Origin of the sequence: Clostridium sp. cel8, assembly GCF_014050525.1 — a bacterium.
Lineage (GTDB): Bacteria > Bacillota > Clostridia > Clostridiales > Clostridiaceae > Clostridium_B.
Map to the genome: position 1 here is coordinate 173,015 of NZ_JACGAG010000002.1, position 164,229 is coordinate 337,243.

The window sequence follows — 164,229 nt, forward strand, 5'->3', positions numbered from 1 at the left end:
TTATAATGATAGCTATAATTCACTGTATAGAAAGCTATATCTTAAATCCAAAACTCATGTCTTCAAAAGTAAAAATTCCTATATTTTTTACTTTTGTAATACTTATAGTATCAGAACATTTACTTGGTATGTGGGGACTTCTAATAGGAATCCCTCTGTTTATGTTCATATTAGATCTAATGGACGTAAAAATACACAATTAAAATGCAATAAAAAACACCTTATAACTTTTTATGTTATATTGGTGTTTTTCTTATATATCTTCTATTTTCTACACTTCATAATAATCTACATCTATCACCTTTTTATGTGAAAATCTTTCTTTTTTATGTTCTCTAGTAGTCTTTTCATTAACATCTCTATGTTTAAATTTCACATTTTTACCCATCTTACCTTTCAAAAACTTTACAGACTTAAATACAATGAAAGATAAAATTCCCAAGGATATAATAAATGGTAACATTTGTACAAATACTAAAGCTACTATTGCTATAGCTACAACTTTCCACATTCCAGTTAAATCTCTATTTATAAATTTCATATTAAAGACCACCTTTTTCAATTCAATAAGTAAAATAAACTTCTCTATGTATATATTATACTACTTTATGAGTAAAATAGTATAATATAACTTATAATAAAGTATTAATAATGTGTTAATTTTTTATAATCTAAAATCACCATATTATATTGTAACAAACTCCTATATATTAACATAAATTATACTGTATTAAAATATATGGAGGATTCAAATGGACTTAAAAGACCAAGAAAATCAATATGAGGAAAACAGTGAAGAAAACAGTAAAATTGAAGACTCAGAAAAAAACGACTGTGAATTAGATGACAATTCAGAAAATAGTTACGCAGATAGTAGAGCGTCTTATAGCATGCCACCTTATGATATGCAACCATATGGAATTCCACCTTATGGCATAATACCTTGTGCTGTGCATCCATATCCATACATGATGGTTCCACCACCAGTTCAATATCCATGCATTGAAAACAATATGTATTCAGATCCTTATTATGACTACAATGAAAGTGGAGAAAATATTGAAGACTCAAATGATTTAACAAGATCAAAGAGGCGCAGGAGAAGAAGACGAAGAAGACGTCCTAACCAATGCTATGGAGGCAATTGCTATCCATGGGGTTTTCCTTTCTGGCTTTGGTGGTTCTTATAGGTAACAATCAAAAGGTACTATCAAATTACTGATAGTACCTTAAAATAAAATTTTACTTATCTTCTAAAAAATCCTTCATCAAATTATGATTTAGAAGATCATCTGAATACTGAAGTTCTTTATTGTATCTAGCATTTTCAGCCTTTAATTCAGGAGTTTCTTTTACAATTTTTCCTGTATCTAAATCATAATAGGTGTTTGTCCATGATACATACAAATATTTTCCATCTATGAAAGATCCATTTCTGAATATCACCTTACCACTATTATTATTTAGCATATCTTCCCCAAACATATATGGATTTTTAATATCAAATAAATTAGCCAATGTAGGATACAAATCCATCTGACATGTATAGTCATGGTTGACAACACCAGAATTTGTGCCATCAGGAAAATGCATTATAAGAGGAACTTTTTGATACTTAAACCAATCATAATCATTAGGGTTAGTTATATTTTCAAATTCATAAAGCTGATCAGCCTTATTTTTAGGTATTGCAAAATGATCTCCATATATAACTACTACAGAATTCTTTAATGTACCATTTTTCTCAAGTGTATCTAAAAAATTACCCAATTGTTCATCAGTATAGTGTATTGCTTTTAAATAATTTCCCATAAATGTATCTTCATACTCACCAACATCAAAGTCACCATATTTGTCTTCAGCATCATATGGAAAATGACTTGTAAGTGTTACAATGAATGAATAATATGGCTGTTCAAATTTATTCATTTTCTCAATAGATTGATTTAAAAAAGATTCATCACTAAGTCCAAGACCTATTATCTCATCTATATTGTAACTGTGTTCTCCAAAGAAATCATCAAATCCTTCTGCTTTATACATAACATTTCTATTCCAAAATCCTTCACTATTTCCATGCATAGCTGAAGTGTAATATCCTTTTTTCTTTAGAGCAATTGCCAATGAATCATAAGTATTTCCAGAATATGTGTAATACGCTGCACCTGATTGTGCTGGATACAATGAATTATTTGACATAAATTCAGCATCTGATGTTGTTCCACCTGCTACTTGATAATAATAATTGTCAAAATACATACTCTTTTTAATCCATCTATTTAAATTTGGAGTTATTTCATTGCCATTTACTTTTTGATTTATTACAAATTGTTGAAGTGCTTCTACTTGTATTACTATTAAATTTTTTCCATCATATTTTCCCTTCATAACGGATTGTCCATTATCTTTATTATTGTTTTCAAGATAGCTTTTTATTTCATTTACCCTACTATCAGGAAGTTTTTTAGAATTTTTTATGCTTGTACTTATAAAATTATAGGCATCTACAACATGAAAATCTATATTTCCAATCATTTTCGTAAGATACATTCTATTGCTCATTGCCGTTAAAAGAGTAGGCTGTGCTTTTGAAACTTCATAAAACACTTTAACATTAACTCCAATACCAATTGCAACTAAAATCAAAAAACTAAATACTCTTTTTGAAACCTTTGCTAAATTTTGTTTTTTACGTTTATAAATTCTTACAAATGGAAACAATATAAAGACATCTAATATATACAGTAAATCTTTTACATTAAATAAACTTGCTACACTATCTGATACTCCAACAAGTAGTTTAGCATTTCTTATAGCTGATACAGTTATTATATCCTTAAAATATCTATAGTACATAATATCAGAAATCAATATAAGACTTACAACTATATCTACAATATAAAGGAAATTAACCCTTGACTTCTCTTTAAATATTAAAGAAATACCTGCAAGTACAAATATAGAGGCTATTATAGGTATTACAACTGCCATATACAAATATGCTGGAGAAATTGCCTCCGAATATTTGAATAACTTTATGAAAATTAAAACTGAAAATAGTAGCACATCTATATTATTAAATAAAAATTTGAATATAAAGCGAAATATCTTTTCACCGACCGATTTCATTCTTTCTCCTCTTTCCACATGTCAATATTTTAAATAAAACAAACTTGATTTTATATTAACTATATGACGCTGCTATGTCAATATTGTAAATAATTTATTAATTATATCGATCATTTATGGATAGATATTTTATATTCAATATTTTAAATAAACCATACTATTTTATCAATTTATTCTCTTTTAAAAATTCATGTGCAACTGTTTCAGGTTTTTGTCCAAGACTATCTACTTTATAGTTCATTTCCATCATTGCTTCATCATCTATCTTTCCATCTAACTTATTCAATATATCTTTGAGTTCAGGATGTTTTTCAAGTGTTTCACTTCTTATTATCGTAGCTGCATAATATGGTGGAAAGGCTGATTTATCATCCTTTAAAATTTTCAAATTAAACTGCTTAAGTAAACCGTCTGTAGAAAATGCATCAATTACATCTGCCTTATTTTTATTTAATGCAGTATATCTTAGTCCACCATCTACTGCTTTTAATTCCTTAAACTTAATTCCATACATATCTTCAACCGCTTTAAGTGCATCTGGTCTTTCTGAAAATTCCATTGTACTGCTCAATCTAAGATTTCTACTTACTTTTGCCAAGTCGGATAGAGTATTTAAGTTATACTTTTTTGCAGTGTCTTGTGATACTGCTAATGTATATGTGTTATTAAATCCTAAAGGTTTTAACCATTCTATATCAAAATTTTTATGATAATAATCTTTAACCACACTATATACCTTATCAGGATCATTAATCAACTTATGCTTCATAATATTTACAAGACCTGTACCTGTATATTCAACAGACACATCTACATTTCCTGATTTCATAGCACTAAAGACTACATTAGTTCCACCAAGATTTGGTTCATATTCCACCTTTAAATCTGTATTTTCCTCAATAAGCTCTCCTACTAAATCAACGAGTATTATCTGTTCTGTGAAGTTCTTCCCTCCAACTACTATCTTATTTCTAGAATTGTTATAATAAGCTACTGATCCAAAGACTATTGAAGCGCAAACTAATAAAGATACTCCTATTTTCAACTTTTTTGATACTTTTTTTCTTCTTCCTGCTAAATTTTCAATCTTACCAATTATGAAATCTATGGCAAGTGCTAGTATACAAGCTGGTATTGCACCTGCAAGTATCATATTGTTATTTACACTTTGAACACCTGTAAATACCATGTATCCAAGTCCTCCGGCACCTACAAATGCTGCTATAGTCATTAATCCAACTGCTGTAACTGCTGATATTCTTACACCTGCCATTATTACTGGAAGTGCAAGAGGCAATTTTACAATTTTAAGTATTTGAGATTCAGTCATTCCCATACCTTCTGCAGCTTCTATAATATTGGGGTTTATTCCAGCAAGTCCTGTATAGGTATTTTTTATAATTGGTAGCAATGAATATAAAATTACCATTACAATTGCTGGCTTACTTCCAATTCCTATTATTGGAATTAAAAATCCCAGCAATGCAAGACTTGGAATAGCTTGAATTACATTTGCAATTCCAATTACGAAAGAAGATATTTTCTTATTTCTCTCTATAAGTATTCCAAGAGGTACTCCAATTAATATAGCTATAATAACAGACAATACTGTCAATTCAATATGTTGCATAAAGAGTTTAAATATTTGATCAGATCTATTTATTACAAAGTTATAAAATTCCACAACTGAATTCATTAAGCATTATCCTCCTCTTCCAAAAATTGAGTACTAAGCACTGTTATAAGACTACTTCTTGTAATAAGTCCTGAAAGTTTACCATTATCATCTAAAACAGGTACATATCCTACTTTATTATCATTTATCTGTTGAAGTACATCTACTATACTGTCCTCTTCAGATACAGTGAATATATCTGTTTCCATTATATCTTTCAATTTTAAAGCTTTATTCATATTTTTTCTTATATCTTTGAGTGTTACTATTCCTTTAAGTCTTTCTCCCTTGTCTACTATCATAAGACTATCTACTTTGTTATTTCTCATTATTTCAAGCGCCTGTACTATATTCCTATCTGCATTGGCCATTACAGTATTTGATATCATTATATCCTTTGCTTTTATAAAATCAGGTTTATTCCATATTCTATTTTTTCCTATAAATTCTTCAACAAATCCATGAGCTGGATTTTTTAATATTTCTTCAGGAGTATCAAACTGAAGTATATTTCCATCTTTCATTATACATATTCTATCTCCAAGCTTTATTGCCTCATCCATATCATGAGTTACAAAAACTATTGTCTTTTTTAGTTCCTGTTGAAGGCTAAATAATTCATCTTGAAGCTGACTCTTACTTATAGGATCTAGTGCACTAAATGGCTCATCCATTAGTACTATCTCTGAATTCATAGCAAATGCCCTTGCTACTCCTATTCTCTGCTGCTGTCCGCCACTTAATTCAGATGGATATCTATCCATATACTCTTCTGGATTCATTCCTACCATATTTAAAAGTTCTACTACTCTATTTTTTATTTTTTCTTCTGACCATTTTTGAAGACGTGGAATAAGTCCTATATTTTCAGCTATGGTCATATGTGGAAAAAGACCTGTCTGTTGAATTACATATCCAATATTTCTTCTAAGTTTTATAGTATCTTCGTTTTTTATATTTTTTCCATTTACAAAAATATCCCCAGATGTTGGTTTTATAAGTTTATTTATCATTTTTAATGTAGTTGTTTTCCCACACCCACTAGGTCCTATTAATACTGCTAATTCACCTTTTTGAATTTTCAAATTTATATTATTGAGCACTGTCTTGTTTTTAAATGACTTATTTACATTACTAAACTCTATCATATCCATCATAAATTTTCCTCCATTCATTGAATTAAATATGCCTCATAGATTTATTTCTTTAGATATTTGATAATTATAGAAAAGGTATCCGCATGCAAGATCAGAATAATATGATAATAGTATTAATTAATACTTAGTGAAATTTTCTAATAATTATTTACATTAGATTATTTAGCCTAATATTATGTTAACATAGAAATATATAATTAATCAAATAGCATATTCCATTAAATTGAATAATTGTAATTTTATATATTAATAATAGGAATCTCGTTAATTAAATAACAATTACCTTTATTCCCATTTATATTAACTAGTACAGCCTATTTTTAATGGCAACAATATCACAATAAAATTTACATATAATTTACATTATATTCATATAAAATTAACATATTTATTTATCCATTATATCCATAGTAAAATAGAATTTAACTCCAACTTCAGTATTCTTTACTCCATAATCGTAATTATGAAGAGTTAAAATATTTTTTACTATAGCAAGACCAAGTCCAGTCCCACCTAATTTCCTGCTTCTAGACTTATCTACTTTATAAAAATTAGTCCATACTTTATCAATTTCATTTTCAGGTATATGGCTACCTGTATTTTCTACAGACACAATTACATAATCATCTTTCTTTTCTGTAGAAAAAAATATTTTTCCACCTGAAGCTGTATACCTAATAGCATTTGTTAAAAAATTAGTAATAACCTGTTCGATCATATCCCAATCAGCATATACAGGAATTTTCTTTAATATATTGGATTCAAAAGTAATATCTTTATTTTCCATAATAACTGAAAACTCATTTACAACTGAATTTATGAGTTCATCTATATAAAATTTCTCTCTATTCAATTTGAAATTTCCAGACTCTAAATGTGATAAATTTAGCATATCATTTACAAGGTTATTCATTTTTTTACTCTCATCTATAATTATATCTATATAATAATCTTTTTTTTCAGATTCAAATATTCCATCTTTAAGTCCTTCTGCATATCCACCTATTAAACTTATAGGTGTCTTTAATTCGTGTGAAACTGCATTTATAAAGTCCTTTCTTAATCTTTCTAACTTTTGCTCTTTCTCTATATCATATTCCAACTTTTTATTTGCTTCTTTTAAGGACGTAAGAGCCTTATTTAAATTACAAGATAAAAAATTTAGAGTATTTGATAAATTTCCAATTTCATCTTCACTTTTTATATCGCATTTTTCAGAAAAGTCCAAAGATGCTATTTTTTTTGCTATACTATTCATTTTAACAAGAGGCTTTGAAACCATCTTTGTATATATGAGAGATAATAGTATTATAATCACAATTGCTGCTATGTAAAAATACACATAGAACTGTTTAATAACAGATGATGCTTCCCTTACAGGTTGAAGAGAAATTAATGCAAATATTATTTCACCTTTTTTACTATCAGGAACGGCACTTACTATACTCTTTATACCATCTATCCTAATATCTGTAACAAAAGTTACTGACTCATTTTGATTAATCATTTCATTAAGTATATTAGAGTTAATACTCAACTGCAATATTATATCATTTATAATCTTTATTCTCGCCTCATCATAACCTCTATTATTTTGATTTGTTATAAATTTTATTGTTCCATGTTTATCTACTATCACAATTTTAGAGTTATTATTCTCTTCAAATTGCTTCATAAGTTCAATTACATCATAACCATTTTCTAGTTTATTATACTTTTGTTTGAATTTTTCTACTTTATTTTGCAAAGAGCTTTTCTTTTGAGCTATATAAAACTTTCCAAAAAAAACAGACTGAAAAATAAGTGTACTACTTATAAACACTGTAAATACAAGTGCTGTTATAATAAATAGTTTCCACGTTATATTTTTTTTTATTCTTAAAGCCAATTTATTTTCTAATAAAATATTTTTAAATTTCATTTCATGTTATCTCCTACAGTAAATTTATACCCCACACCTCTAACTGTAGTTATAAGATATGCCTTATTTCCTAACTTTTCTCTAAGCCTTTTTATATGGGTATCTACTGTCCTTAAATCTCCATAATAATCTATTCCCCATACAGCATCCAATATTTTTTCTCTTGTCAAAACTATATTTTTATTTTTAATTGCATAACATAAAAGTTCAAACTCCTTTGGTGAAAGATATATTTCTTTTCCATCTACCTTAACCTCATGTGCTTCTTCATTTACATAAAGTCCACAGTAATTATTATCACCTTTTTCATAATCAATATTTGAATATGTTCTTTTAAGAAGAGCTTTTACTCTAGCTACAAGTATCTTCGGACTTACAGGCTTAGTTACATAGCTATCTGTTCCAAGCCGAAATCCCAAAAGCTGATCTTCATCTTCGGATCTTGCAGTAAGCATTATTATAGGTACATTTGAAATTTTTCTAAGTTCTCTACATACTGTCCATCCATCCATAACAGGCATCATTATATCAAGCACAACAAGATCTACTTTATTTTTATTAAATTTATCTAGTGCTTCTTTTCCATTTCCAGCTGAAATCACTTGAAAACCATCTTTTTTCAAATAGGCCTCCATTAAAAATCTCATTCTTTCTTCATCATCTGCAATTAAAATAGTTTTTCTCATATATGTATATCTCCTTTAAAACATCTATAAACTCATACAAAAATACCACGTAAACATATGTACTTACGCGGTTTTAGCTTAAAATTTCATCTTAAAAGATGAATCTTTCAATAGATACATTTAATATTCAAAAGTACGAACATTTTCAGAAATATATATTTTTAACTTTTTATTTTCCATAACATTTTTATAAGAACACAAAAATTCGTTTAAATCTAAATCTTTAATATCTATTTTACCAGAACTCTTAAGTAAAATCTTATCATCGTTTATGTATATATCCACATTATTTATACTGTATTTAGTAACTAATACACTATTAATTTTATCTTTATATTTTTCTTGAAAACTCAATGTTTTCCTCATAGTTTCATAATCAGTGTTTTGTTTCATAAGTGGCATGTCAAATCCCATACTTTTCATCTGTTTTTCAATATCGTCCATATCTATGCCATATCTTTTCATAAGTTCCTTTTGTATATTAAACATCTTTTCTTGTGATATATTATTTTTTTCCATATATTCTTGAAGATTTTTAGAAAAATCAGCCATAGTAAGTTGTCCTTGAGCCATGTCGTAACAGAGCCCATATATATAATCTTCAATTTTTTCTACATCTTTTTCCCTGGCTTTATTTTTTAATTTATCAAAACTTACAATTTTATCTTCATTATCACTCATAGAAATCCTCCCAAAATACTATGTTAAAGTTGATGGTATTTTTTAATTAAAAACAAATATTCCTTTTATTTATTTTATCAAACTTATATAAAATATTCTATATAGTTAAATTAATTATTTATTATAGACTCAATACATTTTATATTATAACATATTGTAAATGAGGAAAATTAAAAATCTAAATCCATTGTACACAAAATAAGCTGATTCCCATTTAGATACAGGAATCAACTTATAAACTTTTTGCATTATTTTAATCCAAGCTTTTTTCTCTTTTTATTTATATGCTCTTCAATATTATTTGCAACTTGAACAGGATCATCTCCTAATGCTATTTTACCTCCAGTTACGTCTTCAGCTTTTTTAGTAAGGAGATCTACAAGCTGGGGTGCACCAGTCATAAATGGCGTAGGTGAAAGGTGAGTATATGATCCATAGGCAAGTGCAAATATTCCATCTATAGTAGCCTTTTGTTCCATCCATTCTGGTGCTGTAATAGCTATTGGTAAATCAGGTATATCTACATTCATATGATCTGCAAGTGCAGTAACAAGCATTGATATTCTTCCTGTATCAGTACAAGTACCAAAACTTAAAACTGGAGGAATTCCAAGCATACTGCAAACTTCTTTTAAACCGCTTCCTGCTATTTTTTCTCCTGCCTCAAGTGTGCATAATCCAGCAACTTCAAGTGCATGATTTCCACAGCCTCCACTTACAACAAGTATATCTCTCTTTATAAGTTCTTTTGTAAGATTTATTGTAACCCAATCCTGTGGACCATTTCTCAATGTAGAGCAATTTGCAAGTGCTACAATTCCTTTAATCTTTCCTGAAGCTATTACATCTACAAGTGGGTCAAGCTTATTTCCTAGAGCACCTAAAACTGCCTCAGTTGAAAAACCTGTTACCGCCTTTTGAATTTTTTGAGGAACCATAGGTATTATATTTCTCTTATTTCTCTTTTTAAAGTTCTCAATTCCAAGTTCAATCAATTTATCTGCCATCTCATCTACCTTTGAAGGATCATAAGGTATTTTATACTCTAGTCCTGGCATATCTATAATAGTACTTACACCTACAAGAGTTACTTGATACTTTTCAGCATACATATCGATTGCAGGTGGTGAACAGTTTTCTTCCATTGCAAATACATCTACAGTTCCAGTAGCAAGAAGTGGTTCTATTGTAAGCCAATTTCCCATATGTCCTACAAATACATCGTCCATTTCAAAACGCTGCAATAATTCTTGCCCTGTTTCAATGGATCCAACTATTCTAAGACCTCTGGCGCCTACAGCTTTGGCTCTCTTTTGAACTTCATCTGTCCTTGCCTTTAAAAGCGTTGCAACTCCTGCCCAAGGTTGGTGTCCATTGAATACTATATTCACATAATCAGGATCCATAATTCCAAGGTCCATATTCACCTCATGAGGTTTAGGAGTACCAAATAATATATCCTGAACCATTTCAAGACCTATTTGAGAATTGTATATAGTGGCAATTCCAAGTCTTAATGCCTTCATTGCAAGAGAAACATGACTTCCATCTACATTTGTAAGACAACTGGCTATGGAATTTTGTTCCTCATGTACTGTACCTGCAGGATATATATTAAGTTTTTTCCACACTTCTTTTCTCTTTTTTGGAGCAAATGCTTCAACCATAATATTTTTGTGTTCTTCTCCAATCTCTTGTTGATCTTCAAGAAGTATTGCAAGTTCTACTGCCATATCATTTATGCCTTGATTTGTATCTATTCCTACCTTCTCACACATCCATTTGAGCTTATCTGTATCTGTAATCTTAAATGGAGTTTTGCCCTCAGCTGTAGCTTTCAATGTTCTAAATGCCTCATAGGCATGGTGGCTATATGTACCTGCACCCATTATATTTTTCATAAGAAAATTTCTCATTGCCATAGCATCTGGAGATATTCCACAGGTTCCTTTATCTTGACCGGTTTTTTCGCTTATTCTACATGGACCATTTGAACAAAGTTGACAACTTAGTCCTTGAAGACAAAATTTACACCTTATTTTCTCTTGCTGGACATATCTGTCAAATACATTTGACATTCCATCTTTTCTTATTCTCTTAAGCATTTCTTCTACAGAATCATGATAACTATCTTTATGTTCTAAATTTGGCGTTATGCCATTATTCATACCATTTCACTCCTTAATTCTATTTATATTGTTAGGTTTTCCTTCAATTAAATTAATTATGTATGTTTATTCTAACCATTTGAAAAATTTTATAATAGGTAATAAATAAGAGCCAGGATATCCCCAGCTCTTATTATTAATCTTGTTTGTCTATTCTATAAATCAAGTCTTCAATATAATTTAACTTGATTCTTTGCTTTATATCATCAAATATATCATCAACATCCCATATATTATCCTTAATACCCAACCTATATTTTAAAAATATATTCTGTCTTATTTTATTAGACTCATCTTCTAAATACTTCTTTAGTTCTTCAATATCTTTTATCATAGTAATCATCACCCTTCTTGATATATTACTATTTTATAGTATAGCACTATTAATATATTCAGCCTTTCTAATATTTGTGTTAAAAAAGTATTTAAAATTAGCCTAATAATCTACTAAGTCTTTAATAATTTTTATATAAATAACACATTGTTATTTACTATGTATAACATAGATTTTGATGAATGATTTGGAATTACTATGGATTTAATATTTATTCCTCCAATTGTAATTGTTTCTCCATCTTTAATCTCCTTACAAACTAATTTTTCTTTAGTTTCTAATCTTGATAAAAGCTTTTTAGATTTCTTAGGAACTATATCAGTAGAAAAATACACTGTTGCATTTTTAAATACTTTAATTCCTCCAACATGTCTAAAATTAGGACATGTTAAAAATATACCTGAAATTGATTCAGGGTCAATATCTATCTTCTTTAATTCCCTATTTACTATTAAAGGAAAAAAGCCAGTGTTAAAGCATATAGTTGTATTATTATATGAATATATAAAAAAATTTGAAATTAATGTTTTTACCACATATATATTTCCAGTTATTTTACGTGTTTTACTCAATCTAAATATCATAACTATACCCCTAAACATTTATTTAATAAGATTGAAATCACATTTCTATTATATAATTTCCACAATTTCACGAAATTATACATAAAAATAAACTAGCTGTTTATGATATTTTAATCATAATCAACTAGTTGTATAAATTAATATATTTGCAATTTTATTTATCATACTACTTTAAATGCAGAAACCATGTTTTGAAGATCGTCAGAAGAATACTCTAAATTATCAGTTATACCCTTTAACCTTACTGTTTCCTCCAATATATTTTCAAGCAGCTCTATTGATTCTTCGCTACTACTCTGTCCTTTTGCCGTTCTCTTATCTATTTCAGCTGCTGATTCATTTATGCTGACAACCATATTTTCTACATTCTGACTTTCCTTATTTGTTATCTTAAATATATTGTCCATATTTTCATTAACATCTTTAATATTACTCATTATGCATTTGAATGAATTTATATTTTCTTTTACATTACCAACTGAATTATTAACTTTTGAATCTATATCTTTAATTTCATAAACAGTGCCTTCAATACCTTTCTGAATATTTGAAACTAAATCTCCAATAGATTTAGTAGCTTCTTCTGTCTTAATTGACAATTTTGATATTTCTTCTGCAACTACCCCAAAACCTTTACCATATTCTCCTGCTCTAGCCGCTTCTATTGTAGCATTTAATGCCAAAAGTTGAGTTTGCTTACTAATATCACTTATAGTTGTAACTGCCTTGGTTATTGAATTGGAATGTTCTTTAAGTACTGTTATCCTATCCAATGTTGTCTTCATTGTCTTTTGGAGATCACTTATTGAGGCAAGCACACTATTTGAAGAATCATTGGCTTTTATGGCATTATCACTTGTATCTGAAACCTTATCTGTAACTTGATTTATAAGTGCTCTCATCTCTTGTATAGATGCAGATAAATTATTAAAATGCTCTTTTGTATCTTGAAACATATCATTTTGATTTTTCGAAACATCTACTAAAGTATCTACAGTTTTAGCCACTTTTTTCATGCTTTCCTTTATTTCATTTGTTAACTGTGAAACAATCTTAATTGAACTCTTTGATGTTTTCGATGATATATTCACTCTTTTTATCATTGCCATTTGATTATTTATAAATTTATTGAACCATCTTGATAGTTCACCTATTTCATCATAAGAAGACTTATCTACCCTCTTTGTCAAATCACCTTCACCTTCAGCTAAGATATGAAGTATATCTACAGTTCTGTTTAGAGGACTTGCAATTAATTTCTTTGATATGATATAACCAACAAGAGTCATTAAAATCCACGATATTACCGAAGTTATAAATCCAATATTACTCTTAAATGAGTATATTAGGTTATTCATTATAATTATAATAGCTGATATAATTGATATTATAAATGATAACTTTAAATTTATGCTTTTGAAATTATAAATTTCTGATATATCTCCTTCACACATCATACCCCATGTTTCATTACTATATGGAGGAGTTATAAGTACACCTTTTCCACCAACCATAATATGTCTATAATCGGGATAACCAGGCCAGCAGTCAAGGTTACTTCCATTTTTTATTGTATTTTTCACTCCTTGGTGCAAGTCACCTGTCTTTGGATCGATAAATCTTATTTCAAATTCTGTATGTTTTTTAATTTTTACAGTTCCCCACTTTGAAGTCCTAATTCCGTCCTTTAAATTATCTCCTTTAGTAAAAGTACTATCTTCGAATCTGCTTCTTGAAATAGCCGTTCCAGGAAGTATATTCCTATAAGTTTTAACCATAAAAAGATAGTTGTCCCCAGAGTCCTTGTACACATGGGTATCTTCATCTTGGATCACATTGCTCATATCATCATTAAGCACACGTCCAAATAATATTCTTCTATCTCCATTGAAATTTCTATAGGGAATAGAAAACATAAGTGTAACTTCATCTGCAAATTTTTTCTTTGAGAGATCAATATCCAAAGTTTTCATATCCTCATAAGGTCCATACATTAATTTTTTATTTTCCTTTCCACTTTTATATCCTGGCAAATGCTTCATATCTAGTCCCATATGTTTTTCACAAGTTGAAACTATTACTTTTCCCTCATCATCTAAAACAAAAAATTCACAGAAATCTTCATACTCTTTTAGTCTAATTTTCAATTCTTCTTGAAGTTTTTCCCTTTCTTTTTCAAAACTTTCCAAAACATTTGCCATATTCTCAAGCTGTTTCCACTTATCTTTAAACCAATTCTCTAAAGATTTCTTTCTTCCTCTAGATATACCCTCAAATACTTTTTCAGATTGATTTTCAATTTTTCTGTTTAACATATGCATGAGTTTTAGTCCTATCATAAATTGTTAGCCCCCTATAATCAATCATAATTTTTTATTATAATTATAGCACAAATGATAATATTTACTATATTTTTTTATTAATTTAATATTTTTTACAAAAAAATTCGTCTTTTATAAATACCCAATCTGTATCAGTAGACATTTTTTCATTGTATTTATAATCAACATCAAAACTTTTTATATTTTCCATATCTTCTACAAAATTTTCTGTCATATATCTAACAAAGCTTCCCCTTGCTCTCTTTGCATTAAAAGGTACTACTTTGTACCTTCCGTTTCTGTATTCTTTAAATACTATATTTATGACTCTAGCTTTAAGTTTATCTAAATCTATTGCCTTTACATACTCCTTAGATGCTAAATTAATTATAAATTTATCTTTCTGTTCTTTTATCTCCTCATTAAAATAGGCTGTTATCTTATCCTTCCAAAAGTCATAAAGATCATTTCCCTTTGAATTTTTCAATTTAATACTCATCTCTAATCTATATGGTTGTATAATATCTAGTGGCCTTAAAACCCCATATAACCCTGATATAATCCTTAAATGCTTATTCATAAAATTCAATTGTTCATTGTTCAATGTTTCTGAATCTATCTTCTTATATACATCTCCATTGTATAATGAAATAGCTTGTTTTGAGTTTGACAGTTTATGATTTTCATCCCATTTGTCATATCTAACTACATTCAATTCTGATAATCTATCACTTATATTCATCAAAGAAGCTATTTGAGATGGATCATATTTTCTTAGCTCATTTATCAATTCTTTTCCTTCATCTTTAAATATAGGAACTGTATATTTATTTGTATTAATACTTTTATTCGGATTCATACTTTTAGCTGAAGAAATTATCCATATCATATATATCATTTTCCTTTCCTTAATTAAATTTTAATTTATGTTACAATTATAACCTATAGGTTCTATAGAATACACAAAAGTAAAATCCATTAATTAGGTTATTTATCATTGTAACTTAATTTGTATTGTAGTAAAATTTTATATGATACCATAGGGGGATAAATTACATGAAAAAAGTAGATAAAATTATAGTTACAATTATAGCTTTATTAATACTATCAAGTATAGCAGGAGTATTTATATACATAAATCATTTTAAAGGAACAGAAAAAATAGCAATAATAAAGCAGAATACAAAAGTCATAAAAACTATAGATTTAAATAAAATAGATAAACCAGAAGAATTTACTATAAAATTCAATAATACAAACTACAATAAAATAAGAGTTGAAAAGGGAAGAATATGTATAATAGATGCTGATTGTCCTAATAAAATATGTGTAAAAAGCGGTTGGATTTCAAAATCTGGAGAAACAATAGTATGTCTTCCTCATAAACTTCAAATAGAAATAGAAGGAACCAATGAAAATTATGACAATATCGCTAGATGAATGGTAGGCTATTATTATGCATAATAATAAAATAAGAAAAATGATTTTTTTAAGTTTCATGACAAGCATAGCTCTTGTAATATATGTATTAGAGGCTCAAATCCCAGTAATATTTCCTGGTATAAAACTTGGACTTGCAAATATGATTTCACTTGCTGCCCTAATTCTTCTTGGTTGGAAAGAATCTCTTATAATAATGTTTTTAAGAACCCTTTTAGGATCTATTTTTGGTGGCAGTATGTCAGCTTTTATATTCAGCATTACTGGTGGCATATTGAGCAATATAGTAATGATTTTACTATATAAATATTTTAAAAACTCAATAAGCATATGGGTTATAAGTATATGTGGAGCTATATTTCACAATATTGGACAACTCTTAGCTGCTTCAATTATAATTCAGAATTTTAGAATATACATCTATCTTCCTATACTTTTAATATCCGCTGTTATCACTGGTTATTTCATAGGTCTATGCACAAATTTTTTAACTAGCCATATTAAGAAAATACCTGTATTTAAAGATATAAGAAAATAGCCAAAGACGGCCTCTATAAAACATATAGTGGTCGTCTTTAGCTATCCCTTTGAATAAAATTAATTATTGGCAGCTGCTTCTTGTTTACTTTTTTCTTGCTCATTTAAACCTTTTAGTATATATTTAATTGCACCAGTTGGACATTTAGTAAGACACTTTTCTTCAGAACATTCATTTATACAGATATTAGCATCAACTACAGCTAAATTATTTTCAATTTTAATTGCATTGTGATCACAATTTCTAGCACACAATCCACATCCAAGACATCCAACTTTACAATTTTTACGCACTTTTGCTCCCTTATCTTTAGAGTTACATTCAACTTCAACTTTTGCACCTACAGGTATAAGAGAAATAACGTTCTTAGGACATACACTTTCACATTTACCACATCCTGTACATAACTCTGTATCTATCCAAGGTAATCCATTTTCCCCCATCATCATAGCATCAAAAGGACAATTTTTTACACAAGTACCAAATCCTATACAACCATACTCACAGGATTTAGGTCCACCTTGAATAAGGCTTGCAGCAGTACAATCCTTAACTCCTACATAATCATATTTTCTAGATGCATTTTGTGGAGTTCCCTTGCACATAACATGAGCAACCTTAGGTTCAACCACTTCTGCTTGTTTTCCAGTTAATCTAGCTACAGCTTCTGCAACCGGTGCTTTTCCTGGAACACACAAATTAGGCTTAACATCTTTATCTAAAACAACTGCTTCTGCATAAGCTCTACATCCTGCATAACCACATCCTCCACACTGTCCCTTTGGAAGCTCATCTTCTACCAAATCTATAAGCGGATTTGATTCAATTGCAAATCTCTTGTTTGCATAACCAAGTACAAGTCCAAATATCAAGCCTGTAGCTGTCATTACAATCAAAGCCAAAATTGCTATCTTTAACATTTAAAAATCCCCTTTCTATACAGATACCATTATATCGATATCATTCCTGAAAATCCTAGGAAAGCAAGTGCAAGCATTCCAGCCAAAATAAATGCAATTCCAAGTCCTTGAAGAGGCTTAGGCACATCTGCTAATCTCAATTTTTCTCTAAGACTTGCCATTAAAATTATAGCAAGTGCAAAACCCATACCTCCACCAACTGCATTAACTACACTCATTAAAAATCCATAATTTGAATCTACATTTATAAGTGGTACTGAAAGAACGATACAGTTAGTTGCAATTAATAGTAGATAAATTCCCCACATATTATAAAGTGCTGGCGCTTCTTTCTTTATTATCATTTCAAGCAATTGTACAAAACTTGCTATTAAAAGTACAAATACAACAGTCTTTAAAAATGTCAATCCAAGAGGAACAAGTACAAAATGATATATAAGCCATGCAAATATTGAACTAAGTGTCAAAACTGAAGTAACAGCCATCCCCATACCAATAGATGCATTTAAATTTTTTGAAACTCCAAAGAAGATACATAATCCTAAAAATCTTGTTAAAACAAAATTATTTATAAGTACAGAACTTATAAACAATGTAAGATAAGCCATTACATTTCACCTCTTCTCATTTTCAACTTCTCTTGATGTTGATTATAAACTTTTACTATAGCAACTAGGTATCCAATAAGTATAAAACCACCTGGAGGTAGTATCATAATAAGAGCTGGATTATACCAAGAACCTAAAATTTTTAAACCAAATATGGAACCCATTCCAAAGAACTCACGAATACTACCAATTATTACAAGTGCAATACAAAATCCAGTTCCCATACCTAGTCCATCAAGGAAAGAAGGTACTATTGAATTTTTAGACGCAAATGTTTCTGCACGAGCAAGTATAATTGCAAATACAACTACTAATGCAAGATATATTCCTAGCGCCTTGTATAAAAGAGGTGCAACTGCTTGAAGTACAAGCTCTACCATAGTAACAATTGTTGCTATAGATGTGATATAAACAGGAACACGAACTTTTGGATTTACAAAGTTTCTTATTATAGAAACAACAGTATTATTTGCAGTTATAACAAACATCACACAAAATCCCATTGTAAGCGATGTAATTGCTTCTCCTGTTACTGCTAGTGCTGGACAAAGACTAAGGGCAAGTACAAAAATAGGATTTTCCATGATTAATCCCCTTTTAAATATCTCCCAAAGTTCCATACCTGTATATTTTTTTACACTCTTATTCATGTTTATTTACCTCCCACATATTTATTCACTTCATCTACTGCTGCTTTAACTCCTTTTGTAACAGCTCTTGAAGTTATAGTGGCACCTGTCATAGCTTGAATGTCATCTTTATCAGATTTATCTTTGGTAACTTTTAAATTATTTGAACTTTTACCTGCAAATTGGTCCTTAAATGATGGTTCTGATGCATTAGCTCCTAAACCTGGCGTTTCATTATGGGATACAACACTAAAATCTATGACTTTTCCATCTTGGCTAACTGCTACTAATAAAGTTATTTTTCCTCCATAACCTTTGCTTTCTGATGGAACTATATAACCAATTGTCTTACTTCCTTTCTGTGCAGAATACCAATCAGTCTTTCCGCTTACAGGTTTAAAATCATCTGCATTTTTTATCAATTCCTTCATAGAATCATTCTTTAATTGAACCTGTTTTTTTGCAGCCACTGGAGCTGTGAAATAATACGTAGTTGCAATTACAATTCCAGATATAAAGCAGGCACAAGCCAAATTCTTAGCAACGCTAAAAATAGAAAATTTATCCTTTGCCATAAAATTACCTCCCTGCATCTTCAGCAAATTTTTTAGGTTGGGTGAAACGATCAATTAATGGAGTAGCTGCATTCATTAAAAGTATTGAATAACAAACTCCTTCTGGATATCCGCCTTTGAGTCTTATAAGTGTTGTAAGCATACCAGCACCAATTGCAAAAATGATTTGCCCTTTAACAGTTATAGGTATAGTAACCATATCCGTAGCCATAAAAAACGATCCTATTATAAGCCCACCTGCCATCATATGAAATATAGGATCTCCTGTAAATGCACCACTTGGTCCAAATATCCATGTTAGTATTCCAACAGTTCCTATCATAACAACTGGAACTTGCCAGTTTATATAATGCTTGTATATAAGATATACTCCACCTAAAACAAGCAATATAGTTGAAGTTTCACCTATACATCCATTCCTATTTCCTATGAGCAATGCCTTGTACATATTCCCTGTGTTTCCAAAAGTTTCAACTAGTTTTGAGTAGCCCTGCATTTTTAGGATTCCAAGTGGAGTTGCAGAAGATACAACATCTACACTAGTTGTCATCTTAGTCCAAGTTGTCATTGCTGCTGGCCAAGAAGCCATAAGAGCTGCTCTTCCTATATGAGCTGGGTTAAATGCATTATGTCCAAGTCCACCCATTGATTGCTTTACTATAACAATTGCTATAAATGAGCCAACTGCTATCATATAAGGGGGGAGTTTAGGAGATACAGACATAGCAAGCAAAAGTCCAGTTAAAAATGCACTGCCATCTTTTATACTTATAGGTTTATGTCTCACCTTTTCTACAAAAACTTCTGATAAGATAGCTGCAATTATACTAGTTACAATTATTTTAAATGCAGGCATACCAAAATGATAAACTCCAAATATAGCTGCTGGAGCAAGTGCTATATTTACACTCCACATTATTTTAGATATAGATTCATCACATCGTATATGTGGTGATGCTGAAACAGTAAATGTTTCTTTCTGGGCTAATTTTACCTCTGCCATTTTATCACAACCTCTCTTCCATCATTTTGCAGCCTTTGCTTCAGCTGCATTTTTAGCTTTGCAATATTTTATATACTGAACAATATTCCTTTTAGCAGGACATGTATATACGCAAGATCCGCATTCAATACAATCAAGAAGATTGTAATCTTCTTTAGCCTCTTTATATAGGTCATTTTCTCCAAGTATGCTCAACATACTAGGATTCAGCCCCATTGGACAAGCATTTATACATCGTCCACATCTTATACAGGCAGATTCGGTTTCATAATTTATATCACTTTTAGTTAGTGCAAGTATACCAGAAGTTCCTTTAATTACAGGTACATCCAAATTATATTGTGCAGCTCCCATCATAGGTCCTCCCATTATTATCTTAGCAGGCTTTTCTGAGAATCCACCGCAAAACTTAATAACATCTTCAAATTTCGTACCTATCCTTACTAAAATATTTTTAGGTTCTTTTATTGCTCTACCACTTACAGTAGTTATCCTCTGAATCAATGGAATTCCTCTTTCAACAGCATCACTTATTGCTATAACAGTTCCTACATTTTGAACTACAGCACCAACATCTACTGGCAATCCTCCAGATGGTACTTCCCTTCCTGTTATCACTTTAATAAGCATCTTTTCTGCTCCTTGAGGATATTTTGTAGGTAGTCCTACTACTTCAATATCAGTTCCTGAAAACGCTTTTTTCATACTTTCTATTGCATCTGGTTTATTATCTTCAATACCAATATAAGCTTTTTTAGGTTTTAACACTTTCATAACTATTTTTACGCCGCTAACTATTTTATCTTGATATTCAAGCATAGCTCTATGGTCAGCAGTAAGATATGGTTCGCACTCTGCCGCATTTAAAATAAATACATCAACTGTCTTGCCTTTTGGAGGAGATAACTTTACATGAGTTGGAAAAGTTGCTCCTCCCATTCCAACAATTCCATTTTCTTTTATTATATTTATAATTTCATCTTCACTTAGATCTTCAAAATTGCGAATTAGAGGAATTCCTTCCATCCATTCATCTTTTCCATCATTTTTAATAACTATTGACTTACACATTCCAAATCCACTATGAGGGTACATTCCAATATCCACTACCTCTCCTGAGATGGATGAATGTATATTACTTGATACAAATCCAGCACTTTTAGCAATTAATTGACCTTTTTTAACTAAATCTCCTTTTTTTACAATAGGAGAGGCAGGAGCTCCTATATGCTGTCTAACAGGTATAAATACTTTATCTGGTATAGGTGCCATTTCAATAGATTTGCTTGCTGTATATTTTTTACTTCCATCAGGATGGACTCCACCTTTAAAACTTTTTATCACTTATAACACCTCTTTCAATAAATTTTATTACAGAAAAAATCCTGTAACAAAATATTAATTATTTATATTGAATTATAGAAATAGACTTTATTATTTCCATAATAGAATATTAAATTAATAGTTATAAAATACTTTTTATAACAGGTTTTACAGAATCATCTTTAGCAGCAGACTTGTCAAAAATCTTTATATAGACAAGTGACAAAATAAATAATATTGCACCTCCAATTACTTGAAATAACATTAAATTACCTCCAACACTCTTACCTATCCATGTACCTAAAAGAGCCCCTAAAAATATCCCAATAAGGGGTAATATATATACAACAAAAGCTGCTTTCAGCATATGACTTTCTTCTACCACAAACTTAACATGTTGCCCTGGTTTTGCTCCAACAGGATTTCTCGCATTAATTACAGAAGCTGCAGCTCCTGGACATGCACCACAATTTTCACAATCAGCATGATTGCTAGTCCTAACTTTTGCAATATTACCATTTACCTCAATTACAATTCCGGAAGTTTCATTTTTCATTTTATTTCACCTCCATTGATATAGTATCGTTTTCAATAAATAATTGGAATTTCTATTTATTACATATAATTATATCACAAATCAGTGAATTGTCATTCTGTATTATTAACTTTTTTATCCTGTACTAATGATTTTTCTGATAAAATATTCTCAAAGATAGATAATATACAAATTTTCATTAGAATTCTAATCCTTATTTCAAAACTATTATTATTTATTATTTTCAAGACTATATATAAAAAAGATCAATGCATTAATTATATAGCCATATAATATTATATGTTTATATGGCTAATACATTGATATATTTAGTAAAAATAAACTATATAATTAAAATTTTTATATTTATATATCTACACAGTTTAGGAGAGTTTGTTAATTTTTAGTCATATTTTAGTTTCCTAATATCCATTTTCAGTCTATTATATTAAAATAAAATATCTTTTAATTTGATACACCTTAATACATTTTATTCTATTATATAATATTTATTCCTTTACAATTTTTTCTAAGCAAAGTAATTTTAAGTTAAAAGCGTTGATGTTCTGAAGGCTGTTATACAATTTAATTTAATCTGTTATAGTGAAATTTAAAATTCTTAATTTACACCTTTTTTATTCACTTTTAATATTTAAAACTTTATTTTTAATATAAGTCTTCATCATAGTTTGTTAAAAAATGTAAATGTTTTATTAAAATCTACTATGATTAACTTTATACAATTATTAAAAAATATGATATAATAATTGATAAATTTTACAATATTTCAAAAGGTGATATTATGAAAAAACAAGAAAAAATTTTTTTGAAAATATATGCAAATACTGCATAAAAAATTATACTATATCAAATAGCTCTCCTATAATATCTTCACTGATACATGAAATTTGCAATTTTTTAGATATTGATTCTATAGCTGTACGCGGAGTAATCACCATAAACATAAATGAGAATTTAAGTAGGAGTTTTGCACATTGTTTCAACTTATGCAATGGAGTTATTGTAGATTCAACTATATATGAATACGCACTTATAAATAATAATCTAAAACACCTTATCCCCCTTTATGTTGTTGAAAATATTCCTTATAACATAGACTACATAGTACAAGATGAACTTCCTAAAAATCAACAATTCAAATTTTCTAAAAAATTTTTAAAGGATACACTTGATAAAATTCAATCTACAGATAACATCTATCTTAATAGATTTAATTTAATTGAAGACTCTAAAAAACAAAACCTATTTTTTTGCAGGTAGCTTAAAAATGTATAAATTAATTCACAACATTAATTGAAAAATGGTATTCTTATAAGTTTTTTAACTTTTACACTATTTCCAGCTTCAAGAGAACTTGTGTATATTTTCTTTCCATCTTTGTATACACATATCTTCCCTATTTTGTCACCTTTTTTTACGTTTGTTGTTATCTTTTGGGGTTTTATAATCTTAGATATATACCTATCTGTTGAAGTTACAGGTATAACAATATCCTCTGTATATTTTAATTTTAATTTCTTATTATTTAAGTTCATCTCCATTGCAATATCTCCCTTTGAAAAAAGCTTTTTAAACGTATATTTTTCCTCTACATATTTATCTATCTTTTTAGTTTCATTCCATCTTTCTGGACAGTTCAAAACTACTATAATAACATCATTTCCTTCTACATTTACAGATGTTACAAGACACTTACCTGCATTCCCAGTATATCCTGTCTTTATTCCATTTGAATTTGGAATTTGCCATAATATCTTATTTATATTGTGATAACTTCTTGTAAACCCATTTTCGCTATTATCTATATCTTTTGAACTCACAATCTTTCTAAATATCTTGTTTTCTTTTGCCTTACTTGCCATTAAAGCAAGATCATATGCTGTGCAATAATGTTCTTCACTATCAAGTCCATGAGGGGATTCAAAATGAGTGTTAAGCACACCTATTTCACTTGCATACTCGTTCATAAGCTTTACAAACTCTTCTACACTCCCACTTACACCTTCTGCAATAGCTATTGCAGCATCATTTCCTGAACGCATCATAAGTCCACATAAAAGTTCTTTTAATTTTACCTTTTCCCCTTCTTTATATCCTACTGTAGAACCCTTTATATTAGCAGATCTTTTAGATATTTCTACTTCTTTATCCAAATTTCCATATTTCAATGCCACAAGCGATGTCATAATCTTTGTAGTACTTGCCATAGGAACAAGTTCATATGCACTTTTTTCATATAGCACTACTTTTGACTTACTATCCATGGCAATTGCACATCTTGCATTTATATAAGGTGTTTTATCTTTTTCATCTGCCATTACATCTACCGTGAATATATTAATCAAAATCATAAATGTTATTAAAAATGAGAAGTACTTTTTTAAATTTTTGATCATATTCTTTCCTCCTGTAGCTAAATTTAATAATTTTAGAACATTTCCTTTTAATATCTTTTACTTAAATAATTAAATTAACCTAAAAATTAATGGAATATAAGTATATTAATTTACATTAAGGTCATAATTAGTATATAAATGAACTTAAAGGAGGAACTGATTACTCTTCACTAAACATTTCAAATTGTGATCAGAATCTATATGACTATTTTTTTTATTATAGTAACGTGCATTTTTATACTTATGTTTCTTCCTATACCAATAAAAATTCATATAGGCTATAAAAATAAAAAATTTCACATACTTCTTTTAAACACAGACATATTAAAGAAATTTGCATCTGAAAAATACAAATCTAATTTTGAAAATAATAAATCCAATAGTAATACCATTGATAAATTTAAAAAAATATTGGGAGTTATAGATCCTATATTAAAGATAAATCCTAAATCCAAATTAAACATAGATATAAACATATCATATGGTTTAGATGATGCTGCAGCTACAGCAATATTATACGGTGTACTTAACTCATTGATTCCTCAATTGTTTACAGTTATATCAAATTTTTTTAGACTTGAAAAGCGAGAAGTGAGCATAACTCCTGATTTTAATAAAACTGATTTAAAAGTGGAAGTCAATTGTATAATTTATATAAGTTTTGCAAAACTTATTTATGTAATTGTAATACTAATCATAGAAACATCAAGGTTTAAAACTGGGTCAGAGTCAAGTAAAACTTAAGCTATTATAAAAACAATAAACATATAAGGAAGTGATTTTAATGGATGGTCATCCTATAGAAAATTTATTAAAAAGCACTATGGAAAATTTAAAAGATATGATAGATGTGAATACCATAGTTGGTAATGCTGTAGAATCAAAAGATGGATCATTAATAGTTCCAATATCAAAGGTTTCATTTGGATTTGCTTCTGGTGGAAGTGAATTCAATTCAAATGTTAAAAATGAATCCAAACCAAACTATCCTTTCGGTGGAGGTTCTGGAGCAGGTGTCACAGTTAAACCGGTTGCATTTTTAGTTACTAAGGGAGATTCATTAAGACTTTTGTCTTTAGATCAAAACAATACTTATGATAAAATAATAGATTCCATACCTCAAGTAATGGACTATGTAAAGGAAATGGTATGTGATAAAAAATGCAAAAAAGATAAAAAGAAAATATCTAAAGAAAAACCTGAACCTGAAAAAGACGATTTTGCATCAGGTATTTAAATTATAGGTATCAAAAACAAATTCTAAGAAAAAATTAAAGGGGCTGTCGCATTAGCATAAAAAAATTTGCTAACGCGACAGCCCCTTTAATTTATCCAAAGTACTAATTTTAATAATTAACTCTTATAATCCAAAACTTTATATTTTTATCATTCCATCCAAGATCCCATGGAACTTTATCTCTATCTGTATTATGACAAGTAACTAGAGGATATCCTTTGGAGTCAAGTCCTGTAACCATTGATATATGAGTTATATCGCCTTTCTTTTCATAAGCTATAAAATCTCCTGGAAGCAATTTATAAGCTGCTTTATACACCTTTTCATAACTTCCATATGCAATGGCATATCCTCTTCCACTGTATATCATATAGTTTTTAAATCCATCTGCATTGAGCCATGCTCTCGTAGCTCCACTTTTATCATAATTCCAAGCAGAATTTTTTTTAAATTTAGCACCTTCAAAAAGTATTTGTGAGGCAAAGTTTGCACAATCTCCACCTTGATAGTTATAATTTCTATATTTCCTATTATAGCTGCATCCATACTTTTCTTCAGATGCTAATCCACAGTACCTATCAGCATATTCGATAGCGGATTTTCTTCTTTTATCAATATTTGATAAGTCTTTTTTATTTTGTGATAATATATATTGTTTTATAGAATCAATTTTTAAATTGTTTATTTTAAGTGAATCTGCAAAAGGATCTTTATACCACTCTTTTGTTATAATCCACTTATTATCCCTTTTCATAATATTTAGAACATGAGATGTTCCTATTCTAAAGACATTTATTTTCTTTGGACTATCTATATAACTGTATCTATACTGAGTAGAACAGTTTAAATTTACTAAAAGTTCTCCATCACTTCTTTGTCTTACCTTTAACATCATGATCTTTGGAACTATATCTATAAATTTTATACCCTGTTTTTCTTCCCAGTTCCTAATATATTCCATCTTCTTTTCTTCATATTCATAAGCCCATATACCATATTTAGTATCCTTGTCATATATATCCTCAAGAAGTTTCAGATCTCCATCTAATATTGCCTTATTCCTATTGACAAATATTTGCTCAATGGCATTTTTAACTTCATCTTCATTATATGTTTCAACTGCACATACTTTAAATGTTAATATATTTATTATTAAAGAAACTAATATAACTGCATTTATAAAGCAAATATATTTCTTGTTTAAAAGAAATTTCATGGCAATATCCCTACCTCAACAAAATTTATTTGTTCAATAAATATTATCTCCAATTAATCACAAATTGAGTCTGTAAATTCTACCCAATTAACTTATTAATTTTATCTATATATTTTTTAACTGTTTTATCTTTATATGGTGCTCCATCATACCACTTCACGTTGTTATTTTGTTTATTTCCAAAATATCTAGCTTTAAAAATTATTTCTGGTCTGTATTCAAAATGCAAGATGTCAAAATGACTCCATTTTCCACCCCAAACAAAATTATTTTTCTCAAAGATTTTAACAAGCTCCTTTGGATATGATTTTATTCTACTGCTACCTTCAGATTTATCTACCCATTTCCAATAATCCCTTCTATCTCTAGCAAGATCTATAGCTATAGCAAAAGAATGTGGGCTTCTTAAATTAGTCCCAGATATATTTCTATAGTTAAATGTTCCACTGAAGGGAAATAGACAACTTGATATATTGGGATTTTTCTTGGACATTGCTTCTTTTATAGCTTTTTCAAGAGATTTAGAAGCATCATTATTACCATTAAATTGAAATTTTCTATATCCCACATCTGCCATTTTTAGATTTGACTCTACCTCACTTTTAGAATTTCCATATACTTCATTTAAAATTTCATATACTCTAAGTCTTCCTGGATCCACATCCTTATCCATAACCTTATCAATGGAATTTAATGGATACACCTGCTCCATCATATCTTGTATATCTGTATTAAAAAGCTTTTCATTAAATTCTTTCTTTTTCTTATCATCATAAATTATTTTTTTTCCAGACTTCATAATAAGGTATACATTTCCTTTATCGTCTTTCTCTAAATCTTTAATGTACCCTGGATATGCCATCATAATACAGAGTATATCCTGCTTCATAGTCACATTATAACTATTTACAGTTTTAGCACATACATCACTTGGCAATAACAACGTAAAAAAAAGTATAAGCACTATTTTCTTCATGGCTTCAACTCCTCACTTAAATATATGTATTTTAGAAATACAAAATTTTAAGATTATCTTTCACCATAATAATAATACTTATACTTTAAATTCAAATATTTAATTGGAACTATATATTAAATTTTTCAATTATATTTTTTAAAGTAGCTACACTATTTTTATTTTCTGAAGCAGTTGATTTTACATTTTTAAGCTTACTATATATAGTACTATTTTTTTCAGATATGCTCTGTATTCCAGTTGCACCATCAGCCACATTTTGTGCTATTTCATTTACTGCTTTAGTTATTCCATCAATAGATGCATTTAATTCTTCAGCTAAAGCACTAAAATCAGTCATAAAATTATTTACAGTATCCGAATCTTTGCTATATTGAATAGAAATACGTGCCATCTTTCTGTAATCATCATAAACTGTATCTTGAATAAAATTCAATATAGCATTTGAACTTTTAACTAAATTTTTGACTGAACCTTCAACTACACTTACTATGCCCTTTATGTTATTAGCTGTCCTACTAGATCCTTCTGCAAGTTTTCCTACTTCATCTGCAACTACTGCAAATCCTTTTCCTGCCTTTCCTGCCCTTGCAGCCTCTATTGAAGCATTTAATGCAAGTAAATTAGTTTGTTCAGTTATATCAATTATAGCCTCTGTAAGTTCACCTATTTTATTTACAGCTTCACTATCTTTAATAGCCTTTTCCAAATTTTTCTTAACATCGTTATATATACCTTGAGCTTTAAGTTGCGAATTCTTTGAAGAATGCTTTAAATCCTCTGCTCTTTTTGCAATATCTTCAGAAGTCTGAAGTCCCTTTTCAACTTTGTCTACCATATTCTCTACTGCATTTGACATTTCTCCTGATGATGCTGCAATTTCTTCAGCTGTAGCAGAATTTTCCTGCATACCTGCAGATATATTTTCGCTTTCTTTTAAATTCTCGTCTAACTCTTTGCCTACTTCAGTTATAGTATCATTTAAAAATACTGCATTTCCATCTATTTTTTTTGATGTATTAGATAAATCTTCAGCAATTTTTGTAAATATAGATTTTATAGATAGTGCAGCTCTGTACATATCTCCTATTTCATCTTGTGAATTAGCTAAATAACTATATTCTTCAGATTCATTTAAATCTTTAAAATCCATCTTTGAAATTTTTTTAATAATAGATGTAATCTTACCTATTCCTTCTGTTATATTTCTTAATAAGAAATAGCCTACTATAGAAACTGCTATAGTGAAAATAATTATAATAAGTATAATTGTAAGAGTTATTTTCCTGGCATATGCAGTTATTCCATTTTTATCTGAAGACAATACAAAAGTCCAATTGAGCTTTGGAATAAGATTGCAATAAGCAAGTTTCGTTGCTCCATCATTTTCATATTCTATATAGTTATCATCAGTTGATTTTCCACTTCTAATTTTATCTATAAAGTTTCTAACAACATAATTTTTTAATGATGTCCCTATACTTTTACTATCTGGATGAAACACTATATTATATTGTCCATCTAATAAGTATGCATAATTTCCACTAATATTGGATACTTTTAAATTTTGAAAAGGCTTAGCTAAAGTTTTAGCAACAACTGCAGATGCTGCATATCCATACACATTTCCATTGACTTTAATTGGGCTTGTAACTATTATTACCTTAGCTCCTGTAGCTTTTGAAATCATAATTCCACTAACCGAGCTGTTTCCTTTTAATGTATCTTCATTATACTTTTTATCTAATACTGTAGTGTTTAGTAAATTACTATCACTGTCAGCTATTATTTTACCGGTTCTATCTACAACAAATGCATGTTCAAGATTTCCCTGAGCTTTAACATATTTTGCAAGTTCCAAATTAACTGATTTTGCAGAACTTTTGTATTTAGCAGAATTATAGTATTTTTCCCTTAGATATGCTAAATCATAAATTGACTTTTTCTCCGAAAGCCCCTTCATTTTAATAATTTCTTTATCTATCATATTCTCTAGAGTGTCAGCATAACTATTTGCTAACGATTTCATCTCTTCTTTACTTGAATTATAAAGATTTGATGATGTTTCATAATAAATTACACTAGATACCAATATCATAGTAGCTAACATAATTACCCCTATAAGAAGTGATATTTTTTTCTTTAATGTCATTTTGTTTTCCTCCCCATTAAACTTTTATATTTATTGTTAATATTAACAATTACTTTCTATTAATTATATCGTATAATTTCATTAAAAATATAGTGTTTCATTAAAAACTTTAATCTAAGTAAATTAGGATCATTTTATCTCAACGAGAAAAACGATCCTAACATATCAAAATAATAAATATATCTTTTCTTTAGCTTTTACCAAGTAAGTAAATAGATGTTTTTCTTAAGCCAAATATTCCTTCATTGATCTATAATCCACCTTTTCATTGTTTTTTTCTATTTCAATACAATATCTATAAACCTCTGCAGTATCAAGACAAGTAAATAAAATAATATCATGCAAAAGAGCTGCTTGTCTTAATTTAAATCCATAAGTTCCACTTTCATAACCTACTGTTACTGTATTTATAACAATATCTATCTCTTTATTCTTTAATTTATCTATAGCATCCTTTATATTTATTTTATAACAATTTACACCATTATTCAATAGGAATTCATATGTTCCTTTAGATGCATAAATGTTAAATCCAAGTTGTTCATACTTTTTAACTATAGAACATGCTTCCTCTTTATCTCTATCATTTACTGAAACATACAAGTTACCCTTTTTATATATATTCATTCCGGCTGCTTTAAATGCCTTATATATAGCTTTCTTTCTGTCAAAATCTACTCCTAATACCTCTCCTGTTGACTTCATTTCAGGTCCTAGAACCGGATCAACTCCTGGAAGTTTCTTATTTGAAAATACAGGCATTTTTACTGCATTCATTTTGCTATATTTGTACATATCCTGTTTATATCCAAAATCTTTTATATTTTTTCCAAGCATTACTTCTACAGCTAATTTTACCATAGGTACATCTGTAACTTTACTTAATATAGGTACAGTTCTAGAAGCTCTAGGATTTACTTCTATTACATATACTTTTTCTCCATCGAAAGCATACTGTACATTCAAAAGTCCTACTACATTCAATGCCTTTGCTATTTTGGCTGTATATTCTTCTATTTTTTCAAGCACATCCTCTGACAAATTAAAGGATGGATATATTGCTATACTATCACCTGAGTGAACTCCTGTTCTTTCTACATGTTCCATTATACCTGGAATTATTATATCCCTGCCGTCTGAAATGGCATCCACTTCTATTTCTCTTCCAACTATATACTTATCTACAAGAACAGGATATTCCTTTGATAAATTTACTGCCTCTTTCAAGTACTTAGAAAGTTCATCTTCGTTATAAACTACCTTCATTGCCCTACCTCCTATTACATAGGAAGGCCTTACAATTACAGGATAACCTATTTTTTCAACTAGTGCATTTGCCTCTTCAAGACTTGTTACAGATCCACCTATAGGTGAACTTATATTTAATTTTTCAAGAAGTACTCTAAATTTTTCTCTATCTTCAGCTAAATCTATGGATTCAAATGAAGTTCCAAGAATTTTAACTTTTCTATCATTTAATTTTTTAGCAAGATTAAGTGCAGTCTGACCTCCAAATTGTACTATTACACCATCTACTTCTTCCTCATTTATAACATTCATTACATCATCTATATAAAGAGGATCAAAATAAAGTTTATCTGAAGTATCAAAATCAGTACTTACTGTTTCTGGGTTATTATTTATAATAATTGCTTCAAGTCCAGCATCTTTTATTGCCCAAACTCCATTTACACAACAATAATCAAATTCTATTCCCTGCCCAATTCTTATAGGTCCGGAACCAATAACTAATATCTTTTTATTATTTGAAATTGCATTGTCACTTTCTAAATCATAGCATGAATAATAATAAGATGTTTTAGCTTCAAATTCTCCGCTACAAGTATCAACCATTTTATAAACTGATTTTATACCATTTATCTCTCTAAGATTTCTTAAATCATCTAGTTTCATTCCTATTAATTTGCATATATATTCCTCTGTAAATCCCATCATCTCAGCCTGCTGTATAGTTTCTACATTTGGAACATTTTCTATTAATTTATTTTCCATATTAACTATATTCTCTATTCCATGTATAAACCACTTATCTATTTTAGTCATTTCATTAATTTTATCTACATCAATTCCCCTTCTTAAAGCTTCTGCAATGGCAAACAATCTTTCATCATCATGATCCATAATTTTTTTCAGTACGCTTTCTGTATCCATATCTTCAAACTTGTCAAGACTTAATCCTATTATCTTTCCCTCTAAACTTATTAAGGCTTTTAAAAGTGCACTTTCAAAATTTCTATCTATTGCCATTACTTCTCCAGTAGCTTTCATTTGGGTTTGAAGAGTTCTATCTGCACTCTCAAATTTATCAAAAGGCCACTTAGGTATTTTCACTACACAATAATCAAGAGCTGGTTCAAATAATGCACTGGAATTTCCTGTAACATAATTTTTAAGTTCATCTAAGGTATAACCAATTGCTATTTTAGCAGCTATTTTAGCTATTGGATATCCTGCAGCTTTAGATGCTAAGGCACTTGATCTACTAACTCTCGGATTAACTTCTATAACCTTATAATTATTACTTTTTGGGTCAAGTGCAAATTGTATATTACATCCACCTTCTATTTTTAAAGTTCTTATTATCTTAATGGCAGACCTTCTAAGCATCTGATATTCCCTATCTGTAAGTGTCTGAGAAGGTGCAACTACTATACTATCTCCTGTATGTATCCCAACAGGATCTATATTTTCCATATTGCAGACAACCATACAATTATCTTTTTTATCTCTCATTATTTCATATTCTAGCTCTTTCCACCCAGATAGACTCTCCTCAAGAAGAATTTGAGTTATAGGACTTTCTTCAAGCCCATTTTTACATATATCAATATATTCATCATAATTGTGGGCAATACCTCCTCCAGTACCACCTAAAGTATAGGCTGGCCTTATTATTATAGGAAGATTAACCTTATCTAAGAAATCTATACACTCTTTTAAGTTAGTAGCAATAGTTCCAAGTGCTATAGGCTCATTTATATTTTCCATTAAATTTTTAAAACTCTCTCTATCCTCTGCATTTTTAATTGACTCAACTTTTATTCCAAGCAGTTCTACTTTATATTTTTTTAGTATACCAAGCTTGTACAATTTCATTGCAAGATTTAAAGCCGTTTGACCTCCAAAACCTGCAAGAATACCGTCTGGCCTTTCCTTTTGAATTATCTTTTCTACAGCTTCTACTGTAATAGGCTCTATATAAGTCTTATCTGCAATATTTTTATCAGTCATTATAGTCGCTGGATTGCTATTTATAAGGACTGTTTCTATTCCCTCACTTCTAATTGCTTCACAAGCTTGTGTACCTGAATAATCAAATTCCGCAGCTTGACCTATTATTATAGGACCTGATCCTATAATTAAAATCTTTTTCAAGCCTTTTTTTAATGGCATTTTATCACTTCTCCTCACTTATTTTAATAAAGTCATAAATTTTAAAAATTTATCAAATAAATATGATGTATCCGTAGGTCCTGGTGACCCTTCAGGATGAAATTGCACTGAAAATACAGGAAGCTTTTTATGTTTTATTCCTTCTACAGTGTTGTCATTTAAATTTATATGAGTTACAACAATTTCATTTTTATTCAAGCTATTTTCTCTAACTGCATATCCGTGATTTTGAGAAGTTATATAAGCCTTATCTCTGTCCACGTCATACACACCATGATTTCCACCTCTATGCCCAAATTTCATTTTGTAAGTATCCCCACCAAATGCAAGACTCATGAGCTGATGTCCAAGGCATATTCCAAAAACCGGTATATTAGAAGTTACAATCTTTTTTATAGTTGGCATTATATCCTTCATATCTTTTGGATCTCCTGGACCATTCGATAATATTATTCCGTCGGGATTGATTTTCATTATCTTATCATAAGAAGCATTATATGGGAAAATAGTTATATCACACTTTCTATCCACTAAATTTCTTATTATATCTTTTTTTGATCCAAAATCAATTAATGCAACTTTAAATCCAACTCCATCTATATGTTTTATTTCCTTTGTACTAACCTGTTCAACTAAATTGCTATAATTATATGAATTTAGAATTTTCCTTATTTCATATATAGATTCATTTTCACTACAAATTACACATTTCATTGTACCTTTCGATCTTATTTTCTTTGTTATACTTCTAGTATCAACACCGCATATTCCAACTACTTCATTTTCAATTAAAAAATTTTCAAAACTATTTTCACTTAAATAGTGTGAAGTATCATTATATCTATTTTTTACTACAATTCCCTTTGCCTGAATTTCATCAGATTGACTTACTTTATAATTTATTCCATAGTTACCTATATAGGGATAGCACATATTTATTATTTGTCCCCTATACGAGGGATCTGTAAGTATTTCCTGATATCCTGTCATTGAAGTATTAAATACTAATTCACCTACAGTTATACCTTTTTTACCTATGGCTTTTCCCATAAATACAGTTCCATCTTCTAAATACAAAATAGAATTCATATTATACCCTCTTTCTAAATATCGCAATTTCCAAGAGTTGCAACCATTACAGCTTTTATAGTGTGTAGTCTATTTTCAGCTTCTGAAAACACTATAGAATTTTCACTTTCAAACACTTCATCTGTTACTTCAATAGAATCAAGCCCAAATTTATCATATATTTCTTTTCCAATAGTAGTATTTAAATCATGAAAAGAAGGAAGACAGTGCATGAATTTCACTTCAGCATTTTCAGTCATATTCAGTAATTTTTTATTTACTTGGTATGGAAGTAACATATTTATTCTACTTTTCCATAACTCTTCAGGTTCTCCCATAGATAGCCATACATCTGTATATACTACATCTGCACCTTTAATATTTTCAGCTATGTTATCACTTATAACTATACTTCCTCCAGATTTATCAGCTTCACCCTTACAGTAGCTGATGGCATCCTTACTTGGAAACAACTTCTTTGGTGTAATTATTTTAAATTTCATTCCTACTTTTGAAGCACCTATCATAAGTGCATTTGCCACATTATTTCTCCCATCACCTATATACACAAAATTAACCTTATCAAGAGGCTTTTTAACATTCTCTTGAATAGTAAGAAAATCTGCAAGAACTTGAGTTGGATGATCTTCATCTGTAAGCCCATTCCATACAGGAACTTTTGAGTATTTTGCAAGTATATCAACATTTTTTTGTGAAAATCCTCTATATTCTATTCCATCAAACATTCTACCAAGCACTCTAGCAGTATCTTTTAAAGATTCACCTGTTCCAATATGACTCTGAGAGGAATTTATATATGTTACATTTGCTCCCATATCATGTGCACTTACTTCAAAAGCACATCTAGTTCTCAAAGATTCTTTTTCAAATATGAGTGCAATATTTTTATTTTCCAATCTCTTTTTTTGATTGGAGTTATATTTTTCTTCTTTCAATTTAGAAGCTAACTCTAGGAGAAAATTTATCTCATCTAGACTATAATCCTTAAGTGTTAAAAAACTCTTTCCCTTTAAATTCATAATATTAATCCTCCTAAACAATAATTTCTACTTTAAATTTAAATAAACCGAGCTAATATTTTTCTTATAATTATACATTTATATTTATAAAAATGCAATATAATATTAAAATACTTTTTTTATTTTATGTTTATTAACTCTAGTATATATCTTAATTAATATAAAAATACCTATATATTTCAATTCTAATTAAGGGTAATTTTTCAGTATATTAATTAATATTTTGGTATATTAATTAATATACTTGTAATAAAATTCCTTTAATAAAATTTTATACATACACTTGATAAATATATAACAAATATATATAATATATTTGTAAACATTTACTATAAATAACCTTATATATAAGGAGGTATATATAAATGAAAAGTAGTTCTCTATTTCAGCCCATAAAAATAGGTAGTATTGAAGTAAAAAATAAAATATCAATGGCACCTATGGGGGCATTTGGCCTTGTGGATAGCGATAGTTGCTATAATCAGCGAGCAATCGATTATTATGTGGAAAGAGCAAAAGGTGGAGTTGGACTTATAATAACAAGTATTACAAAAGTTGAAAATGAATTAGATCAAGTTGTACCTGGTATAATTCCTATAACATCAATAAATCCTGGAAGGTTTATAATGACATCATCTGAAATGACTGAAAGAGTTCATGCCTATGGTGCTAAAATATTTTTACAATTGACAATGGGATTTGGTAGAAGTGGTGCGCCAGGTGTACTTTTAACATCTCAACCTGTTTCTGCATCAGCTGTACCAAATTACTGGGATCCAACAGTTACCTGTCGTGAACTTACAACATCAGAAGTTGAATGGATAGTTTCAAAATTTGCTGAATCAGCATGTATTGCTAAAAAAGCAGGCTTTGATGGAGTAGAAATACACGCTGTACATGAAGGCTATTTACTTGATCAATTTACTCTTTCAATATTTAACAGGAGAACAGATAAATATGGTGGAGATTTAAGAGGTAGACTACAACTTCCTATAGAAATAGTTCAAGCTATAAAAGCTGCTGCTGGAAATGAATTCCCTGTTGGTCTTAGATACAGTGTTAAAAGTTGTATAAAAGACTGGAGGCAAGGTGGACTTCCAGATGAAGAATATATAGAAAAAGGTCGTGATCTCAAAGAAGGTATTGAAGCTGCAAAGATTTTAGAAGCTGCAGGATATGATGAATTAAACACAGACCTTGGAACATATGATGCATGGTATTGGTCACATCCACCTCTTTATCAAAAGGATGGACTCTATCTTCCATACACTAAAGAACTTAAGAAGGCTGTTAAAATTCCTGTTATAGTTGCTGGTAAACTAGGTATGCCAGACATAGCAGAAAAAGCTCTTGAAAGTGGTTCTGCAGATATGATAGGCCTTGGAAGACCACTCCTTACAGATCCATATTGGCCTAAAAAAGTTGTTTCAAATCAAATCAAAAGAATACGTCCTTGTATAGGATGTCATACAGGATGCTTAGGAAGAGGATTTGAAGGAAAGCCACTAAGCTGTGCAGTAAATCCTTCAAGTGGTAGAGAAAGACTATACGAAATAAAACCTGCATTAAAACCAAAAAATATAATGGTTGTAGGTGGTGGAATAGCTGGAATGGAAGCTGCAAGAGTAGCTGCTCTTAGAGGTCATAAAGTTACAATTTATGAGAAAAGTAATGAACTTGGTGGTGTAATAATTCCAGGATCTGTTCCAGATTTTAAAGTTGATGATAAACGACTTTTATCTTGGTATAGAAATGAGATGAAAGAACTTAATATTAATATAGAATTAAATACAACGGTTACCGAAGACATTGTAAATGAGAAAAAACCTGATACTGTAATTATTGCAACAGGTGGAAATGAGATTACTTTAAAAGTTCCTGGCATGGAAAAATCAAATGTTTTAAGTGCCATAGACGTCTTAAATGACAGTAGTAAAGCCGGTAATGACGTTATAATTGTAGGTGGAGGTCTTGTTGGATGTGAAACTGCACTCTATCTTTCAAAACAAGGTAAAAATGTAAAAATAGTTGAAGCAAAAGATGAAATTTTGAACTCTGGGAAACCTATCCCTCATATGAATAAAATTATGCTTATAGATCTTTTAAATAAACATAATATAAAATCATTTACAAATAGTTCTCTTATTGAAGTGACTGAAAAAGGTGCTATACTTATAAATGATAAATTCAAAAAACAAGAAATACCTGGAGATACTATAGTAATTTCAATTGGTTCAAAACCAAATAAAGACTTATATAATAAGCTTTATGGAAAAGTTGAAGACATTTATATAGTAGGTGACGCTTATAAAACAGGAAACATAATGGAAGCAATTTGGAGTGGAAATGAAATAGGTTTGAATTGTTAATAGATATAATTTAGGATGTTGCACTAATTTTTAGTGCAACATCCTTATTTTTCAGAATTTCTTTCAATAAGTTTATAAGTAACCATAATTAATACAGTAGTTAAAATCATAATTGTACATAGTGCATTTACATCAGGAGATACTCCTTTTCTAACCATACCAAAAATCTTAATTGGCAGTGTCATGTCATCTGGTCCTGATGTAAAAAAGCTAACTACTACATCATCTAGTGACATTGTAAGTGCAAGCATAGCACCAGATGCTACTCCAGGTGCAATAATAGGTAATGTAACTCTCTTAAAGGTTCTGAATTGATTAGCTCCTAAATCCATACTAGCTTCCTCAATTGACATATCATATCCAGAAAGTCTAGCGCGTACAGTAATTATTACAAATGGTATACAAAATGTGACATGTGCTATAATAAGTGTTAACAGTCCCATAGGTATTTTTAAAGCTGTAAAAAATGCTAATAGAGATATTCCTAAAACAATTTCTGGTATAACTATAGGGATATAAAGTAAAGAATCCACCACTGATTTCCCTCTAAATTTAAATTTAAACATTCCAAATGCAGAAATTGTTCCAATGAACACAGATAAACCAGTGCTTGCAACTGCAACAATTAAAGTTGTCTTAAATGCATCCATTAACTCTGTATTGTCAAACATTCTAGCATACCAAGATAGCGTAAATCCCTCAAATTTAATATTCATTTCAGAAGTATTAAATGAAAATATTATAACTATCAATATAGGTAAATATAAAAAAATGTATATAAGGCAGGCATAAATTATAGATACCGCATTTAATTGTTTTTTTTCTCTGTTCTTTTTCATATCTTACCTCCTATACCATATCTTCTACTTTGCCAATTTTACTATATAACTTAATTAAAACTATTGTAAGTACAATAAGTAATACAGATAACGCTGCACCTAGTGGCCAGTTTCTTGCAGATAAAAATTGATTTTTTATCAAATTACCTATAAGTATATCTTTTCCCCCACCCATCATGTCGGATATAAAGAAGTATCCTAATGTTGGAATAAATACCTGTATAGAACCTGCAAATATTCCTGGCATAGTAAGTGGCAAAATAACTCTAAAAAATATGCGTATAGGACTTGCTCCAAGATCACTTGAAGCCTCAATTAATGATTTATCCAATTTTTCTATAGATGCATATAGAGGGAGAACCATAAATGGAAAAAGTGTATATACCATACCAAGTAATACAGCACCACTTGTATATAACATTGTTAAAGGATGATCTATAATTCCAACCTTCAACAATATAGTATTTATGATTCCTTCTGTTCTAAGTAAAGCATTCCATCCATAAGTTCTTATAAGTGAGTTAATCCAAAAAGGAAGCATTATAAGTGTCACAAGTATAGCCTTCATAGCTTTACTTGAATTACATATAATGTATGCAAAAGGGTATCCAAATATCAAACATATAATCGTTGTAATGAAAGCTATATAAATTGATCTTCCATAAATATTTACATAAAGTGGATTTAGCAAATCACTATAATTTTTAAGTGTAAATTTAGCTACTATACCTCCATATATTCCTTTTTCCATAAAGCTCATTATAAAAACATATGCCATTGGAATAAAAATAAATAAGGATATCCATAATATTGTAGGTCCAACTGTAATAGTTGTTGGTAAAATATTATTTTTCTTTCTCATAGTCCCATCTCCTTAATTTTGGGAACATTTTCTATTATATTGTATATTTGTTCTTCCTTAGTACGCATAATAACTGCATCATTTCTATCCCAATAAATATATACCAATTTATCAATGTCAATGAGTTTTGTACCAGACATAGAATTCATTTTTATTCTATGTCCATTTGGCAATTCAATAATAGTCTTTATAATAGATCCTACATATATATGCTCTTTAACATAACCTTTTAAAGTAAATCCTTCTACTGGATTAAATGAACATTTAATCTTTTCAGGCCTTACAGATATGTATATCATTTCTTCAAGAGTCATATTGCTTCCATAGATTGTAACTGTTCCTGACTCTAATACTGCAGTTAACTTATCTCCCTGTATTTTTTCAATATTTGCTTCAAAAATGTTTGATTCCCCAATAAACTCAGCAACAAATTTGGATTTAGGATTTTCATATATTTCATCTGGTGTTCCAACTTGTTCAATATTTCCTTCATTCATAACCACTATTCTGTCACTCATAGTAAGAGCTTCTTCTTGGTCATGAGTAACATATATAAACGTAGTTCCCAATTTTCTTTGTAAATGTTTCAATTCTATCTGCATTTGTTTTCTTAACTTCAAATCCAATGCACCTAATGGTTCATCTAGGAGTAATACTTTTGGACGATTAATTAGAGCTCTAGCAATAGCTACACGCTGCTTTTGACCACCTGACATTTGAGCAGGCATTTTTTTTTCAAATCCATTAAGTTGTACTAAACTCAACATTTGATTAACTCTTTCTTTAATTTCTGATTTTTTTATTTTTTTTTCAACAAGTCCAAAAGCAACATTATCATACACATTCATATGAGGAAATAATGCATAATTTTGAAAAACAGTATTTACATTTCTCTGATACGGTTTTTTATTTTCTACATTTTCTCCACTAATTAAAATACTTCCGCTTGTAACACTTTCAAAACCTGCAATCATTCTAAGTGTTGTAGTTTTTCCACATCCAGATGGACCTAAAATAGTTAAAAATTCTCCTTCTTTAACATTTAGATTAATTTTCTTGATTACTACATTATCTCCAAATATCTTTTCTACATCTTTAATTTCAATTATATTATTCATTGAATCGCCCAAAATAAATCACTCCTTTAGAATTTTAAATTTATATTCCTAATATTCCTAATTTTTAAACTTAGTCCAAACACTATCGTAGTATTTAATAGAATCTCCTACATCTTGAAGAAATTCTCCCTTTTTTATCTCACTCTCTGGCAAATTACTTGCAGGATTATCTATGTATTCTTTACTAAGAAGTGACTTAGCTGCTTCATTAGGATTTGAGTATGGATATACATCTGAAATCATCTTACTTATTTTAGGTTGTAGTACAAAATTTATAAACAACTCTGCTTCTTTTTTATGCTTTGAACCAGCTAGTATAACGAAGCTATCAAGAGACATTGATGATGACTCCTCAGGGAATATAACTTCAATATCTTCATTTTCTCTCATTGCAAGAGCTGCTTCAGCATTCCACACAACACCAACAGCTACTTCATTTGAAATAAGTAATGTTTTAGGACTATCTCCATCATAAGCTTTAACATTTGGCTTTAATTTATTAAGCCATTCTGCTGCCTCGTTAATTTTAGCTTTATCTGTTTCATTTTCCGTATATCCAAGAGCCTTAAGAGCAATTCCTATACATTCACGTTGATCATCAGGAAGTACGATATTTTCTTTTAATTTAGGATTAAGTAAATCATTATAACTATTAATTGTAACTCCCAATTCGCTTAGCTTTTTTTTATTAACTGCAATTACACACATACTCATCATATATGGAACACTATATTTATTTCCTTTATCAAAATCTTGATCTAAAAAATTAGAGCTAATATTTGATAAATTTGTAATTTTACTTTTATCAATTGGCTGTATTAGCTTTTTATCCCTTAAAGCTTTTATAAAATAGTTGCTTGGGACTGCAATATCATACTGAGAAGTTCCTCCGGCTATGAGTTTTGCCATCATTTCCTCATTTGATGAATAAGTTGATTGAACTACTTTTATACCATATTTTTTTTCAAATTCCTTCAAAACTGAATCTGGCATGTATTCTGTCCAGTTATACAAATGTATTTCTTTTGCATACCCATTTTTAGATGCAATATCTTTACTTCCACAACCTGTAAATCCAGTTAAAAGTAGTGTTATTATAGAAGAAAATACTATTACACTTTTAATTTTTTTCATTTAGGTACCTCCTCGCTAGTTGAATAAAAGTAATTATAAAATTAAATAAGTCATCACTTATGATATAATGTTCTCTATAAAAATCTAAAAATATCATTAAATGATGGCCGATTATGATTATATCATTAAATATTGCTAGCGAAAACACTTATTATAAAATTTATAAAGCAATTGAAAAATTTTCTCTTGGTTTTTTTTAATAACTCTTTAATTTAAAAAGAAACCCTATAATTAATAGAGTTTCTTCAATAATTTTCTAGATTATTCCAATGTAATTAAATAATTTATATATTCCTGTATCTTATCTTATTGGTTTTTTTTGCATGAAAAAATGAACAAAAAGTCCAATTACTAATCCAACAAGTGCCGGTACTATCCAACCCATTCCCATATTATAGAAAGGTAAATTATTAGAAGCTAAATCAATCATCCCATCTAAATGCAAAAAATTTATAGCAGCATCAGGTAGAGCACCTACAAAATCAAATATAGCAGCAAATGCAGTAAACCCAGTAACCCATTGATAAACACGATGATCACTATTAAATGTAGCTTGAAATAAAGTTAGTAAAATCAAAGTTATGGCTAGTGGATAGAGAAACATTAGTACTGGTATAGAAAAAGCAATAACATTATTTAATCCAAAATTTGCAATTACAAAAGATACAACAGAAAAACCAATGGCATAAATTTTATAATTCACTGAATTTGGAAATATGTTTACAAATGTTTGACTACAAGAAGTGATTAATCCTACTGCTGTCTTTAAACAAGCTAAAGTTATAATAATTGCCAAAAGAACAGCTCCAATTTTACCAAAATAATGATTGGAAATTAAGGATAAAGCCTCTCCACCATTTTTAGAAACTGGAAAAATTCCTCTACTTTGAGTACCCATAATAGTAAGTGATACATAAATTAATGCCATAAGTGACATACTAAATATACCTGATTTCATAGTACTGAATGCTATTGTGTTAGAATCTTCAACTCCTAAATTACGGATAACATTTATAACTACAATACCAAACGCCAATGAAGCTAAAGCATCCATTGTATTATATCCTTCTAGAAATCCTTTAAAAAAGCTTCCATTTTGATAACTTTGTTGAACTGGAACTTGTACCACATTTCCCATTGGATTTAAAAAAGCAGTGATAATTAATATAGCCAAAAAAAGTAAAAAAAGTGGATTTAATATTTTTCCAACCCAAGTTAAAATATTAGATGGTCTTAATGAAAACCACAAAACAGCCAAGAAAAAAATCAAAGAAAAGATTCCTAACCATAAAGTGATTTGATTCTTATTCACAAATGGAACTATACCAACTTCAAAAGATACAGTAGCTGTTCTAGGAATGGCGAAAAACGGTCCAATTGTTAAATATAGTGCACATGTAAAGAATAAACTATAGTATGGATGAACTCGACTAGCCAAATCATATAAACCATTACTTCTTGAAATACCCATTGCCATAATACCTAATAACGGCAAACCAACTCCAGTAATTAGAAAACCTATAATTGCTGGCCATACATTACTTCCAGCCATTTGACCCATGGAAACAGGAAAAATTAAATTTCCTGCTCCAAAAAATAAACCAAACAACATGGAAGCAATGTAGACATACTCTTTTATTTTTAATTTACTTTGCATATTTTAAAAGCCTCCAATTGTAAAAAATACATACTTCATATTATATAAGTAAAGAGGCCATTTTACAATATCAGCAATATAAATTGCTGCTATTTTCCTAAGAAGATACTTCAACACCTCTATGTTCAACTGCTGTTGAAAATACAATTTGAGTCTGTGTATTTCCAAACTTTTGTAATTCACCAATAAATGCATCAAGTTCTAAAGTTGTATGATAAACAACAGTTATAATCATTGAATATTTTCCTGTTACACAGTTACATTCAATTACATTAGGACATGCTTCTACAAAAGGATAAAATTCTGGTTTTAGCTTTGGTGACATTTCTAAATTTATAAATGCCTTGATGTTATATCCCAATTTTAGTGGATTGACCTTTGCAGAATATCCTGTAATTATCCCTTTTTCCTCCAATTTTAAAATACGTGACGAAACAGCTGGTGTTGATAAAAACACTTGTTTTGCTAAATATTTAAGTGAATAACGGGCATTTTTTTGCAAAAGTTCAATAAGCTTTAAATCAATTTTATCCATATACTTTCCTCTTTTCTTTTTATAAATTTATAATAGATTAAATACTAAAACTATTTATAATTTTATACAGTATAGTCGCTTTATTAGTAATATATTAATATAATAAAGTTTTTGGCCCAAATATACAATAATTTATTCTAGTTTTACTTAAAAATATTAAGTGAATAATTTCATTTATGTGAAATACACACTTTATAAAATTAAGTATAACTATACAGTAATTAATTAAAATTAAGTACACCATATCTATTTCTACTTTTTATTCACAATTTATCTTTATCCATTTACACAAATATTAGACCATGATAAACTCCTTTATATCATAAATATAAAAATTGAAAAGAGGTATTTTATATGAAAACAAGATTAGAATCTGATTCAATAGGAATTATGAAAATACCAGTAGATGCCTATTACGGTGTTCAAACATTAAGAGCTAAAAATAATTTTCATATTACAAATAAAAAAATTAATCCAGAATTTATAGTAAGTCTAGCCCAGATAAAAAAATCAGCAGCTATTACAAATAGAGATGCAGGTATGTTAGATTCAAAAATTGCAAATGCAATTATAAATGCTTGTGATGAAATTATTTCAGGAAAACTTCATAATCAATTCATAGTTGATCCAATTCAAGGCGGTGCTGGAACTTCTACTAATATGAACGCCAATGAAGTTATCGCAAACCGTGCTATTGAACTACTTGGTGGAACTAAAGGTGATTACACTATTGTTCACCCTAATGATCATGTAAATATGTCTCAATCTACTAACGATGTATTTCCTACTGCTGGGAAAATTACAATCTTAAAAATGCTACCAAGAGCAATTTCAGAACTTCAACGTTTATATGACGCTCTTGAGTTAAAATCTTTAGAATTTAATAATATTATAAAAATGGGAAGGACTCAACTTCAAGACGCAGTCCCAATTAGACTTGGTCAATCATTTCATGCTTTTGCATCAATGATAAAACGTGATATTTATAGATTAAATAAAGCTAAAAAAGAAATGCTTAAATTAAATATTGGAGCAACTGCTATTGGAACTTCTATTAATGTAAGTTCAAAATATTTAAATAATATTATTTCTAATCTTAGAGAGGTAACAGGATTTAATGTATATCAAGCAGAAGACTTAATTGATGCAACCCAGAACCTTGATGGATTAGTAACTGTATCTGGTGTTTTAAAAACATGTGCAGTAAATCTATCTAAAATGGCAAATGATCTAAGATTGCTATCAAGTGGTCCTAAAACTGGCATAGTGGAAATAAATTTACCTGCAAAACAAAATGGATCCTCAATTATGCCTGGTAAAATAAATCCTGTTATTCCAGAAGTAGTTTCTCAAGTTGCCTTTAACATTATAGGAAATGATTTTACAATAACTATGGCAGCTGAAGCAGGTCAATTAGAACTCAATGCTTTTGAGCCAGTACTTTTCTACAACTTATTTGAATCTATAGAAACTTTAAAAAATGTTACTAATACATTTATAGATAACTGTATTTCAGGAATAACTGCCAACAAAGAAAGATGTGAGTATCTTTTAAATAGCAGTGTTGGAATAGCAACAGCATTATGTCCTTATATCGGATACAAAGAAGCTACAGATATTGCAAAAGAGGCTTTAAAGACTGGAAAACAAGTTAAAGAAATTGTTTTAAAAAAGGGCATTTTAACTTCTGAAGAATTGGGAAAAATATTAGATCCAATTTCTATGACACAGGTTAGTGAATCCTTAGATATAGATAAAAAAAGGAATATTCGTAAATATGCAATGTAGTTTAAATATTAATAAGATAGCTGTCGCACTAAATAATTAACGCGACAGCACCATATTTATAATAACAACTATCTAACACTACAAACTAATTAAATCATATTTTTTACTCCCAAGACCTATCTTTTCTCCATAATTAAGGGTTTTAATTCCCCTTGAAAATGCCAATTTTACAGGAGTATTCAGCTTATCAAGACATGCTTTATCTATAGCTACTGGATCTGTAGACGCAAAAATTCCTATATCTCTTGTTATAGGATGCATGGAATGTCCCTCACAATCACATCCTGCTGTTATATTAAGTGCAAAATTTATATATATATTTTTCTTATCTTTTGAAGCTGCAAAAGCATATTCTGCCAATCTTTCATTAAATGATCTAGAAAGTGACTGAAGCCAATTGCTCGTAATAGCATTATGTGGACAAAGTGCTTGACAAGAAGAGCAACCTATGCATCTATCCTTATCTATTTTTGCCCTATTTTTTATAGTTATAGCGTCTACTGGACAATTTGCCTTGCAAACTCCACATGATTTGCACATAAACGGGATGATTATAGGTTTAGAGTTTGCATGCTGATCCAATTTGCCACCTCTTGCAGCACATCCCATTGCAAGCTGCTTTACCGCTCCTCCAAATCCAGCAAGTGTGTGACCTTTAAAGTGGCTTAGAACTATAATCTGTTTTGCATCTGCAATACCTTTTCCTATCTTACACTGTTTAAAATGTTTTTTATTTATAGTTATAAGTTCAAAATTTTCTCCTCTTTCTCCATCCGCTATTACAACTGGTAATCTTGTAAATCCATGTTTTTTTGCGAGCTTTACATGATTTTCCTTTATAGTTCTCTGTCCTCTATACAATGCATTTGTTTCAATAAAGACACTATCTACATTATTTTCTTTCAAATAATCTATTATTCCATTGAAATTTTCAGGATGTATATATGTTTTATTGCCTTCTTCTCCAAAATGTACTTTAAGTGGTACAAATTTTTCTAAAGACAACTTTTCCTCATCCACTATTTTACTTAAAAGTTCTTTTGAACATCTATTTATCTCATCGGTTGTTGAATGTGGTTTTACATGTTTAAAATATACTTTTACCAACTTTCTCACCTTCTATATTATTTCTATTAAATCTTTTAAACTTTTCAATATATTAACTGACTTTATTGCACAGATAATTTTTAAGTATTACAGATTTTATTTTATCATAATCTATATTTTCTGGAACTATCTCCTTAATTGGATGCAATCTTTCAAATCCAACTTTTTCTATAGCTGACATAATAATTTTTTCCTCATCTTCTGTAAATATATCAGAGAAATCAATATTCAAATCGGAAATATCTTCTTTTTCAATACATTTTATAATATGAGTCAATATAGTTGATATTTTAAGTCCTCTCTTTTTTGCAACTTCAACTACTCCCATATTTTCTCTAATCATATTTAAAGTTATTTCGTGAGTTTTTAATTTCCTATTTTCCTTTTTTGTATCATTTGATCTCACTATCTCTTTCTTAAATGACCAATTTGTATCTATATTGTTTTTTAAAACATATTCTTCTATTTTATCTATAAACATATCCCCATACTTTTCAAGTTTCAGGCTTCCCACTCCTGATATATCTAGCATTTGTTCCTTATTACATGGGTATCTCATACTCATCTCTCGTAGAGTACTATCTGAAAATACAAGATATGGAGGTATCCCTTCTTTAGACGATATATCTCTTCTCAGTGTTCTAAGTATATCAAACAGTTCATTATCTACTACAACTTTTTTTATTTTAACATTTTCTTTTAAAATAACTTTTGCATTTCCCTTTAAAACATCAACAGATTGTTTATTTAAAATTACAACAGGATATTCACCTTCTTTTAAAGATAGATAACCATGTGCTATGAGAGTATTTATGAAATTTGAAAGCTGTTCTTTAGAATATTCTCTCATTATTCCATAAGTAGACAACCTATGAAATCCATTTTGGATAATCTTTCTCTGAGATGAACCTCTAAGTACATTAACTATCATGTTTATTCCAAATCCTTTTTTAATTCTATAAACACATGACATAACCTTCTGAGCATCAATAGTTCTATCAGTATATTCACCATCATTCATACAATTACTACAATTTCCGCATTCTTCCCATTGAACTTTCTCACCAAAATAATTCAATATATATTTTCTAAGGCATCCACTATAATGTACAAAGTCTACCATTTGCTGAAGTTTCTTATATTCATTTAATTTTCTACTCTCAGACTGTACACTACTTTCAATAAGATACTTTTGAGTAGCTACATCCTGGGGTGAAAATAACAAAATACAATCACTTATCTCTCCATCTCTTCCTGCTCTTCCTATTTCCTGATAATAACTCTCTATATTTCTAGGCATATTATAGTGAATAACATACCTTACGTTTGATTTATCTATTCCCATACCAAAGGCATTAGTTGCAACTATAACGCTGACTCTATCATATACAAAATCCTCTTGGGCTCTCTTACGTTCACTATCCGACAGACCAGCATGATATCTAACTACATTTATATGGTTTTTAAGAAATTTTTCATAAATACTGTCTACTGATTTTCTAGTTGCTGCATATATTATTCCAGATTGTTTTGAATTCTCTTTTATGTACTTAAGCATATGAGAAAATCTATCACCTATTTTTAAACAACTAATTCTCAAATTTTTCCTATCGAATCCTGATATAAAAACTCTCGGATCTTGAAGCTTAATCTGTTTTACAATATCTTCTCTTACTTCTTGAGTTGCAGTAGCTGTAAATGCTGTTACTACAGGTCTTTTCTCTAAACTATCTATAAATTTCCATATATATCTATAACTGCTTCTAAAATCATGTCCCCACTGTGATACACAATGTGCTTCATCTATAGCAACTTGGGATATATTCATATTTTTAATCGTATTATAAAAGCTAGTGGATTCAAGTCTTTCAGGTGCAACATACAATATTTTAATAGAATTTTTCTTTAATTTTGATACTATATATTCTATCTCATCTTTATCAAGTAAGCTATTTATGTAATCAGCACTTATTCCAAGATCTCTTATACTATCAACTTGATCTTTCATAAGAGAAATTAGTGGCGATATTACAATTGTAATTCCCTGAAAAATTAATGCAGGTATCTGATAACATATGGACTTACCTCCTCCAGTAGGCATTATTGCCAATGTATCTTTTTTATTTAATATACTTTTTATTATATCTTCCTGATCCTTTCTAAAACTTCTATATCCATAATATTTATGCAAAATCTGTAGTGCACTTTGAATCAATAAAACCTCATCTCCTGTATTACCATAATTTAAATTCAAAATTGATTTTATAATTTACAATATTAAAACATATTACTCCAAAATTACTCCAAAGACAAAGGAATATTTTTTAGAAAAATGGATATAAATTACTATATGAAACACTTAAATATACAAAAGACTTCATTGAATTTTATTAATACATATTAGAGGAGGAAAAAGATGAACTACTTTCAAAAAGCAAATGAATATTACAAAGACAAAGATTATAGAAGAGCTATAGCCATGTATGAAAAGGCAATAATTGTAAAAGACAATGAGATATCTTCACTGTACAATTCAGCAGTATGCCTTATAAAACTCAATGAATATTTAAAGGCAATTCCAAAATTAAAAGCAGCCATAAAGTTAAAAAAAGAAAGTAAATATTTTTTTAATTTAGGATATTGCTATACAATGCTAAAAAATAATAAAAAAGCACTATTATCTTTTAATACCGCATGGTCTTTAGACAACTCAGATTCTGATTGTGAAAGGGCTATAAACATATTGCTTAAAAATTATTCTAAATCCAAATAAAACAATGTAATATTAATTTAAGTCCATATTCCCATGCCTACCATTCTCCAGCTATTTGTGAATTTTTATGGTCAATATTAAACCTAGCACTATCGAAGTAATTTCCACCTTTATAAAAAGTCGGATCTACATTTATCCATTTGCCCTCTTCAGGAATATACACTTGATTCCAAGCGTGACTTACCCAGCTTATGCCATTAAATCCTTCTCCAGTTATAAGTCTTACTCTTATATTATTTGCTCTAGCCATAGCTACATAAAGTGAAGCATAATCAAAACAAATCCCCTTGCGAGTTCTAAACGTTGGTATCGCTCCAGATTCTACATTAAAGTCATTATTTAAAACTCTATTTGCTTTATCGTAATCGTAAGATATATTTGACCCTATCCAATTATAAAGCATTTCAGCTTTTTCCCTAGTGTTGGTTCCCTCAGATCCAAGGTTTTTAGCAAACCTATCAATTTCAGGATTTGATTTTACACCTTCATCAAGAGTCACACCATTATAGTAAACTATAGTTTTTCCATTATTTATTTGTTTTAACGGAGTTGAAGTATCAAATTGTATTTGTTTTTCAGAGTTATTATCCTTTATTACTATTCTAAAAGAATTGTTCAATATATTAGGCAGTTGTTTTGCAATTGTGGAATTGCTAACAGGTATTATAACATTCTGGCAAATTGATTTATAAGGCTTGGAAGTTTCAAGGTATCCACTTAATTTATTGCTTAAATTAAGCATAGACATTATATTGAGCACAACTGCAACAATAAGTACATAACACACTGCCTTAGGCAGTTGGAATATCATTCCCGTTACTCTCTTAAATATATTACTCTTAGACATTAGAAATCTTTCTATGCCATCTAAAGCAGGATAAATAGTAAAATAATTAAGCAAATCCAATATCAACTTTATAATTCTATATATTATAAATACGATAGCAGGTATTACAGCAACATATATTATCAAATTATTACTTTGTAAATAATTTATAACATACTCAGGTATATGAGTATATATATTTTCATATATACCATTATCATGTTCTATAAATATTTTTTTCCCAAGATATATACCTGATATTATAGATATAATGAAACATATATTTCTATTTACATCATCTATATCCTGTTTTAAATCCCTAGAAGAGAATTTAAACAAAAATCCCTTTAAAATTGGATACAAAAAAATTATAAATATCATAATTGTTACGGGATTGATTTTCATAATAACAACCACCTTTTAAACATTGCCTTGTAAAAACATATTCTCAAAATTACAAATAAAATCAAATTTCATATTTTCCTATTTTCATTTAAAATTGTTTTCAAAATTGGTTTTATATCTTCCCATAAATACCCACGTCTCATAAGATATTGACTTAACTTTCTCTTTAACTTGTTAACATCATTTTCAGACCTTGCTATTATATTATACCTTTTTTTTGCAATTGAATATATATTATTTTCATCTTTTTTACTGTAAATTTCTTTTTTAACAAAATCTTCTTTATTTATAACCTTTTTTAATGTTTCTCTAATTAATTCTATATTATATCCTCTTCCAAGAAGATAATTACCTAATTTTCTATAAGCACTTGACATACTTTCCCTATCCTTATGCATAGTTTTATACTTTTTAATACACAATTTGAGAATTCCATTTTTATACACTGATTCATCTATAGATTCCATTTCAGTTTCTATTATATCTTCAGATATACCTTTCTTTACAAGTTCATATCTTATTTTATTTTTTCCGAAATGATTTATTTTTTCTTTTATCCACATTTTAGCAAATTTATAATCGTCTATAAATTTATACTGTTTTAAAAAATTTAAAGTTCTTTCTATAGTTTTTATATTGTACTCCTCTTTTACAAGTCTATCATAAATTTGTTTTTCCGTTTTGAAATTTCTCTCTATAATTCTAAGAGCTAGGTTCTTACATTTTATATAATCATCTTCTTCAATTATGTTTTTTAATAAATCCTCATCTATATTTTTCCCTTTGTATATATTGTATTTATATACAATTTCAGTACTACATGAAAAAGAAAATTCATCATTTACATATACATTTACTCTTTTCTTATTTCTACTTTGTAATTTTATTTCTGTTACTATTTTTTTACACATAAGAAATAGAATTTATCTCCTTTTGTATTTATTAAAATTGTATTTATTAAAAAAATTTTTTATATTTTAAATTTAACTAGAAATTCTTCTATACAGTTTTCTTTAAAACATAAATAGTAGCTCCTCTAAATACCTTCCTTGATACATCATATATATCTTCTTTTGTTATATTATCCATTTCTTTTATATCGTCATTAAACTTAAATATATTTTTGTTTTCCATAGATTGTATTAAAACATATTCTCCAATATCAGTACTATCTTCTAATGTAAATGCTACTGATGTTTTTAAAGATTTTTTCATAAGTGAAATAGTATTATTGTCAAATAATATTTTTTCATTTTTTATATCCTCAATACACTTTAGTATCACACTAATTGTAGTTTCAACATTTTCTTCACTAACAGATGTATATATATACAATGTTTTTATATTATCTGTCAAATCAAGATCTGTATATACATCATATGCAAGCCCCTTCTCCTCTCTTAGCTTTCTAAACAATAGTGAATTTGGACTCTCTCCTAGTTTATGATTTAATATTCTAAGTGCAAGTTCTTGTTTTTCATTCAACCCATGAAATGTAAATAAAAACATTACACTACATTGTTCAATATCTCTTCTATATTCAACCTTTTTGCCAGGTAAATTTTTCTCTACAATGACCTTTCTTTTTTCCAAATCTCTATATTCCCAATCCTTAAAATACTTTAAAACTAAATTATAAACATACTCATGGTCATAATTTGATACTATGGATATAAAACAATTATTTGGAACATAATATTTATTATAAAACTCAACTAAATTTTTTCTAGTAAATTTTTCTATGCTATCTTCACTTCCACAAGTATCATATCTAAGTGGACTATTTTTAAAAGCTATTTTATTTATCTGCCTAAAACTAAACTGTTCTATATCATCTTTAATAGATTTTATTTCCGATATTATAACTTTTCTTTCTTTTTCAATTTCATCTTTCTTAAAAGAAGGATGAAGTATCATATCAGACATAATTTCAATAGAATCTTCCAATTCTTCCTGTAAGTTTGTAATACTGTATACTGTACAGTCACAGTTTGTATAAGCGTTATACTCTCCGCCTAGATTTTCCAAATCTTGATTTAATCTTTGGTTACTTCTGGATTTAGTTCCTTTGAAAATCATGTGTTCAATAAAATGTGACATTCCTATTTCATTAGTTTTCTCATACATAGACCCTATTTTAAATCCAATATGTAAAGCTGAAATACGAGTATTATTTTTCACTGTTATAAGCTTTATTCCATTGGATAAAACTTTTTCAACTGCGTCAAACATATAAGTCTCCTCTTAAAGTAAAATTCTTATAGTACATTATTTATATTACATTATATCATATAGTATAGATATACTTAAATAAAATGAATATCTGAAATTTTTATTAACCTATTGAATTAAAGTTTGATATTATTGGTATACTATGTTATGATAGACTTTGTTTTGTACTATAAAAAAGAAAGAGGAATTTTAATGAGTAATATTAGTTTTAATGATTTAAACTTACATCCCAAAGTACTTCAATCTATAGATGCTATGGGATTCGAAGAACCCTCTCAAATCCAAGCTGAATCCATTCCAATAATATTAGAAGGTTATGATGTAATAGGTCAGGCACAGACAGGTACTGGGAAAACCTTAGCCTTTGGGGCTCCCATGCTTAGTAAGATAGATACTAACAGTAAAAATATATCGACCTTAATACTCACACCTACACGCGAACTTGCAATTCAGGTAAATGATGAGTTGAGTAAACTTGGTAAATTTAAAAAAACAAAGCTTCTCCCACTATATGGAGGGCAGCCTATTGAAAGACAAATAAAATCCCTAAAACGAGGTGTAGATGTAGTAGTTGGTACTCCTGGAAGAATAATTGATCATATAAACAGACATACATTAAATTTGAGTAAAATACAATTTTTGATAATAGATGAAGCCGATGAAATGCTTAATATGGGATTTATAGATGACATAGAATTTATAATAAAAAGTACAAATTCAAATAGGCAAACTTTATTATTTTCTGCTACTATGCCAAATCAAATTAAAAAATTAGCTTCAAATTATATGAGCAAAGATACTAAATATATCAAAATAGAAAAAAGCACTTTAACTGTAGAAAAGATAAAACAGTATTATTATGAAATTAAACATAAAGACAGATTTGAATCATTATGTAGAATACTAGATGTAGATGAACCTTCCAGTGCTATAATATTTTGTAAGACAAAACGAGGTGTAGATGAACTTGTAGAATCAATGCAAGCAAGAGGCTATAATGTAGAAGGTATGCACGGTGACATGAATCAAAATCAAAGATTAAATACTCTTAGAAAATTTAAAAATGGGACTCTAGAATTCTTAGTGGCAACTGACGTAGCTGCAAGGGGAATAGATGTAGAGAATATATCCCATGTTATAAATTACGATCTCCCTCAAGATACAGAATATTATGTACACAGAATAGGAAGAACTGGTAGAGCAAATAAAGAAGGCATAGCCTATTCTCTCGTTACACCAAGAGAATATATACTTCTAAAGCAAATAGAAAAATTTACAAAGAGCAAAATAAAAAGAAAAGAAGTACCAACAGTCGATGATATATTTGAAGCAAAATATAAACACATAGCAGATAAAGTAAAAAGCACTCTTAGTGAAGATAACTTTAAGAAATTTATTCCTTTTGCTACTGAACTTGATGATGAATACAATCTAGTAGATGTTGCAGCTGCTCTTATGAAAATTGTTTTTGACAATGAGATAAGTTTTGACTATAAAGAAAATTCTATAGATAGAGATGTAGATAAGGAAATAAGATTATTTTTATCAATTGGAAGACTAGATAATCTAACTCCAAGAAAGTTGATTAAATTTATAAATGAAACCTCTTCAGTAGAAGCACATGAAATAGGTGACATAGATATATTAAATAAATTCACTTTTATAAATGCACCAGAAAGTGTCGCTTCTATTATTTTAAAAAGAACAAATGGTAAAAAATTTCAAGGAAGACGTGTTTCTGTTGAAATTGCTAAAAGCAAAAAATCAGCCCATAAATAATTTATGGGCTATAATTAATTAGTAATTATTTATCAATATTTTTTATCTCTTCTAATAATTTCAAAGCAGCTTTTTTTGGTCCTTCCTTTTCTTTACCTGGTATTCCTAATTTTGTTCTAATTTGTCCAACTTTTATACCATTTTTAAAAAATGCTTTAAAATATACATCTAAAAGATTATTCATAACTTCCTGTCTTTGAGCAGGCCCAAATGGATTTGCAAAATAAGTTTTTACAAGACCCTTTTCAGATGTAGTTCCCTTAGCTATTCTAGCACCCTTTTTAAATACATCTATTGCTTTATCATAGGAATCAAAAAATTCAATTTCCTCTTTATCTTCATAATTATTTGCATATAGGAACAAATCCACAGGATATCCTAATGTTATTTGATTATAACTTGCAACTGGAATAACTAATCTTGCATTTATTTTATCTGGATTCATAAATATACTTCTATCTATTTCCCTAAATGCATAACCGACATCCAAATCATCCAATCTAACAAAGGCACCTATTTCAGTTCCATAAGCTAATATCTTCCCATCATCTCCAAGCTTTAAAGCACCCATATCATCAAATATTATTTTCATATCATTTATATATTCTTCGCTTAACTGCCTTAAAGCTTCAAGACTTTCAGATTTTCCTGCTCCACTGTCCCCCATTATGATTATATTTGCAGTTTTATTATCTCTTGTAAGTATATTCACCATTGCTCCATGAATAGGTAGACATCTATTTTTTATCATTATCAAATTGTGAAGAGTCAATGTCATTTTCTTCATATATCCAAAATAGTCTATAGCATCATTGTAATTTATATATCCAAGCATTATATCATTTTCTTCATCATCATAAAAAATAGTTCTCATATTCTCAGAATTATCTCTAACTCCAAATACATAAACTATATCAGGTTTTTTATTTATATACTCTTCTTTTTTAGCAATTTCAAATAAATTGCATAGGGTAACTCCATGTCCCATAAAGTCCCTATGAAAGTATATATAAGCTAAAAGATTTCCCACCTTAGCTGGATAACAAAACCAATGTTCAGGATTAATAGTTTTACATTCTTTAAGTGGATTTTCACAAGTTTCTTCAAACATTCCAGTTCTTGTATTTTTCTTAGGATATATTATAAATGGAGGATCTAATATTACAGATTCAATAAATGGTATATTGCGGAGACATTTATAATCTTTAGGATAAGGCCATGAAGCTTTTCCCAATACTAATCCAACATTGCCACCTGCCGGCAGCTGTCTGTATATCTGAGGCTTAGTACATAAGATATTTTCTTCTATCTTTCTGTATGTATCGAGAATAAGCTTAGAAAATCTATTGTTTGCATCTATAATATTTGCATCTATAAAACTTCTATCTCCAAATTCCTCTTCCTGCTTATCATTTTTTATAATAGTATATCTCTCTAACTTTCTCCAAAATTTATAAAAATCTTCTATAAATGATATAAATTTGTCTTTATCATAAAATAATTCTTTACAATTAAAATTGAAACTTGCAATATGTTTAGAATCAAATGCCATAAGAAATTTAAATATATTTGTTATGGCATCTTCAAGCTTTTCCACATCATCAATTTTAGTAGTTTCATAAATATATCTATATATACTACTGTTTTTATTCTTTATTTTACTCAAATACTTCAAAAATACAGTTTTAAATGCAGAACTTTCAAATAATTTCTCAGAAGAATCACAAAATTTTTCATTAAAATTAATCATTATTTTTCCACTTTTTATATAAAACTCTTTTGGCATAAATAAATCCCCCCTAATTCAGTATCAAATCTTAATTAATATTATAGCATAATATCTCTTGTAATATCCCACTACTAATATTATAATATTATAAGTAATGTAGTTAATTTATATATTTTTCATAATGATATATCATAAATTTAGAATAGTAGGTGATTTTCATGCAGAATATAATATTAACAGAGTCAGGAAAGAAAAAATTAGAGGATGAGCTTGAATATTTAAAAACCGTCAAAAGAGTTGAAATTAAAGCTGCTCTTAAGTCAGCTCGTGCACAAGGTGATCTTAGTGAAAATGCAGATTATAGTGCTGCTAAAGATGATCAGTCTATGACAGAAACTAGAATACAAGAATTAGAAAATCAGCTTAAAAATGCTGTAATAATAGAAAGTTCTTCTGATGCAGATGTATTTGATATAAATAAAACTGCACTAGTAAGATTTTTTGATATAGATGAAACAGAAGAAGTTACACTGGTAAGTTCTGTGGAAGCTGATGTTAAGAATATGAAGATAAGTATAGAATCACCTCTTGGTAAGGCACTATTTAGATTAAAAGTTGGAGAGAGAGCAACTGTAGAATCTCCTGATGGGAACTATGAGGTTCAGGTTGAGAAATTATTATAATTACCACATTATTTTAAAAGACATACATACATCTTAATACTGTATGTAATGAGAGCATATATGAATCTGAGTAAGATTTAACTTAGGTTTTATATGTTCTTTTTTAGTGTATTATTTAAATAATAATAGAAATATAATTTAGAGAGGAGTTTTATATGTTGAAAAAATTAAAAGATATACTTTCACTACTTTTGGGTTGCTTTTTGGTATCATTTGGCACTTATTTTTTTCTTGCACCATGTCACATAGCCGCTGGTGGAATAAGTGGTGCAGCTATAATAATAAATAGTATATTTCCAAGTATACCTATTGGATTATTTATGATGTGTATGGAAATTGTTCTATTTTTAATAGGTATTATTGTAATAGGTCCAATTTTCGGAGGTAAAACTATAGCGTGCAGTTTTTCAATATCCCTTATGATACTTATTATGCAGAATATCTATCCAGAATTAAAGCCTTTCAGTAGTGATACACTGCTTCAATTAATATTTGGCATACTTATATGTGGAGCAGGTATGGGTATAGTATTTAACAAAGGTGCTTCTACAGGCGGAACTGATATAATAGCTAAGATAATAAACAAATATACAAAAATAAGCATAGGAAAATCTGTATTGATTCCAGATATAATAGTTGCAATAATGGCTTCGATTGTATTTGGCATAGATCGTGGTATGTATGCTATTTTAGGAATAATTTTAAATTCAACAATAATAGATAGAGTTATATTAACTTTAAATACTTACAAACAAGTAGCTATAATAAGTTCGGAATGTAATGATATTAAAAAATATATTGTAAATGAATTAAATAGAAGTGCAACTATCTATTATGCAAAAGGTGCATACAAAAATAATGACAATGAGGTTATAACCACAATATTAGATAGGAAACAATTCTTAAAACTTAAAGAGTACATAACAAAAATAGATTCTAAAGCATTTATAACAGTAAATGAAATAAATGAAGTGTTAGGAGAAGGTTTTTCAAGTATTATATAATAGAATATTCAAAGAGAATAAGTACTAAGTACTATATTAGCATTTAAATTATTCTTAATTGTAATTTGTAAAAATATGCATCTTTTCTTATAACTACTATGCTATATTTATAATTTTTAATTATATGTTCTATAGTACTATAGTACTTGTCTTCAATTTCATATACAATACATCCTTTTTTGTTTATCAATTTATATCTTTCATCAATAAATTTTATATATAAATTTTCCCACTCTTTTATACTATATTTAGTTTGTATCTCAAATATTATTCCTCTTGATTTTAATATCATAATTAACATATTATACTTATATTCTGTTTCTGATTTTCGTATTTTAACAGTTTCTCTTAATTTTAATAAATCCTTATATTTAATATTTTCTTTTTCAATTTCATCATGCAACTTATCTATTTTCTTATTTAGCTTTACTACTTTGTTTTTCTTCATTTTTTCATACTTATGTATAATCTTTAAAAATAATTTATTACTATCCATAAAACCCTTTCTAAGTTTAAAATAATAAATTTATTATTGCACTCATATAAAGAATTTTGTAAAATCATTTATAGGTGATAACATGAAAATTTTTTTTAAGAAGTTTTTAAAATATATAAAACAATTTATATCATCAAGTATATACTACTCAAATAAATTATTCAATCAAAAGAAACTTATAGATAGCATGTATAATCAAATTATAAAAGAAAAATCAATTGAAATAAAAGAGCTTGAAAATAACTTGAAATCAGCACTATATAGAAATGAAACATTAGATCATAATATTTCTAAGATAAAAAACATTACAGATGAGAGAGAAAAACTTATACAAAATATTCAAAATCTTACTTCTATGAAACAAATATAATTAATATAATTTCCATAACAAAAGTGTGTGATATTATCACACACTTTTGCTATGGAAGCATGAAGTTTATAAATATTTAAACCAACTAAAGTCCTAATAAGCTAGATATCCTATTTTTATCAAATCCAAGTATATATTCTCCATTTATAACTATAACAGGTACTCCCCTATATCCTTTAGCAACAAGCTCTTTTCTAGCTTCAGGATCTGTAGTTATATTATGCTCTACAAAATCCACATTGTTTTCTTTGAAAAATTCCTTTGCCATATGACAATATTGACATGTACTACTTGTAAATATATCAACTTTATTATTCATAAAATCATCTCCTAATAAACTTTTCATATTCTATTCCTCTATAAGTATATTAACATAAAATTATTTAACAATCAATATTAATTAATAATTTTTATTTATAATATTAAAATAATTAGTTGAATACCTTTTTAGTATCCAACTAATTAAATTATATTATTCATACTATTAAAATTTAGAATTAATTATAAATTTATAGAATAAATTATATCTCCAAACTTTTCCGCTTCATACTTATCATGAGTTACCATTATAATAGTATCGCATCTTTCACTATGTATATTCAAAAATCTATCTATGATTCTATCTTTAAGTTCACTGTCTAACCCTTTAAAGGGTTCATCCATAAGTAATAAATCCCCATTGTAGGCAATACTTCTTGCAAGAGATACTCGTCTTTTCATTCCTCCGCTAAGTTGTTTTGGAAACATATCCTTGTATTTATTCATCTCTACAACGTCTAAATATTTATAAATCTCAGATTTTAAATATTGTCCATGGAGATTTGATTTGAGTACGAAAGAAATATTGTCATATACACTTAAATTATTAATAAGCCTGTTTTCCTGAAATACATATGACACATTGGAAGACCTAACAACTACACTTCCTGAGTATTGTCTGTCTATTCCTGCTATTATATTTAAAAGAGTAGTCTTTCCAGATCCAGAATGTCCTAAAATAACTGTAATTTTACCTTTTATAAATTTCATATTGAACTTCTTAAAGATTTGATTTTCACCATAAAATTTACACAGATTTTCTATCTCAATTTCAAATTTACTATCTATTTTATTTTTCAAAAATATCATCCTTTATTAATACTTCTTTTTTAGCATATTGATAAAACATTTGAATAATCCTTCAAAGATAAAACTCAACAATATAACTACAACAGTCCATGCAAATAATTCTGATGTTTCAAGCATACTCTTATCATTAAGTATATTTATTCCTATAGAATACTTTGGTGTACTTAAAACTTCTGATGCAACTGAAACCTTCCACCCTATACCCATGCACATAAATATACCAGATATAATATAATTGCTTAATTGAGGGATATATATATCTTTCAATATGTATCTTTTTTTTACTTTGTAAAGCTTAGCCATCTGTATAAGATTTTCATCTACAGACTTTACTCCTTCAAGTACATTGGTATAAACTATTGGAAAACATATAAGTATTGCTGTAAATATTACCACATTAGAAGATGTAAACCAAACTAAAGCTATTATTATTATAGACATCACCGGTGTGGCCTTTATGCTTACAACTACAGGCTGTAAAAATTCTTCTATAAAACTTATAACACCTGCAAGTATACCAAGGCAAATTCCCAATACTATTGATATTGATACTCCTGATATTACCCTTATCAAAGTACCAAGGATACTTTTCCAAAAATACTCTTTTTTTATAAGAAATGAAAGAGATTTTACTACTTCAAATGGAGACGGCAATAAAATCCCATTCCCTATAATAATAGAAAAAACTTCCCATAATCCAATCCAAAATGCTATAATAGTTACTTTTCTAATTACTTTTACTTCCAGTGTAATAGAATTTTTCATCAGGTAATTTTCCCCCAATAGATTTTGGATCATCGCTAATTAACACATTATAAAAGTTATCTAATGACGTTTTGCCATCTTGTGCACTTATAAATACTATATTACATCTTGGTATTGCCATTTCGGCAATTTTGGAATTTGAAATTATACCATACTTTTCCACAAGCTTTGCTGCATCTTCTTTATTATTATTTACAAATTCTACAGATTTTTTATATTCTTCTAAAAACTTGTTAGCAGCCTCACTATTTTTATCTGCAAAATCTTTATTAAATATAATTGCTCCCATAATTAACTTACTTTTTCCCTTTGATGCAGTATTCCATTCTTCAGTTAGATTTAATTGGATATTTAAATCCTTGTCTTTGATTTTAGTAGTGGTTACAAATGGCTCTGGAAGTAGTGCTAAATTTACTTTCTTTGAAGCAACTGCTGCAGCAAGATCGCTATGTGTCATTTTATAATCAATAGTTACATCTTTTTCAGGATCTATTCCATTTTGTTTTAATATATAGTTTAAAGCAAACTCTGGAACAGAACCTTTACCACTAGAGTATATAGTTTTGCCTTTTAAATCACTTATATTATTAACTGAATTTCCATTTTCAACTACATACAATACTCCAAGTGTATTTATCGCAGCTAATTCTACATTACCTTTAGTTTTATTATATAAAACTGCTGCTAAATTTGAAGGCACTGCAGCTATATCGACATCACCTGCTACAATTTTTGACACAACTTGATCTGGAGAATCATATAGTGAAATATCATAATCTGATTTATTATCATTCATAAGTTTTACCATGCCTATTCCAGTAGGTCCTTTCAAAGTTGCAACTTTAATTTTAGTTTCAGACTGTTTGCTATTTGAATCTACTTTAGAATTACTACTATTTGAACATCCTGCTGCAAATAGCATAGAAATAATAACAATGAATCCAGTTAAAAAAACACTTAATTTTCTTTTCATAAATTTCCTCCTCTATTATAACTTAGTAAAATTTAAAATTAAATTCACTATTTAACACAAATATTATTATATATCAATTAACTAGTTATTTCTAATTATTTTATCTTTTTACTATATATTTTTAATATTATTTTTATTTTATTCCATAATTTATCAAATACTTGACATCATAATATCTATGCAGTAGAATATCATTATCAGCAGACATCATTATAGAGTGCTAATTATCAGTATAATGCATCAATTTAAAATACAATTTAGATTTCACTTCTAGACTGATATTATACTAAACGAGTTTGATATCTAGCTATTTATCTTAAAATTTTCTATTTTACTAAAATTTTTAATTATAATCTAAATATCTTCATACTTTATATGTAAAAATTAATAATAATATTAAATTACTTTATTTTGTATATTTATATTTATTTTTATATATTTATTTGTCATATAAAAAATTATATTTTTATACAAGGGGGAATTTCAATGAAAGCATTACTTTTAGCTGGTGGCAAAGGTACTAGACTTCGACCTTTGACTGACAATCTTCCAAAACCTATGGTTCCAATAATGGGTACACCTCTTCTTGAACGAACCATAAACAAATTAAAAAAATATGGAATAAACGAAGTTATACTAAGTACATGCTATAAACCTCAATATATAAAAAACTATATAGGAAATGGGGAAAAATTAGGTGTAAAAGTAAAATATATATCAGAAGATTTGCCTCTTGGAACTGGAGGTGCAATAAAAAATTCTGAAAAATTCTTTGATGACACATTTTTAATTTTAAATTCAGATATAATTTCAAACATACCTTATGATGATTTTATAAATTATCATAAAAAGAAACATGCTAAGGTATCTATAGCAATGACAGAAGTTAAAGATCCTTCACAATATGGTGTAATAGAATTTGACAAAGATAACTATATAAGCGCATTTAAAGAAAAGCCAAAAATAGGTGAAACAAATTCAAAATGGATAAATGCAGGTATATACATTTTTGAACCAGAAGTATTAAATGAAATACCTAAAAATGAAATTGTATCTATAGAAAAAGATACTTATCCACGTCTCTTAAGAAAGGGCTATAAAATGGCAGCATATAAGTATTCAGATTATTGGATTGATATAGGAACAATAAAAAAATATGTTAAAGCCAATACAGACACATTATTAGATTATTATAAAACTATGTCAAAAGATAAAAAATCTTTCAACATAAATAATCTTATAATAAATGGTAAAAATATAAGTATAAGTTCAAGTTCACATATAGTAGGCCCTGTGTTTATAGGAAATAATGTAGTTATAAAGGACAATTGTAAGATAGGTCCTTATACAATTATAGGAAATGGAACTTCTATAGATTCTAACTGCAATGTTTATAAAAGTATATTATGGGATAATGTAACTATAGGTAGAAACACTACATTGAAAAACACCATAATTACGTCAAATTATAAAATAAAGCCATATTGCAACATTGAAAATAAAGCTTGTTCAACAAATGATTACAACAGTGATTTACTTGCAATATAATTTTTAAACATATTAGAGGAGTGATTCAAATGGGTAAAAACGTAGTATTTTTGAGCACATATCCACCTAGAGAATGTGGAATAGCAACATTTACAGAAGATTTAGTTAAAAATTTAAAAGTTGGCTATCCTTTAAATTCATACAAAATAATAGCTATAAATAATAAAGAGTATAATTACGGAAATGAAGTACTTTTCACTTTAAATCAGTTTGAAAAAAGTGATTATAAAAAACTAGCAGAAAAGATAAATAATTCAAATGTAGATCTCGTAGTAATAGAACATGAATATGGAATATATGGTGGAAATCAAGGTGAATATGTACTTGACTTCATAGATAATCTTAAAATTCCATTTGTAACTACCTTGCACACTATCTTATCAAAACCTGACCAAAAGCAAAAATCAATAATTCATAATTTAGGAATGAAAAGTGAAAAAATAATAATAATGTCTCAAAATTCATCACAAATACTGAGCAATGCATATAATATACCTTCTTCAAAAATTCACGTTATACATCATGGTGTACCCGATATTGCTGTAGATAGTAGAAAAAACCTCAAAGAAAAATTTGGATATGAAAATAGATGTATTATAAGTACTTTCGGTCTTTTAAGTCCAGGCAAGGGAATTGAATATGCAATAGAAGCTATTGCAAAGGTTGCAGTAAAACATCCAGAGGTTCTTTATCTAATTCTTGGTAAAACTCATCCTTGTGTAAAAAGTGAACATGGAGAGAGTTACAGAGATAGTTTAAAAAATAAAGTAAAAGACCTTGGTATAGAGGATAATGTAAGTTTTGTAAACAAGTATCTTACAAAAAGAGAAATAGTAGATTATTTAGCTTTATCAGATATATACATGACTCCTTATTTAGGAGAAGAACAATATGTAAGTGGTACTCTTGCTTATGCTGCTGGTTATGGAAAAGCCATAGTATCAACTCCTTATAGATATGCACTTGAAATATTAAAAAATAAAAAAGGATTACTTGCAGAATTTAAAAATGCAGATTCACTTTACAAATCAATTGAATTTTTACTTGACAATCCAGATCAAAAGTCAATGATCGAGAAAAAAATAACAGCTTTTGGAGAAAATATGAGATGGCCTAAAATAGCAGAAAAATATGAGGATCTATTTTCACTAGTCATTAAAAACAATAAATATAATATGCAGGTGATATAATATATGTTTACTGAATCAGATTCCTACCCAATATTCATACTTACAGATGATACTGGAATGATACAGCATAGTAACTTTGCTGTACCAGATCCAAAATCCGGATATACTACTGATGACAATGCAAGAGCATTAATAGCAAGTATTCTTCTATATGAAAAGTATAGAACTAATAAATACTTAAATTTGATATTAAGGTATCTTTCATTTTTAACATATGCACAGAATAAAAATGGTGGCTTTAGAAATTTCATGGATTATGATAGACATTTTCTAGAAGAAAATGGATCAGAGGATTGCTTTGGAAGATGCCTCTGGTGTCTTGGATTTACAATAAACTCAAATTATATTGATGAAAATATAAAATATTCCGCATTCAAACTTATAAAAAATGCTCTAAATAATATAGGTACATTAACTTCTATAAGAGGAAAATCATATTCTTTAATAGGATTATGTCTAATTTACAATTCCCTATGTAAAACAAATATAAATCAATCTACATCCAGTAAAAACAAATTGATATCAATTAAAGAAACTATAAAAAAATATATAATTGAAATCTCTAATTGGTTAGTAGAAAATTTTTTAAATAATTCAGATGATTCTTGGAAATGGTTTGAAGATAAATTAACTTATGCTAATTCCATAATACCTCTTAGTCTATTTAGAAGTTACGGTATAACGGGTAAAAAGGATTATTATTCAATTGCTATAAATTCTTTAAAATTTTTAGATAAAATTTACTTTAAAGATGGTTTCTTTAAACCAATAGGATGCAAAGGTTGGTATAAAAAAGGGGATCCTTACCCTGCAAAATTTGATGAACAACCTATTGAAGCCTGTGGAAGTGCCATTTTATATAAAGAAGCTTATAATTTAACAAAAGACACCTTTTATAAAGAGAGAGCATTATTATGCTATGAATGGTTTACTGGAAATAATTCTATAAATAAGCCAATTATAAACAAACTCACGAACAGCTGTTATGATGGAATAACAGAATCTAAAATAAACTTAAATTCAGGTGCTGAAAGCATACTTGCAAAAATAATTACTCAGCTTATAATTGAAATTTAACTTTTAATGAATTGTTAAAATTAAAGACAAGCTATTGATGGCTTGCAATACAAATTAAATTTGCACTGCAAGCCATCAATAGCTTAAAATAAAATTTATCTACTTATACATCCTTCCTATTTTATCTGCTGAAAGTATGGCAGCATACACATCTTCTTTTGTAACATCAAATGGCATATTGTGAATTGTTTCTCCTTCAGCACAAGAAGTTTCAGCAGCTTTCATAATCATTGAATTATCTATTTTTTCTATTCCAAGATCAGCTAAAGTTATTGGAAGCCCAACTTGCTTACAGAAATTTATAACTGTTTCTATTTCATCCATAGGACTATTTTCAAGTACTAATTGAACAAGTGTACCAAAAGCCACTTTTTCACCATGATATAAATGATGGCATTCTTTAATAACTGTAAGTCCATTGTGAATTGCATGTGCTGCTGCAAGCCCACTGCTTTCAAATCCAACTCCACTCAAATAAGTATTTGCTTCTATTACATTTTCAAGAGCCTCTGTAGAAACTTTATTAGATGCTGCTATTTTAGCCTTAAGTCCATCTTTAAGTAGTGTGTCATAGCATATTCTTGATAGTCCAAATGCAGCCTTTGTAGGTTTAGCACCTGCCATTGTAAGAGCTCCAGACTTTACACAAGCCCTTGCTTCAAAGTATGTTGCAAGTGCATCTCCCATTCCTGATACAAGTAATCTTACTGGAGCCTTTGCAACTATATCTGAATCCACTAACACAATATCTGGGTTTTTAGGAAGTACTAAATATTCACTAAAAACACCTGCATCAGTATAAATTACAGAAAGTGCACTACAAGGTGCATCTGTTGCTGCTATAGTTGGAACTATTACTACTGGAACATCGACAAAATAAGCAACAGCTTTTGCCGTATCAAATATCTTTCCACCACCCATTCCAATAATCACATTACTGTCACTTTCTTTAAAACGTTTACAAATTCTATCTATCTCACCTTTTGTACACTCACCATTGAACTTCTCAAAAGTCAATTTACAATTTAAATTCTTAAAACTTTCCTTTATCACATCGCCGCTTCTTTTTATTCCATTTTCACTTGCTATTACGAAAAAACTGTTTCCCAAACTTTTAACGTAAGAACTTATCTTCTTCAGCTCTCCATTTCCTTGTATATATTTTCCAGTAGAAATAATAATTCTTGACATTTTAATCTCCCCTTTATCTCAAATTAATATTTAATAAATCGATTACATTATCATGTTAATTATATCACAAAATATTTTAGAATTAAAGAAATATATTCTTATGATCTTTATTTTCTTTTTATCCTATGTTTTTGAGGTTTTATGCTAATATCAGTTATTACCACATTATCCCTTTGAGTTATTATTGACCTTACTACATCTGCTACAGTATCTGGACTTATATAAAAATCAAGGCTACTATCATCTTCACTAAAATTAGCATTTCTATAAAAATTTGATTTTGTCATATCCGGATGTACAGAAACAACCTTCACTCCAGTTTTCCTAACTTCTGCAAAAAGACTTTCTCCAAAGTGAGTTATTCCTGCCTTTGTTGCTGAGTATGCACAACCATATGTACTTATTTCTTTTGCAGTAATTGAAGATATATTAACTATCATGCCTTTGCTCTTTTTCAAATCCCTCAGCAAAATATTTGAAAGCACCATTGGAACTTCCAAATTAGTTGAAACCATGTGATGTATTTTTTTGGGATTTAATTCTTCGTGAGGTCCAAAATATCCTACACCTGCGTTATTTACTAGGAGATTTATCTCATTATTTTCCTTTTTTATCCTATGTATGATTTTACACAATTTATCTATATCCTCAACATCACAAATTTCCTCTATGAAATTTTCATCTTCTATATCAGCTTTTGAAAAATTTCTTCCAAAACCATATACTTTATAATCAATAGCTAACAATTGCTTTGAAATTTCAAGTCCTATTCCTGAAGATGCTCCTGTTACAATTGCTGTTTTCATATGTTAATCACCTGCCAATTTTATTATAGGTCATAATTTTACTATAGACTTTTTTCTTAAGATAATCTATATAAATATACTTTCCTCTTTTACATATTTAGCTAAAATATTGTATGCAAAATTCATCATAGCTTCATTATGTTCTTTTGAATATGTAAATACTCCTTCTTTGTTGCAAAAAGGATAAGCTAGTATCTTAGACCTTGGGTTTAACTTCTTCATTTTCTTAAAGTAATCCTTTGAAACTCTAAATGTACCAACACTAACATCTTCAATTTCAGTTGGTGAAATCACCTTAAAAGTATCCTCTATACATTTTCTATAATGCTCTTTCCAATTTTTAATATATAAAATTGGATCAAAACACAATCTAACTTTCCACCCATTAGAAATGGCAGATTTTGCACTTTTCAATCTTGAATATAAATTAGGAGTGTTTACTTCGTATTTATTAACTACATATTCAGGTGAAAATGTCCATGCAAGTATAACATTTTCAGTAGGATTTAAATTTTCTATAGATTTAAAATTTGCACTTTTTGTCCTTATTTCTATACTTAAATTTTTATGCTTTCTTGCAAAATCTATCCACTTTCTAGCAAATCCAGTTATATTCTCAAAAGCTAAAATATCTGTATCATAAGATATACATATATATGCAGAATGTTTTTCTAAAATATGTGTCACTTCATTCAATACATCATCAAGATTTACAAATACAACTACATTTGCAGAAGGATACATACCTTGAAGATAGCAGTATTCACAGTTATATATACAATTCATAATTGAAGAAGTGTAGTAAAAATATTCATTTCCAAAACTCTCACATACTTTAGCTCCTTTATAAATCAAACCATTTTCTTTAACTGCAAGTATTAAATTTGGTGACTTTTTTTGCAACAAGAAGTCTTGATTTTTTCTATTAAATACATCTTTATAATGATTTATTGGAATAATTTTAGAATTTTTAAAATTTGAAAGTATCTTCTTAGTATTTTCATTTTTAAATGCTCTATTTTCTACATATATATGAGAAAAACTACACTGTTTCAAGTTGTCTTTTAAGCTGTTCAAAATATATCTTCCCTTCCTGTTTTGAAGTACAATAAATTTGGGTAAAAGGCTCAAGTGCAAGAATTAAATTTTCATTCATAATTTTATAATTCTCAGCTAATTTTCTCAATTCATGTTGCATAGTTACAGATAATTTAAAATTATTTACTATTTCATTTATATAATCCATATCCTTTTCTTCCAAAATATCTTTTGGTTTAGAAGTTTTATCTCTTATAGAAACAATCCAATTACTTATTTTATCTATATTAATCTTAATTAAATGACTAACATCATATCTTGTAACTTTTTCATTATTTAAGTAATCAGAAACAACTTTTATACAAAATATTCTATGTGGTGGCATAAATATTGATACAGATTGAAAAAAAGCTGCTCCTTCCATATCCACAAAGCTTCCTTTAATATTACATTTATCTTTAACTGGTGCATCAAAGCTTTCAAGACATCCTTCCTCAAAAGGATGACTATAAAGCAAATCAGGGTAAAATTCTCTGCCAGTCCCATTATCTATTATTTTATTCATCAATATAGCACTTCCTATGTCTACACTTCTATCTACACTTCCACAAATGCCTATATTTATAAAAGTATCGTATTTATTAGCATCAAACTTGCTAATTAAATATGTACAGGCACATGCTGTATTTATAGCTCCAGTTCCAGTAATTATAAGCACAATATCTTCATTTTTAAATACTTGAAATTTATTTATAGTGTTATCTTTTTTCAAAGAGAATCTATCTATAAAGCTTTTTGCTTCATAATATAGCGCTGTTGATAAAAAAATCATCTTATTTTGTCCCTCCTACTAATTGCAATAATTCTATTATACACTAAATAAAAATACTTTTTCTATAAATTTAAAACCATACTAAGGGCTTATCACATTAGCATAAAAAAATTTGCTAACACAACAGCGTTTTCAGTTCTCCACATTCAGCAACTAATACTTCTCCAATTTCATAAAGAAAATTTATCATTTCAACCATAATTTTTTCTGAGCAAGGAGCAAAATGAAAACTTCGAAATCTTATAAACTTAAAATGATATGGCACTGGTAAACCTTCTAATTTGACGAGTCATAGCATGATTCTATAAATCTTTCACTCTTTCGAGTTGGAGATTTACTTTTATGCAAAAAACTGTCACACTAATTTTTAGTGCGACAGACTCATTATTTTTTATTATAGATAAAATTATTAGCTTCATTAAAGTATTTTTTTACTTTATCCTCTTTCTCCCCATATACTATATCATTTACAGGACATATATTTACACATAGATGACATCCAACACACTTATCCTTTAAAAGAATTGGCTTTCTATTTTTATTATCCCATTTTATTGCCTGATGTCCACCATCATAACAAGATATATAGCATCTTCCACAACCTACACAGTTGTAATCCTGAAATTTAGGATATATTATATAAGATCTATCAAGCTTTTCTGCAGATATAATATTCTTAATTGCAATTCCAACCATATCATGTAATTTTTCAAATCCCATCTTCTTCATATAATTTGATAGTCCATCTTTTAAATCATTTATTATCCTATATCCATATTGCATAACTGCTGTGGTAATTTGTATATTAGAAGCTCCCATAAGTATAAATTCTACTGCATCTTGCCATGTTTCTATTCCTCCCATCCCACTTATTGGAATATTTTTTAATTTAGGACTACTTGCCAAATCATATATAAATCTAAGTGCTATAGGCTTTATTGCCTTTCCAGAGTATCCAGAAACTGATGACCTTCCATTTACTATAGGATACGGACAAAATTTTTCAAGATCAACTCTTGTTATACTTTTTATTGTATTAATAGCCGCTATAGAATTTGCCCCTCCATGTATTGATGCTTCTGCTGGTACTACCATATCTGTAATATTAGGTGTCATTTTAGCAATTATAGGTAAACTAGTTCCTCTCCTTACAGCCTTACAATATTTTTCTACAAGTTGAGGATTTTGACCCACATCTGATCCCATACAATCCGATGCCATTTGTGGACAAGAGAAATTACATTCAATCATATCACAACCTACTTCTGTCACCATTTTTGCTAATTCAGTCCATTCTTCTTCAGTTTGTCCCATAATTGAAGCAACAAGAACTTTTCTTGGATATCTTTCTTTCAATTTTTTCATATACTTGAGGTTTTCTTCTAAAGGATGTTCTGAAATTTGCTCTAGATTCCTAAACCCTATAAAAGGTGTATTCTCTTTTCCTATTACATCAAATCGTGGAGACACTTCATCAGATACATAAAATCCAATAGTCTTAAATACAATTCCCCCCCAACCCATTTCAAATGCTTTAGAGCACATTTCATAATTACTTCCAACTACCGAAGATGATAAAAAGAATGGATTCTCACACTTTATACCACAGAAATCTATAGAAATATCTTCAGAATCATTCATATATCAAACCTCCTCTAATAACTTCCCATTACATAAAATTTCCTGAACTATTCTTAATTGTATGGGTCTGTCAATTTTACCTCTTACACAATTTCTTTGGCAGTACATCACATTATTACATGCTTCACTGCAATGCCCTTTATTTCTTAAATTTTCACTTGATTTTAAAAAAGCTCGTTTATAATTTTTAAATCTCAAAGACATTATAATAGATGCGGGATCTTTTTCTGCAGGACACATTTTACTGCAAGGTGGATCATAACATAAAAGACACCTTGTGGATTCCTCTATTAATTTATTAAATCTCATATTATTTACCATATTAGATGCCTCCTAAAAATCAATATTAATTTCGCTTTCTCTTTATAAACTTTCCCCATCCTGGTTCTCCAATAAATTTTCCATCTTTAAATACCAATTTCCCTCTCGAAAATGTCATTACAGGATATCCTTTAAGTTTAACTCCTTCCCATATTGTATAATCTACATCAGAATGCATATTATCTTTTGATATTGTAAAATCCTTTTTTGGATCATATATAACTATATCCGCATCTCCTCCTATTACAATACTTCCTTTCTGTGGTGCACAACCATATATCTTGGCAGGATTTGAAGAACAAAGTTCAACCACTTTATTAAATGAGATTCTACCTTTATTTGCCTCACTAAGCATATAAGGATACATATTTTCTATTCCCATACACCCATTAGGAATCTTTGTAAAATCATCTTTTCCCCAGTCTTTTTCATAAGATTGAAAAGGACAATGATCTGTAGCAATAGTAGAAATATCTCCGCTTTTTATTCCATTCCACAATGCTTTTTGACTTTCAATTCCTTTCATTGGTGGTGAACACACAAAATTTCTTCCATCTTTTCTTTTAAAAACTTCATTTGTAAAATACAAATACTGTGGACAAGTTTCTGCATATATTTCATAGCCTTCATCTCTTGCTTTTTTGACTTCTTCCATACCTTCTTTATTTGCAAGATGCACTATATAAAGTGGTGAATTTAATTCCTTAGCCCAATGTATTGCCCTTTTATCAGCTTCAGCTTCTACAAATTCTGGTCTAGAAAGATAATGATACCATGCAGATGTTTTCCCTTCATGTAAAAATTTTTCAGTTCTTATATCTATAAGATCAGGATTTTCGGCATGAACAGCTATTATAGCACCAACCTCTTTAGACTTTTTCAATACTTTATACAGTAAACCATCATCTGCCATCAATCCCTCTTTTTTATATACCATATACACTTTGAAACTAGGTACACCATAATCTACAGCTTCTTTAAATTCATCTAAGACTTCATCTCTTAAGTCAGATATTACAACATGAAATGCATAATCTACACAAGCTTGAGGGGCACATAACTCATCTCTTTCTTTAACTGTCTGTATAATTCCATGACCTTTTTGTTGAAGTGCAAAATCAAATACAGTAGTAGTTCCTCCACAGGCTGCTGCTCTCGTTCCTGCTTCATAACTATCCGCAGATATAGTCCCACCAAAAGGCATTTGAAGATGTGTGTGCCCATCTATAGCTCCAGGAAGTACATACTTTCCCTGTGCATCAATAATTTTCGCATTGTTATCAGTTAATTTTGAAGAAATAGCTGTAATTTTACCATTTTCTATACCTATATCAGCTTTATAAGTGTCTAAAGCTGTTATTACTATTCCATTTTTTATAATTGTATCCAAGTAAAACACTCCTTTATAATCTAAATTTTTTATTATACACAATATTCAGTATATTTATTTTTCTAAGTTTTCAACTTTACTTTTATCTTCCATTGAAGATATGTTTATCAAATAATATATTACAAATGACACTCCAAAACCTACAAACCATGCATAATTAGATAATATATTCAAGCTTGGAATTATTTTTCCTATAAGTGCCGCAACTATTCCTACAGCAAGTGAAATCATTGCTTTTGGATTAAATCCTTTATTATAGGTATATACCCCATTTAATAAGTATAATTCTCTGAGATTTATATTCTTTTTTCTTATAATCCAATAGTCACATATAATTATTGCAGCAATAGGTCCAAGTATCCCTGAATAAGTATCAAGCCATACATATACATAACCACTAGGATCTGCTAAAAGTTTCCATGGCATTATAAGTATCCCTATAATTCCAGTTATAAGTCCTCCAGTTTTAAAACTTATATGTTTTGGAGATAAATTTGAGAAATCATTTGCTGGAGAAACTATATTTGCAGCTATATTAACAGAAAGTGATGCAACTACTATACCAAAGAATCCAATTAAAATTGCAAATGGATTATTGAATTTTGATATTATGTCTACTGGACTCCACATACTTTTACCATATATAACCACTGTGGCAGATGTTATTATTATTCCCATTGCAGAAAATATAGTCATAGTTAATGGAAGTCCAATAGATTGTCCTATTAACTGCTCCTTTTGTCCTTTTGCATATCTTGTAAAATCTGGTATATTTAAAGATAATGTTGCCCAATACCCTACCATACTTGTAAGTGCAGCCGGAAAAACTGACATAAAATCATTGAAAGTATTAAGTTTCCCAGTTTCACTTAATAAAGGTCCAAATCCATGTGCAGATTTCACAGCCCATATCATTAAAATAAATGTTAATACCATTACCATTGGGGCTGCCCAATTTTCAAATTTTTTGAGTTCTTCCATGCCTCTAAATATAATAAACATTTCAAGTGACCAAAATATCATAAAAGTTATTCCCATAGGAACACTAAGTCCAGCTATCTCAAAGTTCCCCCCTATTGTATTCCATCTAGGAATAATAGCAGAAAATAATACATTTAATGCACTTCCACCTATATAGGTATTTATCCCAAACCAACCACATGCAACAACAGCTCTGAGTAGTGCAGGTATATTTGCCCCAAGCACTCCAAAAGATACTCTTGAAAATACAGGAAAGTTAATACCATATTTAGCACCTGGATGAGCATTCAACAAAATTGGTATTAAAACTATTAAGTTACCAAGTGTAATAGTAAATAAGGCTTGTTTCCAATTCATACCTAATGATATCAAACTCGATGCAAGCATATATGTTGGTATACAGTGTGCCATTCCAACCCATAGTGCAGTAAAATTATAAGTATTCCACGTTCTTCCGTTTATAGGTATTGGAGCATTATCACTATTATATAATTTACTTTGTAGAATATCTTCATCGATATTATCTAATTCACATATATCTTTTTGTACTGGTTCTTCCATAAATAATCCCTTCTTTCACTAATTTTTATTAAAATCCGCAATTCAGTGTTTATGAGAATCACGGATTTTATTTACTTCTACTACTTTTTATCAATAGCTAATATAGTTTGAAGAACCACATTAGCTCCTTTAAGGCAATTATCAAGCGGAGTATTTTCTATTTCACAATGGCTATGTCCTCCAATGCTTGGAACAAATATCATAGTTGTAGGAAGCATATCTGCAACAAATTGAGCATCATGTCCTGGACCACTATACATTCTCATATTGGAATATCCATAATGATTTGCACCTTTTTCAACTAAGTCAACTAATTCTTTATTAAAGCTTATAGTTTTACGAGACCATAATTCCCTGTAACTAACTTTACACTTTGCAAGTTCCTTAGGAATATTCTTAATAATTTCAACTACTTGCTTTATAACTTCCGGATCTTGATGTCTGGCATCTAAAGTAAATTTAACATCATCTGGTATGATAGTGTGTATATTTGGTGAACAATTAATTCTACCAGTAGTATAAACTAGTTTATCATCAAGTTTATCAAGCTCTCTATGCAAATATTGTATAGCCTCACAAGCTGCTAGAAGTGCATCTTTTCTCATTTTTTGAGGAACAGTTCCTGCATGACCTGCTTGTCCTATAAATTCAAATTCATAATTTACCATTCCAACAACACCTTCTACAACACCAATATCTTTCTTTTCATTTTCAAGAACAGGTCCTTGCTCAACATGTAACTCCACAAATGCCATATAATCTTTAGGATTTATCCTATTATTTTCACTTCCTTTATATCCACTTGCATCTAAAGCTTCTCCAAATGTTATGCCTTCTGTGTCTTTTGACTGTAACATTTTTTCCTTATCAAATTTACCTGTAATAACACCTGATGACATCATTGCAGGATCAAAACGAGCACCTTCTTCATTGGTCCAAATCATAACTGTAATTGGGTGACGGTGTGGAATTTTTTCTGTAACTATAGTTTCAATTGCTTCCATTGCTGTCATTACACCTAAAATACCATCATAATTTCCACCTTGTACTACTGAATCGCAATGTGATCCCATTGCAATACGAGGAAGATTTTCTGATCCTTCAAATGTTGCATAAATATTTGCCATATCATCTAATTCAATTTGTGCTCCAAGTTTTTTCATTCTTTTACAGAATTCATCCCTTGCCTGAATATCAGGTTTTGCTAAAGAAAGTCTTGTTATACCTCCTCTGCCAGTATCTCCAAATTTACTGAATGTAACAATCTTATCTTTCATTCTCTCCTTATCACAACTTACATTTTTCATTTTAATACACCCTTTCTATTTTTTTAATTTTTCTACATATTCATCAATTGAATACATTACCTCATCTAAAATATTCATAGCTTCTTCTAGTTCTTCTTTAGTTATAATAAGTGGCGGAGCTACCATAATACAACTTTCATGTGAATAAGTTGAAAATCCTTTTTTTCTTAGCATAGCTATAATTTTAGGCATCACCCCATTTGGATCTTTTCCATAAGGTACAAGTGGTTCTTTAGTTTTTCTGTCCTTAACTAGTTCTATTGCTGAAAATAATCCTATATATCTAACATCTCCTATACTAGAATGCTTTTCTTTTATTTTCTCTAAATACTGCCCTAATACAATTCCCATATTTTTAGAATTTTCTATTAAATTTTCTTCTTCATATACTTCTAAAGTTGCACACCCTGCAGCACAGGCAAGTGGATGTGCATTATAGGTAAGTCCACACATAAGTACATTATTATCAAAATATTCTGCTATTTTTTTATCTACTAAAACACCCCCAAGAGGAACATAACCGCAAGTAATCCCCTTTGCAAATGTAATTATATCTGGTTTTACATTCCAATTATCACATGCAAACCATTCTCCTGTTCTTCCCCATCCTGCCATAACTTCATCACATACCATAACTATTCCAAATTCATCACATAATTTTCTTATTCCCTGAAGATATCCTTTAGGTGGAATAATAACACCATTACTTCCTGTTATAGTTTCAATAACAATAGCTGCGATGCTATCTGTGCCTTCATATATTAATTGTTCTCTTAATTTCCCAAGGTAAAATTCAGAAGCTTTTTCCTCACTTTCAAATTTTATATTTTCCCTATAAACATAGGGATCGAAAAATTTCACAAATCCTGGTATACCAGGTTCACAAGTATATCTTCTTGGTTCTCCACTTAGATTTGCTGCTCCAAAACTTGCCCCATGATAAGATCTATATCTGGAAAATATTTTAAATCTTCCTGTATACATCTTTGCTATTTTTATAGCATTTTCATTTGCATCTGCCCCTCCTAATGTAAAAAATACCTTCCCCATGTTATCTGGAGCTTTTTCTATTACTTTAGCAGCTAATTTTGCTCTTACATCAACTGCATATGCAGGTCCCATAAATGGCATCTTTTCAGCTTGAGTTTTAATTGCATCTATTACCTTTTTATTTCCATGACCTATATTTGCATTTACAAGTTGAGAAGACATGTCCATATATCTATTTCCGTTGCTGTCCCAAAAATAAATTCCCTCGGCTTTTGTAATAACAAGTGGATCAAGTGTTTTTTGTGCACTCCATGAATGCATATTATATTTTTTATCATATTTTTTTATATTTTCTACACCCATTTCCAATTCTTTGTTTTGCACCGTATCCATTATTATCCTCCTTAAAACATAAGTAAAATTTTAGTATATATTTTTATATATTTCTACAATATTTTCTATTGTAGGTATTCTTGGATTAAGTGAAGTTGTTCTACTTTTCATTGCATCTTGTGCCATATTTATAAAAGTATTTTTATCCACTCCAAGGTCTTTTAATCTAGTAGGAAGTCCAGTTTCTAAAAATATATTTTTCACAACATCTATAGCCAAATAACTAGCTTCTCGCACAGACTTGCCAGATACAACTTCACCCATAGCCATTGCCATAGTTCTAAACTTTTCTGCACATGCTGCCCTATTGAATTTCATAACTTCCGGAAGCAATAGTGCATTTGCAAGCCCATGTGGAATACCATAATAGGCTCCAAGAGGTCTAGACATGGAATGAACAAGTGCAGTAGATGAATTACTAAAAGCAAGTCCAGCATACATTTGTCCAATCATCATATTTTTTCTTACAGCTATATCATCTCCTTTTAACACTGCCTTAGGAAGATTACTACTTATCATTTTTATAGCTTTTATAGCATATACATCTGACATAGGCTGAGATGCCTTAGATATATATGCTTCTATAGCATGCGTAAATGCATCCATTCCAGTTGCAGCTGTAACCTTTGGCGGCATTGTCAAAGTTAATTCTGGATCAACAATTGCAACTTTTGGAATAAGTAAATCACTTGAAATTAACATTTTAATTTTTCTTTTTTTATCTGTTATTATTGAAAACTTACTTACTTCACTACCTGTGCCTGCTGTAGTCGGAACAGCTATTATAGGCAATATATCTTTTTGTGGATGTTTACTTTCATATTCAACAATATCCCCACCATTTGTAACTACCATACTTATGGCTTTAGATGCATCTAATACACTTCCACCTCCAATTGCTATTACCGAATCTATATTATTTTCTTTTGCAATCTTTACTCCAAATCTTATTGTATCTGCATCTGGATCAGATTCTATTTTATCAAAAACTACATAATCCAATTTTTTTTCTTTCAAGCTATATATTATTTTATCTAAAGCTCCTGACTTTTTAGATGAGCTTTTTCCTGTAATCACCATAATTTTTTTGCCAAATTTTTCAGTTGCTCTTCCAATCACACTTAATGAACCTTCTCCATAAATTATATTTCTAGGACTTTGAAATATAGAATACTGCAAAATCATCACCTCCATTTAAATTGAATTTTGGACTATATTATATATATTTATCAATTATGCCATTAATTAATTAATAAATCATCAATTAACATATATACAATTTATCATATTATCAAGAAAAATAATATATCCACAGTGTACAAATTTTCATTTGTATTTTTGTACACCATAATTTAATATGACCCGAAACTATATCTTAATCAAATTTAAAAAAATTCCAATTTGCATACATAACTTAATATTAAATACCACTTCTTCATCTTTTAAATCGCATTGTAATATATCTTCTATCCTCTTGACTCTGTATTTCATCGTATTTCTATGGATATATAATTCTTCTGATGCCTTTCCTAAATTTCTATTATTTTTCAAATATACATGGAGAGTTTTTATCAAACATGATGAATTTTTCTTGTCATATTCTTTTAACTTCAATAAATTTTCATTAAATAGATTTTTCATTTCATCGTATCTATCCATTTCAAAAAATAGCCTAAATACTCCCAGATCACTATAACTTACAATGACATTATTTCTATTTAATCTTTTTAATATCTCTAAAGTCTTTTTTCCCTGTGAAATTGCAGATTTAAAGTCTTTTAAATCACTACATATTCCTCCTATGCCTATGCTAACTGTAATTGGACTTAACCTTTTATTTATTTCCATCTTTATGTCATTTGCAATATTAAATATTTCTTTTTTAACTGAATCATTCATTTTTTTATTATTTTTACCTAAAGAAATCATAATAAAAAAACTATCACTTTGGACAGCACAAAAGTATTTTTTGTTGTTCTTATGCATTATTTCATCAATGATAGCTTGAATATAATTTTTTATATCTAAAATAACATCTTCATTATATAATTCATTGTTCTTTATATATGAGCTAAAATCATCTATATCCACTACAATTGCACAATAATATCGATTTATACTGTATCCATATAAAATCGCCCTGTTTAAAATTTCATCAGTAATATCTATATCCTCAAAAATTATTTCTTTCATAAAATTATTCACAGATTCTTTTTGAGAATTTTTAATCAAAATGCTTTTACAAATAATTTGGGTTACATCTATTAGTCTAACTTCAAATGGAAGCTCAAATACAGGAAAATCAACTTTATTTGCAAAGTCTATAATTTCTTTAGGTGTTGATTTAATATATGGTCCAACATTTATAACAAGTCCAGATAACTTTTTCAAATTTATTTCTTTAATAAACTTAAGCATTAATGAAGTATTATTACCTATTACAACTCCCGTTATAAATAGAAGCTCTCCTCCTCTTACATAATTTACTGCATTGGGTATTTCAGTAACATGAACCCAACTAATAACTTTATCCAACCCACCAGCACCTGCCACTACTTTCATTTTCTCAAGTCCTGGCAAATTCAACATATTTCTACAAGTTATGAACATATTTTCCACCTAAACCTTTCGATAAAAATATCATTAATTGTCAATATAATAATTATTATAGTAAAATATTATTAAATATACAAAAAATGCATCATTTTATTATAATATAATAAAATGATGCATAACACAATTTCCCATATCTATTTTATCCCATATTTCAAATATCTTTTTATTCTAAAACTCCAATCATCATAAACTTCATTGTATTCTTCATAAACAACATTTAAGAATTCATCTAGAACTCCAAGTTTATTCAGTCCTTTCATCAAGTGTCTTGGATAAACACAACTCTTTGAATAGTTATTTTTAGGATCAATTACATTTAGGAAAAATTTTTCATCTAAGTACAAATCTTTACATCTTATGTCTAACCTAGTAAATTTAAGTTTTTTAAATTCTTTTAAAAGCTTTATAATGCTATGTGCTGTTTTATAGTTCAATCCATTTTTCTTAATATAGTAATCAAGCCGGGTCCCTTTAGCATAACTTCTTACAATATAATAATCGCCATGAGAATACACTTTTGGAAAATGCTTGCTTTTAGAAGTCTTCTTTAATATACTATATTCACTTGCACACACACCTTTGTCTTTAAAAATCTTGATAACTCTATTGTTTTTAAGTAAATACACCACTCCATTATGACCTACACCTAAAAATTTGCCTTTTCTTAAAAGATTCTCTGCTTCGTCAGTGAGTTCAATATAATATCCAGCATTTTTATTCATAAAATTTCCTTCCTTAATTGCTGTTACTATATTCTATGAAGGATGCCTAGGTTAATTTACTTGTATTCTGAAAATATATCAAATTTAAAGTCTTTATAACCATTATATTTAACATAGGTCATTGCCCTAAGTGTATCAAGAGAAGTGATAACTTCTATATTTCTCTCAACTGCTTCTCTTCTTATATGAAATCCATCTCTTGAAGAATCATTCCCTTTTGTAGGAGTGTTTATAACCAAATCAACTTCTTCTTTCTTTATAACATCTATTATATTTGGTTTTTCCTCTTTCATTTTTCTAGTTTCTTTTACCTCTATTCCATTTTCTCTTAGAAGTTTTGCAGTTCCTCTTGTAGCTACAAACTTAATTCCCAATTCGTTGATTTTTTTAGCTATAGGTAAAAATTCCTGTTTATCATGATCACTTATAGTTGCAAGTACAGTTTTAACTTCACTACTTGAAAACATATTTGCAGCTATAAAGCCTTTATATAGAGCTTCCGTAAGATTTTTTCCTACTCCGAGTACTTCACCTGTAGATCGCATTTCAGGTCCAAGTGAAACTTCAACATTTGGCAACTTCTGAGTAGAAAATACAGGAACTTTCACAGCTGAAATGCTAGGCTCTTTAAAGATTCCAGTGCCATACCCCATATCCTTTAGTTTTTCACCAAGCATAACTCTTGTTGCAATGTCAACAATAGGCACATTACTTACTTTACTTATATATGGTACAGTTCTAGATGCTCTTGGATTCACCTCTATTACATAAAGATTATCCTTGTATTCTATAAACTGTATATTTATCATTCCCTTTATTTTTATTTCGAGAGCCAAACTTCTAGTATATTCCAGTACCTTTTTCTTAACTTTGTCACTTATATTCTCACTTGGATACATAGTTATACTATCTCCAGAATGTACACCTGCCCTTTCAAGATGTTCCATAACCCCTGGTATTAAAACATCATAACCATCACATATTGCATCTACTTCTATTTCTCTTCCCATTAAGTACTTATCTATCAGTATTGGATTCTTTTTATCTTTATCAAATGCTTTTGAAAGATAGTATGTAAGTTCCCTTTCATCGTAAGTTATCTCCATTCCTTGACCACCAAGAACATAAGATGGCCTTACAAGCACTGGAAACCCAAGTGCTCTAGCTTCTTCAAGTCCTTGCTTTAATGTCCATACACCTTTACCTTTAGGCCTTTTTATCTGAAGTTTTTCAAGTAGTTCATCAAACTTTTCCCTGTTTTCCGCTGCATCTATTTGATCTGCAGTTGTACCTAATATAGCTATATTCTTTTCTTTTAAGAACTCAGCAAGCTTTATTGCAGTTTGACCTCCAAATTGAAGAATTACTCCATAAGGCTTTTCTTTATCAACTACATTGAGAACTTCTTCCTTAGTTATAGGTTCAAAATACAATTTATCTGAAATATCAAAATCTGTACTTACAGTTTCTGGATTATTGTTTATAATAATAGTTTCAATATCCAATTTTCTAAGCATCTTTACACAATGAACAGAAGCATAGTCAAATTCTATTCCCTGACCTATTCTTATTGGTCCAGATCCTATAACAATCACCTTTTTTCTATCTGATACCTGAACTTCATCTTCTTTTTCATAAGTAGAATAATAATATGGAGAAATTGCTTCAAATTCACCTGCACAGGTATCTACCATTTTGTATGACGGTTTTATATTCCATATATTTCTAAGGTTGTATATTTCATCTGGATCTACTTTTAGCATAGATGCTATAGCCTTATCTGAAAATCCTTTCTTCTTAAGAAGAGTAAGCCACTTTTTATCCAAATCATCTATACTGCTTTTCTTCAACTTTTCTTCCTCATCTATAATCCATTTAAACTTGTATATGAAAAATTCATCCATTCCTGTTATGCAAGATAACATAGATACTCTATATCCTCTTCTTATCATTTCAGAAAGTGCAAATATTCTCTCATCATCTGGACACTTAATTCTGTTTTTAAGTTCTTCTAAACTTAATTTTTTAAATTTTTTATAGTCAAGTGAATATGCTCCTATTTCAAGGGATCTTATTCCCTTTAAAAATGCAGCTTCAAAGTTGCTTCCTATAGCCATAACTTCACCTGTAGCCATCATCTTTGTTCCAAGATTTCTATTTGCTCCTTGAAACTTGTCAAAAGGCCACTTTGGTATCTTAACAACAACATAGTCAAGGGATGGTTCAAAACAAGCATAAGTTTTTTTAGTAACAGCATTTTTTATTTCATCCAATCTATATCCAAGTGCAATTTTTGCGGCAACTTTTGCAATTGGATATCCAGTTGCCTTAGAAGCAAGTGCAGAGGATCTGCTTACTCTTGGATTTATTTCTATTACAGCATATTGAAATGAATTAGGATTTAAAGCAAGTTGTACATTACATCCTCCCTCTATTCCAACTTCATTTATTATATCTATAGAAGCAGTTCTAAGCATTTGGTATTCCTTATCTGAGAGAGTTTGACTTGGTGCCACAACTATACTATCACCTGTATGTATTCCTACTGGGTCTATATTTTCCATATTACACACAGTTATGCAATTTCCATAGCTATCTCTCATTACCTCATATTCTATTTCCTTCCATCCTTTTATGCTCTTTTCAATTAACACCTGACCTATTGAACTCAATTCAAGTCCAGACTCAAGTATAGTTTCAAGCTCATCCTCATTTTCCGCTATTCCACCACCAGTTCCTCCAAGTGTATAAGCCGGCCTTACTATAACAGGATAACCTATTCTATTTGCAAATTTCTTTCCAGCATCTATATCATTTATTATTTCACTCTCAACTACAGGTTGATTTATCTTATTCATTGCATCTCTGAATAACTCCCTATCTTCACCTGTTTTTATAGATTCTATTGATGTACCTATTATATTTACATTATACTTTTCAAGCACACCTTTTTCATATAACTCTACTGCAAGATTTAATGCTGTCTGTCCTCCCATTCCTGGAAGTAAGCTATCTGGTCTTTCTTTTTCTATCACTTTCTCTACAAATTCTACTGTAAGAGGTTCTATATAAACTTTGTCTGCAACTTCTCTATCCGTCATAATAGTTGCAGGATTGCTATTTATAAGTACAACTTCTATTCCCTCTTCTTTTAATGATTCACAAGCTTGAGTCCCTGAATAGTCAAACTCCGCCGCTTGACCTATAATTATTGGTCCTGATCCTATAACTAATACTTTCTTTATATCTTTATTTAAAGGCATAATCTTGTTCTCCCTTCAATTTGTATTTATAAACTTTTTACTTAAAGTGCGTATTTTGCAAATTCATCAAATATATAATTATTATCTTCAGGTCCAGGTGAGCCTTCTGGATGAAATTGTATTGAGTATATTGGTAAATTCTTATGCTTCATACCTTCCACAGAGCCATCATTTAAGCTAATATGAGTTACCTCCATGTCCTCTGGAAGTCTATTTACATAATATCCATGATTTTGAGATGTTATAAAAACTCTATTGTTTTTTAAATTCTTCACAGGATGATTACATCCCCTATGTCCAAATTTCAATTTTGCAGTAGTTCCCCCAAAGGCTAGTGCTAAAAGTTGATGTCCAAGACATATTCCAACTGTTGTTTTTTTTAATGCAAGCTCTTTTATATTTTGAATTTCATTTTTTAAATCAGATGGATCTCCAGGTCCATTTGAGATAAATATTAAATCAGGATTAACTTTAAGAACATCTAGAGCACTTGTAGTTGCAGGAAATACCGTAATTTTAAATCCTCTTCTCGTAAAATTTTCTAGTATGCTAGTTTTTACACCAAAATCCATAACTGCAATATGCTTTCCCTTTCCATCTATGCAATATGGTTTCTTTGTTGTAACCTGGCAAACTGCATCTACATTTGAAAAAGAGTTAAGCTCATCTTTTACCATATTAAAATTCAAATCTTTGACAGTTATAATTCCCTTCATAGTACCTTTATTTCTAAGTAATTTTGTAAGACTTCTTGTATCAATTCCTGAAATTCCTATAATCTTTTTTAACCTTAAATAATCTTCAAGTTCTAATTCAGATCTAAAATTACTAGATATATTTGAATTTTCTCTCACTATAAATCCTTTTACTTTAGGTGATGATGATTCCATATCATTTAAATTTATACCATAATTTCCTATAAGTGGATAAGTCATAGTTACAATCTGTCCATAATAAGATGGATCTGTAAGTATTTCTTCATAGCCAGTCATTCCTGTATTAAAAACTACTTCTCCTACACTATCATTTAAGTATCCAAACGCTTCTCCTTCAAAAATACTTCCATCTTCCAATATCAGTTTAGCTTTCATAATATACCTCCTGTATTTTTACAGTAAAAATACACCTAATTAAAAAAACAAAAAGGTAATAGGAAAATCATTAAAAAAAATAATTTTCTTATTACCTTAACATTTAGATATAGAACTATTCATTTTTTTCCACATATAAAAGTATTTATCCATGTTTTATACCTCTTTCTGGCCTCACAGGACCAATTTAAAGTGTATTTTTTACTAAAATTCTTATTGAATATAATAATTTAAAAACAAACACATGTCAAGTGAAATATTATTATCTAAAAACCAAAAGGGATAGTTAAACTATTCTAGTAAAACTATCCCTAATATTAAATATCAATATTAAAATCCACATCTTTCACTTTTTTTTACATTTTTAATTGTAGTTATATTTATAATTTCTGCCTGAAAAGCCTTAAGAAGTGCCTTTTCCAGAACTTTTTCATGGTCAAAATTGGCAACATCAGTGCATACTGCAAAAACCTTATTTACATCTCCATATAAATTTTGATAAGTTAAAGTTACATTAGGCTTATCATACTCCACATCAATTATTTTTAGTCCCCAAGATATCTGCGCAAAATTATCTTTTACTTCCAACTTAGTTAAATTTTCTAATTTTTTTGCATCTTCGGAAGGATTTGTTACTATTATTAATTCATCTCCAACTTTATATTTACTCATATTAATCATCTCCCTTTTCTTTTTATATTTTAATAACCTGAGCACAGCTCTTAGGTATTTATATAATCTTATTATATTACTTTACATTGAAATCAATTCAAAGAATTTGAGAAACTTTTCACAAAATCAATTAAACAATTTAACAAACAATTTAACTTTTTACACTTAATTCATTCATTAATTAAAAAGCTTTAGTTAATTAACTTTATCTTATGCTATAATTATACTACAAATTATCAAAAAAGTATAGTTATAAAAATAACAATCTTTTTATAGATAATTAATTTATTTATCATTTTTCACCATGTTTGGTATCATAATAGATAACACTATAGCAAATACATCCAGTATAATCATTATAAAAAACACTATATGTAAACTAAAATTTAGAGATTCCTTTACTACACTTTTTGATATTCCATCTATTATATTTCCTGAGTACATAGCATTTGGGCTTATATTAAAAATATTTAAACTTCTCAAATACCTAAGTATGGAAAAGTTAAAAATACTTCCAAATACACTTATTCCTATTGTTTGACCTAAATTACGCAAAAGTGTATTTGAGGCAGTAGCTGCTCCTCTCTTATTATAATCTACAGACATCTGTATAACTATTGTAAGAGTTGTAAAATTCAATCCAAATCCTATTCCTAGAATTGCTGAAAAAAGTACAACTGAAAAAATTGAAGAATTCACTCCAAGCATAAATATGAATAATGTTCCTATAGTTATTGGAATTCCACTAAACACTATTATAGATTTTTCACCATATTTAACTATTTTATCTCCTATAAAAAATGCTGCTAAAAACCAAGTAATAGACATTGGAGCCATAATAAGTCCTGATACAGTTGCATTGTACTCCAGTACATTTTGTATGTATATTGCCATATAAACATCAATTCCCATAAGTACTGCAGAAAATATAAAACTTATAGCATTTATAAGTATATTTGACCTATCAAATATTTCAAAAGGCATAACAGGTTCTTTTGCCTTTTTCTCAACTTTATAAAATATTGCTAAAGACACTATAGCTATAATCCCACAAAATCCAGTTCTTAAATATTGTATATTGTAATCTTTTCCATTTGACATAAAAGTTAAAAGCAAAGCTATAATACCTATAGATAGTGATATAACACCTTTATAGTCTAATACTACTTCTTTCTTTTCAAAACTTTCTTTAACGTATTTCTGAATAAGTAGGATTGATATTATACCAAATGGAATATTCACAAAGAAAATCCAATGCCAAGAAAGCATATCTATTATAACTCCTCCAATAAAAGGTCCTATAAGACTAGATATTCCCCATATACTGCTGAGCCACCCTTGTACTTTTGCTCTTTCAGAAAGTGAAAATTGATCTCCCACTATTGTATATGTAATAGTATATATAGCTCCTGCCCCTAAGCCCTGAACTCCACGAAATGCCATTAGATGATACATATTTTGTGATAATCCACATGCAAAACTACCTATTAAAAATATAATTATTCCAACAGAAAGAGTATTTTTTCTTCCATATAAATCTGCCAATTTGCCATAAATTGGTGTACTTACTGAAGCTGTAAGCAAATAAAGGGAAAATACCCAGCTTACAAGTTCAAATCCATTTAAATCTTTAACTATAGTTGGCACAGCTATAGTCACAACTGTAGTTTCAACAGCTGCCAAAACCATTGCTAGCATTATAGCTACAACTATTCCCCTTTTGGATGCTTCCACTTAAATCACCACCTTGAGAACCTTAAGAAAAAATATTAAATGTAAAAAAATATATCTATTAATATAGATTTTTATATTATAACATATCTTGCATATCATTCTCAAAATTAAGTGATTTTTTCATGCCATTTTCTCCAATAATAGTATTTTTAAATATCTTCCTTGTTTCTTCAATATACAATTCAGGTTTGAGCATAGAAGTGCTAAAATGTGTAAGCCATAATTCCTTAACCTCTCCTTTTTTCGCAAGAAGTGCTGCTTCTCTAAATAACATGTGTTTATATTCTACTGCCTTTTCATATTTCTCATTATCTCCATAGGTACCTTCGCACACAAATAAGTCAGAATGATTTATAAAACCTATCAACTCATCAGTTGGTCTTGAATCTGTACAGTATGAAACTTTAATTCCTCTACGCTCTTTTCCATAAATCATATCACTTCTGTATACCTTCCCATTGTATTTGACTTTATTTTCATGTTGAAGTTTACTCCACAACTTAACAGGTACATCATTAGAAATAGCTTTTTTTCTATCAAATTTTCTCTTCCTTGGAATATAAATTGAATAGGCAAAACATGGCACTCTATGTTCTACAGGAAGTATATTTATATTAAAATTTCCTATCCTTTTAAAGCACTGTTTATCTTCGTCTATTTCAATCAAATTTAAGCTATAAGGAAGATCACAAGTTATAACTGTAAGTCCTTTTACCACATCTAAGAGTCCTCTAGGCCCAATTATAGTTAAAGGTTCTTTTCTTCCAGAATTTGCTATAGCAAGAAGGATTCCGGGAAAACCTGCAATGTGATCTGCATGAAAATGTGTAAATAAAATTGCATCAATTGACTTGAAACCAAGTTTATTTATCTTTATGCTTATTTGGGTACCTTCTCCACAATCTATAAGTAATTTTCGTCCTTTACAGGAAACCAATAGTGATGTCAAAAATCTATCAGGAGTAGGAACGCTTCCTCCACAGCCAAGTAGACATACATCTAGCATAAAAACACCTTCTTTTTTCAATTATATTTAGTAAACTCCAGGACATTATATATAAATTATTATTTCATTTAATATTTATCCTATATCAATTTACTATACTTTAAACATAAAGATTATTTATAATATCTTTTTAGTACTGACTTTTAATTAAAATACCTACTCTATTATATTGTAATTTAATTATAAACAAAGAACTACAAAATATCATATACTTTTTCCTTACTATAAACTTAAAATTAAAAATTTAAATTAATATATACAAATATCAATGCCCTTCTATATTTTAAATTATTGTAGTATAATACCTTTAATATGAAGGTGGGATAATTTTTATGAAAGAATCTATATTGAATTTATTAAAGGAAAACAAAAATAATTTTATATCTGGTCAAGCACTAAGTGAAAAATTAAAAGTCAGTCGTACTGCTATATGGAAATATATAAATATCTTAAAAAAAGAAGGTTATAAAATAGAATCTTACTCAAAAAAAGGTTATAAACTTATAGAATCTCCTGACATACTAACTTATGAAGAGGTAAAAGATACCCTTAACACGAGCTGTATAGGAAGAAACTATTTCTATTTTGAAAGTATAAATTCAACAAATTTAAAAGCAAAAGAACTAGCAGAAAAAGGTGCTTCTAATGGAACTATAGTGATATCTGAGGAGCAGACACTTGGGCGCGGACGACTTGGTAGATCATGGATTTCTCCAAAATACAAGGGAATATGGAGTTCAATAATATTAAGACCTAATATATCTCCTGTAGACGTTCCAAAAATAACGCAGATAGCCGCTGCTGCTATTATAAATACTTTAAACACATTTGACATAAAAGCCTATGTAAAATGGCCAAATGATATAATCATAAATCATAAAAAAGTATGTGGTATCCTTACAGAAATGAGCGGAGAATTAAACAAAGTAAACTATGTCATTGTTGGAGTTGGTATAAATGCAAATTTGGATAAAGAGGACTTTCAAGGAGATGTGTCTAAAAAAGCTACTTCTTTAAAAATTGAAAATGGGTCAAATATTTCTAGGAAATTCTTTCTAGGTACATTTATAAATGAATTTGAAAAACTATACTTGGAATTTGAAAAAAATGCTACTGTAAAATCATCAATAGATATATGTAAAAAATACTCTGCAGTACTTGGAAAAGATATAAAGATAATATCTCCAAGCCAAGAATTGTACGCAAAAGCTATTGATATAAGCGAAAATGGCGAACTAGTAGTTAAATACCCTAACGGTTCTATAGATACTATTATATGTGGAGAAATATCTATAAGAGGCATAAACGACTACATCTAAATTTTGAATAAAAAATCCTCCTAATATACATACTACATTAAAATACAATTAGTATATTAGGAGTGATTTTTAAATGCTTTTAATTAAAAATGCAGAATTATTTTCTCCAAAATATCTTGGCAGGAAAGACATACTTATAGCATTCAATAAAATAGCTTACATATCCTCTAGCATAGATTTACCTAAGGGAAATTTTCCTCAAATCGATGTAATTGATGCTAGTGGACTAATTGCCACTCCTGGCTTAATTGATCTTCATATACATATAGATGGTGCCGGAGGAGAAGGTGGATTTACAAATAGGACTCCTGAAATGAATCTTTCAAAAATCACTTCAAATGGAATAACAACTTGCGTAGGTCTTCTTGGCACAGACGGCACTACGAGAAGCATGGGAAGCTTACTTGCAAAAGCCAGAGCACTTGATAAAGAAGGATTAACTACATACTGCTGGACTGGATGTTATGAAATACCTACTAGAACTTTAACAAGTACCGTTAGATCTGACATAGTATCAATAGACAAAATTATAGGTTGTGGTGAAATAGCAATATCAGACCATAGAAGTAGCTGTCCCTCTGTAGAGAGCTTAATGCATGTGGGAAGTGAATGTAGAGTAGGAGGACTCCTATCAAACAAATGTGGAATACTTCACCTACATGTAGGTGATGGCAAATCTGGATTAAAACCTCTGTTTGATATAGTAGATAGGTCAAATATACCTCTTACAAATCTTCTTCCAACGCATGTAAATAGAAATTCCAAAGTTACAAAACAGGCAATAGAATATGCTAAATCAGGTGGATATATAGATTTAACAACTGGCATAAAAAATGAGGGAGATACAGCAATATCTGCAGCTGATTTGTATATTTCTATGCTTCAAGAGAAAGTTTCTCCATATAACATAACTATGAGTTCTGACGCAGGAGGAAGTATGCCTATATTTGATGATAAAGGTAACCTTAAAAGGTTAACTGCAGGACTTCCAACTACAGATATGGATACACTAAGGGAATGCCTTCAAAAGGATATACCTCTTGAAACTGCATTAATACCTTTCACTTCTTCTCCTGCCAAACTTTTAAAATTAAAATCCAAAGGTAACATAAAGGAAAACTTTGATGCCGATATACTACTTCTAGATAAAAATTTTAAAATATCATATGTTATATCCAAGGGAAATATAATGGTAAGTAATTATAAACCTATAGTATATGGCACCTTTGAAAATTCTAATGAAAATAATTAACTATGTTATTACTATCCAATAATACGGCCATCAGTTGATATAACAACTTCTCTGTATGGAATTATTATCTGAGATTTTAGCATTGCATTCTTTACAGCTGCTACAATTCCACCACAGCAAGGTACTTCCATTCTTACTACAGTTATACTTTTAAGATTGTTATTTGCTATAATTTCTGTAATTTTATCCTCATAATATGCTATGTCATCAAGTTTAGGGCATCCTATAACTGTAATACGACCCTTAATAAATTCCTTGTGGAAATTTCCATAGGCATAAGCAGTGCAATCTGCTGCAACTAATAAATCTGCTCCTTTTAAATAAGGTGCCCTTGTATTTATAAGCTTCAATTGCACTGGCCACTGCTGAAGTTCAGATGTAACATTATCAAAGCTTTCTGCAGATTGTAAGTTTTTCCTATTTACATTTATTTTAGATGACATTCTCTTTATAGTCTTTGCAGCTGTTCCAGGACATCCACATGGTAAATCCTCTTTATTAGCTTCTCTCTTCTTTTTCATAACTAAGTCTTCATTATAGGCCTTACTTTCTCTTTCAATTATCTCTATGGCTCCTGTAGGACATTCTGGAAGACAATCTCCAAGCCCATCACAGTATTCATCACTTATAAGTTCTGCTTTGCCATCTATAAGTTCTATTGCTCCTTCATGACATGCATCAATACACAATCCACATCCATTACATTTTTCTTTATCTATATTCACAATTTTTCTTATCATATTAATTCCCTCCTGAATTTTATATTGCTTTTATAATCTTATTATAATAAAACAAAATAATAAATTCCGTATCATATGTTACCATTATAAAAAAAGAAAGGAAAACGACAGATTCGTTTTCCTTTTAAAATTATATTGATAATTTTTCTGTAGTTTAACAATCTTTCTTATAGTTGTTACCACATCCGCATCCGCAGCATAGTAATAATAATATTATTATTATCATTACCTCATTTCCGCCGCAGAAACCTCCGTATCCATATCCACCACATCTGTGTGACATAAAGACCCCTCCTTATCATCTTGACTTTTTAAGTTATCTTATTTTTAATCTTTAGTTGTAATGTCATTACATTAACTGTCTAGTAAAAGATTTTGATAGTTGGATTACAGATCAAAGAATTAACATCTTCCTCCGCAGCTAGCACCACAGCACAACAAAAGTAATATTATTATCACTATTACTTCATTTCCTGATCTATTACCACCACAACATCTACTTGACATAAAGATCCCTCCTTGTTTTCTTTTAATATTTTTTAGGTACTCTAATTTTTCATCATGTGTTCTATACTTCTATAGTATTAATTAAAGGCATAAACGTGACTCTTTATTCAAAACATTTATAAACTAATTTATAAAATCTATTAAATGTATTATAGACAATTAAATAAGCAACCCTTAAAATAGTAATTGGAAATAATATTTTAACTTGGGGGTAATACAAATGACGGAAACTGATATTAAAATAAATAATAAACTTCAAAGTGCATTTGAAACTTTAATGCCTTACATGCATTATTTCTTTGATGATGAAATAGCTTTTACTATGTCTACTACTGAACATTTTATAAAAGTTGTAAACAGCCCGAATATAATTATGACTGCTAAACCAGGGGATCCTTTAAGACCAAAAGGTGCTGCTTATGAATGCATAAAAGCCAAAAAACCAATAGTTACAATAGTTCCAAAAGAAACATTTGGTGTAGAGATAAAAGCTATAGGAATACCTGTAAAGGAAGATGGGAAAATAATAGGTAGTATAGTTTTAGTTAAAAGTCTAGAACGTCACTACAAATTCTTAGAGTCTTCAAAAATACTATCTCAAGCAATAGACAATATCTCAAAAGCATCTAAAATTTTAACTTCTAATATACAAAAATCAGTAAATTTCAATAACAATATACTATCTGAAGTAAAAGATGCGGCAGATAAAGCCAAAAATACAGATGAAGTTTTAATTTTTATAAAAAATATAGCATCTAAAACAAATCTCTTAGGTTTAAATGCCGCAATAGAAGCCTCTAGGGCTGGAGAAAATGGTAAGGGATTTTCAGTAGTTGCAAATGAAATAAGAAAATTGTCCAATTCCAGCAATGAATCTGTATCTCAAATAAATTCCATACTTAAGGAAATAGAAAACACAGTTTTAAATGTATCAGAAGAAATAAACTCTACTTCCAACACATTTAAAACCCAGCTTGCCCAAATTCAAGAAATGAATTCTTCTATAAACAACCTTATGAAACTCGTTGATAATCTCAATGAATTGTCTGAATAACATAGTATTTATAAAAACTTATAAACATTAATTATTTTTATGCCATAAATGGCAGGAAGATTGACTAACTCTATAAGGCTTCAAATGATTTACAATTTTTTTCTCCTGCCATATAGTTTCCATTGTTATAATAAGCAGCTCTTGCCCTGCATCCTCCACAAATATCTACATTTTTGCACTTTCCACAATTTCCGCCATAATTATAGCTTCTCAATATTTTAAGTGTACTATTATTATTCCAAATCTCATCAAACGGATTGTCTTTTACATTTCCAACCGGTTTATCAAGATATGCACATGGTTGGACATCTCCATTTGGTGCTATTATGCAGTAACTTATACCAGCTAAACATCCTCTTTTAAATCTCATTTGTAAATCCATATCTTTGCCAATTTTAATAAATTGAGGAGCACAAGTTGGCTTTATTGTTATACTGCAATTTTTTTGTTTTTTCATAAGCTTTTGAATTATATCGTTATATTCTTCAGAATCTAAAACTTGAGTTTCTATTTCTTCACCTCTTCCAGTAGGTACTAGAAAAAATTGATAGTGTGCCTTTGCTCCCATTGAAACTGCAAGATCAGTTATATTGAGTATTTCATCTTTATTCCACTTCATCACTGTAGTGTGTATCTGAAATGGAAGACCTACATCTCTACAATTTTTCATTCCAAATAATGCTCCACTCCATGCATTATTATTTTTTCTAAAAGCATTATGCTTTTTAGGATCCAAACTATCTAAACTTATTCCTGCACATTTAATTCCCGCATCTTTAAGTTTTGAGGCAACGCTCCTTGTTATAAGAGTTCCATTACTTCCAAGTACTGTCCTAATTCCAAGACTACTTGCATAACTTATAACTTCATATATATCCTCTCTCATAAGAGGTTCTCCTCCAGAAAATATCATCATTTTAAATCCAGCTTTATATATTTCTTTTATAAGTTTTAAAGCCTCTTTAGTAGTTAATTCTTTATTTTTAACTTCACCTGAATCTCTATAACAGTGTTTACAATGCATATTACACCTATTAGTAACATTCCATGATATTATCATCTAATCTCCCCTTATACAATAATTTAGTATTAAAGTTATTTAAATCAACATTATCATAAATATAGAATATTTAAAAGAACTATATCAAATTTTACAAATTTATATTTGAACTATACTACACATATAAGCTATAATATTATTTAAAAGTTATTATTCTATAATTTTAATTTTTATAAGGAGGCATATCTATTGATAAAAAATTTACTAAAGGGGTCTAGAGTAATTCTCACTTCTTTCAAAGAAGATGATATAAAAACACTAGATACATGGTACAATGATGTATCATTTTTAAGAAATTATGATATGATCTCAGCCTTTCCAAGATCATCAGATGAATTAAAACCTATGATAGAAGATGTTAAAAAATCCCAAGATAAGTTTATTTTTGCCGTAAGGAACTTATCAAATGACAAACTTATAGGAGTTACAGGATATGAAGATATACTATGGAATAATGGTACTGCTACTGTATACATAGGTTTAGGTGATCCTTCAAATAGAGGTCAAGGTATTGGATATGAAGCCTTAAATCTTACTCTTGAATTTGGATTTGAGGAGTTAAACCTCCACAAAATTCAACTTACAGTGCTATCTTATAATACACCTGCTATAAAATTATATGAAAAAACAGGATTCAAAAAGGAAGGGACCTATAGAGAATTCATACATAGAGATAATAAAAGATATGATATGTATTTATACGGTATATTAAGAAGAGAATGGGAATCTCGTAACATATAGAATACGAGATTAACTTATAAAAATAACAATTGAATTTACAAGGAGAATTTTTATGCTAAAATTTAAACCCTTAACTATTGATGACAAAAGCATTTTTGACAAATATCTTGCAGGATATAACTTTGACACCTGTGAATATTCTTTCACAACTCTACTAATTTGGAGAAAAGGTTGCGACGTAAGTTATACTTTAATAGATGATGCAATAGTTATTAAAAAAACTGGATTTGACGGAAATTATTACTTTATGCAGCCTATTGGTTATACAAAAGACAATTTAGAACACATAGTAGAAGAACTTGCTAAATATGCAAGTGAAAATAATATGCCAAATCTATTTTGCGATGCTGAAGAAAGTTTTTTAAATGATATGAAAGAATTGTATGGAGAAAGAATTAAAGTTAAAGAAGATGTAGACAATTTTGACTACATATACGATACTCAAAAACTAATAACCTTATCCGGCAAAAAGCTTCATTCAAAGAAAAATCATTACAATAAGTTTATAAAAACATATAATTATAAGACAAAAGATTTTTTTGAACCTGGTGTAAAAGATGACTTTATAAAGGCCGCTGAAACTTGGTATGAAAAGAAAAATAGTGATGATAAATATCTTTATTATGAGCTTGAAGGAATAAAAGAATTATGCTCTAATATGAAACTATTAAATCTTAAAGCTCTTGCAGTATATGTTGATGATGAAATATCAGGATTTACAATAGGAGAAAAGATGAATGAAGATACTGCCATTATTCACATAGAAAAAGGGCTTCCAAACATAGATGGAATATACACTTTTATAAATAAATATTTTGTTGAAAACTATCTATCTGATGTAAAATATATAAACAGAGAACAAGATCTTGGCCTGGAAGGTCTAAGAAAGGCAAAAAAATCATATCGCCCTGTTAAAATGGGAAAAAAATATTGTATAAACTTATAAAAAATGTAGGTAAACTTGAATTATAAAGTTTACCTACATTTTTTTATTTTTTTATCTTAAAAGAACTCTTTAAAGGTACTATTCTGTTAAATACCAATTTTTCATCTTTTGAATCCTTATAATCTACATTAAAATATCCATGTCTAAAGAATTGAAATTTTTGTCCTGGTTTTGCTGATTTCATATTAGGTTCCAGAAAAGCATTTAAAACTTCTAGAGAATTTTTATTTACAGCATCTAAAAATGATTCACTTGCCTTTGCTACATCGTCCATTATAAGTGGTTCATACAATCTTACTTCAGCGGATATTGCAGTACTTGCATTTACCCAATGAATTGTTCCCCTTACTTTTCTTCCATCTGGACTATTTCCACCTCTTGATGCTGGATCATAAGTGCAATGCAACTCAACTACATTTCCATCTTTATCTTTAATTACTTCATTACATTTAACAAAGTAAGCACTTTTCAATCTAACTTCATTTCCAGGAAATAATCTATAATATTTCTTTGGTGGATTTTCCATAAAATCTTCCTGCTCAATATACAACTCCCTTGAAAATGGAACCTTCCTCTTTCCTGCATTAGGATCATCTGGATTGTTTTCAACTTCAAATTCTTCAACTTTTCCCTCAGGATAATTAGTTATTATGAGCTTAAGTGGTTTTAAAACAGCCATAGTTCTTGGAGCCTTTTTCTCAAGATCATCTCTTAAAAAGTAATCAAGCATCCTTGAATCAACTACACTACTTGCTTTAGCCACACCTATAGCCCTGCAAAAATTACGAATTGATTCAGGAGTAAATCCTCTTCTTCTAAGCCCTGCAATTGTAGGCATACGAGGATCATCCCATCCATCTACAAAATTTTCATCTACAAGTTGTTTAAGCTTTCTTTTACTCATAACAGTATTTGTAATATTCAATCTTGCAAATTCTATCTGCTTCGGTATATTATCCATTTCGCACTCACGTACTATCCAGTCATAGAGTGGTCTATGATCTTCAAATTCAAGAGTACATATTGAATGAGTTACTCCCTCTATAGCATCTTCAAGTGGATGTGCAAAGTCATACATAGGATATATGCACCATTTATCTCCTGTATTTTGATGCTTAGCATGAGCTATACGATAAATTACAGGATCTCGCAAGTTAATGTTTGGAGATGCCATATCTATTTTTGCCCTAAGAACTTTTTCCCCATCTTTAAATTTACCATTTTTCATATCCTCAAATAGCTTTAAATTTTCTTCTACAGTTCTATTTCTATAAGGACTTTCTATACCAGGCTTTTTAAGTGTTCCTCTATATTTTCTTATTTCCTCTGGACTTAAATCACAAACATAAGCTTTTCCTTTTTTTATAAGCAATACTGCACGTTTATACATTTCATCAAAATAATTTGAAGCAAAATGAAGCTCATCCCAGTTATATCCAAGCCATTTCACATCTTCTTTTATTGACTCTACATATTCAGTATCTTCTTTTATAGGATTTGTATCATCAAATCTCAAATTTGTTGTTCCATTAAATTCATCTGCCAATTCAAAGTTCAATACTATTGATTTTGCATGACCTATATGTAAATATCCATTTGGTTCTGGTGGAAATCTTGTCACTATCTTTTTATACTTCCCAGACTTCAAATCGTCTTCTACTATGTTTTTTATAAAATTTGAAACAATTTTGTTATCACTCATATAATCATTCCTTTTCTTTCAACTTATTATTTATATTATGCTCACATTAATATATTTTATAAAAATACTAAAATTCAAAAGTTAAAATATATATTCTCTCTTATCAATTAAAACAGAAGGCATCAAATAAAAAAAATGCCTTCTTAAATTTCTACACAAAACCTTTGTCCCTAATATATATTACAATATTTAATAGCTATATGCAACAAAATAAGACAGGCTTCTACTCTATTACTATTATATCCTTAGTGTAGTGATTTAAAACTTCGCATCCATCTTCTGTAACAAGTACTAAATCCTCAATTCTAATCCCTACTTTTCCTGGTATATAAACTCCAGGTTCAATTGAAAATATCATTCCAGGTTCAACTTTTTCAGTATTTGCACCTGAAACATCTCCTAAGTCATGACATTCTATTCCAATTGAATGTCCCGTCCTATGTGTAAAATATTTACCATAGCCTTTTTCTTCTATATAATTTCTTGCAGCTGCATCTATATCACAAAATCTTACTCCTGGCCTAACTGCTTTAATTCCTCTTTCATTAGCCTCTCTTACAATATTGTATACTAGTCTACTATGATCTGGAACACGTTTATAAAATACAGTTCTAGTCATATCTGAACAATAGGAATTTTTTATACATCCTATATCTATAGTTATACTGTCCCCTTCTTTTAAAACAGAGTTATCTATTTCATGATGAGGATTTGCACCATTTACTCCATAGGCAATTATTGGATCAAATGAAACTCCATCAGCTCCAATATCTCTGTATATATCTACAAGAATTCCTGCCATATCTTTTTCACTATATTTTGCTGAAATTGATTTTATAAGTTTATCCATTGCAATATCATTTAATTTTGATGCTTCTCTCATGTATTTTCTTTCCTGTTTATCTTTGCACATTCTCACTCTATCCAATATTTCTGATCCATTTACAAAAGTACTTCCAGGCTTTAATTCCATAAGCTTAAGTAAAAATTTTGATGGCCAATTCTTATCTATTCCTATAGGAAGTTTAGCGTCTATGTACTTTGACATAATTGATACTCCATCATCTGTATCCTTAAGCCATATTTTTTCTACTTCCAAATCTTCACTTAACGGGAACAGCTCATTTATAAATAATTTGTTATTACCATTTACATTTAAATAAAGTACCAATAATCTTTCACCAGGATGTATCCACTTTCCTGTTATGTAAAATATAGATGCTGGATCAGATACAATTAATTGTGGTATATTTTTATACTTCATAAGTTTAAATATCCTATCAGTTCTATCCTTGTTCATTTTACTACCCCCTCTTGACTATATTTACCCATATTACTTAATTATAGATTTCTTTTTATTTAAACACAAATTATTTGCTTACTAATTTTCTATTGAGTAAATAAAAATATAGACATAAAATTTCAAACAATATAAAATAAGTAAGTACTAATAAAATCTCAATACATAAAATATGTGTTAATCTGGAGGCTTAAAAATGAATAAGTTAAATTTTAAAGGAAGCGTCATGTTAAATCCTAGTCCTGTAGTTTTAGTTACTTCTAAGAATTCATCTAATAGGATTAACATTTTTACAGTAGCATGGATAAGTACTGTATGCACAAAAGAGCCTATAATTGCTATGGGAATAAGGCCAGAAAGGCTTTCACACAAATATATTTCAGAAAGTGGTGAATGTGTTGTAAATCTGCCTACAAAGAGCATGGTAAAAATTGTTGACTATTGTGGAGTTGTTTCAGGGAAAAAAGAAGACAAAATCAAACATTTCAATTTACAACTAAATAATGGAGTATCAATATCGACTCCATCACTTGAAAAATCTCCAATTGCCCTGGAATGTAAACTAAAATCAATCACTCCTCTGGGAACACACGACTTATTCCTTTTTAAAATACTAAATGTAAAAGTTGATGATTCTCTAATTGATTCAAACAATAAAATATGCTTTAACAGGGCAAATCTTATATGCTATAGTCATGGAGAATATTATGGATTAAATTCAAAGCCTTTAGGTTCTTTTGGATTTTCTGTAAAAAAGAAAAAAAGCAGGAAAACTAGGAGCAGATAAAATCAAACCGATTTTATCTACTCTACTTATTAATACTTAATGCATATTTTTCTCATCATTTATAAATTTTAAAGCTTTCTTAGGTTTATCATTCTTAAGCATTACTGTAATTACATTTTTAATCAATTCTTCATCATACATACGAATTGCATATTCAAATACTTCTTTATCAATGTTCCTGTTAATACTTTTGTAATCATTTTTTTAAAATTTATTTTTATTAACACATCAAATATAAATATATGTATTGCACATGACGTAACGTCATGTGATAATATATTGTAAGTAGAAAATTATATATTGTAATTATATGAGGTGAAAAATGCCGTTTGATAAAATTTCTCTTTTTACCATAGGAGAATTTGCAAAAAAATCAAATATTACCGTAAGAACTTTAAGATATTATGATAAAATAGGTCTATTAAAGCCGTCAAATTATAATCATGCAGGACATAGGCTATACAGTCAATCAGATTTTGGTAGACTGCAAAAAATACTCACATTGAAGTTCATAGGTCTTTCCTTAAAAGATATATCTAAAATAATGAATTATGACACAAGAGATGAAGATCTTAAAAAATCCCTTCAGATACAGAGGGAAATCATGAAAGAAAAAGTTTATCACATAGAATCAGTTATAAAGTCAATTGATGAAGCTATAGGAATGCTTAACAGCGAAAATTCTTTAGATTGGGGTAAATTTGTAAATATAATAAATACAATAAATATAGATCAGAAGTGGATGGAACAGTACGAAAATGCCTCCAATCTAAATGCAAGAATAAAAATTCATGAATTATTTAGTACAAATAGTAAAGGATGGATGTGCTGGTTTTTTGAGCACCTTAACTTTCCAGAAAAGGCTAATATATTAGAACTTGGCTGTGGTACTGGAGAGCTTTGGCAAAAAAATATAAATAGGATTCCTGAAAACTGGAATATAATTCTTACAGATTTCTCTAAAGGAATGTTAATGGATGCAAATAAAAATTTAGATAAAAACAGCAATAGATTTCAGTTTAAACTAGTTGATGCTCAAAACATACCTTTTAATAACAATTACTTTGATGGTATAATTGCCAATAACATGCTCTATCATATTTCAGATATAGAAAAAGCATTTTCAGAAATAAATAGAGTTTTAAAACCTGGAGGTACATTTTATGCCTCTACTGTAGGAAAGAATCACATGAAGGAAATGCGCCAAATAGTTTCTGCTTTTAATTCACCAAATCTCACTACAAATAGTTGGAATCTAACAGAAAGTTTTCAACTTGAAAATGGTAAAGATAAATTAAAAAAATGGTTTAAAGATATAGAACTTATAAGATATGATGACAGCTTAAAACTTACAGATGAAGCTCCTCTTATTGATTATATATTTTCCATGCCTGGAAACAAAAGAAATTCTTTTAGCAAAAAAGAGCTTCAAAAATTGACAGATTTTCTACATTATAAAATAATGAAAAATGGTTATATTTATATAACCAAAGACACTGGCTTTTTTAAAAGTAAAAAATTATAATGTAGATTCATTAAAATAATTTAATATACTTTATAATATAAAAAATGAAAAAAGAAAGGACTTGAAATATATGAGTAAAAAAATTACATTTTCTCCACCAGATATAACTCAATCCGAAATAGATGCAGTAGTTGAAGTACTTAAATCAGGTTGGATAACTAGTGGTCCTAAAACTGCAGAATTTGAAAAATCTCTTGCAAAATACTGCAATACAAATCATGCAGTAGCAGTTTCAAGTGCTACTGCTGGACTTGAACTATTGCTTCAGGTATTTGACATAAAAGAAGGTGATGACGTTATAACAACTCCTTATACTTATACAGCTACTGCAAGTGTATCTATTCACAGAGGAATAAAGCCAACTTTTGTAGATGTAAAAAAAGATAGTTTTTCCATAGATATTGAAAAATTAGCAGATGCCATAAAACCAAATACAAAAGCCATATATTCTGTGGACTTTGCAGGTGTTCCTGTAGACTATGATGGAATACATGAAGTTCTAAAGGCTAAAAAGCGAGAAGATATACTTCTTGTATCAGATTCTGCACATGCTCTAGGTGCAAGTTACAAAGGTAAAAAAGTTGGTAGCCAAATGGATGCCCATGTATTTTCTTTTCATGCAGTAAAGAACTTAACTACTGCAGAAGGCGGTGCTATAACTTTCAATGACAACAACTTAAAGGGGAAAATTGATTTAAGAAAAGAATTTAAACTTATGTCCCTTCACGGTCAGTCAAAAGATGCACTTTCAAAAATGAAAGCTGGTGCATGGAAATATGACATAGTATATCCTGGATATAAATGCAACATGACAGATATAAATGCTGCTATTGGGCTAGTTCAGCTTTCAAGATACGAAAATATGCTAAAACATCGTAAAGAAATATTTCAAATATACAGCAATGCTTTAAAAGAAAAAGAATGGGCCATAGTGCCTTTTGAAAAAAATGATAAATTAGTTACTTCGTACCATTTATACCCACTTAGAATAAATGGAATAGATGAAAACACTAGAAATGAAATCATAAAGATAATGGCGGATAAAGGTATAGCAACCAATGTACACTTTACTCCACTGCCAATGTTTACTGCATATAAAAAACTTGGATATTCTATAAGTGATTATCCTAACGCATATAATCAATATGTAAATGAAATAACTCTTCCATTATATTCTACTCTTTCAAATGATGATGCAGAATATGTTATAGAAAATTTGATAGATACAGTGGAAAACATACTTAAATAATTTATATGATATAAAAGAAAGGTTGATATAATTATGAAAGTAAATTTTTATACTCCAAAAAGAGAATACCATTCTAAAAAGAAAGAATTTGATGATGCAATATCTAAAGTAATAGAAAGCGGAAGTTTTATACTTGGAAGTGAAGTATCTCAGCTTGAAGAAGGCATAAAAAAGTATACAGGTGCAAAACATGCAATAGGAGTGGCTTCTGGAACTGATGCTCTTGTAATAGCTTCAGATGTATTAGGATTTAAAGATGGAGGTGAAGTTATAACCTCACCATTTACATTTTTAGCATCAGCTTCTTGCCTTGCAAAGCACAATGCAAAACCTGTTTTTGTAGATATAGATGAGGATACATTCAATATAGATGCAAATAAAATAGAAGAAAAAATAACAGATAAAACCGTTGGAATACTTCCAATACACTTGTTTTCACAAATGTCAGATATGGATAAAATAATGGATATTGCCAAAACACACAACCTTAAAGTACTAGAGGATGCAGCCGAAGCCTTTGGAATGAGATGGAAAGGAAATGGTACTGAATACAAACATTCGGGAACTATAGGAGATATGGGTATCTTTTCTTTCTTCCCTACAAAAACTTTAGGTGGTTACGGTGATTCTGGAATGATAGTTACAAATAATGATGAACTTGCAAAACGTGCAAGAATGTTTAGAGTACATGGTGCTTCTAAAAAATATCATTATGACTACATAGGATACAATTCAAGACTTGATACCATTCAAGCAGCTATACTTCTTGTAAAGCTCAAATATATTGATGATGCCATAAAAAATAGGGCCAAAGTTGCAAAATGGTATACTGATAGACTTTCTAGTTGCCAGTATATAAAACTTCCTAAAATAAAAGGCAATCAAAATGGAGTATACTACGTTTTCAACTTACTAGCAGAAAAAAGAGATGACCTTTCCGCTTATCTTAAAGAAAAAGGAATAGGGTCAAGTATATACTATCCAATTCCACTTCACCTTCAGAAATGTTTCGACTATCTTGGATATAAAAAAGGAGATTTTCCTATAGCTGAAAAACTTTCTGAAAAAGTTATAGCTCTTCCAATATATCCTGAAATAACTGAAGATGAAGTTGACTTTGTATGTAGCACTATAAAAGATTTCTATAGTAAATAATGTTTTAAACAAATTAAAAACACAGAGGTTAGTCAAATACACTATTTGATTTCTCCCTGTGTTTTAATTTATAGAGCCCCTATTCAATTCCAGTTCTTATATTTTTTATACATGCACTATGTATATTTCTCTTCTCCATGTCACTTGCAGTTTTTTCATAATCATACTCAAATTCTACAATTTCAGTATTTACCTTGCCTTTAGATATATATATTTCCATGTATGTTCCATTTGGTCTTCCTATCTTTGGCTTTCCAATACTACCGTCATTTAAAATTATCTTAGTTCCATAATTCTTTGCATATGGTATATGGGTATGTGCACATACAAGTACATCTTCTTTTAGTTCATTCATAACTTCTTCTGCATTTTTAGATCCTTCCAAAAGATATTCATTTATTTTTCTTGTGCTGCCATGAACAAATCTTATATTTTTACCTTCAAATTCTAGAACTATGTTTTTGGGAAGAGATCTTAAGTAACTTCTATTCTCATCTTTCAACTCTTTTGCCGCCCAAGGCATGCAGAATTTATTTACTTCTGTATCTCTTATATAATTAAATTTTTCTTCTAAAACTGCTGCATCATAATTTCCAAGTATACTCAATATATTTCTCTTTCTTATAAGTTCTATTACTTCATTTGGAAAAGGTCCGTATCCTACAAGGTCACCTAAGCATATAATACTATCAACTTTTCTATCTTCTATAGTAGAAAGCGCCTTTTTTAGTGCTTCTAAATTTCCATGTATATCAGAAATAGCTGCTAACTTCACTTTTGTCATCTCCCTTAAATAATCTTCATAGAATAATTATATTACATGATATAATTATAAACAAATATGGATACTCATATACTGAAATTAAGAAAGGAACTAAGCTTTATGGAAAATCAAGAAAGAAAAAATAAATGGAAAATATTATGTTTGGTTTTAATGGGACCTCTTATTGCTACAATAGATGCAAGTATAGTAAATGTAGCACTTCCAGACATGGCAACTAAACTATCTGCAAGTATAGATACTATACAGTGGGTTGTAACAAGCTATTTAATTGTAATTTCAGCATTAATTTTAATGTTTGGAAGAATAGGCGACTTAATTGGAAAATCTAAAGTATTTCACAGAGGATTTATTATATTTTCTCTTGGCTCTCTACTGTGTTCACTGTCAAACACCGTAGAATTTCTCATAATTTCAAGAGTTATTCAGGCAATTGGAGCATCTATGATAATGTCATCAAATCAAGGAATAATTGCTGATACATTTTTGCCAAATGAAAGAGGAAAGGCTCTTGGACTCCTAGGTTCAACTGTAGCAATTGGAACTATGCTAGGTCCTCCTATAGGTGGTTTTTTAGTACAATTTTTTAGCTGGCAGTATATATTCATTATAAATATACCTATCGGATTAATTGCATTCATAGCCGGATTAAAGATACTCCCAAAAGAGAACAAATCAGGAAGTATAAAAGACCTTGACTATAAAGGTTCCGTTTTATTTATGGTGTTCATAGTTTGCATATTCTGGGCACTTTCAAGTGGTGAAAAACTTGGTTGGAGCAATATATATATACTATCGTCATTTATAATTTCAATAATTTCAATAGTATTATTCTACTTTGCGGAGAACAGAATTAAAAATCCAATGATTCAATTTTCAATATTTAAAAATACTCTATTTGACATAAGTCTATTATGTGCATTTATATCTTTCACTGTAATATTTTGTAACAATATAATCTATCCATTTTACCTCCAATATGTTATGAAAGTATCACCCTCAATGTCTGGACTTTTTATGGTGGTTTTCCCAATATTTGCAGGATTAGTATCTCCAATAAGCGGATATATATCCGATAAAATCGGTGGAGAAATTCCAACCTTTTTAGGATTGTTTTTAACTGTTATAGGCCTTGTAGTACTATCTTCTTTAAATATGGAATCAAACTATTTTCATATAGTCCTTGGAGTGGCATTTTTAGGTATAGGAAATGGCCTTTTCCAATCTCCTAACAATTCTCTTATTATGTCATTAGTATCTACGGATAAATTAGGTATAGCAGGAAGTATAAATGCCCTTGTACGAAATATAGGAATGGTTTTTGGAGCAAGCATTTCAGTAGTTCTTCTTTACAACAGAATGAGCTATAAAATAGGTTATAAAGTAACTAATTTTATACCGTCAAGACCTGATGTATTCATATATTCTATGAAAATTGTATATTTAATTGCAGCACTTTTTTGCACATTTGCAATTATACTCTCTCTTTCAAGAATATTGGTCATAAAGAAGAAAAAATCCTAGAAATTACATCCACATATATAATTTATCCGCTAATGTAAGTTTTCCAGGATCCCAGTTTCTTGTAGGGCAATCTATTATTTTATGTGGTATGTTAAATAAAGCTATAAGACTATTGAATTTTTCATCAAGCCAAGGCGGCGTCCAGCTTCCAGATCTGCACAAATGAATTGAATCTACCTCTATGTTAGGCAAACTATCTTCTTTAATATATTTTATGTTAAATTTACTATTTATCTCTTTAAATTCACTTTCTTCTTCTAATGTATATGGACTATATACTATACTTGCTCTATTTATAATATTGTCTTTAAACAATTTGCCAAGCCAATTTGCACAGTTTACCTCAAATTTTAAAGATTCCATTCCCCCATATCCTAAATCTGAATGAGCATCAAAATTTATTACATTTTCACACTTATTTGCCTTAGCTATATCATAAGAGTATTTGTGTGAATCTGATACATACATTTTTATATTGCTTTTAAACTTTATGTATTTTCTTATTATCTTTAAAAATACATTTAAATCCCTTTCCACCTTTATTGATTTTTCTATATTAATACCTCTTTTCATACTGTCAAAATATCTTTTATACCATATAAACATCATATTTTCTTTATTTTCAATATAAGATCCACTCCAATTTTGTTCTATAGGAATAAAATAGTCCCAATCTATACTCAAAAGACTTTTTAACATAAAAAACACCTCTTAATGTACTATCTTATATCACTTTTACTAATATAGAGTCTATAAATGTATTTTTTTACACAATATTAACAACTTAAAAGAGTAGAAGAAAATTCATATTAATCTTCTTCTACTCTTTAAGTGGGCAATTAATTTTTTAACTTTTATTTGTGTATTTGTTCTAATACATCTTTCACATCACCTAGTGAATTGAAAATAAGTGTAGGCTGTACTTCAGATTCAATTAAATCATCAAGCTTTGCCTCACCAGATAAAACTAGAATAGTTACAGAATCATTGCCTTTACCAATTGCTATATCTGTGTAAATCCTGTCCCCTACAAAGGCAATCTCCTCTGCCTTAAAACCGGTATATTGCAAAATATACTGTAATGTATGATGTGATGGCTTACCGAAAAATTCTGGAACTACTCCAGTTGATGCTGTGATCATAGAACATATTGATCCACAATCAGGTATAAATCCATTTTCAGTGGGACAATTAAAATCAGGATTAACACCTAAAAATAAAGCTCCGTTCCTTATGAGTTCACAGGCCTTAGAAACATTTTCATATACAAGTGAAGTATCAAAACCTACAACTACAATATCTGCATTATCAGATACTAAGTTGATTCCAGCTTTTACAAAATCGTTTTTCAAATATTCGTTTCCTAAGATAAATACCTTTTTATCTGGCATATTTTCTTTTATATAGTTTATGATCACCTGATTTGAAATAAGCATCATATCCTGTGATACTGGATATCCCATTTTTGTTATTCTATTTATATACACTTCAGCATTTTTTGAAGAGTTATTTGTAAAAAATTTAAACTGAATACCTTCTCTCTCCAGTTCTTTTAAAAACTCTATAGAACCTTCCAATATCCTATTTCCAAGATAAACAGTTCCATCAAGGTCAAGAATAAAACATTTGACTTTTTTTAAAATATCACAAGAACTTTCCTTTGTATCAATTGTTCTCACTGGCATATATAAATATCTCCTTTTTAAGCATTATTACTAGTTGTAATAAATATCTGCTATATAATTAGCTGCATCATCTAACTTTCCCATGTCTTCAAGGAGTTGAAAGATTCCATATCGCTTACGCATATCTTTTGCAGCAATAAAGCTCTTTATAAACATTTCTCTATCTATGTCTATATCTTTTGGATTCCATACAGCACCACATTTTTTCAAAGTTCCAATTATATCCTCTGGTTCAGGTACATTTTCTGTACAAATATTTTTTATAGCATCCCATTTCTTAGCTATTTTATCCATTTGAGCTTTTCTTTGGTGAACTTCAAAGTTAATGCTATCTTGCTTAAATTGAATAATATTTTCAGCACTCTTTGTATAAACATCTTTTATATTCTGTAGCCATTTATCTTTGTCGAGCTTTAAATATTCTTCTTTTTCAATTATTTCATTTATGTCTAACTTTTTAGCATACTCAAATGCATAAGCTACAGCACCAACACCTACTCCTACAGTATTTCCGTGAAGCCACTTTTCATCTCCACCTCTATTCATGAATATCATTTCATAGCAGTGTGAAAGCTGATGCTCTCCACCTGATGCTGGTCTTGAAGCTCCAACCATTCCAATTGCAATTCCAGACAAGATAAGTGCATTAGTTATATTTTTTATAGTTTCATCCTTTCTACTTGTCAAACCAGATGCAGCCTTTTCAACTTCTTTTAGTGAACTCATAACTAAAGATTCAACTTCACTGCAAAAATATTCATTATTCAGTATTTTCGCAATATTCCAATCTGCAAGTGCTGTATACTTTCCAAGAATGTCCCCAAGTCCTGCTTGAAGCATTTGCATAGGAGCATTTTTCATAATATCAATATCTCCTATAATAGCCATTGGATATATAGCATCAAATGTAACTTTTACATTATCACATACAAGAGGCGAAACTACTGATGCATAGCCGTCCATTGAAGGTGCTGTTCCAACAATCACATAAGGTACACCTATTTTATAGCTTAAAAATCTTGATATATCGTTTATTGTTCCAGAGCCTACTGCTACAACAAGTTCTGTATCTTTAGGTATTTCCATAATCAACCTACCTAGTGCAGTTTCATTTGGTATAAGATGCTTATTATTAAATACATGTCTACTTATTTTAAACTCATCTTTTAATAATTCTTCTACCTTTTTTCCAGCAACTTCAAAGGTATGGGTGTCTTCTATAATAAATACTCTTTTTCCTATATAGTCATTTATTACATCTGGAAGTTTATCTATAACGCCATTTCCAACTTTTATGTTGTCTATTTCTACTTTGTGAGTCCTTCCGCAGGAACAATTATAGTCAAGTCCAGTCATCTCTTCTACACTTAATTTTACTAAATCACTCATACCTTTTCCTCCTTTATTTCTATTTGCTTTCTGTTTCAAAGTCACTCCATGGAATATCTTTTGCTAAAGCTCCATGATTTATAACATCATCAATATGCATTAGAAGTGGAAAATCTTTAATGTTTAAAACTCCTTTTTCTGAAAGTTTTCTAACGGCACGGGCAGTACGAGTAGCTATTACTATTGATTCTAAAGTTTCTCCTTGTAATTTTTTCATAGCCTCATCCATTGTGAATCCCTGTCCAAGCAAAGTTCCAATCTTACGAGTACGTCCTCCAAATACAGTTACATAGAGGTCACCTGCTGATAAAATAATATTCTCTTCTCCTCCTCCTACTATTTTAAGAAGGTGCTTCATTTCCTTTACTCCTTGTCCAAAAAGTCCAGCTTGTGAATTATAATGTTCTATTCCGGAACCATCAGGACCAATAGCCAATCCAATAGCTAATGCTACTCCTAGTGCATAAGCATTTTTAAGTGCAACTGCACATTCAACCCCTATTACATCAGTAGACAAGCTTATATGATAGTATGGAGACTCTAACATTTCTTTTAACATTCTAAGTGTTTCAATATTCTCTCCACAAAATGTAACAACAGAATGATCTTTATCTGCAAGCTCATAACTAGTACATGGTCCACCTACAGCGTTAATGGAAAGCTTCTTGCCTTCAGGAAGTTTGCTTTTAAAATATTCTGGATAGCTTATTAAAGTTCCATCTTCTTTATCTATCATTCCTTTTGTTATTGAGAGAACAGGAACACTTTCAGGTATAATAGGAAGTATATTATCTGCAAACCAATCAACACCAAAGCTACTAACTCCACATATTATAACGTCAGCTCCATCTATTGCCTTATCCACATCTTCAATTTGGTAGTACTCAATGCCAGTATCAGGCAATTGTCGTTTCAATGTAAGGTGAAAACCTGTAGATCTTGCTGTTTCTATTATTTCTCTATCTAATGGGCTCCCGACTAACCTTACTTTATTCCCATTTTCAGTTGCTGGAAAAGTAAGCGCAGATGCCATTTGTCCTGAACCTATAACTGTTATAATTTTCATAATATTACCCCCTAATTGTAATTTGTATAATATATTAAATTAAATTTATATTAATTGGAATATTTTAACGACTATCCAATTTAAGAAATTTCCACCTAAATCCAAACTTGAAATAGTTGAAGTACCATTAGGCATTGTGAAATGTGCCTGCTGTGCCATCATAGTGTGGAATGGTGCAATATTAGTTGCCATTAGAAGTACAAATGACATAACTATAGTACCTGCTATAACAGAATGAACTATATTTCCTTTTGCTGCTCCTACTATAAATGCTACATAAAAACATATTGTAGCAAGATCACCAAATGGAAGCACTTGATTTCCTGGCAAAATAACTGCTATAAATATTGTTATAGGAACAAGTACTAAAGCTGTAGCCATTACTGCTGGATGTCCAACTGAAACAGCTGCATCCAATCCTATAGTTATATTTCTTCCTTCTCCAAGATTTCTCTTTTGAAGGAAATCTTTGACGCCCTCTGATAGAGGTATTAAACCTTCCATAAGTATCTTTACCATACGAGGCATAAGCATCATAACGGCACCCATCTTAATACCCATATTAAGTATTCCGCCAACATCATAACCTGCAAGTCCACCTATAATTAAACCTAGTATTAATCCAAGTATCATTGGTTCTCCAAATATACCAAATTTCTTTTGAATACTTTCAGGATCTGCATGTAAATTTTTGATTCCAGGTATCTTCGATACTACTTTAACTATTGGAATACCTATAAGTCCACAAGCTGCAGTAGATCCTGTTGGAAGGGAAACACCTTCTAAACCAAAATAATCTTGAACCATAGGTGCAGTCTTGTCAGCAATTTTAAGTACTGCTACCTCATATAATATTGCTGCTATGATAGAAAGTAACCAGTTTCCTCCTGTTAGAACATATACTGTAGCTCCTGCTGCTGTAAAATGCCAATAATTCCAAATATCAACATCTAATACATCTGTAAACTTTATAATAAGTAATCCTAAATTCACAAGTACTGCGATCGGTATCATAACTGCTGCTATAGGTGATGCCCAAGCTATTGCCGCTGCTGCTGGCCAACCTACATCTATGATGCTCAAATGTAATCCAAAGTTAGATACCATTTTCTGCGCTGCTTCTCCTAATCCACCTGTACCTGTAAGTAATCCAATTACCAAATTAATACCTACAAATCCAATACCTATTGTTATACCAGATTTAAATGATCTCTTTAATCCTAAACCAAACATCAATCCTATTATAGTAAGTATTATTGGAAGCATAACTGTTGGACCTAAATTTATAATATACTTTACAGCAGATATTAACATATTAATCCCCCTTCTTTTTTTCTTTTTGAAATATAATTTTAAATTCTTAATCTATGAAGTATTTATAATTAAGTATTTATAATTATACATTTAAAATATTCCCCATAAATCACCCCCCTATAATCCTAAGTATTTCAAAATAAAATAAGTTATTTTTTATGATTTTAATATGCTAATAATGCTGTCATCAATTTTTTTTGTATTTATATTTGTAAGATAGTTCATTGCTTTTACTACAGGCATTTTATATTGTTTTGGAGTTATAGTAGTTGTTACCAATAGATCTGCCTGATCTTCATAACCTGAAACCTCTGATATTTTACATTGAATAACTCTAGCATTTAAATTATTGTCTTTAATTAATTTTTGAACTCTCTCATAAACAACAGTTGATGTAGCTATACCTGTGCCACAGGCAACAAGAACAATTTTTTCTTTTTTGTTAGACATATCCATTACCCCTTTTAAATTATTTATTTAAATTCTCTTTAAGAGAATTAAATACTAAGAAATTTTTATATCTATTTTATTTAATAAATTATATATACTCTCCGCATCATCCTTTTCAAGTATACTTTCCATTGTTTTTTCATCTTGAATAAGATTCATTAATTGCTGAAGCATGAGTATCTGACTATGAGGTTTATCTAGTGCCATAGTAAACACAATGTTTACATCTACCTGTCCACTACCATCCATACATCTGAATGTAACTGGATCTTTTAATGTCATTACAGAAATTGCAGGTTTTAATACATGTATTGCATCAGTATGTGGTATGGCCACATTGTATTTCCCAATTCTAAGCCCTGTTGGAAACACTTTCTCTCTTTCAATTAATCCTTCTAAAAATGATTGTTTTACAAAATTATTAGAGTATAACAACTTAAAAGATGCTTGAAATATATCTTCTCTAGTTTTTGCCTCTAATTTATTTATTATCAAATTCTTCTTCAAATAATTTCTAATACTCTCTGCCACAATATTCCTCCTTTCCATAGCCTTAAGAAAATTTATTAACGTTTTCACAATATTTATATAGCAACTGTCATGCCAAACTCATACAAATCCTCTGAAGTCTTTATTTTAATACGTTTACATAAAATATAAAACAATATATTTCACTAATAAATTCTACATATTTTCAATAAATAATTAAAATTTGTTATATATTGTGTAATATATTGTTGTTTTTATAAAAACTACTTTACAATATGCTTATTTATTTCCTCTAATATTAATTCATTATTGTCCATATCTTTTATATTATCTATTAAACTAGTATTCTTTATAGTTTTATACAACTTTAAGAATATCTTCTTATGTGCTGTGGTAAGTGCTAACATAAATACAACTTTAACAGTATTTATACTATCCCATTTTATAGGATTCTTAAATATCCCTACTCCTATTGCAGGTTTAATTATATTTTTATCATAACTTCCATGGGGTATAGCTACACCATTTCCTATATAGGAACTTCCAAGATCTTCTCTATCTAATATATTTCCATAAAAGTCGTGGTTTACAAACCCATGCTTTTCCATAGTTCTTGCCATTATATTTATGATTTCTTCTTTTGAACTCATGTAATGAAATACTCTTATAATACTAATATCAAACATATCCTTTAAATCAATATTTAAATTTGAAACTTGTTTTTTATCTTTTATTTTCTTAATAATTAAATCCATTTTTTCATTATTCAAAAGTTCATCAAGAGATATAAAAGGTATATCTGAAATTTCAGGATTTATAGTACCTACAATTGCTACTACTTTCTTATTTAAAGTAATATTTCTTATTCTCTCAAACATATTTTCTCCATCTTCGATAAGTCCTACATTTATTATTTCTATATCTTTTCCTCCAATTTCCTTAAGTCTATTTGATATCATCTCTTTTATTTTTACGGCAGTTCCCATTCCAGTAATACAAGTAGTTATTATGACTTTTTCCTTTATATTTGAATTTTCTATATCATTATTTCTAAAACTTCTTGGAAGTATTCTTTCTAAATCCAATAGCGATTTAAAAACTGAATCCAATGTTGATGTGCTTTGTACTGATTTTCTAAGTGCTTCTAAAACCATTAATGTATCAACTCTTGAAACTATCTTAGTTGGTATTCCTAGTTCTTTAGTTATAAGACTTCCAAAAGTTATAAGTGAACCCATATCAACTAAAATTATTATTCCTTTTCCCATATTTACCTTCTTGGCTGCATCTTTTACTTTTAAATAAGCTTCTTTAGGTTTTTCATCAAGAGCCATACTTATTGCAACACCGTGATCTACCCCTATTATAGATTGTGCAACTCTAAGCATTGATTTTGATACTTCTCCATGAGTAACTACTATAACTCCAACCTTGCTTTCACCAATAGGTGTCTTTTTATTAAAAAATTTATTTAAGTATAATGCTATAAATCCTGCCTCATCTTCTGGAAAATCCATTTTTAGTTTCATACTCATTATATTTATTATTTTTAGTGCTATTTTAAATTCTTTGATGTATTTCTTACTTATACTACTTAATTTTGGATTTACAATAGTCTTTCCATTTCTCAATCTTCCTATAGCCGAATTTATATGTAAGCATAGTACATTATAAATAGAAAAATTAAAAGTCCCTATTTCTGATACAAGTAACCTTTTAATATCATTTACTATATCTATAGTTTCTTTTCCAACTATATCCTCAAGAAGTCGCTTAGACATTCCAGAATATTTTTGTACTATATCATTTGCATAATTTTTAATCTTATCTTCAAGTTCTTCTGAAACTATATTCTTAATTTCTGACATAGGTACTCCATTTTGCTTAAGTTTTTCTATTCTCTTTTCAACAAAATCGTATATATTATATTTAATTATGCTGTATCCATCATCTTCCACTCTATCTTCATTACTATCTATATGTATATCTTCTATATTCGCCATATTAAAATCAAAAGATTTTTCATTTATATAATTCAATTGTTTCTTTATATGACTTGGAAGATCTTCTATAGAAACATTTACATTACTATCATTCCTAGAAATGGAATTTAAAAAGGACCTTGCACATATAACTTGTATATCTGACTTTAATTGTCCTATATTACCAGGACATTTATAAAATAAAAGACTCTTTACAATTTCTCCAGACACTATGAGTAACTTATTTATTCGTTGAGCCTCTAATTTTAAAAATTTATTTATGAGCTGCATTCTCTCAATTACAGGTCTCTCTTCCAAATCTGGTATTTCTATAAGAACTGGAATTCTTCTTCTAAATGTATTTAGCAAGTTAGATTCTATATTTTCTGTAGTAGCACCTATTATCATTACATTTACTTTTCTAACTACATCTGTTTCTCCAAGTCTATTAAATTCACCTTTATCAATTATTCTAAAAAGTATCTCCTGGCCTTTAGGAGGAAGTCTATGTATTTCATCTAAAAAAAGCATCCCACCATCTGCCTTTTCTATAAGTCCTCTTTTATCAGAATCTGCACCTGTAAAACTTCCTTTTTTATATCCAAATAGTTGTGATACAAGTAATTGAGGATTATCTCCATAATCAGCACAGTTAAATGTAACAAATGGAACTTCTTTTTTCCTAACACTTTTAGCAAATAAATTCATCTGTTCAACTAATTGACTCTTTCCTACACCAGTATTTCCAACTATTAATGTATGAAGTCCATTTTTGGGATACATTACAGCCGCTTTAGCAAGTTTTATCACATGATTCAAGCTTCCCTTATTTCCAATAATATTATAGAAAGGGTCATTTGACTTCGTGCTATATTTTATGCTATATTTTGTACGATTTCTTCTTGTTATAATTCTATTTTCAGAGCTTTCATATTTATTTCTTATTTCTTCAATAAAATTCTTATATCTATTTAATCCAAATGTAGATATCTTAAATCCCATCTTATTGAGTTCTATACACAATTTTCTATTTGATAAACCTTTATCTTTAGACAATAGACTTTCTATTGAACTCAATAAAACCTTCTCTCTTCTTTCTAGATAACTAGGTATATTGTATTGTTGTCTTAGCTCATTTACTTTTTCTCTAGATATTTTGAGAACTTTAGAAATTTGTTCATCTGTAAGGGGATTTTTTTTGTCTTCATTTTCTACAATAGAAATAAGTTCTTCAATCATATAAAATCACCTCTTAATTCTATAATTAGCAAATTTCATACCTTATTTATTAATTATTAATTAAAAAATATTCATATCAAGCTATATCAAGTGATATACAATGTATTATCATCATATTTTACATAAAATATAACTTATCATATAATTGATTTATATCCTTATAATGATATCATTTGTGAAATTAGTTGTAAAATAAATTATAATAAAACTATATGTCAAAATTAATTAACATGTATTTCATTTTTATCCAAAATAATATTATTTTTTGAGATAATTAGGAAGGAATTTTTAAATTACTATAGAATGTATATAATTGTAGAATGTATTAATTACATTTAAAAAACATATCATAGGAGGTTGTTAAAATGAAATCTTTAAAAAATTTCTTAGTAAAAAGTTCAATGAAAATGTTAGGTTCTACAGCTTTGATTCTATCTTCACTTGTAGTATGTTCAACATCTATTATGAGTGGATACCAGCCTAAATGTCCTGATGAACTTTTGAAATAATTAGATTAGTTTTCATAAAGATTATAATTATAATCTTTATGAAAACTTTTCAGACATATGTAAAGGAGATAATCTATGGAAACAGTAAGAGAATTAATATTAGATTGTATTGAAGCTTTACTTTTACTTGGAATTTTTGAAGCTTTATATGATAGAAAAGGATTTATACAAAATAATAAATTTAAGACAGCATTATTCTGCATTTTATATATTTTTTCTAATTACTTAGGTACATTTTATGTTTCTAAAGTTTATCACACATTAATTGTTTCAATTTTTTCCGTTTTGATATTAACATTAGTAACAAAATCACGGATACTATTTTCATCTATTATCTTCTTTTTATTTATTATAGTAGTTTCTATAACTGAATCTATAGTTGAAATTATAGAAATACTTATATTTAATATAAATTTAAATGAAATTTTTTTTAATTCCAAATATTTGTACATATTTTTAGTATCTACAAAATTACTACAAATACTTATTGTTTTTCTTATCATTAAAAAAAATAAATATTTTGCTAAATTTAGATTATTTCAAGATGACAGTATACTTTTTTCTAATTTGATAATCCAAATAGGTATCTTTAGTATTTTTATATTCAGTATCAATTTTGGTATATTTCATATAAAAAATACTAGAATATACAACATTATCATTTTTTCTATATATTTTTTATTTCTAATATTTGAATTAAAAGAATTAAAAGAATATCATAGAATTGTAAATACTGAAGCAAAATATAAAATTCAAGAAAATCAAATTAAAAATATGACAGAGATAATACGCATAATAAGACAAGAAAAACACGACTTTGCAAACCATATAAATGTAATATGGGGTTTATGCCTATTAAATAAAGAAGATACTGTTGAAAAAATAAAAAATTATGTATCTGGAATTTCAGATTCAGTACATTCATCTTTCAAATTTATAGAAACTGGAAATGATTATCTTAATGGTCTTATATCCATAAAAAACAATTATGCAGCAAACAACAATATAGCTTTTGATATATTTATTGAAGAACCTTTTAGTTCTCTTAAAATAAATGAAAATGAATTAATAAGTATTGTAAGTAATCTTATAGACAATGCATTCGAATCTTTTCAAATTAAATCAGATATTAAAAACAAAGAAATTTCAATGTGTACTTTTATTGAAGATAATAAGTTCTATATTGAAATAGGAGATAATGGGGACATGATACCTAAAAACATTCAGGATAAAATCTTTCAGCGTGGTTTTTCTACAAAAATTTCTCAATCAAGTGATCATGGATTTGGACTTTATATCACAAAACAACTTGTAGAAAAGAATAATGGAAGAATATTTCTCGAAAGTAATCCAGAGAGTACAACATTTTCAGTTGAATTTAAAATGGAGGAATTAGACAATGAATAACATAGCAAACTTATTAGTTAATATGATTTCCAAATCTAATCCTGAGTTTTCAGACCTTGAGCTTAAAAAAATGGAATATGGTTTGGTATGTTTTATGAATGAAATTACAAAATTTATCCCGTATTATATAATATTTTGGATATTATCTCTTGAAAAATATTATTTAATATGTATTTTATTTTTCTGCCCTATAAGATTATTTTCAGGTGGATATCATGCAAAAACATATTGGGGATGTTTTTTTATTACATTTATAATTTTTCTTTCAATAGTTATTTTTGGAAAATATGTTGTACTTGAAAACAAAGTATCAATATTAATATTAATTATTTCGTTAGTATTTATTTCTATATTTGCCCCTGTTGATAACATAAATAAACGAATAAAAAGTGAAAAAAGACGATTTAATCTAAAAATAATTTCAATTATAGTTACTTTAATATTAATTATACTATGCTATTTTATACCATATAAATTTTTAAGTACAGCTGTAGCATCAATTACAAGTGCAACAATAATGATGATAATAGGAAAATTAAATATAAAATAATAAATATAAATGTAACAGGTAATATATTCACTGTTACATTTTATTATTATACTATATAGTATAGTCGTAATAGCTATTTTTATAGAATTTTATGTAAACTTCATATAAGTAAATGTTTTAAAAACATAATTATCTAAATGATTTTATAAAATTTTTCAATTTTATAAACATCAATCTTCTTTTAATATTATTTTATACAAATATTTCATTTGAATATATTACTTTTATATTATATAATGTAAAAGTTAGTAAAAATATAGTAAGGATGTTATTATATATGGATAATTTATTAGAAGAATTGAGAAGTAAATTAAATTCAATGATTTCTTCAAATGAATATACATATGAAGAAATATTAAAAGTAAGTCAAGAGTTAGATTTTCAAATTGTGAATTATTATAATAGTAATGTAAAAAGAAAACAAATGGCAATTTAAATAATCTAAAATATTTTTACAATCTAGTCTTACTCGCTAATTATAAAACAACATATAATTATGGAAATGCATTGTACACTCTTTATTTAATAATTTACTACATTTATTGCATTGCTTTATAAAAAAATTTCTAATTTTATCTAATTATTGTATATCGCAATACCTATAAGCATTTCCAGTATCTATTTTTTATATTAAACTTTCTACTACTTATTTCCTACTCAATCCTCAATTTATTTTTTTACAATAAGTATCAGTTATTCTGTTTATTCGTCTTCTGTTTGGACATCCATAGCAGCACATACTCATTATGAGCTTTTCTTTTTTCACAACCTCATAAATTTTACATTTACAACATTCCTCTGGGTATTGTCTTTTATTCACTATACCTCCTCCAATCGAATAAAAATATTAAAGTTAATTATTATATAATTATTTCCATATATATGATATTTAAACAAATATACACATTAACAAATTTAAAATAAAAATATAACTGGAAATATAAATTCCCAGTTACATAAATTTATCAACCTATAACTTTTTCTATGAAAAACATATTATCAAGCACTTGCCAATTTTGAGGAAAACTCTTTCCAAGTGACCAATAGCTTACCCCTCTTAGGCCATATTCACTTGACAATTTATATTTTTCATGCACACTTCTTGCATCTTCAAACCATACTACATGTTCTCTACCTTCACTATCAAAGTAATTATAATATGGTGATTGTGCTTTTTCATCATACTTTATATTGGCTCCAACTTTTCTAGCTCTATCAATTGCCTCTTGATTTCCTATGCTCTCTGCAAACTCTCCACCTGGTGAATATGGAAGTGTCCAATCATACCCGTAAAGAGGCATCCCCATAAATATTTTGTTTCCCGGTATTTCACTTACTGCATAGTCAATTACTTTTCTCACCTCATTTATTGGTGCAACTGCAAGTGGTGGTCCTCCAGACCAACCCCATTCGTATGTCATTATTATTACAAAGTCTACTATCTCTCCCTGTGATTTATAATCATGTGCTCCATGCCATGCGCCAGTTGTCACATCATATATCTTTGGAGCAAGTGCTGTACCTACTACATATCCCATAGGATGAAGCCTTGCAACTAATTTTCTTAGAAAATTATTATACTTTTCCCTGTTTTCTGGAGAAATCCTCTCAAAGTCTATTACAACTCCATAATAGCCTTTGTCTTTCATTGTCTTTACTATATTATCTATAAGCGTCTGTTGAAGTTTATTGTCATTCAATATTTTATTTATCAAATCTGTATCAAAGTTTTTTCCAGATATATTAGTTACCGAAAGAAGCGGTGCAGTATTAAACTTTCTTGCCGCATTTATAGCAGTATTGTCATCTAAAGGTGTTATATTTCCATCTTCAGTTACATGATGACTAAAAGGTGCTATATAAGTAAGATACTCACTTACTCCATTAACTATCCTTTTATCCCTTTCAGCATTAAGTGGTTGTATAAATGCATTAGTTTCAATAAATCCATATTCCTTTGATTGTGCAGGGATTACTATTGTCATACCTGGATAAATTTGAGCTGGATTTAAAATATTATTTTCTAAAATTATACTTTGTGAAGATACATCAAATTTTTCTGCTATAGACCATATAGAATCGCCTTGTTTTACCACATATTCTTTTGAAACTCCAGGGACTACAAGAGTTTGTCCTATTACCAGACTTTCAGATGGATTTATCTTATTTGCAGATATTATATTATCAGTTGTTACTCCAAATTTCTGTGCTATAGACCATATAGAATCTCCCTGCCTTACTACATATATATTCAAAATAGCAACTCCTTTTATTATTACTATTAAATAATATATTCATTAATCATATATTTGGTTCTAATACAAACAAAACCATCCTTTAAATCTTAAACTTTTCAACAAGCTCCTTTAATGTTTTTGAAAGTTTAAGCTGACTGTCCGAAGCAGATTTTATTTTAATTACAGAATTTGATGTTTCCTCTACATTTTCTTTTATAATCCCCATATTTTCAGCAGATTTCTGCATATTCTTAGATACATTGTCAACAGATTCACTTACATTATCTATTGTAGCATTTAATTCCTCTGACATAGCTGCTATTTCTTCTGACATCTTACTTATAAAATCTGAATCACTATAATATTGATTTCCTATACTTTCAAAATACTTCAATTCAGTTATAATCTCCTTATTCACAAAATCCAGTATATCATTGCTATTGTCAGCATTCATCTTAAATGCATTTTTGACTTTTGAAATTTTTTCTTTAATCTCGGAAACAGATTCTTTTGATTGTTCTGCAAGTTTTCTTATTTCCTCTGCCACAACTTTAAAGCCTTTACCATGTTCTCCTGCTCTTTCTGCTTCAATAGCTGCATTTAATGCAAGTAAATTGGTTTGTTCAGATATATCCGCAATAGTATCCGCCATATCACCTATATTTTCAACTATTTTTGCATTTTCAATTGACTCAATGATATTTCTTTCTTTTTGAGAATACATATCTTTTATCTTTTTCATAGAATTCTTACTTTTAGATTGCATATCAATAGACCTATTCTTAGAATCATTTGCACTATTACTTCCATCTATTGATTTCTGTGATAACTCATTTATACTTGCATTTACTTCTTCCACCGATGCAGTAACTTCCTGAGATGCTGCACTTGTTTCTTGTACTCCTATTGCTATATTTTTTATTGCTACATCAATTTTTTGAGATTTTATTGACAAATCTTGTACCATTTTGGCAAGTTCAGAACTTATTTCATTTATATATTTTGAGTAACTTAATATTTTTTTGATAAGTTTTACAAGTTCTACATGCATTATCTTAAATGAATTAGAAAGTCCACCTATTTCATCTTTATATACAGCAAATTGTTCATAATTTTTTTCATCATAAGTAAGATCAAAATTTGATATTCTATCTGATATGTGAGATAAAGCAATTATTGGTTTACTTATATTATTTCCCCAATATATAGAAACAAAAATAGCTATAATAAGTACAATTATAATTATTGTAACCAAATATAAAAACAAATTCTTCACTGATTTTGTAATTTCAGATGTTGGAACAGCTAAACCAACAATCCAATTTGCACTTGATATTTTTGATGTTACAAAATATTTTTCCTTCCCATCATAATCCTTTAATTTAGTGAAATTATTTTTCAATATTTCAGAAATTTGTCCATTCATGACTTCATCTACTTTTTTAAGTCCATCTTTTGTAGGTTGAAAATTTTCATTCTTATGTACTATAAAATCACCATTACTATCTATCAAAAATCCATAACTATTATTTACAGGCTGAGCTTTTTTAACCATGCTTGTAATAAGGCTGATATCAATATCATATCCTAGAACTCCTACAATCTTATTATTAATTGTTATAGGTCTTGATATTGTAACTATACTTTTATTTGTACGAGCATCTATATATGGTTCAGTATAAATAAGGCCATTTTTCTGAATAGCTTTCTTATACCAAGTTCTTTTAGTACAATCAAAATCTGAAGGTGGAATCCATCCTGATCCATCTAGCATAACTTTATCTGAAGTACTCAAATAAGCATCTATGGTGTTTGAATTGTTTTTCACCTTTTTAGTTAAATATGAAAGAATCTTAATTTTGTCAATTTCATTCATATTCTCTATTGAATCCCCTATCTCATTGACTATTTTACCCTCACCTTCTAGCCATCCATTTATTTTCGCAGCATACTCATCTGCAGACACTCTCATAGTACTTTTTGATTGATTCATTATTGAGTTGTATACTATAAAACAACTTACTAATGATACTACCATTAAACTTAAAATACATGTTAACAATATAGTTAAAGTTACTTTTGTTTTAATACTTTTCATATGTACACCCCTAATAAAATTAAATAATAATTATATTATTTATATATTATATATATTATTTTTAATAAATTTTCAACAAAATTTACTTTTTTATGATAATATATCATTTCTAATGAAATTATTATACATGAAAATAGTAAATCTATAAAGTATTTTAAATATGGTTTGCTAATGAAAACTTAACTATTATGTACTATAATATAAATATATTCTAGTTTATAAATCAGCAAGGAAGCATAAAACAAATATATTTCGTCTAATATATGGAAAGGAGCGTAAGTTGGAGAAAGAATTAGAAAGATTGATGAACTCTTATGGAAATGATGTGCTCAGAACAGCTTTTATGTATCTAAAAGATAAACATTTAGCTGAAGATGTATTTCAAGAAGTATTTATAAAAGTTTACAAAAACTTTCACAAATTTAATGGACAGAGCAGTGAAAAGACATGGATAATTGCAATTACTATAAATACTTGCAGAGATATACTTAGAAGCTCTTGGATTAAAAGAGTACTTAGATTTCAAGATCCTGAATACAAAATACTAAATATTAAAGAAAACTCCATTGATATAGATAATAAAGCAATTAGTAATATAGAAAATCAAGATTTACTAAAACAAGTTATGGACTTACCTAAAAAATATAAAGAAGTTATACTTCTTTATTACTATCAAGAACTATCTACTCGTGAAATAAGTAAAATCTTAAATGTGCCTGAAGGTACTGTTAGAAGCAGACTTTATAGGGCAAGAGAGTTATTAAAATATAGCATAGGTGGTACTATTGAATATGAAGGATAATATGAAATTTTTTAGAGATATGGCAAATTCCGCTTTAGATGATTTACATGTAACGGAGGAATTAAAAGAAAAAACTTTAAAAAGGTGTAAAACAAACTATAAAACTAAAATTAGGATAGGCATGAAACCTAGCTTTTTAGCAGCTATATGTGCTGCACTATTTGCATTTACAACAACTGGTTATAATAATTTATTTTCAAAAAATATAAGCAAAAAATATAACCTCAGTATATCAACTACTGAACAGAAATTAGAAGATATAGGAAACATAATAAAGAACTCAATTATCAATCCATCTTCCAATGAAGATGATTTAAAATCCGATTCAACAAATAATACAAAATATTCTTACAATAAAAATCTAAATAAAGATAGCGAAAATACTAAAAATACTAAAGACACTAAAGATATTAAGGAAAATATCACAGAAGACAAATCCAACCAAAATTTAGAAAAAGCATCTCAGATAAAAATCACAAATAAAGAATCTAATGAAAGCAGTAAAATTTCTGAAAAAAATGTGATAGAGGAAAACACTACTGAAGCAACAAATGATCAAAATCCTCAAATATCAACTGAAAATAAAGAGATTAATGAAAAAGAAGATTCAACTGAAAAAGATCAATCTAAAGACAAAGTATCTTCTTTATCAGAAGCACCTGAAGTAATAACTATAAGTGATGCCGAAAAAAGTTTTGATAGTAAAGTATGTGTACCTTCATATATTCCTGATGGTTTTAATTTAGATAGTATAGATTTGCCTGATAATGATAGTGAAAAATTTGTAGTAATGAATTATTCTTCAGATAAATCTCATTTTACTATACGTCAAGATAGAAATATAAATTTCAATAACAATGTTGGTGAAAAAATATACATAGGTGCAATTAGAGCATATTGTGTATGGGTTGAAAACTGCAGTGAGTTTAGAATATCATGTAATAAAAATAGTATACAGTATGTTATTCAGGGAAATCTATCTAAAGACACACTAATTAAAATATTGACCTCTATTAATTAGTACCAGAACCCTTTATAATATAAAATACATCATTAGGAGGATTAGACACAATGGAAGAAGCTATTAATTTTCAGTCCATTTTAATTATTTCACTGCTGGCATTTGTAACGCCATTAATAATAAATTTTATAAAGAGAGTAAATATTCCCTTCGTTGTTGGAGAAATATTTGTTGGAATAATCGTTGGAAAAACTTTTTTAAATGTAGTTCATGAAGATATATGGATTTTATTTCTTTCCAATTTAGGATTGGCATATTTGATGTTTTTAAGTGGTCTAGAAATAGATTTTTCTCAATTTTCATCAAAAAAAGATAATAAAACAGTGAAACAACTAGTTATATGCATTTTTATGTTTATAATCTCACTAGTTATTTCTTACTTTCTATCTATTTTTTTAGTTAAATTGAATATTATAACAAATATTTATTTTTCTACTTTTATGCTAACTGCAACAGCCCCTGGACTATTACTTCCAGTACTTAAGGAGAGGAATCTATTAAATTCTGATTACGGTCAGACTCTGTTAATCTTTTCCTTAATATGTGAATTTTTATGTTTAATATCCATAACTATACTGTCAACATTTGTTGATTCAGGATTAAGTTATAAAAACTTTCTATTCACAATTTTGCTTTTAGTAGCATTCTTAATCTATATGTTTATAAAAAGAGCTCTGCCAAGGCTGCCACTTATGGCTGAAAACTTCAGTGGATTACATATAGAGGTACGTGCTGCCTTTGCTCTTATAATAATTCTTGTGTCTGTATCTCAAGCTTTGGACACAGAAATTGTGATGGGGTCATTTTTAGCTGGTGTAATTTTTTCACTTATTTCAGTGCATAATAGAGAATATTTAAAAGAAAAGTTAGATATAATTGGATACGGATTCTTAACTCCTATATTTTTTATAGATTTAGGTGTAAATCTAAACTTAAAGCCAATTTTTAACGATTTAAAAACTTTAGCAATGATTCCAGTGCTACTTATTGTTCTCTATATAGTTAAATTTGTTTCATCACTTCTGTTGTATAAGTTATTTGGATGCAATAAAACTATATCTGCAGGATTTATACTGTCCAGCCAACTGAGTTTAATGATAGTTGCATCTAACATTGCCTATGAGCTAGACGTACTAAGTGATGCAACATATTCACTATTTATAATAACTACTATTATATCTTGTTTTATATTTCCTCTTCTATTTGATAAAATTTTGAAAATAGATGAAACTATTGTAAATAAATCTTCAGGAATAGATAAAATATGTATACATGAAAGTATTCTATCAAATCCAGATCTTTTTAATAAGTCCATAAAAGATATAGAATTTCCTCCAAACTGTAGAATATTTCTAGTAGTTAGGGATTCAAAAGAAATTATACCAGATGGAAATACTGTGCTAAAAGAAAGTGATATATTAGTTTTAGGTGGAATAAAATCAAATCAAAGAGATATGATAGCTCTTATAACAAATCAAAATAGATAAAAATAGATAATAAAAAATAAATGAGTGTAATCTCATTTATTTTTTTATTAAATATTGACAATTAAAACAAAATTGTATATACTGTATATATTCAAATATATACAGTATATATTCAAATATATACAGTATATACTTAACAGGAGAATTATAATGAAAATAATTATTTCAAATTTATCAAAGGATCCTATATATGAACAAATTACAAGACAGATAAAAGACAATATAATAAAAGGAACTATAACTCCAGGAGAAATGTTACCTTCTATAAGAAGTCTTGCAAGAGAATTAAAAATAAGTGTAATAACTACAAAGAGAGCTTATGAAGAACTTGAACGAGATGGATTTATTGAAACTGTACCTGGTAAAGGTTCTTATGTATCTTCTTTCAATAGAGAATTTTTAAAAGAAAAAAAGATTAAATCAATAGAAGATACAATTTCTAAGGCTGTAGATGAAAGCAAACTTATAGGACTTACAAAAGAAGAGCTGAAAGAAATGATAGATGTTTTATATGACAACATATAGATTTTGGAGGTTATTATATGGAGAATATTTTAAGCGTTAAAAATTTGAGCAAAAGTTATAAAGGTTTCACTTTAAACAATATAAGCTTCAATGTTCCAAAAGGGTATATTATGGGGCTTATAGGCCCAAATGGTGCCGGTAAAAGCACCACTATAAAACTTATTATGAATCTTGTAAAAAGGAACTCAGGCTCAATAAATATATTTGGTCTTGACAATATTAAACATGAAAGAGAAATAAAACAAAGAATAGGATTTGTTTATGATGAAAACTATTTTTATGATGATTTAAATTTAATTGAAATGAAAAATATAATAAAGAGATTTTACAAAAATTGGGATGATGAAGTCTTTAATAAGTACATGACTGATTTTAAACTTCCTCTAAAGAAAAATATAAAACAACTTTCAAAAGGCATGAAAATGAAATACTCTCTTGGAATTGCACTTTCACATAATGCAGAACTTATAATTATGGATGAACCTACTTCAGGCCTTGATCCAGTGTTCAGAAGTGAAATGCTAGATATACTTTATTCATTAATTCAAGATGAAAACAAAGCAATATTATTTTCCACCCACATCACCACTGATTTAGAAAAAATAGCAGATTATATAACATTTTTAAATTCCGGAGAAATAGTATTTTCAGATACAAAAGACAGTATACTTGAAACTTACAAAATTATAAAAGGTGATAAGAACTTGCTTACATCAGATATTAAGGACTACCTCATAGGCATAACTGAAAACTCCTTTGGATTTGAAGGTCTAACAAACAATGTAGAAGCAATTAGAAAACTTACTAAAAATGACGTACTTGTTGAAAATGCAACTTTAGATGATATTATTGTATTCACAGTAAAAGGAGGTAAACACTAATGGGAAATCTAATTTTAAAAGATATACTAATACAGAAAAAAACTTGTATTATTATCTTAATTGTATCATTTTTAATAGCACTCAATCCTATTAACTCTTACTTTGTATTTATGTCTACTTTTTCTGCTTATGCATTTTTAACTGGAAGTTTCTATAAAGATGAAAGAGCAAATATCATGTTAAATAGTCTTCCTATAAGCAGACTAAATATAATTGTATCAAAATATCTATCAATATTCGTATTTGGATTTATAGGTATGATTGTAGCATTTATCTTTCCAAATCTCATGCGTATAATAGGTTTAACAAATTCCTATACTATTATAACTAATGAAAATATATTCGGAAGTCTTATAGGTATTATTTTATTGAGTTGTGTAAATTTACCAATATATTTCAAGTATGGATATGCTGCAACAAGATATGTATTTCTACTTTTATTTATTGCTATATTTTCAGCAATGACTATACTAAGTAACTTTTCATCTTACAATTCATATGAAATTCTAACCTATTTAGGTAATTTACCTAATTATGTAGTAGTTTTAGGTATATCATTTTTATTGCTAGCCATATTTATTATATCCTTTTTCATATCATACTTTTCCTATAAAAATAAAGACCTTTAATAAAATCAATAAGACCTACACTTTACATGAATTGTAGGTCTTATTCTATATAAGCTATCTAAACAAATTTATAATCTCCTGATCTGACAGTGATGTTATACCATGACTTCCAGACATTTCATCTCCAATAAGATTATCTATTAGTCTTTTCTTCTCTTCTTGAAGTTTTAAAATCTTTTCTTCAATTGTTCCCCTTGCTATGAGCTTTACTACCTCTACTACATTTTTCTGCCCTATCCTATGTGCCCTATCTGTAGCTTGTGCCTCTACTGCAGGGTTCCACCATGGATCAAAATGTACAACTATATCTGCAGAAGTTAAATTAAGCCCTGTACCACCTGCTTTTAAACTTATCAAAAATACTTGAGCTATGCCTGAATTGAATTCATCTACCATTGTCATCCTATCTTTAGAATTAACTGAACCATCAAGATACATATACTTTATTTTTTTCAACGATATCTCTTTTCCTATATTTTTGAGCACAGACGTAAATTGTGAAAATATAAGTATCTTATGCCCCTCGGCTACAACTTGATCTAAAAATTCTAAAAGTCCTTCTATTTTTGCACTACTTCCAGTGTAATCTTTCATCACTATAGATGGATCAAGGCAAAGCTGTCTAAGTTTTGTTATATATGAAAGTATTTCAATTTTACTATTTTTAAATTCATCATCTTCTACTTTGTGCTTTATTATATCTAAGGCATAATTTGCATATGATTTATAGACCTTCTTCTGTTTGTCACCCATTTCAACTAAGATTGTTCTCTCTATTTTATCAGGAAGTTCCTTTATAACATCTTTTTTTCTTCTTCTCAATATAAATGGTTTTGTAAGTCTATTGAGATCTTCAATTACTTCAGGTTCTTCTTTGAACCTTTTATAATATCTTACATTAAATCGTTTTTCATCATATAAATATCCTGGCATTATAAAATCAAATATAGACCAAAGTTCCATAACAGAATTTTCTACTGGAGTTCCAGTAAGGGCAAACCTTCTCCTTGCCTTTATATTCTTAACAGCCAAGGCATTTTGGGAATGAGGATTTTTTATGTACTGTGCTTCATCAATTAAACAGTAATCAAATTTCTTTGATTCATACATATCTATATCTCTTTTTAAAAGATTGTATGTAGTTATAGAAACGTCCCATTCATATATATTTTCTATTAGCTCTTCCCTTACATTCTTGTTGCCTAAAATTGCCTTAACTTTAATATCTGGAGCAAACTTTTCAAATTCATTTATCCAATTGTAAACAAGTGAAGTAGGCACAACTATCAATGATTTGCTGTCCTTGTTTGAAAGAAGAAATGCAATTGCCTGAAGAGTCTTTCCAAGTCCCATTTCATCTCCAAGTATTCCTCCAAATCCAAGATAATCAAGTGTTTTAAACCAATTGTATCCAAATTTTTGATATTGTCTTAAATTACCTTTAAGATTTTCAGGCTCTTTAAATTTAAGATTTTTTATATTTTTAATTTTATCTCTTATTTTTTTAAGCTCAGATTTGCCCTTTATATATCTTATTTTATTTTCTGCTATATATTCATCAATATAAATACTCTTGTTTTTATGTACTTGTATAGAATTATTATCTATATTGTCTTCTGATATTGAATCTATAAGTTTTAAGAACTTTCTAAGTTCAATCTCTTCTAAATCTATATACTGACCATCTTTAAGCTTATAGTATTTTAAGTTGTTTCTAAATGCCCTCAATATTTCAGCAATTTCTTCTTTAGGTATATCTCCAAGTTTAAATTCAATTTCAAAATAATCATATTTACCACTTCTAATATTTGCACTTATATTTTTCGAGTTCAATGATTTTATACCTTTAAAATTCTCCGAATAGAATACTTCACCTACCTGTTGCAGTTTAGAGATTTCACTTTTAAAAAATCTAAATATATAGTCATCCCCCCATATAAATAAAAATTCATTTTCCCGTCTTTCAAATCCTAAACTTCTAAGTAGAGTTAAAACTTCTGTTTCCTTCTTAGAATCCCTATATATAATCTTTTCATTGCAATCTTCAAATATATTGAATTCAAACTTTCCATACTTCACTTTAGTTGTAAGTACAACACTTTTTCCAGGCTTATCAAAATAAAATCTAATCTCACATTTTTCATCTACTACTTTACATTTTATTTCCTTTGACAATTTCACATTATAAGACAATAAATTAAGCTTTGGTACAAGCTCTCTAAGTATTGTAGTTTCCTTATCAGCTGGAAGTAAGACTTTTTTTGACTTAGCAAAAACCTTAAGATATGGCTTTATATATTCACAGTATTCACTACTTGGCAAGTATATTGTAGTTCCATAGAAAAAAACATTATCTCTTGAACTCAAGGATATGGGCATTCCTTCTGTAACTTGAAGTTCATAATTATTTTTAACCATTTCCATTTGAAACTGTAATGGAGGATTATCCTGAATCACTTCAGTTTCTACTGTCCTATATAAAAATCCTTCATCAAGATACACCCTATGATATTTTATGGTATAAAAAAACTCTCGTACAAGATAATCTGGTATATGTATGTATTTACCTTCTATATTTGACTTTCTTATCTTGCTTCGATAAGTATAATTTCCCTCTATACTTCTCAAAGTTTGAATAAAATCCACAAGTCTTTTATCTTTTACATTTAATTTATTATATTTCATATTCAAAGTAAATCTTTTTCCATATGTTATAGCTATTTTACCTGTAAGTGCCAATAAAAACTGATTTATATCTTTCAAAACATAGAGTTCATTTGACCTCATTGAGTTAAGTCCTATTTTAAATTGTGCAGAAATTCTGTTGTCCCATTGATTTTTAATAACATATACTTCAATTTTTATTTCTTTTTTCTCACTTTCATCACCTAAAAGCATTGAAAGTGTATCCCTTCCATAGATAGAATCAAGCGAACCTTCAAATCCTTCATCTTTGAAAGCATCATTTTTTATTAAATCATCTAAAGATTTATAAAATATAGCTAAAATATGCTTACAACAGTAATTTGTCTTTCTAAATTCATTGTTTTCATAATCCATACAAGTACAGTAAGTTGAAATAACTTCCCTACTCTTTATATCTATCTCTATCTTTACATTGTATTCACTAAAAAGACTTTCTGAAATCACCTTTCCCTTTATACAAAGAAGTCTATCTTTATTCTCAATATCAACAGAAGACACTAAATCATTGTTTAAAACCCTCATACCTTTAACATGATTTTTACCACTTGTCTGTTCATTGAAAATTTGCACAAGTTTATCTTTATCCATAATACCACCTTAATTATTAAATAATATATGAAATCTAATTATAACATAAATTGTGATTAAATGTTTAAATACAATCCACTATCAATATGTAACAGGTTACCATCTACAAGCATAGATTTATAATATAATCAATTATTTGGAGCATTTATAATGAATAAAGACAAATTACACTATTCAAGAAGTAAGGCTTTACACTATGCCTTAAAATACGCTATAACACCAAATCCTCTATACAGATATTTCTCAGTCCATGGAAAAGGTGGAGGAGATTGTACAAATTTCACATCTCAATGTCTAAAATCAGGTGGCGCACCTACTGTTTCATCTGGCAAAAATCAATGGTGGTATAAAGACAATAACTGTTCAATTTCATGGGCTGTAGCTAGTTCACTTTATTGGTATTTAAAAATTAATGCAAAAGATCATCTATACGGTATAAAGGGTTATGAAGTAAATTCGCCTGAATTGCTTGAGGTAGGTGATATTATATTTTACGAAAACATAAAAAGGAAAATACAACATTCTGCAATTGTAACTTTAATACATGGAAATTATCCATTTATATCTCAGCATACTCCCAATTTATTAAATATACCTTATGAGAAGGATTGGGCATATAAAGTTCATTTCATGAAAATATCACTATAATATTAATAAACTATATTATTGTTATTATTATAATGTAAAGTTATAATTTATTAAGTAAGGATGTGATATTATGAATTTAGATGAATTGTTAAAAACTATTCCCAAAACGGACTTACACTGCCACTTAGACGGCAGTATACGTCCTGAAACAATGATAGATATTGCCCTAAAAGATAGCATATCTCTTCCCACATATGAAATAGACAAATTTAACGATTATGTAAAAGTATATGGGAAGTGTCCTTCTTTAAAAGAATATCTTAATAAATTTGATATACCTATAAAGGTGATGCAAAGTTATAATAATATATACAGAGTTACTTACGAACTTTTAGAGGATGCTGCAAAACAAAATATACGCTATATTGAAATTCGCTTTGCTCCTTTTAATCACATAGAAAATCTATGCCCAAAGGACGTAATAAATGCAGCTTTAGATGCCATGAAAGATGGCAATCGAGATTTTAAAATAATGTCAAATTTAATTTTATGTATAATGCGCCATGAACTACCTGAAAATGGAGAAAAGTTAGTTAATATAGCTAAGGATTTTGCTGGTAGTGGAGTTGCAGCTATAGACCTTGCTGGTAACGAAGAGGACTTTCCTCCTGAACTACATAAAAAAGCTTTTGAAATGGCAGAATACTATGGTCTTCACCGTACAGTACATTCTGGAGAAACTGGTAATGCAGAAAATATAACAAAATCAATAAATCTGCTTCATGCAGAAAGAATAGGACATGGCATATATGCATTTAAAGACAGTACTGTAATTAGTCTACTTAAGGGAACAAAAACTCCACTTGAAATGTGCATTACAAGTAATGTAAATACATCAGCTGTTTCCTCTTACAAATCCCATCCAATAAAGTCATATTTAGAAAATAATATTAATGTAACTGTAAATACGGACAATACTACAGTTTCAAATACAGATATAATAAAGGAATTTAAATATCTTGTAAAGTACCAAAATTTCAGTTTAAAAGACATAGAGAAAGTCATAGAAAATGGTATATTAGCTTCATTTCTTGAAAAAGAAAAGAAAGAAAAATTACACTCTGAATTTCTAAAGTCAATAAAAAATATAAATCAGAATGAATTAATTTAAATAAGTTGTAAAAAATAAGAGAAGTGAAAATTTCTCCTTCTCTTATTTATGTATATTTTTGCAAATTACACTTATTTCATGCTAGAAAAATCCAGCTTGTCATATTTACCTAAAAATTCTACAAGTTTTGAAGCTATAAACTCTGTACCTCCCTGTTTGTCCGACTCTATGTTAAGAGGCATTACAGCTTCATGAAGTGATAGTCTTAATAAAAACCATCCAAATCCATTTTTCCTATCACAATTTACCCTTAATCCTTCATAATTTTTAGGTTCAATTGTCCAACCATCTACCCTATCTACAAACTGCTTCAAACCTTCTAATACATCGGCTCCATACTCTTTAAAGTTCTCGCAATTAATTTTTATTCTATATTCTACACTTTCAAGAGGAATCTCTAAATCCGATATGAGATCTGTAAGTGTTTTTCCTCCTTCATTTTTCAATCTAGCCATCTTTATAAGTATTTTAGATACTAAATAAGCTCCATCATCTAAAAAATAATTTTCTTTTAAAGCTGCATGTCCAGAAGTTTCAATAGCAAAGTAACATTCTTTTCCTTCTTTATTGAACCTTATAGCTTCATTTATAACATTCCTATATCCTCTTTTAAATCTGTGGTGTACTCCACCATGTGACTCTATAAACTTCTTCAATCCACTACTTGTAACAGAATCTGTAACTATTATAGAACCTGGATGCTCATCAAGTACAATTGCAGATGTAAGTGCAATAAGTGAATTTCTATTTATTTCTCCACCTTTTGCATCAACTACAGCTGCTCTATCAACATCAGCATCAAAAATTATTCCAAGGTCTGCATTACTTTTAAGTACTGCTTCTTTTATTGAATCCATAGCCTCTTTCTTCTCAGGATTAGGTATGTGATTTGGAAATCTTCCATCTGGCTCAATAAATTGACTTCCTGAAGTATCTGCACCAAGTCTTTTTAAAACTTTATCTACAAAAAATCCACCAGCACCATTACCTGCATCTACTACTACTTTAAAACCTGTAAGAGGCTTCATTTTATTATTTTTATCTGAAATTCCATCTATTATTTTATTTACTAAAAAATTACTATAATCTTCCATGAGGTCTTTCTTTTCAACATTTCCCATAGCATCTTCTTTTGAAAATTCGCCTTTGTCTGCAATTTCAAGGAGCTTTTCTATATCGCTTCCTTCAAATCCACCTTCACATGTAAAAAATTTAAGACCATTATAATAATAAGGAAGATGACTTGCAGTTATTTCTACTGCACCATCTGCTTTATAATTTTCAAATACAGTACTCATAAACATTGCAGGTGTAGAACAAAGACCGCAATCCATTACACTGCATCCTAACTTTTGCATTTCTTCAACAAAAATATTCTTTATCTTCTCACTTGTTATCCTTGAATCCATTCCAACGGATATTTTTAAATCTTTTAATTCCTTATTTTTCTTAGAAGACAGTAACATTGCAAATGATTTAGCTAGGATAGGAAACATTTCATATCCAAGATTTACTTCTCTGTCATCGTTTTCCAACACTACTCCTCTTATATCTGTACCATTTTTTACATTTTGCCACTTTTTATCCATTATTATCATACCTCCTGATAATATAATAATTCATACTATTTTATTGTACTATATTATCTATAATCTATGATAATTTTTATTCGAATTTTTACTAAAAAAATTGATGCCAATTAGATATACTAATTGACATCCACTTTATATCTTTATGAAAGTACTTTTTTCTTATCATACTTGGCATTAAATGCCTCTCTATCAAATTCACCTTCAGAATTAGCAACTAAAACAGACACAACAGATGCTCCTGTAACATTTGTAAGTGTTCTTGCCATATCCATTATTGCATCTACTCCAAAAATTATTCCGAGTCCTTCAATTGGAAGTCCAAGTGCTGTAAAAACAACTGTAGCCATTATAGATGCTGTTCCAGGTACTCCTGCAGTTCCTATAGATGCTATTGTAGTTACAACAATAAGCAAAATATAAGTTGAAAAGCTCATTGGTATATTAAAAATTCTAGCTACAAATATAGCTGCTATTGCAGGATATAATCCTCCACATCCATTCATCCCCATAGTTGCTCCTAAAGGTGCAGAAAAGCTAGCTATATTATCAGATATCTTTATATTTTCAGTAAGAGATTTTATAGTAACAGGAAGTGTGCCATAACTACTTCTTGTGGTGAATGCTACTACCTGTGCAGGATATATTCCCTTAAAAAATCTTATTGGATTTATTTTTGCAACAAAAGCTATAAGTCCACCATGAACAAAAACTACTTGTATTATGCAGGCTATATAAACTGCAATCACTACTTTTAAAAGTGGTATAAGAGTTGATGCTCCGTATTTTGCTGATGTTGAAGCAAGCAATGCAAGTACACCATATGGTGTAAGTTCAAGTACCATATCTGTAATTCTAAACATTATTACTTTAAAAGAATCAAAAAACTTTTTAACTGGTTTTACAATTTCAGGATTCTTTTCACCTTCTAAAGTAATAGCTACTCCTATTAATATTGAAAATACAAGTACAGGAATTATCTTTGCTTCTGCCATTTCTGATATTACATTTTTAGGAACCATATCGAGAATTATATTCGAAAAATTAGGAATATTTCGTGCTTTATAGGAAGCATCTTTAGCAAATTGAATTCCACTTCCAGGATCCATAACAACTGCAACAACAATTCCTATTACACAAGCTACTGCAGTAGTTCCAAGAAGCCAAGCAACTGTCTTTACACCTATATTTTTAAGTTTTCCTGGGCTTTCTATTGCAGTTATACTTGAAATAACTGTTGGAACTACAAGTGGTACAACAAGCATAACTATTAAATTTGCATATATTGTTCCAACTGGTGCTATATATCCTGCATCTTTTCCAAATACTACTCCTAATCCTACACCAAGAATCATTCCAAGTAAAACCCTAGTCCCAAACTTCACTTTTTTTCTCTTTAAGAGATATAACCCTATAAATAAAATAAATGATACAATTAAGCTTAAATACATTTTAACCCTCCATAAAATAATTTTTTATAAAATAAAAAAACCACAGCCTCAATAACTACAGAGGCGGCAGTTTCCGCGTTTCCACTCTGATTAGACAATAAAAATCATCTATCTCATTTCCTTCAGTACAATATCTATACCTAATCTCTATAAAGGGAGATCCCTCTCTGCTTACTAATTTACACTTTCCACTTCGAGCTCCTAGGGGCACTTCAATTATACTTCTCAAATAAAGTTTTCTCAGCAAGTAAACTTCTCTCTGTTAAATGTCCGTATAATTTACTCTCCCTTATCATCACATTAATATATACTATGTTTTAAAGTTATTTTTGTTACTTATTTCTCTTTTTTATTGCTTCCTCTAAAGTATGCCAAGCAAGAACTGCACACTTTACTCTTGCAGGCATCATTGATATATTCTTAAGTGCTATTGCATCTTCTAACTTTTCAAGCTCTTTCTCATCTGTAATATCTTTTTTTATCATTCCTATAAAAGTCTTTACATAATCTAATGCCTCATCAATTGTCTTTCCCTGTATAAGGTCTAACATCATAGATGTAGATGCCTGTGATATAGCACATCCACTTCCTTCGTATGCAGCATCTTCTATAACATCTCCATTAAACTTTAAAGACAATGTTATATCATCTCCACAGCTTGGATTGTGTCCTCTCTCTTTTAAGTCTGCATCTTTTATTTCTCTTTTATTTGTAGTATCTTGATTGTGCTCAGTTATTATTTCTGAATATATAAGACTAAGATCGTCCATATCCTAACCACTTCCTTACATTTTTTACTCCTTCTACAAATATGTCTATTTCCTCAGGAGTATTATAAAAATAGAAACTTGCTCTTGAAGATGCTTGAATTCCTAAATATTTCATAAGAGGCTGTGCACAGTGATGTCCTGACCTTACTGCAACACCATAGCTGTTTAATATAGTAGCTACATCATGAGGATGAACATCTTTTATATTAAAAGATATAATTCCACCTCTATCTTTTTCATCTTTTGATCCATATACAGTAACATAATCTATATCGGCTAGTTTTTCTAACGCATATTTCGTAAGTTTTTCTTCATAAGCTTCTATATTATCAAGTCCTATTGAATTTAAATAATCAATAGCAGCTCCAAGAGATACTGCACCTTCTACATTTTGAGTTCCAGCTTCAAATTTAAATGGAAGTTCTGCAAAAGTGGCATCTTGCTCTGTAACGTATTCTATCATTTCTCCTCCTCTCAAAAATGGAGGCATCTCAAGTAAAAATTTCTCTTTTGCATAAAGCACTCCTATACCCATTGATGCAAGCATTTTATGCCCTGAAAATACAAAGAAATCTGCATCAATATCTCTTACATCAACTTTCATGTGTGGAACACTCTGGGCTCCATCTACTACAGCTACAGCGCCTTTTTCATGAGCATACTTTACAATATCTTTTACTGGGAATTTTGTTCCAAGTACATTTGACATCTGTGCAATAGCTACTAATTTAGTCTTATTAGTAATTTTATTTTTATATTCATCTTCTGTAATTCTACCATCTTCATTGACATACATATATTTAAGCACTGCACCCTTAGCTTTTGCTACCATTTGCCATGGAAGTATATTGCTGTGGTGTTCTGAAATTGCTACTACTATTTCATCATCTTTATTTATAAAGTTCATTCCATAGCTATATGCTATTAAATTAAGTGATTCTGTGGCATTCCTTGTAAAAACTATTTCACAAGCTTTCTCTGCACCTATAAATTTTCTTACTTTCTCTCGCGCACCTTCAAATGCCTCAGTAGATGTTACCCCTAGATGATGAGCTCCCCTATGAGGATTTCCATTTAAATTTTCATTATAATGCTGAACTGCCTTCATTACTGGAATAGGTTTTTGTGTTGTTGCACCGTTGTCAAAATAAACTAGGTCTTTTCCATCAACTTTTATAGATAGTATTGGAAAATCCTTTCTTAGCTTTTGTACATCTAGGGTACTCATTTTACAAGCCTCCTCTTAAGTTCTTCAGATAAAAATAACCTCAAATCCTCTGCAGGTACTCTATCAAAAACAGGACTAAATCTGGCTTCTATAATAAGTTTTTCTGCTTCACTATATTTAAGTCCACGACTCATTAAGTAAAACAGCTGATCTTGATCTATTTTCCCAACACCTGTAGCATGCTGTCCATCTACATCTTCCTCTTGACAAAGAAGCATTGGTATACTGTCAGTTTTTACTGTTTTATCAAGCAGTAGAACCTCTTCTGTCTGTGATCCCTTTGATTTAGAAGACCCACGTCTAAAATCTATATTACCTTTAAATACTTTTTTTGCTTTATCTTTTAAAACTCCTTCTATAACCATCTTACTAAGACTTCTTCTTCCAAAGTGATTAGTTGTATAATATATATCTTGTTTTCTGCTTCCATCTACAAGATATGCTGAATATATATCAGCACCACTGTTATCGCCTTTTAAGTCTGAGTTGTAATTTGTAACGTTTATTTTACTTCCAATTTCAATAGTAACCCAATTTACCTTAGCTCCAGCTTCAACTGAGGCCATATTTGAATCAAAATGGGTAGATTCATCATTCATTCTCTGAATTTTTATCACATTTACCTCTGATCCAGCCCTTGCAATTACCTTTGTAAGTCCATTGTGAAATGCTTTAGTTTTATCATTATCGGTATAATAATCAACTAAAATAGTAACTTTACTATTTTCTTCAGCTACAACTATATTATTATCTATAACTACTGGATTTTCATCATTTAACTTAAAATTAAGTCTTACATATGAATCTACTATTTTATTTTCAGGTACCTTTATAAACACCCCTGAATTAAATCCACTTTCTGCAAGTTTTACAAATTCCTTTGAAGTTGAAGACACATTTTTAAAATTATTATAATCACAAAGACACTCATGCCTTACTGTATCCTTTATAGGATTTACAGTTACTCCTTCAAATTCTTCTCTTTTAAAATCTATATATTCTTCATTATATTGCTCTATCTCCGGAATCTTATAGTCATCTATAGAAAAATTATTCAATCCTAGATATTTCCAGGTAGGAACATAGGCCTGATTAAATTTGAAATTTTTCTTTTTTCCAAGAGCAGAAATTATATCATTTCCTTCAGTAAAACTTTCCTTTCTATCTATCATGATGTACCTCCTTATCCTATTGTTCCCTTTAATTCTAACTTGATCAGATTATTCATCTCTACTGCATACTCAAGTGGAAGCTCCTTTGCCACAGGCTCAACGAATCCTGTAACTATCATTCCCCTTGCTTCTTCTTCTGTAAGTCCTCTGCTCATGAGATAAAAAATAGCATCGTCACTTATTCTTCCTATTTTAGCTTCGTGTCCTATATCTACATTGTTATTTGCCACACTTACAACAGGTATTGTATCTGATCTTGATTCACTGTCAAGCATAAGGGATTCACAAGATACACTAGCTTTTGAATTTTCCGCATTTCTTGTAGAGCTAAGTAGTCCTCTATAAATTGAAACTCCTCCACTTTTTGATATTGATTTTGAATTTACAGTGGATGTAGTGTTTGGAGCTGCATGAACTACTTTTGAACCTGTATCTAAAAATTGGCCTTCTCCTGCAAAAGTTATACCTGTAAATTCACATTTTGCTCCTTCACCTTTTAATATGCTCATAGGATATAGCATTGAAACTTTTGAGCCAAAAGAACCTGTTACCCATTCTATACGTCCGTTTTTCTCTACAACAGCTCTTTTTGTATTCAAATTATACATATTTCTAGACCAATTCTCTATTGTACTGTACTTTAAAGAGGCATCTTCCCCTATATAACATTCAACACATCCTGCATGAAGGTTATTTACATAGTACTTAGGAGCTGAACAACCTTCTATATAATGGATTTTTGCTCCTTTTTCAACGATTATAAGTGTGTGCTCAAATTGACCAGCACCTGGTGCATTAAATCTAAAGTATGATTGAATTGGTATATCTACTTGAACTCCTTCAGGGACATATACAAAGGATCCTCCTGACCAAACTGCTCCATGAAGTGCAGCAAATTTATGATCACTTGCAGGAACAAGCTTCATAAAGTGAGGCTTTACAATATCCTCATATTCCCTTATTGCAGTTTCCATATCCATATATATAACGCCCTGTTTTTTGAGTTCATCACTTACATTGTGGTAAACAACTTCTGAATCGTACTGTGCTCCAACTCCTGCAAGTGATTCATGCTCCGCCTTTGGAATTCCAAGCATATCAAATGTCTGTTTTATATCATCAGGTACATCATTCCAATCATGCTTAACATCATTTGTTTCAGGTCTTACATAGGTAACTATATTATCCATATCGAGTCCACTTAAATCAGCTCCCCAAGATGGCATTGGCATACTATTGTATATTTCAAGGGATCTAAGCCTAAATTCTCTCATCCAATCTGGATCATTCTTCTCATCTGATATCTTTTCTATTATATCTTTTGTAAGTCCACTATCCGTTTTATAACTGTACTTTTCTTCATTTTTCATATCAAGAATTTTTCTCTGTATATCATCTATATAAGTCTTATCATTTTCCAATAAAAACACCTCTCTTTTTCAAGAACTCTACTAAGCTAATGCTTTAAATGCATCATATCCATTTTTTTCTATCTCCTCAGCAAGTGATGCATCGCCAGTTTTTACTATTTTCCCATTTACAAGTATGTGCACATAATCAGGTTTTAAATACTCCAAAATGCTACTATGATGAGTAATTATAAGAACTGAATTCTCTTCTGTTCTAAGTTTACTTACTCCCTCTGAAACTATTCTAACTGCATCTACATCAAGTCCTGAGTCAGTTTCATCTAACATTGCAAGTTTAGGCTCAAGTACAGCCATTTGAAGAATTTCATTTTTTTTCTTTTCTCCTCCTGAAAATCCCACATTGAGATACCTTTTTGAATAGCTTTCATCTATTTTTAATAAATTTAATTTTTCTTTAAGTTGTCTTCTAAATTTAAGTATTCCAATCTTTTTTCCCGTAATAGCTGATTTTGCAGTACGCAAAAAATTTTCTACTGTTATTCCCTGAATCTCTTCTGGATATTGAAAAGACATAAATATTCCAAGTCTTGCCCTCTCATCGACTTTCATTTCATTTATGGATTTTCCTTCAAATAGTATATCTCCACTTGATATTGAATACTTTGGATGACCCATTATAGTATTTACAAGGGTTGATTTTCCTGCTCCATTTGGTCCCATTATTGCGTGAACTTCTCCTTTTCCAATTTCAAGATTCAAACCCTTTAGTATTTCAGTTTCTCCAACTCTTGTTTTAAGATCATTTATTTTTAACAGCTTGCTTTCCATTATATCTCTCCTTTATATCCGAGTGTTTAACTCTTGTTTAATATCAAAAAAATTAAGTCCTCTTTAAAATTATATCAGACTTAAATACTCAGAATTATTCTATTTACATTTTACTATTTATTTAAAAGATAATCAACAATATTAATCACAAAAAATACACTAAAATGTTTTTATTTTTGATTTATCTAATAATTTTCAGTTTCAATATTGAGTCCATCTAAAGTTACATCCTCATTTAACACTATTAGAAGACATTTTCTTCCTTCTCTATCTCTTACTTGCTTTACATTATTTAAGTGTCCAGGAGTTATTGTAATATTTATATTGTCATTTTCTATTTTTATTGATCTTTTTTCAAAATCAGGAACTATATTCTTTGCCTTAAACTCATAATTTTCTCCACAAATCTCTTCAAATGCATTTTTTACAGCTTCTCTGTTTTCTATTCCGCTCTCTTCTAATATGTTTGTTACTTCTTTTATATCTATTTTAGGTTCTTCATCATCTTCGCTTTCTTGAATTTTCTCATTTATGTTCTCATATATATCTTGCATAACCTTGGGCTTTATCTTATTTTCCACGGCACTTTGTATTATTAAATTAAAGTTCTCCTTTTCCTCTACTGCTGTTGGTTTTATTGAACATTCAAGTACATCCTCTACAAATACTTGATTTAGCTGTTTTGCCTTATGTGAATAGTATATTAGTTTATTTACATCTACATATTCAGAACTAAAGCTTGGAAATACAAATCCATCAAGTGGAGAGTTTAGATTTATAGTCACATCTAAAACTGAATTTGCCTTAAATTTCATTTCAGAATAATCAAATTTCAGCACCTTTTTAGGAATATCCACTTTATTTATGCTACACAGTATAAATTCTATATCCTGTACATAATCCTCAATCTCTCCTGTTTCAGATGATTTCTTTTTATTTCCCTTATAATATTCTGCTTTTATAAAATTAATTACAATGTCTGTATCATAATTAAAATTCTTTGAAATTTTATCTACTATCTTATCTGCAAAATCAGGTATGCTCTCTTTATTTTTTAATGCAGAATAAAGAATTCCTTGCGTTCTATTATTTATATTTTCACTATTTGTATTGAAATCTTCCACTTCTTTTTTTGCAAAATCTAATTCAAATATCTTGGAATCTATTGATCCTGTAAGAACTTTCTTAAAGTTATTTAAATAAAGTTCTCTTGTTTCAACATCCATCATTTCAAATGGAACTAACTCTCTTGTTATAATTTCTGCATTGTCCTTTTTAAGATAAACACTATATACTTCCTTTATTGGAAGTGCATAACTATCAATTTTAAATTCTTTTTTCAAATCAGATAAATCTTTCTTGTTCATCACTATCTCCTATCATAAAAGTTTTAATTTTCCCAGTTTAAATAAGTGCTCAATATATTACTGCACTTTTCCAAATACAATTTATCAAGGTCTGTGAATCTTCCTATATAAGGACTATCTATATCTATTACCCCGTATAGTTTTTTATCTTTTATTATAGGAACAACAATTTCTGAATTGGAAGCAGAATCACAGGCAATGTGTCCTTCAAATTCATGTACATTATCTACAATAACAGTGGATTTTTCTTTAGCTGCCTTTCCACAAACACCTTTTCCCATTTTAATTTTTGTGCAAGCAGGCATTCCCTGAAAAGGCCCAAGGATCAGTTCATCGTCTTTTACAAGATAAAATCCACACCAATTTATTTTATCTATAAAAAAATTCAAGACCGCTGATGCATTTGACAAATTTGTAATCAAATTACTTTCATTTTTTACAATTGATTCTAAAGTATCTAAAAGATTTTTATATTTTTCTTTCTGACTCATATTTTTCAAATTCAAATCCAACAAAACAATTCCCCCAACCAATACATTGTATAAAACTTAATTCTCTGCAAAACAATTATATACAAAATCACTTCCAATATACAACATTTTATAGATAAGTTACATTATTAAAAATATTTCAAATAATTTTTAAAATTAATTTCACTAAAATATTATATGTATAGTTATGCAATCCATTCTAATTCTTTTACTAAAATTATATTATCTTTTGTTTTTTTATAAATATTATTGCATAATTATTCATAAAGTTTTATAATAATAACTATTATATATGTGGAAAAATATTTAATGTTATTTTACAAAAGGAGGTAATTAAAACGATAAAAGTTGGAATAATAGGTGGTAGTGGATATGTAGGTGCAGAGCTCATACGTCTTCTATCAAATCACAATAGCGTAGTTGTATCTTCCATATCATCTGTTACTTATAAAGGGAAAAAACTTTCAGATATATATCCAAATTTTTATAATTTAAATGAATTAATATTTGAAGATGAAGATAGTGTAATTTCAAAATGTGATGTTATTTTTTTAGCACTTCCAAATGGATTAAGTGAAAAAATAGCAGAAAAGATATTAAATAAAAACAAGTTATGTATAGATATGGGAGCTGATTTCAGATTTAAAAATAATCTTACTTATAAAAAATGGTATGGTAAAGACTTCAGTATACCTGATTTACATCATAAATCCGTATATGGATTACCTGAATTGAATAGATCTAAGATAAAGAATTCAAAACTTATAGGTAATCCCGGTTGCTTTGCTACTTCAATAGAACTTGCATTACTTCCACTTATATCACAAAATGCAATCGAAGAAACCGAAATAATTGCAGATTCAAAATCAGGAGTAACAGGACGAGGTAGAGGCCTTAGTGAGCCTTCCCTTTTTACAAATTGTAATGAAAGCCTAAGTGCTTATAAAATAGCACATCATAGACATACTCCTGAAATAGAAGAAGTTCTATCCTCTGTTTCAAAAAAAGATGTGAAGCTTACATTTACTCCTCATCTATTACCAATAAATCGAGGAATTTTATCTACAATATACACTACACCTAAAAATAGAGCAAATATAGACACTATTTACGAAAACTACAGCAAATTTTACAAAGATGAACCATTTGTAAAAGTGCTTCCTATTGGTGAAACTTCTAAAATAAACAACGTTAGACTTTCAAACTACTGTCATATTTCTCTTCATTACGATGAAGAAACCAATAAACTGATACTAATATCCTGTATAGATAACATGGTAAAAGGAGCTGCAGGACAGGGCATACAAAACATGAATATAGCTTTAGGATTTGATGAAAAAGAAGGACTCAATAGTATACCATCTATATTTTAATATCATAATTTAGGGAGGATAATTTCATATGAATTTTCAAATTGTAGAAGGAGGCGTTACTTCGCCTAATGGATTTAAGGCTTCAGGAGTAAGTACAGGTCTTAAACATGGAAATAAAAAAGATTTAGCTCTAATTTATTCTGAAAAAATGTGTAATTGTGCAGCAGTATATACTCAAAATAAAGTAAAAGGAGCACCTGTCATTGTAACAAAGGAGCATTTAAAAAATCCAATAGCACAAGCAGTAATAATAAATAGCGGAAATGCAAATACATGCACTGGTAAAACTGGTATAGACAATGCAGAAGATATGTGTAAAAGCTGTGGTAATTTACTAAACTTAGAAAGTGACAATGTATTAGTTGCATCTACTGGAGTTATTGGTGTTCAACTAGACATTGATACAATAAAAAATTCAATTCCAAATCTTGTTAACTCACTTGGAAAAGATAAATACAAAGATGCATCTCGTGCAATAATGACTACAGACACAGTTTTAAAAACAGCATCTTTAAGTTTCAAATTACATGATAAAACTGTAACTATAGGAGCCATGACAAAAGGTTCTGGTATGATACATCCAAATATGGCAACTATGCTTGCATTTATAACTACTGATGCTAACATATCCCAAAGCCTTTTGAAGAAAGCTTTAAAAGAAGCTGTAAAAGTTAGCTTTAACAGAATATCTGTAGATAGAGATACCTCAACTAATGACATGGCAATTATAATGGCAAACAAAATGGCAGGAAATCCTGCTATAGAAGATGAAAATGAAGATTACGAAGTATTTTTAAATGCACTTAAGGCACTAACAATACATCTTGCAAAGCTCATGGCAAAAGATGGAGAAGGTGCTACAAAATTAGTAGAGTGCAAAGTTGTAAACGCACCAAAGGAAAAGGATGCAGAAAGACTTGCAAAATCTGTAATATGTTCTAGCCTAGTAAAAACGGCAATGTTTGGTTGTGATGCAAATTGGGGTAGAATTTTAGATGCATTAGGCTATGCAGGTGTTGATTTTGATATAAATAAGCTTAAATTATCTATTTGCAGTTCAAAAGGAAGCATAGATGTATTTGAAAATGGGTATCCCTTAAATTTTTCTGAAAGCATGGCAAAGGACATATTGTCTGAAGATGAAATTTTAATAGTTGTTGACATGAATTCTGGTTCACACATTGTCTCCTGTTGGGGCTGTGATTTAACCTATGATTATGTAAGGATAAATGGTAGCTATAGATCATAGATAGAAATAAGGTTTAACTTAAAGGAGGCATATAATTTTGGATCATAGTGAAATAGCAAATGTACTTATAGAGTCACTTCCTTATATACAAAAACATAGAGGAAAAACTTTCGTCGTTAAATATGGTGGAAATGCCATGATAAATGAAAAATTGAAAGAGCAAGTTATAAATGATCTTATACTCATGAAATGTGTAGGTATAAATTTAGTTGTTGTGCACGGTGGGGGACCTTTCATTTCATCATATTTAAAAAAAATAAATAAAGAAAGTAAATTCATAAACGGATTAAGATATACAGATGATGAAACTATGGATATAGTACAGATGGTTCTATGCGGAAAAGTAAACAAAGATCTAGTAAAACTAATACAAAATTTTAATGGAAAGGCTATAGGACTCTGTGGTGTAGATGGTGCTATGATAAGAGCTAAAAAAATCTCTTCTAAAGAAAATTTAGGCCATGTAGGGGAGATTACAGAAATAAATACTGAAATAATTGAAAATTCTATAAATAATGGATATATACCTGTAATAAGCAGCATTGCATTAGGTTATAATTCTGAAACTTATAACATAAATGCAGATACCTGTGCATTTAAAATTGCTGCTGCCTTAAAAGCAGAAAAATTGATACTTTTAACTGATGTTCCTGGAGTAATGAAAGATGTAAATGATACTTCAACTTTAATATCAAAACTTCATCTTGATGACATAAAAAAGCTTTATGAAAGTAATATTATAAAAGGCGGTATGATACCTAAACTAAATTGTTGCGTAGAAGCAATAAAATCTGGTGTAACACGTGCCCATATACTTGACGGCAGAATTCCACACTGTCTTCTTATTGAATTATTTTCAAAACAAGGCATAGGCACTATGATTTATTAAATATAGTATATAAGGAGGAATTTTAAATGAATTATTTATCTTACGCAAAAGATTATCTTATGAACACATATGGACAACTTCCTATAGTTTTTACTCACGGAGAAGGTTGCAAATTGTATGATACGGAGGAAAAAGAATATCTTGACTTAACCTCAGGAATTGGTGTTTCATGTCTTGGTTACAATAATAAAAACTGGGTTAAGGCTGTTACAGACCAAGTAAAAAAGCTAGCACATACTTCAAATATATTCTTAAATATTCCCTCACTTACACTAGCTAAAAAATTGACAGAAGCTGCCGGAATGAGTAAAGTTTTCTTTGCGAATTCAGGAGCAGAAGCAAATGAATGTGCTATAAAACTTGCTAGAAAATATAGTTACTTAAAATATGGAGAAGGTAGAGGTACAATAATAACTCTTAAAAAGAGCTTTCACGGAAGAACATTAACTACTTTAAAAGCTACAGGTCAGAAAAAGTTTCATAAATATTTTGGTCCATTCCCGCAGGGCTTCAAGTACAGTGACGTAGATATAAATTCTTTAAAAGAAAATTTAGATTCATCTGTATGTGCCATAATGATGGAGGCAATCCAAGGAGAAGGTGGTGTAAACCCACTTCCACAGGATTTTGTAGATGAAGTATTTAAAATAGCCAAAAAAAATGACATACTTATAATATTTGATGAAGTTCAGTGTGGTATGGGAAGAACTGGAAAGCTATTTGGCTATAAAAACTACAATGTAGAACCTGACATAGTATCAACTGCAAAAGGTCTTGCAGGTGGGCTTCCAATAGGTGCTGTACTGTGTTCAAAAAAGCTAGAAGATACTTTTGTACCTGGTGACCACGGTTCAACTTTTGGAGGTAATTTAGTAAGTACTGCTGCTGCAAATTGCGTAATAGATACCTTGACAAGTCCAGGATTTTTGGATGAAGTAGCCGAAAAAGGATTATTTATCAAAGATTTCTTTAAAAAAGCTAACTCTAAAAATATAACTGATATACGAGGAATAGGTCTTATGGTGGGAATAGAAATAAATTCTGACAGTGCATCTAAAGTTCAAAAAGAAACTTTAAAAAATGGAGTTCTTGTTTTAACTGCAGGACCAAATGTAATTAGACTCTTACCTCCTCTTATTATTTCAAAAGAAGAATTAAGATCAGGTCTTAATATATTACTAGACACTATAAATTCTTCACTTTAACTATAAATACAATTTTTTACAATTGTATTGATTTATAAAAGTATATATATTATAATATGTACTATCAAATAATAAATATTATTTGATAGTACTACTTGTTATTACAGAAATAAGCTAAATCTTATATCCTAATTATTCACATACCCCCCTTATATATCGTTTTGTTTCTTTTAGCAAAATGGAATAGACTCATCCATCTATTCCATTTCTTTTTATATAAATTATAAAATTAATCAAAATACTCCATATCCTCTATGGCTTTTTTTACAAGCTTATCAATATCAAGTACACTTTCTGATTTTATTATTTCATTTAATCTAGGTTTCGTCTTTGGATGCTTAGGAACAAATATAGTACAACAATCCTCATAAGGAAGTATTGATATATCATAGGTACCTATTTTCCTTGCCTGATCCATTATATCAACTTTATCCATAGCAATAAGCGGTCTAAAAATTGGTCTATCACTAACATCACTGCTTACTATAAGTCCATCCATTGTCTGACTTGCAACTTGGCCTATACTCTCCCCAGTAGTTACTGAATCTATACCATACTTTTCCGCAAGAGTACAAGCAATTCTCATCATAAATCTTCTCATTATTATAGTAAGTTCATCTTCTCTACACTTTTCAATAATATCCATCTGTATCTCTGTAAATGGAACTACATATAGCCTTATACTTCCTGTATATCCTTTTAGCACATTTGCAAGATCCTTTACCTTTTGTTTAGCTCTCTCACTAGTATATGGATGGCTGTGGAAATATACACAACTAAGAGTTACCCCTCTCCTAGCCATCATATATCCTGCTACTGGAGAATCTATTCCTCCTGATAGCATAAGCATTGTACTTCCATTAGTTCCATAAGGCATTCCACCTTCTGCTTTTATTCTTTCCGAATATACATATGCATTATCTCTTATTTCAACATTTACAAAAAAGTCAGGATTTTTTACATCTACAGATAATTTAGAACTGTTTTTTAATATGTATGCTCCTACTTCCTTGCTTACTTCCATAGAGTTCAAAGGAAATTTTTTATCAGCTCTCTTTGTTACAACTTTGAAAGTACTGCCAGAATTATTATTTGCACTTAAAAGTGCTTGCTTTTGTATACTTTCCATATCAGGACTGATTTCATAAGCTATGCATATTTCAGATATACCAAATACTTTCTTTAATCTCTTTATTGCTTCTTCTATGTTACTGCATTCTATAAACCATCGTCCCTCATCTTTTATAAATGAATATTCTATTTCACCCATTACTTTTTTTATATTGTCAATAAGTTTCTTTTCAAATTTTCTCTTGTTAAGTCCCTTTAGAAAAATTTCTGGTGAATACTTAACTAGCAATAATTTTCTCATATCTTAATTCTCCTTAAAAATTTTAAAGATTTGTTCAACACATCTATTGTATAGTCTACTTCTTCTTTTGTATTAAACTCGCTAAAACTAAATCTAATAGTTCCCCTTATTTCATCATTTTTTAACCCAATAGCCTTTAACACATGACTATATTCATTATTTTTTGCAGAACAAGCAGATCCTGTAGACACAAATATATTTTTATCTTCAAGCATATGTAAAAGAACTTCTCCTTTTACACCTAAAAATGATACACTCAAAACATAAGGAGAATAAATTTCTCCTATACTATTTATTTTTACATTAGGAATATCTTTTAATCTTTGAATAAAATAATTTTTTAATTCACAAACTTTATTAAAGTTATTTTCATAATTTTTATATATAATTTTTGACGCTTCTGCCAAACCACAAATACCAGCTAAATTTTCAGTTCCTGATCTAAAATTTCTCTCTTGACCGCCTCCATATATAAGTGGTCTTGGATGCAGTCCCTTTTTTAAATATGCAAATCCAATACCTCTAGGTCCATGTATCTTATGTCCACTTACAGAAAGCATATCTATATTACACTTTTTAACATCTATTTTATATTTTCCATATGCCTGTACAGCATCTACATGAAACTTTACTCTGCTGCTTTTTTTCTTTATTGCTTTCCCTATGTTTTCTATATCTTGCAAAGCTCCAGTTTCATTATTGGTATGCATTATACTCACAACTACAGTATCCTTATCTATATGATCCAATAATTCATCTATATCTATTTTCCCTTTTTCATCTACATTTAAATAAGTAACTTTCACTCCTATGGATTCAAGATATTTACAAGTATTTAAAATACTTGGATGTTCTATTTTAGTAGTTATAACGCCATTTCCTGGCTTTAAAAATCCTCTTATTAAAAAATTATTACTCTCACTTCCACCAGATGTAAATATTATTTCATCTCTACTACAATTTATAGTAGAGGCTATTATATCTCTACATTCATTCATCTTATTTTCAGATTTTATCCCAAGTGAATAGGCAGAAGAGGGATTGCCATAATAATTTTCCATATTATCCTTCATTACTTCTATAACTTGATCATATGGCTTAGTAGTGGCACTATTATCAAAGTAAACTTCCAAAATTATTCACTCCTCATATATTCATTCTGTTTACATATAAATATTAAACTGCATTTAAACTAATCAATAATACATATAATATCACAATTACATTGTCATAACAAAATATATTTCACTTTAAGTGAATCTTTTACAAAATATCTAATAAAAAAGTAGTATATGCAAATACTAAATTATACATAAACTTTTACACAAGGAGATTATAGATTATGAAACACAAAAATTTTACTTGCTATTTTTTAATAATTTTATTTATATTGTCAATACTTTTCCTTCCTTCAAAAGTATATTCTATGGGAAAAGACGGTACATATCAAAAATTAATTTATCTAACATTCGACGATGGTCCTAGTGAAGAAGTCACAGATAAAATACTAGACATTTTAAAAGATAAAAATGTAAAAGCTACTTTTTTTCTCATAGGATATAAAATAGATGGAAGAGAGCGTATAATTAAAAGAATAAAAGATGAAGGCCACAGCATAGGATTGCATACTTTTTCTCATGACTATAAAAAAATATACAAAAATTCAGAATCATTTATAAATGAAATAAAACAAAATGAAAACTCTATAAATAAGGTTATAGGAAAATCACAAAAAATATTAAGATTTCCATCTGGAAGCAATGGCCATATGGATAGAAGTCTTTATAATGAGCTTCACTCTTTAGGATATAAAATATTTGATTGGAATATTTGCCTTTCAGACGGATTGGACCACAACACACCTGTAAATAAATTATATGCTGAAGGTACAGCAAAATGCATAAATCCAAATAGAGTATTTTTCCTTGCCCACTGTAGTGGAAACAATCAAAATACCTGCAAAGCACTCCCTAAAATAATTGATTATTACAAATCAAAAGGGTACAAATTTATGCAAATTACAGATAAAACTCCAGAGTACCATTTTAGAATATCAAAGTAAATAGAATATGCTGAATAACAGCTGCCTTATATGTACAGCTGTTATTCTATTAAAATAAGCTTGTTGTTTGCAATATCATATTCATACACATTCCCATTTAATATATCTACATAATACCAACCTGTAGTAGCTATATGATCTTCCATTTCATCAAAAACATGTATTACATAGTATTTTCTATTATCTTTCATCTGTTCATGATCAAATATACACTTGGCATTTTTATCACCTTTTTGTGCATATTTATTCACCAGTTCAACAGCTTGATCTTTAGTAATACCTTTATTAGTATTAATACTAGTATTATCTTTACTAGTATTAGTACTATTTAAATTAGATATATTTTTGTTTTCATTTTTGTTATCTATTTCTTTTCTTGAATTATTAGATACTTTTTTTGATCTATTTTGCTCAACATTTGAGCTAGAACTTTTCAAGCTATTATGCATTTCACCTCTATTATAGAAATATAACCAAACACCTACTGTTGTACATAGAAATACTATTAGTACACATATTACAACTACCTTTTTTTTATTCATAAGATTATCTCCTATAATATAAACATTTTTAAATATTCAATTTTTCCTCAAGTAAAGGAATAACTTCATTAAAATGATCAACTACTACGTCCGCTCTTGAGAGGTCTTGATTGCCTGAATTTAAATTTCTAAATCCTATGCAATACATTCCTGCATCTTTAGCTGCTGTTACTCCATTTTTAGAATCTTCAATAACAATACATTCCTTAGGTGAAACATTTAAAGTATCTGCTGCTTTTAGAAATATATCCGGTGCTGGTTTACTTCTTTTTACTTCATCTCCAGTAATTAAATTATGGAAATAGGACTTTAAGTTAAATTTTGAAGTTATGATTTTTATTACATTCATAGGTGAAGATGATGCAACTGCCATTTTTAAATTTTTATCATGCAATTGTTTTATGAGATCTGCCACTCCATCTATAGGCTTTTTATCCACATCTTTTCTCAATTTTTCTATATATAAATTTTTATCTATACTAACGAGTTCATCAAGTGAATATGGCAAATTGTACTTATTTAATATCTTATTCCATAGACTCATAGTTGTAGCTCCTACAAAGTTTCTCATTTCTTCATCACTTATATTTATATTCAATTCTTTAAACATTCTCTTGTTAATTTCTAAATGATCAGGTTCACTGTCAATTATAACTCCATCCATATCAAAAATAGCTGCTCTTATACTCATAATACCGCCTCCAAATTGGAATAGTTTCTCCATTTATATTTTTATTACATCTAAATTAACGTTAAACCAGTTTATATATTATCATACTAATGTTAATTCATAAATACAAATTTTATTTTTAAATTAATCTTCATCTTTGTTAAATATGGCATACATATATAAACACACGTTATAATCCTTTTGTTATGCCCACTTAAAATAACAATATTGGTTTAAACCACTTTTAAAATAAAAAAATAGAAATAACTAGTGACTTTTTATAAAAGCATTAGTTATTTCTACATAATCTAACAAAACTTATTTTGATTTTTTCTTGAAATCAATATTTTTATAGCCTCTTCATGAAAATTATAAATGATTTAATTAATAACTTTTAGGAAATAAGCAAAGAAGTGGCTGTAACATTAGCATATTTTTTGCTAATACTATAGCCACTTCTTTGCTATCTATATAAATATTCTCTTGTCATAGGAATGTCATTATTCAATCCCTTTGTAACTAAAAATTGATGTATATCTACTACTCCATAGTGAAAAGACGCTGAACAAGCATTTAAGTATAAATCCCACATTCTTGCAAACCTTTCACCCTTTGTCTTTTTAACTTCATCTATGACATTTTCAAAGTTTTCTGCCCAACATTTTAGTGTCATATAGTAATGGAGCCTCAAACTTTCAAGATCAATAAGATGCAAATCATTATCTGGCATTAAACTTACAAGTTCTCTTACTGAAGGTATATATCCGCCTGGAAATATATATGTCTTTATCCATTGATTAGCTTCAGTTTCCTTTTGCCCAGTGATGCAATGGAGTAATGCTACTCCTCCTTGAACTAGCATTGATTTAACTGATTCCATATATACGCTTAATTTATTTCTTCCTAAATGCTCAATCATACCCACACTTACTATTCTATCAAATTTATCTACTTTACCTACTAATTCCCTATAATCTTGAAGCCTAACTTCAACTTTATCCTCCAAATTATTATCCTTTATTCTCTGCTTTACTTTATTGTATTGTTCTTTACTTAAAGTTATTCCCAGTGCATTAACACCATATTGTTTTGCTGCCGATATTATGAGTTCACCCCAGCCACATCCTATATCAAGAAGTCTTTGACCTTTTTTTAAATTCAATTTCTTTAATATATACTGAATCTTATTAAGCTGTGCTTGATAGAGAGAATCATTTTCGTTTTTAAAATATGCACATGAATAAGTCATAGTCTTATCAAGCCACAAACTATAAAAATCATTTCCCAAATCATAGTGATATTGTGCATTTTCCTTACTCTTTTTTATGTTGTTTGGAATTACTTTATACAATTTCGAGAATGCTCCAGCATTATTTAAAAAACTTTCCTTATTTTTATATATGGATTCAAGTATCTCTCTAATATTTCCCTTAAAATCCAATGTTTTATCCATATAAGCTTCTCCAAAAGTCATAAAAGGATCACGCAATATATCTTTTTTAGATATTTTTCTATTAAATATGATTTCAAATTTTTCTTTACCTTCTCCAAATGTTTCTTCACTTCCATCCCAATACTTTACTTTTACTGGATCTGAAAACAATTTACTTAAAAATTTATGAAAAAACATCTTATCTAAACTCATAAGTTTATTCTCTCCTTTCAATAGAGAATTAAAAAAATACTGCATATAATTAAAAATTACATGCAAACTTTTTAATTTCAAAATATTAATTAATTTTATGTATATAATTTTATGGATTAATTGAGAAAATAATAAACAAGAATTAGATTTGAATCCAATTCTATATCACCATACAAAGACAAAACTGATATGTTATAATGGTGCAGGTGAAGGGAGTCGAACCCCCACGCCATAGGCGCTAGATCCTAAGTCTAGTGCGTCTGCCAATTCCGCCACACCTGCATATAACCTTACATATAAACAATAGATTTTAATAAACTTAAAACTATGGTGGCTCACCGGGGAATCGAACCCCGGGCAACATGATTAAAAGTCATGTGCTCTACCAACTGAGCTAGTGAACCATCTTGGCTGGGATGGCAGGATTTGAACCTACGAATGATGGAGTCAAAGTCCACTGCCTTACCACTTGGCTACACCCCAGTAAAAAACTTAACGTATAACACATTTATTTATTTTACCCTATAATTTAAATAAAGTCAATACTTTTTTTAATTATAATTAACCCCCATAGATATAATTTTAAAATCTAATAATTTTTCTATGGGGATTTAATTCAATTTTAATTTACATCTATATATTTATTTTATTTCTTAGCATATTATCAATATTTTCTGAAGGCATTGGTTTACCAAAATAATATCCCTGAATCTTATTGCAACTTTTTGTTCTAAGAAAATTAACCTGATCTTCCTCCTCTACTCCCTCAGCTATAACATCAAGATTCATTCTATGTGCAAGATTTATTATCTCACCTGTTATTATATTTTCATAATCATATTTGCAAATACCATCTATAAATGTTTTATCAATTTTAATAGTGTTTATAGGTATACTTTTTAAATAATTTAAAGAAGAATATCCACTTCCAAAGTCATCCAATGCTACCCTAATACCCATTTTTTTTAATTCATTAATTATCTTACAATTTTTCTTAAGGGATTCTATAACAACACTTTCAGTGATTTCAACTTCAATTGTTTTCGGATCTACATTAGTTTCTAACAGTATTCTCTTTACCATATCAATAAATCCACTTTCTTTAAGTTGCACAGTAGAAACATTCACTGATATAAAATCAAATTTATATCCTTTTTTCTTCCAAATAGTACTTTGGATACAAGCCTCTTTAAATACCCACTCACCTATTGACACAATAAGCCCAGTTTCTTCTGCTAAGCTTATAAACTCTCCTGGCATAACCCAACCAAACTTAGAGCTATTCCATCTTATAAGTGCCTCAAAACTCACCATCTCATTAGTTTCTATATCAACTTGAGGTTGATAGTACAATATAAACTCATTATACTTTAAAGCCTTTCTAATTTCCTTCTCCATTTCACTTTTTCTCAATATATCATCATACATAGATTTATCAAAAAACTTATATGAATTTTTACCACTTGATTTTGCCTTGTTTAAAGCTATATCTGCATTTCTCATAATTTCAACTATATTTGTTCCATCATCAGGATAAACGCTTACTCCCATACTTACTGATATAAGCACTTCATTTTCTCCCAATTTCCATATTCCACTTATAGTATCCATAAGCTCTTTAGCATCTATATTAAGATTTTTTAAATTAGTGTAAGGTTTTAAAATCATAAATTCATTTCCATGTTTTCTAGAAACAATTCCTTTATTTTCATATATCTTTTTTATAGCATTTCCTATCTTCTTCAATAACTTATCTCCATATTTATATCCAAATATATCATTAATATTTTTGAAGTTATTTAAATCTATATGAAATAATACAAATCTATTATAGTAATCTCTATCTATTTTTTTCTGAATTTCATCTTTTAAATAATTCCAATTTGGTAAATTTGTAAGTTCATCATAATATGCTTTTTTCCTTATACTTTCATACTTATCTTTAAAGTCTTTCTCTCTTTTTTGTAATTCAATATTTTTGTTTAACCAGTTTATATTATCATTAAATAACACCTGAATTACCGAAAACATATTGCATAAAAGATCTACTATCTTCTGAATATATTCAGAAGAATACACAGGTACACTCTTTAAAATATCTGAAACTTCATATCTTCTATATTTTAGTGTTGATGTTTCAACTTTCAAACACTCTATATCAGGCTTTTTATAAAATACAGGAGTAGTAAATATAATAACTTCCACTTTATTTTTTACATATAAAGGTATTCCCATATATAATAGCCCGCTTTTACTTTTATAAATTCCACATATGCTTCCTCTTTTGATTTGATTAACTATATCTCTATCATAATTGTCAAACCTTAAACTAATAGTATCATTATCTAAAGATAACATATTTAAAAGTCTTCCATTATATTGGATCAGGCATGTTATTCCAGTTAATTCATAAAAACTTTTTATAAGTGATCTAATTTTATCTGATTCAATAATTTTTGAGAATTCATATTCCATAACTACACCAACCATAATTAATAATTTAAATATAAAAATCAAAGATCTATTTATCTTTAATTTAGATTTTTAAATTTGTCTTTTAAAATTTCACCAAGTGAAAACCCTTCACTATTATCTAGATATTCCTCATAGTTATTTTTTCTACCTTCTGATGCATCTTTCATACTTAGAGATATCCTTTTAGACTCCATATCTATATTTAATATTTTAACATCTACAAAATCTCCTAAATTAACTATATCTTCAGGTTTTGCAATATGTTCATATGACATTTCAGAAATATGAACAAATCCTTCAATTCCAGCTTCAATTTCTACAAAAGCGCCTATATTTATAAATTTTACTATCTTTCCCCTTATATTATCACCTATCTTATATTTTTCTTCAACCTTATTCCATGGATCATCATCTACATCTTTTAATGACAGTGAAATTTTGGACTTTTCTCTATCAACATTTAAAACATATACTTCAAGTTCATCTCCTACAGAAACTACATCATGAGGATCTTTTACTCTTTCCCAAGAAAGTTCAGATATATGTATAAGCCCATCAATTCCTCCTAAGTCCACAAAAGCTCCAAATTTAGTTATCCTATCAACCTTTCCCTTTACCTTTTGTCCTGGTTCTATACTATTAAGTATATCATTTTTCTTATTTTCAATCTCAATTTGCTCAACTTCTCTTCTAGATATAACCACTCTATTTCTTCTTTTATCAAGTTCTATTATTTTTGTGTTTAAAACTTTACCAACAAATCCACTTAAGTCATCCACATATTTTACAGATACTTGAGATGCTGGCATAAAAGCTTGAATACCCCCTATATTGCAAATAAGTCCACCCTTTACAACCTTATCCACTACAACCTTTACAGTATCATCATTTTTCAAAGCACTGTTTAGCTTGTTCCATGCAAGTATTTCATCTGCTTTAACCTTAGATAAAGCTACATTTCCATCTTCGTCTTCTATCTTTTCTATATATACATTTATTTCTTCACCTACTTTAAAACAATCTTCTAAATTCAAATTAGAATCTATGTTTATTTCTTGCCTTTTTACTATTCCATCAGTTACATAGCCAATATTCACAATTAGTTCTTCACTTGTAACAGCTATTATTTTTCCTGTAACAACTTCTCCAACCTTAATATTTTTTATTGAAGAATCTATTTCATTTATAATTTCATTCATAGAAATTATATTATTATCCTCCATTACATCCACTCCTTTATAATAAATAGCAAATTGATTTTTATTATCTTATTTTACCACAAATGGTATACTTAAAATAGTTTCATCAGTTAGAATAATTGATAAACATTTTTTATATATTATTATACATTATACACCTTGTAAATAAATAACTTTTAAGTAATTAATAATTATATATAATTCGTAAACGTTTATCAATTGATAATAATTATTCTTTAATGTATAATCAAATTAAAATAAGTACAATATACATGTGGAGGTGTATTTTTATGAATAATAAAGGTGTAAAAATATCTATAATAGGTGCAGGTTTTGTAGGATCCACTATTGCCTTTTCCATTATGAATTCAGGTCTTGCATCAGAAATAGTAATTGTGGACATAAACAAAGATAAAGCTTTGGGAGAAGCTATGGACTTATCTCATGGTGCATCTTTTGTTAAGCCTGTATACATAAGACAGGGAGAATATAAGGACACCTATGATTCAAATATAGTTATAGTAACTGCTGGTGTAGGTCAAAAACCAGGAGAATCAAGATTAGATTTAATAAGCAAAAATTATTCAATATTTAAATCTATTATACCTGAAATTGTAAAATACAATTCAAATTCAATAATACTAGTAGTATCAAATCCTGTGGATATATTAACTTATATAACTTATAAACTATCAGGATTAAAACCTAATATGGTAATAGGTTCTGGAACTGTACTTGATACTTCAAGACTAAGATATATTTTAAATGAAAACTTCAATGTGGATTCAAGAAATATTCACAGCTATATAATGGGCGAACATGGTGATTCAGAAATAGCAACTTGGAGTTCAACTACTATTGGAGGTGTACCTCTTGATCAGTATTGCAAATTAATGAATAAAAGATGTGATAAAAAATATCAAGATGAAATACTAGATGAAGTAAGAAGTGCCGCTTATAAAGTAATAGATAAAAAAGGATCTACTTATTATGCTGTTGCTTTAGCAGTAAGAAGAATTGTGGAGGCAATACTTAGAGATGAAAATTCAATACTCACAATTTCATCACTTTTTACTGGTGAATACGGCATTGACGGTGTATACATGGGTATACCATCTGTAATAGGTTCATCTGGAATAAAGAAAACTATTGAAATTCCTCTAAACGAAGATGAAAAAAATTCACTTATTCATTCAGCAGATACTTTAAAAGATATAATAAAAAAATTAAATATATAATATATTTATATTTGTTATCCAATATACATAAGACTTATAGTAATGGATATTGGATAACAAAAACTTATTAAATAATCTTTTGAATTTCTTTATATGACTTATATCCTAAAACGGAATCTGCGCTCTTTATTGCAGTAATAATAGACTTTTCTACAACTCTAGCAGAAAGAGCTCCAACAACACTCATATCAGCTTCTACCCTTCCTGTTGACATAGTAAATATAGTATCACCATCAAACATAGAATGGGCAGGACTCATAGTTCTTCCATATCCATCATGAGCCATAGATGCAATTTTATTCATTTCAGATTTTGTAAATTTTCCATTAGTTACAACAACTCCTATAGTTGTATTTCCACTAAATAGATTTTTCTTCTCGTCATATCTATCTAGCATTATCCTTTCCGTATCTACAAATGACTTTCCATCATCTTTCAATGCTCCCGCTATTATTTCTCCATTCTCAGGATCTACAACATCTCCAAGACAGTTTACCGCAACTGCGGCACCAACTTTTAAATCGCCTACCTGAACTGCAGAAATCCCAAGTCCTCCCTTCATAGAATGTTCTACTCCTAATATCTTACCAACTGTTGCTCCAGTTCCAGCTCCTATATTACCACTTTTGCATATATTGAGTTCTGAATTTTTACATGCCTCATATCCCATTGCCTTATCAGGTCTTATCTTAAAATTTCCTATCTTCAAATCGAAGAGTACTGCACTACACACTATTGGAACCTTAGTTACACCAACATCAAATCCTTTACCTCTCTCCTCAAGATATTGCATAGCACCACTTGCTGCATCAAGTCCAAATGCACTTCCACCTGAAAGCATAACGGCATGAATTTTATCTACAAGATTAACTGGATTCAAAAGATCAGTTTCTCTTGTTCCAGGTGATCCTCCTCTAACATCAACTCCTGCTACAGCACCATCTTCACAAATTACTACAGTACATCCTGTTTGACCTTCTATGCTCTGGGCATTTCCAATTTTAATTCCTTCTATACTATTAAAACAGATTTCTTTCATATATAAATAAATCCTCCTGACTAAATTAAAAGTCCTAAGATTTAACTTAGGACTATTTTTCATATATTTTACTTAGACCTCATTTTCATAATAGCACTTACTACAGCTGATGTAATAATTATGGATAAAATTGCCTCAGGAATTCCATTTATTATTCCAACTGTAATTATTCCTTTTTTTGCAGTAGCTACACTTATATTTAAAGCCTTTGCATAAGGAGCTAAGTATATAATAAAAATTGCTCCTAAAACTCCAATAGTATTTGTAAGCGATCCTACAAGTGCTCCTGCTGCAATCTTTATAAATTTATTATTTACCTTTACTGCAGAATAGACATAATATGATACTATTCCTATAAATACTCTGGGAAGTACTGATACTATTGGGTTCATAAACACAAAAGAAACTGGTGTAGGTGTTGTTATAGCTTGGACTATACTAAAAATTCCAAATATAAGTCCAACAAACAATCCAACTACAGGGCCCTCCAAAATAGATCCTATTATAACAGGTATATGCATTATAGTAGCTTTTACAGGTGGAATTGGTATAAATCCCAATCCAGTAATACCAAGAACAATAGAAATTGCAGATAGCATCCCAATTACAGCCAACTGCCTCACACTGAGCTTTGACCAAGATTTTATTTCTCTTTCCATAACACTTTTTTTCGCTGTTATTCCCAAAGGGATATAACTCGAAATCCTCCTTTTTTATAAATTAGTTCAGTTTATTAAATACCGACAATTTAATTTTATCATATACTTTTATATTTTCAATATATAGATAAAATTAGTTAAAAAATTAAGAGTAAATACTACCTATTTATAGGAAACCCCTCCTTAAAATACTCTTTTGGATATAGAACATCTAATACACTTTCTCTACTTAATTTTCCATTTTTAATAAATACACCTGGTATTCCTTTTAAAGATACTCTAGTATTCTTAATATTGAATATATCACATATACTTCTTATACACCTAGAAGTAGATGTACCTTTATTTTCCTTTAGATAATCAACTATTTTTTCTCCAGAAATCCACTTGTCACTATTTAAATATTTTTCATCATGATTTATAATAGTGCATTTTAGTTTATTTCTATCACTTCCGGCCACAGATGACATAAAAAATGTCTTTACAATTATATCATCTGTTGGAAGGCTGTAACCTGCAAACACTATATGCTTAGCATTCTTTAAAAGCAAGCCTAATTCCGTCTTAATATTATAAAGTGGAAATATGCTCTCATTTCTCAAAGAAGTCTGCATTATAAGAGGCATATCATAAGGATATGTTATTTGTCCGCAATATGGACATTCTATAGCTCCATTTCTATATTTTTTCTCTTTATCTGTGCTGTATTTCCAGCCAATTTGAAGTTCATTTAAAATTGAGGGTCCAAAGCATTGTGTAGAAAATAAATTCCCATTTTGTGAAAAATCAGCTATTGACTTACCACATTCAGGACAAATTCTACAACCAAACATTCCATGAGGAAATAACACTTTACCTATTCGCAATACTTTAGAAGAGTATCTGGAATTATTTACTTCCCTACAATGTGACTCATTTGCAGTGTAGTATATTTCAGAATCTCTATCATCCCTTGAAGCTATTTGAATTCCAAAATCTGTAGATAAGTTTAACGTAAAATTATCCCTTAGTTTTATATGTTTCTGATTCTGCTTTCTATGTGCATTATATATATTCCATGAAAATACTGGATCCCAATTAAAAGATACTAGAGCATATGAATACATATAAAATTTTCTTGTATCCCTTTTATATCCTCTTTTATCAAATTCTCTCGCCTCCTCTACCATAAGCTGTGATAATATGTCTGAGAGTTCATAATAGGGTTTAATTTTATTTTCATCAAAACAACCAGGCTTATTTTGTATACTAATTCTTTCCAGTTCTTCAATTAATAATATAAGGCATCTTTTTGCACCTTTGATTCTCTCAACTCTTATAAATTCCTTTTTATTATTAAAGAAAGCATTAAATCCTCTATTGTTTTCTATAAGTTGATCTAACATTGTAAATAGTTCATTTATATTAAATTTGGGATTTATCCGTATTATAGTAGACAATGCCTTAAAATCATATACCTCAGATATATTTTTATCTTCAAGGAGGTCAATTGTAACTAATTTTTTGAAAGAATCTGATATTTTCTTATTTTTTCCATTTAGAAATGAAAAATCTCCTAATGTTATCTTCAAAATTAACTCCGATAATTCCTTAGTTGTATATATTCCAAGATATTTAGTAGCACCTGCACCCCAGAGCACTACTGTTTCAGGCCAATATTTTTCAGGCATAAATATCTATCCTTTCATCTTATTCATAATTGTAAAAAGCTGAAGGCATATAAGCCATTCAGCTTTTTTATTTCACTACTTTAAATTATTCTCATATGCTTCTATCATCTTTTTTACCATCTGTCCACCAACAGATCCTGCTTCTCTTGCTGTTATATCTCCATTGTAACCATTTTTCAATGTTACTCCAACTTCTCTTGCTGCCTCTGTCTTAAACTTTTCAAGTCCTTCTTTTGCTTGTGGAACCAAAACTTTATTTCTTGATCTTGACATAATCAATTCCTCCTTAATATTTAACGAGTTTGAAATTTAAGTTTTATTGATTGTGCAATTAAAGTTTATGCTGTTTCGCAATTTATAAACTATAAAATTAATTGAAAATGAGTTAATAATTTCATTATTGAAATTGAGCAATAAAAAAACTTTCCACTAAAAGTAAATGGAAAGTTTTTTATTGTTTTAAGCTTCTTTTATTGCCCCTCTCTTAATGGCTGCATTTATTATGTTAAATATAAATACTCCAACTATAGTATTTACAAGAGCTGCAGGAAGTACTATAGATACAAAAAGAACACCAAAATTCCCACTAAGTCCAACTGTAACTAAAATTACTGTAAGGAATGCAGTCCCACTTACTACTGTTCCAATAGCTGTAAGAAGAATAATCTTTATCTGATCATTTACCCTATCTCTAAATGGCTTTAAAGCAAAAAACATTACATTTACAGTTATAAACTTATCTATTATATTTGCAAATTGTCCACCTGGAAAACCACTAGTCAATCCAGCTAAAACTCCTGCCACTATACCTGATGCAAGGCATGTCTTATAATCTCTATTGAATATAAGTATTATAAATAACATTGCAAGGGACAGATCTGGTTTCATACCAAACAAAAGTGGTGGAATTACTTGATGCAATATTGCACCTATAGCAAGTAATATAGAATTTATAACCATTTTCTTTAAGTTCATATTAATACACTCCTTAAAATCATAATTTTCTTTAAATTAAAAATATAATCATTATTCCAAATATATTTCATTCTATATAAATAAAACTTATCATTATTTCATAACATAACAACACCACCTACATATTTCTTACATTAAATAAAATAAATTTTAAAATCAAAAAAACCGTCCTAAAGAATAGGACGGATTATCCGCGGTACCACCTAAGTTATGCTATATAAGCATCTCTTAATTTCAAGCACTAACATGCTTTATCCATTATAACGTATGGCTAACGGTAACTACTACTCTCCATAGGATTTCGTTTTACTCCTCTAGGGCCCATTCACTATATATTATCGTATTTAGATCCCACCATCCTAAACTCTCTTAAACTAAATAATATAGCTACTATTCCCTGTCAACGGATTATATAAATTATATGTATTATATCACACATTTCATATATTGTCAATCTAATTAGTTTTCCAAATTAATAACTTATGATTGAAAGATGATAATGTCCTAGTATAAGAAAGATGAAAATGTCCCAAATAAATAAAATTTATATTATAATA

The 164,229-nt window shown here is 29.0% G+C and carries 145 protein-coding genes, 3 tRNA genes and 1 other annotated feature (1 of these 149 running past the window's edge); of the genes, 44 read left to right on the forward strand and 104 right to left on the reverse strand.

Features of this window, described 5'->3' with window-relative positions:
- A protein-coding gene (locus tag H2684_RS02980) for an AI-2E family transporter (protein ID WP_182087874.1) crosses the window boundary here: on the forward strand, positions 1 to 203 show its final stretch. 817 nt of this gene lie to the left of the window's left edge; only the last 203 of its 1,020 coding nucleotides appear in the window; the start codon falls outside the window, past its left edge; its stop codon occupies positions 201 to 203.
- 68 nt (positions 204 to 271) lie between these two features.
- Here H2684_RS02980 and H2684_RS02985 read toward each other — a convergent pair whose 3' ends face one another.
- Complete coding sequence (locus H2684_RS02985; protein WP_182087875.1) at positions 272 to 541, reverse strand: hypothetical protein; 270 nt, start codon at positions 539 to 541, stop codon at positions 272 to 274.
- A 211-nt stretch (positions 542 to 752) separates the two neighbouring features.
- Here H2684_RS02985 and H2684_RS02990 point away from each other — a divergent pair, with 211 nt between their 5' ends.
- The gene (locus H2684_RS02990; RefSeq protein WP_182087876.1) at positions 753 to 1,190 is read left to right on the forward strand and encodes a hypothetical protein; all 438 of its coding nucleotides are present in this window, start codon (positions 753 to 755) and stop codon (positions 1,188 to 1,190) included.
- Between the two features lie 52 nt (positions 1,191 to 1,242).
- Here H2684_RS02990 and H2684_RS02995 read toward each other — a convergent pair whose 3' ends face one another.
- From H2684_RS02995 to yaaA, 11 genes are all read right to left on the reverse strand, one after another.
- Complete coding sequence (locus H2684_RS02995) at positions 1,243 to 3,129, reverse strand: LTA synthase family protein (RefSeq protein ID WP_182087877.1); 1,887 nt, start codon at positions 3,127 to 3,129, stop codon at positions 1,243 to 1,245.
- Positions 3,130 to 3,286: 157 nt separating this feature from the next.
- Positions 3,287 to 4,825 (reverse strand): glycine betaine ABC transporter substrate-binding protein, encoded by a 1,539-nt coding sequence (locus H2684_RS03000; RefSeq protein ID WP_182087878.1) that lies wholly within the window; start codon positions 4,823 to 4,825, stop codon positions 3,287 to 3,289.
- Positions 4,825 to 5,952 carry a betaine/proline/choline family ABC transporter ATP-binding protein gene (locus H2684_RS03005; protein ID WP_182088050.1) on the reverse strand — a complete coding sequence of 376 codons (1,128 nt, stop codon included), beginning with the start codon at positions 5,950 to 5,952 and terminating at the stop codon, positions 4,825 to 4,827. Before H2684_RS03005 ends, H2684_RS03000 begins: the two co-directional genes overlap by 1 nt.
- 397 nt (positions 5,953 to 6,349) lie before the next feature.
- Positions 6,350 to 7,882 carry a HAMP domain-containing sensor histidine kinase gene (locus tag H2684_RS03010; RefSeq protein WP_182087879.1) on the reverse strand — a complete coding sequence of 511 codons (1,533 nt, stop codon included), beginning with the start codon at positions 7,880 to 7,882 and terminating at the stop codon, positions 6,350 to 6,352.
- Positions 7,879 to 8,568, reverse strand: coding sequence for a response regulator transcription factor (locus tag H2684_RS03015; RefSeq protein ID WP_182087880.1), 690 nt, complete (start codon positions 8,566 to 8,568; stop codon positions 7,879 to 7,881). The genes H2684_RS03010 and H2684_RS03015 overlap by 4 nt, the downstream gene beginning before the upstream one ends.
- A 120-nt stretch (positions 8,569 to 8,688) precedes the next feature.
- Positions 8,689 to 9,249, reverse strand: coding sequence for a DUF3867 domain-containing protein (locus H2684_RS03020; RefSeq protein ID WP_182087881.1), 561 nt, complete (start codon positions 9,247 to 9,249; stop codon positions 8,689 to 8,691).
- Positions 9,250 to 9,497: 248 nt separating this feature from the next.
- Positions 9,498 to 11,417 carry an anaerobic carbon-monoxide dehydrogenase catalytic subunit gene (cooS, locus tag H2684_RS03025; RefSeq protein ID WP_182087882.1) on the reverse strand — a complete coding sequence of 640 codons (1,920 nt, stop codon included), beginning with the start codon at positions 11,415 to 11,417 and terminating at the stop codon, positions 9,498 to 9,500.
- 136 nt (positions 11,418 to 11,553) lie between these two features.
- On the reverse strand, positions 11,554 to 11,751 hold the full coding sequence (locus tag H2684_RS03030; RefSeq protein WP_182087883.1) for a hypothetical protein: 198 nt from the start codon (positions 11,749 to 11,751) through the stop codon (positions 11,554 to 11,556).
- Between the two features lie 131 nt (positions 11,752 to 11,882).
- The gene (locus H2684_RS03035; RefSeq protein ID WP_182087884.1) at positions 11,883 to 12,335 is read right to left on the reverse strand and encodes an MBL fold metallo-hydrolase; all 453 of its coding nucleotides are present in this window, start codon (positions 12,333 to 12,335) and stop codon (positions 11,883 to 11,885) included.
- Between the two features lie 161 nt (positions 12,336 to 12,496).
- A complete protein-coding gene (locus H2684_RS03040; protein ID WP_182087885.1) occupies positions 12,497 to 14,674 on the reverse strand; it encodes a methyl-accepting chemotaxis protein in 2,178 nt (725 codons plus the stop codon).
- 85 nt (positions 14,675 to 14,759) lie between these two features.
- On the reverse strand, positions 14,760 to 15,545 hold the full coding sequence (gene yaaA / locus H2684_RS03045; protein WP_182087886.1) for a peroxide stress protein YaaA: 786 nt from the start codon (positions 15,543 to 15,545) through the stop codon (positions 14,760 to 14,762).
- A gap of 167 nt (positions 15,546 to 15,712) precedes the next feature.
- On the opposite strand from yaaA, the gene H2684_RS03050 reads away from it, so the two are divergent.
- The gene (locus H2684_RS03050; RefSeq protein ID WP_182087887.1) at positions 15,713 to 16,096 is read left to right on the forward strand and encodes a NusG domain II-containing protein; all 384 of its coding nucleotides are present in this window, start codon (positions 15,713 to 15,715) and stop codon (positions 16,094 to 16,096) included.
- Between the two features lie 16 nt (positions 16,097 to 16,112).
- Positions 16,113 to 16,634, forward strand: coding sequence for a Gx transporter family protein (locus H2684_RS03055; protein ID WP_182087888.1), 522 nt, complete (start codon positions 16,113 to 16,115; stop codon positions 16,632 to 16,634).
- Positions 16,635 to 16,693: 59 nt separating this feature from the next.
- On the opposite strand, the gene rnfB is transcribed toward H2684_RS03055, so the two are convergent.
- From rnfB to H2684_RS03095, 8 genes are all read right to left on the reverse strand, one after another.
- The gene (gene rnfB, locus H2684_RS03060; RefSeq protein ID WP_182087889.1) at positions 16,694 to 17,554 is read right to left on the reverse strand and encodes an RnfABCDGE type electron transport complex subunit B; all 861 of its coding nucleotides are present in this window, start codon (positions 17,552 to 17,554) and stop codon (positions 16,694 to 16,696) included.
- Positions 17,555 to 17,583: 29 nt separating this feature from the next.
- Positions 17,584 to 18,162 (reverse strand): RnfABCDGE type electron transport complex subunit A, encoded by a 579-nt coding sequence (locus H2684_RS03065; RefSeq protein WP_182087890.1) that lies wholly within the window; start codon positions 18,160 to 18,162, stop codon positions 17,584 to 17,586.
- The gene (rsxE, locus tag H2684_RS03070; RefSeq protein WP_182088051.1) at positions 18,162 to 18,782 is read right to left on the reverse strand and encodes an electron transport complex subunit RsxE; all 621 of its coding nucleotides are present in this window, start codon (positions 18,780 to 18,782) and stop codon (positions 18,162 to 18,164) included. Before rsxE ends, H2684_RS03065 begins: the two co-directional genes overlap by 1 nt.
- Positions 18,783 to 18,814: 32 nt before the next feature.
- Positions 18,815 to 19,366 carry an RnfABCDGE type electron transport complex subunit G gene (locus H2684_RS03075; protein ID WP_182087891.1) on the reverse strand — a complete coding sequence of 184 codons (552 nt, stop codon included), beginning with the start codon at positions 19,364 to 19,366 and terminating at the stop codon, positions 18,815 to 18,817.
- 4 nt (positions 19,367 to 19,370) lie between these two features.
- Positions 19,371 to 20,369: an RnfABCDGE type electron transport complex subunit D gene (locus tag H2684_RS03080; RefSeq protein ID WP_182087892.1), complete on the reverse strand. Its 999-nt coding sequence runs from the start codon at positions 20,367 to 20,369 to the stop codon at positions 19,371 to 19,373.
- Between the two features lie 21 nt (positions 20,370 to 20,390).
- Positions 20,391 to 21,713 (reverse strand): electron transport complex subunit RsxC, encoded by a 1,323-nt coding sequence (gene rsxC / locus H2684_RS03085; RefSeq protein WP_182087893.1) that lies wholly within the window; start codon positions 21,711 to 21,713, stop codon positions 20,391 to 20,393.
- 121 nt (positions 21,714 to 21,834) lie between these two features.
- Positions 21,835 to 22,248, reverse strand: a complete 414-nt coding sequence (locus H2684_RS03090) for a SoxR reducing system RseC family protein (RefSeq protein ID WP_182087894.1) — start codon at positions 22,246 to 22,248, stop codon at positions 21,835 to 21,837.
- 1,289 nt (positions 22,249 to 23,537) lie between these two features.
- Positions 23,538 to 24,644, reverse strand: a complete 1,107-nt coding sequence (locus tag H2684_RS03095) for a D-alanyl-D-alanine carboxypeptidase family protein (RefSeq protein ID WP_182087895.1) — start codon at positions 24,642 to 24,644, stop codon at positions 23,538 to 23,540.
- Between the two features lie 186 nt (positions 24,645 to 24,830).
- Between H2684_RS03095 and H2684_RS03100 the strand changes: the two genes are divergently transcribed.
- Both H2684_RS03100 and ytfJ read left to right on the forward strand, forming a co-directional pair.
- On the forward strand, positions 24,831 to 25,388 hold the full coding sequence (locus tag H2684_RS03100; protein ID WP_182087896.1) for a DUF2953 domain-containing protein: 558 nt from the start codon (positions 24,831 to 24,833) through the stop codon (positions 25,386 to 25,388).
- A gap of 40 nt (positions 25,389 to 25,428) precedes the next feature.
- Complete coding sequence (gene ytfJ, locus H2684_RS03105; protein WP_182087897.1) at positions 25,429 to 25,881, forward strand: GerW family sporulation protein; 453 nt, start codon at positions 25,429 to 25,431, stop codon at positions 25,879 to 25,881.
- Between the two features lie 109 nt (positions 25,882 to 25,990).
- Here the strand turns inward: ytfJ and H2684_RS03110 are convergent, their stop codons facing one another.
- From H2684_RS03110 to argF, 6 genes are all read right to left on the reverse strand, one after another.
- A complete protein-coding gene (locus H2684_RS03110) occupies positions 25,991 to 27,097 on the reverse strand; it encodes an amidase domain-containing protein (RefSeq protein ID WP_182087898.1) in 1,107 nt (368 codons plus the stop codon).
- A gap of 79 nt (positions 27,098 to 27,176) precedes the next feature.
- The gene (locus H2684_RS03115) at positions 27,177 to 28,073 is read right to left on the reverse strand and encodes a M15 family metallopeptidase (protein WP_182087899.1); all 897 of its coding nucleotides are present in this window, start codon (positions 28,071 to 28,073) and stop codon (positions 27,177 to 27,179) included.
- 109 nt (positions 28,074 to 28,182) lie between these two features.
- Positions 28,183 to 30,225 (reverse strand): methyl-accepting chemotaxis protein, encoded by a 2,043-nt coding sequence (locus H2684_RS03120; protein WP_182087900.1) that lies wholly within the window; start codon positions 30,223 to 30,225, stop codon positions 28,183 to 28,185.
- Positions 30,226 to 30,450: 225 nt separating this feature from the next.
- Complete coding sequence (carB, locus tag H2684_RS03125) at positions 30,451 to 33,639, reverse strand: carbamoyl-phosphate synthase (glutamine-hydrolyzing) large subunit (protein ID WP_182087901.1); 3,189 nt, start codon at positions 33,637 to 33,639, stop codon at positions 30,451 to 30,453.
- A gap of 18 nt (positions 33,640 to 33,657) precedes the next feature.
- On the reverse strand, positions 33,658 to 34,728 hold the full coding sequence (gene carA / locus H2684_RS03130) for a glutamine-hydrolyzing carbamoyl-phosphate synthase small subunit (protein ID WP_182087902.1): 1,071 nt from the start codon (positions 34,726 to 34,728) through the stop codon (positions 33,658 to 33,660).
- A gap of 14 nt (positions 34,729 to 34,742) precedes the next feature.
- On the reverse strand, positions 34,743 to 35,750 hold the full coding sequence (gene argF / locus H2684_RS03135; protein WP_182088052.1) for an ornithine carbamoyltransferase: 1,008 nt from the start codon (positions 35,748 to 35,750) through the stop codon (positions 34,743 to 34,745).
- 362 nt (positions 35,751 to 36,112) lie between these two features.
- Between argF and H2684_RS03140 the strand changes: the two genes are divergently transcribed.
- The gene (locus H2684_RS03140) at positions 36,113 to 38,116 is read left to right on the forward strand and encodes an FAD-dependent oxidoreductase (RefSeq protein WP_182087903.1); all 2,004 of its coding nucleotides are present in this window, start codon (positions 36,113 to 36,115) and stop codon (positions 38,114 to 38,116) included.
- A 44-nt stretch (positions 38,117 to 38,160) separates the two neighbouring features.
- On the opposite strand, the gene H2684_RS03145 is transcribed toward H2684_RS03140, so the two are convergent.
- The 6 genes from H2684_RS03145 to H2684_RS03170 all read right to left on the reverse strand — a co-directional run bounded on the left by H2684_RS03145 (position 38,161) and on the right by H2684_RS03170 (position 44,261).
- Positions 38,161 to 38,955, reverse strand: a complete 795-nt coding sequence (locus tag H2684_RS03145; RefSeq protein WP_182087904.1) for an ABC transporter permease — start codon at positions 38,953 to 38,955, stop codon at positions 38,161 to 38,163.
- Positions 38,956 to 38,965: 10 nt separating this feature from the next.
- A complete protein-coding gene (locus tag H2684_RS03150; RefSeq protein ID WP_182087905.1) occupies positions 38,966 to 39,817 on the reverse strand; it encodes an ABC transporter permease in 852 nt (283 codons plus the stop codon).
- Positions 39,814 to 40,935, reverse strand: a complete 1,122-nt coding sequence (locus H2684_RS03155) for an ABC transporter ATP-binding protein (protein WP_182088053.1) — start codon at positions 40,933 to 40,935, stop codon at positions 39,814 to 39,816. Before H2684_RS03155 ends, H2684_RS03150 begins: the two co-directional genes overlap by 4 nt.
- 57 nt (positions 40,936 to 40,992) lie before the next feature.
- Positions 40,993 to 42,069: a spermidine/putrescine ABC transporter substrate-binding protein gene (locus tag H2684_RS03160; RefSeq protein WP_182087906.1), complete on the reverse strand. Its 1,077-nt coding sequence runs from the start codon at positions 42,067 to 42,069 to the stop codon at positions 40,993 to 40,995.
- A gap of 301 nt (positions 42,070 to 42,370) precedes the next feature.
- Entirely contained in the window at positions 42,371 to 43,726 is a 1,356-nt protein-coding gene (brnQ, locus tag H2684_RS03165; RefSeq protein WP_182087907.1) for a branched-chain amino acid transport system II carrier protein, read from the reverse strand.
- A gap of 97 nt (positions 43,727 to 43,823) precedes the next feature.
- Complete coding sequence (locus H2684_RS03170; protein WP_182087908.1) at positions 43,824 to 44,261, reverse strand: Lrp/AsnC family transcriptional regulator; 438 nt, start codon at positions 44,259 to 44,261, stop codon at positions 43,824 to 43,826.
- A gap of 354 nt (positions 44,262 to 44,615) precedes the next feature.
- Between H2684_RS03170 and H2684_RS03175 the strand changes: the two genes are divergently transcribed.
- A complete protein-coding gene (locus H2684_RS03175) occupies positions 44,616 to 46,049 on the forward strand; it encodes an aspartate ammonia-lyase (RefSeq protein ID WP_182087909.1) in 1,434 nt (477 codons plus the stop codon).
- 78 nt (positions 46,050 to 46,127) lie between these two features.
- Here H2684_RS03175 and H2684_RS03180 read toward each other — a convergent pair whose 3' ends face one another.
- Both H2684_RS03180 and recQ read right to left on the reverse strand, forming a co-directional pair.
- Entirely contained in the window at positions 46,128 to 47,165 is a 1,038-nt protein-coding gene (locus tag H2684_RS03180; RefSeq protein ID WP_347707509.1) for a DUF362 domain-containing protein, read from the reverse strand.
- 43 nt (positions 47,166 to 47,208) lie between these two features.
- Positions 47,209 to 49,371: a DNA helicase RecQ gene (recQ, locus tag H2684_RS03185; protein ID WP_182088054.1), complete on the reverse strand. Its 2,163-nt coding sequence runs from the start codon at positions 49,369 to 49,371 to the stop codon at positions 47,209 to 47,211.
- Positions 49,372 to 49,572: 201 nt separating this feature from the next.
- Here recQ and H2684_RS03190 point away from each other — a divergent pair, with 201 nt between their 5' ends.
- Positions 49,573 to 49,929: a hypothetical protein gene (locus H2684_RS03190; RefSeq protein ID WP_182087911.1), complete on the forward strand. Its 357-nt coding sequence runs from the start codon at positions 49,573 to 49,575 to the stop codon at positions 49,927 to 49,929.
- Between the two features lie 37 nt (positions 49,930 to 49,966).
- Here the strand turns inward: H2684_RS03190 and H2684_RS03195 are convergent, their stop codons facing one another.
- The 3 genes from H2684_RS03195 to H2684_RS03205 form a co-directional block, all read right to left on the reverse strand.
- The gene (locus H2684_RS03195) at positions 49,967 to 51,160 is read right to left on the reverse strand and encodes a transglutaminase-like domain-containing protein (RefSeq protein ID WP_182087912.1); all 1,194 of its coding nucleotides are present in this window, start codon (positions 51,158 to 51,160) and stop codon (positions 49,967 to 49,969) included.
- A 68-nt stretch (positions 51,161 to 51,228) separates the two neighbouring features.
- Positions 51,229 to 52,071, reverse strand: coding sequence for a recombination regulator RecX (recX, locus tag H2684_RS03200; RefSeq protein WP_182087913.1), 843 nt, complete (start codon positions 52,069 to 52,071; stop codon positions 51,229 to 51,231).
- 88 nt (positions 52,072 to 52,159) lie between these two features.
- Positions 52,160 to 53,392: a pitrilysin family protein gene (locus H2684_RS03205; RefSeq protein ID WP_182087914.1), complete on the reverse strand. Its 1,233-nt coding sequence runs from the start codon at positions 53,390 to 53,392 to the stop codon at positions 52,160 to 52,162.
- Positions 53,393 to 53,584: 192 nt separating this feature from the next.
- Here H2684_RS03205 and H2684_RS03210 point away from each other — a divergent pair, with 192 nt between their 5' ends.
- The gene (locus H2684_RS03210) at positions 53,585 to 55,171 is read left to right on the forward strand and encodes a DEAD/DEAH box helicase (RefSeq protein ID WP_182087915.1); all 1,587 of its coding nucleotides are present in this window, start codon (positions 53,585 to 53,587) and stop codon (positions 55,169 to 55,171) included.
- A 25-nt stretch (positions 55,172 to 55,196) separates the two neighbouring features.
- Here H2684_RS03210 and H2684_RS03215 read toward each other — a convergent pair whose 3' ends face one another.
- Positions 55,197 to 56,957 carry a phosphoenolpyruvate carboxykinase gene (locus tag H2684_RS03215; RefSeq protein ID WP_182087916.1) on the reverse strand — a complete coding sequence of 587 codons (1,761 nt, stop codon included), beginning with the start codon at positions 56,955 to 56,957 and terminating at the stop codon, positions 55,197 to 55,199.
- A gap of 161 nt (positions 56,958 to 57,118) precedes the next feature.
- On the opposite strand from H2684_RS03215, the gene greA reads away from it, so the two are divergent.
- Both greA and H2684_RS03225 read left to right on the forward strand, forming a co-directional pair.
- Positions 57,119 to 57,583 carry a transcription elongation factor GreA gene (greA, locus tag H2684_RS03220; protein WP_182087917.1) on the forward strand — a complete coding sequence of 155 codons (465 nt, stop codon included), beginning with the start codon at positions 57,119 to 57,121 and terminating at the stop codon, positions 57,581 to 57,583.
- Between the two features lie 155 nt (positions 57,584 to 57,738).
- On the forward strand, positions 57,739 to 58,587 hold the full coding sequence (locus tag H2684_RS03225) for a YitT family protein (protein ID WP_182087918.1): 849 nt from the start codon (positions 57,739 to 57,741) through the stop codon (positions 58,585 to 58,587).
- A gap of 43 nt (positions 58,588 to 58,630) precedes the next feature.
- Here the strand turns inward: H2684_RS03225 and H2684_RS03230 are convergent, their stop codons facing one another.
- On the reverse strand, positions 58,631 to 59,083 hold the full coding sequence (locus tag H2684_RS03230; RefSeq protein ID WP_182087919.1) for a hypothetical protein: 453 nt from the start codon (positions 59,081 to 59,083) through the stop codon (positions 58,631 to 58,633).
- 82 nt (positions 59,084 to 59,165) lie between these two features.
- On the opposite strand from H2684_RS03230, the gene H2684_RS03235 reads away from it, so the two are divergent.
- Positions 59,166 to 59,453, forward strand: coding sequence for a hypothetical protein (locus tag H2684_RS03235; RefSeq protein WP_182087920.1), 288 nt, complete (start codon positions 59,166 to 59,168; stop codon positions 59,451 to 59,453).
- 85 nt (positions 59,454 to 59,538) lie between these two features.
- Here the strand turns inward: H2684_RS03235 and H2684_RS03240 are convergent, their stop codons facing one another.
- The 4 genes from H2684_RS03240 to H2684_RS03255 form a co-directional block, all read right to left on the reverse strand.
- On the reverse strand, positions 59,539 to 59,772 hold the full coding sequence (locus H2684_RS03240) for a glutaredoxin family protein (protein WP_182088055.1): 234 nt from the start codon (positions 59,770 to 59,772) through the stop codon (positions 59,539 to 59,541).
- Between the two features lie 182 nt (positions 59,773 to 59,954).
- Entirely contained in the window at positions 59,955 to 60,581 is a 627-nt protein-coding gene (locus tag H2684_RS03245; protein WP_182087921.1) for an ATP-binding cassette domain-containing protein, read from the reverse strand.
- Between the two features lie 6 nt (positions 60,582 to 60,587).
- Positions 60,588 to 61,346: an ABC transporter permease subunit gene (locus H2684_RS03250; protein WP_182087922.1), complete on the reverse strand. Its 759-nt coding sequence runs from the start codon at positions 61,344 to 61,346 to the stop codon at positions 60,588 to 60,590.
- A complete protein-coding gene (locus H2684_RS03255) occupies positions 61,309 to 62,319 on the reverse strand; it encodes an ABC transporter substrate-binding protein (RefSeq protein WP_182087923.1) in 1,011 nt (336 codons plus the stop codon). Before H2684_RS03255 ends, H2684_RS03250 begins: the two co-directional genes overlap by 38 nt.
- A gap of 486 nt (positions 62,320 to 62,805) precedes the next feature.
- Between H2684_RS03255 and H2684_RS03260 the strand changes: the two genes are divergently transcribed.
- The 3 genes from H2684_RS03260 to H2684_RS03270 are packed head-to-tail and all read left to right on the forward strand — an operon-like array spanning position 62,806 to position 66,134.
- Positions 62,806 to 63,867, forward strand: a complete 1,062-nt coding sequence (locus H2684_RS03260) for an NDP-sugar synthase (RefSeq protein WP_182087924.1) — start codon at positions 62,806 to 62,808, stop codon at positions 63,865 to 63,867.
- A 29-nt stretch (positions 63,868 to 63,896) separates the two neighbouring features.
- On the forward strand, positions 63,897 to 65,057 hold the full coding sequence (locus H2684_RS03265; protein ID WP_182087925.1) for a glycosyltransferase family 4 protein: 1,161 nt from the start codon (positions 63,897 to 63,899) through the stop codon (positions 65,055 to 65,057).
- 3 nt (positions 65,058 to 65,060) lie between these two features.
- Entirely contained in the window at positions 65,061 to 66,134 is a 1,074-nt protein-coding gene (locus tag H2684_RS03270; RefSeq protein ID WP_182087926.1) for a glycosyltransferase, read from the forward strand.
- 99 nt (positions 66,135 to 66,233) lie between these two features.
- Here H2684_RS03270 and H2684_RS03275 read toward each other — a convergent pair whose 3' ends face one another.
- From H2684_RS03275 to H2684_RS03365, 19 genes are all read right to left on the reverse strand, one after another.
- Complete coding sequence (locus H2684_RS03275) at positions 66,234 to 67,325, reverse strand: glycerol dehydrogenase (RefSeq protein WP_182087927.1); 1,092 nt, start codon at positions 67,323 to 67,325, stop codon at positions 66,234 to 66,236.
- Positions 67,326 to 67,432: 107 nt separating this feature from the next.
- Positions 67,433 to 68,131, reverse strand: coding sequence for an SDR family NAD(P)-dependent oxidoreductase (locus H2684_RS03280; protein WP_182087928.1), 699 nt, complete (start codon positions 68,129 to 68,131; stop codon positions 67,433 to 67,435).
- A gap of 66 nt (positions 68,132 to 68,197) precedes the next feature.
- Positions 68,198 to 69,208, reverse strand: coding sequence for a spore photoproduct lyase family protein (locus H2684_RS03285; RefSeq protein ID WP_182087929.1), 1,011 nt, complete (start codon positions 69,206 to 69,208; stop codon positions 68,198 to 68,200).
- Positions 69,174 to 70,001, reverse strand: a complete 828-nt coding sequence (locus tag H2684_RS03290) for a hypothetical protein (RefSeq protein WP_182087930.1) — start codon at positions 69,999 to 70,001, stop codon at positions 69,174 to 69,176. The genes H2684_RS03285 and H2684_RS03290 overlap by 35 nt, the downstream gene beginning before the upstream one ends.
- Positions 70,002 to 70,116: 115 nt before the next feature.
- Positions 70,117 to 70,266, reverse strand: coding sequence for a hypothetical protein (locus H2684_RS03295; protein ID WP_182087931.1), 150 nt, complete (start codon positions 70,264 to 70,266; stop codon positions 70,117 to 70,119).
- A 119-nt stretch (positions 70,267 to 70,385) separates the two neighbouring features.
- A complete protein-coding gene (preA, locus tag H2684_RS03300) occupies positions 70,386 to 71,642 on the reverse strand; it encodes an NAD-dependent dihydropyrimidine dehydrogenase subunit PreA (RefSeq protein WP_182087932.1) in 1,257 nt (418 codons plus the stop codon).
- A 3-nt stretch (positions 71,643 to 71,645) separates the two neighbouring features.
- Positions 71,646 to 71,963: a hypothetical protein gene (locus tag H2684_RS03305; protein WP_182087933.1), complete on the reverse strand. Its 318-nt coding sequence runs from the start codon at positions 71,961 to 71,963 to the stop codon at positions 71,646 to 71,648.
- 25 nt (positions 71,964 to 71,988) lie between these two features.
- Positions 71,989 to 73,353 (reverse strand): dihydropyrimidinase, encoded by a 1,365-nt coding sequence (gene hydA / locus H2684_RS03310; protein ID WP_182087934.1) that lies wholly within the window; start codon positions 73,351 to 73,353, stop codon positions 71,989 to 71,991.
- Positions 73,354 to 73,407: 54 nt separating this feature from the next.
- Positions 73,408 to 74,895, reverse strand: a complete 1,488-nt coding sequence (locus tag H2684_RS03315) for an NCS1 family nucleobase:cation symporter-1 (protein WP_182087935.1) — start codon at positions 74,893 to 74,895, stop codon at positions 73,408 to 73,410.
- An 80-nt stretch (positions 74,896 to 74,975) separates the two neighbouring features.
- Positions 74,976 to 76,202 carry a Zn-dependent hydrolase gene (locus tag H2684_RS03320; protein ID WP_182087936.1) on the reverse strand — a complete coding sequence of 409 codons (1,227 nt, stop codon included), beginning with the start codon at positions 76,200 to 76,202 and terminating at the stop codon, positions 74,976 to 74,978.
- Between the two features lie 15 nt (positions 76,203 to 76,217).
- Complete coding sequence (locus H2684_RS03325) at positions 76,218 to 77,585, reverse strand: aminotransferase class III-fold pyridoxal phosphate-dependent enzyme (protein ID WP_182087937.1); 1,368 nt, start codon at positions 77,583 to 77,585, stop codon at positions 76,218 to 76,220.
- 30 nt (positions 77,586 to 77,615) lie between these two features.
- Complete coding sequence (locus H2684_RS03330; RefSeq protein ID WP_182087938.1) at positions 77,616 to 78,764, reverse strand: iron-containing alcohol dehydrogenase; 1,149 nt, start codon at positions 78,762 to 78,764, stop codon at positions 77,616 to 77,618.
- Positions 78,765 to 78,953: 189 nt separating this feature from the next.
- On the reverse strand, positions 78,954 to 80,195 hold the full coding sequence (locus H2684_RS03335; RefSeq protein ID WP_182087939.1) for a PucR family transcriptional regulator ligand-binding domain-containing protein: 1,242 nt from the start codon (positions 80,193 to 80,195) through the stop codon (positions 78,954 to 78,956).
- A 140-nt stretch (positions 80,196 to 80,335) separates the two neighbouring features.
- Complete coding sequence (locus H2684_RS03340) at positions 80,336 to 80,923, reverse strand: protein kinase (protein WP_182087940.1); 588 nt, start codon at positions 80,921 to 80,923, stop codon at positions 80,336 to 80,338.
- Positions 80,924 to 80,979: 56 nt separating this feature from the next.
- The gene (gene carB / locus H2684_RS03345) at positions 80,980 to 84,186 is read right to left on the reverse strand and encodes a carbamoyl-phosphate synthase large subunit (protein ID WP_182087941.1); all 3,207 of its coding nucleotides are present in this window, start codon (positions 84,184 to 84,186) and stop codon (positions 80,980 to 80,982) included.
- 41 nt (positions 84,187 to 84,227) lie between these two features.
- Positions 84,228 to 85,277 carry a glutamine-hydrolyzing carbamoyl-phosphate synthase small subunit gene (gene carA / locus H2684_RS03350; RefSeq protein WP_182087942.1) on the reverse strand — a complete coding sequence of 350 codons (1,050 nt, stop codon included), beginning with the start codon at positions 85,275 to 85,277 and terminating at the stop codon, positions 84,228 to 84,230.
- A 330-nt stretch (positions 85,278 to 85,607) separates the two neighbouring features.
- Positions 85,608 to 85,949, reverse strand: a complete 342-nt coding sequence (locus tag H2684_RS03355) for a hypothetical protein (protein ID WP_182087943.1) — start codon at positions 85,947 to 85,949, stop codon at positions 85,608 to 85,610.
- 285 nt (positions 85,950 to 86,234) lie between these two features.
- Positions 86,235 to 87,683: an MDR family MFS transporter gene (locus H2684_RS03360; protein ID WP_182087944.1), complete on the reverse strand. Its 1,449-nt coding sequence runs from the start codon at positions 87,681 to 87,683 to the stop codon at positions 86,235 to 86,237.
- A gap of 76 nt (positions 87,684 to 87,759) precedes the next feature.
- Complete coding sequence (locus tag H2684_RS03365; protein WP_182087946.1) at positions 87,760 to 88,689, reverse strand: ribonuclease Z; 930 nt, start codon at positions 88,687 to 88,689, stop codon at positions 87,760 to 87,762.
- Between the two features lie 332 nt (positions 88,690 to 89,021).
- On the opposite strand from H2684_RS03365, the gene H2684_RS03370 reads away from it, so the two are divergent.
- Positions 89,022 to 90,008: a biotin--[acetyl-CoA-carboxylase] ligase gene (locus tag H2684_RS03370; protein ID WP_182087948.1), complete on the forward strand. Its 987-nt coding sequence runs from the start codon at positions 89,022 to 89,024 to the stop codon at positions 90,006 to 90,008.
- 73 nt (positions 90,009 to 90,081) lie between these two features.
- A complete protein-coding gene (iadA, locus tag H2684_RS03375) occupies positions 90,082 to 91,260 on the forward strand; it encodes a beta-aspartyl-peptidase (protein WP_182087949.1) in 1,179 nt (392 codons plus the stop codon).
- A gap of 11 nt (positions 91,261 to 91,271) precedes the next feature.
- Here the strand turns inward: iadA and H2684_RS03380 are convergent, their stop codons facing one another.
- Together H2684_RS03380 and H2684_RS12395 are read right to left on the reverse strand one after the other, a co-directional pair.
- Entirely contained in the window at positions 91,272 to 92,000 is a 729-nt protein-coding gene (locus tag H2684_RS03380) for a 4Fe-4S dicluster domain-containing protein (protein ID WP_182087951.1), read from the reverse strand.
- Positions 92,001 to 92,154: 154 nt separating this feature from the next.
- The gene (locus H2684_RS12395; protein ID WP_279286868.1) at positions 92,155 to 92,283 is read right to left on the reverse strand and encodes a hypothetical protein; all 129 of its coding nucleotides are present in this window, start codon (positions 92,281 to 92,283) and stop codon (positions 92,155 to 92,157) included.
- A 444-nt stretch (positions 92,284 to 92,727) separates the two neighbouring features.
- Here H2684_RS12395 and H2684_RS03385 point away from each other — a divergent pair, with 444 nt between their 5' ends.
- Positions 92,728 to 93,561, forward strand: a complete 834-nt coding sequence (locus tag H2684_RS03385; protein WP_182087953.1) for a methyl-accepting chemotaxis protein — start codon at positions 92,728 to 92,730, stop codon at positions 93,559 to 93,561.
- A 70-nt stretch (positions 93,562 to 93,631) separates the two neighbouring features.
- Here the strand turns inward: H2684_RS03385 and nirJ2 are convergent, their stop codons facing one another.
- Positions 93,632 to 94,621: a putative heme d1 biosynthesis radical SAM protein NirJ2 gene (gene nirJ2 / locus H2684_RS03390; protein ID WP_182087955.1), complete on the reverse strand. Its 990-nt coding sequence runs from the start codon at positions 94,619 to 94,621 to the stop codon at positions 93,632 to 93,634.
- A gap of 189 nt (positions 94,622 to 94,810) precedes the next feature.
- On the opposite strand from nirJ2, the gene H2684_RS03395 reads away from it, so the two are divergent.
- Positions 94,811 to 95,362: a GNAT family protein gene (locus H2684_RS03395; protein WP_182087956.1), complete on the forward strand. Its 552-nt coding sequence runs from the start codon at positions 94,811 to 94,813 to the stop codon at positions 95,360 to 95,362.
- A 52-nt stretch (positions 95,363 to 95,414) separates the two neighbouring features.
- On the forward strand, positions 95,415 to 96,308 hold the full coding sequence (locus tag H2684_RS03400; protein WP_182087958.1) for a DUF2156 domain-containing protein: 894 nt from the start codon (positions 95,415 to 95,417) through the stop codon (positions 96,306 to 96,308).
- Positions 96,309 to 96,351: 43 nt separating this feature from the next.
- Here H2684_RS03400 and H2684_RS03405 read toward each other — a convergent pair whose 3' ends face one another.
- A complete protein-coding gene (locus H2684_RS03405; protein WP_182087959.1) occupies positions 96,352 to 98,010 on the reverse strand; it encodes a glutamine--tRNA ligase/YqeY domain fusion protein in 1,659 nt (552 codons plus the stop codon).
- Between the two features lie 223 nt (positions 98,011 to 98,233).
- Entirely contained in the window at positions 98,234 to 99,310 is a 1,077-nt protein-coding gene (locus tag H2684_RS03410) for a Xaa-Pro peptidase family protein (protein ID WP_182087961.1), read from the reverse strand.
- 196 nt (positions 99,311 to 99,506) lie between these two features.
- On the opposite strand from H2684_RS03410, the gene H2684_RS03415 reads away from it, so the two are divergent.
- The 4 genes from H2684_RS03415 to H2684_RS03430 all read left to right on the forward strand — a co-directional run bounded on the left by H2684_RS03415 (position 99,507) and on the right by H2684_RS03430 (position 104,026).
- Positions 99,507 to 100,097, forward strand: a complete 591-nt coding sequence (locus H2684_RS03415; protein ID WP_182087963.1) for a flavin reductase family protein — start codon at positions 99,507 to 99,509, stop codon at positions 100,095 to 100,097.
- A 322-nt stretch (positions 100,098 to 100,419) separates the two neighbouring features.
- Entirely contained in the window at positions 100,420 to 101,622 is a 1,203-nt protein-coding gene (locus tag H2684_RS03420; RefSeq protein ID WP_182087965.1) for a methyltransferase domain-containing protein, read from the forward strand.
- 70 nt (positions 101,623 to 101,692) lie between these two features.
- Positions 101,693 to 102,871: a DegT/DnrJ/EryC1/StrS aminotransferase family protein gene (locus tag H2684_RS03425; protein WP_182087967.1), complete on the forward strand. Its 1,179-nt coding sequence runs from the start codon at positions 101,693 to 101,695 to the stop codon at positions 102,869 to 102,871.
- Positions 102,872 to 102,904: 33 nt separating this feature from the next.
- On the forward strand, positions 102,905 to 104,026 hold the full coding sequence (locus H2684_RS03430) for a DegT/DnrJ/EryC1/StrS family aminotransferase (RefSeq protein WP_182087969.1): 1,122 nt from the start codon (positions 102,905 to 102,907) through the stop codon (positions 104,024 to 104,026).
- Positions 104,027 to 104,105: 79 nt separating this feature from the next.
- On the opposite strand, the gene H2684_RS03435 is transcribed toward H2684_RS03430, so the two are convergent.
- Positions 104,106 to 104,801 carry a metallophosphoesterase family protein gene (locus tag H2684_RS03435; RefSeq protein ID WP_182087971.1) on the reverse strand — a complete coding sequence of 232 codons (696 nt, stop codon included), beginning with the start codon at positions 104,799 to 104,801 and terminating at the stop codon, positions 104,106 to 104,108.
- 108 nt (positions 104,802 to 104,909) lie between these two features.
- Here H2684_RS03435 and H2684_RS03440 point away from each other — a divergent pair, with 108 nt between their 5' ends.
- Positions 104,910 to 106,331 carry an MFS transporter gene (locus H2684_RS03440; protein ID WP_182087973.1) on the forward strand — a complete coding sequence of 474 codons (1,422 nt, stop codon included), beginning with the start codon at positions 104,910 to 104,912 and terminating at the stop codon, positions 106,329 to 106,331.
- Positions 106,332 to 106,334: 3 nt separating this feature from the next.
- On the opposite strand, the gene H2684_RS03445 is transcribed toward H2684_RS03440, so the two are convergent.
- From H2684_RS03445 to H2684_RS03480, 8 genes are all read right to left on the reverse strand, one after another.
- On the reverse strand, positions 106,335 to 107,030 hold the full coding sequence (locus H2684_RS03445) for an arginase (RefSeq protein ID WP_182087975.1): 696 nt from the start codon (positions 107,028 to 107,030) through the stop codon (positions 106,335 to 106,337).
- A gap of 155 nt (positions 107,031 to 107,185) precedes the next feature.
- Positions 107,186 to 108,016: an HAD-IIA family hydrolase gene (locus tag H2684_RS03450; RefSeq protein WP_182087980.1), complete on the reverse strand. Its 831-nt coding sequence runs from the start codon at positions 108,014 to 108,016 to the stop codon at positions 107,186 to 107,188.
- Positions 108,017 to 108,046: 30 nt separating this feature from the next.
- Entirely contained in the window at positions 108,047 to 109,405 is a 1,359-nt protein-coding gene (locus tag H2684_RS03455) for a sn-glycerol-1-phosphate dehydrogenase (protein WP_182087982.1), read from the reverse strand.
- Positions 109,406 to 109,424: 19 nt separating this feature from the next.
- Positions 109,425 to 110,471, reverse strand: a complete 1,047-nt coding sequence (locus H2684_RS03460) for an NAD(P)-binding domain-containing protein (protein ID WP_182087984.1) — start codon at positions 110,469 to 110,471, stop codon at positions 109,425 to 109,427.
- A 45-nt stretch (positions 110,472 to 110,516) separates the two neighbouring features.
- Positions 110,517 to 111,785: a PTS transporter subunit IIC gene (locus tag H2684_RS03465; protein WP_182087986.1), complete on the reverse strand. Its 1,269-nt coding sequence runs from the start codon at positions 111,783 to 111,785 to the stop codon at positions 110,517 to 110,519.
- Between the two features lie 156 nt (positions 111,786 to 111,941).
- The gene (locus H2684_RS03470; protein ID WP_182087987.1) at positions 111,942 to 112,235 is read right to left on the reverse strand and encodes a PTS sugar transporter subunit IIB; all 294 of its coding nucleotides are present in this window, start codon (positions 112,233 to 112,235) and stop codon (positions 111,942 to 111,944) included.
- Between the two features lie 54 nt (positions 112,236 to 112,289).
- Complete coding sequence (locus tag H2684_RS03475) at positions 112,290 to 112,766, reverse strand: PTS sugar transporter subunit IIA (RefSeq protein WP_182087989.1); 477 nt, start codon at positions 112,764 to 112,766, stop codon at positions 112,290 to 112,292.
- 221 nt (positions 112,767 to 112,987) lie between these two features.
- Positions 112,988 to 115,945, reverse strand: coding sequence for a sigma 54-interacting transcriptional regulator (locus tag H2684_RS03480; RefSeq protein WP_182087990.1), 2,958 nt, complete (start codon positions 115,943 to 115,945; stop codon positions 112,988 to 112,990).
- Between the two features lie 365 nt (positions 115,946 to 116,310).
- On the opposite strand from H2684_RS03480, the gene H2684_RS03485 reads away from it, so the two are divergent.
- The 4 genes from H2684_RS03485 to H2684_RS03500 all read left to right on the forward strand — a co-directional run bounded on the left by H2684_RS03485 (position 116,311) and on the right by H2684_RS03500 (position 118,847).
- A complete protein-coding gene (locus H2684_RS03485) occupies positions 116,311 to 116,454 on the forward strand; it encodes a cyclic lactone autoinducer peptide (protein ID WP_182087991.1) in 144 nt (47 codons plus the stop codon).
- A gap of 75 nt (positions 116,455 to 116,529) precedes the next feature.
- Complete coding sequence (locus H2684_RS03490) at positions 116,530 to 117,861, forward strand: ATP-binding protein (RefSeq protein WP_182087992.1); 1,332 nt, start codon at positions 116,530 to 116,532, stop codon at positions 117,859 to 117,861.
- Complete coding sequence (locus H2684_RS03495) at positions 117,854 to 118,411, forward strand: accessory gene regulator B family protein (protein ID WP_182087993.1); 558 nt, start codon at positions 117,854 to 117,856, stop codon at positions 118,409 to 118,411. Before H2684_RS03490 ends, H2684_RS03495 begins: the two co-directional genes overlap by 8 nt.
- Before the next feature lie 277 nt (positions 118,412 to 118,688).
- Positions 118,689 to 118,847, forward strand: coding sequence for an aspartyl-phosphate phosphatase Spo0E family protein (locus tag H2684_RS03500; protein WP_182087994.1), 159 nt, complete (start codon positions 118,689 to 118,691; stop codon positions 118,845 to 118,847).
- Between the two features lie 228 nt (positions 118,848 to 119,075).
- Here H2684_RS03500 and H2684_RS03505 read toward each other — a convergent pair whose 3' ends face one another.
- The 3 genes from H2684_RS03505 to H2684_RS03515 all read right to left on the reverse strand — a co-directional run bounded on the left by H2684_RS03505 (position 119,076) and on the right by H2684_RS03515 (position 122,746).
- On the reverse strand, positions 119,076 to 119,231 hold the full coding sequence (locus H2684_RS03505) for a hypothetical protein (protein ID WP_182087995.1): 156 nt from the start codon (positions 119,229 to 119,231) through the stop codon (positions 119,076 to 119,078).
- Positions 119,232 to 119,376: 145 nt separating this feature from the next.
- Positions 119,377 to 120,666 carry a glycoside hydrolase family 18 protein gene (locus tag H2684_RS03510; RefSeq protein WP_182088006.1) on the reverse strand — a complete coding sequence of 430 codons (1,290 nt, stop codon included), beginning with the start codon at positions 120,664 to 120,666 and terminating at the stop codon, positions 119,377 to 119,379.
- Between the two features lie 82 nt (positions 120,667 to 120,748).
- A complete protein-coding gene (locus H2684_RS03515) occupies positions 120,749 to 122,746 on the reverse strand; it encodes a methyl-accepting chemotaxis protein (RefSeq protein ID WP_182088007.1) in 1,998 nt (665 codons plus the stop codon).
- Between the two features lie 280 nt (positions 122,747 to 123,026).
- On the opposite strand from H2684_RS03515, the gene H2684_RS03520 reads away from it, so the two are divergent.
- From H2684_RS03520 to H2684_RS03545, 6 genes are all read left to right on the forward strand, one after another.
- The gene (locus H2684_RS03520; protein ID WP_182088008.1) at positions 123,027 to 123,548 is read left to right on the forward strand and encodes a sigma-70 family RNA polymerase sigma factor; all 522 of its coding nucleotides are present in this window, start codon (positions 123,027 to 123,029) and stop codon (positions 123,546 to 123,548) included.
- Complete coding sequence (locus H2684_RS03525; RefSeq protein WP_182088009.1) at positions 123,538 to 124,569, forward strand: DUF4367 domain-containing protein; 1,032 nt, start codon at positions 123,538 to 123,540, stop codon at positions 124,567 to 124,569. The genes H2684_RS03520 and H2684_RS03525 overlap by 11 nt, the downstream gene beginning before the upstream one ends.
- 50 nt (positions 124,570 to 124,619) lie before the next feature.
- On the forward strand, positions 124,620 to 126,056 hold the full coding sequence (locus H2684_RS03530; protein WP_182088010.1) for a cation:proton antiporter: 1,437 nt from the start codon (positions 124,620 to 124,622) through the stop codon (positions 126,054 to 126,056).
- 150 nt (positions 126,057 to 126,206) lie between these two features.
- Complete coding sequence (locus H2684_RS03535; RefSeq protein ID WP_182088011.1) at positions 126,207 to 126,581, forward strand: GntR family transcriptional regulator; 375 nt, start codon at positions 126,207 to 126,209, stop codon at positions 126,579 to 126,581.
- A gap of 17 nt (positions 126,582 to 126,598) precedes the next feature.
- A complete protein-coding gene (locus H2684_RS03540) occupies positions 126,599 to 127,462 on the forward strand; it encodes an ABC transporter ATP-binding protein (protein ID WP_182088012.1) in 864 nt (287 codons plus the stop codon).
- The gene (locus H2684_RS03545; RefSeq protein ID WP_182088013.1) at positions 127,462 to 128,091 is read left to right on the forward strand and encodes an ABC-2 transporter permease; all 630 of its coding nucleotides are present in this window, start codon (positions 127,462 to 127,464) and stop codon (positions 128,089 to 128,091) included. The genes H2684_RS03540 and H2684_RS03545 overlap by 1 nt, the downstream gene beginning before the upstream one ends.
- A 54-nt stretch (positions 128,092 to 128,145) precedes the next feature.
- Here H2684_RS03545 and H2684_RS03550 read toward each other — a convergent pair whose 3' ends face one another.
- Positions 128,146 to 131,385 (reverse strand): DEAD/DEAH box helicase, encoded by a 3,240-nt coding sequence (locus H2684_RS03550; RefSeq protein ID WP_182088014.1) that lies wholly within the window; start codon positions 131,383 to 131,385, stop codon positions 128,146 to 128,148.
- Between the two features lie 150 nt (positions 131,386 to 131,535).
- Between H2684_RS03550 and H2684_RS03555 the strand changes: the two genes are divergently transcribed.
- Complete coding sequence (locus tag H2684_RS03555; protein ID WP_182088015.1) at positions 131,536 to 132,033, forward strand: amidase domain-containing protein; 498 nt, start codon at positions 131,536 to 131,538, stop codon at positions 132,031 to 132,033.
- A 70-nt stretch (positions 132,034 to 132,103) separates the two neighbouring features.
- On the forward strand, positions 132,104 to 133,144 hold the full coding sequence (gene add / locus H2684_RS03560) for an adenosine deaminase (RefSeq protein WP_182088016.1): 1,041 nt from the start codon (positions 132,104 to 132,106) through the stop codon (positions 133,142 to 133,144).
- 71 nt (positions 133,145 to 133,215) lie between these two features.
- On the opposite strand, the gene H2684_RS03565 is transcribed toward add, so the two are convergent.
- From H2684_RS03565 to H2684_RS03605, 9 genes are all read right to left on the reverse strand, one after another.
- The gene (locus tag H2684_RS03565) at positions 133,216 to 134,742 is read right to left on the reverse strand and encodes a phosphomannomutase/phosphoglucomutase (protein ID WP_347707510.1); all 1,527 of its coding nucleotides are present in this window, start codon (positions 134,740 to 134,742) and stop codon (positions 133,216 to 133,218) included.
- A 134-nt stretch (positions 134,743 to 134,876) separates the two neighbouring features.
- A complete protein-coding gene (locus tag H2684_RS03570) occupies positions 134,877 to 136,184 on the reverse strand; it encodes a dicarboxylate/amino acid:cation symporter (RefSeq protein ID WP_182088018.1) in 1,308 nt (435 codons plus the stop codon).
- Positions 136,185 to 136,516: 332 nt separating this feature from the next.
- Positions 136,517 to 136,954: a Fe-S cluster assembly sulfur transfer protein SufU gene (sufU, locus tag H2684_RS03575; protein WP_182088019.1), complete on the reverse strand. Its 438-nt coding sequence runs from the start codon at positions 136,952 to 136,954 to the stop codon at positions 136,517 to 136,519.
- Positions 136,941 to 138,182, reverse strand: coding sequence for a cysteine desulfurase (locus H2684_RS03580; RefSeq protein WP_182088020.1), 1,242 nt, complete (start codon positions 138,180 to 138,182; stop codon positions 136,941 to 136,943). The genes sufU and H2684_RS03580 overlap by 14 nt, the downstream gene beginning before the upstream one ends.
- Positions 138,179 to 139,354, reverse strand: a complete 1,176-nt coding sequence (gene sufD, locus H2684_RS03585) for a Fe-S cluster assembly protein SufD (RefSeq protein ID WP_182088021.1) — start codon at positions 139,352 to 139,354, stop codon at positions 138,179 to 138,181. The genes H2684_RS03580 and sufD overlap by 4 nt, the downstream gene beginning before the upstream one ends.
- 11 nt (positions 139,355 to 139,365) lie before the next feature.
- Positions 139,366 to 140,775 (reverse strand): Fe-S cluster assembly protein SufB, encoded by a 1,410-nt coding sequence (gene sufB, locus H2684_RS03590; RefSeq protein ID WP_279286869.1) that lies wholly within the window; start codon positions 140,773 to 140,775, stop codon positions 139,366 to 139,368.
- Between the two features lie 30 nt (positions 140,776 to 140,805).
- A complete protein-coding gene (gene sufC / locus H2684_RS03595) occupies positions 140,806 to 141,552 on the reverse strand; it encodes a Fe-S cluster assembly ATPase SufC (RefSeq protein ID WP_182088022.1) in 747 nt (248 codons plus the stop codon).
- A gap of 185 nt (positions 141,553 to 141,737) precedes the next feature.
- On the reverse strand, positions 141,738 to 142,919 hold the full coding sequence (locus H2684_RS03600; protein ID WP_182088023.1) for a DUF4317 family protein: 1,182 nt from the start codon (positions 142,917 to 142,919) through the stop codon (positions 141,738 to 141,740).
- A gap of 23 nt (positions 142,920 to 142,942) precedes the next feature.
- Entirely contained in the window at positions 142,943 to 143,440 is a 498-nt protein-coding gene (locus H2684_RS03605) for a GAF domain-containing protein (RefSeq protein ID WP_182088057.1), read from the reverse strand.
- 311 nt (positions 143,441 to 143,751) lie between these two features.
- Here H2684_RS03605 and argC point away from each other — a divergent pair, with 311 nt between their 5' ends.
- The 4 genes from argC to H2684_RS03625 are packed head-to-tail and all read left to right on the forward strand — an operon-like array spanning position 143,752 to position 148,126.
- Positions 143,752 to 144,783, forward strand: coding sequence for an N-acetyl-gamma-glutamyl-phosphate reductase (argC, locus tag H2684_RS03610; protein WP_182088058.1), 1,032 nt, complete (start codon positions 143,752 to 143,754; stop codon positions 144,781 to 144,783).
- Positions 144,784 to 144,811: 28 nt separating this feature from the next.
- Positions 144,812 to 146,032, forward strand: a complete 1,221-nt coding sequence (argJ, locus tag H2684_RS03615) for a bifunctional glutamate N-acetyltransferase/amino-acid acetyltransferase ArgJ (protein ID WP_182088024.1) — start codon at positions 144,812 to 144,814, stop codon at positions 146,030 to 146,032.
- Between the two features lie 37 nt (positions 146,033 to 146,069).
- Positions 146,070 to 146,921, forward strand: coding sequence for an acetylglutamate kinase (gene argB / locus H2684_RS03620; protein WP_182088025.1), 852 nt, complete (start codon positions 146,070 to 146,072; stop codon positions 146,919 to 146,921).
- 26 nt (positions 146,922 to 146,947) lie between these two features.
- The gene (locus H2684_RS03625; RefSeq protein WP_182088026.1) at positions 146,948 to 148,126 is read left to right on the forward strand and encodes an aspartate aminotransferase family protein; all 1,179 of its coding nucleotides are present in this window, start codon (positions 146,948 to 146,950) and stop codon (positions 148,124 to 148,126) included.
- Between the two features lie 229 nt (positions 148,127 to 148,355).
- Here the strand turns inward: H2684_RS03625 and thiI are convergent, their stop codons facing one another.
- Together thiI and H2684_RS03635 are read right to left on the reverse strand one after the other, a co-directional pair.
- Positions 148,356 to 149,498 (reverse strand): tRNA uracil 4-sulfurtransferase ThiI, encoded by a 1,143-nt coding sequence (gene thiI, locus H2684_RS03630; protein ID WP_182088027.1) that lies wholly within the window; start codon positions 149,496 to 149,498, stop codon positions 148,356 to 148,358.
- A complete protein-coding gene (locus H2684_RS03635) occupies positions 149,495 to 150,631 on the reverse strand; it encodes a cysteine desulfurase family protein (protein ID WP_182088028.1) in 1,137 nt (378 codons plus the stop codon). Before H2684_RS03635 ends, thiI begins: the two co-directional genes overlap by 4 nt.
- A gap of 209 nt (positions 150,632 to 150,840) precedes the next feature.
- On the opposite strand from H2684_RS03635, the gene H2684_RS03640 reads away from it, so the two are divergent.
- Complete coding sequence (locus H2684_RS03640; RefSeq protein ID WP_182088029.1) at positions 150,841 to 151,560, forward strand: polysaccharide deacetylase family protein; 720 nt, start codon at positions 150,841 to 150,843, stop codon at positions 151,558 to 151,560.
- Positions 151,561 to 151,601: 41 nt separating this feature from the next.
- Here H2684_RS03640 and H2684_RS03645 read toward each other — a convergent pair whose 3' ends face one another.
- The 8 genes from H2684_RS03645 to rpsA all read right to left on the reverse strand — a co-directional run bounded on the left by H2684_RS03645 (position 151,602) and on the right by rpsA (position 158,115).
- Complete coding sequence (locus tag H2684_RS03645) at positions 151,602 to 152,102, reverse strand: hypothetical protein (RefSeq protein ID WP_182088030.1); 501 nt, start codon at positions 152,100 to 152,102, stop codon at positions 151,602 to 151,604.
- Between the two features lie 28 nt (positions 152,103 to 152,130).
- A complete protein-coding gene (locus H2684_RS03650; RefSeq protein ID WP_182088031.1) occupies positions 152,131 to 152,793 on the reverse strand; it encodes an HAD family phosphatase in 663 nt (220 codons plus the stop codon).
- Positions 152,794 to 153,235: 442 nt separating this feature from the next.
- Positions 153,236 to 154,417, reverse strand: a complete 1,182-nt coding sequence (locus H2684_RS03655) for a cyclopropane-fatty-acyl-phospholipid synthase family protein (protein ID WP_182088032.1) — start codon at positions 154,415 to 154,417, stop codon at positions 153,236 to 153,238.
- A 198-nt stretch (positions 154,418 to 154,615) separates the two neighbouring features.
- Positions 154,616 to 154,699: transfer RNA gene (locus H2684_RS03660), tRNA-Leu, on the reverse strand.
- A 46-nt stretch (positions 154,700 to 154,745) separates the two neighbouring features.
- Positions 154,746 to 154,821 (reverse strand) — tRNA-Lys (locus H2684_RS03665).
- Between the two features lie 4 nt (positions 154,822 to 154,825).
- Positions 154,826 to 154,900, reverse strand: a tRNA-Gln gene (locus H2684_RS03670).
- 150 nt (positions 154,901 to 155,050) lie between these two features.
- Positions 155,051 to 156,892 (reverse strand): EAL domain-containing protein, encoded by a 1,842-nt coding sequence (locus H2684_RS03675; protein ID WP_182088033.1) that lies wholly within the window; start codon positions 156,890 to 156,892, stop codon positions 155,051 to 155,053.
- Positions 156,893 to 156,948: 56 nt separating this feature from the next.
- Positions 156,949 to 158,115, reverse strand: coding sequence for a 30S ribosomal protein S1 (gene rpsA, locus H2684_RS03680; RefSeq protein WP_182088034.1), 1,167 nt, complete (start codon positions 158,113 to 158,115; stop codon positions 156,949 to 156,951).
- A 266-nt stretch (positions 158,116 to 158,381) separates the two neighbouring features.
- Between rpsA and H2684_RS03685 the strand changes: the two genes are divergently transcribed.
- On the forward strand, positions 158,382 to 159,329 hold the full coding sequence (locus H2684_RS03685) for an L-lactate dehydrogenase (RefSeq protein WP_182088035.1): 948 nt from the start codon (positions 158,382 to 158,384) through the stop codon (positions 159,327 to 159,329).
- A 67-nt stretch (positions 159,330 to 159,396) separates the two neighbouring features.
- Here H2684_RS03685 and H2684_RS03690 read toward each other — a convergent pair whose 3' ends face one another.
- The 5 genes from H2684_RS03690 to H2684_RS03710 all read right to left on the reverse strand — a co-directional run bounded on the left by H2684_RS03690 (position 159,397) and on the right by H2684_RS03710 (position 163,678).
- On the reverse strand, positions 159,397 to 160,368 hold the full coding sequence (locus H2684_RS03690; RefSeq protein ID WP_182088036.1) for a P1 family peptidase: 972 nt from the start codon (positions 160,366 to 160,368) through the stop codon (positions 159,397 to 159,399).
- A 68-nt stretch (positions 160,369 to 160,436) separates the two neighbouring features.
- Positions 160,437 to 161,027: an ECF transporter S component gene (locus H2684_RS03695; RefSeq protein ID WP_182088037.1), complete on the reverse strand. Its 591-nt coding sequence runs from the start codon at positions 161,025 to 161,027 to the stop codon at positions 160,437 to 160,439.
- Positions 161,028 to 161,185: 158 nt separating this feature from the next.
- The gene (locus H2684_RS03700; protein WP_182088038.1) at positions 161,186 to 162,697 is read right to left on the reverse strand and encodes a hypothetical protein; all 1,512 of its coding nucleotides are present in this window, start codon (positions 162,695 to 162,697) and stop codon (positions 161,186 to 161,188) included.
- A 75-nt stretch (positions 162,698 to 162,772) separates the two neighbouring features.
- Positions 162,773 to 162,970, reverse strand: a complete 198-nt coding sequence (locus tag H2684_RS03705; protein WP_182088039.1) for an alpha/beta-type small acid-soluble spore protein — start codon at positions 162,968 to 162,970, stop codon at positions 162,773 to 162,775.
- A gap of 186 nt (positions 162,971 to 163,156) precedes the next feature.
- Positions 163,157 to 163,678: a tryptophan transporter gene (locus tag H2684_RS03710; protein WP_182088059.1), complete on the reverse strand. Its 522-nt coding sequence runs from the start codon at positions 163,676 to 163,678 to the stop codon at positions 163,157 to 163,159.
- Between the two features lie 169 nt (positions 163,679 to 163,847).
- Positions 163,848 to 164,085: a binding site (T-box leader), on the reverse strand.
- Positions 164,086 to 164,229 lie beyond the last annotated feature (144 nt).

Excerpts from the sequence above, each read along its gene's own strand:
- H2684_RS02985 (WP_182087875.1), bottom strand. The coding sequence starts at position 541 with ATGAAATTTATAAATAGAGATTTAACTGGAATGTGGAAAGTTGTAGCT.
- H2684_RS02990 (WP_182087876.1), top strand. The coding sequence starts at position 753 with ATGGACTTAAAAGACCAAGAAAATCAATATGAGGAAAACAGTGAAGAA.
- H2684_RS02995 (WP_182087877.1), bottom strand. The coding sequence starts at position 3,129 with ATGAAATCGGTCGGTGAAAAGATATTTCGCTTTATATTCAAATTTTTA.
- H2684_RS03000 (WP_182087878.1), bottom strand. The coding sequence starts at position 4,825 with ATGAATTCAGTTGTGGAATTTTATAACTTTGTAATAAATAGATCTGAT.
- H2684_RS03005 (WP_182088050.1), bottom strand. The coding sequence starts at position 5,952 with ATGATAGAGTTTAGTAATGTAAATAAGTCATTTAAAAACAAGACAGTG.
- H2684_RS03010 (WP_182087879.1), bottom strand. The coding sequence starts at position 7,882 with ATGAAATTTAAAAATATTTTATTAGAAAATAAATTGGCTTTAAGAATA.
- H2684_RS03015 (WP_182087880.1), bottom strand. The coding sequence starts at position 8,568 with ATGAGAAAAACTATTTTAATTGCAGATGATGAAGAAAGAATGAGATTT.
- H2684_RS03020 (WP_182087881.1), bottom strand. The coding sequence starts at position 9,249 with ATGAGTGATAATGAAGATAAAATTGTAAGTTTTGATAAATTAAAAAAT.
- cooS (WP_182087882.1), bottom strand. The coding sequence starts at position 11,417 with ATGAATAATGGCATAACGCCAAATTTAGAACATAAAGATAGTTATCAT.
- H2684_RS03030 (WP_182087883.1), bottom strand. The coding sequence starts at position 11,751 with ATGATAAAAGATATTGAAGAACTAAAGAAGTATTTAGAAGATGAGTCT.
- H2684_RS03035 (WP_182087884.1), bottom strand. The coding sequence starts at position 12,335 with ATGATATTTAGATTGAGTAAAACACGTAAAATAACTGGAAATATATAT.
- H2684_RS03040 (WP_182087885.1), bottom strand. The coding sequence starts at position 14,674 with ATGATAGGACTAAAACTCATGCATATGTTAAACAGAAAAATTGAAAAT.
- yaaA (WP_182087886.1), bottom strand. The coding sequence starts at position 15,545 with ATGATATGGATAATTTCTTCAGCTAAAAGTATGAATCCGAATAAAAGT.
- H2684_RS03050 (WP_182087887.1), top strand. The coding sequence starts at position 15,713 with ATGAAAAAAGTAGATAAAATTATAGTTACAATTATAGCTTTATTAATA.
- H2684_RS03055 (WP_182087888.1), top strand. The coding sequence starts at position 16,113 with ATGCATAATAATAAAATAAGAAAAATGATTTTTTTAAGTTTCATGACA.
- rnfB (WP_182087889.1), bottom strand. The coding sequence starts at position 17,554 with ATGTTAAAGATAGCAATTTTGGCTTTGATTGTAATGACAGCTACAGGC.
- H2684_RS03065 (WP_182087890.1), bottom strand. The coding sequence starts at position 18,162 with ATGGCTTATCTTACATTGTTTATAAGTTCTGTACTTATAAATAATTTT.
- rsxE (WP_182088051.1), bottom strand. The coding sequence starts at position 18,782 with ATGGAACTTTGGGAGATATTTAAAAGGGGATTAATCATGGAAAATCCT.
- H2684_RS03075 (WP_182087891.1), bottom strand. The coding sequence starts at position 19,366 with ATGGCAAAGGATAAATTTTCTATTTTTAGCGTTGCTAAGAATTTGGCT.
- H2684_RS03080 (WP_182087892.1), bottom strand. The coding sequence starts at position 20,369 with ATGGCAGAGGTAAAATTAGCCCAGAAAGAAACATTTACTGTTTCAGCA.
- H2684_RS03090 (WP_182087894.1), bottom strand. The coding sequence starts at position 22,248 with ATGAAAAATGAAACTTCCGGAATTGTAATTGAGGTAAATGGTAATATT.
- H2684_RS03095 (WP_182087895.1), bottom strand. The coding sequence starts at position 24,644 with ATGATCAAAAATTTAAAAAAGTACTTCTCATTTTTAATAACATTTATG.
- ytfJ (WP_182087897.1), top strand. The coding sequence starts at position 25,429 with ATGGATGGTCATCCTATAGAAAATTTATTAAAAAGCACTATGGAAAAT.
- H2684_RS03110 (WP_182087898.1), bottom strand. The coding sequence starts at position 27,097 with ATGAAATTTCTTTTAAACAAGAAATATATTTGCTTTATAAATGCAGTT.
- H2684_RS03115 (WP_182087899.1), bottom strand. The coding sequence starts at position 28,073 with ATGAAGAAAATAGTGCTTATACTTTTTTTTACGTTGTTATTGCCAAGT.
- H2684_RS03120 (WP_182087900.1), bottom strand. The coding sequence starts at position 30,225 with ATGACATTAAAGAAAAAAATATCACTTCTTATAGGGGTAATTATGTTA.
- carB (WP_182087901.1), bottom strand. The coding sequence starts at position 33,639 with ATGCCATTAAAAAAAGGCTTGAAAAAGATTTTAATTATAGGATCAGGT.
- carA (WP_182087902.1), bottom strand. The coding sequence starts at position 34,728 with ATGAATTCTATTTTGTATTTAGAAGATGGAACTGTATTTATGGGAAAA.
- H2684_RS03140 (WP_182087903.1), top strand. The coding sequence starts at position 36,113 with ATGAAAAGTAGTTCTCTATTTCAGCCCATAAAAATAGGTAGTATTGAA.
- H2684_RS03145 (WP_182087904.1), bottom strand. The coding sequence starts at position 38,955 with ATGAAAAAGAACAGAGAAAAAAAACAATTAAATGCGGTATCTATAATT.
- H2684_RS03150 (WP_182087905.1), bottom strand. The coding sequence starts at position 39,817 with ATGAGAAAGAAAAATAATATTTTACCAACAACTATTACAGTTGGACCT.
- H2684_RS03155 (WP_182088053.1), bottom strand. The coding sequence starts at position 40,935 with ATGAATAATATAATTGAAATTAAAGATGTAGAAAAGATATTTGGAGAT.
- H2684_RS03160 (WP_182087906.1), bottom strand. The coding sequence starts at position 42,069 with ATGAAAAAAATTAAAAGTGTAATAGTATTTTCTTCTATAATAACACTA.
- brnQ (WP_182087907.1), bottom strand. The coding sequence starts at position 43,726 with ATGCAAAGTAAATTAAAAATAAAAGAGTATGTCTACATTGCTTCCATG.
- H2684_RS03170 (WP_182087908.1), bottom strand. The coding sequence starts at position 44,261 with ATGGATAAAATTGATTTAAAGCTTATTGAACTTTTGCAAAAAAATGCC.
- H2684_RS03175 (WP_182087909.1), top strand. The coding sequence starts at position 44,616 with ATGAAAACAAGATTAGAATCTGATTCAATAGGAATTATGAAAATACCA.
- H2684_RS03190 (WP_182087911.1), top strand. The coding sequence starts at position 49,573 with ATGAACTACTTTCAAAAAGCAAATGAATATTACAAAGACAAAGATTAT.
- H2684_RS03195 (WP_182087912.1), bottom strand. The coding sequence starts at position 51,160 with ATGAAAATCAATCCCGTAACAATTATGATATTTATAATTTTTTTGTAT.
- recX (WP_182087913.1), bottom strand. The coding sequence starts at position 52,071 with ATGTGTAAAAAAATAGTAACAGAAATAAAATTACAAAGTAGAAATAAG.
- H2684_RS03205 (WP_182087914.1), bottom strand. The coding sequence starts at position 53,392 with ATGTTTGACGCAGTTGAAAAAGTTTTATCCAATGGAATAAAGCTTATA.
- H2684_RS03210 (WP_182087915.1), top strand. The coding sequence starts at position 53,585 with ATGAGTAATATTAGTTTTAATGATTTAAACTTACATCCCAAAGTACTT.
- H2684_RS03215 (WP_182087916.1), bottom strand. The coding sequence starts at position 56,957 with ATGCCAAAAGAGTTTTATATAAAAAGTGGAAAAATAATGATTAATTTT.
- greA (WP_182087917.1), top strand. The coding sequence starts at position 57,119 with ATGCAGAATATAATATTAACAGAGTCAGGAAAGAAAAAATTAGAGGAT.
- H2684_RS03225 (WP_182087918.1), top strand. The coding sequence starts at position 57,739 with ATGTTGAAAAAATTAAAAGATATACTTTCACTACTTTTGGGTTGCTTT.
- H2684_RS03230 (WP_182087919.1), bottom strand. The coding sequence starts at position 59,083 with ATGGATAGTAATAAATTATTTTTAAAGATTATACATAAGTATGAAAAA.
- H2684_RS03235 (WP_182087920.1), top strand. The coding sequence starts at position 59,166 with ATGAAAATTTTTTTTAAGAAGTTTTTAAAATATATAAAACAATTTATA.
- H2684_RS03240 (WP_182088055.1), bottom strand. The coding sequence starts at position 59,772 with ATGAATAATAAAGTTGATATATTTACAAGTAGTACATGTCAATATTGT.
- H2684_RS03245 (WP_182087921.1), bottom strand. The coding sequence starts at position 60,581 with ATGATATTTTTGAAAAATAAAATAGATAGTAAATTTGAAATTGAGATA.
- H2684_RS03250 (WP_182087922.1), bottom strand. The coding sequence starts at position 61,346 with ATGAAAAATTCTATTACACTGGAAGTAAAAGTAATTAGAAAAGTAACT.
- H2684_RS03255 (WP_182087923.1), bottom strand. The coding sequence starts at position 62,319 with ATGAAAAGAAAATTAAGTGTTTTTTTAACTGGATTCATTGTTATTATT.
- H2684_RS03260 (WP_182087924.1), top strand. The coding sequence starts at position 62,806 with ATGAAAGCATTACTTTTAGCTGGTGGCAAAGGTACTAGACTTCGACCT.
- H2684_RS03265 (WP_182087925.1), top strand. The coding sequence starts at position 63,897 with ATGGGTAAAAACGTAGTATTTTTGAGCACATATCCACCTAGAGAATGT.
- H2684_RS03270 (WP_182087926.1), top strand. The coding sequence starts at position 65,061 with ATGTTTACTGAATCAGATTCCTACCCAATATTCATACTTACAGATGAT.
- H2684_RS03275 (WP_182087927.1), bottom strand. The coding sequence starts at position 67,325 with ATGTCAAGAATTATTATTTCTACTGGAAAATATATACAAGGAAATGGA.
- H2684_RS03280 (WP_182087928.1), bottom strand. The coding sequence starts at position 68,131 with ATGAAAACAGCAATTGTAACAGGAGCATCTTCAGGAATAGGACTTGAA.
- H2684_RS03290 (WP_182087930.1), bottom strand. The coding sequence starts at position 70,001 with ATGATTTTTTTATCAACAGCGCTATATTATGAAGCAAAAAGCTTTATA.
- preA (WP_182087932.1), bottom strand. The coding sequence starts at position 71,642 with ATGAATGATTCTGAAGATATTTCTATAGATTTCTGTGGTATAAAGTGT.
- H2684_RS03305 (WP_182087933.1), bottom strand. The coding sequence starts at position 71,963 with ATGGTAAATAATATGAGATTTAATAAATTAATAGAGGAATCCACAAGG.
- H2684_RS03315 (WP_182087935.1), bottom strand. The coding sequence starts at position 74,895 with ATGGAAGAACCAGTACAAAAAGATATATGTGAATTAGATAATATCGAT.
- H2684_RS03320 (WP_182087936.1), bottom strand. The coding sequence starts at position 76,202 with ATGAAAAATGTAAGTTGTGATAAGGAGAGAATGAAAGATAAGATTGTT.
- H2684_RS03325 (WP_182087937.1), bottom strand. The coding sequence starts at position 77,585 with ATGGATACGGTGCAAAACAAAGAATTGGAAATGGGTGTAGAAAATATA.
- H2684_RS03335 (WP_182087939.1), bottom strand. The coding sequence starts at position 80,195 with ATGTTCATAACTTGTAGAAATATGTTGAATTTGCCAGGACTTGAGAAA.
- H2684_RS03340 (WP_182087940.1), bottom strand. The coding sequence starts at position 80,923 with ATGAATAAAAATGCTGGATATTATATTGAACTCACTGACGAAGCAGAG.
- carB (WP_182087941.1), bottom strand. The coding sequence starts at position 84,186 with ATGCCTTTAAATAAAGATATAAAGAAAGTATTAGTTATAGGATCAGGA.
- carA (WP_182087942.1), bottom strand. The coding sequence starts at position 85,277 with ATGAAAGCTAAACTGATATTGGAAGATGGAAGTATTTTTGAAGGAGAA.
- H2684_RS03355 (WP_182087943.1), bottom strand. The coding sequence starts at position 85,949 with ATGAGTAAATATAAAGTTGGAGATGAATTAATAATAGTAACAAATCCT.
- H2684_RS03365 (WP_182087946.1), bottom strand. The coding sequence starts at position 88,689 with ATGCTAGATGTATGTCTACTTGGCTGTGGAGGAAGCGTTCCTACTCCT.
- H2684_RS03370 (WP_182087948.1), top strand. The coding sequence starts at position 89,022 with ATGAAAGAATCTATATTGAATTTATTAAAGGAAAACAAAAATAATTTT.
- iadA (WP_182087949.1), top strand. The coding sequence starts at position 90,082 with ATGCTTTTAATTAAAAATGCAGAATTATTTTCTCCAAAATATCTTGGC.
- H2684_RS03380 (WP_182087951.1), bottom strand. The coding sequence starts at position 92,000 with ATGATAAGAAAAATTGTGAATATAGATAAAGAAAAATGTAATGGATGT.
- H2684_RS12395 (WP_279286868.1), bottom strand. The coding sequence starts at position 92,283 with ATGTCACACAGATGTGGTGGATATGGATACGGAGGTTTCTGCGGCGGA.
- H2684_RS03385 (WP_182087953.1), top strand. The coding sequence starts at position 92,728 with ATGACGGAAACTGATATTAAAATAAATAATAAACTTCAAAGTGCATTT.
- nirJ2 (WP_182087955.1), bottom strand. The coding sequence starts at position 94,621 with ATGATAATATCATGGAATGTTACTAATAGGTGTAATATGCATTGTAAA.
- H2684_RS03400 (WP_182087958.1), top strand. The coding sequence starts at position 95,415 with ATGCTAAAATTTAAACCCTTAACTATTGATGACAAAAGCATTTTTGAC.
- H2684_RS03405 (WP_182087959.1), bottom strand. The coding sequence starts at position 98,010 with ATGAGTGATAACAAAATTGTTTCAAATTTTATAAAAAACATAGTAGAA.
- H2684_RS03410 (WP_182087961.1), bottom strand. The coding sequence starts at position 99,310 with ATGAACAAGGATAGAACTGATAGGATATTTAAACTTATGAAGTATAAA.
- H2684_RS03415 (WP_182087963.1), top strand. The coding sequence starts at position 99,507 with ATGAATAAGTTAAATTTTAAAGGAAGCGTCATGTTAAATCCTAGTCCT.
- H2684_RS03420 (WP_182087965.1), top strand. The coding sequence starts at position 100,420 with ATGCCGTTTGATAAAATTTCTCTTTTTACCATAGGAGAATTTGCAAAA.
- H2684_RS03425 (WP_182087967.1), top strand. The coding sequence starts at position 101,693 with ATGAGTAAAAAAATTACATTTTCTCCACCAGATATAACTCAATCCGAA.
- H2684_RS03430 (WP_182087969.1), top strand. The coding sequence starts at position 102,905 with ATGAAAGTAAATTTTTATACTCCAAAAAGAGAATACCATTCTAAAAAG.
- H2684_RS03440 (WP_182087973.1), top strand. The coding sequence starts at position 104,910 with ATGGAAAATCAAGAAAGAAAAAATAAATGGAAAATATTATGTTTGGTT.
- H2684_RS03445 (WP_182087975.1), bottom strand. The coding sequence starts at position 107,030 with ATGTTAAAAAGTCTTTTGAGTATAGATTGGGACTATTTTATTCCTATA.
- H2684_RS03450 (WP_182087980.1), bottom strand. The coding sequence starts at position 108,016 with ATGCCAGTGAGAACAATTGATACAAAGGAAAGTTCTTGTGATATTTTA.
- H2684_RS03455 (WP_182087982.1), bottom strand. The coding sequence starts at position 109,405 with ATGAGTGATTTAGTAAAATTAAGTGTAGAAGAGATGACTGGACTTGAC.
- H2684_RS03460 (WP_182087984.1), bottom strand. The coding sequence starts at position 110,471 with ATGAAAATTATAACAGTTATAGGTTCAGGACAAATGGCATCTGCGCTT.
- H2684_RS03465 (WP_182087986.1), bottom strand. The coding sequence starts at position 111,785 with ATGTTAATATCTGCTGTAAAGTATATTATAAATTTAGGTCCAACAGTT.
- H2684_RS03470 (WP_182087987.1), bottom strand. The coding sequence starts at position 112,235 with ATGTCTAACAAAAAAGAAAAAATTGTTCTTGTTGCCTGTGGCACAGGT.
- H2684_RS03480 (WP_182087990.1), bottom strand. The coding sequence starts at position 115,945 with ATGATTGAAGAACTTATTTCTATTGTAGAAAATGAAGACAAAAAAAAT.
- H2684_RS03485 (WP_182087991.1), top strand. The coding sequence starts at position 116,311 with ATGAAATCTTTAAAAAATTTCTTAGTAAAAAGTTCAATGAAAATGTTA.
- H2684_RS03490 (WP_182087992.1), top strand. The coding sequence starts at position 116,530 with ATGGAAACAGTAAGAGAATTAATATTAGATTGTATTGAAGCTTTACTT.
- H2684_RS03495 (WP_182087993.1), top strand. The coding sequence starts at position 117,854 with ATGAATAACATAGCAAACTTATTAGTTAATATGATTTCCAAATCTAAT.
- H2684_RS03500 (WP_182087994.1), top strand. The coding sequence starts at position 118,689 with ATGGATAATTTATTAGAAGAATTGAGAAGTAAATTAAATTCAATGATT.
- H2684_RS03515 (WP_182088007.1), bottom strand. The coding sequence starts at position 122,746 with ATGAAAAGTATTAAAACAAAAGTAACTTTAACTATATTGTTAACATGT.
- H2684_RS03525 (WP_182088009.1), top strand. The coding sequence starts at position 123,538 with ATGAAGGATAATATGAAATTTTTTAGAGATATGGCAAATTCCGCTTTA.
- H2684_RS03530 (WP_182088010.1), top strand. The coding sequence starts at position 124,620 with ATGGAAGAAGCTATTAATTTTCAGTCCATTTTAATTATTTCACTGCTG.
- H2684_RS03535 (WP_182088011.1), top strand. The coding sequence starts at position 126,207 with ATGAAAATAATTATTTCAAATTTATCAAAGGATCCTATATATGAACAA.
- H2684_RS03540 (WP_182088012.1), top strand. The coding sequence starts at position 126,599 with ATGGAGAATATTTTAAGCGTTAAAAATTTGAGCAAAAGTTATAAAGGT.
- H2684_RS03545 (WP_182088013.1), top strand. The coding sequence starts at position 127,462 with ATGGGAAATCTAATTTTAAAAGATATACTAATACAGAAAAAAACTTGT.
- H2684_RS03550 (WP_182088014.1), bottom strand. The coding sequence starts at position 131,385 with ATGGATAAAGATAAACTTGTGCAAATTTTCAATGAACAGACAAGTGGT.
- H2684_RS03555 (WP_182088015.1), top strand. The coding sequence starts at position 131,536 with ATGAATAAAGACAAATTACACTATTCAAGAAGTAAGGCTTTACACTAT.
- add (WP_182088016.1), top strand. The coding sequence starts at position 132,104 with ATGAATTTAGATGAATTGTTAAAAACTATTCCCAAAACGGACTTACAC.
- H2684_RS03565 (WP_347707510.1), bottom strand. The coding sequence starts at position 134,742 with ATGATAATAATGGATAAAAAGTGGCAAAATGTAAAAAATGGTACAGAT.
- H2684_RS03570 (WP_182088018.1), bottom strand. The coding sequence starts at position 136,184 with ATGTATTTAAGCTTAATTGTATCATTTATTTTATTTATAGGGTTATAT.
- sufU (WP_182088019.1), bottom strand. The coding sequence starts at position 136,954 with ATGGACGATCTTAGTCTTATATATTCAGAAATAATAACTGAGCACAAT.
- H2684_RS03580 (WP_182088020.1), bottom strand. The coding sequence starts at position 138,182 with ATGAGTACCCTAGATGTACAAAAGCTAAGAAAGGATTTTCCAATACTA.
- sufD (WP_182088021.1), bottom strand. The coding sequence starts at position 139,354 with ATGATAGATAGAAAGGAAAGTTTTACTGAAGGAAATGATATAATTTCT.
- sufC (WP_182088022.1), bottom strand. The coding sequence starts at position 141,552 with ATGGAAAGCAAGCTGTTAAAAATAAATGATCTTAAAACAAGAGTTGGA.
- H2684_RS03600 (WP_182088023.1), bottom strand. The coding sequence starts at position 142,919 with ATGAACAAGAAAGATTTATCTGATTTGAAAAAAGAATTTAAAATTGAT.
- argJ (WP_182088024.1), top strand. The coding sequence starts at position 144,812 with ATGAATTTTCAAATTGTAGAAGGAGGCGTTACTTCGCCTAATGGATTT.
- H2684_RS03625 (WP_182088026.1), top strand. The coding sequence starts at position 146,948 with ATGAATTATTTATCTTACGCAAAAGATTATCTTATGAACACATATGGA.
- thiI (WP_182088027.1), bottom strand. The coding sequence starts at position 149,498 with ATGAGAAAATTATTGCTAGTTAAGTATTCACCAGAAATTTTTCTAAAG.
- H2684_RS03640 (WP_182088029.1), top strand. The coding sequence starts at position 150,841 with ATGAAACACAAAAATTTTACTTGCTATTTTTTAATAATTTTATTTATA.
- H2684_RS03645 (WP_182088030.1), bottom strand. The coding sequence starts at position 152,102 with ATGAATAAAAAAAAGGTAGTTGTAATATGTGTACTAATAGTATTTCTA.
- H2684_RS03650 (WP_182088031.1), bottom strand. The coding sequence starts at position 152,793 with ATGAGTATAAGAGCAGCTATTTTTGATATGGATGGAGTTATAATTGAC.
- H2684_RS03655 (WP_182088032.1), bottom strand. The coding sequence starts at position 154,417 with ATGAGTTTAGATAAGATGTTTTTTCATAAATTTTTAAGTAAATTGTTT.
- H2684_RS03675 (WP_182088033.1), bottom strand. The coding sequence starts at position 156,892 with ATGGAATATGAATTCTCAAAAATTATTGAATCAGATAAAATTAGATCA.
- rpsA (WP_182088034.1), bottom strand. The coding sequence starts at position 158,115 with ATGGAGGATAATAATATAATTTCTATGAATGAAATTATAAATGAAATA.
- H2684_RS03685 (WP_182088035.1), top strand. The coding sequence starts at position 158,382 with ATGAATAATAAAGGTGTAAAAATATCTATAATAGGTGCAGGTTTTGTA.
- H2684_RS03690 (WP_182088036.1), bottom strand. The coding sequence starts at position 160,368 with ATGAAAGAAATCTGTTTTAATAGTATAGAAGGAATTAAAATTGGAAAT.
- H2684_RS03695 (WP_182088037.1), bottom strand. The coding sequence starts at position 161,027 with ATGGAAAGAGAAATAAAATCTTGGTCAAAGCTCAGTGTGAGGCAGTTG.
- H2684_RS03700 (WP_182088038.1), bottom strand. The coding sequence starts at position 162,697 with ATGCCTGAAAAATATTGGCCTGAAACAGTAGTGCTCTGGGGTGCAGGT.
- H2684_RS03705 (WP_182088039.1), bottom strand. The coding sequence starts at position 162,970 with ATGTCAAGATCAAGAAATAAAGTTTTGGTTCCACAAGCAAAAGAAGGA.